210 protein-coding genes, 1 tRNA gene and 5 pseudogenes (1 of these 216 cut by a window edge) are annotated in these 224,907 nt (G+C 65.6%); 83 read left to right on the top strand and 133 right to left on the bottom strand.

The genetic code is table 11. The features are described 5' to 3' along the window. The 3 genes in view from napA to VQ065_RS11030 are tightly spaced (at most 10 nt apart) and all read left to right on the top strand, a layout consistent with a single transcriptional unit that may run on beyond the window. A protein-coding gene (gene napA, locus VQ065_RS11040) for a nitrate reductase catalytic subunit NapA (RefSeq protein WP_003086569.1) crosses the window boundary here: on the top strand, positions 1–2,447 show its 3' portion. 58 nt of this gene lie to the left of the window's left edge; only the last 2,447 of its 2,505 coding nucleotides appear in the window; its start codon lies off the left edge, out of view; its stop codon occupies positions 2,445–2,447. Positions 2,448–2,457: 10 nt separating this feature from the next. Continuing rightward, on the top strand, positions 2,458–2,949 hold the full coding sequence (locus tag VQ065_RS11035) for a nitrate reductase cytochrome c-type subunit (RefSeq protein WP_003082414.1): 492 nt from the start codon (positions 2,458–2,460) through the stop codon (positions 2,947–2,949). 10 nt (positions 2,950–2,959) lie between these two features. Beyond that, positions 2,960–3,556 carry a cytochrome c3 family protein gene (locus tag VQ065_RS11030; RefSeq protein ID WP_003082412.1) on the top strand — a complete coding sequence of 199 codons (597 nt, stop codon included), beginning with the start codon at positions 2,960–2,962 and terminating at the stop codon, positions 3,554–3,556. Positions 3,557–3,587: 31 nt separating this feature from the next. On the opposite strand, the gene VQ065_RS11025 is transcribed toward VQ065_RS11030, so the two are convergent. Continuing rightward, positions 3,588–4,784, bottom strand: a complete 1,197-nt coding sequence (locus tag VQ065_RS11025) for a lytic murein transglycosylase (RefSeq protein ID WP_003086565.1) — start codon at positions 4,782–4,784, stop codon at positions 3,588–3,590. Between the two features lie 456 nt (positions 4,785–5,240). On the opposite strand from VQ065_RS11025, the gene VQ065_RS11020 reads away from it, so the two are divergent. Continuing rightward, positions 5,241–5,975 carry a TerC family protein gene (locus VQ065_RS11020; RefSeq protein ID WP_003086563.1) on the top strand — a complete coding sequence of 245 codons (735 nt, stop codon included), beginning with the start codon at positions 5,241–5,243 and terminating at the stop codon, positions 5,973–5,975. A gap of 43 nt (positions 5,976–6,018) precedes the next feature. Here the strand turns inward: VQ065_RS11020 and loxA are convergent, their stop codons facing one another. The 3 genes from loxA to VQ065_RS11005 all read right to left on the bottom strand — a co-directional run bounded on the left by loxA (position 6,019) and on the right by VQ065_RS11005 (position 9,645). Further along, on the bottom strand, positions 6,019–8,076 hold the full coding sequence (loxA, locus tag VQ065_RS11015) for a lipoxygenase LoxA (RefSeq protein ID WP_023098708.1): 2,058 nt from the start codon (positions 8,074–8,076) through the stop codon (positions 6,019–6,021). A gap of 77 nt (positions 8,077–8,153) precedes the next feature. Next, the gene (locus VQ065_RS11010) at positions 8,154–8,474 is read right to left on the bottom strand and encodes a hypothetical protein (RefSeq protein WP_003082401.1); all 321 of its coding nucleotides are present in this window, start codon (positions 8,472–8,474) and stop codon (positions 8,154–8,156) included. Between the two features lie 499 nt (positions 8,475–8,973). Next, complete coding sequence (locus tag VQ065_RS11005; RefSeq protein ID WP_003082396.1) at positions 8,974–9,645, bottom strand: polysaccharide lyase family 7 protein; 672 nt, start codon at positions 9,643–9,645, stop codon at positions 8,974–8,976. A gap of 175 nt (positions 9,646–9,820) precedes the next feature. Between VQ065_RS11005 and VQ065_RS11000 the strand changes: the two genes are divergently transcribed. After that, positions 9,821–10,609, top strand: a complete 789-nt coding sequence (locus tag VQ065_RS11000; RefSeq protein ID WP_003086555.1) for a dienelactone hydrolase family protein — start codon at positions 9,821–9,823, stop codon at positions 10,607–10,609. 227 nt (positions 10,610–10,836) lie between these two features. Beyond that, on the top strand, positions 10,837–11,565 hold the full coding sequence (locus VQ065_RS10995) for a 4'-phosphopantetheinyl transferase family protein (protein ID WP_014603667.1): 729 nt from the start codon (positions 10,837–10,839) through the stop codon (positions 11,563–11,565). Here the strand turns inward: VQ065_RS10995 and tcdA are convergent, their stop codons facing one another. Further along, positions 11,566–12,378 (bottom strand): tRNA cyclic N6-threonylcarbamoyladenosine(37) synthase TcdA, encoded by an 813-nt coding sequence (gene tcdA, locus VQ065_RS10990; protein ID WP_003086553.1) that lies wholly within the window; start codon positions 12,376–12,378, stop codon positions 11,566–11,568. Between the two features lie 211 nt (positions 12,379–12,589). Here tcdA and ndvB point away from each other — a divergent pair, with 211 nt between their 5' ends. From ndvB to VQ065_RS10970, 4 genes are all read left to right on the top strand, one after another. Further along, complete coding sequence (gene ndvB / locus VQ065_RS10985; protein ID WP_003086552.1) at positions 12,590–15,199, top strand: glycosyltransferase NdvB; 2,610 nt, start codon at positions 12,590–12,592, stop codon at positions 15,197–15,199. Positions 15,200–15,313: 114 nt separating this feature from the next. Beyond that, positions 15,314–16,465, top strand: coding sequence for a succinyl-diaminopimelate desuccinylase (dapE, locus tag VQ065_RS10980; RefSeq protein ID WP_003086551.1), 1,152 nt, complete (start codon positions 15,314–15,316; stop codon positions 16,463–16,465). Further along, a complete protein-coding gene (locus VQ065_RS10975; RefSeq protein WP_003086550.1) occupies positions 16,465–17,268 on the top strand; it encodes a putative RNA methyltransferase in 804 nt (267 codons plus the stop codon). Before dapE ends, VQ065_RS10975 begins: the two co-directional genes overlap by 1 nt. Positions 17,269–17,285: 17 nt before the next feature. After that, positions 17,286–17,669: a hypothetical protein gene (locus VQ065_RS10970; protein WP_003082373.1), complete on the top strand. Its 384-nt coding sequence runs from the start codon at positions 17,286–17,288 to the stop codon at positions 17,667–17,669. Positions 17,670–17,774: 105 nt separating this feature from the next. Here the strand turns inward: VQ065_RS10970 and VQ065_RS10965 are convergent, their stop codons facing one another. From VQ065_RS10965 to VQ065_RS10955, 3 genes are all read right to left on the bottom strand, one after another. Continuing rightward, a complete protein-coding gene (locus VQ065_RS10965) occupies positions 17,775–17,984 on the bottom strand; it encodes a cold-shock protein (protein WP_003082372.1) in 210 nt (69 codons plus the stop codon). Positions 17,985–18,303: 319 nt separating this feature from the next. Then, entirely contained in the window at positions 18,304–19,920 is a 1,617-nt protein-coding gene (locus tag VQ065_RS10960; protein ID WP_003086549.1) for an ATP-binding protein, read from the bottom strand. An 83-nt stretch (positions 19,921–20,003) separates the two neighbouring features. Then, positions 20,004–20,714, bottom strand: a complete 711-nt coding sequence (locus VQ065_RS10955; RefSeq protein ID WP_003082360.1) for a winged helix-turn-helix domain-containing protein — start codon at positions 20,712–20,714, stop codon at positions 20,004–20,006. A gap of 733 nt (positions 20,715–21,447) precedes the next feature. Here VQ065_RS10955 and VQ065_RS10950 point away from each other — a divergent pair. The 5 genes from VQ065_RS10950 to VQ065_RS10930 all read left to right on the top strand — a co-directional run bounded on the left by VQ065_RS10950 (position 21,448) and on the right by VQ065_RS10930 (position 29,069). Next, positions 21,448–24,339 (top strand): ribonucleoside-diphosphate reductase subunit alpha, encoded by a 2,892-nt coding sequence (locus tag VQ065_RS10950; RefSeq protein ID WP_003082358.1) that lies wholly within the window; start codon positions 21,448–21,450, stop codon positions 24,337–24,339. A gap of 263 nt (positions 24,340–24,602) precedes the next feature. Further along, a complete protein-coding gene (locus VQ065_RS10945; protein WP_003086547.1) occupies positions 24,603–25,850 on the top strand; it encodes a ribonucleotide-diphosphate reductase subunit beta in 1,248 nt (415 codons plus the stop codon). Positions 25,851–26,209: 359 nt separating this feature from the next. After that, entirely contained in the window at positions 26,210–26,743 is a 534-nt protein-coding gene (locus VQ065_RS10940; RefSeq protein ID WP_003086546.1) for an REP-associated tyrosine transposase, read from the top strand. A 551-nt stretch (positions 26,744–27,294) separates the two neighbouring features. After that, positions 27,295–28,457, top strand: a protein-coding gene (locus tag VQ065_RS10935) for an IS3-like element IS222 family transposase (protein WP_086937300.1) whose coding sequence is annotated in 2 segments (ribosomal slippage) — positions 27,295–27,550 and positions 27,550–28,457 — 1,164 coding nt in all. Because the reading frame shifts where the segments join, the coding sequence is not laid out codon by codon here. A gap of 57 nt (positions 28,458–28,514) precedes the next feature. Further along, positions 28,515–29,069, top strand: a complete 555-nt coding sequence (locus tag VQ065_RS10930; RefSeq protein ID WP_003086545.1) for a BRO-N domain-containing protein — start codon at positions 28,515–28,517, stop codon at positions 29,067–29,069. Between the two features lie 353 nt (positions 29,070–29,422). Here VQ065_RS10930 and imm3 read toward each other — a convergent pair whose 3' ends face one another. Both imm3 and pys3 read right to left on the bottom strand, forming a co-directional pair. Beyond that, positions 29,423–29,884, bottom strand: coding sequence for a pyocin-S3 immunity protein (gene imm3, locus VQ065_RS10925; RefSeq protein ID WP_003140552.1), 462 nt, complete (start codon positions 29,882–29,884; stop codon positions 29,423–29,425). After that, positions 29,884–32,184 (bottom strand): pyocin-S3, encoded by a 2,301-nt coding sequence (pys3, locus tag VQ065_RS10920; RefSeq protein ID WP_014603666.1) that lies wholly within the window; start codon positions 32,182–32,184, stop codon positions 29,884–29,886. Before pys3 ends, imm3 begins: the two co-directional genes overlap by 1 nt. 494 nt (positions 32,185–32,678) lie before the next feature. On the opposite strand from pys3, the gene VQ065_RS10915 reads away from it, so the two are divergent. The 4 genes from VQ065_RS10915 (at position 32,679) to VQ065_RS10900 (ending at position 38,246) form a co-directional block, all read left to right on the top strand. Then, positions 32,679–33,047 (top strand): DUF2195 family protein, encoded by a 369-nt coding sequence (locus VQ065_RS10915; protein ID WP_003086543.1) that lies wholly within the window; start codon positions 32,679–32,681, stop codon positions 33,045–33,047. Positions 33,048–33,296: 249 nt separating this feature from the next. Next, entirely contained in the window at positions 33,297–35,213 is a 1,917-nt protein-coding gene (gene toxA, locus VQ065_RS10910; RefSeq protein ID WP_014603665.1) for an exotoxin A, read from the top strand. A gap of 259 nt (positions 35,214–35,472) precedes the next feature. Beyond that, positions 35,473–36,963 carry an APC family permease gene (locus VQ065_RS10905; protein ID WP_003086540.1) on the top strand — a complete coding sequence of 497 codons (1,491 nt, stop codon included), beginning with the start codon at positions 35,473–35,475 and terminating at the stop codon, positions 36,961–36,963. A 101-nt stretch (positions 36,964–37,064) separates the two neighbouring features. Beyond that, positions 37,065–38,246, top strand: a complete 1,182-nt coding sequence (locus tag VQ065_RS10900; RefSeq protein WP_003086539.1) for an iron-containing alcohol dehydrogenase — start codon at positions 37,065–37,067, stop codon at positions 38,244–38,246. Between the two features lie 4 nt (positions 38,247–38,250). On the opposite strand, the gene VQ065_RS10895 is transcribed toward VQ065_RS10900, so the two are convergent. Continuing rightward, positions 38,251–39,153, bottom strand: a complete 903-nt coding sequence (locus VQ065_RS10895; RefSeq protein ID WP_003086538.1) for a LysR family transcriptional regulator — start codon at positions 39,151–39,153, stop codon at positions 38,251–38,253. A 493-nt stretch (positions 39,154–39,646) separates the two neighbouring features. Between VQ065_RS10895 and VQ065_RS10890 the strand changes: the two genes are divergently transcribed. The 5 genes from VQ065_RS10890 (at position 39,647) to VQ065_RS10870 (ending at position 44,541) form a co-directional block, all read left to right on the top strand. Beyond that, positions 39,647–40,981: an MFS transporter gene (locus VQ065_RS10890; protein ID WP_003086536.1), complete on the top strand. Its 1,335-nt coding sequence runs from the start codon at positions 39,647–39,649 to the stop codon at positions 40,979–40,981. A gap of 67 nt (positions 40,982–41,048) precedes the next feature. Continuing rightward, the gene (locus VQ065_RS10885) at positions 41,049–41,702 is read left to right on the top strand and encodes an HAD family hydrolase (RefSeq protein WP_003086534.1); all 654 of its coding nucleotides are present in this window, start codon (positions 41,049–41,051) and stop codon (positions 41,700–41,702) included. An 81-nt stretch (positions 41,703–41,783) separates the two neighbouring features. Next, positions 41,784–42,500: a UTRA domain-containing protein gene (locus tag VQ065_RS10880; RefSeq protein WP_003086532.1), complete on the top strand. Its 717-nt coding sequence runs from the start codon at positions 41,784–41,786 to the stop codon at positions 42,498–42,500. Between the two features lie 165 nt (positions 42,501–42,665). Then, positions 42,666–43,568, top strand: a complete 903-nt coding sequence (locus tag VQ065_RS10875; RefSeq protein ID WP_340080398.1) for a LysR family transcriptional regulator — start codon at positions 42,666–42,668, stop codon at positions 43,566–43,568. Positions 43,569–43,704: 136 nt separating this feature from the next. Then, on the top strand, positions 43,705–44,541 hold the full coding sequence (locus tag VQ065_RS10870) for a bifunctional allantoicase/(S)-ureidoglycine aminohydrolase (protein ID WP_003086528.1): 837 nt from the start codon (positions 43,705–43,707) through the stop codon (positions 44,539–44,541). 97 nt (positions 44,542–44,638) lie between these two features. Here the strand turns inward: VQ065_RS10870 and VQ065_RS10865 are convergent, their stop codons facing one another. Further along, positions 44,639–45,487 carry a CAP domain-containing protein gene (locus VQ065_RS10865; RefSeq protein WP_003082304.1) on the bottom strand — a complete coding sequence of 283 codons (849 nt, stop codon included), beginning with the start codon at positions 45,485–45,487 and terminating at the stop codon, positions 44,639–44,641. 90 nt (positions 45,488–45,577) lie between these two features. After that, a complete protein-coding gene (locus tag VQ065_RS10860; RefSeq protein WP_003086525.1) occupies positions 45,578–46,453 on the bottom strand; it encodes a LysR family transcriptional regulator in 876 nt (291 codons plus the stop codon). 145 nt (positions 46,454–46,598) lie between these two features. On the opposite strand from VQ065_RS10860, the gene VQ065_RS10855 reads away from it, so the two are divergent. Then, positions 46,599–47,585 carry an NAD(P)H-quinone oxidoreductase gene (locus VQ065_RS10855; protein WP_014603663.1) on the top strand — a complete coding sequence of 329 codons (987 nt, stop codon included), beginning with the start codon at positions 46,599–46,601 and terminating at the stop codon, positions 47,583–47,585. A 6-nt stretch (positions 47,586–47,591) separates the two neighbouring features. Here the strand turns inward: VQ065_RS10855 and VQ065_RS10850 are convergent, their stop codons facing one another. After that, a complete protein-coding gene (locus VQ065_RS10850) occupies positions 47,592–48,323 on the bottom strand; it encodes a PA1136 family autoinducer-binding transcriptional regulator (RefSeq protein ID WP_003086520.1) in 732 nt (243 codons plus the stop codon). Between the two features lie 171 nt (positions 48,324–48,494). On the opposite strand from VQ065_RS10850, the gene hchA reads away from it, so the two are divergent. The 3 genes from hchA (at position 48,495) to VQ065_RS10835 (ending at position 50,456) form a co-directional block, all read left to right on the top strand. Next, positions 48,495–49,370 (top strand): glyoxalase III HchA, encoded by an 876-nt coding sequence (gene hchA / locus VQ065_RS10845; RefSeq protein WP_003086519.1) that lies wholly within the window; start codon positions 48,495–48,497, stop codon positions 49,368–49,370. 255 nt (positions 49,371–49,625) lie between these two features. Then, positions 49,626–50,039: a thiol-disulfide oxidoreductase DCC family protein gene (locus VQ065_RS10840; RefSeq protein ID WP_003086516.1), complete on the top strand. Its 414-nt coding sequence runs from the start codon at positions 49,626–49,628 to the stop codon at positions 50,037–50,039. Between the two features lie 66 nt (positions 50,040–50,105). Next, the gene (locus VQ065_RS10835; protein WP_003086514.1) at positions 50,106–50,456 is read left to right on the top strand and encodes a DUF7079 family protein; all 351 of its coding nucleotides are present in this window, start codon (positions 50,106–50,108) and stop codon (positions 50,454–50,456) included. A gap of 9 nt (positions 50,457–50,465) precedes the next feature. Here the strand turns inward: VQ065_RS10835 and VQ065_RS10830 are convergent, their stop codons facing one another. Beyond that, positions 50,466–51,155: a hypothetical protein gene (locus VQ065_RS10830; RefSeq protein WP_003133880.1), complete on the bottom strand. Its 690-nt coding sequence runs from the start codon at positions 51,153–51,155 to the stop codon at positions 50,466–50,468. A gap of 312 nt (positions 51,156–51,467) precedes the next feature. Here VQ065_RS10830 and VQ065_RS10825 point away from each other — a divergent pair, with 312 nt between their 5' ends. Then, entirely contained in the window at positions 51,468–52,736 is a 1,269-nt protein-coding gene (locus VQ065_RS10825) for an MFS transporter (RefSeq protein ID WP_340080397.1), read from the top strand. After that, positions 52,724–53,701, top strand: coding sequence for a rhamnosyltransferase (locus VQ065_RS10820; RefSeq protein ID WP_003082283.1), 978 nt, complete (start codon positions 52,724–52,726; stop codon positions 53,699–53,701). The genes VQ065_RS10825 and VQ065_RS10820 overlap by 13 nt, the downstream gene beginning before the upstream one ends. Here VQ065_RS10820 and VQ065_RS10815 read toward each other — a convergent pair. Further along, positions 53,698–54,105 (bottom strand): FosA family fosfomycin resistance glutathione transferase, encoded by a 408-nt coding sequence (locus tag VQ065_RS10815; protein WP_003086505.1) that lies wholly within the window; start codon positions 54,103–54,105, stop codon positions 53,698–53,700. The two genes, VQ065_RS10820 and VQ065_RS10815, sit on opposite strands and share 4 nt — an antisense overlap. Before the next feature lie 34 nt (positions 54,106–54,139). Continuing rightward, on the bottom strand, positions 54,140–55,051 hold the full coding sequence (locus tag VQ065_RS10810; protein ID WP_003086503.1) for a LysR family transcriptional regulator: 912 nt from the start codon (positions 55,049–55,051) through the stop codon (positions 54,140–54,142). Positions 55,052–55,185: 134 nt separating this feature from the next. On the opposite strand from VQ065_RS10810, the gene VQ065_RS10805 reads away from it, so the two are divergent. Next, entirely contained in the window at positions 55,186–56,175 is a 990-nt protein-coding gene (locus tag VQ065_RS10805; protein WP_003082273.1) for an aldo/keto reductase, read from the top strand. Between the two features lie 94 nt (positions 56,176–56,269). Further along, the gene (locus tag VQ065_RS10800; RefSeq protein ID WP_003086501.1) at positions 56,270–56,857 is read left to right on the top strand and encodes a DUF4234 domain-containing protein; all 588 of its coding nucleotides are present in this window, start codon (positions 56,270–56,272) and stop codon (positions 56,855–56,857) included. Between the two features lie 6 nt (positions 56,858–56,863). Here the strand turns inward: VQ065_RS10800 and VQ065_RS10795 are convergent, their stop codons facing one another. Together VQ065_RS10795 and dgt are read right to left on the bottom strand one after the other, a co-directional pair. After that, positions 56,864–57,616, bottom strand: coding sequence for an SIR2 family NAD-dependent protein deacylase (locus VQ065_RS10795; protein ID WP_003086499.1), 753 nt, complete (start codon positions 57,614–57,616; stop codon positions 56,864–56,866). A 13-nt stretch (positions 57,617–57,629) separates the two neighbouring features. Next, a complete protein-coding gene (dgt, locus tag VQ065_RS10790; protein WP_003086497.1) occupies positions 57,630–59,126 on the bottom strand; it encodes a dGTPase in 1,497 nt (498 codons plus the stop codon). A gap of 230 nt (positions 59,127–59,356) precedes the next feature. Between dgt and VQ065_RS10785 the strand changes: the two genes are divergently transcribed. Together VQ065_RS10785 and VQ065_RS10780 are read left to right on the top strand one after the other, a co-directional pair. Then, positions 59,357–59,677: a DUF2025 family protein gene (locus VQ065_RS10785; protein WP_003082265.1), complete on the top strand. Its 321-nt coding sequence runs from the start codon at positions 59,357–59,359 to the stop codon at positions 59,675–59,677. 132 nt (positions 59,678–59,809) lie between these two features. Then, positions 59,810–59,941: a hypothetical protein gene (locus VQ065_RS10780; RefSeq protein WP_003086493.1), complete on the top strand. Its 132-nt coding sequence runs from the start codon at positions 59,810–59,812 to the stop codon at positions 59,939–59,941. A 33-nt stretch (positions 59,942–59,974) separates the two neighbouring features. Here VQ065_RS10780 and def read toward each other — a convergent pair whose 3' ends face one another. Continuing rightward, positions 59,975–60,514 carry a peptide deformylase gene (gene def / locus VQ065_RS10775; protein ID WP_003086490.1) on the bottom strand — a complete coding sequence of 180 codons (540 nt, stop codon included), beginning with the start codon at positions 60,512–60,514 and terminating at the stop codon, positions 59,975–59,977. Positions 60,515–60,723: 209 nt separating this feature from the next. On the opposite strand from def, the gene yfiR reads away from it, so the two are divergent. The 5 genes from yfiR (at position 60,724) to VQ065_RS10750 (ending at position 64,391) form a co-directional block, all read left to right on the top strand. Next, the gene (gene yfiR / locus VQ065_RS10770; protein WP_003086488.1) at positions 60,724–61,296 is read left to right on the top strand and encodes a diguanylate cyclase inhibitor YfiR; all 573 of its coding nucleotides are present in this window, start codon (positions 60,724–60,726) and stop codon (positions 61,294–61,296) included. Next, positions 61,296–62,603, top strand: coding sequence for a diguanylate cyclase TpbB (tpbB, locus tag VQ065_RS10765; RefSeq protein WP_003116327.1), 1,308 nt, complete (start codon positions 61,296–61,298; stop codon positions 62,601–62,603). The genes yfiR and tpbB overlap by 1 nt, the downstream gene beginning before the upstream one ends. After that, entirely contained in the window at positions 62,575–63,081 is a 507-nt protein-coding gene (locus tag VQ065_RS10760; protein WP_003145479.1) for an OmpA family protein, read from the top strand. The genes tpbB and VQ065_RS10760 overlap by 29 nt, the downstream gene beginning before the upstream one ends. Before the next feature lie 274 nt (positions 63,082–63,355). After that, the gene (locus VQ065_RS10755) at positions 63,356–63,910 is read left to right on the top strand and encodes a magnesium transporter (RefSeq protein ID WP_003086483.1); all 555 of its coding nucleotides are present in this window, start codon (positions 63,356–63,358) and stop codon (positions 63,908–63,910) included. A 106-nt stretch (positions 63,911–64,016) separates the two neighbouring features. Further along, positions 64,017–64,391, top strand: coding sequence for a hypothetical protein (locus VQ065_RS10750; RefSeq protein WP_003082252.1), 375 nt, complete (start codon positions 64,017–64,019; stop codon positions 64,389–64,391). Between the two features lie 9 nt (positions 64,392–64,400). On the opposite strand, the gene VQ065_RS10745 is transcribed toward VQ065_RS10750, so the two are convergent. Beyond that, positions 64,401–65,240, bottom strand: a complete 840-nt coding sequence (locus VQ065_RS10745) for a CvfB family protein (protein ID WP_003082250.1) — start codon at positions 65,238–65,240, stop codon at positions 64,401–64,403. Positions 65,241–65,494: 254 nt separating this feature from the next. Between VQ065_RS10745 and VQ065_RS10740 the strand changes: the two genes are divergently transcribed. Both VQ065_RS10740 and VQ065_RS10735 read left to right on the top strand, forming a co-directional pair. Next, the gene (locus tag VQ065_RS10740) at positions 65,495–67,819 is read left to right on the top strand and encodes an LTA synthase family protein (protein ID WP_003082248.1); all 2,325 of its coding nucleotides are present in this window, start codon (positions 65,495–65,497) and stop codon (positions 67,817–67,819) included. Positions 67,820–67,922: 103 nt separating this feature from the next. Next, a complete protein-coding gene (locus VQ065_RS10735) occupies positions 67,923–68,258 on the top strand; it encodes a lysozyme inhibitor LprI family protein (RefSeq protein ID WP_003086480.1) in 336 nt (111 codons plus the stop codon). A 2-nt stretch (positions 68,259–68,260) separates the two neighbouring features. On the opposite strand, the gene hcuC is transcribed toward VQ065_RS10735, so the two are convergent. Further along, the gene (hcuC, locus tag VQ065_RS10730) at positions 68,261–70,027 is read right to left on the bottom strand and encodes a hydrophobic compound transporter HcuC (protein WP_003086478.1); all 1,767 of its coding nucleotides are present in this window, start codon (positions 70,025–70,027) and stop codon (positions 68,261–68,263) included. Between the two features lie 469 nt (positions 70,028–70,496). Here hcuC and VQ065_RS10725 point away from each other — a divergent pair, with 469 nt between their 5' ends. Next, a complete protein-coding gene (locus VQ065_RS10725) occupies positions 70,497–70,688 on the top strand; it encodes a hypothetical protein (protein WP_003109112.1) in 192 nt (63 codons plus the stop codon). 100 nt (positions 70,689–70,788) lie between these two features. Beyond that, a complete protein-coding gene (locus tag VQ065_RS10720; protein WP_003082243.1) occupies positions 70,789–71,010 on the top strand; it encodes a VF530 family protein in 222 nt (73 codons plus the stop codon). Between the two features lie 3 nt (positions 71,011–71,013). On the opposite strand, the gene hcuB is transcribed toward VQ065_RS10720, so the two are convergent. Both hcuB and hcuA read right to left on the bottom strand, forming a co-directional pair. Then, on the bottom strand, positions 71,014–72,162 hold the full coding sequence (hcuB, locus tag VQ065_RS10715) for a hydrophobic compound transporter HcuB (protein ID WP_003086471.1): 1,149 nt from the start codon (positions 72,160–72,162) through the stop codon (positions 71,014–71,016). Positions 72,163–72,253: 91 nt separating this feature from the next. Continuing rightward, on the bottom strand, positions 72,254–72,877 hold the full coding sequence (gene hcuA / locus VQ065_RS10710; RefSeq protein WP_003086467.1) for a hydrophobic compound transporter HcuA: 624 nt from the start codon (positions 72,875–72,877) through the stop codon (positions 72,254–72,256). Positions 72,878–72,989: 112 nt separating this feature from the next. On the opposite strand from hcuA, the gene VQ065_RS10705 reads away from it, so the two are divergent. Then, the gene (locus VQ065_RS10705) at positions 72,990–73,700 is read left to right on the top strand and encodes an rRNA pseudouridine synthase (RefSeq protein WP_003086466.1); all 711 of its coding nucleotides are present in this window, start codon (positions 72,990–72,992) and stop codon (positions 73,698–73,700) included. 4 nt (positions 73,701–73,704) lie between these two features. Here VQ065_RS10705 and VQ065_RS10700 read toward each other — a convergent pair whose 3' ends face one another. After that, positions 73,705–74,484 carry an AraC family transcriptional regulator gene (locus VQ065_RS10700; protein ID WP_003086465.1) on the bottom strand — a complete coding sequence of 260 codons (780 nt, stop codon included), beginning with the start codon at positions 74,482–74,484 and terminating at the stop codon, positions 73,705–73,707. Between the two features lie 89 nt (positions 74,485–74,573). Between VQ065_RS10700 and VQ065_RS10695 the strand changes: the two genes are divergently transcribed. The 3 genes from VQ065_RS10695 (at position 74,574) to VQ065_RS10685 (ending at position 77,956) form a co-directional block, all read left to right on the top strand. Beyond that, positions 74,574–75,731: a multidrug effflux MFS transporter gene (locus VQ065_RS10695; RefSeq protein WP_003086464.1), complete on the top strand. Its 1,158-nt coding sequence runs from the start codon at positions 74,574–74,576 to the stop codon at positions 75,729–75,731. 116 nt (positions 75,732–75,847) lie between these two features. Continuing rightward, on the top strand, positions 75,848–77,044 hold the full coding sequence (roeA, locus tag VQ065_RS10690) for a diguanylate cyclase RoeA (RefSeq protein ID WP_003086463.1): 1,197 nt from the start codon (positions 75,848–75,850) through the stop codon (positions 77,042–77,044). A 198-nt stretch (positions 77,045–77,242) separates the two neighbouring features. Continuing rightward, positions 77,243–77,956 (top strand): TorF family putative porin, encoded by a 714-nt coding sequence (locus tag VQ065_RS10685; protein WP_003086461.1) that lies wholly within the window; start codon positions 77,243–77,245, stop codon positions 77,954–77,956. A 4-nt stretch (positions 77,957–77,960) separates the two neighbouring features. On the opposite strand, the gene fliJ is transcribed toward VQ065_RS10685, so the two are convergent. From fliJ to VQ065_RS10500, 37 genes and pseudogenes are all read right to left on the bottom strand, one after another. Beyond that, positions 77,961–78,404: a flagellar export protein FliJ gene (gene fliJ, locus VQ065_RS10680; protein ID WP_003086459.1), complete on the bottom strand. Its 444-nt coding sequence runs from the start codon at positions 78,402–78,404 to the stop codon at positions 77,961–77,963. A gap of 13 nt (positions 78,405–78,417) precedes the next feature. Further along, a complete protein-coding gene (fliI, locus tag VQ065_RS10675) occupies positions 78,418–79,773 on the bottom strand; it encodes a flagellar protein export ATPase FliI (protein WP_003086458.1) in 1,356 nt (451 codons plus the stop codon). Further along, entirely contained in the window at positions 79,763–80,569 is an 807-nt protein-coding gene (gene fliH / locus VQ065_RS10670; RefSeq protein ID WP_003082217.1) for a flagellar assembly protein FliH, read from the bottom strand. The genes fliI and fliH overlap by 11 nt, the downstream gene beginning before the upstream one ends. Position 80,570: 1 nt before the next feature. Then, positions 80,571–81,587 carry a flagellar motor switch protein FliG gene (gene fliG, locus VQ065_RS10665; protein WP_003082212.1) on the bottom strand — a complete coding sequence of 339 codons (1,017 nt, stop codon included), beginning with the start codon at positions 81,585–81,587 and terminating at the stop codon, positions 80,571–80,573. Between the two features lie 5 nt (positions 81,588–81,592). Beyond that, positions 81,593–83,389: a flagellar basal-body MS-ring/collar protein FliF gene (gene fliF / locus VQ065_RS10660; protein ID WP_003109118.1), complete on the bottom strand. Its 1,797-nt coding sequence runs from the start codon at positions 83,387–83,389 to the stop codon at positions 81,593–81,595. Between the two features lie 22 nt (positions 83,390–83,411). Next, positions 83,412–83,741 (bottom strand): flagellar hook-basal body complex protein FliE, encoded by a 330-nt coding sequence (fliE, locus tag VQ065_RS10655; protein WP_003086454.1) that lies wholly within the window; start codon positions 83,739–83,741, stop codon positions 83,412–83,414. A 246-nt stretch (positions 83,742–83,987) separates the two neighbouring features. Next, the gene (gene fleR / locus VQ065_RS10650) at positions 83,988–85,403 is read right to left on the bottom strand and encodes a sigma-54-dependent response regulator transcription factor FleR (RefSeq protein WP_003086452.1); all 1,416 of its coding nucleotides are present in this window, start codon (positions 85,401–85,403) and stop codon (positions 83,988–83,990) included. A gap of 4 nt (positions 85,404–85,407) precedes the next feature. Continuing rightward, positions 85,408–86,616: a sensor histidine kinase FleS gene (gene fleS / locus VQ065_RS10645; protein ID WP_003086450.1), complete on the bottom strand. Its 1,209-nt coding sequence runs from the start codon at positions 86,614–86,616 to the stop codon at positions 85,408–85,410. A 112-nt stretch (positions 86,617–86,728) separates the two neighbouring features. Further along, positions 86,729–88,201 carry a transcriptional regulator FleQ gene (fleQ, locus tag VQ065_RS10640; RefSeq protein ID WP_003086448.1) on the bottom strand — a complete coding sequence of 491 codons (1,473 nt, stop codon included), beginning with the start codon at positions 88,199–88,201 and terminating at the stop codon, positions 86,729–86,731. Between the two features lie 281 nt (positions 88,202–88,482). Next, positions 88,483–88,776 (bottom strand): flagellar protein FliT, encoded by a 294-nt coding sequence (locus VQ065_RS10635; protein WP_003086445.1) that lies wholly within the window; start codon positions 88,774–88,776, stop codon positions 88,483–88,485. A 25-nt stretch (positions 88,777–88,801) separates the two neighbouring features. Further along, positions 88,802–89,182: a flagellar export chaperone FliS gene (gene fliS, locus VQ065_RS10630; protein ID WP_003158217.1), complete on the bottom strand. Its 381-nt coding sequence runs from the start codon at positions 89,180–89,182 to the stop codon at positions 88,802–88,804. 58 nt (positions 89,183–89,240) lie between these two features. Then, positions 89,241–89,639: a flagellar export chaperone FliS gene (gene fliS, locus VQ065_RS10625; RefSeq protein WP_340080395.1), complete on the bottom strand. Its 399-nt coding sequence runs from the start codon at positions 89,637–89,639 to the stop codon at positions 89,241–89,243. Continuing rightward, positions 89,639–91,075: a flagellar filament capping protein FliD gene (gene fliD, locus VQ065_RS10620; RefSeq protein ID WP_003086438.1), complete on the bottom strand. Its 1,437-nt coding sequence runs from the start codon at positions 91,073–91,075 to the stop codon at positions 89,639–89,641. Before fliD ends, fliS (VQ065_RS10625) begins: the two co-directional genes overlap by 1 nt. A 77-nt stretch (positions 91,076–91,152) precedes the next feature. Continuing rightward, complete coding sequence (locus VQ065_RS10615; protein WP_003086436.1) at positions 91,153–91,539, bottom strand: flagellar protein FlaG; 387 nt, start codon at positions 91,537–91,539, stop codon at positions 91,153–91,155. A 79-nt stretch (positions 91,540–91,618) separates the two neighbouring features. Then, on the bottom strand, positions 91,619–92,782 hold the full coding sequence (locus VQ065_RS10610) for a flagellin (RefSeq protein WP_003086434.1): 1,164 nt from the start codon (positions 92,780–92,782) through the stop codon (positions 91,619–91,621). A gap of 226 nt (positions 92,783–93,008) precedes the next feature. Next, positions 93,009–96,515: pseudogene (locus VQ065_RS10605) on the bottom strand (glycosyltransferase). Positions 96,516–96,635: 120 nt separating this feature from the next. After that, complete coding sequence (locus tag VQ065_RS10600) at positions 96,636–97,802, bottom strand: FkbM family methyltransferase (RefSeq protein ID WP_077565757.1); 1,167 nt, start codon at positions 97,800–97,802, stop codon at positions 96,636–96,638. Next, positions 97,799–98,413 (bottom strand): acetyltransferase, encoded by a 615-nt coding sequence (locus tag VQ065_RS10595; RefSeq protein ID WP_003086429.1) that lies wholly within the window; start codon positions 98,411–98,413, stop codon positions 97,799–97,801. The genes VQ065_RS10600 and VQ065_RS10595 overlap by 4 nt, the downstream gene beginning before the upstream one ends. Next, positions 98,410–99,540, bottom strand: a complete 1,131-nt coding sequence (locus tag VQ065_RS10590) for an aromatic ring-hydroxylating oxygenase subunit alpha (RefSeq protein ID WP_003086426.1) — start codon at positions 99,538–99,540, stop codon at positions 98,410–98,412. Before VQ065_RS10590 ends, VQ065_RS10595 begins: the two co-directional genes overlap by 4 nt. 17 nt (positions 99,541–99,557) lie before the next feature. After that, entirely contained in the window at positions 99,558–100,190 is a 633-nt protein-coding gene (locus tag VQ065_RS10585) for an acetyltransferase (protein ID WP_003086423.1), read from the bottom strand. 10 nt (positions 100,191–100,200) lie between these two features. Then, positions 100,201–100,968 carry an SDR family NAD(P)-dependent oxidoreductase gene (locus VQ065_RS10580; RefSeq protein ID WP_003086422.1) on the bottom strand — a complete coding sequence of 256 codons (768 nt, stop codon included), beginning with the start codon at positions 100,966–100,968 and terminating at the stop codon, positions 100,201–100,203. A gap of 25 nt (positions 100,969–100,993) precedes the next feature. After that, complete coding sequence (locus VQ065_RS10575) at positions 100,994–102,034, bottom strand: ketoacyl-ACP synthase III (RefSeq protein ID WP_003086420.1); 1,041 nt, start codon at positions 102,032–102,034, stop codon at positions 100,994–100,996. A gap of 2 nt (positions 102,035–102,036) precedes the next feature. Then, positions 102,037–102,261: an acyl carrier protein gene (locus VQ065_RS10570; protein WP_003086419.1), complete on the bottom strand. Its 225-nt coding sequence runs from the start codon at positions 102,259–102,261 to the stop codon at positions 102,037–102,039. A 54-nt stretch (positions 102,262–102,315) separates the two neighbouring features. Further along, positions 102,316–103,452, bottom strand: coding sequence for a DegT/DnrJ/EryC1/StrS family aminotransferase (locus VQ065_RS10565; RefSeq protein WP_003086416.1), 1,137 nt, complete (start codon positions 103,450–103,452; stop codon positions 102,316–102,318). A gap of 288 nt (positions 103,453–103,740) precedes the next feature. Beyond that, entirely contained in the window at positions 103,741–105,042 is a 1,302-nt protein-coding gene (flgL, locus tag VQ065_RS10560) for a flagellar hook-associated protein FlgL (RefSeq protein ID WP_003086414.1), read from the bottom strand. Positions 105,043–105,080: 38 nt separating this feature from the next. Then, a complete protein-coding gene (flgK, locus tag VQ065_RS10555) occupies positions 105,081–107,129 on the bottom strand; it encodes a flagellar hook-associated protein FlgK (protein ID WP_003086411.1) in 2,049 nt (682 codons plus the stop codon). Between the two features lie 18 nt (positions 107,130–107,147). Further along, positions 107,148–108,350: a flagellar assembly peptidoglycan hydrolase FlgJ gene (gene flgJ / locus VQ065_RS10550; protein ID WP_003086409.1), complete on the bottom strand. Its 1,203-nt coding sequence runs from the start codon at positions 108,348–108,350 to the stop codon at positions 107,148–107,150. A gap of 10 nt (positions 108,351–108,360) precedes the next feature. Beyond that, complete coding sequence (locus VQ065_RS10545) at positions 108,361–109,470, bottom strand: flagellar basal body P-ring protein FlgI (RefSeq protein WP_003082169.1); 1,110 nt, start codon at positions 109,468–109,470, stop codon at positions 108,361–108,363. An 11-nt stretch (positions 109,471–109,481) separates the two neighbouring features. Beyond that, positions 109,482–110,177, bottom strand: coding sequence for a flagellar basal body L-ring protein FlgH (flgH, locus tag VQ065_RS10540; protein WP_003086407.1), 696 nt, complete (start codon positions 110,175–110,177; stop codon positions 109,482–109,484). 45 nt (positions 110,178–110,222) lie between these two features. Next, positions 110,223–111,008 carry a flagellar basal-body rod protein FlgG gene (gene flgG / locus VQ065_RS10535; protein WP_003082164.1) on the bottom strand — a complete coding sequence of 262 codons (786 nt, stop codon included), beginning with the start codon at positions 111,006–111,008 and terminating at the stop codon, positions 110,223–110,225. 46 nt (positions 111,009–111,054) lie between these two features. Continuing rightward, positions 111,055–111,804 carry a flagellar basal-body rod protein FlgF gene (gene flgF, locus VQ065_RS10530; protein WP_003082159.1) on the bottom strand — a complete coding sequence of 250 codons (750 nt, stop codon included), beginning with the start codon at positions 111,802–111,804 and terminating at the stop codon, positions 111,055–111,057. 216 nt (positions 111,805–112,020) lie between these two features. Beyond that, positions 112,021–113,409 carry a flagellar hook protein FlgE gene (gene flgE, locus VQ065_RS10525; protein WP_003086405.1) on the bottom strand — a complete coding sequence of 463 codons (1,389 nt, stop codon included), beginning with the start codon at positions 113,407–113,409 and terminating at the stop codon, positions 112,021–112,023. Positions 113,410–113,436: 27 nt separating this feature from the next. Next, positions 113,437–114,150, bottom strand: a complete 714-nt coding sequence (gene flgD, locus VQ065_RS10520; RefSeq protein WP_003082153.1) for a flagellar hook assembly protein FlgD — start codon at positions 114,148–114,150, stop codon at positions 113,437–113,439. A gap of 12 nt (positions 114,151–114,162) precedes the next feature. Next, positions 114,163–114,603, bottom strand: coding sequence for a flagellar basal body rod protein FlgC (gene flgC, locus VQ065_RS10515; RefSeq protein ID WP_003082150.1), 441 nt, complete (start codon positions 114,601–114,603; stop codon positions 114,163–114,165). 5 nt (positions 114,604–114,608) lie between these two features. Next, positions 114,609–115,016, bottom strand: coding sequence for a flagellar basal body rod protein FlgB (gene flgB, locus VQ065_RS10510; RefSeq protein ID WP_003082144.1), 408 nt, complete (start codon positions 115,014–115,016; stop codon positions 114,609–114,611). A gap of 252 nt (positions 115,017–115,268) precedes the next feature. Then, positions 115,269–115,631 (bottom strand): DUF5064 family protein, encoded by a 363-nt coding sequence (locus VQ065_RS10505; protein WP_003082140.1) that lies wholly within the window; start codon positions 115,629–115,631, stop codon positions 115,269–115,271. 66 nt (positions 115,632–115,697) lie between these two features. Beyond that, positions 115,698–116,015: a DUF2288 domain-containing protein gene (locus VQ065_RS10500; RefSeq protein WP_003086400.1), complete on the bottom strand. Its 318-nt coding sequence runs from the start codon at positions 116,013–116,015 to the stop codon at positions 115,698–115,700. Positions 116,016–116,313: 298 nt separating this feature from the next. Between VQ065_RS10500 and VQ065_RS10495 the strand changes: the two genes are divergently transcribed. The 5 genes from VQ065_RS10495 (at position 116,314) to VQ065_RS10475 (ending at position 121,337) form a co-directional block, all read left to right on the top strand. Beyond that, positions 116,314–117,435, top strand: a complete 1,122-nt coding sequence (locus tag VQ065_RS10495; protein ID WP_003086396.1) for a branched-chain amino acid ABC transporter substrate-binding protein — start codon at positions 116,314–116,316, stop codon at positions 117,433–117,435. Between the two features lie 260 nt (positions 117,436–117,695). After that, complete coding sequence (livH, locus tag VQ065_RS10490) at positions 117,696–118,619, top strand: high-affinity branched-chain amino acid ABC transporter permease LivH (RefSeq protein WP_003086391.1); 924 nt, start codon at positions 117,696–117,698, stop codon at positions 118,617–118,619. Further along, positions 118,616–119,869: a high-affinity branched-chain amino acid ABC transporter permease LivM gene (locus VQ065_RS10485; protein WP_003082131.1), complete on the top strand. Its 1,254-nt coding sequence runs from the start codon at positions 118,616–118,618 to the stop codon at positions 119,867–119,869. The genes livH and VQ065_RS10485 overlap by 4 nt, the downstream gene beginning before the upstream one ends. Continuing rightward, entirely contained in the window at positions 119,866–120,633 is a 768-nt protein-coding gene (gene livG / locus VQ065_RS10480; RefSeq protein ID WP_003082125.1) for a high-affinity branched-chain amino acid ABC transporter ATP-binding protein LivG, read from the top strand. Before VQ065_RS10485 ends, livG begins: the two co-directional genes overlap by 4 nt. A gap of 2 nt (positions 120,634–120,635) precedes the next feature. Then, complete coding sequence (locus VQ065_RS10475) at positions 120,636–121,337, top strand: ABC transporter ATP-binding protein (protein WP_003086389.1); 702 nt, start codon at positions 120,636–120,638, stop codon at positions 121,335–121,337. A gap of 76 nt (positions 121,338–121,413) precedes the next feature. Here VQ065_RS10475 and VQ065_RS10470 read toward each other — a convergent pair whose 3' ends face one another. The 3 genes from VQ065_RS10470 to VQ065_RS10460 form a co-directional block, all read right to left on the bottom strand. Beyond that, positions 121,414–123,708, bottom strand: coding sequence for a hypothetical protein (locus tag VQ065_RS10470; RefSeq protein WP_003082116.1), 2,295 nt, complete (start codon positions 123,706–123,708; stop codon positions 121,414–121,416). A 36-nt stretch (positions 123,709–123,744) separates the two neighbouring features. Continuing rightward, positions 123,745–125,655 (bottom strand): ATP-binding protein, encoded by a 1,911-nt coding sequence (locus VQ065_RS10465; RefSeq protein WP_023657644.1) that lies wholly within the window; start codon positions 125,653–125,655, stop codon positions 123,745–123,747. A gap of 98 nt (positions 125,656–125,753) precedes the next feature. Further along, positions 125,754–126,668, bottom strand: coding sequence for a LysR family transcriptional regulator (locus VQ065_RS10460; RefSeq protein WP_003116312.1), 915 nt, complete (start codon positions 126,666–126,668; stop codon positions 125,754–125,756). A gap of 105 nt (positions 126,669–126,773) precedes the next feature. Between VQ065_RS10460 and VQ065_RS10455 the strand changes: the two genes are divergently transcribed. Next, positions 126,774–127,373 carry a short chain dehydrogenase gene (locus VQ065_RS10455; protein WP_003086384.1) on the top strand — a complete coding sequence of 200 codons (600 nt, stop codon included), beginning with the start codon at positions 126,774–126,776 and terminating at the stop codon, positions 127,371–127,373. 10 nt (positions 127,374–127,383) lie between these two features. On the opposite strand, the gene VQ065_RS10450 is transcribed toward VQ065_RS10455, so the two are convergent. Beyond that, the gene (locus VQ065_RS10450) at positions 127,384–127,782 is read right to left on the bottom strand and encodes a DUF488 domain-containing protein (protein WP_003086382.1); all 399 of its coding nucleotides are present in this window, start codon (positions 127,780–127,782) and stop codon (positions 127,384–127,386) included. Positions 127,783–127,876: 94 nt separating this feature from the next. Between VQ065_RS10450 and VQ065_RS10445 the strand changes: the two genes are divergently transcribed. After that, positions 127,877–128,542 carry a COG3650 family protein gene (locus VQ065_RS10445; RefSeq protein ID WP_003082099.1) on the top strand — a complete coding sequence of 222 codons (666 nt, stop codon included), beginning with the start codon at positions 127,877–127,879 and terminating at the stop codon, positions 128,540–128,542. A gap of 28 nt (positions 128,543–128,570) precedes the next feature. Here the strand turns inward: VQ065_RS10445 and VQ065_RS10440 are convergent, their stop codons facing one another. The 11 genes from VQ065_RS10440 to VQ065_RS10390 form a co-directional block, all read right to left on the bottom strand. Continuing rightward, positions 128,571–128,822, bottom strand: a complete 252-nt coding sequence (locus VQ065_RS10440; RefSeq protein ID WP_003082096.1) for a hypothetical protein — start codon at positions 128,820–128,822, stop codon at positions 128,571–128,573. Beyond that, entirely contained in the window at positions 128,819–129,340 is a 522-nt protein-coding gene (locus tag VQ065_RS10435; protein WP_003086379.1) for a GNAT family N-acetyltransferase, read from the bottom strand. The genes VQ065_RS10440 and VQ065_RS10435 overlap by 4 nt, the downstream gene beginning before the upstream one ends. A gap of 10 nt (positions 129,341–129,350) precedes the next feature. Continuing rightward, on the bottom strand, positions 129,351–130,448 hold the full coding sequence (locus tag VQ065_RS10430) for a PLP-dependent cysteine synthase family protein (protein WP_003086377.1): 1,098 nt from the start codon (positions 130,446–130,448) through the stop codon (positions 129,351–129,353). 10 nt (positions 130,449–130,458) lie between these two features. Further along, positions 130,459–131,364, bottom strand: coding sequence for a DMT family transporter (locus VQ065_RS10425; protein ID WP_015503353.1), 906 nt, complete (start codon positions 131,362–131,364; stop codon positions 130,459–130,461). A gap of 113 nt (positions 131,365–131,477) precedes the next feature. Then, positions 131,478–131,825 (bottom strand): Na+/H+ antiporter subunit G, encoded by a 348-nt coding sequence (locus VQ065_RS10420; protein WP_003086373.1) that lies wholly within the window; start codon positions 131,823–131,825, stop codon positions 131,478–131,480. Further along, entirely contained in the window at positions 131,822–132,091 is a 270-nt protein-coding gene (locus tag VQ065_RS10415) for a K+/H+ antiporter subunit F (RefSeq protein ID WP_003082079.1), read from the bottom strand. The genes VQ065_RS10420 and VQ065_RS10415 overlap by 4 nt, the downstream gene beginning before the upstream one ends. After that, positions 132,076–132,600: a Na+/H+ antiporter subunit E gene (locus tag VQ065_RS10410; RefSeq protein WP_003086371.1), complete on the bottom strand. Its 525-nt coding sequence runs from the start codon at positions 132,598–132,600 to the stop codon at positions 132,076–132,078. Before VQ065_RS10410 ends, VQ065_RS10415 begins: the two co-directional genes overlap by 16 nt. Then, positions 132,597–134,096: a monovalent cation/H+ antiporter subunit D gene (locus tag VQ065_RS10405; protein WP_003086369.1), complete on the bottom strand. Its 1,500-nt coding sequence runs from the start codon at positions 134,094–134,096 to the stop codon at positions 132,597–132,599. Before VQ065_RS10405 ends, VQ065_RS10410 begins: the two co-directional genes overlap by 4 nt. Beyond that, a complete protein-coding gene (locus tag VQ065_RS10400; protein ID WP_003082068.1) occupies positions 134,093–134,431 on the bottom strand; it encodes a Na+/H+ antiporter subunit C in 339 nt (112 codons plus the stop codon). The genes VQ065_RS10405 and VQ065_RS10400 overlap by 4 nt, the downstream gene beginning before the upstream one ends. Beyond that, positions 134,431–137,232, bottom strand: a complete 2,802-nt coding sequence (locus VQ065_RS10395) for a monovalent cation/H+ antiporter subunit A (RefSeq protein ID WP_003086367.1) — start codon at positions 137,230–137,232, stop codon at positions 134,431–134,433. The genes VQ065_RS10400 and VQ065_RS10395 overlap by 1 nt, the downstream gene beginning before the upstream one ends. Positions 137,233–137,560: 328 nt before the next feature. Continuing rightward, positions 137,561–138,025: an outer membrane lipoprotein gene (locus VQ065_RS10390; protein ID WP_003082056.1), complete on the bottom strand. Its 465-nt coding sequence runs from the start codon at positions 138,023–138,025 to the stop codon at positions 137,561–137,563. 187 nt (positions 138,026–138,212) lie between these two features. Between VQ065_RS10390 and VQ065_RS10385 the strand changes: the two genes are divergently transcribed. Beyond that, the gene (locus tag VQ065_RS10385) at positions 138,213–138,455 is read left to right on the top strand and encodes a hypothetical protein (protein ID WP_003082053.1); all 243 of its coding nucleotides are present in this window, start codon (positions 138,213–138,215) and stop codon (positions 138,453–138,455) included. Here VQ065_RS10385 and VQ065_RS10380 read toward each other — a convergent pair. The 8 genes from VQ065_RS10380 to dinG all read right to left on the bottom strand — a co-directional run bounded on the left by VQ065_RS10380 (position 138,434) and on the right by dinG (position 149,843). Further along, positions 138,434–139,579, bottom strand: a complete 1,146-nt coding sequence (locus VQ065_RS10380; protein ID WP_003140617.1) for a glycerate kinase — start codon at positions 139,577–139,579, stop codon at positions 138,434–138,436. The genes VQ065_RS10385 and VQ065_RS10380 overlap by 22 nt on opposite strands. A 41-nt stretch (positions 139,580–139,620) precedes the next feature. Further along, the gene (locus VQ065_RS10375) at positions 139,621–140,979 is read right to left on the bottom strand and encodes a GntP family permease (RefSeq protein ID WP_003086363.1); all 1,359 of its coding nucleotides are present in this window, start codon (positions 140,977–140,979) and stop codon (positions 139,621–139,623) included. 159 nt (positions 140,980–141,138) lie between these two features. Next, positions 141,139–142,251, bottom strand: a complete 1,113-nt coding sequence (locus tag VQ065_RS10370; RefSeq protein ID WP_003112517.1) for a CdaR family transcriptional regulator — start codon at positions 142,249–142,251, stop codon at positions 141,139–141,141. 7 nt (positions 142,252–142,258) lie between these two features. Continuing rightward, positions 142,259–142,906 carry a pyridoxamine 5'-phosphate oxidase gene (gene pdxH, locus VQ065_RS10365; RefSeq protein ID WP_003086357.1) on the bottom strand — a complete coding sequence of 216 codons (648 nt, stop codon included), beginning with the start codon at positions 142,904–142,906 and terminating at the stop codon, positions 142,259–142,261. Between the two features lie 98 nt (positions 142,907–143,004). After that, complete coding sequence (locus VQ065_RS10360; protein WP_003082037.1) at positions 143,005–143,886, bottom strand: OmpA family protein; 882 nt, start codon at positions 143,884–143,886, stop codon at positions 143,005–143,007. A 205-nt stretch (positions 143,887–144,091) separates the two neighbouring features. Then, on the bottom strand, positions 144,092–145,237 hold the full coding sequence (locus VQ065_RS10355) for an EstA family serine hydrolase (protein ID WP_003086355.1): 1,146 nt from the start codon (positions 145,235–145,237) through the stop codon (positions 144,092–144,094). 109 nt (positions 145,238–145,346) lie between these two features. Next, positions 145,347–147,620: a beta-agarase gene (locus VQ065_RS10350; protein ID WP_073660295.1), complete on the bottom strand. Its 2,274-nt coding sequence runs from the start codon at positions 147,618–147,620 to the stop codon at positions 145,347–145,349. Positions 147,621–147,698: 78 nt separating this feature from the next. Next, positions 147,699–149,843, bottom strand: a complete 2,145-nt coding sequence (gene dinG, locus VQ065_RS10345) for an ATP-dependent DNA helicase DinG (RefSeq protein WP_003086351.1) — start codon at positions 149,841–149,843, stop codon at positions 147,699–147,701. A 129-nt stretch (positions 149,844–149,972) separates the two neighbouring features. On the opposite strand from dinG, the gene VQ065_RS10340 reads away from it, so the two are divergent. Then, positions 149,973–150,437 (top strand): CopD family protein, encoded by a 465-nt coding sequence (locus VQ065_RS10340; RefSeq protein WP_003086349.1) that lies wholly within the window; start codon positions 149,973–149,975, stop codon positions 150,435–150,437. A gap of 38 nt (positions 150,438–150,475) precedes the next feature. Here VQ065_RS10340 and VQ065_RS10335 read toward each other — a convergent pair whose 3' ends face one another. From VQ065_RS10335 to VQ065_RS10325, 3 genes are all read right to left on the bottom strand, one after another. Next, the gene (locus VQ065_RS10335; RefSeq protein WP_003086347.1) at positions 150,476–151,285 is read right to left on the bottom strand and encodes a hypothetical protein; all 810 of its coding nucleotides are present in this window, start codon (positions 151,283–151,285) and stop codon (positions 150,476–150,478) included. Then, positions 151,278–151,577, bottom strand: a complete 300-nt coding sequence (locus VQ065_RS10330; protein ID WP_003086345.1) for a DUF1145 domain-containing protein — start codon at positions 151,575–151,577, stop codon at positions 151,278–151,280. The genes VQ065_RS10335 and VQ065_RS10330 overlap by 8 nt, the downstream gene beginning before the upstream one ends. A 115-nt stretch (positions 151,578–151,692) precedes the next feature. Beyond that, a complete protein-coding gene (locus VQ065_RS10325) occupies positions 151,693–152,325 on the bottom strand; it encodes an OmpA family protein (protein WP_003082015.1) in 633 nt (210 codons plus the stop codon). Between the two features lie 130 nt (positions 152,326–152,455). Between VQ065_RS10325 and VQ065_RS10320 the strand changes: the two genes are divergently transcribed. The 4 genes from VQ065_RS10320 (at position 152,456) to VQ065_RS10305 (ending at position 154,449) form a co-directional block, all read left to right on the top strand. After that, positions 152,456–152,953 (top strand): DUF6231 family protein, encoded by a 498-nt coding sequence (locus VQ065_RS10320; protein ID WP_003086343.1) that lies wholly within the window; start codon positions 152,456–152,458, stop codon positions 152,951–152,953. 2 nt (positions 152,954–152,955) lie between these two features. Then, positions 152,956–153,429: a YchJ family protein gene (locus VQ065_RS10315; RefSeq protein WP_003082003.1), complete on the top strand. Its 474-nt coding sequence runs from the start codon at positions 152,956–152,958 to the stop codon at positions 153,427–153,429. Next, positions 153,429–153,746 (top strand): hypothetical protein, encoded by a 318-nt coding sequence (locus VQ065_RS10310; protein ID WP_003086341.1) that lies wholly within the window; start codon positions 153,429–153,431, stop codon positions 153,744–153,746. The genes VQ065_RS10315 and VQ065_RS10310 overlap by 1 nt, the downstream gene beginning before the upstream one ends. Positions 153,747–153,828: 82 nt before the next feature. Further along, positions 153,829–154,449 (top strand): trimeric intracellular cation channel family protein, encoded by a 621-nt coding sequence (locus VQ065_RS10305; protein WP_003081997.1) that lies wholly within the window; start codon positions 153,829–153,831, stop codon positions 154,447–154,449. A 117-nt stretch (positions 154,450–154,566) separates the two neighbouring features. Here VQ065_RS10305 and VQ065_RS10300 read toward each other — a convergent pair whose 3' ends face one another. Continuing rightward, positions 154,567–155,127: a hypothetical protein gene (locus tag VQ065_RS10300; RefSeq protein WP_003086339.1), complete on the bottom strand. Its 561-nt coding sequence runs from the start codon at positions 155,125–155,127 to the stop codon at positions 154,567–154,569. Between the two features lie 314 nt (positions 155,128–155,441). Between VQ065_RS10300 and VQ065_RS10295 the strand changes: the two genes are divergently transcribed. The 4 genes from VQ065_RS10295 to quiP all read left to right on the top strand — a co-directional run bounded on the left by VQ065_RS10295 (position 155,442) and on the right by quiP (position 159,618). After that, the gene (locus tag VQ065_RS10295; RefSeq protein ID WP_003081986.1) at positions 155,442–155,936 is read left to right on the top strand and encodes an LEA type 2 family protein; all 495 of its coding nucleotides are present in this window, start codon (positions 155,442–155,444) and stop codon (positions 155,934–155,936) included. A gap of 7 nt (positions 155,937–155,943) precedes the next feature. Then, positions 155,944–156,144, top strand: a complete 201-nt coding sequence (locus VQ065_RS10290) for an SEC-C metal-binding domain-containing protein (RefSeq protein ID WP_003081984.1) — start codon at positions 155,944–155,946, stop codon at positions 156,142–156,144. Between the two features lie 166 nt (positions 156,145–156,310). Beyond that, entirely contained in the window at positions 156,311–156,952 is a 642-nt protein-coding gene (locus VQ065_RS10285; RefSeq protein ID WP_003081964.1) for a glutathione binding-like protein, read from the top strand. 122 nt (positions 156,953–157,074) lie between these two features. Further along, complete coding sequence (gene quiP, locus VQ065_RS10280; RefSeq protein ID WP_003134033.1) at positions 157,075–159,618, top strand: acyl-homoserine-lactone acylase QuiP; 2,544 nt, start codon at positions 157,075–157,077, stop codon at positions 159,616–159,618. Positions 159,619–159,772: 154 nt separating this feature from the next. On the opposite strand, the gene rmuC is transcribed toward quiP, so the two are convergent. The 5 genes from rmuC to amaB all read right to left on the bottom strand — a co-directional run bounded on the left by rmuC (position 159,773) and on the right by amaB (position 166,070). Next, on the bottom strand, positions 159,773–161,134 hold the full coding sequence (gene rmuC, locus VQ065_RS10275; protein ID WP_003081943.1) for a DNA recombination protein RmuC: 1,362 nt from the start codon (positions 161,132–161,134) through the stop codon (positions 159,773–159,775). A 769-nt stretch (positions 161,135–161,903) separates the two neighbouring features. Next, entirely contained in the window at positions 161,904–162,659 is a 756-nt protein-coding gene (locus VQ065_RS10270; protein ID WP_003086331.1) for an RES family NAD+ phosphorylase, read from the bottom strand. Positions 162,660–162,793: 134 nt separating this feature from the next. After that, positions 162,794–163,162: an antitoxin Xre/MbcA/ParS toxin-binding domain-containing protein gene (locus tag VQ065_RS10265; RefSeq protein WP_003086329.1), complete on the bottom strand. Its 369-nt coding sequence runs from the start codon at positions 163,160–163,162 to the stop codon at positions 162,794–162,796. Positions 163,163–163,234: 72 nt separating this feature from the next. Further along, the gene (gene amaA / locus VQ065_RS10260; RefSeq protein ID WP_003086327.1) at positions 163,235–164,521 is read right to left on the bottom strand and encodes an L-pipecolate oxidase; all 1,287 of its coding nucleotides are present in this window, start codon (positions 164,519–164,521) and stop codon (positions 163,235–163,237) included. A gap of 55 nt (positions 164,522–164,576) precedes the next feature. Next, complete coding sequence (gene amaB, locus VQ065_RS10255) at positions 164,577–166,070, bottom strand: L-piperidine-6-carboxylate dehydrogenase (protein ID WP_003086325.1); 1,494 nt, start codon at positions 166,068–166,070, stop codon at positions 164,577–164,579. Positions 166,071–166,244: 174 nt separating this feature from the next. Between amaB and VQ065_RS10250 the strand changes: the two genes are divergently transcribed. Further along, positions 166,245–166,721: a GreA/GreB family elongation factor gene (locus VQ065_RS10250; protein WP_003086322.1), complete on the top strand. Its 477-nt coding sequence runs from the start codon at positions 166,245–166,247 to the stop codon at positions 166,719–166,721. Positions 166,722–166,723: 2 nt separating this feature from the next. Here the strand turns inward: VQ065_RS10250 and VQ065_RS10245 are convergent, their stop codons facing one another. From VQ065_RS10245 to VQ065_RS10180, 13 genes and pseudogenes are all read right to left on the bottom strand, one after another. Then, positions 166,724–166,999: a zinc ribbon domain-containing protein gene (locus VQ065_RS10245; RefSeq protein ID WP_023098713.1), complete on the bottom strand. Its 276-nt coding sequence runs from the start codon at positions 166,997–166,999 to the stop codon at positions 166,724–166,726. Between the two features lie 98 nt (positions 167,000–167,097). Continuing rightward, on the bottom strand, positions 167,098–168,336 hold the full coding sequence (locus VQ065_RS10240) for an OprD family porin (protein ID WP_445262789.1): 1,239 nt from the start codon (positions 168,334–168,336) through the stop codon (positions 167,098–167,100). Positions 168,337–168,414: 78 nt separating this feature from the next. Next, positions 168,415–169,401 carry an NADH:ubiquinone reductase gene (locus VQ065_RS10230; protein WP_003086306.1) on the bottom strand — a complete coding sequence of 329 codons (987 nt, stop codon included), beginning with the start codon at positions 169,399–169,401 and terminating at the stop codon, positions 168,415–168,417. 15 nt (positions 169,402–169,416) lie between these two features. Then, on the bottom strand, positions 169,417–170,334 hold the full coding sequence (locus VQ065_RS10225) for an SDR family NAD(P)-dependent oxidoreductase (RefSeq protein WP_003086302.1): 918 nt from the start codon (positions 170,332–170,334) through the stop codon (positions 169,417–169,419). A gap of 40 nt (positions 170,335–170,374) precedes the next feature. After that, positions 170,375–171,520, bottom strand: a complete 1,146-nt coding sequence (locus VQ065_RS10220) for an acyl-CoA dehydrogenase family protein (RefSeq protein ID WP_003086301.1) — start codon at positions 171,518–171,520, stop codon at positions 170,375–170,377. Between the two features lies 1 nt (position 171,521). Next, a complete protein-coding gene (locus tag VQ065_RS10215) occupies positions 171,522–172,283 on the bottom strand; it encodes an enoyl-CoA hydratase/isomerase family protein (protein WP_003086299.1) in 762 nt (253 codons plus the stop codon). Beyond that, on the bottom strand, positions 172,283–173,347 hold the full coding sequence (locus VQ065_RS10210) for an acyl-CoA dehydrogenase family protein (RefSeq protein WP_003086296.1): 1,065 nt from the start codon (positions 173,345–173,347) through the stop codon (positions 172,283–172,285). Before VQ065_RS10210 ends, VQ065_RS10215 begins: the two co-directional genes overlap by 1 nt. A gap of 140 nt (positions 173,348–173,487) precedes the next feature. Next, positions 173,488–173,895 (bottom strand): annotated as a pseudogene (locus VQ065_RS10205) (PaaI family thioesterase). Between the two features lie 23 nt (positions 173,896–173,918). After that, positions 173,919–175,274, bottom strand: coding sequence for an MFS transporter (locus VQ065_RS10200; RefSeq protein WP_003108631.1), 1,356 nt, complete (start codon positions 175,272–175,274; stop codon positions 173,919–173,921). A gap of 81 nt (positions 175,275–175,355) precedes the next feature. Continuing rightward, on the bottom strand, positions 175,356–176,222 hold the full coding sequence (locus VQ065_RS10195; protein ID WP_003086287.1) for a MaoC/PaaZ C-terminal domain-containing protein: 867 nt from the start codon (positions 176,220–176,222) through the stop codon (positions 175,356–175,358). Beyond that, positions 176,206–178,353 (bottom strand): acetate--CoA ligase family protein, encoded by a 2,148-nt coding sequence (locus VQ065_RS10190; RefSeq protein WP_003086285.1) that lies wholly within the window; start codon positions 178,351–178,353, stop codon positions 176,206–176,208. The genes VQ065_RS10195 and VQ065_RS10190 overlap by 17 nt, the downstream gene beginning before the upstream one ends. 109 nt (positions 178,354–178,462) lie before the next feature. Next, positions 178,463–179,614 carry a thiolase gene (locus tag VQ065_RS10185; RefSeq protein WP_003086283.1) on the bottom strand — a complete coding sequence of 384 codons (1,152 nt, stop codon included), beginning with the start codon at positions 179,612–179,614 and terminating at the stop codon, positions 178,463–178,465. Next, the gene (locus VQ065_RS10180) at positions 179,611–179,997 is read right to left on the bottom strand and encodes a Zn-ribbon domain-containing OB-fold protein (RefSeq protein ID WP_003086280.1); all 387 of its coding nucleotides are present in this window, start codon (positions 179,995–179,997) and stop codon (positions 179,611–179,613) included. Before VQ065_RS10180 ends, VQ065_RS10185 begins: the two co-directional genes overlap by 4 nt. Before the next feature lie 157 nt (positions 179,998–180,154). On the opposite strand from VQ065_RS10180, the gene VQ065_RS10175 reads away from it, so the two are divergent. Next, on the top strand, positions 180,155–180,955 hold the full coding sequence (locus VQ065_RS10175; protein ID WP_014603652.1) for an IclR family transcriptional regulator: 801 nt from the start codon (positions 180,155–180,157) through the stop codon (positions 180,953–180,955). 39 nt (positions 180,956–180,994) lie between these two features. Here VQ065_RS10175 and wapB read toward each other — a convergent pair whose 3' ends face one another. The 6 genes from wapB to dapA all read right to left on the bottom strand — a co-directional run bounded on the left by wapB (position 180,995) and on the right by dapA (position 186,043). After that, positions 180,995–181,987 (bottom strand): 1,2-glucosyltransferase WapB, encoded by a 993-nt coding sequence (gene wapB / locus VQ065_RS10170; protein ID WP_073660296.1) that lies wholly within the window; start codon positions 181,985–181,987, stop codon positions 180,995–180,997. Between the two features lie 350 nt (positions 181,988–182,337). Further along, positions 182,338–182,427, bottom strand: a tRNA-Ser gene (locus VQ065_RS10165). Positions 182,428–182,520: 93 nt separating this feature from the next. Beyond that, positions 182,521–183,231: a phosphoribosylaminoimidazolesuccinocarboxamide synthase gene (purC, locus tag VQ065_RS10160; protein ID WP_003086275.1), complete on the bottom strand. Its 711-nt coding sequence runs from the start codon at positions 183,229–183,231 to the stop codon at positions 182,521–182,523. Positions 183,232–183,259: 28 nt separating this feature from the next. Further along, entirely contained in the window at positions 183,260–184,018 is a 759-nt protein-coding gene (locus tag VQ065_RS10155) for an MBL fold metallo-hydrolase (RefSeq protein ID WP_003086273.1), read from the bottom strand. Further along, entirely contained in the window at positions 183,957–185,147 is a 1,191-nt protein-coding gene (bamC, locus tag VQ065_RS10150; RefSeq protein WP_003086271.1) for an outer membrane protein assembly factor BamC, read from the bottom strand. The genes VQ065_RS10155 and bamC overlap by 62 nt, the downstream gene beginning before the upstream one ends. A 17-nt stretch (positions 185,148–185,164) precedes the next feature. Further along, on the bottom strand, positions 185,165–186,043 hold the full coding sequence (gene dapA, locus VQ065_RS10145) for a 4-hydroxy-tetrahydrodipicolinate synthase (protein WP_003086270.1): 879 nt from the start codon (positions 186,041–186,043) through the stop codon (positions 185,165–185,167). 183 nt (positions 186,044–186,226) lie between these two features. Between dapA and VQ065_RS10140 the strand changes: the two genes are divergently transcribed. Beyond that, positions 186,227–186,784 (top strand): glycine cleavage system protein R, encoded by a 558-nt coding sequence (locus tag VQ065_RS10140; protein WP_003086267.1) that lies wholly within the window; start codon positions 186,227–186,229, stop codon positions 186,782–186,784. Positions 186,785–186,795: 11 nt separating this feature from the next. After that, entirely contained in the window at positions 186,796–187,269 is a 474-nt protein-coding gene (locus tag VQ065_RS10135; RefSeq protein ID WP_003086262.1) for a peroxiredoxin, read from the top strand. Positions 187,270–187,329: 60 nt separating this feature from the next. On the opposite strand, the gene VQ065_RS10130 is transcribed toward VQ065_RS10135, so the two are convergent. Together VQ065_RS10130 and VQ065_RS10125 are read right to left on the bottom strand one after the other, a co-directional pair. Further along, positions 187,330–188,403 carry an AI-2E family transporter gene (locus tag VQ065_RS10130; protein ID WP_003086260.1) on the bottom strand — a complete coding sequence of 358 codons (1,074 nt, stop codon included), beginning with the start codon at positions 188,401–188,403 and terminating at the stop codon, positions 187,330–187,332. Positions 188,404–188,436: 33 nt separating this feature from the next. After that, the gene (locus VQ065_RS10125; RefSeq protein WP_003086258.1) at positions 188,437–188,688 is read right to left on the bottom strand and encodes a sulfurtransferase TusA family protein; all 252 of its coding nucleotides are present in this window, start codon (positions 188,686–188,688) and stop codon (positions 188,437–188,439) included. 162 nt (positions 188,689–188,850) lie between these two features. Between VQ065_RS10125 and VQ065_RS10120 the strand changes: the two genes are divergently transcribed. After that, entirely contained in the window at positions 188,851–190,284 is a 1,434-nt protein-coding gene (locus tag VQ065_RS10120) for a tetratricopeptide repeat protein (RefSeq protein ID WP_003086256.1), read from the top strand. Positions 190,285–190,392: 108 nt separating this feature from the next. Here the strand turns inward: VQ065_RS10120 and nadA are convergent, their stop codons facing one another. After that, positions 190,393–191,451, bottom strand: a complete 1,059-nt coding sequence (gene nadA, locus VQ065_RS10115) for a quinolinate synthase NadA (RefSeq protein WP_003086254.1) — start codon at positions 191,449–191,451, stop codon at positions 190,393–190,395. 749 nt (positions 191,452–192,200) lie between these two features. On the opposite strand from nadA, the gene mvfR reads away from it, so the two are divergent. Then, positions 192,201–193,199, top strand: coding sequence for a multiple virulence factor transcriptional regulator MvfR (gene mvfR, locus VQ065_RS10110; protein WP_003086252.1), 999 nt, complete (start codon positions 192,201–192,203; stop codon positions 193,197–193,199). Here mvfR and phnB read toward each other — a convergent pair. The 7 genes from phnB to pqsA all read right to left on the bottom strand — a co-directional run bounded on the left by phnB (position 193,152) and on the right by pqsA (position 200,833). Beyond that, entirely contained in the window at positions 193,152–193,754 is a 603-nt protein-coding gene (gene phnB, locus VQ065_RS10105; RefSeq protein WP_003086250.1) for an anthranilate synthase component II, read from the bottom strand. The genes mvfR and phnB overlap by 48 nt on opposite strands. Then, a complete protein-coding gene (locus VQ065_RS10100) occupies positions 193,732–195,324 on the bottom strand; it encodes an anthranilate synthase component 1 (protein WP_003140752.1) in 1,593 nt (530 codons plus the stop codon). The genes phnB and VQ065_RS10100 overlap by 23 nt, the downstream gene beginning before the upstream one ends. Before the next feature lie 116 nt (positions 195,325–195,440). Continuing rightward, the gene (gene pqsE / locus VQ065_RS10095) at positions 195,441–196,346 is read right to left on the bottom strand and encodes a 2-aminobenzoylacetyl-CoA thioesterase PqsE (RefSeq protein WP_003086247.1); all 906 of its coding nucleotides are present in this window, start codon (positions 196,344–196,346) and stop codon (positions 195,441–195,443) included. Then, entirely contained in the window at positions 196,340–197,353 is a 1,014-nt protein-coding gene (gene pqsD, locus VQ065_RS10090) for an anthraniloyl-CoA anthraniloyltransferase (protein ID WP_003086245.1), read from the bottom strand. The genes pqsE and pqsD overlap by 7 nt, the downstream gene beginning before the upstream one ends. Positions 197,354–197,395: 42 nt before the next feature. Continuing rightward, complete coding sequence (gene pqsC, locus VQ065_RS10085) at positions 197,396–198,442, bottom strand: 2-heptyl-4(1H)-quinolone synthase subunit PqsC (protein ID WP_003086243.1); 1,047 nt, start codon at positions 198,440–198,442, stop codon at positions 197,396–197,398. Beyond that, positions 198,435–199,286, bottom strand: a complete 852-nt coding sequence (gene pqsB / locus VQ065_RS10080; RefSeq protein ID WP_003086240.1) for a 2-heptyl-4(1H)-quinolone synthase subunit PqsB — start codon at positions 199,284–199,286, stop codon at positions 198,435–198,437. The genes pqsC and pqsB overlap by 8 nt, the downstream gene beginning before the upstream one ends. Then, entirely contained in the window at positions 199,280–200,833 is a 1,554-nt protein-coding gene (gene pqsA / locus VQ065_RS10075; RefSeq protein ID WP_340080393.1) for an anthranilate--CoA ligase, read from the bottom strand. Before pqsA ends, pqsB begins: the two co-directional genes overlap by 7 nt. Before the next feature lie 558 nt (positions 200,834–201,391). Here pqsA and VQ065_RS10070 point away from each other — a divergent pair. Next, positions 201,392–201,913 (top strand): methylated-DNA--[protein]-cysteine S-methyltransferase, encoded by a 522-nt coding sequence (locus VQ065_RS10070; RefSeq protein WP_003086236.1) that lies wholly within the window; start codon positions 201,392–201,394, stop codon positions 201,911–201,913. 79 nt (positions 201,914–201,992) lie between these two features. On the opposite strand, the gene VQ065_RS10065 is transcribed toward VQ065_RS10070, so the two are convergent. The 4 genes from VQ065_RS10065 to VQ065_RS10050 form a co-directional block, all read right to left on the bottom strand. Then, positions 201,993–204,512: a fimbria/pilus outer membrane usher protein gene (locus VQ065_RS10065; RefSeq protein WP_003086235.1), complete on the bottom strand. Its 2,520-nt coding sequence runs from the start codon at positions 204,510–204,512 to the stop codon at positions 201,993–201,995. Positions 204,513–204,607: 95 nt separating this feature from the next. Beyond that, the gene (locus VQ065_RS10060; RefSeq protein WP_003086233.1) at positions 204,608–205,321 is read right to left on the bottom strand and encodes a fimbrial biogenesis chaperone; all 714 of its coding nucleotides are present in this window, start codon (positions 205,319–205,321) and stop codon (positions 204,608–204,610) included. A 57-nt stretch (positions 205,322–205,378) separates the two neighbouring features. Further along, positions 205,379–205,996: a fimbrial protein gene (locus tag VQ065_RS10055; protein WP_003086231.1), complete on the bottom strand. Its 618-nt coding sequence runs from the start codon at positions 205,994–205,996 to the stop codon at positions 205,379–205,381. A gap of 444 nt (positions 205,997–206,440) precedes the next feature. Further along, positions 206,441–206,818: an Hpt domain-containing protein gene (locus tag VQ065_RS10050; RefSeq protein WP_003134050.1), complete on the bottom strand. Its 378-nt coding sequence runs from the start codon at positions 206,816–206,818 to the stop codon at positions 206,441–206,443. 598 nt (positions 206,819–207,416) lie between these two features. Here VQ065_RS10050 and VQ065_RS10045 point away from each other — a divergent pair. Then, entirely contained in the window at positions 207,417–208,055 is a 639-nt protein-coding gene (locus VQ065_RS10045; RefSeq protein WP_003086228.1) for an NUDIX hydrolase, read from the top strand. A gap of 377 nt (positions 208,056–208,432) precedes the next feature. Continuing rightward, entirely contained in the window at positions 208,433–208,993 is a 561-nt protein-coding gene (locus tag VQ065_RS10040) for a hypothetical protein (RefSeq protein WP_003086226.1), read from the top strand. A 120-nt stretch (positions 208,994–209,113) separates the two neighbouring features. Here the strand turns inward: VQ065_RS10040 and VQ065_RS10035 are convergent, their stop codons facing one another. From VQ065_RS10035 to VQ065_RS10020, 4 genes and pseudogenes are all read right to left on the bottom strand, one after another. Continuing rightward, positions 209,114–209,518 carry an acyl-CoA thioesterase gene (locus VQ065_RS10035; protein ID WP_003108604.1) on the bottom strand — a complete coding sequence of 135 codons (405 nt, stop codon included), beginning with the start codon at positions 209,516–209,518 and terminating at the stop codon, positions 209,114–209,116. A gap of 392 nt (positions 209,519–209,910) precedes the next feature. Then, positions 209,911–210,324 (bottom strand): CesT family type III secretion system chaperone SpcU, encoded by a 414-nt coding sequence (gene spcU / locus VQ065_RS10030; protein ID WP_003134054.1) that lies wholly within the window; start codon positions 210,322–210,324, stop codon positions 209,911–209,913. Next, entirely contained in the window at positions 210,321–212,384 is a 2,064-nt protein-coding gene (exoU, locus tag VQ065_RS10025) for a type III secretion system effector cytotoxin ExoU (RefSeq protein ID WP_023098783.1), read from the bottom strand. Before exoU ends, spcU begins: the two co-directional genes overlap by 4 nt. A 136-nt stretch (positions 212,385–212,520) precedes the next feature. After that, positions 212,521–213,097, bottom strand: a pseudogene (locus tag VQ065_RS10020) (integrase core domain-containing protein); the annotation flags it as partial. 52 nt (positions 213,098–213,149) lie between these two features. Here VQ065_RS10020 and VQ065_RS10015 point away from each other — a divergent pair. The 3 genes and pseudogenes from VQ065_RS10015 to VQ065_RS10005 form a co-directional block, all read left to right on the top strand. Next, positions 213,150–213,431 (top strand): annotated as a pseudogene (locus VQ065_RS10015) (hypothetical protein); the annotation flags it as partial. A gap of 29 nt (positions 213,432–213,460) precedes the next feature. Next, a complete protein-coding gene (locus VQ065_RS10010; RefSeq protein ID WP_023098784.1) occupies positions 213,461–214,906 on the top strand; it encodes a DUF6094 domain-containing protein in 1,446 nt (481 codons plus the stop codon). A 104-nt stretch (positions 214,907–215,010) separates the two neighbouring features. Further along, positions 215,011–217,260 carry a DEAD/DEAH box helicase gene (locus VQ065_RS10005; protein ID WP_003086216.1) on the top strand — a complete coding sequence of 750 codons (2,250 nt, stop codon included), beginning with the start codon at positions 215,011–215,013 and terminating at the stop codon, positions 217,258–217,260. A 108-nt stretch (positions 217,261–217,368) separates the two neighbouring features. Here VQ065_RS10005 and VQ065_RS10000 read toward each other — a convergent pair whose 3' ends face one another. Beyond that, positions 217,369–217,590: a VOC family protein gene (locus VQ065_RS10000; RefSeq protein ID WP_049821745.1), complete on the bottom strand. Its 222-nt coding sequence runs from the start codon at positions 217,588–217,590 to the stop codon at positions 217,369–217,371. Between the two features lie 488 nt (positions 217,591–218,078). Next, positions 218,079–219,227: a PucR family transcriptional regulator gene (locus tag VQ065_RS09995; RefSeq protein ID WP_023098785.1), complete on the bottom strand. Its 1,149-nt coding sequence runs from the start codon at positions 219,225–219,227 to the stop codon at positions 218,079–218,081. Positions 219,228–219,569: 342 nt separating this feature from the next. Here VQ065_RS09995 and VQ065_RS09990 point away from each other — a divergent pair, with 342 nt between their 5' ends. The 7 genes and pseudogenes from VQ065_RS09990 to VQ065_RS09960 all read left to right on the top strand — a co-directional run bounded on the left by VQ065_RS09990 (position 219,570) and on the right by VQ065_RS09960 (position 224,654). Then, positions 219,570–219,839 (top strand): YtcA family lipoprotein, encoded by a 270-nt coding sequence (locus VQ065_RS09990; protein ID WP_023094860.1) that lies wholly within the window; start codon positions 219,570–219,572, stop codon positions 219,837–219,839. 12 nt (positions 219,840–219,851) lie between these two features. Further along, positions 219,852–220,931, top strand: a complete 1,080-nt coding sequence (gene mdtN / locus VQ065_RS09985; protein WP_023094861.1) for a multidrug transporter subunit MdtN — start codon at positions 219,852–219,854, stop codon at positions 220,929–220,931. Then, positions 220,915–222,951, top strand: a complete 2,037-nt coding sequence (locus VQ065_RS09980; protein ID WP_003086207.1) for an FUSC family protein — start codon at positions 220,915–220,917, stop codon at positions 222,949–222,951. The genes mdtN and VQ065_RS09980 overlap by 17 nt, the downstream gene beginning before the upstream one ends. Positions 222,952–223,169: 218 nt before the next feature. Next, positions 223,170–223,317, top strand: a pseudogene (locus VQ065_RS09975) (IS3 family transposase); the annotation flags it as partial. Positions 223,318–223,366: 49 nt separating this feature from the next. After that, positions 223,367–223,966, top strand: coding sequence for a substrate binding domain-containing protein (locus VQ065_RS09970; protein ID WP_003086204.1), 600 nt, complete (start codon positions 223,367–223,369; stop codon positions 223,964–223,966). 135 nt (positions 223,967–224,101) lie between these two features. Next, positions 224,102–224,323, top strand: a complete 222-nt coding sequence (locus tag VQ065_RS09965; protein ID WP_225525649.1) for an NAD(P)-binding protein — start codon at positions 224,102–224,104, stop codon at positions 224,321–224,323. Positions 224,324–224,399: 76 nt separating this feature from the next. Next, positions 224,400–224,654 carry a hypothetical protein gene (locus VQ065_RS09960; RefSeq protein WP_003086201.1) on the top strand — a complete coding sequence of 85 codons (255 nt, stop codon included), beginning with the start codon at positions 224,400–224,402 and terminating at the stop codon, positions 224,652–224,654. Positions 224,655–224,907 lie beyond the last annotated feature (253 nt).

Here is a 224,907-nt window from a genome sequence, read left to right as displayed (position 1 = left end):
CGGCCGGCCTGCCGATCCTGGTCCGCGCCAGCAACCTGGTGACCGAGGCGGACGTCACCAGCCTGGTCTGGAACAAGGCCCCCTGCCGCTTCTGCGGCACCGGTTGCAGCGTGATGGTCGCCACCCGCGACGGCCAGGTGGTGGCCACCCATGGCGACATCAAGGCCGAGGTCAACCGCGGGATCAACTGCGTGAAGGGCTACTTCCTGTCGAAGATCATGTACGGCAGCGACCGCCTGACCCGCCCGCTGCTGCGCATGAAGGACGGCAAGTTCGACAAGCAGGGCGAGTTCCAGCCGATCAGTTGGGAACAGGCCTTCGACATCATGGCCGAGAAGTTCAAGGTCGCGCTCAAGGCCAAGGGACCGGAGTCGGTCGGCATGTTCGGCTCCGGCCAGTGGACGGTCTGGGAAGGCTATGCGGCGAACAAGCTGTTCAAGGCCGGCCTGCGCAGCAACAACATCGACCCCAACGCCCGCCACTGCATGGCCTCGGCGGTGATGGGCTTCATGCGCAGCTTCGGCATGGACGAGCCGATGGGCTGCTACGACGACATCGAGGCCACCGACAGCTTCGTCCTCTGGGGCTCGAACATGGCCGAGATGCACCCGGTGCTCTGGTCGCGGGTCACCGACCGCCGGCTCAGCGCGCCGCAGGTCAAGGTCGCGGTGCTGTCCACCTTCGAGCACCGCAGCTTCGAGCTGGCCGACCTGCCCATGGTGTTCAAGCCGCAGACCGACCTGATCATCCTCAACTACATCGCCAACCACATCATCGAGAGCGGCGCGGTGAACCGCGACTTCGTCGAGCGCCACGTGCGCTTCGCCCATGGCGCCGAGGACATCGGCTACGGCCTGCGCCCGGACGACCCGCTGGAGAAGAAGGCGAAGAACGCCGACAAGGCCAACACCTGGAGCGACATCGACTTCAAGGCCTTCGCCGAGTTCGTCAAGCCCTATACCCTGGAGCGTACCGCGCGCGAAAGCGGCGTGCCGGCCGAGCGCCTGAAGGCCCTCGCCGAACTCTACGCCGACCCCAAGCGCAAGGTGGTGTCGTTCTGGACCATGGGCTTCAACCAGCACACCCGCGGGGTCTGGGCGAACAACCTGATCTACAACATCCACCTGCTCACCGGGAAGATCAGCGAACCGGGCAACAGCCCCTTCTCGCTCACCGGCCAGCCCTCGGCCTGCGGCACCGCGCGCGAGGTCGGCACCTTCTCCCACCGGCTCCCCGCCGACCTGGTGGTGACCAACCCGAAGCACCGGGAAACCGCGGAGAAGATCTGGAAGGTGCCGGCCGGCACCATCCAGGAGAAGGTCGGCTTCCACGCCGTGCAGCAGAGCCGGATGCTCAAGGACGGCGTGCTCAACGTCTACTGGACCCAGGTCAGCAACAACATGCAGGCCGGTCCCAACGTGATGCAGGAAGTGCTGCCCGGCTGGCGCAACCCGGACAACTTCGTGATCGTCTCCGACGTCTACCCCACCGTCTCGGCCCAGGCCGCCGACCTGATCCTGCCCAGCGCCATGTGGGTGGAGAAGGAAGGCGCCTTCGGCAATGCCGAGCGCCGCACGCAGTTCTGGCACCAGTTGGTGAAGGCACCGGGCGAGGCGAAGTCCGACCTCTGGCAACTGGTGGAATTCTCCAAGCGCTTCACCACCGACGAGGTCTGGCCCGCGGAACTGCTGGCGAAGGCCCCCGAGCTGAAGGGCAAGACCCTCTACGACGTGCTGTTCCGCAACGGCCAGGTCGACCGCTTCCCGGCCAGCGACCTGGCCAAGGGCTACGCCAACGACGAGGTCGACGCATTCGGCTTCTATATCCAGAAGGGTCTGTTCGAGGAATACGCCGCCTTCGGTCGCGGCCACGGCCACGACCTCGCCCCCTTCGACGCCTACCACGAGGCGCGCGGCCTGCGCTGGCCGGTGGTGGACGGCAAGGAGACCCGCTGGCGCTACCGCGAGGGCTACGACCCCTACGTGAGCAAGGGCAGCGGCGTGCAGTTCTACGGCTATCCGGACAAGAAGGCGATCGTCTTCGCCCTGCCCTACGAGCCGCCGGCCGAGGCGCCGGACCAGGACTACCCGTTCTGGCTCGCCACCGGCCGGGTGCTCGAACACTGGCACACCGGGAGCATGACCGCGCGGGTCCCGGAGCTGTACAAGGCGGTGCCCGACGCACTGGTCTACATGCACCCGGAGGATGCGCGCCAGCTCAAGCTGCGCCGCGGCAGCGAGGTCAAGGTGGTGAGCCGGCGCGGCGAGATCCGCGCGCGGGTCGAGACCCGCGGGCGCAACAAGCCGCCCCAGGGGCTGGTGTTCGTGCCGTTCTTCGACGCCAACAAGCTGATCAACAAGGTCACCCTGGACGCCACCGACCCGATTTCCAAGCAGACCGACTACAAGAAGTGCGCCGTTCGCATCGAACTGCTCAACCTGGCCTGAGGAGCGCGCCATGAAACCTCTGCTGACTGCCCTGCTCCTCGTCCTGCTCGGTGCCCCCGCGGCCTTCGCCGCCGACCTCGGCTACCCGCTGGACGCGCCCGCCCCCGACGGCCGCCGCCCCGGCGGCACGCTGGCCGAAAGCCGCCCCGCGCCGCCGCTGGCGGCCGAGGAAAACAAGGACCTGAAACGCGAGCGCAACTACCCCGAGCAGCCGCCGACCATTCCCCACAGCATCGTCGGCTATCGCATCGACAAGGACAGCAACAAGTGCCTGTCCTGCCACAGCCGCGCCAACAGCGCGCGAACCCAGGCGGTGATGATCAGCATCACCCACTACATGGACCGCGACGGCCAGCCGCTGGCCGCCGTCTCGCCGCGCCGCTACTTCTGCGTGCAGTGCCATGTGCCGCAACAGGACGTAAAGCCGCTGGTCGACAACCGCTTCGAGAACATCGACCAGATCCTCGAGAAAGAAGCCGCCAATGCGGCGCGCAAACCCTGAGGGAGGCCGCATGAAAGCACTCATCGCCTGGCTGGCCGGTTACTGGCGGGTCCTGCGTCGTCCCAGCGTGCATTTCAGCCTGGGCTTCCTCACCCTCGGCGGCTTCATCGCCGGGATCGTCTTCTGGGGCGGCTTCAACACCGCCCTGGAGGCGACCAACACCGAGACCTTCTGCATTTCCTGCCACGAGATGCGCGACAACGTGTTCGTCGAACTCAAGGACACCATCCACTACAGCAACCGTTCCGGAGTCCGCGCCACCTGTCCCGACTGCCACGTGCCACACAAGTGGACCGACAAGATCGCGCGCAAGATGCAGGCCTCCAAGGAGGTCTGGGGCAAGATCTTCGGCACCATCAACACCCGCGAGAAATTCCTCGACCACCGCCGCGAGCTGGCCGAGCACGAATGGGCGCGGCTCAAGGCCAACGATTCGCTGGAATGCCGCAACTGCCACAACTTCGAGTTCATGGACTTCACCCGGCAGAGCGTGCGCGCGCGGCAGATGCACTCCACCGCCCTGGCCAGCGGCGAAGCCACCTGCATCGACTGCCACAAGGGGATCGCCCACCACCTGCCGGACATGACCGGGGTGAAGGGCTGGTAGCGCCGCCCGCGGACCGGGCGGCGCTACGGGATCAGGGCTGGGCGCCCTTCAGCGCCTCGAGGATATTGCGCCCGGCGCGACCGTCGGCCGGGGTCAGGCCGAGGCGCTTCTGCTCGGCCTGGATCGCCTTGCGCGTGCTGGTGCCGATCAGCCCGTCGGCCTCGCCGATGTCGTAGCCGCGCGCCAGCAACGCCTTCTGCAATTGCTTGCGCTCGAGCCGGCTGATGCCCGGGTCGTCGGTCGGCCAGGACGCCACCAGGCCGCTGCCGCCGCGCAGGCGGTCGGAAAGCAGGGCGATGGCCAGCGCGTAGCTTTCCGCGGCGTTGTAGGAATAGATCGCATCGTAGTTGCGATAGACCAGGAAGGCCGGGCCCTGGGCCCCGGTCGGCAGGAGGATCGCGGCCTTCTCGTCGCCGCCCGGCAGCGGCTGGCCGTCGGCCCGCTTCACCCCGCGGGCGACCCAGGCCGACAGCGGCTGGCGCTTGCCGCGCCCGGCCAGGCTGGCGGGGAAGTCGGCTGGCACCTTCACTTCATAGCCCCACGGCTGTCCCGTGCGCCAGCCAGCCTTCTTCAGGTAGTTGGCGGTGGAACCGAGGGCATCCGGCACGCTGCCTACCAGGTCGCGGCGACCGTCGCCGTCGAAGTCCACGGCGATCCGCGCGTAGGTCGATGGCATGAACTGGGTATGGCCGAAGGCCCCGGCCCAGGAGCCGGTGATGCCGGCGTCGCGGATGTCGCCGGCCTGCAACAGCTTCAGGGTGGCGAGGAACTCGCCCTGGAAGAACGACTGGCGGCGCCCGTAGCAGGACAGGGTCGACAGCGAGGTCAGCAGCGGACGCTTGCCGAAGATCCGCCCGTAGTCGCTTTCCACGCCCCACACCGCCACCACCGTGTACTTGTCCACGCCGTAGCGCGCGGCCACTTGGTCGAGCAGCTTGTCGTGCTGGGCGAGCATCGCCTTGCCATCGCTGACCCGCTGCTCGTCCACCAGGCCGGCCAGGTAGTCCCACAGCGGGGTGGTGAACTCCGGCTGCGCGTCGAGCAGGTCGAGCACGCTGAGGTCGGCTTGCAGGCCGCTGGTGAAGCGCTCATAACTGTCGGCGGAAATGCCCTGCGCCTGGGCCTTCTTCTGCAGGCCGGCGAGGCAGGAAGGGAAGCTCGAGGCGTCGGGTTGCGCCAGGGCCAGGGCGGGTAGCAGGGCCAGCGAGGAGAGAAGAAGGCTGCGCATGGGGTTTCCTTGTACGGTGAACGGTCATCCATGGCACCGGCGGGCTTCCCCCGGCGCCGAAGGCCTGGTGGCCTGTACGGTTGACTCGGTGATCGGCGTTCGACTGGTCGAGTCAGCCACACGGGCCACTAGCCTACCGTCCCGCCGGGTGCGGCGCCATCTCCGCCCTGAAAGGCGGGTGAAACCTTGCTCGGGCAGACTGGCGACGGAATACGCATGCCGGGTGTCTCGCGGCCGATCCGCCGCGTCACATCCGTGCCCGAACGCGCTGCGCCACCCGCGCGTCCGTTTTCCGGGCACTGGCCGGGCGTTCGCCTGTCCAAGCAGTGTTCCCCGCCTCCGTCCACAAGCCGGAGCCGGCCCCGACGGTCCCAGACCACCGCAGGAAAGCCGGGCGGCCGCCACCCGCCACCGCCCCGGGCTTTCCACCCTCACTACACGTTTCGGAGTACAACCTTGATCCACTGGTTGAGCGACCCGACGTTCTGGACAGCCCTGCTGCAGATCGTCGCCATCGATATCCTCCTGGGCGGCGACAATGCCGTAGTCATCGCCCTCGCCTGCCGGCACCTGCCGGCGCACCGGCGCAAGCAGGCGATCTTCGGCGGCGTCGCCGGCGCCATCCTGATCCGCATCCTGCTGCTGTTCTTCGCCCTGCACCTGCTCGACCTGCCCTACCTCAAGGTGATCGGCGCGCTCCTGCTGCTGTGGATCGGCATCAAGCTGCTGCTGCCGGAGGAGGAGGACGGCGACGACATCAAGGGCAGCACCCACCTGCTCGGCGCGATCAAGACCATCATCATCGCCGACGCGGTGATGAGCCTGGACAACGTCATCGCCCTGTCCGCCGCCTCGGCCGGGGATTTCTTCCTGGTCTCCCTGGGCGTGCTGATCAGCATCCCGATCATCGTCTGGGGCAGCCAACTGATCCTGCGCCTGATCGACCGCTTCCCGCTGATCATCCTCTTCGGCGGCGGCCTGCTCGGCTGGATCGCCGGCGGCATGCTGCTCACCGACAGCGCGCTGAAACCCTGGCTGGCGCCCTACGCGCAATGGGATTCCTACCTGCACTACGGTGCGGCGGCCTTCGGCGCGCTGTTCGTGATCCTCCTCGGTAGCCTCCTGGCGCGCCGCCAGTTGAAGCAGCGGCATGCCGCGCCGACGGCCGCCGCCGAAAGCGAAGGCCGCTAAGAGCGACGGGGCGCCCAGGGGCGCCCCGTCCTCTTTCTCCGTCTCAGATATTGGTGCTCGCCGGGATCCGGCTCGGCAACAGGTACTCGTAGGGCCTGCGGCGCGCCTGGTTGCGCGTGCGAATGGTCGCCTCGACCTCCTTCAGGCGTGCCTGGAAGCGCTCCAGCGGGCCGCCGCTGGCGGTCACCCGCCTGTCCGAGAACACCGGCGCGTAGGGGAAGCCGGTCTGCCGGTAGTCGCCCAGGCGACCATGGTAGACCGAACCGAGCAGGTGATAGATGTTCACCTTCTCCAGCGCCACCAGGGTCGGCGGCATCATCTTCAACCAGTCGGCCTCGCTCTTGCCGCTTGGCGAGTCCGGTGCCGGCGCCGCGCTCATGGCGCAGATCGCTGGCGCGTAGGTCATCATCGAAGGCTGGGGAAAATTGACCACCGCATGCTGCGCGGAGGCGGTGAAGATCACCATGGTCAGCACCTCGACCAGTTGGCTGCGACCGGTGATCGGGCGGAACCCGGCCACCTTGCCGCTGCCGATCACTTCGCCGACCCAGGCCGCCAGCTCGACGTCACCGGTGACGTCGCCGTCGCTGGCGTAGTACACCGCCACGTAGTCGGCCGCCCACTGGCGGATCGCATTCCACACCAGCAGGCCGTCGTCGCGGTAGGGGTAGTCCGGTAACGCGGCCGGGTCGTCGACGTTCCGCGCCTTCAGGCTCTCCGGCAACATGCCGCGGTAGAAGTCGAAACCCAGCCGGTTGCCGCCGGCGGTGGCCTGGGTGTCCTGGATCGGCGCGGCGAACATCACGTCGATGAAGCCCGCGCTGGGCAACAGGATCCGCGCCGCCCCCTCGTTGATGAACAGGGTGCCCTCGAAGTGCGGGGCGAGCAGGACGTGCAGCGGATGGCTGGGCGCCAGGGTGCGCTGGGTGGCCAGGCAGAACGCCTCGCTCACCAGGTGGGTCTGGGCCAGGTGGACGAACATCTCGTGGTAGTTCTCCTCGGCGACCTGGACCACCGTCTTGGCCATCTGCCAACCCCAGTACAGATCACTCTCCGACTCCGCGGGACGCACGAACATCGGATGGGTAGCGGGGTCCTGGCCGCACTGGATGGCCACCGGCAACAGCCTCGCCCGATCCTTGCCAAGGGCGAACAGGGCGATCGGCGCATAGGCGAAGCCCGTCCCGGTGAGCAGTTTGTCCACCGCTCCCGACGGCGCCAGCTTGCCCAGCTCGGCGTAGTCCAGCAGATACAGGCGGCGGCTGGCGGCGGCCTCCAGCAAGCTGTCGTCGGCGCCCATCACCCGGCGGAACTGCTCCTCGCCCAGCGGAAACTTGGCCGGCAGCGCATCGACGCGACGGATCAGCAGCGGATTAGGCCCGGCCACCCGCCAGTAGGCGAACGCTTCGTCGTCACGGAAGCTGTCGGCGACCTCCGGCAGGCGCAGCGTGCCGAACACCGCGCGGAAGCGATTCAGGCCGTCGCCCTGCCCCCCCTGGGTAACCAGGTTGCTGGCGCTCTTGAGAATATCGTCGACCAGCAGGCCGACCCGCGTCAGTAAGGCGATCACCCGCGTCTGCAACTCCGTGAAGCGCAGCAGCAGGCTGCCGGCCGCGGCCGGATCGTTCTTCGCCTCCTCCAGCAACGCCTCGTGGACCTGGCGCGCCGCTTCCAGATCGCCGCTGAGCCCGGCGGCGATCCGCTCGAACTGCGCGGCGGCCGACGCCGGCAACGAGGCGACGAAATTGACGATCAGCTCGACGATCACCCCGGCGGTCTTCAACAGCCAGTCGACATTCGGCAACTCGCCCAGCGGCACCGAGCGGGCCATCGGCACGCCTTTGACATTGGCGAAGTTCTCGGTCCAGACATATACCAGTTTCTTGCTGGTCAATACCGCACGCCGCGCCAACTTTCCGGCCAGGTTGTCATATTGCGGCAAACTCGGCGGAATCAGGTTGTCCAGCAAACTTCGCGAGGCATCGATAGATCGCTGTTGTTCCGCCCCGAGGTATTTCAAGGGCGAAAAGAATATCGAGTCATTGGCCAGTGCGGTTCCACTCAGGGCGACACCCGACAAGAGCACACTCCTGCGTTTCATATCATCGACTCCATCAATGCATTAACCAGGAACGACTCGATGCCTGAGCATCGAATCGCTCTTTCAACAGGTTGCGATCAGCTGTAAAGCCCTTCGCCGCTTTCCTTGTTGTAATGCAACGGAACATTGTGGTTGTCGGTCCCGCCGAGAATCTTGCCGACGGTGATCGCCGCCACCGAAGGCACCTGGAAGGCCAGCAGGTCGACCAGCTCGTGGGTACGGTTGAGGCCGATGGCGCTGGCCGCGTTGCCGATGCTGGAGAACAGCGGCGAGTTCAGGAAGGAGTTGGCCGCGTAGACGCCATTGATGATGGCATCGCCCAGGAAAGTCCCGGCGCCAGAAACTTGTTCGATTTCACCCACACTTAGAACCGCCAGGGCATTCACCTGATTTTTCATGTCTGAATCTCCACGTATTCAAATGATCGAAACGAATGGTTCTCGCTGAAAACAGCAAATAAACCTGTACGTCCGAACTTCTTCGGAACGTGGAGAAAGCAATAGCGAGAGGAAAAATCGGCAATAAGCTGACGCTTCGCACAGTTGACAGGAAAAGCCTGAAACAATAGTTATCCACAATAATTATTGACGGCAAACTTTTGACTTGCAAAGAACTACGCCGGACAACGGTAATAGCCGATTTTATCCCGCCAGGCCTCGACCCATTGTGCAAACCCGGCAGGGCGTTGCGCAGAACGTGGCATTTATTCGGGGCGATCCGCCAAGGCGATTTCATGTACTGAAGTACCAGAATCAGCGGATCGTGAGACCTATTTCCCCTTGGAACGATACGGATATTTTTTCCCGCGCCCGGTTTCCTCTCTTCCGCGCCTGCCAGATCTGGCAGTTGCAAAATGCCACGGCAACGCGCAGTCCGCGGCGCAGACGCCTCGACCGATCATTGATGGCTAACGCGCAGCTCGCTGAACGTCGCCCGCCCGCCCTCGCTGGACGGCCCGCGGTTGTCCTGTAGATAGAGTCCGGCCTTGAAATAGAGGCCCTGGTAGGCCCACTGCGGGTCCAGTTGCTGCTCCAGGGCGCTGCCATTCACCGACACGCTGAGCAATCCGCTGCGAGACACGCCGATGCGGTAGCTGAACGACTGGCCGAGAGGAATCCCGTCCATCAGCGTGTAGGCCCTGGTCCCGCCGTCGTCCGGCCGCTCGCGGACCAGCGCCTGGACCCGCCCCTGGTCGAGCCGCAACTGGTAGAGCAGCTTCACCAGAGGCGCGGCCTGGCCGCTATTGCTGCCATCGCTGTGGATCTGGCCGATGATCATGCGCCGGGTCGAGGGCACCGCCTCGATGCGCAGGGTCGCCTCCAGCCAGTTGTCGGCCCTGGCGTAACGCCAGTTGTAGGGCCTGCCGCTGGACAGGGTCTCGCGCAACTCGCTGCGCGGAAACTCGCTGTTGCGCGTGTGGCTGCCGTTGACCGGCACCCAGAAGCGAATGCCGTCGGCGGTGCGTTGGAAATAGTCGCTGCGGTAGTCGCGCTGCAATTGGCTGGTGGAGATGGTGATGGCCGGGCGGCCCTGGGGAATGGTCAGGTTCCAGGTACTCAGGTCAGGCATCCAGACGGTGTCCTAGCGAGGGGAAGGGACTCGCCCATAGGGTAGATGAGCGGCGCACCCTTTGCCTGGCCGAATGGCCCGCGTTTGAGCGGCGCAAGGCCGGCACCGAGGGTTTTCCCCGCGTCCCGCGCACAAGCGTCTATCTTGATCGGGGACCCTTTCACGGAGAGATGCCATGCGCCTGCTCTGCGCCCTGCTGCTCATCGCCTGCGCCGCCAGCGCCCAGGCCGCTATCCAGACCCGCGAGATGCCTTACCGGAGCGCCGACGGCACGCGCATGGTCGGCTATTTCGCCTACGACGACAGCAAGCCGGGGATCCGCCCTGGGGTCATCGTGGTCCACGAATGGTGGGGGCTCAACGACTACGCCAAGCGCCGCGCCCGCGACCTCGCCGAACTCGGCTACAGCGCCCTGGCCATCGACATGTACGGCGAAGGCAAGCACACCGAGCACCCGCAGGACGCGATGGCCTTCATGCAGGCCGCGACCCGGGATGCCGACGCCGCCAAGGCGCGCTTCCTCGCCGGCCTGGAACTGCTGAAGCGGCAACCGCAGACCGATCCCAGCCAGATCGCCGCGATCGGCTACTGCTTCGGCGGCAAGATCGTCCTCGACATGGCCCGCCAGGGCCTGCCGCTGGCCGGCGTGGCGAGCTTCCACGGCGCCCTCGGCACCGCCACCCCGGCCAGCAAGGGCAGCGTCAAGGCGAAGATCCTGGTGGAGCACGGCAGCGCCGACAGCCTGGTCCCGGCCAAGGACCTCGACGCCCTGAAACAGGAACTGAGCGCCGCCGGCGCCGACTACCGGGTGGTGATCCAGGACGGCGCCAAACACGGCTTCACCAACCCCGACGCCGACGCGCACAAGGGCCACGGCCTGGACATCGGCTACGACCGCCAGGCCGACCGACGCTCCTGGGCAGACCTGCAGGCGTTCCTCAAGGACATCTTCGGGCAGGGTTGAACCCTGCGCCGACGCATAAAAAAACGGGAGTCCCCGGAGGGACTCCCGTCTTGAAAGGTCGAGACAGGACAGTATCCCGTCATCAACAAACAACCTCACCTGCATTCCACTGGAATGCGCGGCGCAGTCTGTCAAAACCGGGCCTTGCGGTCCGTTTTCCTTTGTTGCGCTTTTGCAATCTTGTGTAAGCGTCGCGTGACTGGTGGGCCACGTCGGGAACCGGCACAATGCGCGCCATGAACGACCGTCTCCCCTCCTTCTGCACCCCGCTGGACGACCGCTGGCCGCTGCCCGTCGCGCTGCCCGGCGTGCAACTGCGCAGCACCCGCTTCGACCCGGCGCTGCTGCAACCCGGCGACTTCGCCCTGGCCGGCATCCAGCCGCCGGCGAACATCCTCCGCGCGGTGGCCAAGCGCCAGGCCGAGTTTCTCGCCGGGCGCCTCTGCGCACGCGCCGCCCTGTTCGCCCTCGATGGCCGCGCCCAGACCCCGGCCGTCGGCGAGGACCGCGCACCGGTCTGGCCGGCCGCGATCAGCGGCTCGATCACCCATGGCGACCGCTGGGCCGCCGCCCTGGTGGCGGCGCGCGGCGACTGGCGCGGGCTCGGCCTGGACGTGGAAACCCTGCTCGAAGCCGAGCGGGCGCGCTACCTGCATGGCGAGATCCTCACCGAAGGCGAGCGCCTGCGCTTCGCCGACGACCTGGAGCGACGCACCGGCCTGCTGGTGACCCTGACGTTCTCGCTGAAGGAAAGCCTGTTCAAGGCGCTCTATCCGCTGGTGGGCAAGCGCTTCTACTTCGAACATGCGGAACTGCTGGAATGGCGCGCCGACGGCCAGGCCCGGTTGCGCCTGCTCACCGACCTGTCGCCGGAGTGGCGCCACGGCAGCGAGCTGGATGCCCAGTTCGCCGTGCTCGACGAACGCCTGCTCAGCCTGGTGGCGGTCGGCGCCTGATCAGGCGTTCCCCGGCGTGCGCCGCGACGGCCGCAGCGCGCGGCCTTCCGCCAGGCGCTCGACGGCGCGGGCGGCGGCGACCATGCCGAAGGTGGCGGTGACCATCATCACCGCGCCGAAGCCGCCGGCGCAGTCCAGCTTCACCCCTTCGCCGACGAAACTCTTCGACTGGCACACCGTGCCGTCCGGCTTCGGGTAGCGCAGCTGCTCGCTGGAGAACACGCAGGGCACGCTGTAGGTGCGCCCCGGCGTGCGCGAGAAGTTGTAGTCGCGGCGCAGGGTGGAACGCACCTTGGCCGCCAGCGGGTCGTTGAAGGTCTTGTTCAGGTCGGCGACCTGGATCTGCGTCGGGTCGACCTGGCCACCGGCGCCGCCGGTGGTGATCACCGGGATCTTGCGCCGCTTGCACCAGGCGATCAGCGCGGCCTTGGCGGCCACGCTGTCGATGCAGTCGATCAGGTAGTCGAAGTCGACGATGTACTCGGCCATGGTCTCGCGGGTGACGAAATCGGCCACCGCGTGGACCCGGCAGGCCGGGTTGATGGCCCGGATGCGCGCCGCCATCACCTCGACCTTGGCCTTGCCCACCGAGCCTTCGATGGCATGCACCTGGCGGTTGGTGTTGGTCACGCAGACATCGTCGAGGTCGAACAGGGAAATCTCGCCGACGCCGCTGCGGGCCAGCGCTTCCGCCGCCCAGGAACCGACCCCGCCGATGCCGACCACCGCGACGTGGCTATCGGCCAGGCGTTGCAGCCCCTCGCGACCGTACAACCGGCCGATACCGCCGAAGCGCTGTTCATCCACCTGCATCACTAACCACCTCTGAAACCGAATCGCGGATTGCCGCGCGCATTATAAAAAGCCGCGGCCGCCGCGTCGCCTGCGTTCTTACGGCTCGTCGCGCAGGCCGGACTAGACTTGCAACAGACCCGCCGGCCCGGCGCCTGTACACCCTGGGGGGTGCGGGGTAGCATCCGCCGCCCCGTGTTCAGCGAAACATCCGGAACCTGGTTTCATCTCTATGTCTTCACGCAAGATCGGGCTCAACCTGGTGGTCATCGTCGCCCTGGCCGCCCTCTTCACCGGCATCTGGGCCCTGTACAACCGTCCGGTCAGCGTACCGGACTGGCCGGAACGCATCTCCGGCTTCTCCTTCTCGCCGTTCCGCCTCAACCAGAATCCGCAGAGCGGCCGCTACCCCAGCGCCGAACAGATGCGCGCCGACCTGGAACTGGTCGCCCGGCACACCCACAGCATCCGCACCTATTCGGTCCAGGGCGCGCTCGGCGACATCCCGGCGCTGGCCGAGGCGTTCGGCCTGCGCGTCAGCCTGGGCATCTGGCTCGGCCCGGACCTGGCCGGCAACGAGGCCGAGATCGCCCGCGCCATCCGCATCGCCAACGAGTCGCCGAGCGTGGTGCGGGTGATAGTCGGCAACGAGGCGCTGTTCCGCCGCGAGGTGACGGCAGAACAGTTGATCGCCTACCTCGACCGGGTCCGCGCGGCGGTCAAGGTTCCGGTGACCACCGCCGAACAGTGGCACGTCTACCGCGAACACCCGGAACTGGCGCAACACGTCGACCTGATCGCCGCCCACGTCCTGCCCTACTGGGAGGCCACGCCGGTGGCCGACGCGGTGGACTTCGTGCTCGAACGCGCGCGTGAACTCAAGGCCGCCTTCCCGAGGAAGCCGCTGCTGCTCGCCGAGGTCGGCTGGCCGAGCAACGGGCGCATGCGCGGCAGCGCCGAGGCGACGCCCGCGGACCAGGCCATCTACCTGCGGCGCCTGACCAACGCGCTCAACGGCGAAGGCTACAGCTACTTCGTCATCGAAGCCTTCGACCAGCCCTGGAAGGTCAGCGCCGAAGGCTCGGTGGGTGCCTACTGGGGCGTCTACAACGCCGACCGCAAGGCCAAGTTCAACTTCACCGGGCCGGTGGTGCCGATTCCCAAGTGGCGCGCCCTGGCCATCGTCTCGGCGGTACTCGCGGTACTCGCCTTCACCCTGCTGCTGATCGACAGTTCCTCGCTGCGCCAGCGCGGGCGGACCTTCCTCGCCGTGGTCTCGTTCGCCTGCGCCTCGGTGCTGGTGTGGATCGCCTACGACTACAGCCAGCAGTACAGCACCTGGTTCAGCCTGACCGTCGGCGCGTTGCTGGGCGTCGGCGCGCTGGGGGTGGTCATCGTGCTGTTCACCGAGGCCCACGAGCTGGCCGAGGCGGTCTGGACGCGCAAGCGGCGCCGGCCATTCCTGCCGATCACTGCCGCGCAGGCCTATCGGCCCAAGGTGTCGATCCACGTGCCCTGCTACAACGAGCCGCCGGAACTGCTGAAGCAGACCCTCGACGCCCTTGCCCGCCTCGACTACCCGGACTACGAAGTCCTGGTGATCGACAACAACACCCGCGACCCGGCCGTCTGGCAGCCGGTCGAGGCGCACTGCGCGCGCCTGGGCGAGCGCTTCCGCTTCTTCCACGTCGCCCCGCTGGAAGGCTTCAAGGCCGGCGCGCTGAACTTCGCCCTGGGCCACGTGGCGGCGGACGTCGAGGTGGTCGCGGTGATCGACGCCGACTACTGCGTCGACCCCGACTGGCTCAGGCACATGGTGCCGCACTTCGGCGACCCGCGGATCGCCGTGGTGCAGTCGCCGCAGGACTACCGCGACCAGCACGAGAGCGCCTTCAAGCGGCTCTGCTACGCCGAGTACAAGGGCTTCTTCCACATCGGCATGGTCACCCGCAACGACCGCGACGCGATCATCGAGCACGGCACCATGACCATGATCCGGCGCAGCGTGCTGGACGAGCTGAGATGGCCGGAATGGTGCATCACCGAAGACGCCGAGCTGGGCCTGCGGGTGTTCGAGAAGGGCCTGTCGGCCGCCTACTTCGAGCGCAGCTACGGCAAGGGGGTGATGCCCGATACCTTCATCGACTTCAAGAAGCAGCGCTTCCGCTGGGCCTACGGCGCGATCCAGATCATGAAGCGGCATACCGACGCCCTGCTGCGCGGCCGCGGTCCCGACGGCAGCCGCCTGACCCGCGGCCAGCGCTACCACTTCGTGGCCGGCTGGCTGCCGTGGATCGCCGACGGCCTGAACATCTTCTTCACCCTCGGCGCGCTGCTCTGGTCGGCGGCGATGATCATCGTGCCCAAGCGCGTCGACCCGCCGCTGCTGATCTTCGCGATCCTGCCGCTGGCCCTGTTCGCCTTCAAGGTCGGCAAGATCCTCTTCCTCTACCGGCGCACCGTCGGCGTCGACCTGCGTGACTCGTTCTTCGCCGCCCTCGCCGGCCTGTCGCTCTCGCACACCATCGCCAAGGCGGTGCTGTACGGCTTCGTCACCCGCGGCATCCCGTTCTTCCGCACGCCGAAGATGCGCTCCAGCCACGGCCTGCTGGTGGCCCTGGCGGAGGCCCGCGAGGAAGTCTTCGTGATGCTCCTGCTGTGGGGCGCGGCGGCCGGCATCGTGGCGGTTCAGGGCGTGCCGAGCCGCGACCTGCTGATCTGGGTCGCCATGCTCCTGGTGCAATCGCTGCCCTACCTGGCGGCGCTGGTCATGGCCTTGCTCTCGTCGCTGCCGAAACCGCGCGAGGAACTGGCCGGCGGCGCCGAGCAGATCGGCGGTTGAGGTCGGGCGAGGCGTCGGGACGGCCGGCCCCGCTCGCCTAAACGGCGTCCCTTCGCCCACGTTTATGCTTTAAGATTCCCCCTTTCCGCTCGACCCGCTCAGGATGCCCTCCCCATGACCGCCTCTTCGCCGAGTCTCTCGCCGACCCTCGAACTCGCCTGCGAGTTGATCCGCCGCCCCTCCGTCACGCCCCTCGACGCCGACTGCCAGGCCCTGATGATGCGCCGCCTGGAAGCCGCCGGCTTCGCCCTGGAGCCGATGCGCATTGAGGAGGTGGACAACTTCTGGGCACGGCGCGGCGGCGACGGCCCGGTGCTGTGCTTCGCCGGGCACACCGACGTGGTCCCCACCGGCCCGCTGCAGGCCTGGCAGCACCAACCCTTCGACGCCCTGATCGACGACCAGGGCATGCTCTGCGGACGCGGCGCGGCGGACATGAAAGGCAGCCTGGCGTCGATGATCGTCGCCGTCGAGCGCTTCGTCGCCGACCACCCGAAGCACAAGGGCGCCATCGCCTTCCTCATCACCAGCGACGAGGAAGGCCCGGCCCACCACGGCACCAAGGCGGTGGTCGAACGTCTCGCCGCACGCGGCGAGCGCCTGGACTGGTGCATCGTCGGCGAACCGTCGAGCACCAGCCTGGTCGGCGACGTGGTGAAGAACGGCCGCCGCGGCTCCCTCGGCGCCAAGCTGACCATCCGCGGCGTACAGGGCCATGTGGCCTACCCGCACCTGGCGAAGAACCCGATCCACCTGGCCGCCCCGGCGCTGGCCGAACTGGCGGCGGAACACTGGGACGACGGCAATGCCTTCTTCCCGCCGACCAGCTTCCAGGTTTCCAACCTGAACTCCGGCACCGGCGCCACCAACGTCATCCCCGGTGAACTGACCGCGCTGTTCAACTTCCGCTTCTCCACCGAATCCACCGTCGAAGGCCTGCAGAAACGCGTCGAGGCGATCCTCGACAAGCACGGCCTGGACTGGCACGTCGAATGGGCGCTGTCCGGCCTGCCGTTCCTCACCGAGCCGGGCGAACTGCTCGATGCGGTGGCCGCCAGCATCAGGGCGGTCACCGGCCGCGAGACCCAGCCCTCGACCAGCGGCGGCACCTCCGACGGACGCTTCATCGCCACCATGGGCACCCAGGTGGTCGAACTCGGCCCGGTCAACGCCACCATCCACCAGGTCAACGAGCGGGTCCTGGCCAGCGACCTGGAGCTGCTCACCGAAATCTACTACCAGACCCTGGTGAGGCTGCTCGCCTGATGCTGATCTGCCCGCTCTGCTCCGCCGCCCTGGGCGAGGTCGACAACGGCGTCGCCTGCCCCGCCGGGCACCGCTTCGACCGCGCCCGCCAGGGCTACCTGAACCTGCTGCCGGTGCAGCACAAGAAAAGCCTCGATCCGGGCGACAACGCCGCCATGGTCGAGGCCCGTCGCCAGTTCCTCGGCGCCGGCCACTACGCGCCGCTGGCCCGGCGCCTGGCCGAACTGGCCGCCGAACGCGCGCCGCGACGCTGGCTGGATATCGGCTGCGGCGAGGGCTACTACAGCGCCCGGCTCGGCGAAGCCCTGGCCGGCGCCGAGGGCTACGCCCTGGATATCTCCCGCGAGGCAGTGAAACGCGCCTGCCGCCGCGCGCCGCAGTTGTCCTGGCTGGTGGCGAGCATGGCCCGGCTGCCGCTGGCCGACGCCAGTTGCGAGCTGATCGCCAGCGTGTTCAGCCCGATCGACTGGAACGAAGCCGTGCGCGTCCTCGCCCCCGGCGGCGGCGTACTGCGCCTGGGCCCGGCCAGCGCGCACCTGCTGGAACTGCGCCAGCGGCTCTATGACGACGTGCGCGACTACGCCGACGACAAGCACCTCGCCGGCCTGCCCGCGCAACTGAGCCTGCGCCACACCGAGACCCTCGAGTTCCGCCTGGCGCTGGACAGCTACGACGCGCGGGAAAACCTCCTGGCCATGACCCCGCACGGCTGGCGGGTCAACCCCGAGCGCCGCGCGCGAATCCTGGCCGAACCCTTCGAAGTCAGCGTGGCGGTGCGCTACGATTGGCTGCAACGCGACTGACCGTCCCCGAGGACCCCATGCGCCAACCGGATATCGAGATCTACCTGAAAGACGCCGAGCACGCGGCCGTCGCCGCCTGGCTGGAACAGGCGCTGGGGCCGTGCGGCCCATGGCAGGAGCACGGCCAGACCCTCAAGTGCACCGCCCGCGGCGAGCACGGCGCGGTGCGCGTCACCTGGCTGCCGAAGGCGGTGGGCAAGTGGCACAGCCTGTTCTTGGAGAGCGACAGCACGCCCTGGGACGACGACCTCGCCTGCGCCAGGGCCGCGCATGCCGCGCTCGGCGTGGAGATCCGCTGCGCGCCGGGCGGCTGGGAGGAAAACCAGGGCGAAGAGGACGCCGACCGCTGGCTGCGGGTCGACGCCGGGGGCGTCGAGGAAATTACCTGGCGCACCGCCTGAACGACGAAAACCCCGCGCTGCGAGGGGCCGCCCAACGGGGGCCTGGCGGGGTGGATGCGCTGGATGACAAAAGCCCGTCTCGCGACGGGCTTTTGCTTGCGGGAATCAGACCTTGGAGACGTCTTCCGCTTGCAGGCCTTTCTGGCCCTGGATCACCGAGAATTCCACTTTCTGGCCTTCCACCAGGGAGCGGTGACCCTCGCCGCGGATGGCGCGGTAGTGAACGAACACGTCCGGACCGCTATCGCGTTGAATGAATCCATAACCTTTGGCGTCATTGAACCACTTGACGGTTCCGACCTCACGATCAGCCATTACCACACTCTCCAACTTGCAATTTTTTATAAGTGGCCTTCCCAATCCGGGAAGACTTCGACGGTTCGGCTGCGCAACGCTGTTCTTGTTATCCGACCCCGGCAAAATGCCGTTGGAGCGGGCATTTCGAATGGCGTTCCACTAGCCACCGCGTCCCGGAGTATAAACAAACGAGTCCAACTGAAAAGGACTTTTTTAGCCCCTGGCGGAATACCCGCCACGCCCGGCGGGACTGGCCTTTCGATATGTTTTCGCTACGCCTGGAATACGTCTGCGCAAGCACTTGCAGATAGCTAGCCGCCATATTTCCGTCAACTTTTCAGCGGTCGCGCAGACCTGCCTTGCGCGGCCAGGCCAGGGTGAAGCAGGCGCCGCCCAGAGTCTCGCTGCGGCCGATGGAGGCCCGGCCGCCATGCCAGTAGACGATCCGCCGGACGATGGACAGTCCCAGGCCATGCCCGCCGGAAGCACGGGTCCGGCTGTCGTCCAGGCGTAGGAATGGCGTAAAGAGCCGCTCCCATTGCGCCTCCGGCACCCCCGGCCCGTCGTCCTCGACATCCACCCGGCAACGCTCCAGGCTGACCCGGTAGCTGATCCTGACCCGACGATCGGCATGCCGCAGCGCATTGGTCAGCAGGTTCTGCAAGGCCCGATGCAGGTAGCGCGGCTCGGCCTCGATCCAACTGCCCAGCTCCTCAGGCACCAGCGCGCCCTCCTCGCAACTGACCAGCACCTCGCGGCGCAGCGGAGCGATCTCCTCCACCACCTGGCGCACCAGCACGCCCAGCTCCAGGCGCTGGTAGGTCAGCGGCGGCGAGCCCTGTTCCAGGCGCGCGTAGGTGAGCATCTCGTCGACCAGCTTGTCGAGGTCCTGGATATCGTTGTCCATGCCCTCCAGGTACTTCAGGCGGGCGCCGTCGGTCTCGGCGGTCTCGATCATCTCCAGGCCGAAGCGCAACCGCGCCACCGGCGTGCGCAGCTCGTGGGACACCGCGCGAACCATCTCGCGCTGCACCGTCAGCAGCCGGTGGATGTGCTCGGCCATATGGTTGAAGGCCGCGCCCAGGCGTCCCACCGAGTCGCCTCCGCGCACCTCGACGCGAGTATCCAGGCTGCCGCGGGCGATCCGCGTGGCGGCCGCCTCCAGGCTGCGCAGGCGCTGCTCCAGACGACGCACCAGCAGGTAGGTGATCAGGCCGATGAAGCTCAGGCACAGCGCGCCGAGCAGCAACAGCAGCTGCGGCGGATAGGGGTTCATCTGGAACAGCGGGCCCAGCTCCAGCACCCAGGGCGTGTCGAGGATGCCGGCGAAGATGCGGATCGAGTCGCCGTCCTTGCCCAGCGCCATCACCGTGTCGCCCTCCACCACTCGCCGGCGCTGGTCGTCGTCGAGGTCCAGTTCCTTGACCTGGAGCAGGTGCACCGGGAAGCCGAAGCGCTTGTCGCGGACGATCCGCGCCAGGTGGTAAGGCTGTTCGCTGGCCGGGTAGCGCACCAGTTCGTCCATCAGCAGATAGACCGTGGCCCGCGCCAGTTGCTCGCTGACCTGCTGCACCTCGCCGCTGAGCACCAGGTTCTCGGCGGCGCTGGCCTGGGTATAGACGGTGACGGCGTGCTCGGCGGTCTGCTTCACCAGCACCTGGCCGTTCATCAGGCGCGCGCGGCTGCGTCCGTCCATCCGCAGCTCATCCAGCCCGCGCAGTTGCAGGGGAATCCCCAGCAAGCGGCTCCACTGCGCCAGGGCGCGCTTGCGCTCGGTGGCGGTCATCGGTTGCAGGTTGTCGGCCATCAGGCGGAAGGTGCCGCGCGCCAGTTCCTCGCGGTAGTGCTCGCCGCGCACCTCGTTGATCCAGTGCAGGCCGAGCAGGCCCAGGCCGCTGACCAGCAGCAGGGCCAGGAGCATGCCGCCATAGATGCGCAGGAAGATGGATTTCATCGGCGAGCCCCCGGCCGCTGTCCGCTGCTGTTGATTCTGGCCGACCGGGACGCCCGCGCCCCGGCCCGCAGGAAAAAAGCGCCTCAGCCCTCGCCGACGAACAGGTAGCCCTTGCTGCGCACGGTCTTGATCAGCCGCGGGTGCATCGGGTCGTCGCCGATCTTCGGGCGGATCCGCGAGATGCGCACGTCGATGGAGCGGTCCTGGCCGTCGTACTCGATGCCGCGCAGGGCGTTGAAGATCTCCTCGCGGGAGAGAATGCGCCCGGCGTTCGCCGCCAGCAGCCAGAGCAGGTCGAACTCGGCGCTGGTCAGCTCGATGGTGGTCCCGTCCAGCCAGGCCTCGCGCATCGCGTTGTCGATCACCAGGCGACCGAACGCCAGGCGTTTGCTGTCCGCCGCCGGGGCGCCCGCTTCCGGCGCCTCGCTGCGCCGCAACAGGGCACGGATGCGCGCCAGCAGCACACGCGGGCGCACCGGCTTGCACACGTAGTCGTCGGCGCCCATCTCCAGGCCGAGCACCTCGTCCATGTCGTCGGTGCGCGCGGTGAGCATCAGGATCGGACCGTCGAACTGCGGACGCACCTGGCGGCAGATGGACAGACCGTCCTCGCCCGGCAGCATCAGGTCGAGCACCACCAGGTCCGGGCGTTCGGCGAGGATACGCGCCGCCGCCAGTGCGCCGTTGGCTTCGATGTCGACCTTCAGGCCGTTGCCTTCCAGGTATTCCCGGGTCAGCTCGGCCAGGCGTCGATCGTCCTCGACGATCAGGATGCGCCAGGCTTCTTGCTCCACACAGCCTCCTCGTATCGCGGTCCCGGAGCCGCCGCGCGGCCCCCTCAGAGCGGCCCGCATTGTAGCCAATACGGGGGCCGCGCGGCAGCACGCGAGGAACATCTTGCAAACACTACATATTGTGGGTAGGGTGCGCGCCCCGAAAGGTTGGGGAGTAGGTCTGCGCCGGTGCTTTCCGAGGGCGACGAATGGCATTCTCCAGCGCTGCCGCGGCCTACGGACGCTTCCTAGGACTCACGCACAGAAGACCCACACTTTATCCACAGGTTTCCCCCAGACTGTCACCTTGCAAACACCCCATTAGCGCATTATCTTGTATCCCCATCGTCGCCACCCCCTATATCTTGGGTTTCGAGCGCACGAACGGCTACAACGGAACCAACCGCGCACGGACCACTCTGATGGCTCCGGCGGCTCCGCAAAAAAGCATTTTCCAGACGTACTGAAAGCATCGACGGCGCTCACCGCAAGGAGCCCTTCAATGACGTTGGAAAAGCGGTACGGGTGTTGCAACGGACGCTGTAAACAGACAGTCAACACCACTAGGTATTGTGTTCGACGGCAAAACGCCACGAACCCGCCAGGGCCAGGGAGGCACTCACAGTCCCCACCCTCAGCATTCGAATGAAGCAGCCGCCGCGAGGCCGGCTGCCCGGCTCTTTATCGATTCAAGGGAATGGGCGCCCCGGCGCCCGCTAGCAAAACCATTACGAGAACGTGGAGATACCCACCCATGCATACCGACACCACACGCGAGAACCCGCAGGCCAGCGCGCCGCAGGCCGCCGATTCGTCGCAGGATCTGGCCGCCACCGCGCCGGGCCAGCTGCGCGTGATCAAGCGCAACGGCACCGTAGTCCCCTACACCGATGACAAGATCACCGTGGCCATCACCAAGGCGTTCCTCGCCGTGGAAGGCGGCACCGCCGCCGCCTCGTCGCGTATCCATGACACTGTGCGCCGCCTGACCGAGCAGGTCACCGCTACCTTCAAGCGCCGCATGCCGTCCGGCGGCACCATCCACATCGAAGAGATTCAGGACCAGGTCGAACTGGCCCTGATGCGCGCCGGCGAGCAGAAGGTCGCCCGCGACTACGTGATCTACCGCGAAGCCCGCGCCGCCGAGCGCAAGAACGCCGGCGCCGCCAGCGACGTCGCCCAGCCGCACCCGAGCATCCGCATCACCCGCGCCGACGGCAGCCTGTCGCCGCTGGACATGGGCCGCCTGAACACCATCATCAGCGAAGCCTGCGAAGGCCTGGCCGAGGTGGACGGCGCGCTGATCGAGCGCGAGACCCTGAAGAACCTCTACGATGGCGTCGCCGAGAAGGACGTCAACACCGCCCTGGTGATGACCGCGCGCACCCTGGTCGAGCGCGAGCCGAACTACTCCTACGTCACCGCCCGCCTGCTGATGGACACCCTGCGCGCCGAAGCCCTGGGCTTCCTCGGCGTGGCCGAGAGCGCCACCCATCACGAGATGGCCGAGCTGTACGCCAAGGCCCTGCCGGCCTACATCGAGAAAGGCGCCGAGTTCGAGCTGGTCGATGCCAAGCTGAAGGAATTCGACCTGGAGAAACTGGGCAAGGCCATCGATCACGAGCGCGACCAGCAGTTCACCTACCTCGGCCTGCAGACCCTGTACGACCGCTACTTCATCCACAAGGACGGCATCCGCTTCGAACTGCCGCAGATCTTCTTCATGCGCGTGGCCATGGGCCTGGCCATCGAGGAGAAGGACCGCGAGGCACGCGCCATCGAGTTCTACAACCTGCTGTCGTCCTTCGACTACATGAGTTCCACCCCCACCCTGTTCAACGCCGGCACCCTGCGTCCGCAGCTCTCCAGCTGCTACCTGACCACCGTACCGGACGACCTGTCGGGCATCTACGGCGCCATCCACGACAACGCCATGCTGTCGAAATTCGCCGGCGGCCTGGGCAACGACTGGACCCCGGTGCGCGCGCTGGGCTCCTACATCAAGGGCACCAACGGCAAGTCCCAGGGCGTCGTGCCCTTCCTGAAAGTGGTCAACGACACCGCGGTCGCGGTCAACCAGGGCGGCAAGCGCAAGGGCGCGGTCTGCGCCTACCTGGAGACCTGGCACCTGGACATCGAGGAATTCCTCGAGCTGCGCAAGAACACCGGTGACGACCGTCGTCGTACCCACGACATGAACACCGCCAACTGGATCCCCGACCTGTTCATGAAGCGCGTCTTCGACGACGGCTCCTGGACCCTCTTCTCGCCGTCCGACGTCCCCGACCTGCACGACCTCTACGGCAAGGCCTTCGAGGAGCGCTACGAGTACTACGAGGCCCTGGCCAGCTACGGCAAGCTGAAGCTGCACAAGGTCGTCCAGGCCAAGGACCTGTGGCGCAAGATGCTCTCCATGCTGTTCGAGACCGGCCACCCGTGGCTGACCTTCAAGGACCCGTGCAACCTGCGCAGCCCGCAGCAGCACGTGGGCGTGGTGCACAGCTCGAACCTCTGCACCGAGATCACCCTGAACACCAACAAGGACGAGATCGCCGTCTGCAACCTGGGCTCGATCAACCTGGTCAACCACATCGTCGACGGCAAGCTGGACACCGCCAAGCTGGAGAAGACCGTCAAGACCGCGGTACGCATGCTCGATAACGTCATCGACATCAACTACTACTCGGTCCCGCAGGCGCAGAACTCTAACTTCAAGCACCGTCCGGTCGGCCTGGGCATCATGGGCTTCCAGGACGCCCTGTACCTGCAGCACATCCCCTACGGTTCGGACGCGGCCATCGCCTTCGCCGACCAGTCCATGGAAGCCATCAGCTACTACGCGATCCAGGCTTCCTGCGACCTGGCCGACGAGCGCGGCGCCTACCAGACCTTCCAGGGCTCGCTGTGGTCGCAAGGCATCCTGCCGATCGACTCGGAGAAGAAGCTGATCGAAGAGCGCGGCGCCAAGTACATCGAAGTCGACCTGTCGGAAACCCTCGACTGGGCGCCGCTGCGCGAGCGCGTACAGAAAGGCATCCGCAACTCGAACATCATGGCCATCGCGCCGACCGCGACCATCGCCAACATCACCGGCGTCTCGCAGTCGATCGAGCCGACCTACCAGAACCTGTACGTGAAGTCGAACCTCTCCGGCGAGTTCACCGTGATCAACCCCTACCTGGTGCGCGACCTCAAGGCCCGCGGCCTGTGGGACCCGGTCATGGTCAACGACCTGAAGTACTACGACGGTTCCGTGCAGCAGATCGAGCGCATCCCGCAGGACCTCAAGGACCTCTACGCCACCGCGTTCGAAGTCGAGACCCGCTGGATCGTCGAAGCCGCCAGCCGTCGCCAGAAGTGGATCGACCAGGCCCAGTCGCTGAACCTGTACATCGCCGGCGCCTCGGGCAAGAAGCTCGACGTGACCTACCGCATGGCCTGGTTCCGCGGCCTGAAGACCACCTACTACCTCCGTGCCCTGGCCGCCACCAGCACCGAGAAGTCCACCATCAACACCGGCAAGCTCAACGCCGTGTCGGCCGGTGGCAACGACGGCCTGCAAGCCGCCCCGGCCGCCGAGCCGAAGCCGGCGCCGGTGCCGCAGGCATGCAGCATCGACAACCCCGACTGCGAAGCCTGCCAGTGATCGCGCGTCGCTGAACGGCGTCCGTGTCGTGGCCGGGCAAGCCGGACTCCTCCCGTGAGTCCGGCTTGCCCGGCGCCTGACGGTCGCTCGTCCAGCGCCACGCTGGCAGCGCAAGGCCCCTCGCCAGGGCCAGGAACAATCCCCTTCTTCCCTCCGGGGGAGAAGAACGGCCCGGCCAGACCGTGCCGGACCACCGCTTTCGCGTGCACCTCACGCCCCATATCCAGGCCGCCGAGACGGCCGCCAGACCAGGAGAGAGCAAGATGCTGAGCTGGGACGAATTCGACAAAGAAGACCCGACCGAAGCCAAGGCCGCGCCCGCCGCCGCCCAGGCCGTTGCCCAGGGCCATGACAAGCTGGACGACGAAGCCGCCGGCTCGGTGGAAGAAGCGCGCGCCGTTTCCGCCGACGACTCCGACGCCGTCGCCCGCGCCAAGAAGGCCCTGAACGACCTCGACATCCAGGAAGGCCTGGACGATCTCGAAGGCTCCGCCGCGCGCGTGCAGGTCGGCGACAAGCAGATGATCAACGCCCGCGCCGACCTCAACCAGCTCGTTCCCTTCAAGTACGACTGGGCCTGGCAGAAGTATCTGGATGGTTGCGCCAACCACTGGATGCCGCAGGAAGTCAACATGAACGCCGACATCGCCCTGTGGAAGAGCAAGGACGGCCTCAGCGAGGACGAGCGGCGCATCGTCATGCGCAACCTCGGCTTCTTCTCCACCGCCGACTCCCTGGTCGCCAACAACCTGGTGCTGGCCGTGTACCGCCTGATCACCAACCCCGAGTGCCGCCAGTACATCCTGCGCCAGGCCTTCGAAGAGGCGATCCACACCCACGCCTACCAGTACTGCATCGAGTCGCTGGGCATGGACGAGGGCGAGATCTTCAACATGTACCACGAGATCCCCAGCGTGGCGAAGAAGGCCTCCTGGGGCCTGAAGTACACCCGCTCGATCTCCGACCCGATGTTCCAGACCGGCACCCCGGAAACCGACCGCCAGTTCCTGCGCAACCTGATCGCCTACTACTGCGTGCTGGAAGGCATCTTCTTCTACTGCGGCTTCACCCAGATCCTCTCCATGGGCCGCCGCAACAAGATGACCGGCACCGCCGAGCAGTTCCAGTACATCCTCCGCGACGAGTCGATGCACCTGAACTTCGGTATCGACGTGATCAACCAGATCAAGATCGAGAACCCGCACCTGTGGGACGCCCAGATGAAGGACGAGGCGACCCAGATGATCCTCCAGGGCACCCAGCTGGAGATCGAATACGCGCGCGACACCATGCCGCGCGGGGTGCTGGGGATGAACGCGGCGATGATGGAGGACTACCTGAAGTTCATCGCCAACCGGCGCCTGACCCAGATCGGCCTGAAGGAAGAGTATCCGGGGACCACCAACCCGTTCCCGTGGATGTCGGAGATCATGGACCTGAAGAAGGAGAAGAACTTCTTCGAGACGCGGGTTATCGAGTACCAGACGGGCGGAGCACTGAGCTGGGATTGAGATTCTCGATTTAGGTCAAGACCGTTAGACGCTGTCGCCGGAAAGGGATTTCGGGACAGTGGTAGAGATAAAGAGCCCCGCCTTGTGCGGGGTTCTTCATTAAAGAGAAATAACAACCCAAGGTGTTCAGCAAGTTAATTCACCAAATCAAATAGAAGATATGTGCCAAGCTCACTATCCCCAAGACACCATCGACAGACTATTTGAGGACTGTCAAACAGCCCTAGAAAACAAGAAATAAAAACATGCCCAACCATTCGCTCAATCTGAAATCTCCGTAGGGCGAATAACGCGCAGCGTTATCCGCCGGCTGGCCACGGTACGCTCCGAAATCCTTCTGGATACACGGACGATCCCCAATGCCAAGCTACCGACGCACCTGGGTCCCCGGCGGCACCTATTTCTTCACAGTCACCCTGCATGACCGCCGCTCCAACCTGCTGACCCGCGAAATCGACCTGCTCCGCCGCGTGATCGCCCAGACCAGGCGCCGGCACCCCTTCCGCATCGATGCCTGGGTCGTGCTGCCGGAGCACATGCATTGCCTCTGGACCCTGCCGCCCGACGACGCCGATTTCGCCACCCGCTGGAAGGTCATCAAGTCCGGCTTCGCCCGACGCATCCCCTGCCACGAATCACGTACCCTCGCGCAACGGCGGCGAGGACAACGCGCCATCTGGCAACAGCGCTACTGGGAACACCTGATTCGCAATGACACGGACTACCGGCGCCATTTCGACTACATCCATCTCAACCCTGTGAAACACGGGCTGGTTACGGCGGTCAAGGATTGGCCCTTCTCCACCTTCCACCGGGCCGTGGCTGAAGGGCTTTATCCCGAGGATTGGGCCGGTGATCCTTCCTTGGAGGTCCGAGCGGCGGAGCGGGTTTGAGTCTGCTGGCGGATAACGGCTGTGCCGTTACTCGCTCTACCCCGGCTACCAAGTCTTTTTCTCGGCCTCGCAGGATGGCCGGCCCCGAGAAAGTAACCAAAGCGCTTGCCCCTGCATTCGGCCTCCTACACGACGATTCCGCTCGACCTCCTTATGGGGCGGACCGGAGCGTCGGATGTTTCTCTGGAAGAGGTAGGGCGAATAACGCGAAGCGTTATCCGCAGCTACACAGGATTTTCCTGTAACGCCCGAGCATCGGGGGATTGAAGGAACTTCGTCAAACCGATGTACAAGCAATGGCTTCAGAGAATCGGCGGATAACTGCTTTGCAGTTATTCGCCCTACCGTTGACCGCTATCGGTGCACTCCATAATCACTCTTCGGCGCTAAGAACGCATACCACCCAGCGGCAAACCGCTCCCGAAAGTAGCGGTGTATTCCATTGAGGAAATGCGTATGCCATTCGTTTTTCAACCCACCCTATTCTGTAGTGGTCTACTGATCCCGGACACCGATTTAGGCGAGAATCCTCGCCGTGAGAGAGGTGTCTGATGAGCAAGCAACGACGTACGTTTTCCGCCGAGTTCAAACGAGAGGCCGCGGCCCTGGTGTTGGACCAAGGCTACAGCCATATCGACGCCTGCCGTTCGCTGGGGGTGGTGGATTCGGCCTTGCGCCGTTGGGTGAAGCAGCTCGAGGCGGAGCGCCAGGGTGTGACCCCGAAGAGCAAGGCGTTGACGCCTGAGCAGCAAAAGATCCAGGAGCTGGAAGCCCGGATCAACCGATTGGAGCGGGAGAAAGCGATATTAAAAAAGGCTACCGCTCTCTTGATGTCGGACGAACTCGATCGTACGCGCTGATAGACCAGTTGAGTGAGCAGGAGTCGGTGGAAGTGGTCTGTTCAGCTTTCGATGTGGCGCGGTCTTGCTACTACGTCCACCGTCTTCGACGGCGGCGTGTCGATGCTCGCCGCGTGGCGCTACGCAGCCAAGTCAACCAGTTGTTCAGCCAGAGTCGGGGCTCGGCCGGCAGCCGCAGCATTCTGGGCATGCTGCGCGAAGAGGGCGTGACCATCGGCCGTTTCCGAGTGCGTCGGTTGATGCGTGAGCTGGGCCTGGTCAGCAAGCAACCGGGCTCGCACGCCTACAAACAGGCCACGGTTGAGCGGCCGGATATCCCGAATCGGCTGAACCGCGAATTCGCGACCGAGCATCCCAATCAGGTGTGGTGTGGCGACATCACCTACGTCTGGGCGCAAGGCCGTTGGCACTACCTGGCCGCGGTGCTGGATCTGCATACCCGGCGGGTGATCGGCTGGGCGTTCTCGGCCAAGCCGGATGCCGAACTGGTGATCAAGGCCCTGGACATGGCCTACGAACAGCGCGGCAAGCCACAGCAGGTGCTGTTCCATTCAGACCAGGGCAGCCAGTACGCCAGCCGCCTGTTTCGGCAACGGCTCTGGCGCTATCGGATGCAGCAGAGCATGAGTCGCCGAGGGAATTGCTGGGATAACTCGCCGATGGAGCGCCTGTTCCGCAGTCTGAAGTCGGAGTGGGTCCCGTCAACGGGTTACCTGACGGCGCAGGAGGCCCAACGGGACATCAGTCATTACTTGATGCACCGCTACAACTGGATCAGGCCGCATCAATTCAACGACGGGTTACCACCTGCGGTGGCCGAAGAAAAACTCAACCCACTGTCCGGGATGGGTTGACCACTACATTCATCCCCTCGCGGCACGACACCAACACCACCTCCCCGGAGGTGCGTCATGTCTGACGCCCTCCTCCACCCCAGCCGTTTCACCCACCACCATCGGGTCCTGCACGCCGTGCTGCTGGATGAGGAAGGCTGGTTCGTGCTCTCCGACCTGGTACGGCTGCTGGGCCGTTACCTGGGCGGTCGGGCGCCGGCGGCGTTGTGTGACGAGGCGCCGTGGCCGCTGGCGACGGCGGAACAGCGCGAGCGCTTGTTCACCCTCTGCCATACGCTGGAACGGCACCTGGATGCCGACCAGTGGCGGCTCGCCTGGCTCCATGACGAACGCCACGGGCCACGCCAGGACTGCCTGGTCAGCGAGTCCGGGCTCTACGCTCTGCTCTGGCTCGCAGTGCCTGGCGCGGCACGGGGTTTGCGCCGTTGGGTCAGCGGCTCGGTGCTGCCACGCCTGCGCAGCCAGTCCCACCCCAACGCCACGCCCCAGCGCGCCGTGCTGCACTGGAAAACCGCCGAGATCGACACCCTGCACTGGCAAGGCAAGACCTGGATCCCCCTCTCCGACTGCCCCCACCTCCTCGACAGTCCACGCCCGCTGATCCGGGCCTGACCCCGTCATACGCCCTGAAAGGAGTCAGGGCTTGAAACAGCGGAGTGACCTGCTTTTACATAACTACTTTGTAGTGGCCTGCAATCAGCACCGGCCTGTAATCCATCGCGGCCAACCAGAATTATCTGCGACTGACGGATAGGCTGGGCTCAGATTAATTGCGAGCGAGCATGCAATCCATGCGCCGGGCTTGCAATCCATCACCGCGGGTTCACGCTCTTTGCGACTGACGTTCAGGCCTAGAAGCCCTTGTTTCCGCTTTCTATATTACCAAAGGCTTGCGCGACAACTGGGATGATATCTATACAAAAGCATGAGGCTTCATTGAAGCCTCATGCTAAATTAATAATTATCTATTTAGAACCAAGAAGAGCGAAAGTTAAATTGCACACATTCGAGTCAGATGTGTATGTGAACCCAATACGTAAATTGGCTTTCTGGGGGTGCATAAAGTAGTCCCAGCCGCCAAGAATTCCAATCACAGGAACTCTGAAAGACTCTCTCGTCTCAAATGGTTTCCCCATCACTGAACGAACTTGCTCTTTACTCATTTTTCTAACTAGAGGTTCAGGCAGTTCCCCTGAGTAAGCAGCAGAACCCTCCACAGTGTCAATTAATGAAATATGAATCTTCTCAAGAATCTTGTTTTCTGCTCGGAAGTTTAGTTCAAGTCCTTTTTCTGGAGAGAGCGTTAGGTGTTCAGAATGTTCGTAGGGGCTCTCCAGTTTTCCAGACTTAACCAATCCAGCACCAACAATCTCCTCATGGGATTTTCCGATGCTATCAATTAGTTTAACGATCAGCTTCTTCTCCATCAGTACCACCCCTGTTCTTTGTTCACCATGTGTAGTTCTGCGCGCGCCCTCTCAATATCATCTTCGGAGAACCCCTCCTCTAGCAATCCTTTCTTGACGGCATCGAAATTGCTATCGACTGCTGCACGCAAGTCGGAGGCATCCTTCTGTTGCTTTTCTTTGGTGTTACGTCCTCCGTAGGTTTCACTGAACCTCTGATGCACTCTAGCTGGTATGGCAACACTCCCCCCTTTCTTCATTAATTTGCGAATTTCTCCATAGGGGATGTCTGGATAAATAGCTCTCAAACTCGTCGCCAACGCACCTTGAGCCGGCATATGGTCAAGATGGTTTCCATCACGAGGTCTTCCTGCAAAATTACCATAAATGTCCACTTCCAGCGGCTTAACCGGCGGCTTGGAAAAGACCAGATAGAGCGGAGGAACGTCCGAGCCCGCCGGGAAAATCACGATCAGATCGTCCAGATCTAACGGCACTTCCGGATAGGACTCCGGTTCGGCCTGCACTGGGGTGATCGTTGCTCCCTCATACACCGGAACCGGCTGCGGTACGACCGGAGTGTTGCTTGAGGGGTTCTGGCTTCCTGGAGGGGTAGCAGGGGTCCAGGTCAAGATCAGCGGGGGTGTATTCGGCACGGTGGACTTTGCGGGAACCGTCACCTCATACCGGCCTGTCGCAGTATTGAGGGTCGCGGCGCGAACAGGCACGCCCTTGGGGACAGTTGCACCGTTGGTCAACATCGCGGCAATCTGCGATTTACCACTCGGGCTCTCTTGTGCAGCACTCGTGAGTCGTACCGGCATATCAACCGTGCCACCTGCCTTGGCGACGCTTTGCAAATCAGCCGTGCCAGGAAGCCCCAGAGCGGACGCCTCCAGTGCCAATGCATTGCGAACGCCGGCAGGAACCTTGTCACTGTCTTTACCAGCCTGGTCGGAGTAGAGCGATAGCACCGCGAAGGTGGCCACGTATGCGCCAGGTCCACTACCAGCAATCTGAATCAAGCGATTGACAGCATTCGTTAGGGAAGCCGCCAGGCGAGCCGTCTCCACTGCCGCACTACCAAACCCGGCCACCGAAACCAGCGGCGTAGAGGTGGCCGGCATCGCCAAGGTGTTCGCAGCCTGAATGATCTGACCTGGTACTACATCGGCTGTTTTTTGCAAATCGTTGGTCGCCGCACGCTGTGCCTCGGCTACCGCTGCCGAAACCTCCTTGGCTTTGGCCTGCAGCGCTGCTTCGGTCTGCAGGGCAAAGGTGTTCACCTTGGCATAGGTGCTTTCAGTGAATTGTCGAAGGGTTGCTTGTGCAGCTTGCGAAGCCGCCTTGGTGGGGCTGGCCTTGACCTGGGCGGTTAGCCTGTTGACCTCGGTTTCGACCTCGGCGGCCGCATTGGCAGCAAACTGAGCCAGCGCTTGTTTTCGTGCTGTCGAAAACGCCGTGGCTTCGTTGACGATCTGCTTGACTTTGGTGTTGAAAGCCGTGACCTGGGCTTCTCCACTGGCCTGTGCTGCCAAGGCAATCTGATTCCGAAATGCCGCGCTGATCAGGTTCTGGCTGGACGAAATCTGGCTGTTGGCTTGTTGCTGGGCTTGCGCTGTCTTGACCTGCACCGCCTGGGTTGCCGAGGCGACTGCACCACTGACCTGGGTGGAAACCTGAGACAGACTAGCATCCACTGCTTTCACACGTTGCTGGACCTTGGTGGCGGTCGGAGTGGTGATCGCGTTGAAGTCGGCACCGAGCTGTTGAGTGACCTGCTGGGCTTCCAGGCGTGCCGCTTCTTCCGCTTTGCGTTTGGCGTCCGCTTCTGCCTGACGCTGGGCTTCTGCCTCCGCCCGGCGGCGGTCGGTTTCAGCATTGAGCTTGTTCAAGCGCTCTTGAAGACTATTGATCTGATCATTCAGGATGATTGTGTTGTAGCTTGCTTGCAGCTTATCCAGACTAGCCGAGTTCTGAACCACATCCAATTCGTTATCTAGTTCAGGGCGCTTTCGATTTAGCAGCCCGGTGACAACTACGGTTGATCTTTCCAGCCACTGCTCAGGTGTGAAGCTGGCAGGTAGTGCCGGATACTTGGCAGCTTCCGTATCCAACTCTGCCTGAACGTCGGCTTCCAGACTCTCTTTCCTCTTTTTGAAGTCAGCCTCCATGGCCAGAGTAAAACCACGGAAAGGGTTACCGAACGGATAGTTGCTTAGTATGTCCTGCCTGTCTCGTGATACGTCTATGCTAACTCCGCCAGGTTTCCCGGGGCGACTTGAGTATCTAACAATCAGTGGCGGTGGTGCATCAGCCATAGTTTTTACCTCGATTTGAGCTTGAGAAAATATACAGAGGTATTCTTGCTGGAATATGTGCCCACTGGAATCCAACTTCTAAAATCAACGCCAATGCACCTGGCACACACGCCAATCAACTACAATCCCTCCACACGACCATGAGCGTCATCGATTTCCTTCAATAGAGCTGACTCATTTGCGCATGTGTCCATCAAACGGTCATTTCCTGAACGCACACCTCATCTACCCCGGCCAGTCACGGAAGCCGCATACCTTCAGTCCATTAACGAACTCCCACTTTCAAAATTCATCCATGCCGCCCCTTCGCGAGCTTCCGGACAAAACCACGCTGATTGCGAGCCCAGCGTTTTTGGTTGCAAGCCGCTGCACCTGGTCAGGCCGTTTCCGCAGCGCATGAAGTCCTGGCCGATATACCGGCAGGGCCAGCCATCGTTCGACGAATAAAGCCACCTCAGCCATGATGCCCTTTCCATCCCCAGCGGAACCCCGACATGGACGCCAAAGCCCTGCTCCTCGGCAGCCTCTGCCTGGCCGCCCCATTCGCCGACGCGGCGACGCTCGACAATGCCCTCTCCGCCTGCCTCACCGCCCGGCTCGGTGCACCGCACACGGCGGAGGGCCAGTTGCACCTGCCACTCACCCTTGAGGCCCGGCGCTCCACCGGCGAATGCGGCTGTACCTCGGCGCTGGTGCGATATCGGCTGCTGGCCAGGGGCGCCAGCGCCGACAGCCCCGTGCTTCAAGAGGGGCTGCTCGATAGTCGCCAGGACACGCCGCGCACGCTGACCCTGGCGGCGGACGCCGGCATGGCGAGCGGCCGCGAACTGGTCGTCACCCTGGGTTGTCAGGCGCCTGACTGACAGGCCGGGCTGCCACCACCAGGCCGAGATGGACGCCCTGCATGTATCCTCCGATCGGCAAGCCTCCCGTTCGCACATTCACCACTCTGCAATCCAGTTCATAAATCCCATAAAAGCCCTCTTCCGCTCCCCGCCAGCCTCCCCGCATCCCGCACCCTAGACGCCCCGCCGCTCTCCGCCGGCTCGCCCGACAAGAAAAACCAACCGCTCGATCAGCCTCATCCTTCACCCATCACAGGAGCCATCGCGATGCACCTGACACCCCATTGGATCCCCCTGGTCGCCAGCCTCGGCCTGCTCGCCAGCGGCTTGTCCGCGTCCGCCGCCGAGGAAGCCTTCGACCTCTGGAACGAATGCGCCAAGGCCTGCGTGCTCGACCTCAAGGACGGCGTGCGTTCCAGCCGCATGAGCGTCGACCTGGCCATCGCCGACACCAACGGCCAGGGCGTGCTGCACTACTCCATGGTCCTGGAGGGCGGCAACGACGCGCTCAAGCTGGCCATCGACAACGCCCTCAGCATCACCAGCGACGGCCTGACCATCCGCCTCGAAGGCGGCGTCGAGCCGAACAAGCCGGTGCGCTACAGCTACACGCGCCAGGCGCGCGGCAGTTGGTCGCTGAACTGGCTGGTACCGATCGGCCACGAGAAGCCCTCGAACATCAAGGTGTTCATCCACGAACTGAACGCCGGCAACCAGCTCAGCCACATGTCGCCGATCTACACCATCGAGATGGGCGACGAGTTGCTGGCGAAGCTGGCGCGCGATGCCACCTTCTTCGTCAGGGCGCACGAGAGCAACGAGATGCAGCCGACGCTCGCCATCAGCCATGCCGGGGTCAGCGTGGTCATGGCCCAGACCCAGCCGCGCCGGGAAAAGCGCTGGAGCGAATGGGCCAGCGGCAAGGTGTTGTGCCTGCTCGACCCGCTGGACGGGGTCTACAACTACCTCGCCCAGCAACGCTGCAACCTCGACGATACCTGGGAAGGCAAGATCTACCGGGTGCTCGCCGGCAACCCGGCGAAGCATGACCTGGACATCAAGCCCACGGTCATCAGTCATCGCCTGCACTTCCCCGAGGGCGGCAGCCTGGCCGCGCTGACCGCGCACCAGGCTTGCCACCTGCCGCTGGAGACTTTCACCCGTCATCGCCAGCCGCGCGGCTGGGAACAACTGGAGCAGTGCGGCTATCCGGTGCAGCGGCTGGTCGCCCTCTACCTGGCGGCGCGGCTGTCGTGGAACCAGGTCGACCAGGTGATCCGCAACGCCCTGGCCAGCCCCGGCAGCGGCGGCGACCTGGGCGAAGCGATCCGCGAGCAGCCGGAGCAGGCCCGTCTGGCCCTGACCCTGGCCGCCGCCGAGAGCGAGCGCTTCGTCCGGCAGGGCACCGGCAACGACGAGGCCGGCGCGGCCAGCGCCGACGTGGTGAGCCTGACCTGCCCGGTCGCCGGCGGTGAATGCGCGGGCCCGGCGGACAGCGGCGACGCCCTGCTGGAACGCAACTATCCCACTGGCGCGGAGTTCCTCGGCGACGGCGGCGACGTCAGCTTCAGCACCCGCGGCACGCAGAACTGGACGGTGGAGCGGCTGCTCCAGGCGCACCGCCAACTGGAGGAGCGCGGCTATGTGTTCGTCGGCTACCACGGCACCTTCCTCGAAGCGGCGCAAAGCATCGTCTTCGGCGGGGTGCGCGCGCGCAGCCAGGACCTCGACGCGATCTGGCGCGGTTTCTATATCGCCGGCGATCCGGCGCTGGCCTACGGCTACGCCCAGGACCAGGAACCCGACGCGCGCGGCCGGATCCGCAACGGTGCCCTGCTGCGGGTCTATGTGCCGCGCTCGAGCCTGCCGGGCTTCTACCGCACCGGCCTGACCCTGGCCGCGCCGGAGGCGGCAGGCGAGGTCGAACGGCTGATCGGCCATCCGCTGCCGCTGCGCCTGGACGCCATCACCGGCCCCGAGGAGGAAGGCGGGCGCCTGGAGACCATCCTCGGCTGGCCGCTGGCCGAGCGCACCGTGGTGATTCCCTCGGCGATCCCCACCGACCCGCGCAACGTCGGCGGCGACCTCGACCCATCCAGCATCCCCGACCAGGAACAGGCGATCAGCGCCCTGCCGGACTACGCCAGCCAGCCCGGCAAACCGCCGCGCGAGGACCTGAAGTAACTGCCGCGACCGGCCGGCTCCCTTCGCAGGAGCCGGCCTTCTCGGGGCCTGGCCATACATCAGGTTTTCCTGATGCCAGCCCAATCGAATATGAATTCATCCTGATAGGTAATCCGCCTAACCTGCGTCTGCCACGCTTTCGCTCGTCCCGGAAGCGGCCATAACAATTCCAATAGCCGACGAGGACTCTCCATGCTCACCCATCGCATCGGTGGCATCCGCCTTTCCCCTTCCCCGCAGCGCTCGCCCGGAGACCGCCATGACTGATCTCCGCGATACCTCCCGCGACGAACGCCTGCTGGCGGCCCACGGCTATCGCCAGGAATTGGAGCGCGGGCTGAGCCTGTGGTCGTCCTTTTCCGTCGGCTTCGCCACCATCTCGCCGGTGGTGGGCATCTACTCGGTGATGTCCCTCGGCGCCATGAGCATGGGCCCCTCCTGGGTCTGGGTGGTGCCGCTGTGCCTGCTGCTGCAGTTCGGCGTGGCGCTGGTCTACGCCGAGCTGTCCTCGCAGTTTCCGCTGGCCGGCGGCTGCTACCAGTGGGTGCGGCGCCTGGTGGGCGACCGCCTGGCCTGGTTCACCGGCTTCCTCTACCTGGCTTCGGCGCTGGCCTCGCTGACCACCGTGGCCTACCTCGGCGGCTTCTGGCTCGGCCTGCTGGCGACCGGCGCGCCGCCGTCGGCCAACGGCCAGGTGCTCTGCGGCGCGCTGCTGCTGGCGCTGGGCCTGGCGGTGAACCTGCTGGGGATCAACCCGCTGAAGTACTTCGTCAATGCTGGGATCGTCGCCGAGGCCATCGCCTCCATCGGCATCGGCGTGCTGTTGCTGCTGTTCTTCCGCAACCATCCGCTCGACCTGCTGTTCAGCGGCCCGGGCGGCACAGGCGGTGCGGACGGCGCCTACCTGGACGGCGTGCTGACCGCGCTGGCGGTGGGCGGCTGGGCTTTCCTCGGCTTCGACGCCTGCTCGCAGATTTCCGAGGAAACCACCGATGCCCGCGTCTCCACTCCCCGGGCGATCCTGCGCTCGATGCTGGTGGTGGGATTCACCGTGATGCTCACCGCCTTCGCCGTGACCCTGTCCTACCAGGACATCGGCGCGGTGATCAGCGGCCAGGTGGTCGACCCGGTCACCCCGGCGGTGGTGGACGCCTTCGGCGCCTGGGCCGAACGGCCCTTCGTCGCAGTGGTGCTGATCGCCTTCGTCGCCTGCGTGGTGTCGGTGCAGACCTACATCGGCCGGGCGATCTTCGGCATGGCGCGCGACGCCATCCTGCCCGGCTCCGCCCTGCTACGCCGGGTCGACCGGCGCAAGGTGCCGATGGCGGCGATGGTCTGCAGCACGCTGCTGGCCAGCCTCGGCCTGGCCCTGGGGCTGAACGCCACGGCGGTCGGCACGCTGATCGCGTTCGGCAGCGGCGGTTTCTTCGTGGTCTTCCTGATCGTCACCGCCTGCGCCCTCTGGGCCCGCCTCGTCGGCCGCTGGGACCCGGACAAGGGCGCCTTGCGCCTGGGACGCGCGGGGCTGGCGGTGAACGTCCTGGCAGTCGCCTGGCTGTCGTTCGAGGCGCTCAACGTCGCCTGGCCGCGGGCCAGCCTCGCCCCGCCCGACGCGCCCTGGTTCCAGGTCTGGGCGGTGGTCGTGGTGTTCTCCGCGCTGGCCGCGTTCGGTCTGCTCTACATGGTCATCGCCAAGCCGCATCGGCGCATCGCCACCAGCCTCAGCTTCGCCGCTCCGCCGGCGGACTGACCCGCACGCGCCGGCCGTTCCGGCGCCTCCTCCGGTTGTTCTCGCACGCTGGCTTCGCGCCCGGCGGGGCCCGGCTCATCCTGCTTTCACGGAGCATCGCCATGAGCGACCTGCATTACTGGAACTACCCCACCGATATCCTCTGCGGCGTCGGCGCCCTGGAACAACTGCCGAGGCGTTGCGCGCTGGCGGGCGCGCGCCGGCCCCTGCTGGTCACCGATCCCGGCATGCTCGCCCTGGAGCCCCTGCGCCTGGTGCGCGAGTGCCTGGAACGCGCCGGCATCGACCATGACCTGTTCCACGAACTGTCGAGCAACCCCAGCCTCGCTGAAGTCCAGGGCGGCGCCAGGCGCTTCGAGGCCGGCGGGCATGACGCGCTGATCGCCCTCGGCGGCGGCAGCGCCCTCGACGCGGCCAAGGGAATCGCCCTGCTCAGCCGCGATCCGCACGGCCTCGAACGCTTCGAATGGACGCAGACGCTGCGCAGCTATCCGACCCTCGCCGACTACCCGCTGCTCGGCCTGCCGCCGCTGCTGGCGCTGCCCACGACCGCCGGCACCGGCTCGGAACTGGGACGCGAGGCGGTGCTGACCGACACGCAACTGGGCATCAAGCGGGTCGTCGGCCACCGCGAGCTGCTGGCCGCCTGCGTATTCCTCGACCCGCGCCTGACCCGCGGGTTGCCGCCGGCGCTGAGCGCCGCCACCGGCATGGACGCCCTCACCCATCACCTGGAGGCGCTGTTCTCGCCGCTCTACCATCCGATGTCGGCGGGCATCGCCCTGGAAGGCGTGCGCCTGGTCAGGCAGCACCTGGAAAACGCCGTGCGCGACGGCAACGACCTCGCCGCCCGGGAAGGCATGCTGGTAGCCTCGGCCAGCGCCGCAGTGGCATTCCAGAAGGGGCTTGGCGGGGTCCACGCCCTGGCCCACCCGCTGGGCGCTCGCCATCACCTGCACCACGGCCTGCTGAACGCCGTGCTGCTGCCCTACGTTCTGCTGGCCAACCGCCCGGCGATAGAAGCCGACGCCGCGCGCCTGGCGCGCTACCTGGAACTCGACGAAGCGAGCTTCGACGGCCTGCTGGCGTGGATCCTCGAACTGCGCGCGCGCATCGGCATCCCGGCGAACCTCGCCGCCCTCGGCCTGGACGGCGAGGACGCGCAATGGGTGGGCGAGCAGGCGCTGGCCGACCTGTCCTCCTCGGCGACCAACGCCCTGCCGCTCGATGCCCGGGATTATGCGCGCATCTACCGCCAAGCGGTGGCCGGGACTCTCGCCTGAGCGCTCAGGACGCCAGGCCGTGGACCTGCAGCAGGTCGTCGATGAAGGCGCGGGCGGCTTCGCTGAGGGGGCGTCCGGCATAGACGATCATGCTGTGCTCCACCGGGTAGCTCAGCCGCTCCGGCAACAGCGCGCGCATCCGCCCGCGCTCGATCCAGGCTTCGGCGTAATGGGTCGGCAGGTAGCCCAGGTGGGTGCCGGCCAGCACGGCATGGGCGACCGCTTCCATGTGGTAGGCGGTGGCGCGGCTGCGCGACGGGCGTAGCGGCAGGACCAGGTTTTCCGGCAGGAAGCCGTGCATCACCCAGTCGCAGGCGGCGATCCGCTCCAGGGTCGGCTGCGCCTCGGCGAACAGCGGATGGCGATCGCCACAGAACACGCCAATCTCTTCGCGATACAGCGGGCGGTATTCGAGGCTCGGCCGCGAACGGCTGAAATAGGAAATCGCCAGGTCCAGCTCGCCTTCGATCACCGCCAGTTCCAGCTCGGTGGGCGAATTGACGAAAAGGTTCAGCTGGACATCCTGGTCGCGCCGCTGGAAGCGCGCCAGCGCATCGCCGAAACGGGCCTGGGGCAAGGTCGCGAGATTGTCCGCCAGGCCCAGGTACAGTTCCCCGACCAAACGTCCGGACAACGCCTGCGCCTGGTCGCGAAACAGGCCGATGGCGTCGAACATCGTTCGCGAAGCCTCCAGCACCCGGCGGCCCTTGGCGGTCAGTCGGAAGCCGCCCTTGCCGCGCTCGCAGAGCCGGTAGCCGAGGCGCTTCTCCAGGCTGGCGATGTGCATGCTGATGTTCGACTGGCTCATGTTCAGCTCGGCCTGGGCCGCGGTGAAACCGCCGCACTTCACCACGCAGGCGAAGATGCGCAACAGACGCAGGTCTAGGTCGGTGACGTTTCTCAGCATGGCGGTCCGATCCGGCGCGAGGTCCCGCAGTCTAGCCGAGCGCCGCGACACACGGCCATCCAGCGGCGGCGCACGACGCGCCAGAGGCGCTGGCACATCATCGAAAATCTGGTCTATTCCAATTTCTTGAAAATACGCGGAAAAGTCCCGCCCAAAGGTGCAACCAGGACAAGAAAACGCACCAATACCGGGCAATCCCTCGAAAAAATCGAATGGTTTCGCTCTATTTTTGGTCTATACCATAAAAATACCCGGTGCTAGATTGACCTTCGCCAGCCGGCCCAGCCTGACCGGATCGGCGCCACGCACCGCCGCCACACCTTCACAATCCATCTCAGCCTCGGCAGGACCGAGCAGGAGCGCGCCGACAGCCAACCTTGCGCACGAAAAAAGCCATGGAAAAGGCATCTGGCCTAGACCATGCATCCGGACAGCTTTGCAGCAGCACAACAAGAACAACCTCCCCGCACTGTCTAGACCCATAGGGACCCACATGAACAACCACAACGGTACCCTGCACCGTGGCTGGCAATCGCTCCAGCGCTGGCGCATCCAGATCTTCGTCATCACCTGGCTGGCCTACGCCGCCTTCTACTTCACCCGCAAGGCCTTCTCGGTGGCCAAGCTCGGCATCGCCGAAGACCCCTCCTTCGAACTCGACAAGAGCGCCATGGCCGATCTCGATGCCCTCTACCTGGCCGCCTACGCCGTGGGCCAGTTCATGTGGGGGGTGTTCGCCGACCGCTTCGGCACCCGCGTGGTGGTGCTCGGCGGTTTGCTCACCTCGGCGCTGGCGGCGCTGGCGATGGGTACCTTCGCCACCCTGCCGATCTTCGCCGCCTGCATGGTGGTCCAGGGCCTGGCGCAGTCCACCGGCTGGTCGGGGCTGTGCAAGAACATCGGCGCCTTCTTCGCCACCTACGAGCGAGGCCGCGTGCTCGGCCTGTGGAGTACCTGCTACGCCTTCGGCGGGCTGGTGGCGACGCCGTTCGCCGGCTGGTGCGCCTACCGGTTGACGCATGACTGGCGCATGGCCTTCCTGTCCTCGGCGGGAGTGGTGCTGGCGGTGGCCGTGCTGTTCTTCTTCCTCCAGCGCAACCGTCCGCAGGACGTCGGCCTGCCGCCCGTGGAGGCCGAGGCCGCGCCCCCCGCCAACGCGCCCCGGCCGAGCCATTCCGGCGCCCTGCTGAAGGCGCTCAGGAATCCCCACGTGCTGGTCCTCGGCATCGCCTACTTCCTGCTCAAGCCGGCGCGCTACGCGATCCTGCTCTGGGGCCCGGTGATCATCTACGAACGCATGCCGGAGATCGGCAAGGTCGCCTCGGCCATCGTGCCTTCGGCCTTCGAGGTCGCCGGGCTGGCCGGGCCGATCCTCATCGGCCTGGCCTCGGACAAGCTGTTCGGCGCCCGCCGCATGCCGGCCTGTGTGCTCAGCCTGGCGGCGCTGACCCTGAGCCTGGCGCTGTTCGTCCCGGCGATGCAGAGCGGCAGCCTGTACCTGGTGGTCGGCCTGCTGTTCATGATGGGCGTCACCCTCTACGGGCCGGACTCGATGATCAGCGGCGCCGCCGCCATCGACTTCGGCACCAGCGAGGCGGCCGGCACCGCCACCGGCTTCGTCAACGGCTGCGGCTCGGTCGGGGCGATCCTCGGCGGCCTGCTGCCGGGCTACTTCGACACCCTCACGGTGTTCTTCGTGTTCACCGCCACCGCGCTGCTCGCCAGCCTGCTGCTGGTGCCGTTCTGGAACAGCCGGCCAGGCGCGTGCCGCGTCGAACCGAAGGCGCATGCCGGCGGGCCGCTGCTGGCGGCCGGCAAGCCGCGTTGAAACCTCGCCGAACCATCGCCCGGCGCCAGGCGTGCCGGGCCAATCCCTAGCGAACAAGGAACCGCCTATGCCACTTGCCCTCTTCGACCTCGACGACACCCTGATCGACGGCGACTGCGCGACCCTCTGGGGGCGCTACATGACCGAACTGGGCTGGGTCGAGAAGACCGCCTTCCTGCACCAGGAACGCCGCCTCATGGAACTCTATGCCGAGGGCCGGCTGGCCATGGAGGACTACATGGACTTCAGCCTGGCGCCCATCGCCGGCCGCACCCCGGCGGAGATCGCCGGCGCCGTCGAGGATTTCGTCGCGCGGATCGTTGCGCCGCGCATCCACGCCGACGCCGTGCGCTGCCTGGAACGCCACCGCCAGGCCGGCGACCGCCTGCTGATCATCTCCGCCTCGGCGCACTTCCTGGTCAGCGCCATCGGCCGCCGGCTGGGGGTGGACGAGGTGCTGGCGATCGACATCGAGGAGCGCGACGGCCTCTACACCGGGCGCACCCGCGGCACCCTCACCTACCGCGAGGGCAAGGTCCGTCGCCTCGACGCCTGGCTGGCCCAGGAGGGCGAGACGCTGGCCGGCGCGACCTTCTATTCCGACTCGCGCAACGACCTGCCGCTGCTCTCGCGGGTCGACCGGCCGCACACGGTGAACCCCGACCCGGCGCTGCTCGGGCACGCCCGCGAGGCCGGCTGGCCGGTGCTGCAATGGCGCTGAGAAGGCGCGCCGCGCTATACCGCCGGCGGCCCGGAAGCATTACCCTGTAGCCCCCCGGAGCCCCAGCGGAGAAGCGTCGATATGCGCGACGAGCCGTCCCGACCCCTGACGGTGATCTACCAGTCCCTGCGCGAGCAGATCGAGCGCGGCCTGCTCGCGCGCGGCAGCAAGCTGCCCAGCGAACGGCAGTTGAGCGAGCTGTTCTCGACCACCCGCATCACCCTGCGCGAGGCGCTCGGCCAGTTGGAGGACCAGGGCCTGATCTACCGCGAGGAACGCCGCGGCTGGTTCGTCTCGCCGCAGCGGCTGCTGTACAACCCGCTGGTGCGCAGCCACTTCCACGCGATGGTCGCCGACCAGGGCCGGGTGCCGGAGACCGAGGTGCTCGGCGCGGCGATGATCCCGGCCAGCGTCGACATCTGCCAGCGCCTGGAGCTGCCGGCGCTGTCGCGGGTGTTCCAGATCCGCCGGGCGCGGCGGGTCGACGGGCGGCTGGTGCTGTACGTCGAGCACTACCTGAATCCCGCCTACTTTCCCGGCATCGAGCGCTTCGACCTGACTCGCTCGCTGACCGATCTCTACGCCAACCACTACGGCATCCGCTACGGCCGGGTGCGCTTCGAGATGGTCCCGACCATCCTCCCGGCGGAGGCCGCCGGGCCGCTGCGGGTCTCGGTGGGTAGCCCGGCGCTACAGATCGTGCGGGTCAACCGCGACCAGGCGGGCCGCCTGATCGACTGCGACCTGGAGTACTGGCGCCACGACGCGCTACAGGTCAACGTCGAGGTGCCCGAGTAGCGCTCCGCAGTCCTGTTCCTGGCGCATGCATGACCGCCTGGCGGGTTTCCCGCCGCTTCCAGCGCATTGGTCGACCGCTGGGCACGCTGCGTCGACGCTGAGCGGTTGCCGCTGACGGCACGGCCTGCTAAAAGCGGCGACGACATTCGAAAATGCGATACGACCATGAGCGACAGTGAAAAATCGAATAGCCGCCTGTTCGACCTCGACCTGCTCCGCGCCATCGTCACGGTGGCCGACTGCGGCAGCTTCACCACTGCCGCCGCGCGCCTGCACTCGATCCAGTCGACCGTCAGCCAGAAGGTTCGCCGCCTGGAGGAAATGGCCGGACACCGCCTGCTGGAGCGCGGCAACCGCGACGTGTTGCCGACCGACGCCGGCGATACGCTGCTCGGCTACGCCCGTCGCCTGCTGGCGCTGAACGACGAACTGGCCGAAGCCCTGTCCGGCGCCACGGTGGCGCTGACGGTGCGCATCGGCGTGCCGGACGACTTCGCCGCCGGCCGTACCACCGAGCGACTGGCGGCCTTCAACCGGCGTTATCCACAGGTCAAGCTGGAAGTCACCAGCGGCATGAGCCGCGACCTCAGCGCCAGCTACGACCGCGGCGAACTGGACCTGGTGCTGCTCAAGCAGCGACGCGCCAGCCGCGAGGCACTGGCCTGCTGGCCGGAAAAGACATGCTGGGTGGACAGCGCCAGGAACCCCTGCATCGACCTCGACCCGCTGCCCATCGTCACCTTCCCGCCGCGCGGGGTCTACCGCGACGAGATGATCGCCGCCCTGGAAGCGGTCGGCCGGCGCTGGCACATCAGCTTCACCAGTTCCAGCCTCAGCGGCCTGCAATCGGCCATCGCCGACGGCATGGGCATCGGCCTGCTGCCGCTGCGCGCGGTGAGCGCAGGCCATGCGGTGCTGCCGAAGAACGCCGGGCTGCCGGCGGTGGACGTGTTCGAAGTGGCGCTGCTGCACCGGCCGGCGGCGGATCCGATGGTGAAGGCGCTGGCGCGCGTGCTGTCGCGGGTGCTGGCGGAAGATACCCGGAGCCGGCCCGCATTCGAAAAATGAATATACTGGATTCCAACATTTAATTTGTGCATGCGCCAGGCGCTGGATATCGTTGCCGTCAGCAACGGCTCGCGCCCGCCCGTTTCGCTCCGGCGGCGCGTGCGCCGGCAGCAAGACAACAACGAGGAAACGCTCCATGTCCAAGTCCAGCTACTACGCGCCGCACGGCGGGCACCCGGCACAGACCGAGCTGCTCACCGACCGGGCGATGTTCACCGAAGCCTATGCCGTGATTCCCAAGGGGGTGATGCGCGATATCGTCACCAGCCACCTGCCGTTCTGGGACAACATGCGCATGTGGGTGATCGCCCGCCCGCTGTCCGGCTTCGCCGAGACCTTCTCGCAGTACATCGTCGAACTGGCGCCCAACGGCGGCAGCGACAAACCGGAGCAGGATCCCAACGCCGAGGCCGTGCTGTTCGTCGTCGAAGGCGAGCTGAGCCTGACCCTGCAGGGCCAGGTCCACGCCATGCAGCCGGGCGGCTACGCCTTCATTCCGCCGGGCGCCGACTACAAGGTGCGCAATACCACCGGCCAGCACACCCGCTTCCACTGGATCCGCAAGCACTACCAGAAGGTCGACGGCGTACCGCTGCCGGAAGCCTTCGTCACCAACGAGCAGGACATCCAGCCGCTGGTGATGCCGGACACCGAAGGCCGCTGGAGCACCACCCGCTTCGTCGACATGAGCGACATGCGCCACGACATGCACGTCAACATCGTCAACTTCGAGCCGGGCGGCGTGATCCCCTTCGCCGAGACCCACGTGATGGAGCACGGCCTGTACGTGCTGGAAGGCAAGGCGGTGTACCGCCTGAACCAGGACTGGGTCGAGGTGGAGGCCGGCGACTTCATGTGGCTGCGCGCCTTCTGCCCGCAGGCCTGCTATTCGGGCGGCCCGGGGCGCTTCCGCTACCTGCTGTACAAGGATGTCAACCGGCACATGCGCCTGACTCTCAATGCGCCGCATTGAGGGCGGGACAGGCTGAAAGGGAACCCGGCGCCATGGCGCCGGGTTTTTCGTTTGCGGAAGGCGCCCAGCCCTTCGTCAGCTCCGGGCGCGGAGGACTTCAGGGCGAACCGAACATGGCCGTCCAGTAGATTCCTGCGTCGCTCTTCGGATCGGTGGCGTAGGCCGCGCCCAGCTCGCGGTAGCCGGGGTTCATCAGGTTGGCGCAGTGGCCCGGGCTGGCCAGCCAGCCATCGACCACCTTGTCCACCCCGTCCTGGCCGGCGGCGATGTTTTCGCCAATCAGCCCGCCGCTGTAGCCGGCCAGCTCGGCGCGGTCGCCGGGGGTGCGGCCGTCGCGGTCGAGGTGGTCGAAGAAGTTGCCGTTGGCCATCGCCCGCGAATGCGCTTCGGCGGCGCCGCCAAGGGTGGCGTTCCAGGCCAGCGGCTGGGCCGCTGCGTAGGGCTTGCCACCGCACTGGCGGGCTTGCCCGCGGGCGGCGTTGATCCGTTCCAGGAGCTTCTGCCCTTCCGCCTGCCAATCGCCCATGCCGCCGCGCAGCAATGGCCGGGCGAGGACGATGCGCCAGTCGCGGTCCTGGCGGCTGACGCCGACGTCGACGAATTGCGGGTCGAGCACCACGCGGCAGAAGCTTTCCTGCAGCGCCTTCATCGCCGCGCCGGCATCGCGCGGCCCGGAAAGGCTGATCGACTGCACGTTGACCATCGGGTAGGCGGCCTGCGCCATCGCCTGCTGCAGGTCGCCGGCGGCATTCACCGGCAAGGCCAGGCGCGGATCGGCGGCCAGCGGCGGCAGTTCGCCGCTGGCCTGCCCGCCGCAGGACTGCACCTGGCCACGGTAGGCGTTGATCGCCTCGACCAGTTGCGCCTCGTCGGCGGCACTGGCGGCCGCTGCGAGCGCCAGTCCGAGCGTCAGTACGGCCAAACGCGGGATGCTTGGGATTGCCATGGAAATCTCCTCGATCTGATGGCGCCTATGATGCGCGATTCCGCGGCGCGCCGCCGCATTCGACCGGAACCCGGCGCCGGCGTTGCAGGCTCAGGCCGGCGCTTCGGCGAACGCCTCCACCAGCCGCTCGATCACCGCGCGGACCCGCGCGGTGTGGCGCAGGTCCTTGTGGGTAACCATCCACACCTCGTATGGCCGGCGTCGCTCGCGCTGCGGCCAGACCCGCACCAGTCCGTCGCGCTCGCCCATGTACAGCGGCAGCTCGCAGAGCCCCAGGCCACGCGCCAGGGCCTGGCGCACCATCATGTTGGAATTCACCGCGATGACCACCCGGCCGTCGCGGATCGGCTCGCCGCCCAGGGTCAGTTCGCGCTGGCTGTGCCAATAGGGTTCGTACATCACCAGGTCGTGGCCGCGGAAACGCTCGCCGGGCACCGGCACGCCGTTACGCCGCAGGTAGTCCGCGGAAGCGAACAGGCCCATGGGCCAACTGGCGAGTTTTCTCAGGATCAAATCGGGATTTTCCGGCCGCAGGGTGCGAATCGCGATGTCGGTCTCGCGTTTGGGCAGGTCGACCACGGCCGAAGCGCTGTCGAGCAGCACGCGGATATCCGGGTGTTCAAGGTGCAGGCGGGCCAGGGCGGGTAGCACGAAGTCGACGGCCAGGGAGTCGGTGGTGGACAACCGCACCTCGCCGGACAGTCGGTGGTCCATCCCGCGGGTCCGCCGCAGCAGCTCCAGGGCCGAGCACTCCATCTTCTCGGCCAGTTCGAAGGCCGCCTCGCCGGCCGGGGTCAGCAGGTAGCCGGACGAGGTGCGCAGGAACAGGGTCGAGCCCAGCGCCGCCTCCAGCGACGCCAGCCGCCGGCCCACCGTGGCCTGGTCGATGTGAAGCGCGCGGGCGGCGCCGCGCAGGGTGTGCTCGCGGCAGAGCGCGAGGAAGACGCGGGTGTCGTCCCAATTCATGGCGGTTGTCCTGATGCATTTTCGCATCAGTCTAATGAAAAAGCGCTGCGCGACCACGGCATCCGCGCTGATTACCATGCGAACCAGGTCCGAACCACTTTCCCAGGAGCATGCGATGAGCAGCACGAACCGATTTCCCGAACGAATGACCGCCATCGAGATCGCCCGGCCCGGCGGCCCCGAGGTACTGGTGGCGACCAGCCGGCCGCTGCCGACGCCCGGCCCGCGCGAGGTTCTGGTCGAAGTCCGCGCCGCCGGCGTCAACGGTCCCGACGTGCTTCAGCGCAAGGGCGTGTACGACCCGCCGCCCGGCGCCTCGGACATTCCCGGCCTGGAAATCGCCGGCACGGTGCGGGCGGTCGGCAGCGAGGTCAGCCGCTTCGCCGTCGGCGAGGCGGTGATGGCGTTGATTCCCGGCGGCGGCTACGCGCAGTTCGCGGTGGCCGACGAGCGCACCACCCTGCACCTGCCCGACGGCCTGGGCATGGAGGAAGCGGCGGCGCTGCCGGAAACCTTCATGACCGTCTGGGTCAACCTGTTCCAGCGCGGTGGCTTCAAGGCCGGCGAGACGCTGCTGGTCCACGGTGGCGCCTCCGGCATCGGCACCACCGCGACCATGCTGGGCAAGGCCTTCGGCGCGGCGAAGATCTTCACCACGATATCCAGCGAGGCCCAGCGCGAGGCCAGCCTGCGCCTCGGCGCTGACCTGGCGATCGACTACACCGAGCAGGACTTCGTCGAGGAAGTGCTGCGCGGCACCGAAGGTCGCGGGGTCGATGTGATCGTCGATATCGTTGCCGGCGACTATGTGACGCGGAACTATCAGGCGGCGGCGATGAACGGACGGATCGTGCAGATCGGCGTGATCAAGGGCAAGGCCGCAGAAGTCGACCTGTTCCCGATGCTGAGCAAGCGCCTGGTCCATCTTGGCTCGACCCTGCGCTCGCGAAGCCACGACGAGAAAGGCGCGATCATCGCCGAACTGGAGCGCCAGGTCTGGCCGCACGTGCGCGCCGGCGCTGTCCGGCCGCAAGTGTTCCGCACCTTCCCCCTGGAGCAGGCGCGCCAGGCCCACGAACTGATGGACTCCGGCCAGCACATCGGCAAGATCGTCCTCACGTCCGCTCCCTGAGGCCGCTCAGACCTCGATATCGCCCAGGCGCAGCGCCCGCGCCACCGCCTGGGCGGTGGACGCCGCGCCGAGACGGCGGCGGGCGGCACGCAGGTGATTCTCCACGGTGCGCTCGGAAATCATAAGGATCGCCGCCACCTCCGCCTGCTGCTTGCCCAGGGCGATCCATTGCAGGACTTCCCGCTCGCGCTCGCTGAGCGCTTGCGCATCGCCCGCCGACACAGGGCCGCGCAGGCGTTTCAGGGCGAAGAACAGGATCGGGCAGAAGGCCTGGGCGGCGAGCTTGCAACCGGCATTCAGGTCCAGCCGCTCGCCGGCAAAAGACACCGCGCCCTCCAGGCCATTGCGGCCGAACACCGGCACCTGCATGCCATTGACCTGGCCGAGGTCGCGGACCCCACGGACGATGCGGTAGGTCATGCGCTCGGGATCCTCCGAGGGGCTCTTCGACCAGAAGAACGGCTCGTCCAGTTCGAGGATGTGCCGGGTGACCGGACAGTGCAGAAGATAGGCGTCTCGCTCCTGGGCGCTGCGCCCCTCGGCCCAGTCGCCATGGACGAAGAACAGCTCGTCGATCAGTTCGTCCTCGCCGGGGCGGGGGAACAGGCTGCAGACGATCACCCGGTCGAAGCCCAGGCGTGCGGCGAACTCCACCATCTCGCGGCAGACTGCCTCGGTGGTAGCGGCCTTGCGCAGCCGGGCGACGCTGTCGAAGAGAAGGCTGGCGTAGTCGGTCATGGAGCGGACGTTCCTGGCTTTTCCCGCATGATCCCCGGCTTGCCGGCAAAAGCCCATAGGGGAAAACCCTCAGGCGACCGATCGTGGGTTAGGGGATTTCCCCTATTTCGCCGGCCGGCGACCCCGCCTATGGTCTTGGTGCGACCTCCATCACGCAGAAAGGAACGAGCCATGAGCAACGAGCGCGACACCAGCAGAACCCCGACGCCCGACCACGCCGAGCACAACGCGTTCTTTCCCTCGCCCTATTCCCTGAGCCAGTACACCTCGGCGAAGACCGACTTCGACGGCGCCGACTACCCGACCCCGTACAAGGGCGGCAAGAAGGTGCTGATGATCGGTACCGACGAACGCTACATCCTGATGCAGAACGGCAGCATGTTCTCCACCGGCAACCACCCGGTGGAAATGCTCCTGCCGATGTACCACCTGGACAAGGCCGGCTTCGAGTTCGATGTCGCCACGCTCTCCGGCAACCCGGTGAAGCTGGAGATGTGGGCGATGCCCGGCGAGGACGAGGCAGTGAAGAGCATCTACGCGAAGTACCTGCCCAAGCTGAAAGCGCCGCAGAAGCTCGCCGACCTCCTGGAGCAGGCCGTCGCCGACGACTCGCCGTACGCCGCGGTGTTCGTTCCCGGCGGCCACGGCGTGCTGGCGGGCATTCCGCACAGCCGGGAGGTGAAACGGCTGCTCAATGCCTTCCTCGCCAAGGACCGCTACATCATCACCCTTTGCCACGGTCCGGCCTGCCTGCTGGCACCGGCGGTCGAGGAGAAGCCGGAGGACTACCCGTTCAAGGGCTACGAGATCTGCGTGTTCCCTGACGCCCTGGACACCGGCGCCAACCTGGAGATCGGCTACATGCCGGGCCCGCTGCCCTGGCTGGTGGGCGAGAACCTGCAGAAGCTCGGGGTGAAGATCCTCAACAAGGGCATCACCGGCCAGGTCCACCGCGACCGCAAGCTGCTCACCGGCGACAGCCCGCTGGCCTCCAACAACCTTGGCAAGCTGGCCGCCAAGACCCTTCTCGAAGCGTTCGCCCGCTGATTCTCCGCCGCGCCCCGTCCGTGCTCCACGGACGGGGACATCTCCCGCTCGTCCCGGCGTCATCGAACTTAAACCGGGCAGGCGCAGCATCGTCCTTCAGGAAGAGGAATGGCGCGTTGCCCGGCGCCGTCCGGCGAAAGACGAATCGATGACCGCACAGAAAGAAAACTCTGACAGCACACCGACTAGTCGTCCTCCCTTCCCGCCGTTACGGTTCCGGGCTTGCGCACAAAGCCGAACCCAAGGGGGCCCCTCATGTCACTGCCGCCGTACCTCCAGCCCGGCGACAAGGTCGTGTTGTACGACCAGCACTGCCGCTTCTGCACGCTCTGGAGCGGTTTCCTGGCACGCCGCGCCGACCACCGGCTGAGGCTGCTTGCCGCGCAGTCCGCCGAAGGCCTGGCGATTCTCGATTGGTTCGGGCTGGCACCCGATCATTTCGACACCTGGCTGTTCGTCGACGGCGCCTACGCCTGCGACGACAACGATGCCCTGCTCGAGGTGCTGCGCCTGTTGCCGGGCCCCTGGCGTCACCTGCGCTGGCTGCGCCTGCTGCCAGCCTGGCTGCGCGACGAGTGCCACGAGGCGCTACGGCGCAACCGCTGGCGCTGGTTCGGCCGCCAGCGCCAGCCCCTTCGTCGTCGCTCCTGGCGTCCCCGTCGAGCCTGACGCCTCTCCGCGCTGGCCGTGGCGGGTTATGCTGCCTGCGCACCAGCCTGCGGACCCATACCTGCCATGGCCCTTGACCCGAGCCAACGCCGACGACTGCGCCACGCGCTATCCGACGCCTTCGTCGACACTCTCCTGGAGCCCGAGGATATCGCCCGGCGAATAAAGGGCGTCGACGCGGCGTTGCTGGAGCGGTTGTTCTTCGAGGAAGTGGCGCCGGTCTGCCACGGCAACCTGCTCAGCCCCGCTCCGGCGGTATGGACCGCCTTCGACGAGGCCTGGCTGGAAGAGGCCATCGAGCGACGCCTGGCGCGGCAAAGGAGCAGCGCCCTGCGACGCTGGCACGAGCGCTGCCTGATCGCCTGGCTGCGATGGCGATACGCCGACACCTGGCGCGCGATCGCCGGCGCTCTTTGAGCGAGCGCCTCAGCGAAATACCGAATGGATGAGCTTGCCGGCCTTCTTCGTGTCGACCGCCTGCTGGCGTACCGGCGGCAGCGGCTCGCGCTTGTCCTTGTCTGCCTCGTTCATCTGCGCCACCCAGGCGTCCACCCGATCGCGGCTGACGGCGCCGTAGTTGAGACGGCAGCTATCGACGAGGGTCTTGCCCTTCTTCTCCTTGTAGCTGCACTGCACGCGGAAGTCGCCGATGTAGTTGGTGGCGAAGCTCTCGGCACGGAACGGCGCGGAGAACGGCTTGGAGGTATAGGTCTCGTAGTAGTAGTCGGTCTTGGTCAGCGGCGTAGAACGACAGTTGGACTCCACGTTCACCGCCGTGTGGGTGACGCTGCGCTTCCTTTTCTGGACCGTCTTCTCCAGCGCCTCGCCGTTGGCCTCGCAGCGCTCCTCGTACGCACCGGTCTCGCGGGTGACGGTATAGGACAGGTACCTCACCTCGAACTCGTAAAGCTCGTAGTAGCGCGGCGTCAGTGCGAGGCTGAACAGCTCGGAGTACGACGAGGTGGTGACGTGGGCCGCATGGGTCTTGGAGGCGGGATCGCGGAAACGCAGGGTCAGGCGGGTGGACGGGTCGTTGCTGCCGGTGTTCTCGAAGCCGACCACGCCGGTGACGAAGCTGGGCGGATCGCCGGCGCGCATGGAGAACCAGGACGACACCGAGCCCTGGTTCGCCGGGTTGATGTTGCAGCCCGCCAGCGCTGCCATGCAGGCGAGCACGGCAGGTAGCTTTCCTTTTCTGGGCGTCATTGAAATCCCTTTGCTCGCGACAGGAGGAAAATATCGTTAGGAAACAACGTTGAGAGGCCGGCAAGGATACCCGACTGGCGCACGGATCGCATCATTATGACATCACGCCGCCCGCCGGCGTTGCCGCGACCGTTCGTCGAACCTGTGAATTCCGGTAGTTTCCCTTGCCGTCGCTGGCGTCCCAGGATCGGGATTTCCTGTGTTCGCCGGGAGGATCCTGGCGTGTCCACGACCAGCCTCTGCCCCTCCGCCACGCGGGAACACGGTCCCGGCGCGAAACGCGTCCTGCCTCTGCTGTTCCTTACCTGCCTGCTGGATGCCGCTGGCGTCGGCCTGATCGTGCCCCTGCTGCCGACGCTGATCGGCAGCGTGGCGCCGCTGGCGGTCCGCGACGCGGCCACCTGGGGCGCCGCCCTGGTGATGACCTTCGCGCTGCTGCAATTGTTCTTTTCGCCGGTCCTCGGCAGCCTCAGCGACCGCTTCGGACGCCGCCCCGTCCTGGTCCTGGCGATGCTCGGCTTCGCCCTCAGATATCTGCTTCTGGCGTTGGCCGACAGCCTCTGGATGCTGTTCCTCGGTCGCGCGCTGGCCGGGCTCACCGGCGCCAGCGTGGCCACCGCGATGGCCTGCGCGGCGGACCTCGGCACGCACGGGCAGCGCACCCGGCACTTCGGCTGGCTGTACGCCGGCCTCGCCCTGGGCATGATCCTCGGCCCCGCTCTCGGTGGGCTGCTGGCGATGCACGGCACGACGCTGCCGCTGTTGCTGGCCGCCGGCCTGTGCCTGCTCAACGCCCTGCTCGCCGGCCTGTTCCTCGAGGAAACCCTGCCCCCGACGCGACGCCGCCGCCTGGATCCGAGGCGGATGAACGCCTTGCGCTCGATCAGCGGCCTGGCTCGGCAACCGGGGGTCGGACGCCTGCTGGCGGTGCTTGCCCTGGTATTCCTCGGCTTGCAGGCGGTGATGGTGGTCTGGCCCTTCTTCGTGATCGAGAAGTTTCACTGGAGCAGCGCCTGGATCGGCTACTCGCTGGCCCTCTACGGCGTGCTCGCGGTGCTCGCCCAGACCCTCGGCGTGAACCTCTGCAAGCGGCGCCTGGACGACGCCCGCCTGCTGCGCCTGGGCCTCGCCCTGCAAGGCTGCGGCCTGCTGCTGTTCGCCCTGGTCGACTCGTCATTCTGGCTGGTCTGCGCGCTGCTGCCCTTCGCGCTCGGCAGCCTCGCCACCCCGGCCATGCAGGGGCTGCTCTCGGCCCGCGTGCCGGTCGATCGCCAGGGCGAGTTGCAGGGCGTGCTGAGCAGCCTGATGAGCCTCGCCGCGATCGTCGGTCCGCCGCTGATGAGCGGCCTGTTCCACTGGGGCAGCGGTCCGCTCGCGCCAGTGCCCCTGGCCGGCGCGCCATTCCTCGCCGGCGCCCTTCTCGTTCTGGTCGGGCTGGTCCTGGCCTGGCAACTTCGACCTACGGGAGAAGAACGATCATGGACCGGATAGACATGGGCGTGCTGGTGGTGCTGTTCAATCCTGGCGACGACGACCTGGAACACCTTGGCGAACTGGCGGCGGCGTTTCCGCAACTGCGCTTCCTCGCCGTCGACAACTCACCGCACAGCGATCCGCAGCGCAATGCCCGGCTGCGCGGGCAAGGCATCGCCGTGCTGCACCACGGCAACCGGCAGGGCATCGCCGGCGCCTTCAACCAGGGGCTCGACGCGCTGTTCCGGCGTGGCGTGCAGGGTGTGCTGCTGCTCGACCAGGACTCCCGTCCCGGCGGCGCCTTCCTCGCCGCCCAGTGGCGCAACCTGCAGGCGCGCAACGGTCAGGCCTGCCTGCTCGGCCCACGGATCTTCGACCGGGGTGACCGGCGCTTCCTGCCGGCCATCCATCTCGACGGACTGACGCTCAGGCAATTGTCTCTGGACGGCCTGACGACCCCACAGCGCACCTCGTTCCTGATCTCCTCCGGCTGCCTGCTGACCCGCGAGGCCTACCAGCGCCTCGGCCACTTCGACGAGGAACTGTTCATCGACCACGTGGACACCGAGTACAGCCTGCGCGCCCAGGCGCTGGACGTGCCCCTGTACGTCGACCCGCGGCTGGTCCTCGAGCACCGCATCGGCACGCGCAAGACCCGCCGCCTCGGCGGTCTCAGCCTCAGCGCGATGAACCACGCCCCGCTGCGCCGCTACTACCTGGCGCGCAACGGCCTGCTGGTCCTGCGCCGCTACGCCCGGTCCTCGCCGCTGGCCCTGCTGGCGAACCTGCCGACCCTGACCCAGGGCCTCGCGGTGCTCCTGCTCGAACGCGACAAGCTGCTCAAGCTGCGCTGCCTGGGCTGGGGCCTGTGGGACGGCCTGCGGGGGCGCGGCGGCGCACTGGAGCGCAACCGCCCGCGCCTGCTGAAGCGCCTCGCCGGTCCGGCCGTGGCGTCCGTAGCTTCCGGCAAGGCCAAGGCCTAGTTGGCGAAACGCATTCCCGCATAGGGCGCTTGCCGGCACGCCGCGAGCCGGCTGCGCAGGTCGCCGACGTGGGCCTCCAGGCGATGGCCGTCCGGGTCGAGGAAGTAGAACGAATCGCCCTCGCTGCGGTTCTGCTTCCATTCGCGCACGCCATGCGCGCGCAGCTGCGCGGCGAAGCGGGCGAAGTCCGCGGCGGCGATGCCGAAGGCGTAGTGCGTGTAGTCCGCGGCCGGCCCGCCGTACTGCGGCTCCCGGGACAGGCACAGCCACAGCGAACCCAGTTCGAGATAGGCGCCCTGGTCCCAGCGCGCTTCCAGGCGAAAGCCGAGAAGATCGCGGTAGAAGGCGATGCTGGCCGGCAGGTCGGCGACCGCCAGGGTCAGGTGATTGAGACCGGTAAGCATGGGGGCTCCTTGCAAGGTGTGGCGGGAGGTCGATTCAGGCACGTCCCAGCCAGTCGCCGCGGATCATTTCCATCAGTTGGCGCAAGCCGGGTTGCGGCTGGCGTCGGCTCGGATAGTAGAGGCAGAACGGCGCGCCCATCGAGGTCCAGTCCGGCAATACCAGTTGCAGCCGGCCGCTACGCAGCTCCTCGGCGATTCCCACCTCCAGGCAGTAGGCCAGGCCGACACCGTCCAGGGCCGCGGCAACCGCCGTATTGCTTTCGTTGACGCTGAAGGGGCCGGGCACGTCGACCTCGACCATCCGCTCGCCGTCGCCCAGTTCCCATTTGTAGAACGAGTTGTCGCCCAGGCGCATGCGGATGCAGGCGTGCCGCAACAGGTCGTCCGGCCGCTGGGGCACGCCGTGGCGCGCCAGGTAATCGGGCGACGCGGCCACCACCCAGCGCAGCTCCCCGGTCAATGGCACCGCGACCATGTCCTGGGGCACCGTGCCGCCGTAACGGATGCCGGCGTCGTAGCCGTCGGCGACGATGTCGACCATGCGGTCCTCCACCGAAAGTTCCAGTTGCAGGTCCGGATACGCCTCGGTGAAGCGCCTGAGGACCGGCCCCAGCAGCAGCCGCGAGGCATCGCGCGGCACGTTCAGGCGCAGCCGGCCCACCGGCGAGGTGCGATAGGCATCGAGCTCGCCGAGCGCCTCGCCGATCACCTGGAAACCATCCTCCAGCTTGGCCGCCAGCGCGCTGCCGGCATCGGTCGGCACCACCGAACGGCTGGTACGGTTGAGCAGCTTCACCCCGAGCCGCGCCTCGAGGTTGCGCATGCTGTGGCTCAGCGCCGAGGTACTGACACCCAGTTCCTGGGCCGAGTGACGGAAGCTGCGGCGCCGGACGATGGTCATGAAGACGTTCAGGTCGGCGAGTTCGGAACGGGTGAAAGCCGGCATTCCAGGGCTCCTGGCAGTTCTCGGAGGTCAATGCAGCATTGAGCCACATTCAATCTCGGGTGATCTAGAGTAATCGCTCCGTGCCGCCGAGCGCATTGCCGGCAAGCGTTTTCCCGATCTGCAGGAGTATTTCCATGAGCGTTGAAAGCATTCGCATCGAGGGTATCGACACGCCGGTCTCGCGCATCGGCCTCGGCACCTGGGCCATCGGCGGCTGGATGTGGGGCGGCGCTGACGACGCGACGTCGGTGGAAACCATCCGGCGTGCGGTGGAATCCGGGATCAACCTGATCGACACCGCGCCGGTCTATGGCTTCGGCCATTCCGAGGAGGTCGTCGGCAAGGCCTTGCAGGGCCTGCGCGACAAGGCGGTGATCGCCACCAAGGCGGCGCTGGAGTGGAGCGACGCGGGCATCCACCGCAACGCCTCCGCCGCACGCATCCGCCGGGAGGTCGAGGACTCGCTGCGGCGGCTGAAGACCGATCGCATCGACCTGTACCAGATCCACTGGCCGGACCCGCTGGTGGCGCACGAGGAGACCGCCGGCGAACTGGAGCGCCTGCGCCGCGACGGCAAGATCCTCGCCATCGGCGTGAGCAACTATTCACCGGAACAGATGGACGGGTTCCGCCAGTTCGCTCCGCTGGCCAGCGTGCAGCCGCCCTACAACCTGTTCGAGCGCGCCATCGACGCCGACGTGTTGCCCTACGCCGAGCGTAACGGCATCGTCGTGCTGGCCTACGGAGCGCTGTGCCGCGGCCTGCTTTCCGGACGGATGAACGCCGAGACCCGCTTCGATGGCGACGACCTGCGCAAGTCCGACCCGAAGTTCCAGCAGCCCCGCTTCGCCCAGTACCTGGCAGCGGTCGCGCAACTGGAGGAACTGGCTCGCGAGCGCTATGGCAAGTCGGTGCTGGCCCTGGCCATCCGCTGGATTCTCGATCGCGGCCCTACGGTGGCGCTGTGGGGGGCGCGCAAGCCGGAGCAGTTGAACGGCATCGCCGACGCCTTCGGCTGGCGCCTGGACGACGAGGCCATGGCCCGCATCGAGCGGATCCTCGCCGAGACCATCCAGGATCCGGTCGGTCCCGAGTTCATGGCGCCGCCCAGCCGCAACGCCTGATCGGACGGCCGGGGCGGCAACGCCCCTGGCCGCTGGCCTGACGGAGCGGCGGAAGGCAAAATGGCGGTTTTTCTCAAGGACTGCCGGATCAGTTATGGAAAACGTCTACAAGACCCCGGAAGCGCCCCTGGTGGAAACCCACGGCGCGAAGCGGGCGCATTTCTTCGTCACTTCCCTGGGCAAGATGAGCGTGCTCTTCCTCGTCACCCTGGGGCTGTACGGCGTGTACTGGATGTACAAGCACTGGAAGGCCCAGCAACCGCAGATGGAACGGCGGATCAGCCCGGTATGGCGGGCGATCTTCGGCATCTTCTTTTTCCACGCCCTCGCCCGGCGGATCCACCAGGCCCTGCCGGAAGAGCGCCAGGCACTATGGAGCCCGAGCAAGGATGCGACCTGGGCGGTGCTGCTGACGGTCGCGGCGAACCTGATCAGCCACCTCACCGACGTGGTCCCCGCGCTGGAGCCCTACTCGCTGCCCTCGCTCCTGCTGCTGCTCACGCCGCTTATCCCGATGCGCAACATCCAGCGCCAGGCCAACCTCGCCAGCGGCGACCCGCAGGGCACGGGCAACGCCGGCTATTCGGGCTACAACCTACTGTTCATCGTGCTCGGCGCGCTCTACTGGCTGCTGATCCTGATCGGTTCCGCGGTGATCCTCTTCGGCTCGTCCCAGGGCTGAGCCGCCTCAGCCGGGAAACGCCCGGCGCAACAGTTCGGGCAGCACCTCGCCGGCCGGACCGACGAGACAGTGCTCGCGCGGATGGCGGGTGCGCACCGGTTGCGGGTTCACATGCACGACGCTGGCACCGTGTTCCAGCGCCAGTCCGGGTATCCGCGCCGCCGGCTGCACCACGCCGGAAGTGCCGACGCTGAGCAACAGGTCGCACTCGCAGGCCGCGGCGAAAGCCTCGCGCAGCGCCGCCTCGGGCAGCGCCTCGCCGAACCAGACCACGCCCGGCCGGACCTGTCCGCCGCAGGCCGGACAACGCGGCGGCTCGATCCGTCGTCCCTCTTCCGGCTCGACCGAATCGGGCAAGGCGTCCCGGTAGGCTGCCGCGCAGGTCGCGCAACGCGGCGCGTGCAGGCTGCCATGCAGGTGAAGGACGTCGCGGCTGCCGGCGCGTTCATGCAGGTCGTCGACGTTCTGGGTGACCAACCGGGTGTCGGCGATCCGTCCGCTCAATGCGGCAATCGCCCGGTGCGCGGGATTCGGCTGGACACCCAGCACCTTCAGGCGGCGCCACTCGTACCAGCCCCAGACCAGCGCGGGATCGTCGGCGAAGGCCGCGGGCGTAGCCAGGGCCGCCGGATCGTAGCGCGCCCAGAGACCGCCAAGGGCATCGCGGAAGGTGGGAATCCCGCTTTCCGCCGACACCCCGGCGCCAGTGAAGATCACCAGGCGGCGGGCGCCGGCGAGCAGTTCGACGACAGCGCGCATCTCGCTCCTCCGCTTACAGCGCGGACAACGCGCGGTATTCGTCCTGGGCATGCTGGTCGGTCATGCCGCTGACGAAATCCTGGAGCATGCGGCAGCGGTGGTAGAACTCCCACTGCCGCTGCAACGGGTCCTCCGCCACACCTTTCATGGCCTCCAGGTAAGCCTTGATCTGCTGGCTCGGCAGGCGCCGAACCAGCAGTTGCGGATGCGGCGCGGCGGCCTGGCGACCTTCGGCGAGGGCCTGGAACTCCTCGGCCGGCAGGCGCAGCAGCGGCGCGTAGAAATCCAGCAGCCCCTGGATGATGCGGTAGCCCTGCAATTCCAGGGTTTCCACCTCCGGATGGCAGAACACCCATTCCATGGCCACGTCCTTGAACGTCTGGACGATGGCGTGCGGCAGGCTGCCGTCCTCCATCAGCGCGCGGCCGAGGGTGCCGGCATGAACCGCTTCGAGGTTGTCGATGAACTGCTGGGCGGCGTGCTGGACCAGCGGGTGGATCATTTTCACCCGCAGGCGGATGAAGAATTCGCTGACCTTGTTGATCGGCTCCCGCTCGGCCTTTTCCAGCGAATAGTCGACCATCCGCTGGAAGCTCATGTTGTCCGCGTCGCCGGGAATCGGCGCGTCCGGCGAATGGTGGACGGCAAACTTCTTCACCAGCAGATCCGCCAATTGACGGATGTCGAGGATGCCTTTTTCCACCGAGTCTTCGATATCGGCCAGGCAATAGGAGATATCGTCGGCCGCTTCCATGATGTAGGCCACAGGGTGGCGAGTGCCCGGGCACATGCCGAGGACTTGGCGCAGTTCGTCGACGAAGGCTTCCTCGGAAAGATAGAAGCCCGGCTTCTTGTTCAGGTAGTGGTTCGCCGCCGCCTTGTCCGGCTTCGGCTCGTAGGCCGGACGCACGTACTTGAGCAGGCCGGCGGTCTGGGTGTAGGTGAGGTTCAGGCGCAGCAGCTTCACCACCAGGCGGATGGCCTGGGCGTTGCCTTCGAAATGCTTGAGGTCGGTGAGCATGCGCTGCTGCAACAGGCCGTCGCCCTGGCCCGGCGGTACGCGGCGCTCGAACAGGGCGTCGAGGTTGCGTTCGAACCAGTCGTTGATGGCGTACTCGCCGAAATGACCGAACGGCGGATTGCCGACGTCGTGCATCAGGCAGGCCATTTCCACCAGGCTTTCCAGCGCGCCCTCCAGCCCGTCCAGGCCGACCTCCGCGGCACGCGGGCCCAGTTGGCGGAACAGCGTGCGGACGATGAAACGCCCGGTCTGCTGCACTTCCAGGGAATGGGTCAGGCGGCTGCGCACCGCCGCGTTGCGCTCCAGCGGGAAGACCTGGGTCTTCTGCTGCAGGCGCCGCACGGCGGCGGAATTGACGATGCGCCCGCGGTCGCTTTCCAACTGGTAGACGATGTCTTGCAGATCGGTATTCCCGGCATGTCCGTAGGTTTCCCTGTCATGCGGACGCTGGCGGGATATCCGCTCCTTGAAATCCACGGCCCCTGGCATCTGGCGCTGTTCTCCACTCGGTCGGCTGCGAACCCCGAGCCTAGCGCGTGGCGGCGGTTTAACCAAGGTCGCGACAATCCGTCCCACTACCGTTCGCGATCCGCCCTCTTCCCCGGGCGGCGGCAACTGGCAGAATACCCCGCTCGGCACCAGCGACCCCCGCCGCAGAACGGGGGCGCCGCCAATCATGCGTGCGCCCATAGAAACAGGAACGTTCAGGGAGGTTCCGCATGAGCATCACATCCACCGACATCTGCCAGGCCGCCGATGCCCTCAAGGGGTTCGTCGGTTTCAACCGCAAGACCGGCCGCTACATCGTGCGTTTCAGCGAAGACTCCTTCGGCATGGACGTAGCCGACGACAGCATCACGCCCACCAGCGAGTTCGTCTGGAGTTCGGTACGCGACGACGTCATGCGCCTGGGCCGCGAGCAGTTGCAGATCCTGCTGGAACAGAACATCAACGAACGACTGAACATCGGCGAGCCGCTACTGGTCTATCTGCGCCGCCAGGACCTGCCGGAAATCACCGCACAACGCCAGTTGCGCTGAGCGCCGTCGATCGCCGCCCGCGCCGGGCGCTGCGCCACGCATTATGCTGGAAGCGTCCGCCGCCGTCCGGCGTCGCGGACGCCATCGGCCATCCGGCGCGCCACGCAGGTGCTGCGTGGGGAGGTGAACGCCATGAGCAAGGGACTGAACGCGAAGAAGGAAACTCGTAGGAAACCGCTGAAAACCGCCCAGGAGAAACGCCTGGCGAAACGAGCGAAAAAACACGCTCCGGCGGCGCCGCTCGGCACCCCATCGCGGAGCTGAGCCAGGCCGGAGCGGAGCCGCAGGCGCAACCGCTCAATCGTCCGCGGCGGGGTCCAGGTCGGGGAACAGCACCTCGGTGAAGCCGAACTTGCTGAAGTCGGTGATTCGCGAGGGATACAGGCGGCCGATCAGGTGGTCGCACTCGTGCTGCACCACCCGCGCATGGAACCCTTCGACGCTGCGGTCGATCGGCTGTCCCTGCGGGTCCAGGCCCTGGTAGCGGATGCGCCGATGGCGCGATACCGCGCCGCGCAACCCCGGCACCGACAGGCAGCCCTCCCAGCCCTCTTCCATCTCGTCGTCCAGCGGGGTGATCCGCGGGTTCAGCAGGATGGTCGGCGGCACGGCCGGGGCGTCCGGATAGCGCTCGCTGCGCTCGAAACCGAAGATCACCAGTTGCAGGTCGACGCCGATCTGCGGCGCGGCCAGCCCTACCCCGCCGACGTGATGCATGGTTTCGAACATGTCGTCGATCAGCCGTTGCAGCTCCTCGCTGCCGAGCAGTTCGGACGGCACCGGCTGCGCAATGCGCAACAGGCGCTCGTCACCCATCTTGAGGATTTCCCGGATCATGCCGCCCCCTGATTAAGGTCAGTAACGTCCTACATGCTCAGCCAGAAAACCAGACAGGACAAGACGCAAAGAGCTTCCATCTCCGGCAATTGCGTCATTGGTTTGACACCGAACGGCTTTCTTTCCCGGCACATCCGGTAATATTCGCCGCACACCGACTACACTGGCCAGTCGTACCACCCCGCTACGTTTTCCTGGAGGAAACCTTTTTGCCTTCGTTGCCCACCTTGCAGCCCCTCGACCTCTACAGGCGCACCCTGGCCTGCCTGGTCCTGGCGGTTTCCTGCCTGGGCGGCGGAGGCCTGTGGGCGGACGACGCACGGACGTCGGTCGAGCAACGCAGCAACGCGGTCAGTCAGGTTCTGCTGGGCATATTCAGCTACGTGCGCTGGCCGAAGGAACCGGCGGTTCTGCAACTCTGCGTGGTCGGCCCGACCGAGTACGCCGACGGCCTGCTCCGCGGCATGGTGCAGGCCAATGGCAGGCGCGTGCATGCGGAACGCCGCGCGGTGGACAACCCGGACCTCGGCACGCTCTGCAACGTGATCTACCTCGGAGTGGTCGACGAGCGCGAGCGCCAGCAGGTGTTCCACAGCCTGGCCGGGCATCCGGTCCTGTCCATCAGCGAGCGTGGCACCGAATGCAGCGTCGGCAGCATGTTCTGCCTCAACGTCGGCGGTCCGCGCATCACCTTCGAGGCCAATCTCGACTCCATCGCCCGCAGCGGCGTACGCGTGCACCCGAGCGTATTGAAACTGGCAAGGCGGCAGGCCACTCCGTGATGAACCGTCGTCGTCGCTATACGGGTTCCAATCCATCGCTGCGCCGGGTGCTCTATCGCGCGCACCTGGGCGTGGCGCTGGTCGCGGTATTCACCGCCGGGCTGGCAGTGACCCTGGTCGGCCTGCTGACCCTGCGCGCCTACGCGGACCCCAACCAGCAACTGATCGCCCGTTCCATCAGCTATACCGTCGAAGCCGCGGTGGTCTTCGGCGATGCCCAGGCCGCCGAGGAATCCCTGGCGCTGATCGCCTCCAGCGAAGAGGTCTCCAGCGCCATCGTCTACGACCGCCAGGGGCAGCCCCTGGCCAGCTGGCATCGGGAAAGCACCGGGCCGCTGCACCTGCTGGAACAGCAACTGGCGCACTGGCTGCTCAGCGCGCCGACCGAACAACCGATCCTGCACGACGGCCAGAAGATCGGTTCGGTGGAGGTGAAAGGCTCCGGCGGCAGCCTGCTGCGCTTCCTGCTCACCGGTTTCGCCGGCATGGTCCTGTGCCTGCTGCTTACCGCCCTGGGCGCCTTCTACCTGTCACGGCGGCTGGTACGCGGTATCGTCGGCCCGCTCGACCAACTGGCGAAGGTCGCGCATACCGTGCGCCGCGAACGGGATTTCGAGAAGCGCGTACCGGAAGCCGGCATCGCCGAGCTGAGCCAACTGGGCGAGGACTTCAACGCCCTGCTCGACGAACTCGAATCCTGGCAGGCGCGCTTGCAGGACGAGAACGCCTCGCTGGCGCACCAGGCCCACCACGACAGCCTGACCAGCCTGCCCAACCGTGCCTTCTTCGAAGGCCGCCTGAGCCGGGCGCTGCGCGATGCCAGCGAGCACCGCGAGCAATTGGCGGTACTGTTCATCGACAGCGACCGTTTCAAGGAGATCAACGACCGCCTCGGCCATGCCGCCGGCGACACCGTGCTGGTCAACATCGCCATGCGCATCCGTGGGCAGTTGCGCGAAAGCGACCTGGTGGCGCGCCTGGGTGGCGACGAATTCGCCGTGCTGCTCGCACCGCTGGCGTCCGGCGCCGACGCCCTGCGCATCGCCGACAACATCATCGCCAGCATGCAGGCGCCGATCCGGCTCAGCGACGGCAGCACGGTGAGTACCTCGCTGACCATCGGCATCGCCCTCTATCCCGAGCACGCGGATACCCCGGCGGCGCTGCTCCACGACGCCGACATGGCGATGTACATCGCCAAGCGCCAGGCCCGCGGCAGCCGGCGCCTGGCGGAACTCAACGACCCCCGCATCCTTCAGGAAGAAAAGGAGATAGACAGTGCTACCCCAGAGGCTCCACCCAAGTAGATTGCTCGCCCTCGCCCTGTTCAGCCTTGTGCTGGGTCTGACCGGTTGCCAGACCAAACCGCCGCAGACCGGCCTGAGCGCCGAGCAGATCGCCGTGCTCCAGGAGCAGGGCTTCGAACTCCGCGACGAAGGCTGGGAGTTCGGCATGTCGAGCAAGGTGCTGTTCGGCAACAATCTCGACCGTCTCAATCCCGACAGCCGCAACACCCTGACGAAGATCGCCCACGCCTTGCTCGCGGTAGACATCGACAAGGTCCGCCTGGAAGGCCACACCGACAACTACGGCGACGAAGGCTACAACCAGAAGCTCTCCGAACGGCGCGCCGAATCGGTAGCCGCGGTGTTCCGCGAAGCCGGCATGCCGGCGGCCAACATCGAGGTCCGCGGCCTGGGCATGAGCAAGCCGGTGGCCGATAACAAGACCCGCGCCGGCCGCAGCGAGAACCGCCGCGTCGCCATCATCGTTCCCGCCGAGTAATCCTGCGCTCGCGGGCTGCGTACGGCCCACCCGTACCTGGCCCGTCCATCGCCCGGCCCCGCCGCCACCCCGCTTCCGGCCTATGTTGAAGGAAGAAGCCAGCAGACCGGCGTACCGGCCGCCGCTGCCGCGGATGCTAGACTGAATGCTGCGCAAGAAACCGACAATCCCGGCCGACCTGCCGCTTGCGGGTGCTCCGGGATTCACCGACAGGGGGTATCGACCTTTGCCTGTTCGCCCAAGGAACAGGCCGTCAGACGATGGGAGGCATGCCATGAACCGGCATTACTACATCAGCGACAACCTCGACGAGCTGGAACGGCTCGAAGCCGAACTGGAAGCCAGCGGCATCGCCACCGAGCAGATCCACGTCCTCAGCGAAAAGGACGCGGAGACCGGCCAGCGCCATCTGCACGAAGTCTCTCCGTTCATGAAGAAGGATGTGGTCCGCTCCGGCCGTGTCGGCCTGCTGGTCGGCCTCGCCCTGGCCATCGTCGCCGTGGCCTTCGCCTATGCCAGCGGCTGGACGGAAACCGCCGCCGGCTGGATTCCGGTGATCTTCCTCGGCGCCGTGCTCTGCGCGTTCTGCCTGTGGGAAGGCAGCTTCTTCGGCCTGCAGCGCACCAACCGCGCCTTCCGCCCCTTCGAAGAACGCCTGCACCAGGGGCAGCACCTGTTCTTCGTCGATGTGAAGAACGCCCAGGAGCCGATCCTGGTCAACGTGGTCAGCCACCACCCGCGCCTGCAGGACGCCGGCACCGGCCCCGCGGTCTCTCCGCTGCTGCTGGGCTGGCAGCAACGCTGGCGGCGGTTCCGGCGGATGGTCTGAGCGGCGGGGCCGGCGCACCGCGCAGGTCCTGCGCCGTCCCTCCGGCTGCTAGAATATCCGGCTACCCGCCCGCCATCCCGGCCGGCGCGGCCCGTCAGGAAACTCCATGAAACTCGATAAAGCGGCAGCCATCGCACAGCTCAACCAGGCCTTGGGCATGTCCGTGCTGGATGCCGGCAACACCCTGCTCGCCCGCTTCAACAAGAGCAAGAACGTCTGGTGGTTCGATATTCCGCTCAGCCAACTGAAGGCCGGCAAGTTCCTCAACCTGCTGCTGGCGAACCCGGCCGGCGATGCAGTGGAGCACCTGAAGGTGCCCACCGGTTTCCTTCGCCAGCAGCAGGACAGCCTGGAACTGCGCGACAAGAACGCCCGCCGGCCGACCCTCAGCCTGGAGCTGAGCGCGGACCCCGGCAAGCGCCTGCGCGACGTCCGCCCCGGCGGCGCTGGCCTGGACTTCGCCCCGTTCCTCCAGCCCTGAGCGGAAACCTCAGCGCGGCAGTTCGATGCGTTCCGGGTGGATCAGGATCAGGCCTTTCTTGTAGAGACCGCCGATGGCCTTCTTGAAGGTCCCCTTGCTGACCCCGAAGAGCCGGTGGATATCTTCCGGCGAACTCTTGTCGCTGAGCGGCAGGCTGCCGCCGGCCTCCAGCAGCCGGGCGAGAATCTGCTGGCTCAGCTCGACGGCGGCCTCGGCGCCGACCGGCTGCAGGCTAAGGGCGATCTTGCCGTCCGCGCGCAATTCCTTGATGTAGCCCTGTTCGCGCATGCCGCTGCGGAGGAACTTGAACGCCTCGTTCTTGTGGATCAGGCCCCAGTGCTTGCCCTCGATGATCGCCTTGAAGCCCATCTCGGTACGCTCCACCACCAGCAGGTCGACCGCCTGGCCGACGCTGTAGCGTGGCGGCAGGTTGTCCAACTGGCGGTCCAGGCGTGCGGTGGCGGTGATGCGGTTGGTGCGCTTGTCCAGGTAGACGTAGACCACGCAGTAGTCGCCGACCTGCAACGGACGCTTTTCTTCCGAATGCGGCAGCAGCAGGTCCTTGGGCAGGCCCCAGTCGAGGAACAGGCCGATCCGGTTGATCTCCACGACCTTCAGGCTGGCGAAACCGCCGACCTGGACCTTGGGCGTCTGAGTGGTGGCGATCAGGCGGTCGTCGCTGTCCAGGTAGATGAACACGTTGAGCCAGTCGCCCACTTCGCTGGGCTGGTCCTTCGGCACATAGCGCTTGGGCAGGAGGATCTCGCCGTGCTGGGTACCGTCGAGATAGAGCCCGAACTCCGTGTGCTTGACCACCTGCAGTGAATTGAAACGCCCGATGACCGCCATGTTGTCTCCCCCTGTCGAAGGGGCGGCATTCTACCGGGCGCCACGCATGCGGGCGGAAGTTTTTGCCGGTACGCCGACGCCGCTCATCGCCTTGCCGGCCATTCGCGCCGAAACATCCTGAACCACGCGGACATTTCCCAAATGCCGACTGTCTACTGGCAGTAAGCACAACGATGTTTCAAAATCGTGAACCCTAAAGACTTTTTTGGAACATCCTTATCAAGGATTCTCGCTGCCGCTCATCAGGAGTTCCTGTGCGTCCACTCAGCCGTTGGCTCTCATCTTGCGGCTCGCTTCTGGCGCTGGCCGCGCTGTTCCTGGTCGTTCCCCTCGCCGGCCGCTACTGGCTCGGCTGGTCGACGCCGTTCGGCTATCTCTCGGACCTGGCCCTCGGCAGCCTGCTGGTGCTGCTCCTGCATCGACGCTCCCTGTGGTTCGCGCTCCCGGTCATGCTGCTCTGGTGCCTGTTCCTGATCGGCAATGCCGAACTGGTCGGCGCGGTCGGGCGCATGCCGGAACCTTCCGACCTCAAGTACCTGCTGGATCCGCAGTTCGTCAGCAGCTCCACCCAGGGCGGCGGCCTCGCCCACCTGCCACTGGCGCTCGGCCTCGGTGGCGCGACATTGCTTTGCGTGCTGCTCTGGCGTCGCCGCGGTCCGCGCCTGCCGCGCTATGCCTACGCGCTGCCGGCGGCGTTCCTGGCGGCGCATGTCGGCCTGCAATACCTGCGTCCGAGCGACGCCGACCAATGGCAGCAGTACAACCTGCCGCACAAGCTGCTGGCCAGCGCGCTCAGCAGTGGCCAACTGGCGGTCGAAGACTGGCTCGCCGACGACCGTCCGGACACCCCGCCGGACGTCGCCGGGCTCAACCAGCTCGACCTTTCCGGAACGCCGCTGCTGGCCGGCGGAGGGCGCGCGCGCAACGTCCTGATCGTGGCCATGGAGGGAATCCCCGGCGCGTATATCGCCGCCAACCGCGCCGCCATCAACAGCAGCTACCACGAAGCGCCGATGCCCAGACTGAGTGGCTGGGCCGAACGGGCGATGACCACCCCGGACTACGTGCTGCACAGCCACCAGACCATCCGCGGCCTCTACGCCATGCTCTGCGGCGACTACAGCAAGCTCGACTCGGGCACGCCGAAGGGCGTCGAGCTGCTCAACAACCCGGCCCGGGCCAGGGAGTGCTTGCCCGCCCAGCTGCGCCAGCACGGTTTCAGCACGCACTTCCTGCAGGGTGCCGGCCTGCGCTTCATGGCCAAGGACAAGGTCATGCCGCAGATGGGCTTCGACAAGACCCTCGGGCGCGACTGGTTCCGCAACACGTCCTACCTGGAGTTTCCCTGGGGCATGGACGACAAGGCCTTCTTCGAGGGCGCCGCGACCTACGTGAAGCAGCTGCGCCAGCAGAAGAAACCCTGGATGCTGACCCTGCTCACCGTCGGCACCCACCAGCCCTACTCGGCGCCTGCCGACTACCTGGCCCGCTACCCGAGCGCCAAGCAGGCCGCGGTGGCCTATCTCGACGACGCGATCGACGCCTTCCTCGCCGACCTGGAGAAACAGGGCGTGTTGCGCGACACCCTGGTGGTGCTCACTTCCGACGAATCCCACGGTGTCGACCAGGTGCGCCTCGCCTCGGCCTGGGGCTTCAACCTGGTACTGGCACCGGAACAGGCGGCGCTGCCGCCGATCAAGAGCGGCGTCTACGGCCACGTCGACCTCGCCGCGTCCGTCCTCGACTATTTCGGCTACCGCGTGCCGGCGGGGATTTCCGGGCGCTCGCTGTTCCGCGACTACGCCAGCGGCCGCGAAATGATGTCCTACACCAACGGCATGCTGCGCCACCACGACGGCAAGGACACCTTCGTCGAATGCGATTTCCAGCAGGTCTGCCGGCGCTACCGCAGCGAGGGCTTCATCGCCGACGAAGCCGAGTTCCTCGGTCGCTTCAGCGGTCGCCAGGCACGCCTGGTCAGCCAGCGCGCCGCCGTCCTCGACCACTCCGTGCAACAGGCCGGCCAGTTGGGCCAGGAGTTCCAGTTCGCCACCCACGAACGCATCCGCCTGAAGCCGGAAACCCACAACGACTGGACCGACAACCTGATCGGCGCGCAATACCTGGAGATGCCGAAGAACAGCAGGACCACGGTCACCCTGAAGATCCGCGCCTTGCAGATGGACCGCAACGGCGCCCGGGTGACGCTGAAGACCAAGGAGTTCGAACGCGACGTTCCCATACCGGTACCGGACATCCCGCGCCTGCTCAAAGGCAAGCCGCTGGACATGAGCTTCACCTTCGACAACCCGGAAGCGCGCAAGGCCTTCTCCTTCCACTTGCTCGCCGAGGGCCGCGGGATCATCGAGATCAGCGACTTCCACGTGGTCACGGCGGCCAACCCGGAACCCGTGGAAAGCCGCAGCCAGGTCGCCGAAGCGGCGAAGGAACAGCCGCTGCTGAGCACCCTGAAAAGCCTGTTCGCCAACCGCCCCGAAACCGAGGAAGCGGAACGCGCGGACGCCCCTCGGGAGCGCACCGTCATCCCCGAGCAGAAGGCCCTGATCCTTTCGCACTGACCGCGCCGGAGCGGCCCGCCCGGCCGCCGCGCGCTCCCCGCTGAACCCAGCGCCGTCGCTGGCGTCGAAGATTCGCAAGCAACCAGGCGAAACGGAGAACGGCATGAAGCACCTGGCATTCCTCGCCCTCGGCGGACTCCTGCTGGCGCCCCTGGCCGAAGCGGCCAGCTTCGATTGCGAAAAGGCTGAGCGAGCGGACGAAAAGGCCATCTGCGCGAACCGGGCGCTGAACGACAAGGACGTCGAGATGAGCGTCAAGTACCACTTCCTCCGCGGCCTGTTCGCCATGGGCGGCCGCGGCGCCATGCAGGACCGGCAGCAGGACTGGCTGCGTGAGCGCCGGCGCTGCGGTGGCGACACCGACTGCCTCTCCCGTGCCTACGCGCAGCGTATCGACGAGCTGGACAAGCAGTACGCGGGTATCGACAAGCCGCTCTGAAGCTAGCGTCCGCCGACGGCGAACTGCAGTTCCGCCAGGCGCGCATAGAGCGGGTTCTCGGCGATCAGACGGGCGTGGCTACCAATCGCCACCAGCCGCCCCTGGTCGATCACCGCGATGCGGTCGGCGCTCTGTACCGTGGCCAGGCGATGGGCGATCACCAGGGTGGTACGTCCGCTCATCAGGCCTGGCAGGGCCTGCTGGATCAGGTGCTCGCTTTCCGCATCCAGGGCGCTGGTCGCCTCGTCGAGCAGCAACACCGGCGCGTCTACCAGCAACGCCCGGGCGATCGCCAGGCGCTGGCGCTGGCCGCCGGACAGGCCGATGCCGCCCTCGCCCAGGTGGGTGGCGTAGCCCTGCGGCAGACCCAGGATGAACTCGTGGGCATGCGCGGCACGCGCTGCGGCCTCGACCTCGGCGGCGCTGGCATGCGGACGGCCGTAGCGGATGTTTTCCTCGACGCTGCCGAAGAACAGCGCGGGGTTCTGCGACACCAGGGCAAAGCTGCGGCGCAAGTCGGCCGGGTCCAGTTCGACGATCGGCTGTCCGTCCAGCAGCAGCCGCCCCTGCTGCGGATCGAAGAAACGCAGGAGCAGATCGAACAGGGTCGACTTGCCGGCACCGGAAGGTCCGACCAAGGCCAGGGTTTCCCCCGGTTCGACGGCCAGGCTGATGTCGTCGATGGCCCAGTGTTCGGGACGGGTCGGATAGGCGAAGCGCACCGCCTGCAATTCGATCCTCCCGCTCACCCGCGCCGCCAGCTTGCGTGGTTGCGCTGGCGGGCGGATCTCGCTGCGCGCCCTGAGCAGCTCGGCGATGCGCTCTGCGGCGCCGGCAGCGCGCTGCAATTCGCCGATCACCTCGCTGAGGGTGCCGAAGGCCATGCCGACGATCAGGCTGTAGAAGACGAACGCGGCCAGTTCGCCGGCCGAGATGCTGCCGGCGATCACGTCGCGGCCGCCGACCCAGAGCATGATGCCGACTGCGCCGAGCACCAGCACGATCACCACGGTGATCAGCCAGGCGCGCTGGGCGATGCGCTTGCGCGCGGTGTCGAAGGCGCGTTCGACGGTGCCGGCGAAGCGCTGGCGATCCTGCGCCTGGTGGTTGTAGGCCTGCACGGTCTTGATCTGGCCGAGGGTTTCGCCGACGTAGCTGCCGACGTCGGCCACCCGGTCCTGGCTTTCCCGCGACAGGCTGCGTACGCGGCGGCCGAACAGCAGGATCGGGGCGATCACCAGCGGCAACGCCAGCACCACGATGCTGGTCAGCTTGGCGTTGGTGACGAACATCAGCAGCACCCCGCCGACCAGCATCAGGGCATTGCGCAGGGCCATCGACAGCGAGGAACCGATCACCGTCTGCAGCAGCGTAGTGTCGGCGGTCAGGCGCGACTGGATCTCGGAGCTACGGTTGGTTTCGTAGAAACCGGGATGCAACTCGATCAGGTGGTCGAACACGCGCTTACGGATATCGGCGACGAAGCGCTCGCCGATCCAGGACACCAGGTAGAAGCGCACGAAGGTGCCCACGGCCAGGCCGAGCACCAGCACGAAGAACAGCAGGATGTAGCGATTGAGCAATTCGGGCGAGGCGGTGAGGAACCCCTGGTCCACCAGCAGGCGGATGCCCTGGCCCAGGGACAGGGTGATCGCCGCGGTGAACAGCAACGCCACCAGGGCCCCGAGCATGCGCCAGCGGTAAGGCGCCATGAAGCGCCAGGCCAGGCGCAGGGCGATACGTTGGCGGGAGGAGAGAATGGCTGGCATGCGGCGCTCGCTCGGCGGCTGGGGTTCCGCAGGTTAGCACCGGGAACGCAGCGAGGCGATGCATGCCCCGGCCGGCAGCGCGATGATATCGACGTATATATCCGGGCAACTTAGCCGATAACTAATCGTGAACTTTTCATTATTCTCGATATAGGCGAGTTAGAGCCCCGGAGAACTTTCTCGCTCAATTAGTGCAAACATTGGAATTCATGCCGGATGCGCGAAGGAGTTATCCACCTGGCGGTATCCTGCGTCGCCCGGGGTCGGCGGGACATCCAGCCGCGGAGACCTCGAGCAGTTCGCCGCCGGCTCGCCAATGCCGCAGCGCCTCGCTCGGGTATTGCCTAACGGACTTTATAGAAAACAGCAGGTTACGTCCGAAATCTGATCGACAATATTCAAGATGAAATAAAACGCCGCTTCGGTTATAATGAACGGCCATATTTAATGCAGAGACAGGTCCCCGGATATGGCCATCATGAAGAAAACCGTCGCGCCGAAAGCCGCCAAGCCGGCTCCCGCGGTCGAAACCCGCGAGTCCATCGAAGCGCAGGTCGCCGCCTTCCTCCAGGCCGGCGGCGAGATCCAGAAGATCGCCAAGGGCGTCAGCGGCCAGGTCTACGGCCCGTCGCGGCAGATCACCATCAGCAAGAAGCGCTGATCGCCCGCCCCTCGCCGGGGACTACGAAGGGGATGGCAGGCCGGCACGCAGATGTGCCACGCTCCATCCCCTTTTTCATTGCCTGAATCCCGAGCCCTTCATGCCTGGCCATCCCGATCCACTGCACGGCGTCACCCTGGAAAAACTGCTCACCGAACTGGTCGCCCACCACGGCTGGGCGGAACTTGGCAAACGGGTCGACATTCGTTGTTTCAGGAACGACCCGAGCATCAAGTCCAGCCTCGCCTTCCTGCGCAAGACGCCCTGGGCCCGGGAAAAGGTCGAGGCGCTCTACGTCCAGCTCAAGCGCAACCAAGGCTGAAGGCTAGCGCGCCAACCCCAGGCGCAGCAATTGCCCGGCCTTCTGGTCGGTGAGCAGGTAGAGATAGCCGTCCGGGCCCTGCCGCACGTCGCGGATGCGCACCCCGAGATCGCCCAGCAGGCGCTCTTCGTGGACGATCCGGTCGCCATCCAGTTGCAGGCGGATCAGTTCCTGCGTCGCCAGCGCGCCGATGAACAGATTGTGCTGCCAGGCCGGGAAGCGCTGCGCATCGTAGAACGCCATGCCGCTGATCGCCGGCGACTTCTCCCAGACATGGTGCGGCGCCTCGGTACCGTCGACGGCCTTGCCCCTGGCTTCGGGGATCGGCAGCAGGGTGTAGTTGATTCCATGGGTCGCCAGCGGCCAGCCGTAGTTCCCGCCGGCCTGGGGTATGTTGATCTCGTCGCCGCCGCGCGGGCCGTGCTCGTGGGTCCAGAGCTGGCCGGTCCAGGGATTCAGCGCGGCGCCCTGCTGGTTGCGGTGGCCATAGCTCCAGATCTCCGGCCGCGCGTCGGCACGGCCGACGAAGGGATTGTCCTTGGGAACGCCGCCGTCCGGATACAGGCGGACGATCTTGCCCTGCAACTTGTCCAGGTCCTGCGAGGTGCTGCGCTGGTTGTTCTCGCCGAGGGCGATGAACAGGTGGCCCTTGCCGTCGAAGACCAGGCGCGAGCCGAAGTGATGGCCGCTGGAAAGCTTCGGCAACTGCCGGAAGATCACGTGGAAGCCCTCCAGCCGTCGCTTGTCCGCCGATAACTGGCCGCGTCCCGCCGCCGTTCCGGCGCGGCCGTCCTCGCCGGCCTCGGCATAGGTCAGGTAGACCAGCCGGTCCTCGGCGAACCCCGGCGACAAGGCGACGTCGAGCAGGCCCCCCTGGCCGCTGGCGAAGACCCTGGGTACGCCTTCCAGCGGCGCCGACAACTGGCCCTCGGGACTGACGAAACGCAAGCTGCCGGGCCGCTCGGTGACCAACATGCCCTGGTTGTCCGGCAGGAAGGCGACGGCCCAGGGATAGGCCAGACCGCCAACCACCGGGGTGACCTCGACGGCGCCCAGCTCGCTGTCGTGGCGACCGGCGTCCACCGCCTCGGCCGACGGGGCGAGCAGTGCGACAGCGCTCAGCAGGATGGCATTCAAAGACAGGCCCGGCATGCGTTCTCTCCTTCCCCAAGCAAAAACACCACTCTAGTCGCAGATCCGCCGCGCCTGGCGGTCCGCACACGGGCTGTAACAAACCCGCCCCTCAAAGCAAGGCGACCATTTCCTTGAGGGTCACCGCCCAGGTGCCCTTGGCATTGATATAGCGATAGCCGAACCGGGAACCGTGCGCCTCGCTGGTGATCACCGCGTTCCAGGCCTGCCCGCGCGGCAGGTCGTGGGCCGGGTCGAGGAGCAGGAAGGCGCGCTCGCTCATGCCGATGGCCAGGCCCCAATGGCGGATATCGCTGCCCTTGCGGCCGTGGAAACCGAGCACTACCGGAAAGCCGGCCTCCAGGTATTCGCGGGTGTGCCGGACCAACCTGCGCCCCTCGCCCTTGAGGGCGAAATGCTCGGTATCGTTGATCTCGGCCAGCAGCTCCAGCAGGTCGACGCCGGTGGTGCCGACGCGCAGCAGCGGGCCGTGCTGGTCCAGCGCCTTCATCAGGCGCCCGTAGCGACTGCGACTGTCGACCCGCTCCAGGCCCTTGGCCTGGCGCCGGCGCAGTTGGCCGCGGACCAGCATCGCCATGACCAGGCAGTAGGGCCCGCAGGCGCCGTCCATGTCGCCCTGGCGCAGATGGACCTTGTCGCCATTGGCGTTGCACAGGCCGCCGCTGCCATCCTCGTCCAGGTCCCATTCCAGGCCATCGATCAGGCGTGACTGCATGAGGGTCTCCTCTCCGGTTCCTTAAGTTGGGACCGAGCGGGCGCCGAATCATTCCTCGGCGCCCATCGCCACAACGAGTAAACTGGCGGTCTTTCATTCCAGTAGCCTCGCCATGACCGACCCGATCCGCCTGTCCAAACGCCTCGCCGAACTCACTGCCTGCTCGCGCCGCGAAGCCGAGCTGTACATCGAGGGCGGCTGGGTCAGCGTCGACGGCGAAGTGATCGAGGAGCCACAGTTCAAGGTGCTCGACCAGCGCGTGGAGCTGCTGCCGGGCGCCCGCGCGGAAACGATCGAACCGGCCACCCTGCTGTTGCACAAGCCGGCCGGCTGGCGCCACGACGATTTCGAAGGTCTGCTCGCCGCGGGGCGGCGCTGGAGCGATGACCCCAGTCCCTTGCGAGCGCTGAAGAAACACTTCGCCCGCCAGCGTCCCACCCTCGCGCTGGACAGCGAGGCTTCCGGGCTGGTGGTGTTCAGCCAGCAGCACGGCGTACTGCGCAAGCTGGTGGACGACGGTGCACGGCTGGAGCAGGAATACCTGGTCGAGGTCGCCGGCGACCTGGCCGCCGGCGGCCTCGAGCGCCTGCGCCACGGCCTCGCCTACCAGGGCCGCAGGCTATCGCCGTGCAAGGTCAGTTGGCAGAACGAAAGCCACCTGCGCTTCGCCCTCAAAGACGTGCTGCCCGGCCAGTTGCGCTTCATGTGCGAAAGCGAGGGGCTGGAAGTGCGGAGCATCCGCCGCCTGCGCATCGGCGCGCTGTCGCTGGCCAGGCTACCGCTCGGCGAATGGCGCTACCTCGGCCTCCACGAACGCTTCTGAGCGCTCATTCGAGACCACGCAGGGCGCGCCCCGGCGACTGCCCGCAGACCCGCCGGTACATGGCGATGAACGCGCTGTCGCTGGCGTAGCCCAGGGCGTGGGCGACCTCGGTCACCGAGCGGCCTTCGGCCAGGCGTCTCCGCGCTTCGAACAAGCGAGCCTGGGTTCGCCAGCGAGAGAAACCCAGGCCGGTCTGCTCGGTGAACAGACGCGCCAGGGTCCGCCCGCTGGCACCGACCTCGCGTCCCCATGCCTCGATGCTCCAGCCCAGCGCGGGTTGCGCCAGCAGCGCCTCGGCCACCTTCAGCGCCCGCGCATCGCGCGGCATCGGCAGGCTCGCGGCGTGTGCCGGGGCGCTCGCCAGTTCATCGAACAGTGCGCGCAACAGCGTCAGGTGCCGCCCTTCCAATTGCAAGTCGGCTGCCCAGCCGGTCATGCGCAGGATCAGTTCGCGCAGTAGCGGCCCGACCTCGAGGACCTGGACGCTGTCCGGCAGCTCGGCGAACGCCGAGGGTTCGAAGTACAGGCTACGGTAGGCGAAGCGCCCGTGAAGGACCGTGCGATGCGGCACGCCGGCCGGCAGCCAGGCGGCCTGGAGCGGCGTCAATTGGCAAATGCGCTCGGCGAAATACAGCGTGACGCTACCGGCCGCCATGTACAGCAACTGCGCGCGCCGGTGGCAATGCCAGTCGCTGCGGTGGCCGGTGCTGTCGACCTCGAGGCCGACCACCGGGCAGCGGGCGAGATCGGGATCCTCGACCCGTTCGTAGGGATAGCGCGGCACCTTGTCCTCTTCGCGATGTTTTCCGTCCTGACCGCAGCATTCTGCCAGGCGCAAGCGACCTAGGCTTGGCTCTTTTTTCCGGAGCCATCATGCCTGACCGTCCTCGCCCTCCCCTGCTGCTGGTGCTCGCCCTGCTAGCCCTGCCGCAAGTCGCCGAAACCATCCTTTCCCCCGCGCTGCCGGCCCTGGCCAGCCACTGGCGACTGGACGACGCTACCAGCCAGTGGACCATGGCGCTGTTCTTCGTCGGTTTCGCCCCCGGCATCTGGCTCTGGGGCTGGCTGGCCGACCGCCTCGGCCGGCGCCCGGCTCTGCTCGGCGGGCTCGGCCTGGCGGCCCTGGCGACCTTCGGTGCCTGGGCCAGTACCGACTATTCCTACCTGCTTGCCTGTCGCCTGGTCCAGGGCCTCGGCCTGGCGACCTGCTCGGTGACGGTGCAGGCCAGCCTGCGCGATGTGCTGCAAGGCCCGGCGTTGATGAGCTATTTCGTCACGCTCGGCGCGGTGCTGGCCTGGTCGCCGGCAGTCGGTCCCCTCGGCGGCCAGTGGCTGGCCGACCTCGGCGGGCATCCGGTGGTGTTCGCCACCCTGGCGGTGCTGCTCGCCTCGCTGGCGGCGCTGGTCGTCCCGGCCTGGCCGGAAACCCGTCCGCTGCTGGCGGGCACGCCCGAGCCCGCGACCCTGGCGATCTTCCGACGGGTCCTGGCCGACCGACCGCTACAGACGCGCGCACTGCTGGTGGCGGTGCTCAATGTACTGGTGTTCTCCTTCTACGCCGCCGGGCCGTTCATGGTCGGCGACCTGCCCGGCCTGGGCTTCGGCTGGATCGGCCTGGCCATCGCCCTTGCCGGGAGCCTCGGCGCCTTGCTCAACCGACGCCTGCCGCACACCTGGAACAGCGCTCGCCGGGTACGCCTGGGCCTGGCGCTGGCGGCCGCCGGCGCGACAGCGCAGACGCTGTTGGCCGCCGGCGGATACGCCGAAGGCCCGTACTGGGCCCTGCCGGCCCTGCCGATCTTCGTCGGCTTCGGCGTGGCGATTCCCAACCTGCTGGGTCCGGCGCTGCACGCCTACGACGATTGCCGGGGACGCGCCGGAGCCCTGTTCGGGCTCGCCTACTACCTGCTGATCGGCCTCGGACTGGGCGCGTCCACCCTGCTACCGTTCGACCGTCCCTGGCCGCTGGCGGCGTACTGGAGCCTGCTGGGCCTGGTCGCACTGCTGCTGGCCAGGCGGCTGCCGGAATGAAAGCGGCGCCAGGTACGCCCGTGCAAACCGGACGATCGGCCCGGAAAGCCGGATAGGGCGGCCGTCGCGACGCTGCTATGCTGTGATGGCACAGCGCCCACGCGGACCCGCAGAACGTGGCCAGAACGACGCTCGAATCGATCCAGCACGCCATCGAGGTGAATTCGTCCCTGGCCCTTCCCATCGCCCTGGAGAATCTCTCGCGTCTGACCCACCTCGCGCTGCTGACCGTCCCCTTCAACCTGATCCACATCCTGGTGTTTTCCCTGAAGGACTTCCGCCCGGACCTCGGCCATCAGCTCTGGCGCCAGGAAATCATGTACGCCCATGGCGCCATGGCCCTGCTCTTCGGCGGCATCGGCCTGCTCGCGCTATGGCTGCGCCGCCAGCCACCCAAGCTGTGGCGCATGCGCCTGCTGATCCTGCTGGGCGGCGCAGGGATCATAGGCTTCGGCGTCGCCATCGCCTGCATCGACCAGCGCATCACCAGCAACATCACGCCGCTGCTGCTGGCCTGTTTCGCCTGCGCCATGTTCATCCTGATCCGCCCGGCCTACGCCGTGCCTTTCTACGGCCTGGCCATGCTGGTCTTCCAACTGGCGATGGGCTACGCCCAGGCCGACCCGCAACTGCGCCTGTCGAACCAGGCCAACGGCCTCACCGCGTTCGGCCTCGGCCTGCTGCTGTCGCTGATCCTCTGGCACGGGCACGTGCGCAACCTGCGCCAGCAACGCAAGCTGGAGTTGCAGCGGCAGGAGCTGGAGGAGAAAAATCGCCAGTTGGAGTACCTGGCCGGTCACGACCCGCTGACCGGCCTGTTCAATCGTCGCGAATTCGACCAGCTGGTGCTCATGGAACTCGCACGCATCGCTCGCCAACCGCAGCCGCTGAGCCTGCTGATGGTCGACCTGGATCACTTCAAGTACATCAACGACCGCTATGGGCACCCCTTCGGCGACGAGGTCATTCGCCATGCCGCCAACCTGCTGCGCGGCAATACCCGTAGCAGCGACAGCGTGGCGCGCCTGGGCGGGGAAGAATTCCTCCTGCTCCTGCCCGACACCGCCGAGCAGCAGGCTCGCAGCCTTGCGGAAAAACTCCGCGAACGCCTCGAAGGTACCCCGCTGGCGACGCAGGACGGCGTGCTCTGCCTGACCGCCAGCTTCGGCGTGGCCAGCCTCGACGGAGGCGGCCAGGCCAGCTACGAGCAGCTCTACAGCGCCGCCGACCAGGCTCTCTACCGGGCCAAGAGCAGCGGTCGCAACCGGGTGGAAGTGATTCGCCTGGCCAGCCTCGCGGAAAGCCTGCGGTAACAATTGATCGGCCGGCCCTGACGAGCGGTCGGTCAGCCGCCCGAACCTTGGTTAAGATGATCCGTGGCGCTCTAGCTCGCCGCTCTTCCTGCCCTTCCGACCTGCCCAACCTCGCCCGGCCCCATGCCGCGGCCTTGCCGTTGGCGTCGTGCGGGAAGACCGGCGCAGCGCCGTTGTCCGCATTACCAGGGGAGAACCATGCTCAAGCACCTGCTCGTGCTCACCTGTGCCCTGCTCGCCAGCTCCTCGGCCCTGGCCCAGGTGATGGCCCGCGACCTGGGCGATTTCGAACTCAAGCTGGCCACCAGTCCGACCCGCAGCATGGCCCAGGGCCTGGTCACCCCGGGCAGCTCCGGCAGTTTCCACGGCGGCCTCGACCTAAGCCACGAAAGTGGCTGGTACATCGGCAACTGGACCTCCAACCTCGACCCCGGCAAGCCCACCGAGATCGACTCCTACGCCGGCTTCAAGCGCCCGCTGAACAACCGCCTGGGCTACGAAATGGGCCTGATCCGCTACAGCCGCCCGGAGCAGCCGGCCAACGACGCAGCCGAACTCTACGGCGGCCTGTCGATCTTCGGCAGCCGGCTCGGCGCGGCCCTGAGCAGCGACCCGGGGCGCAACGACACCACCCTGTTCGCCGACCTCGGGGTCAACCCGCCGTTCGGTTTCGACGTCACCCTGAAGTACGGCAACCATCGCCTGGACAACCCGGCGAGCCTCAGCGGCGGGGGCTACGTGAGCGTCTTCAACGACTGGTCGGTGAACCTCTCGCGGCCCTGGCTGGGCATCGACCTGAACCTGTCCTACAGCGGCACCAGCCTGACCGGCAGCGATTGCAGCGCCTACTCGGGACACAACAGCTACTGCGACACCACGTTCATGCTGAAGGCGTCGCGTCCGTTCTTCTGAGTCGTCAGTCGTCCTGGCGGCGGGTACGCTGGGCGAGTTCGTCGAGCTGTTTCTGCTCGCGCTTGTCCTCGGCCTGGCGCGCCTCTTCCAGGTAGCGCTCGACCAGCTTGCGCAGCCCTTCCAGGCGGGCGTATCTCTCCTGCCAGTTGAGCCGCGCCTTATCCACCGCCTCGCGGTGCCAGGTCACGCTGTTGGCCTGCTGGACAACGGCGGTCTCCAGTTGCGAGAGGAAGCGCTGGTAGTTCATCAGCCACTGGCCGCTGACGCCCTTCTGGCCTTGGCTGATCCATTGCTGCTGGTAGTCGTTGCGGTAGCGCTCCAGCTCCGCCAGCTTCTGCTGTGCCGCGAGCAATTGCTGCTGGCACCTGCCCAGCTGGGTCGCGGCATCCCGCTCGGCCTTGCTGGCCATGTCCACCACCGGCGCCAGCCGCGCCGCGCGCTTCTCCATGCCTCAGGGCGCCTCAGGCCTGCCCGCCGGCGAGCAGGCTCGCCAGCCGCGCACGGCTTTCCGCCAGGCTTTCGCTTTCGTCGAGGCCCTGGCGCAGGAACTGGCGCATGACCGGGAAGCGTGCGATGGCCAGGTCGGTCTCGGGATCGCCGCCGGCCACGTAGGCACCGACGCTGATCAGGTCGCGACTCTGCTGGTAGCGCGACCAGAGCTGCTTGAAGCGCTGGGCGTCGCGCAGGTGCTCGGCCTCGACCACCTGCGGCATCACCCGGCTGATCGAAGCTTCGATATCGATGGCCGGATAGTGGCCTTCCTCGGCCAGCCGCCGGGACAATACGAAGTGCCCGTCGAGCACGCCGCGAGCGGCGTCGGCGATCGGGTCCTGCTGGTCGTCGCCCTCGGAGAGCACGGTGTAGAACGCGGTGATTGAGCCGCCACCGGCTTCGGCATTGCCGGCGCGTTCCACCAGCTTCGGCAGCTTGGCGAACACCGATGGCGGATACCCCTTGGTCGCCGGCGGCTCGCCGATGGCCAGGGCGATCTCGCGCTGGGCCTGGGCGTAGCGGGTCAGCGAGTCCATCAGCAGCAATACGTTCTTGCCCTTGTCGCGGAAGTACTCGGCGATCCGCGTGCAGTATTGCGCGGCGCGCAGGCGCATCAGCGGCGCGTCGTCGGCCGGCGAGGCGACCACCACGGAGCGCTTGAGGCCTTCCTCGCCGAGGATCTCGTCGATGAACTCCTTCACCTCGCGACCCCGCTCGCCGATCAGACCGACGACGATGATGTCGGCCCTGGTGAAACGGGTCATCATCCCCAGCAGCACCGACTTGCCCACCCCGGTACCGGCGAACAGGCCGAGGCGCTGGCCGCGGCCGACCGTGAGCAGGCCATTGATCGAGCGGATGCCGACGTCGAGAGGTTCGCTGATCGGGTGGCGCTTGAGCGGGTTGATCGTCGGGCCGTCCATCGGCACCCAGTCTTCGGCGCGCATCCCGCCCTTGCCGTCGAGGGCGCGGCCGGCGCCGTCGAGCACCCGGCCGAGCATCGACATGCCCATCGGCAGGCGCCCGGTGTCCGGCAGCGGCACGACCCGCGCGCCAGGCGCGATGCCGGCGAGGCTGCCGACCGGCATCAGGTACACCTTGCTACCGGAAAAGCCCATCACTTCGGCCTCCACCTGCACCGGGTGGTAGCCGCTTTCGTTGATCACGTTGCAGCGGCTGCCGACCGCGGCCTGCAGGCCTTCGGCTTCGAGGGTCAGGCCGACCATGCGCAGCAGGCGGCCCTCGACCACCGGCTGCGCCGGCAGCGAGACAGCCTCAGTGTAGCCCTCCAGGCGCCTGGCGAAACTGGTTCGCTCAAGGCGCATCGACGTCTCCGGGGGCGTCGAGGTCGATCCGGATGTCGCTGGCCAGCGGATGGGTCGCCTGTTCGCGCTGTTGCTCGAACAGTTGCTTCACTGCCTGCGCCAGGCGCGTCTCGATGGTCGCGTCGATGCGACTGTGTTCGGTCTCGATGCGGCAGCCGCCGGGCAGCAACGAATCGTCCTCGAGAATCCGCCAGCTCTCTTCGTGGCGCTCGCGCAGCGCCTTGACCCGCTCGAAGTCCTGCGGGTTGACATGGATACGGATGTTCGCCGCGCCCATCGGCAGCAGCTTCAGAGCCTCGCGCAGGACCTGGCGGACATGGCTGGAGTCCATGTGCAGTTCGCGCTGGATCACCTGGCGGGCAACGTGGTTGACCAGGTTGACCATGCCCTGCTCGATCAGGGCGTCCTGCTCGGCGATGGGTTCCAGGAGCTGCGTCATCAGGCGCTCGAGACTTTGCAGGCGCTCCTTCAGCGCCTCCTCGGCTTCCTGCCGCGCCTTCAACTGGCCGGCGTGGAAACCGTCGCGCTCGCCGGTGGCGAAGCCTTCGTTGTAGGCGTCCTGGCGGATCGCCTCGATTTCCTCCAGCGTCGGCGGCTTGACGGTCTCCAGCTCGACCTCTTCCACCGCCGGCGGCGCCGGCGCGGGTTCGGCGACCGCGGGCACCTGCGGCGCGGCAACGGCCGGCTCGTCGCGCGGCTCGTCGAAGCTCGGCAACGACCAGAGGCCGAAGGCCGCCACGTCCTTGCCGCGGATCAGTTCGCTGGGATTGTCTTTGTCCTTGTCGTGGGGGACCACCTCAGATCATCTCCTCGCCACCCTTGCCGCCCAGCACGATATCGCCGGACTCGGCCATGCGCCGGGCAATGGTGAGGATTTCCTTCTGCGCACCTTCCACTTCGCTGACCCGTACCGGCCCCTTGGCCTCCAGGTCGTCGCGCAGCAGCTCGGCGGCACGCTTGGACATGTTCTTGAAGACCTTCTCGCGGATCGCCTCGTCGGAGCCTTTGAGCGCCAGCACCAGTACGTCCGAGGAGACTTCCCGGAGCAGCGCCTGGATGCCGCGGTCGTCGACGTCGGCGAGGTTGTCGAAGACGAACATCAGGTCCTCGATCTGTCCGGACAGGTCTTCGTCGACCTCGCGGATCGAATCCATCAGCTGGCCTTCGATGGAGCTGTCGAGGTAGTTCATGATGTCCGCCGCGCGCTTGACCCCGCCCATGGTGGTGCGGGTGGCGTTGGAGTTGCCGGCGAACTGCTTCTCCAGGATCAGGTTGAGTTCCTTCAGCGCCGAGGGCTGCACGGTGTTCAGCGAGGAGACGCGCAGGACGATATCCAGGCGCACCTTGTGGTCGAAATGGCTGAGCACCTCGGCGGCCTGGTCGGGATCGAGGTAGGCGACCACGATGGCCTGGATCTGCGGGTGTTCGTAACGGATCACGTCGGCCACGGCACGCGGCTCCATCCACTTCAGGCTGTCCAGGCCGCTGGTGCTGCCGCCGAGGAGGATGCGGTCGATCAGGTTGTTGGCCTTGTCCTCGCCGAGGGCCTGGGTGAGCATCTTGCGGATGTAGCCGTCGGCACCGACGCCGAGGCTGGTCTGGTCGCCGACCACTTCGACGAACTCGCCCATCACCTGCTCGACCTGCTCGCGATGCACGTTGCGCATCGACGCCATGGCCACGCCGACCCGCTGCACCTCTTTCGGCCCCATGTGCCGCAGCACCTGCGCCGCGTCGGTCTCGCCGAGCGACAGGAGCAGGATGGCGGCCTTGTCGACCTTGGTCAGTTTGGCGGCGAGACGATTCTCACTCATGGCACTTACTCATCGGCGTTGATCCACTCTTTCACGACCTGGGCGACGCGGCCCGGGTCCTGTGCGACCAGGTTCTTGATCGCGTTCAATTGCGCATCATACCCCTCCGTGGGGCTCGGCAGGAGGATGCTCGACGGCCCGCCGATGCTCACCCGATCGTCGGCCAGCGAGCCTTCCAGGCCACTCTCGCCCAGCGCCAGGTCGCCGTCGCGACCGCCGCCGCCGGCCAGCGACTTGCCCTTGCCGCCGCCGGTGATGTTGCTCAGCACCGGACGCAGCACGCCGAACACCAGGACCAGGATGAACAGCACGCCGAGCACCTGCTTGACGATGTCCCAGAACCACGGCTGCGAGTAGAACGGAATGCTGTCGATCTCTTCGGCCTGGGCCGGGGCGAACGGCGCGTTGATCACGCTGACGCTGTCGCCGCGGCTGGCGTCGTAGCCCACCGAATCCTGTACCAGGCGGGTGAAGCGCGCCAGTTCGTCGGCGCTCCAGGGCTGGTGGCTGACCTCGCCGGTCTTCGCGTCGACCTTCATCTGGTCGTCCAGCACCACCGCCACCGACAGTCGGCGCAAGCGCCCCTGCTGCTGCTTGGTGTAGCTGATCGAGCGGTCCAGTTCGTAGTTGCGGGTGGTCTGGTCGCGCTTGTCGGTCGGGTACGGCGCCAGCTCCGGCTTGCCGGTCTTCGGATCGATGATGGTCTGGCCGTTGGCGTCCTTCAGCGGCTGGCCCGGCGCGACGTAGTCGGCCGGCGCGCTGGCGGTGGCCTGCTGCGGCGCGCTGGCCGGGCCCGGCGGCTGGTTCGACAGCGCCCCCGGCACGCCCTGCGGGCCGGACGAATTCTGCCGTTCCTCGTTGTTGCGTTGCTCGCTGCGCAGGGCCGGCTGGTCCGGGTTGTACATCTCCGAGGTCGACTCGACCGCGCTGAAGTCGACGTCGGCGGACACCTCGGCCTTGTAGCGACCGTTGCCCAGCACCGGTTGCAGGATATTGTGCACGCGCTGGGTGAGCAGGCCTTCCATGCGCCGGGTGAAGTCGAACTGCTTGCCGGCCATGGTCAGCTCGGAGAGCTCCTGCTGGTCGGAGAGCAGGTTGCCCTTCTGGTCGACCACGGTGACCTGCGACTTGTCCAGCTCCGGCACACTGGTGGCGACCAGGTTGACGATCGCCATCACCTGGCTCGGCTCCAGGCTGCGACCCGGATACAACTCGACCAGCACCGAGGCGCTGGGCTTGCGGTCGTCGCGGACGAACACCGAACTCTTCGGGATCGCCAGGTGCACGCGGGCGGCCTTGACGTTGTTCAGGCTCGACACGGTGCGCGCCAGCTCGCCTTCCAGGCCGCGGCGGTAGTTGGTGGCTTCCATGAACTGGCTGGTGCCCAGCGCCTGTTCCTTGTCGAGGATCTCGAAACCGACGTTGTTGTCGGTCGGCGCCACGCCGGCGGAGGCCACCTTCATGCGTGCCCGGCCGAGGTCGTCGGCCTTGACCAGCAACGCACCGGAGTTGGGTTCGACCTTGTAGGGAATGTCCGCCGCGGTCAGCGCTTCCACCACACGGTTCGCGTCGACCCCGTTGAGGCTGCCATAGAGCGGCTTGTAGTCCGGCTGCTGGGACCAGAGCACGACGGCGAAGCCGATCGCCACGCTGGCGGCGAGACCGACCAGCAGGCCGATCTGGCGCAGCATGGTCATCTCGGAAAGGTTGTCGAGGAACGACAGTCCCGGGAAGGATTTCTTCAGCATCCCGGCACCGCCGCTCTTGGCGGGAACCTGGCTGTCGATCAGTGCATCGGCCATGAACTAGTTATCCTCGCGCCGCTCAGACCGGCATCTGCATGATGTCTTGGTAGGCCTGGACCAGTTTGTTGCGCACCTGGGTCATGGCCTGGAACGACACGCTGGCCTTCTGGCTGGCGATCATCACGTCGGTCAGGTCGACGCCGCTCTGGCCGACCTCGAAGGCGTTGGCCATCGCGGTGGAGGCCTGCTGGGTCTCGTTCACCTTGTCCACGGCCTGGGAGAGCATTTCCGAAAAGCTCGGCGCCCCCACTTCGGCCGGCGCCTGAACCGGTTTGGCCTTGGCCATGGCTTCCATTTGCATGGAACGCATTTCCAGCATCAGACGATTGAACTCGACACCCTGACTCATGACTCTTCCTCCAACAGCCGCGGCTTTTTTGACGCCGCCCGGCACTTTGCAGAGGAGTTAGCAACAAGGGTGCCAAGTCGCCCCCAAGGCCCGGCATCGGCGTTCGCCGCCAATGCCCGCGACCGCTGCAGGGTCCGTCCCTGCTCCTGTTATCGGCAGGCGCGCACGCTCGAACAGCCCTGGGCGACGACCGGCGGCGGACGCATAAGGCCCGCACGAGGCGGGCCTGGGGAACATGGCGAGCCCTCAGATGGCGTAGAGATAGGCCTCCACGTCCATCCCCGCGTCGCGCATCTGGGCGAGCTTGTAGCGCAGGGTCCGTGGGCTGATGCCAAGGCGCTCGGCAGCCTCCTTGCGGCGGCCGCGCTCGGTGCGCAGGGTATCGATGATCACCTGGAATTCGCGGCGGCGCAGGTCGTCGCCCAGCGCGCCGCTAGCGTCCTGGCCTGCGGCCGGCGACGGAATCTCGACGCTCGGCGGGGTGGCCGGTGGCATTGCCGGCATGGGCACCGGGGCCTCGAGCGGCATGCCGATCGGCGCGGTGAGGCACAGGTCGGCGGGCTGGATCAGGCCGCCCTGTTGCAGGATCAACGCACGCTGGATGGCGTTGTCGAGTTCCCGTACGTTGCCCGGCCAGGCATGCCGGACCAGGCACTGGGCGGCCTCGGGGCCGAGCGCCACCGCGCCGAGGTTCATCTTGCGGCTGTGCTTGCGCAGCAGACGCTCGGCCAGCGGCAGGATGTCCGCAGGGCGTTCGCGCAGCGGCCGCCAGGCCAGCGGGAAGACCGACAGGCGATAGTAGAGGTCCTCGCGGAAACGCCCCGCCGCGACTTCCGCCGCGAGATCGCGGTTGGTCGTGGCAAGCACGCGGATATCCAGGTTGATCGGCTTGCGCGCACCGACCCGCTCCACCTCGCGCTCCTGCAATACGCGCAGCAGCTTGGCCTGCAGGCCGAGGGGCATTTCCGATATCTCGTCGAGAAGAATGGTGCCGCCGTCGGCCAGCTCGAACTTGCCGGGCTGGGCGGCAATGGCGCCGGTGAAGGAACCTTTCTCGTGGCCGAACAGGGTGGCCTCGAGCATGTTGTCCGGGATCGCCGCACAGTTGATCGCGATGAACGGCTTGCCGGCACGCGGCGATTGCTGGTGGATATAGTTGGCCAAGACTTCCTTGCCGGTCCCGGACTCGCCGGAGATCAGCACGGTGGAATCGCTGCGCGCGACCCGCGCGGCCAGTTCCAGCAACTGCCGGCTGGCCGGCTCCAGGGCCACCGGACCATCCTCCTCGCTGCCCGGCAACTGGCCCAGCGCATGGCGTGCCACCAGGTCGAGCAGCGCCCGCGCCTCGAACGGCTTGACCAGGTAGTCGGCGGCGCCCTGGCGCATCGCCTCGACGGCGCGATCGACCGCGCCGTAGGCGGTCATCAGCAACACCGGCAGGTGCGGGTAGCGCGTACGGATCAGGCCGAGCAACTGGTGTCCGTCCATGCCCGGCATGTTCACGTCGCTGATCACCAGGCTGAAGGCTTCGCGGGCCAGGACCGGCAGCGCCGCCTCCGCCGAGTCCACGGCGACGAACTCGTGACCGCCCAGCAGCAGGGTGTCGCTGAGGGCTTCGCGTAGTGCGCGGTCGTCTTCGACCAGCAGGACTTTGGCTGCCATGGGGTTACTCCTGAATCGCAGAAAGAGGCGCCGCCGGAATCAGCGGCAGGATCAAGGTGGCGCAGGTGCCGCGCCCGGGCCGAGAGCGCAACTGCAATTGCCCCTGGTGGGCGCGCGCCACGGCCTTGACCACCGCCAGGCCGAGCCCGGTACCGGTGGTCTTGGTGGTGAAGAAGGGTTCGCCCAGGCGCGCCAGGGTCGCCGGGTCCATGCCCGGTCCGTTGTCGCTGACGCTGAGGCGCAGGCTGTCGGCGCGGGCATAGAGATGCACCTTCAGGCGCAGTTCGGGCCCGCAGGCCTGGATCGCGTTCTCCACCAGGTTGAGCACGGTGCCCACCAGGGTGTCGCGATTGCACAGCAGCTCGCCGCCGCGCGCCTCGCACTGCCAACGCACCTGGAGCCCCTGGACATGGACTTCGGCCGCCGCGCGCAGGCTGTCGAACAGCGCCTTCGGCGCCACCCGGTCGGTCAGCGGCAGCTCGCCGCGGGCGAACACCAGCATGTCGCGTACCTGATGCTCCAGTTCGTGCAGGCGCTCCTTCAGGCGCCCGGCGAAGCGTTGCTGCTGGTCGGTCGGCAGCGCCTGCTCGCTGAGGTGCCCGGCATAGAGCAACGCCGCTGACAACGGCGTGCGGATCTGGTGGGCCAGAGAGGCGACCATCCGCCCCAGCGCCGACAGGCGCTCGTGGCGCGCCAGTTGCTCCTGGAGACGGCGGGTATCGGTAAGGTCGTTGAGCAGGATCAGTTGACCCGGTTCGCCGTTCAGCGAGCGGGTGGCGATGGACAGGCGACGTCCGTCGCGCAGGGAAATCTCGTGGCCGTCATCCTCGCGCGGAGCGAAGCAGCGGGCGATCACCTCGCGCCAGAGCATGCCCACCAACGGTTCGCCAAGCAGGCCCAGGGCCGCCGGGTTGGCCTCGCGGACCACACCATGGGCATCGATGACGATGACGCCGCCGGGAAGCAGGTCGAGCAGGCTCTGCAAGCGGTTGGCCAGGCGCTCCTTTTCCGCCAGCTCCTCCATGCGCTGCGCGCTGACCAGGGCCAGTTGCCCTTTCAGCTCGGTAACGCGCTCCTCCAGCAGGCTGTAGGACTCGCTGAGCTGGCTGGACATCTGGTTGAACAGCGCGAAGGCCTGCTCGAGGCCGGCGCGGCTGGTGGCCTCGGCCGTATCGGCTGGCTGCTCGGTGAAGGCGTTGAGGGCTGGTTGCATTGCGTTTCTCTCGGTCGGCGCGACGTCATGGTTCTGTCGGTCGACGGAGATATAGCAATACCCGTGCCTAAATTTTTTTCATTTGAAAATCAAAGCGTTGCGAAACGACCTGTCAATCATCCGACAGGTCGTCGTCGCGCCGGCTCATGCCGTACTTGCGCATCTTCTCCACCAGCGTGGTGCGGCGGATGCGCAGGCGTTCGGCGGCCCGCGCGACCACTCCGCCGGCGTCGTCGAGGGCCTGCTGGATCAGGCCCTGCTCGAGGTTGGCCAGGTAGTCCTTGAGGTCCAGGCCTTCGGCCGGCAGCATCGCCGGCGCGTCCATTCCCGGCAGCCCGGCGTTGATCGCCGCGCGCTCTTCCAGCTCTTCGCGCAGGCTGCTGGCGAGTTGCTCGTCCTCGTCGTCGACATGGCGGAATTTCTTCGGCAGTTCGCCGACCCCGATCACCCCGTAGGGATGCATGATCGCCAGGCGCTCCACCAGGTTCGCCAGTTCGCGGACGTTGCCCGGCCAGTCGTGGCGGCAGAGCGACATGATGGCCGCCGAGTTGAAGCGGATCGACCCGCGCTTCTCATGTTCCATCCGCGAGATCAGTTCGTTGAGCAGCAGGGCGATGTCTTCCACCCGCTCGCGCAGCGGCGCCATCTCGATGGGGAATACGTTGAGGCGGTAGTAGAGGTCTTCGCGGAAAGTGCCGTCCTCGATCATCTTCTCGAGGTTCTTGTGGGTCGCGGCGATGATCCGCACGTCGACGTTCTGCGTCTTGTTGCTGCCGACCCTTTCGAAGGTGCGCTCCTGCAGCACGCGCAGCAGCTTGACCTGCATCGGCAGCGGCATGTCGCCGATCTCGTCGAGGAACAGGGTGCCGCCGTTGGCCAGCTCGAAGCGTCCGGCACGACTGGTGATGGCACCGGTGAAGGCGCCCTTCTCGTGGCCGAACAGTTCGCTTTCCAGCAGTTCCGCCGGGATCGCCCCGCAGTTCACCGGGACGAAGGGCCCCTCGCGGCGCTTGGAATGGTAATGCAGGTTGCGCGCCACCACTTCCTTGCCGGTGCCGGACTCGCCGAGGATCAGCACGCTGGCATCGGTATCGGCGACCTGCTGCATCATCTGCCGCACCTGCTGGATCGCCCGGCTGGTGCCGACCAGGCTGCGGAACAGGTTCGGCTCGCGGGAGCGGCCGCGCTCGCGGGCCTGGTCGTACATCTCGCGGTAGACCTGGGCGCGATGCAGGGAATCGAGCAGCTTGTTGTAGCTGGGCGGCATCTCCAGGCTGGCGAGCACCCGGCGGCGCAGCTCCTCCGGCCAGTCGGCCGGGGCCGGCTCGCCGATCAGCAGGATCGGCAGGTACTCGTCCCAACTGGCCAGTTGCTTCAGCAGCTCTACCGCCCCGCCCTTCGACTCGACGCTGCCGAGCAGCACGCACAGGGCTTCGCGACTGTTGCTCAGGCCCGCCGCTACCTCTCGCCAATCCTCGCTGTTGCAGGTCAGCTGATCTTCGCCGAGGAAGTTGAGAATGACTGCCAGGTCGCGACTGCGATCGAGATTGTCGTCAATCAGCAAGAGTTTGGTTTCGCGCCACATTTTGATCAGCTGCCTTGCATCGAATGGGTCTCGCTCGACCCGAAAGAGGGCTGGGACTAATGCCTATTTCTAATAAGCAGCCAGCATTTGGCCACTAGTTAAGTCAAATGTGAACGATTAGTCAATTTTATGGCGTGTTTTTTTTGCTGTTTCCGACAGGGAGAGGCAATAAAAAACCCCTACAGACCGCATGGAAAGCAGTACTGGCAGGGGTTTTTGGGGATATGTAAATTTTTCCGAAAAGCCTTGCGCCAAAGTAACGGCACAAAGCCATGAAAAACTTATCCGAACATCTGGTAGACCTTGGCGCCTTGCTTCGACTGGTTCAGCTGGATCAGATCGGTGGCCAGCTTGCGCTGCTCGCCCTGGCAGACATCTATCAGCTCGCGATACAGCGCCAGCAGCTCTTCCATCCGCGCCCGCAAGGTGGCTTCGTCCTGTACATCGAGCATCGCCTCGTCGACGGCCTGGCGGCAACGCTGGTCGAGTTCACCGATGGCCTCCCAGTTCTGGCTGGCCAGGGCAACGCGCAGGGCGCTACCGGTTTCTTCAAGGATCTGTACAGCTGCACTCATTGCTTGGTCCCTCTGGGGATGCCTCTCAGGGGGCAATCGCATCCCAACCGGATTTGATGTTGCGCAACAGCTCGGAAACTTCCTCGAGCTTGCCCGCGTCGTTCTTCAAGTTGGCTTCCGTCAGGCGCATCGACATGTAGGCGTAAAGGCGGTCGAGGTTGGCTGCCAGCTCGCCGCCCGCCTCGAAGTCGAGCCCTTCGCGCAGGCCACCGACGATGGCGATGGCCTTGCCGATCAGCTCGCCCTTCAGCGCCACTTCGCCGCGCTCCAGGGCTCCGCGGGCCTGCGCCATCCGGGTCAGGCCGCCTTCCATCAGCATCTGGATCAGGCGATGCGGGCTGGCATCGATAGCCTGAGCCTGGGTACTGACATTCTGGTATTGCCGCATGGCTGCCATTGCGTTCATCGACGGTTGCCTTGTTCGGTGACTGATACGCTCTATATCGGTCGGCTACCGCGATTCTTTAGCGCCGTTCGCTGTCTTCGCCCTGCGCTTCGGCGCTGCCAATGGCATCCCAGGCCTGCTTGATCTGGCCCAGCAGCGCCTCGACCTCGTCCAGCGGACGCGGTGTGTCGTCCAGCGCGACATCAGCCAGGCGACGGGTCATGTAGTCGTACAACGCGTCCAGATTGCCGGCTATCTCGCCGCCCTGCTGGTGATCGAGGCCAGCCTGCAAGGCGCCGATGATCGACAACGTGGTGCCTACCGCTTCGCCGCGCAGCGCCGGGTTGCGCTCCAGCACCGCGCGCCGGGCCAGGGCGATGCGTTCGAGCGCGCCGTCCAGCAGAAGCTTGACCACTTGGTAGGGCGGGACGTCCTGTGCGCTGCCTACCTGCCGGTAGGTATCGATAGGGCGCGACATCAGCTTTTCTTCACAAGGCCAGGCAGGCTGCTAAGAGCCTGGGCCATGCGTCCGCTGGTCTGGTTGAGCTGGCCGATCAACTGGTCCATGGCGGTGAACTGCTTGAGCAAACGATCCTGCAACTGCTCGACCCGGCGATCGAGCGCTTGGCGCTGGGTATCCACCGACTTGATGGTGTCCTGCAATCCATCCAGGCGCTGCTGGAGCACGCCGCCGGTCTGGGTGTAAGGCGTGAGCTTGTCGTCGAGACGCTTCATCAGGCCGGTATCGCCGGTGAACAGAGCGGAAACCGACTCGAACTTGTCCTTCAGAACCTTGTCGAGTTTCTTGTCGTCGATTTCCAGGGTGCCGTCTTTCTTGGTGGTGATACCCATGTCGGCGAGCATGCGGACATCGGTACCCTGCCCCGGCTGGACCATCTCGTTGCGCATGGTGGTGAGCAGGTTGCGCACGCTGCTGTCACCGACCAAGGCACCGACCACGGGAGCCTTGTCGTCGCCCACCTTGGTCACGCCGGTCAGTTCCGAAGTCACGCCGACCAGCTTGTTGTAGGCCTCGACGAACTTCTTGATGTTGTCCTTGACGCCGCCACGGTCCTGCTCGACCGAGATGGTGATCGGCTTGTTGGTGTCGGTGACCGTCTTCAGCTCGAAGGTGACGCCGTTGATGACCTTGTCGACCGTATTGGTCGGGCTTTCCAGGGTCAGGCCGTCGATGCTGAACTTGGCGTTCCTGGCCTGGGTGATGTAGCCGCTGCTGCTGGAGGAAGTACCGTCCAACTGGGACAGGGTCAGCTTGCCATCGGCGCCGACGCTGCCGATGTTGAAGTTCTCCAGGCCGGAACTGCCCTGGACGAACACGTCCTTGCCGGCGCCGGAATCCTTGCCGGTGAAGACCAGTCGCGAGGTTCCGTCTCCAGGGTTGTTGACGATGTTGGCGCTGATGCCCTTGTCCTTCAGCTGCGCGTTGAGCGAGTCGCGCACTTCGGCGAGGGTCGCGCCCGCCGCGACGTTTACCGTGACGCCGGCATCGTCGGCGCCCTGCTTGATGGTCAGGGTGCCACCGGAAGTGGTCTTGTAGCCATCGGCAAACGACGCGGTGGCCACCTTGCTGACGCTGGCCAGCTGGGTCACTTCGAGCTTGTAGATACCCGGCAGGGCGTCCTTGGTGGCGGTGGCGGTGGCGAACTTCTCGTCGCTGGTGCTCGCCGAGCGCTTCTGGAACAGCTCGGGCTTGTTCAGCTCCTTGAGGATGGTCTGCAGGTCGGAGATCGCGCTCTTGAGCTGGCCGATGCCGGTGAACTTGGCGGTGGTGTCGCTTTCCAGGCGCTTGAGCTGCGCCTCCTTCGGCGCCTTCTCGGCCGCCACCAGGGTGGAAACGATGTTCTTGATATCAAGGCCCGAGTTGTAGCCGTTGATCGTCGTACTGTTCGCCATCTTGCTTCACCTCGTCAGCTCATTGACGCTTTGTCCTTCCAATTCCAACAGACAGTCAAAAGACGTGCCAATTCCGCTCAGGCTTCCGCCTTGAACAGCAGGCTGCGCGCTTCGTCCAGTCGCTCTGCCAGGCGCAGGGCCTCTTCGGAAGGGATTTGCCGGATGACTTCTCCGGAAGTCGAATCGGTCACCTTGACCACTACCCGCCCCGTGGAGTCGTCCAGGCTGAAACTCAGATCACGGCGGATGCTCTGGGTGAACTTCTCGATGGAGGAAACCGCCTCCTCGACCGCAGCGCGTTGCTCCTTGTCGCCCATCCTGACGTCGCCCGTCCGTTGCGCGCTTGCGCTGGCGGCCGCCTCGCCGGCCTGGCCGGCCGGGCGTGCGCCATCGGAAGAAGACGCCGAGCCGAACAGCCGGATTACCGGAGCAGCCGTCGAATTGTTGACATTGCTGACGTCCATCGTCGCTACCTCTCAATGAGATACGAGGGGAAGCGCGCCAGCGCTCCCCCTCGTGACTTCACCTTGACCTCGCCGAAGCTTAGCGCAGCAGGCTCAGAACCGACTGCGGCAGCTGGTTGGCCTGGGCCAGGATCGCGGTGCCGGCTTGTTGCAGCACTTGGTTCTTGGTCAGGTTGGCGGTTTCGGCTGCGAAGTCGGTGTCTTCGATCCGGCCGCGAGCAGCCGATACGTTCTCACCGATGTTCTTCAGGTTGTTGATGGTGTTGTCGAAGCGGTTCTGCACCGCACCGAGGTCGGCACGCTGGGCGTCGATCTGCTTGATCGCCTCGTCGATCACCAGCACGGCGGACTGAGCGCCCTTCGCGGTGGAGATGTCGATCTTGGCGACGGTGTCGTTAGCCTCGGTGAACGTCGTGGTGCCTGCCGCGGTGCCTGCGCCGGTGCTGCCGGTGTCGGTGATGGCTACGCCGGAAACCGCACTGGTAGTACCATCCGCACTAGCCTTGGACACGTAGCTGATCTGCGCGCCGTCGGTGAAGGCACCGATGCCGACGTTGGCGTCGTTGACCGCAGCGGCGATCTTGGCAGCCGCCTGCTCGGCGGTTTCGTTGCCCTTCATGTCGACCTTGACGTTCACGGCGCTGCCGCCAGTGATGCCGATCGCGATGTCGACGGTGCCCGAAGCGGTTGCAGCAGTGACCGCACCGCCGCCAGTAGCCGTGAAGTAGGTGCCGTTCAGCGACTCTGCGCTCATCTCGTCGATGCCGACGCTGATGATTTCGTTGGCGGCCGAACCCACCTGGAAGCTGGCGACGCCGAAGGAACCGTCGAGCAGCTTGCGGCCACCGAAGGTGGTGGTGTTGCTGATACGATCCAGTTCTTTCTGCAGTTGCTTCACTTCGCCATTCAGAGCGGTACGCTCGGAGTCGCTGTTGGAGCCGTTGGCCGACTGCAGGGACAGGTCACGCATACGCTGCAGGATGTTGGTCGACTGCTGCAGGGCGCCTTCAGCGGTCTGCGCCAGGGAGATACCATCGTTGGCGTTCTTGGTAGCCACGTTCAGGCCGTTGACCTGGCTGGTCAGACGGTTGGCGATCTGCAGGCCGGCGGCGTCGTCCTTGGCGCTGTTGATGCGCGAACCGGTGGACAGACGCTGCAGCGAAGTGTTCAGCGACGCGGAAGAGTTGTTCAGGTTCCGCTGAGTGTTCAGCGAAGCGATGTTGGTGTTGACGGTCAAGGCCATCTTGATGCCCTCCAAGGACGATATGTTTGCCTGAGCTTGCGACCTCGGGTGGGCATCGCCCAGGCACCCCTAAAGTTCGCATTCGTGATCTTTATCGGCGCTTCCCTGGGGAGCTTTAGGTTTTTTTTTGACCATCCTCGTTTTTCATGCATCGTCCCCGTCGGAGGGGTTCGCGCAAGGCCTCCCAAGCGCTGCGGACAGCGCGACGGAAAGCCCCGCCGGCCGCTCAGTCCGGCATCCAGGCACGATACCAGGCGCGCAAACGCTCGCCGTCGAGCATCCAATCCGCCAGCACCCGTTCGCGCAGGTGATCCCCTGCCCTGGCCGCGGCATCCAGGTCGCGGGTATGCATGCGGATCGCGTCCACCCAGTCGCGGAAACGGTTCTTCACCCGCGTCACCGGCAGATCGTCCTGGTAGCAGCGCACGTCGCTGCAGACCACCGGGAAACCGCAGGCGCCGTATTCCAGCAGGCGCAGATTGCTCTTGCACTCGTTGAACAGGTTCTGCTCCACCGGCGCCAGCGCCAGGTCGAGATCGAGAGCCGCCAATGCCCGCGGATAGCGTTCGATAGGCACCCCCGCATGCACTTCCCTGACGAAGGGACGGATGGACGGCGGGCACATGCCGAAGAACACCCAGTCGACTTCGTCGGCCAGTTCCCGGACCACATCGGCGATCAGTTCCAGATCGCCGGTATGGCTCGAGCCGCCCGCCCAACCGACACGTGGCCGCTCGCCGCGCCGCCGCTGCGCCCGCAGCCCCTGCCACCACCCCACCGGCAGGCGGTTCTCGATCACCCGGATATCCGGGTGGAGACCGGCGAAGGCCTCTGCCAGGGCCGGCGTCGACACCACGAAGCGGTCGACGTAACCCAGCCCGCGACGCAACGTGCGCAGGATGTCCTTCGGCAGGTGCTGGCGATGGGCGCTCTTGAGGGGCACGTTGGGCAGATAGTCGTCCAGCTCGTAGACCTTGAAGGCTCACGAGAACGCCTGCATCCGCCGCATGGCCTCGAGACGCTCCTCGCCGACCTGGCGCTGCAGCACCAGTACGTCCGGGGCGTAGCGCTCCAGATCGGCCACGTGCATCAGGCCGATCGACAGCGCGCCATCGATGGATGCCGACTCGCGCAACGCGCTGAACGGCTGGATCACCCGGTAATGGCCGCAGCCGAACAGGTCGGCGGGGTGCGCCAGGACAGTGGGCAAGGGCCGCCACCCCTGCAACGGGCGCCAGGCCAGCTGCGGGTCGGCCAGCTTGAAACCGCCTTCGGCCTGCAACGAAAAGCCCGGGTTATAGGCGGGATCGCGTGCCAACAACGGTAGCCAGCGCGCGTACAGCGCATCTTCTTCCTCGACGCTCGCCGCCGTCGTGGCAGGCGCATCGAGCAACAGCCGCGCACGCGGCGTCCATACGTTCAGGTAGCCCGCCTGGACCGCCCGCAGGCAGATGTCGACATCGTCCCAGCGCGTCAGCGCCTCGTCGAAACCGCCCAATTCGAGGAACAACTCGCGGCGCATCAACAGGCATTCGCCAGCCACCGCCGAGTAGTTCTGGTCCACCTGCAGGCGCTGCAGGTAACCGGCGTCCTCGTGCGAACGCCCTTCGAAGGCCCGCCCGGCCGGTCCGCACAAACCGAGCAGCCAGCCGGCGTGGCAGACCCGTCCGTCCGCCGCCAGGAGCTTGGCGCCTACCGCGCCGACTTCCGGACGCTGGCCATGGTTGAGTAACTGCTGCAGCCAATCCTTGTCGAGGATGCCGCTGCCGGCATCGAGCCAGAGCAGGAATTCGCCGCGCGCCCGGGACGCCGCCAGGTTGCGCAGAGCCCCACGGGACAACTGCCCATCGCCTCGCAGCACCCGCACCTGCTCGACACCCATGCCTTCGACGGCGAGCAGCCATTCGCGAACGTCGGCCGCTTCGCCACCCTGTTCCAGCAGAAGGATCTCGTAGTTGGGATAGGCGGTATTCTCCAGCACGGTTTCTACGCAACGCTGGAGCTGCGCCAGGCGCTCCCCGGCCAGCACCAGGATGCTGACCGGCGGTTGCCCGGCGTGGCCGTAGTCCAGCTCGTAGCGCCCCGGCAGCCGGCTTCCGACTGTCGCCTGCGCGTAGCCACGGGCACGCAGGTGGCCTTCGATCGCCGCACGCTCGGCGGTGCTGTCCTGCAGGCGCAGCGCTGGGCCAGACAGCAGTGGCTCGCTGATGTGTCCGATACAGCCCAGGCCCCGCTGCTCGACGAGACGCAACTGGTAGGCCAGCTCGAAAGCCTCGCCGGCGGTCTCGTCGAATCCGCCCGTGGCAAGCAGCGGCTCGCGGCGGAACAACCAGTGCCGGGACAGGCCGGCGGGGAAACTGAGCAGAAGGTCGAGATTCAGGTCCGGGCGCAACGCCGCGCCCAGCTCGCCGTCATCCAGGCGCATGAGTTCGTCGGCATACACCGCCTGGCAGCTCTCCGGTGCCGCCAGCAGGTCCAGCGCCGCCACCAGCAGGCCGCTGACAGTGAATTCGACGCCCGCTTCGACCAGGAGCAACCAGTCGGTATCAAGCCGGGCAAGCGCCTGGTTGATCGTCGGCACCGGCCCCACCTCTGGATCGAAGAGCATCGCTCCGTTCCGCGGACTCGTGCCCAGCGGCGCGAACAGGTGGCTCTCGACACGTGGATACGAATTGACGTGCTCCAGGCTCTGCAGGGTACGCTCCACGGCCTCGGTATCGCCGTGGGCATCGAGCACCAGCACCGCGAAGCGCGGCCCACCACCCTGCTCCTGCAGGAATCGATCGATCAGCACCTTCTGCACCGCATCCGGCCGCCGCGCCTCCAGCCAGGTCGACAGCGTGACGCTACCGAAGCCCGCCGCCCGCCTCAGCGCGGCGAGCAGGTTGACCGGCTTGAAGACACGGGCGTCCAGGCGGGTGATCGGTGCCACCCGGACGAAGCGGTTGTCGCCGGCCTGGCGATACCAACCCAGTTCGCGGATAGCCAGGCGGAAGTCGGCATGGCCCTGCTCGCCGATACCGGGCTGGTCGCGCCCGATCTGGCTGAACTGCTGGCGGGAGACGCGGAAACGGGTCAGCGGCCGCGACAGGAACGCCAGGTCGCCACGCTGTAGCAACTGCGCACACATGGCCAGGTCGCCGATCCAGTCGATGGCCCGGCCGTTGAGCATCATCAGGCGCTCGCAGATCTGCAGCAGCGCATCGCGCCGGGCCATCAGGCAACTGGGTTCGCCGATGAAGTTGATGGTGTGGTCGGCGAGGAACGAGACCAGCTCGCGACCGTCGATCAGGACGTCGCCGGCGAACGGGAAGCAGGTCGCCAGGATGTCCGGCAGCGGCTGCCCTTCCTCGTCGATACGCAACCGCCGCGACGAGGCCAGGACCACGTTCGGCTCGCGCTCCATCGCTCCCACCAACGCCTCGACGCACTCGGGAAGCAACACGTCGTCGTCGTGGAGAAACTTGACGTACTCGCCCTCCGCCAGGCGGATGCCTTTCGCCGTGCTACCCAGCTCGCCGAGGCGCGTCTCGTTGCGGAAGTAGCGGATCGGGAATGCCGCGGAGGCGCGCTTCTGCTCGACCAGCGTGGCGATCCGCTCGTCGCTGCTGTCGTCGCAGATGATCAGCTCCAGGGCCGGATAGGTCTGCCCGAGCACGCTGTCGAGGGCGTCCTCGAAGTACTCCAGCTTGTAGGTCGGCATGACGATGCTGACACGAACGTTCGCGCTCATTGAGCCATTCCTGAGTAATTGGTGCAGCGCATGGTGATCGGAAGGGCCGGGCCATGGCCCTTCGTGTCGCCGCTCCCGGTCTCGACTCCCCGCGGCGGAGCATCTGCTCCGACGAGCGCGTCAGCGCCCTTCACGAAGAGCATCCGGCCAGTCGACATAGAGGATCGTGTCGTAGAAATACAGCGAGTAATGGCGCAGGCGCAGCCGGGCTCCCGCAGCGATCCCGTCGATCGCGGCGACGATGTCCAGCAGGTCCTGCACATGGTGGTAACAGGTGATGGCCATGCGCGGCCGGCACTCGTCGATCAGCCGCGCGGCCCCCCGCAGAACCCGTGCCTCATGGCCTTCCACATCCATTTTCAGCAAGGTCATGACATCGAGGACATCGTCGAGCCGCACGCACGGCACCTGCACGGTGCCGTCTATCTCGACCCTGCTTCCCATGGTGCCGTGGGCTGCGAATGCGAGATGGCCGCCGGTATCGGACACCGCCTGGTTATGCAGATGGAGACCGACACTTCCAGCAAGCGACGCATGCATGAGCCGGTAATTCGCCGGATCAGGCTCGAAGGCATGGATCGAAGCATATTCATGACGAGCCGCCAGCATGAACTTCTTCACCGTATCGCCATCGTAGGCACCGATATCCACGTAATGCTCGTCGCTTCGCAAGACGATCGGATGCTCGGGGCCCCGATACAGGGAAAAGTATTCCTGCTCTCCCGGACACAACACGTCCAGCAACGCAGCGCGGTTGCCGTCCAAACGCAGGCGCATGATGGCTTCCAGGGTCTTCCGGCTTCGCTCGTCGGCCAGGCGCTCGCGCAGCGAGACGAACTCGGCGTGATGCTGCATCGCCAATTCGCGAGTCAGCGCGCCGGTCTGGTAGACCAAAGGAATATCCAGCAGGTAGAGAAGCTCGGGCAGATCGAGGGTGATGCATTGCGCAGTCTTCGCCAGGTGATCCAGCGTCAGCCAGGTAGGCAGCGAATAGGCACAATTCACCGCGGGTTTCCCTGCGTGGCATGGTTCCTTCAACTGGGCGGTAGGAATCACCTGGTCGAAACCATCGGGAACGCTATTGCTGGCGAAAAGCACATCGTCCACAGCAATCAGGCGAACCCCAGGCAGACGCTGCGACAAACCGGCAACCACCTGTGAGCGGAACACCCCTCCAAGATAGGAACTAGGCACCAGCACCAATAGATATCCGCTCCGTTCGCATCGCGAAAGGAAGTCCGCCTGCGTCATATCGTTTCCCGCCATCATCGACAGCTCCCCGCTCATAGGATGCGTGCCCCATCGGGCATGAGTTCATCGTAAAAGGAGTAATTGGGTAGTTCCCGGGGAAGCCTGCCCGGCAACAACCATTCGCAGTGTCGCCCCACCCGGGTGTCGGCGAGCGCGACGCTGCCCGCACCCAGCGTGCTGCCCTGGCCGATCTCCACTCGCCGTCCCAACTGCACGCCAGCGAGCAGCGTGCTACAGGTTCCGACCCGGCAGTCCTCCTCCACCAGGACCTGCAGCTCCAGCCAACTGCCAGTGCCGATGCGGGCAGGACCGGCGAGCACGCAACCGGCGCCGACGAACACGTTGCCCAGCAGTCGCACGCCTTCGCCGACGATGGCCTGAGGCGAGACGATATCGAATAGCCGGTAGCCCGCCAGGCGGATATCCGCGATGAGCTTGTGGCGGGCGTAGTTCACCGCCCGCTCGTCCAGCGCCACGAATACTTCGCTTTCCGCAGCGGGGTAGCGTTCGAGCAGAGGCGCAATATCGAAGTTGTGTCGATCCGCAGCATTCAGCTCCAGGACCCGGTGTTCCAGTCCCCGTTCCCGCGCAGTACTGTCCGCCCGTTCGAGCGCGCGCCCTTCCCCGACGATGATCGCCTGCTTCATGCCCTCTCCCCCAGTACCTGCGCGCGATACCACAGGTGCTGGCGCACCAGCTGCACCTCGTAGTCGCCGTGCATGAACGGCGGCGAATGTGCGCCCAGCCCCTCCTGGAGGCGTTCCAGGACCAGGGTGTCCTCGCCGATCACGTTACGCTCGCCGCGAATCAGGGTGCTCAGCAAAGCGCTGAAATCGGTCTTCGGATCCTTGCGCCGAGCAGTCATCATCCACAGGTGGTAGTCGGTCTCGCCGGGTGCCACCGGATCGTACTGCTGGAGCAGGAAGTGCTCGCCACGGACGCTGCAGAAGTTCACGTTCGGGTAGATGAACCAGTTGTAGTAGGCGTGCTCGTCGCCGTAGCCCTCACAGAGGTCGGAGAACCAGCTCTTGTAGGGCTGGATCGGCGCCTTGGTGGGGAAGCTCAGCGAACGCAGCTCCGGCGTTTCGCCTTCCTGCAGCAGGCGCAGCACCTCGGATGGCACCGCAGCCTCGCGTGCCAGACCGCGCACCGGGGCGGTCATCACCGGGAGGAAGGTCTTCGGATGGACGAAAGGAACATGGTTGTAGTCCTTCACGTTCTCCATGTTCAGCTTCCAGTTGTAGCGCACCTTGTGGCAGCTGTAGATCAGCCGCGTATCCAGGTGCGAGGAGACCTCCCGCAAGGTTTCCAGGAATCCATCGTCGAACTGCTCGCGCAGCGGCAGCGGGTCGTCCGCCAGGTTGACGAACAGCAGTTGCTCCACCTCTTCCAGGTGCAGCTTGCGCAAGCCGATCCGCGCCCGCTCCTCGGCGCTGAACTGGTACAGACTGGAGTTCGGAATGCCCTGTAGCTGCCCCTCGGCGCCGAACGACCAGGCATGGTACGGGCAGACCAGCGGTCGCTGGCCGGTGCATTCGGTCTGGATGGCCGACAGACGATGCGGACACTGGTTGAGAAAGGCCCGGATGCCGGACTCGGTACGCTGCACCACGACCGGCACGCCGGCGATCTTGCGGGTGAAGAACTGATTGCGCTCGCGCACCATCGAACTGAAGCCGACGAAGATCCAGAGCCTGCCGAACAGCCTTTCGCGCTCCAGCGCGAGCGTCTGCGGCTCGGTGTAGTGCGCTGCGTCCAGCGCATGGCGAGTCATGTCCACATCCACAACCTTCACTTGCTGAAAATAACCCGGGCCGGATTGCCGACCACGGTCTGTCCGGCCGCCACGTCCTTGAACACCACCGCGCCCATGCCCACCACGGCGTCTTCGCCGATACTGACGTCGCGGGCGATCATCGCCCCGGAGTTGATCACCGCACGATCGCCCACCTTCACGTAGCCGGCCAGCAGGCAGCGCGGGCCGATGTGTACATAGTCGCCGATGACCACGTCGTGGCCGAGCATGGTTTGCTGGTCGATGAAACCGTAGGCGCCGATACGGCAGTCCACGCCGCTGCTCACGTCGTAGCCGAAGAAGGTCGGGCCGTAACTGGTCCGCACGCCAAGGGTGCAGCGGGTGCGGATAGCGACGAACTCGGCGCCCTTCGCCAGCAGGCATGCGACCTGCTTCTGGCGACTGAGCGGATCGCCGACCGCGGCGACGAACAGTTGGTCAGGCTCCGCGACGAAGCTCTCCGGATACCCGAGCCACGGGTAGTAGAGCGACTCCGCGACCGCGTCGGGGCCGCGCTCGTCGAGAAACCCGCCGATCACCCAGTCGATGCCGTGACCGTAGTCGACCTGCAGCTGGGCCAGCACCTGACGCCCCAACCCACCGGCGCCGAGGATGATGATCCTCTTCATTGCATCGTCCTCAACTGATGGTCAGGCCGCCGTCCATCACCAGGGTCGTGCCGGTCACCCAGCGGCTGGCATCGGAAAGCATGAAGATAGCGGCGTTGGCGATATCCTCGGGCTTGCCGAAGCCCATCGGGTGGTTGCTGCGTTGACCGTCCATCGAACCGACCGTCTGGGTGGCTGCATCCAGAAGCGGTGTTTCCACCAGTGATGGAGACAGGCAGTTAACCCGGATGTTGCGCTTCACCACTTCCATGGCCAGGCAGCGGGACATGGCGATCAGAGCGGCCTTGGTTCCCGAGTATGCCCCCACTCCGGCAACCCCGATGTGGGCGGCGATGGAAGCGATGAACAGGATCGAACCGCCGGGCGCTACCAGGTTGCGTTTGAGCAACGCCTGGGTAAGCAGCATCGGCGAGTCGACATTGATCGACTGGACTTCATGCAAGTGCGCTTCGGTCATCATCCGCACTGGACACAGACGGGAAATACCGGCGCTATGCACCAGTCCATGGATTTCGCTGTCGACAGCCGCTACCACCGCAGCGCGCTCCTCGGCTACCCGAAGATCGGCCTGGACAGCACGGTGCGGCAGCTCCGAGATCGACTGCAAGGTTGTCAGGCATCCATCCAGGCGGGTCTGGTCACGTCCGGTAACGATCAGCTCGGCGCCCATCCGCGCGCAGCTCTGCGCGATGGCCAGGCCCAGGCCGGAGCTGGCGCCGGTGACCAGGATGCGCCTGCCCGACAGGCTGAAGGGATTGAAGGAAGTCTCGTCGTTCACTTGGCTGATTCCGCGTTCAAGGCTCTCAGGATTCGATCAGGTCGGGGAACTTCGCCCCTTCGATATCCACCAGGCAGGTCCCCCAGGACAGGCCGATACCGAAGCCGCAGAGCAACACGCGATTGCGGCCGGCCTCGAGTTCCCGGTTGATCCGCGCGGTCATGGTCACCGGCAGGGAGGCGCCGCTGGTGTTGCCGAAGTCGCGCAGGGTCGAAGGCACCTTCTCTACCGGCAGGCCGAGCTTCTTGCGGATGGTCTCGTTGATCATCCGGTTGGCCTGGTGGAAAACGAAGTAGTCCACTTCGTCCTTGCTCGCACCGGCATAGTCGAGCAGCTTTTCCACCGCCGGCGGTACGCGCTGGGTGGAGAAGCTGAGCACGGCGGTGCCGTCGAGCTGCAGGTCGATGGCACGGTGCCAATGGTCGTTCTCGTCCTCGCGGAACGGCATCAGGTGCTGCACGCCGACCGGTTCGCGATGGCCGCCCACCGGCAGGATGATGGCCTTGTAGCCGCTGCCGTCGCTGTTCAGGTCGAAATGCATCGGCGGCGCGCCTTCGCAGAACTCCAGCGCCGTCGCGGTGCCCGCGTCGGAGAAGATCGGATCGTTGACACTGGCGCCGCGGTCGCCGACCAGCACAAGACCCTTCTTCACCCCGCCGGCGGCAATCAGCGAACCCAGCAGGTTGAGGGCGAACGGATAGGCCGAGCAACCCAGGTTGACGTCGAAGGCCACGGTGGAATGCGGCAGCCCCAGGCGGTCCTGGAGGATGATCGCGGTAGCCGGCGCTAGGTAGTCGGGAGACTGGGTCACGACGATCAGCGCATCGACCTCCTCGCGCTTCCACTCCAGGCTTTCCAGCAGGCGCTCGGCGGCGTCGAAGGCCAGGTCGGAGAAGCACTGCCACTCCTGCGCCATGCGCCGCGTCTCGATGCCGATGTTGCGCACCAGGCGTTCGCGCTCGGCGCGCAACTGCGGCTTGCAGTCGGTCAGGTTGGAGATAACGCGCTTGGGGACGCAGGTCGCCATCCCGGCGAAACGGACGTTCTTCAGCGTGGAGGTGGCCATGGTCAGAGTCCGAGCATCTGGTAGAGGTCGCCCACCGTGCGAGCCTTGATCAGGTCTTCGCCGGTGATGGTCTTGCCGTATTCCATGTCGAACATGACGATGACCCCGAGCGCGGCCAGCGAGTCCCATTCCGGCAGGTCTTCGAGCTGGGTGTCCATGCTGACCTCGACGGGATTCTGGAAATCGGTGGCGGAAAGGAAGTCTTCGATGAATTTTGCTTGGCTCATTTCTTGTCTACCTGAGTGAGGCGGTTGTTCATTCTGTTATCGGTCGCGACGGGCTCAACTTGATGCCCGCCGCCGCGGCATGGCGGCGGAAGCGATCAGGCCGGCGACGAACTCGACGTCTGCGGCGGCCAGCCCGGGATAGATCGGCAGGCACAGCACCCGCGAGGAAATCGACCGCGCCACCGGAAGATTGGCGGGCGCCGCCGAGGGCAGCGAATGGTACATGGGGAAGTCGCTGATGAGTGGGTAGAAGTAGCGCCGCACCAGCACATCCCTGTCGCGCAGGCGCTGGTACAGCTCGTCGCGCGAAAGCGGAAAATCGTCTTCCACCAGGATCGGGAAATAGGCGTTGTTGGCGAAGGTCTGGGTACCAGGCCGGAGGCACTGGATGCCAGGGACGCCGGCCAGCAGGCGCCGATAGCGCTCGGCGATCTCCCTGCGCTGCTCCAGGGCCTGGTCGACGTGCTTGAGTTGCAGCAGCCCGAAGGCAGCGCCGACCTCGTTGAGCTTGCCGTTGATGCCGGGCATGACCACCGTGACCTCGTCGACGAAGCCGAAATTCTTAAGGTGGTTGAGGCGTTGCCGGGTGTTTTCGTCCGAGCAGATGATCGCACCGCCCTCGAAGGTGTTGAACACCTTGGTGGCATGGAAGCTGAGGATGCTCAGGTCGCCGTGGCGCAGTACGCTGCCGCCGGCGTCGCGCACGGCGAAGGCATGCGCGGCATCGTAGATGACCTTCAGGTGGTGGATATCGGCGATCCGCTGGATCGCCTCGACATCGCAGGGGTTGCCGTAGCAATGCACCGGCAGGATCGCGGTGGTCTGCGGGGTGATCGCCGCCTCGATCCGCGACGGGTCGAGATTCATGGAGTCCTGGTCGATGTCCACGAAGATCGGCTTGAGCCCGTTCCACAGCAGCGCGTGGCTGGTGGCGACGAAGGAGTACGGCGTGGTGATCACCTCGCCGGTCACCCGCAATGCCTGCAGCGCGGTGATGAGCGCCAGGGTGGCGTTGGCGAAGAGCACGATGTGCTTCACCCCCAGGTACTCGCACAGGGCCTCTTCCAACGCATGGTGCATGTCGCCCCCGTTGGTCAGGAAACGGCTCTCCCAGATCTTTTCCAGGTAGGGGATGAACTCTTCCAGGGGCGGCAGCAGCGGGCTGGTGACCGGGATCGTCTTGTTGTTCATGTAGGGCCCTGATGAATGGATACTCAGGCGAGTAAAGGGCGAAAAACCCGAGCACGCCACTCTATGCAAGGCCCGTACCCAAAGAGCCTGATGCAGGTCAAAGCCCCTGGTCGCGCGGCCCCTGGCTGTTCCACAGGCGCTGCGGCGCGAATCGGCAGTCAAACTTCTGACAAATTCTCCCGTGTTTCCGTAGACCTTGCGGAACATACCCTCCAGCGACACAGGTACAGTCCCTGCGAACGAAAAGGCCCATGACGGAGTCATGGGCCCTGTTCCACAGAGGGACTGTCACTTCAGGTAGTTGAACAGGCTCAACCCCTGGATCTTCACGTAGCTCTGCTGCGCGGCATCCATGATGGTGGACTGCAACGACAGCCGCGACAACGCCTCGGCGTAGTCCAGGTCCTGGATCTGCGACATCACCGACGCATTCACCAGCTTCACATCGTCGATGAAGGTCTCGGTGCTTTCCACGGTATTCAGGCGCGCGCCGATCTTGCCCTGGCCGCCATCCACGGCGGCAGCCACGGCGGAGAGGTTGGTCAGGGCCACCGCCGTCGCATCGCGGATGGCGTCGTTGCCGGCCTGGTTGTCGGTGGAGCTTTCCAGGGCCTTGCGCAGGTCCGACACCACGTTCAGCAGGCTGCGCTTCTCGCTGCCCGGCTTGTAGTTGACGTTGAACTCGTCGCCCGCCTTCGGCGTGCCGTCGATCGTCACGCTGACACCGGCGTAGAGCACCTTGTCGATGGTCTTCGGGTCGTCGTCGATGGCGCCCTTGGACAATTGCCAGGCCGGCGGCGAATTCGGATCGTAGGTGGTCCAGTCATAGCCCGGAGGCAGGCTCTTCGGATCGTAGACCACGTACTCCTTGTCGCTGACGAAGTGGATGTTGAAGCCGTCGGTTGCCGCAGGCGGATTGCTCGCCGGGAACTGGCTGTCGAAGGCCAGCTCGTCCTCGACCAGGCCGACCGAGATGCGACCGTCGCCGGTATTGCCAGCCGCCGCCTTGGTATCGAGACGAGCGGCATTGACGATGTCCTCGAACAGCACCTTGCCGCTGTCGCTGACCGGAATCCGCGTGCTGCTGGCGATCTGCACCTCGCGCTGGCTCTCGTCGCCCATGTAGCTGTAGGTGCCGTCCTCGTTGCGCACGAACGGCTGCACCGAGCCCTGGGACCCGGAAAACAGGTATTTGCCACTCGCGTCGCGGCTGTTGAGCAGGTTCAGCAACTCGTCCTCGCGCTGGCGCAACTCGCTGGCCAGCGACTTCTTGTCGTTGGAGTCCAGTGCGCCGTCGCCGGCCTGGCCGGCGATCTCGCGGATGCGCTGGAGGACGTTGCCGACAGAACGGAGGATGGTTTCCTCCTGGCTCAGGCTGTTCTTCGCCTCGGTCATGCCGGTCTTGTACTGCTCGTTCAACCCCTGTTCCTGGTCCAGGCGCAACAGGCGTACCGAACCGACCGGGTCGTCCGCCGGGGTCAGGATGCGCTTGCCGGTGCTGATCTGCTCGAAGGTACGGTTCAGGTCCGCGTAGTTGCGGGAAATCCCGTTGACCGAGTTGTTGAAGGCCTGGATGGTGGAAATGCGCATGGTGGCGGTCTCGCTGGCTTAGGCCCCGTCGAGAGAACTCAACGGAACGCTCCAATCAGGGTATCGAACAGAGTGCGGGCAACTTGAATCACCTGGGCCGAGGCACCGTAGTACTGCTGGAACTGGATCAGGTTGGCCGCCTCTTCGTCGAGGCTCACCCCGGACAACGAATCGCGGCTGTCCTGGGCCTGCTTCAGCACCGTGGCGCTGGCCTCGCTGCTGGCACGCACCTGGGCGGTCAGGGTGCCGACCCGCTCGACCAGGCCACCATAGGCCTCGTTGTAGGTGGAACCGGTGTTGTCGGTGCCGCCGACGGTCGGCTTGGTCTGCAGGGCCAGCAGGTTGAGAGCGTTGCGGTTGTCGGAAATGCCCTTGTCGTTGAAGCCCAGCTTGAAGCTGTCGGAGTTCTGCGGTACGCCGCTGAGCTCGAATTCGTAGCTGTATTTCTGCCCGCTCGGGTCGGTGAACGCCATGCGCACGGTATTGGTATTGCCGCTGGTCAGCGTCGGGCTGCCGGTCAGGGCGTTACCGTCCTTGTCGACGTAGCTCCAGCCGGCCGGCAACGGCGAGGACAGGGTATAGGTCTTGCCGTCGGCGCTGAGCGTCGCGCCCAGGCTGATCCCGTTGGGCCCGAACGCGCCCTGTAGCACCGCCGGGTCCACCGGCGACGGACCGCTGGTGAGGGTCGGCGCGCCGATCTTGCCGGTGCCGCGGTTTTCGGTGGTCGATTCGGTACGCGCGGTACCGGCGAACGCCAGTTGCGAGGCATTCTTCAGCGTCGCCTCGATATCCGCCGCGCCACGCCGGGTCGGCTGCAGGGTGAAGCGGTCGCCGGCAGCCGGGAGCTGGTCGAGGGTCAGGTTGAAGCCCTGGTCGATGCCGTTGGCATCCTTGAACGAGAGGGTGTAGGGACCGGTACCGCTGACCGTGACCTGCATGCTTGCGTCGTCGCCCAGGCGCCGCGCGGTGAAATTGGTGCCGTCGAAGTCCAGGCGGAAATCGCTGGAATTCAGCTTGCTGGTATCGGTGATGTTCAGGTTGGCGTGGACATTGCCGGTGTTGCCGTTCTTCGCCAGGACCCGCAGCGCGGTGATGTCCGGATCGTTGATGTCGCCGAACAGGTTGGCGCCGGCCTTGCCGGCCAGGTCGAGGCCCTGCCCCAACTGCTTGTTGATGGTATCGGCGAGGGTGATCGCCAACTGCCCGAGCTTGTTGTAGCTGCTGTCCAGGGCGCTGTTGCGGTAGGCCAGCAAGCCACCCATCTCGCCGCCGGACACCAGGCCGGTGACGTTCTGTATGGAGTTGCCGTTGCTCAGTTGCACCTGGTAGCGGGTCGGGTCATCCAGCCCGGGCACCACGCTCAGGGTCGACACGGTATTGCCCACCACCAGCGGCTGGCCGCTACCGATGAACAGGCTGACGCTGTTGTCGTCCTGGGTGACCGCGGTCACCCCGATCATCTCGGACAACTTGCGCACGGCTTCGTCGCGCGCATCCATCAGGTCGTTGGGCACCGCGCCCGCCGACTTGGCCTTGGCGATGGCATCGTTGTAGCTGGCCACGCTCTGTGACAGATGGTTGACCTGCGAAGCCAGCGCGCCCAGTTGCTGGTTGATCAGGCTGTTCTGCTTGTCCAACTGGTCATAGAGGGTATTGAAGGTCTTGCCCAGCCCCTCGGCCTGGGCAAGCACTGCCTCGCGCGCTTCGGTCGAGGAGGGATTGTTGGCGGCGGCCTGCAGTGCGGCGAAGAAGCGCTGCATGGCCGGGCTGACGCCGGTGGTGGTGTTGGACAACAGGCCGTCGAGCTGCTCGATCTGGCTACGGAATGCGCTCAACTCGCTGTTCTGGCTGGTGGCGTTGCGCAACTGGCCGGTGAGGAAGTCACTGGCCAGGCGGCGCACGTCGACGATCTGGCTGCCCGAGCCCATGTAGCCGGCACCGCTGAACTGCGGGACCTGGGTCTGCTGGATGGCATCCTGGCGGCTGTAGCCCGGCGTCTTGACGTTGGTGATGTTGTGCCCGGTGATGGTCAGCCAGGTCTGGCTGGTGCCGAGGCCGGACAGGCCTATCGAGAGTAGGTCGGACATGGGTCAGTTCCTCCTTGCTCAACCCAGAGGCGGCGTGCCGGCGGCGGCGACGGCCTGGTAGGTCTGCATCTGTCTGGCGATCTGCGCCACCTTGCGGGCGTACTGCGGATCGGTGGCGTAGCCGGCGCGCTGCAGTTCCTGCATGAAGCGCTCGGGGTTGGCGGCGCTGTCCAGGGCGTTCTGGTAGCGGTCGTTGCCCTGGAGGAAGCTGACGTAGTCGTGGAAGCTCTGCTCGAACGACGAGTAGGAGCGGAACGCCGCGACCTCCTTGACCGCCTTGCCGCCTTCGTATTCGGTGGTGAGGGCGCGCGCCGAGGCACCATCCCAGCGGCTGCCGGTCTTGATGCCGAACAGGTTGTGGCTGCTGCCGCCATCCTGCTGGCGGATGATCGATTTACCCCAGCCGGTCTCCAGCGCGGCCTGGGCCACCAGGTAGCGGGCATCGACGCCGATCCGCTCGGCGGCCTTCTGGGCCATCGGCAGCATGGTGGCGATGAATTCGTCGGCGGAGGCGAACATCGACTTGCCCCTGGCCAGCGGCGGCTGGGCGATGCGCCGGCTGCCCTGGCTGTCGACGCCATCGGTGGAGAAACCGCGGCGGCTCGCCGCCGGGTAGCTCTGCGCCGGCAGGTAGCTGTCCTGGCCCAGGCTCTGCATCTGGCTGGCGGCCGGCGAGGCGGAGGGAACGATGCCGGCGAGCATGCGCTCGGCCAGCTTGCCCGGCAGCGCCAGGCGCCGCTGGTTGAGCAGCTTCGAGTCGTCGCGGCCGGCTTCCGGCATCGGCAGGGCCTTGCCGGCCTGCGCGCTGGGGTTGCTCGGCCAGCGACCGGCGCCGTTCTCGGCGACCCGGGCGAACGGGTTCTCGCCGTTGCCCCTGGAGCCTTGCTTCATCTTCGACAACTGGCGCACCAGCACGTCGGCCAGGCCGATGCCGCCGGCATTCTTCGACAGGCTCACCGACAGTTGCTGGTCGTACATGTCCTGGTACTGCTTGGTGGTCTGGCTGTTCATGAAATTGCCGTCGCCCAGCGCTTCGTTGGCCGAACGCATGGACTTGAGCATCTCGTTGAGGAACAGCGATTCGAATTCCTGGGCGACCTTGCGGATGTTCGCCTCGCCGTCGCGGTCCTTGCCGACCTTGAGCTGGTTGAGGCGGTTGAGATCGGTATAGGAGCCGCTGTCGGGGCCTACGCCGATACCGCTGAGCAAACGGGAATCCATGGCGTCGTCCTCAGATCACGATCAGGTCGGCCTGCAACGCGCCGGCCTGCTTCAGGGCTTCGAGGATCGCCATCAGGTCGCTCGGCGCGGCGCCGACCTGGTTCACCGCGCGAACGATGTCGTCCAGGGTGGTGCCGGGACCGAACTTGAACATCGGCTTGGTCTCCTCCTCGGCGTTCACCCGCGAGCGTGGCACCACGGCGGTCTGGCCGTTGGAGAAGGCACCGGGCTGGCTGACGATCGGGTCTTCGGTGATGCTCACGGTCAGGCTGCCGTGGGTGACGGCGGCCGGCGATACCTTGACGTTCTGGCCGATGACGATGGTGCCGGTGCGCGAATTGATGATGACCTTGGCCACCGCCTCGCCCGGCTGCACGTCGAGGTTCTCCAGGATCGACAGGTAGTCGACCCGCTGGTTCGGGTCGAGCGGCGCGCTGACCCGCACCGAGCCGCCGTCCACCGCATGGGCGACGCCCGGACCGAGCAGTTCGTTGATGCGGTCGACGATGCGCTTGGCAGTGGTGAAGTCCGGGCGGTTGAGGTTCAGCGTCAGGCTGTTGCCCTGGTCGAAGCCGCTCGGCACCGCGCGCTCGACGGTGGCGCCGGCCGGGATACGTCCGGCGGACGGTACGTTGACGGTGATCTTCGAGCCGTCGCGGCCTTCGGCGTCGAAGCCGCCGACCACCAGGTTGCCCTGGGCGACCGCGTAGACCTGGCCGTCGATACCTTTCAGCGGAGTCATCAGCAGGCTGCCGCCGCGCAGGCTCTTGGCGTTGCCGATGGACGACACGGTGACGTCGATCGGCTGGCCCGGCTTGGCGAACGGCGGCAGGTCGGCATGCACCGATACCGCGGCGACGTTCTTCAACTGCACGTTGCCGACGTTGGCCGGCACCTTGATGCCGAACTGCGCCAGCATGTTGTTGAAGGTCTGCAGGGTGAACGGCGTCTGCGTGGTCTGGTCGCCGCTGCCGCTCAGGCCGACCACCAGGCCATAGCCGATCAACTGGTTGGTCCGCACGCCCTGGATGCTGGCGATATCCTTCAACCGCTCGGCCTGGGCCGCGCCGGCGGCCAGGAGCAGCGCGGCGAGGGCCAGCAGGTGTTTGAACTTGGTCATCGCGAGCGTCCTCAGAACGGCCACAGCGGGCTGAGGAAGAAGCGGTCCAGCCAGCCCGGCTGACTGGCATCGGCGAAGGCGCCGGTGCCGGAATAGGTGATCCGGGCGTCGGCCACGCGGGTCGAGGACACGGTGTTGTCGGTGGCGATATCGTCGGCGCGGACCAGGCCGGCGATGCGCACCAGCTCGTTGCCGGTGTTCAGGGTCATCCACTTCTCGCCGCGCACGGAGAGGATGCCGTTGGGCAGCACCTCGGCCACGGTCACGGTGATCGAGCCGGTCAGGCTGTTGCTCTGCCCCGCCTGGCTGTCGCCCTTGGCGTCGCGCGAGCCGCCGTATTCGGCGCTGAGGCTGAGGTCGCCGCCGCCGATCGGGTTGTTGGTGGTCATGCCGCTACCGAACAGCGAGGTCAGCCCCATCTTGGTCTTGCTGTCCTTCTGGATATCGGAGTTGGCTTTCTTGCTCGCCTGGGTCTTCTCGTTGAGGGTGATGGTAATGATGTCGCCCACGCGGAAGGCCTTGCGGTCGTCGTAGAGATTCTGCTCGAAGCCGGCCTGGTAGATCGCGCCGTTGTTCTGCGCGGCGGGCAGCGGGGTGCGCGGCAGCACCGGCGCGTAGTACGGATCGTTCGGCTTCGGCGGTGGGCTGACGCAACCGCCCAGGGCGGTGGCGATGCCAAGCAGGGAGACGATCATCAGCCGGTTCATATCAAGCTACCTCGCGGCGTACAGCCAGGGCCCGGTCAGGGCCCGTCAAAGATTCTGGGTGACGAAGGACAACATCTGGTCGGCGGTGGAGATGACCTTGGAGTTCATCTCGTAGGCGCGCTGGGTGGTGATCATGTTCACCAGTTCCTCGACCACGTTGACGTTGGAGTTTTCCAGGGTGTTCTGGGCAACCGTGCCGAGGCCGTTGAGACCCGGCGTGCCGACCTGCGGCGCGCCGCTGGAGCCGGTTTCCAGGAACAGGTTGTTGCCGATGGCCTGCAGGCCGGCCGGGTTGATGAAGTCGGCGGTCTGGATGTTGCCGATCACCTGCGGCTGGGCGTTGCCGGTGGTGGTCACCGAGACGGTGCCGTCCTGGCCGACGGTGAAGGTCTGGGTCTCGTTGGGCACCACGATCGCCGGCTCCAGGGCGAAGCCGTTGGAGGTGACGATCTGCCCGTCGGAGTTCAGGTGGAAGCTGCCGTCGCGGGTGTAGGACACGGTGCCGTCCGGCAGCAGGACCTGGAAGAAGCCGCGCCCGTTGACCGCCATGTCCAGCGGCTGCTCGGTGGTCTGCAGGCTGCCCGGGGTGAAGATCTTCTGGGTGCCGACGACGCGCACACCGGTACCCAGTTGCAGGCCCGAAGGCAGCTCGCTGTCCTGGGTCGACTGGCCGCCCGGCTGGCGCCGGATCTGGTACAGCAGGTCCTGGAACTCCGCGCGGTCGCGCTTGAAGCCGGTGGTGGATACGTTGGCCAGGTTGTTGGAAATGGTGGTCAGGTTCATGTCCTGGGCGGACAGACCGGTCTTGCTGACCCACAGTGCCGATAACATCGTCGTGCTCCTCGGGTGCCGGTTTTATGGCACCACGCTCAAGTGATTAGCTGATTTGCAAAACCCGCGCCATGGCCGCCGAATCGTCCTCGGCGGTGCGCATCATCTTCACGTGCAGCTCGAATTGACGGGACAGCGAGAGGATCGCGGTCATCTCTTCCACCGCGTTCACGTTGCTGCTTTCCAGGAAACCGGAGACCACCTTCACGTTGGCGTCGGCCAGCGGCGCCTGCTCGCCCGGCTGCGGCTTGTAGTGCAGCAGGCCGTCGGTACCCTTCTCCATCTGCTTCAGGTTCGGGTTGACCAGCTTGATCCGGTCCACCACGGCGACCACGTTGGGGTTCTCGCCAAGGGCGCGGATGCTGATGGTGCCGTCCTGGCCGATCTCCACCTTTTCCTCCGGCGGCACGGCGATCGGTCCGCCGTTGCCGAGCACCGGCAAACCGTCGCCGGTGCGCAGCATGCCGAGGGCGTCGATGTGCATGCCGGCGGTACGCACGTAGGCCTCGCTGCCATCCGGCGCCTGGACCGCGACGAAGCCGTCGCCGTCGATGGCGATGTCCAGCTCGTTGCCGGTTTCCTGGAGGCTGCCATGGCTGAAATCGGTACCGGGCCGCTCGCTCATGGCGAATACCCGCGCCGGGAAGCTGTCGCCGAACACCTGCATCGAACGCGCCTGCTCGAAGTCGCGACGAAAGCCGCTGGTCGAGATGTTCGCCAGGTTGTTGGCATGAGCACGCATCGCCAGGGTGTTCTGGCTGGCCCCGCTCATGGAGACGTACAGCATCTTGTCCATCGAATCCTCCAGGCACCGGCACAATCCGCCGGGCTTTCTTGCAGGTTATCCAGCAAGCGCCGTGCCAGAATTCGAAAAAAAATTAAGTTATTGATTTAAATGGATTTTACAAAAAAGAAAGCCTCCTTTCGGAGGCTTCGGGGGCAACCCCTGGCCAGGGGTTGCCGCTGGCGGCAAGGGCCTTGCCGGCGCCCGGACGGCACCGGCTCGCCGTCATCAGCGCAGGTTGATGATGGTCTGGGTCACCGCATCCTCGGTCTGGATGGTCTTGGCATTGGCCTGGTAGTTGCGCTGGTGGACGATGAGGTTCACCAGTTCGTTGGAGATGTCCACGTTGGACGCTTCCAGCGCGCCGGATTGCAGCGCCCCCAGGGTGCCCGAGCGCGGCGCGCCGACCGCCGGCTCGCCGGACTCCGCGGACTGCACCCAGGAGGTCTTGCCGATCGGCGTCAGACCCTGGATGTTGGCGAAGTTGGCCAGCACCACCTGGCCCTGCACCTTGGACTGGCCATTGGTGTAGCGGGCGAAGATCACCCCGGTGTCGTCGATTTCCAGGCCTGCCAGCTGACCGGTGGTGTAGCCGTCCTGGATCGGGTTGCTCTGGGCGAACGCGGTGGAGTACTGGGTGGTCTTGCGCATGTCGAAGGAGATGCCGCTGGCGGCACCGGTCGCGCCGTTCCAGGCGTAGGTCGGCGGGGTCTTGCCGTCCGAGGCCGCCGGAATCCAGCCGGTGCCGGGAGTCGGCGGATTGCCGGTGGCCGGACTGAACTGGATCACGTTGGTGGTCGCGTCGATGCTGAAGCCCGGCCCGCTGGTGCTGCCGTCCGGCGCCCGAACCGAGGTCATCTGGCCGCTGGCGTCGAAGGTGACGTTGAAGCTCATCGGCGTCTTGTTCGACGGATCGAGCGGATTGACGCCGTCGATCAGCACTTTCATGGTCCAGCTGTTCTCCGGAATCGGCGGGGTCGCATTCGGGTCCGGCTCGTTCTTGATGAAGAACTGGCTCATGGTGTGGGAGTTGCCCTGGCTGTCATAGATGCCCAGCGAAGAGGACGAGTTGTAGGTAGCGGCGTCGGACGGATCGAACGGCGTCACGGTCGGCGGCTTCAGCGTCGAGTTGAGGTTGTACGACTGCTGGATGCTCGAGGTGGCCTGCGGCGCCTGGTTGGCGCGCTCGACCTTGAGGTCGGTGACCACGCCGTTCTGCAACTGGCCGTTCGGCCCGACGGCATAGCCCTGCAGGCGGTAGCCGTTGTTGTCGACGATGAAATCCTGCTTGTCGGTATTGAAGTAGCCGGCGCGGGTGTAGCTGATCGCCCCGTTGTTGCTGGTGACGAAGAAGCCGTTGCCGTTGATGGCCAGGTCCAGCACGCTGTTGGTCGAGTCGATGTTGCCCTGCTTGAACATCTGCGAGACGTCCGAGAGCAGCACGCCGCTGCCCTGCGGGTTGCTGCCCGAACCCAGCACCGAGGCGGCGTAGACGTCGGCGAACTCCGCGCGGGATTGCTTGAAGCCTACGGTGCCGGCGTTGGCGATGTTGTTGCCGGTGACGTTCAGGCCGCTGGAGGCCGCCTGGATGCCGCTCAGGCCGATGTTGAAACTCATGGATAGCTCCTTGCCGGAAACGCCGGCTTACTGGCCGATGATCTGTACTTTGGACAGCGCGATGCTGCCCAGGCCTGCGAGGTTGAGCATCAGCTCGCCGCCGTTCTGCCCCAGGGTGACGCTGTCGACGTTGGCCGGCAGGTAGGTCTGGAGCCCGTAGGTCTTGCCGTCGATCGAGGTCTGCGCCTCGAACTTGTAGGTGCCCGGCGGCATGATGTTGCCGCTGCTGTCCTTGCCGTCCCACATGAAGCTGACGCTGCCGGCAGCCTGCTGGCCGAGGTTGATGCGATTGACCACGGTGCCCTTGTCGTCGTAGACGTTGACCCATACGTTGCTGCTGGAGACCGGCAGGTTGAGGGAAGCCTTGAAGGTGTCCTTGGTGTCCACCACCGACTTGTCGGTCGCCACGATGACCTTCCGCCCCACCAGCGACGAGGCTTGCAGGGCCTGCGACGACTGGTAGTTGGAGAGAATGCTCTCCATGCTCTTGTTCAGCGACTGCACGCCTTCCACGGTGCTGAACTGGGCCAGTTGGGCGATGAACTCGCCGTTCTGCTGCGGCGACATCGGGTCCTGGTTCTTCAACTGGGCCACCAGCAGCTTGAGGAATTCGTCCTTGCCCAGGTTGCTGCTGCCCTTGACGCTCTGCCCGGTCTCGGTGGCGCCGCTGCCGGCGGCGCGCTTGCTGCCGTTGACGTTGCCGGTGTTGCTGCTGGTGCCGCTGACGTTATCGATGCTCATGCTCTACTCCGCTCACTGACCCAGGGTCAGGACCTTCTGCATCATCTGTTTGGCGGTATTCATCATTTCCGCGTTGGTCTGGAAGGCGCGGCTGGCGGAAATCATGTCGGCCATTTCCTCGACCACGTTCACATTGGGGTAATACACGTAGCCGTTGGCATCCGCGGCCGGATGGTTCGGCTCGTAGCGCGGCATCAGCGAACTCTGGTCCTCGACGATGCCCAGCACCTGCACGCCGGCGCCGGAGCTGTCCTGGTCGGCGAACAGCGAGCCGCTGTCGCCCTGGGCCTGCTGGAACATGGTGGAGAACACCGGATGGCGGGCGCGGTAGGTCTTGTCGACGCTGGAGGAAACCGTCTCGGCGTTGGCGATGTTGCTGGCCACGGTGTTCAGGCGGGTGCTCTGGGCGCTCATGCCGCTACCGGCAATGTTGAAGACACTGGCGAGGGACATGGCGGTTACTCTCCACGCAGGGCGCTGACCAGCCCTTTGAATTTGCTGTTGAGGAAGGTGAAGGACGCCTGGAAGTGCATGGCGTTCTCGGCGTAGTTGGCCTGCTCGATCTGGGCGTCGACAGTGTTCTGGTCGATCGACGGCTGGACCGGGATGCGGTACTGCAGGCTGCCCTCGCCCATGCCGAAACCTTCGGCGGCGATATGCCGCTCGTTGGTGGTGCGGGTGGCGAAGGTACCCTTGGCGGCCTTGTCCTTCTGCTCGGCGAGAACCGCGGCGAAGTCCAGGTCGCGAGCCTTGTAGTTCGGGGTATCGGCGTTGGCCAGGTTGTTGGCCAGCACTTCGGCGCGCTGGGCGCGGAAGCTGAGGGCCTGCTGGTGGATACCGAGTGCTCTGTCGAAACTGATGCTCATGGCTGCGAACCTGTTTGCCGGTGTGGCTTTCGTCGCCAACACTTCAGCAAGGCCCGTGCCAAATTATTAAAAACCTTTATATTCAATAACTTGAGTTTATTTAAGGGCAACCCGGAAGCGGCAAGCGGCAAGCCGTTTCCGCTTGCCGGCAAGGGTGGCAAGCCCCTGGAACGGCTTCTCCGGCAAACGAAAAAAGGCCCGATATCGTCGATATCGGGCCTTTCCCATGCTTCCGGCCGCCGGGGACACGGCTCACTCGTGGCGAATGATCCGCTCGAGATCCACCGGTTCGCCGGGATGGGCATGCAGCTTGGCGCGAATGTCCTCGAACATCGCATCGTATTCCTTGTGCACCCGGGTGATCGCGCCGAACTTCGGGTGCAGGCCGTGCTTCTGGGCGACCCGCGTGGCATCGCTGGCGAAGTTGAAGGCGGTATCGCGCGGCAGCTCGAAGGAGTCGCTGAACGGCTTGCCGTCGATCTCGCCGTCCATGTCGAAGTGCACATAGGCGCCGGATTCGGCGTTCTGCCGCACCTCGTAGCGGATATGGATGTTGATGTCCTGCTGGTCGAGGCCGGGCAGGCTGACCAGATGGAGGTGGCCTGGTTCGAACATGACGAATCTCCTGGTGGGAATCGGAATCAGTCTAGCCAGGGTCGAGCGAAAGAAAACCGCCCTGGATCAGTGCAACGTCGCTTTTTCCGCGCGTTCCTGAATGACCACCCAGGGCGCCACCACCACCGCCCAGAGGGTCGGGTCGCGTTCGAGGAAGTCCTTGGCCGCATCCTCCCCGACCTTGCTCAGGCCGCCGCCGGAAAGCCAGGCGGCGACCTTCTCGCGGTCGTCCCCGGCCAGGGCCTCGGCGACTTCCACCAGGTCCAGCGCGGCATCGACCTGGAGCAAGGCGCCACGGGCGAAGAACGGTTGCAGCTCGGCCCAGGAAATGACCGCGGTCTCGCCGAGCAGCTTGGCATAGAGGGTGCTAGTTTGTTCTGTCATGGGATCTACCTGGATTGCATGGGCGCCATGATAACGCCCGCCGGTAGCCCACGACAGCCGAAGGGAAACCGGGCCCAGGGAGGTGAGGCAGGTCCGCGCCGTTTTTCTATACGTTTATGTCAACCAGGCGACACGACTCACGGGAGCTCGCCGTGCCGTGCTTTTCAAGCGACGAAGCGCCGCTCTACACTGTACCGGTACAGTTCCCGGGGTCCGTCCATGACGATCACCCGGTCTCCTCCGGCCCCCGCGGCCGCGAGACTACAACAATGACAACACACAAGAAGAGTGGAGCACTATGAAGAAGGGTACTCAGCGTCTATCCCGCCTGTTCGCCGCGATGGCCATTGCCGGGTTCGCCAGCTACTCCATGGCCGCCGACACCATCAAGATCGCCCTGGCTGGCCCGGTCACCGGTCCGGTAGCCCAGTACGGCGACATGCAGCGCGCCGGTGCGCTGATGGCAATCGAACAGATCAACAAGGCAGGCGGCGTGAACGGCGCGCAACTCGAAGGCGTGATCTACGACGACGCCTGCGATCCCAAGCAGGCCGTGGCGGTCGCCAACAAGGTGGTCAACGACGGCGTCAAGTTCGTGGTCGGCCATGTCTGCTCCAGCTCCACCCAACCCGCCACCGACATCTACGAAGACGAAGGCGTGCTGATGATCACCCCGTCGGCCACCGCCCCGGAAATCACCTCGCGCGGCTACAAGCTGATCTTCCGCACCATCGGCCTGGACAACATGCAGGGCCCGGTGGCCGGCAAGTTCATCGCCGAACGCTACAAGGACAAGACCATCGCGGTACTGCACGACAAGCAGCAGTACGGCGAAGGCATCGCCACCGAGGTGAAGAAGACCGTGGAAGACGCCGGCATCAAGGTTGCCGTCTTCGAAGGCCTGAACGCCGGCGACAAGGACTTCAACGCGCTGATCAGCAAGCTGAAGAAAGCCGGCGTGCAGTTCGTCTACTTCGGCGGCTACCACCCGGAAATGGGCCTGCTGCTGCGCCAGGCCAAGCAGGCCGGGCTGGACGCGCGCTTCATGGGCCCGGAAGGGGTCGGCAACAGCGAAATCACCGCGATCGCCGGCGACGCCTCGGAAGGCATGCTGGCGACCCTGCCGCGCGCCTTCGAGCAGGATCCGAAGAACAAGGCCCTGATCGACGCCTTCAAGGCGAAGAACCAGGATCCGAGCGGTATCTTCGTCCTGCCCGCCTACTCCGCGGTCACCGTGATCGCCAAGGGCATCGAGAAAGCCGGCGAGGCCGATCCGGAGAAGGTCGCCGCGGCCCTGCGCGCCAACACCTTCGAGACTCCCACCGGGAACCTCGGGTTCGACGAGAAGGGCGACCTGAAGAACTTCGACTTCACCGTCTACGAGTGGCACAAGGACGCCACCCGTACCGAGGTCAAGTAAGCATCGTTGCAGTACGGAGCCCACGTCACCCACCGTGGGCTTTGTTTTAGTACCCGCATGATTCCGCGAGCGGCGGCCCGGCAAGGGCAGGCGAAGACCGGCAGCGTTCACTCCTGGTGGACGGGAGCGCGGCTTTCCCCTGCCTCCCGCCGGCCCGCCGCGCGCCGGATCGTGACGGGTCTCAGCAGCGTTCCGGCCCCACACCCGCGAGCCGAACGTCTACCTGCCGTACAACGGCGGGCGTTTAGCGAGAGAGTCCCATGCCCGAGATTTATCATTACCTACAACAATTGGTTAACGGCCTGACCGTCGGCAGCACCTATGCGCTGATCGCGATCGGCTACACCATGGTCTACGGCATCATCGGCATGATCAACTTCGCCCACGGCGAGGTGTACATGATCGGCTCGTACATCGCCTTCATCGCCATCACCCTGCTGGCGATGATGGGGCTGGACAGCGTTCCGCTGATGATGCTCGCCGCGTTCGCCGCCAGCATCATCGTCACCAGTGCCTTCGGCTACAGCATCGAGCGGGTCGCCTACCGCCCGTTGCGCGGCGGCAACCGCCTGATCCCGCTGATCTCCGCGATCGGCATGTCGATCTTCCTGCAGAACGCCGTGATGCTCTCGCAGGACTCCAAGGAAAAGGCCATCCCGACCCTGCTGCCCGGCAACTTCGTGTTCGGCGAAAGCAGCATGAACGGCGTGGTGATCTCCTATATGCAGATCCTGATCTTCGTCGTCACCTTCCTGGTGATGTTCGGCCTCACCCTGTTCATCTCCCGCTCCCGCCTGGGCCGCGCCTGCCGCGCCTGCGCCGAGGACCTGAAGATGACCAACCTGCTGGGTATCAACAGCAACAACATCATCGCCCTCACCTTCGTCATCGGCGCCGCCCTGGCCGCCGTCGCCGCGGTGCTGCTGGGCATGCAGTACGGCGTGATCAACCCCGGGATCGGCTTCCTCGCCGGGATCAAGGCGTTCACCGCCGCGGTGCTCGGCGGCATCGGCAGCATCCCCGGGGCCATGCTCGGCGGCCTGCTGCTGGGCGTCGCCGAAGCCTTCGGCGCCGACGTGTTCGGCGACCAGTACAAGGACGTGGTGGCCTTCGGCCTGCTGATCCTGGTGCTGCTGTTCCGACCTACCGGCATCCTCGGTCGTCCGGAGGTGGAAAAAGTATGAGCCAGTCCCTCAAGCGCGCGCTGTTCAGCGCCCTCCTCGTGATCCTGGTGTCCTATCCGATCCTCGGCCTGAAGCTGCGCACCGTCGGCATCAAGCTCGAGGTCCTCGGCGCCGATGCGCAGACCCTCTGGACCATCGCCGCGGCCGCCCTGGCCATGTTCGTCTGGCAGCTGTTCCGCGACCGCATCCCGCTCAAGCTGGGTCGCGGCGTCGGCTACAAGGTCAACGGCAGCGGCCTGAAGAACTTCCTCAGCCTGCCGTCGACCCAGCGCTGGGCGGTACTCGCCCTGGTCGTGGTGGCTTTCGTCTGGCCGTTCTTCGCCTCGCGCGGGGCGGTGGACATCGCCACCCTGATCCTGATCTACGTGATGCTCGGCATCGGCCTGAACATCGTGGTCGGCCTGGCCGGCCTGCTCGACCTCGGCTACGTCGGCTTCTACGCGGTGGGTGCCTACACCTACGCGCTGCTCGCCGAGTACGCCGGGTTCGGCTTCTGGACCGCCCTGCCGATCGCCGGGATGATGGCCGCGCTGTTCGGTTTCCTCCTCGGTTTCCCGGTGCTGCGCCTGCGCGGCGACTACCTGGCGATCGTGACCCTCGGCTTCGGCGAGATCATCCGCATCCTGCTGCGCAACATGACCGAGATCACCGGCGGCCCCAACGGCATCGGCTCGATCCCCAAGCCGACCCTGTTCGGCCTGACCTTCGAACGCCGCGCGCCGGAAGGCATGCAGACCTTCCACGAGTTCTTCGGCATCGCCTACAACACCAACTACAAGGTCATCCTGCTCTACGTGGTGGCCCTGCTGCTGGTGCTGCTGGCCCTGTTCGTGATCAACCGGCTGATGCGCATGCCGATCGGTCGCGCCTGGGAAGCGCTGCGCGAGGACGAAGTGGCCTGCCGCGCTCTCGGTCTCAACCCGACCATCGTCAAGCTCTCCGCCTTCACCATCGGCGCCAGCTTCGCCGGTTTCGCCGGCAGCTTCTTCGCCGCCCGCCAGGGCCTGGTGACGCCTGAGTCCTTCACCTTCATCGAGTCGGCGATGATCCTTGCGATCGTCGTGCTCGGCGGCATGGGTTCGCAGCTCGGCGTGATCCTCGCCGCGGTGGTGATGGTGCTGCTCCAGGAAATGCGCGGGTTCAACGAATACCGCATGCTGATCTTCGGCCTGACCATGATCGTGATGATGATCTGGCGTCCCCAGGGACTGCTGCCGATGCAACGCCCGCACCTGGAGCTGAAGCCATGAGCCGACCGATTCTCGAAGTGAGCGGCCTGACCATGCGCTTCGGCGGCCTGCTGGCCGTCAACGGCGTCAACCTGAAGGTCGAGGAAAAGCAGGTGGTCTCGATGATCGGCCCGAACGGCGCCGGCAAGACCACCGTGTTCAACTGCCTGACCGGCTTCTACCAGCCCACCGGCGGCCTGATCCGCCTCGACGGCGAGGAGATCCAGGGCCTGCCCGGCCACAAGATCGCTCGCAAGGGCGTGGTGCGGACCTTCCAGAACGTCCGCCTGTTCAAGGAAATGACCGCGGTGGAGAACCTGCTGGTCGCCCAGCACCGCCACCTCAACACCAACTTCCTCGCCGGCCTGTTCAAGACCCCGGCGTTCCGCCGCAGCGAGCGCGAGGCCATGGAGTACGCCGCGCACTGGCTGGAGGAAGTCAACCTTACCGAGTTCGCCAACCGCAGCGCCGGCACCCTCGCCTACGGCCAGCAGCGACGCCTGGAGATCGCCCGCTGCATGATGACCCGCCCGCGGATCCTCATGCTCGACGAGCCGGCCGCCGGCCTCAACCCGAAGGAGACCGACGACCTCAAGGCGCTGATCGCCAAGCTGCGCAGCGAGCACAACGTGACGGTATTGCTGATCGAGCACGACATGAAGCTGGTGATGAGCATTTCCGACCATATCGTGGTGATCAACCAGGGCGCCCCCCTGGCCGACGGGACGCCGGAGCAGATCCGCGACAACCCGGACGTGATCAAGGCTTATCTGGGGGAAGCGTGAGCATGCTGAGTTTCGACAAGGTTTCCACCTACTACGGCAAGATCCAGGCGCTGCACGACGTCAGCGTGGAAGTGAAGAAGGGCGAGATCGTCACCCTGATCGGCGCCAACGGCGCCGGCAAGTCGACCCTGCTGATGACGCTCTGCGGCTCGCCGCAGGCGGCCAGCGGCAGCATCCGCTACGAAGGCGAGGAACTGGTCGGCCTGCCCTCCTCCACCATCATGCGCAAGAGCATCGCGGTGGTCCCGGAAGGCCGCCGGGTCTTCTCCCGCCTGACGGTGGAAGAAAACCTGGCGATGGGCGGCTTCTTCACCGACAAGGACGACTACCAGGTGCAGATGGACAAGGTGCTGGAACTCTTCCCGCGCCTGAAGGAACGCTACGAACAGCGCGCCGGGACCATGTCCGGCGGCGAACAGCAGATGCTCGCCATCGGCCGCGCGCTGATGAGCAAGCCAAAGCTGTTGCTGCTGGACGAACCTTCGCTCGGCCTGGCGCCGATCATCATCCAGCAGATCTTCGAGATCATCGAGCAGCTGCGTCGCGAAGGCGTCACCGTGTTCCTCGTCGAGCAGAACGCCAACCAGGCGTTGAAGCTCGCCGATCGCGCCTACGTGCTGGAGAACGGCCGGATCGTCATGCACGACACCGGCGCCGCCCTGCTGACCAACCCGAAGGTGCGCGACGCCTACCTCGGCGGCTGAGCACCGTCCCGCTGGAGACTTCAGCGCCTACGAAAACGGCCCTCACGGGCCGTTTTTTTATGCCGAGGCGTACCGGCTACAGGCCGTAGCGCTCGATAGCGTCCAGGTGCGGCTGGGTGTCGACCTCCGCCGCTTCCGCCAGGCGCAGCCAGCACATGCGGTGCGGCCATTGCCCGGTGGCCTCCTGCAACGCCTGGTGCAGGTCGCGCGGCGCCTGCTGCGCAGGTGTCGCGACGGTGAAGTAGATCGCCCGCAGTTCCTCGCCGCTGCTGGCATCGGTGACCTGGTAGTCGCGGTTGCTGTGCACCCAGACCTTCCAGCCGCGCGCGTCGAGCGTTTCGCGGAAGGCGTCGAAGGCCTCGTCGCCCGGATAGACGCCGTCCACCAGCCAGCTCGGCGAGTAACCACCGCTCTCGAGGACGTGCACCACCGCATAGGTGGGAACGAAACGCTTGCGCTCCTCCTCGTCTTCCGGAGCCGGATAGATCAGGCCGGCGTCGAACACCACCCAGTCACCGACCCGCTGGCTGCGATTGCCCGGCGCGTTCTCGAGGACCCGCGCGGTCACCGGGCCGGTGCGCCGGGCGTAGTAGTCGAGCGCTTCGCCATCCTCGATGTAGCGGACGATCACCCAGCCCCAGTCTTCCTCGATCGGTCCGTCGCCGGCGGCGAACTCCATGCCCATGCCGGCAGCGACCTCGCGCAGCATCGTCCAGTCGCGCGCGGCGCTGGCGGCGGTCATCTGGTCCCACTGCACCGACTGCGGCTCCTCCAGCTTGCCGGCCAGACGCTGGTAGGCCAGCGCCGCCTCGGCGAAGCGATCCTGCTCCATCAGCGCCTTACCCAGCAGGCTGTGGGCTCCCAGCGAGCCGGGAGAAATTTCCAGCACCGATTGGCAGGCGCGCTCCAGCTCCGGCCAGTCGTTGAGTTTCTCGGCCAGCTTGACTTCGCTCCACAGCGCGATCAGCGGCACGCTGTCGGCGTAGAGCCGGCCGAGGCGCTTGACTTGGTCGTACTCGCCGCGCGCCAGCAAGGCATTGAGCAGGTAGTAGGCCAGTTGCTGCTCCTCGTCGGTGTGGCGCTCGACGTACTCCCAGAGCAGGTCGATGGCCTCGTCGTCGGCGGAGCAGGCCTGTAGCGCCGAGGCGGCCACTTCGCGCAAGGCGGTGTCGTCGGGCCGCTCGGCCAGCGCCTGGAGCAGCCACTGCACTTCTTTCTCCGGGTTGCGCGGCGCGTCTTCGCTGCCCTGCGCAGCCAGCCAGTCGAGCAACTCCGCAGCCGGCACCGGCAGCTCCTGCTGCTGCGGCGCGGCATCGATCTCCTCCCTCAACCCGGCGAGCAACTGGCTGGCGCCCCGATCGCGCTGCAACTGTTGAGCATGCTGTTCGGCCAGCGCCAGGTGGCGCCTGGCGCTCCATACCGAACCGCGTTGCAACGCGAGGCGGATGGCCTGGCTGGCAACATCGATGACCACTCGGTGCGCGCCCTTCTGCGAGTAGTGTTCGAGCATCTGCTGCAGGCGCCCGCCGAAGTCCCAGGTGTTGCGCTCAGGGGTCCGTTGCAGCAGCAGGTAGACCGCGCGCAGCCAGATCGTACGGTAGCGCGGGGCAATCTCGGAGAACGGCAGCAGCGCCTCCAGGGCCTCCTCGTCGCGCCCCAGCAACGCCAGGCCGTGGGCCTTGTACAGACGCCGCGGCTGGCTGATGTTGTTCCACTCCGCGCCCTCGACCTTCTCCTCCATCTCGCCGATCAGGGCCAGCGCCTGTTCCGCGCGCCCCAGGTTCAGCAGGATCGCCACGCGCATCTCCAGGAGGCTGTCGAATACCTCCTCGCCGGCGGCGAGGATCTTCTTCTCCTGTTCGGCCAGGAAGGCCAGGGCATCTTCGCCGCGCCCGTCGTCGAGCAGCGCCTCGGCCTTCTCGTTGCTCAGGCAGTGGAAGCAGGCCCAGGTCGGGTCGATCCGCGCCAGGGTCTCGTCGCACACCTCGATGCGTTCTTCCACCCAGCCCGGGCCGTCGACGTTGGCGTAGCACGACGCCAGGTCCTGGGTCACGCAGACCGACTGCGGGCAGGCCTGGGTGTCGTCGCGGTTGGCCAGTTCGAACAGGGAAACGGCGTCGGCCAGGGCGGTCTCGCCCTCCAGTTGGTTGCCGACCCGGTTACGCATCTCCCAGTGGCGGACGAAGATTTCCAGCCACGGGTTGTTCAACGTCCGGCTCAGCGCCTTGACCTCCGGCAACAGCGCCTCGGCGCGCTCCACCTCGAGGTCACAGACGTACGCGGTGAGTTCGTCGATCAGCCGCGCACTCTGCTCCTGGCCGGCCTCACGCAGGTCGGCGCGGAGCTTCTCCACCCAGTTCCAGATATCCATATGCTTCAGTCTCCATCAGGCGTGTTGCGAATTTTCTTATTGCCCCAGCAGGCGCTTCACCGAATCGGCGAGTCCGGCCAGGGCCTGGTTCAGCGAGGTCGCGGGCTGGCCGCGTCCCTGTCCGGCGATGATCACTTTGAACGAGCGCAGCAGCAACGCCGCATGGGCCGCTTCGTCGCGTTCCTCGCCGACGGCCGCGAGCAGCGCCTGCACCGCCGGATTGTCGAGGTTGACGTAGAGCCGGCTCGGCTGGCGATTGTCGAGCCTGCGGGTGAACTGCCGGGCCAGGCGCAACGCCGCGGTGGAAATACGCTTGTCGGCCTCGTCGTCCTCCAGTCGCCGCTTGAGTTCGGCGTCGCGGTCGGGCACCACCACAAGCGGCAATTCCTCGGGGCTGAAGCGAGCGATCACCAGTTGCTCCTCGGCGCCGCCCAGGTGTTCGGCCAGCCAGCCGGTCTCGCGCTCGGGCAGTCGGTCGAGGCGGAACAACTGGCGGTTGCCCTGCTCGGTGCCCAGCTCCACCAGGCGCATCCCCTTGGCCTGCGCCCAGCGACGGAGGAAGGGTACCACCGCATAGCGATTGCCATGGGCCACCGGTACGCCCATGGCACGGAACAGCATTTCCTCGAAGCCGCTGTCGTTGTCCAGCAGCACATGCACCGCTCCGCGCGAAAGGAGTTCGGAAGCCGGGAGGTCGCCCTGGGAGGTAGGTACGCGCAGGCTGTCCATCATCAGCGCGAACAGACGCTCGTCGCACAACGCCGCTCCCAGCAGGGCCTCGTTGTGCCGCAGCAGGACCCGCCGCCAGGCCTCCGGCTGCTGCCGCGCCACCTCGCCGAGCCCGGCGATCAGCGCCTCGGCCAGCGCATGCTGGATCGCCGCGTAATGGTCGTCACGCTGCAGGTCCTCGCGGCTGGCGGTGGGCGTCAGGCGGTTCGACTCGATCACCCCGCCGACGAACCCGGCCCAGGACGGCAGCAGGTCGCGGGCGTCATCGTCGAGCAGCATGCCGCGGAGGAAAACCGAGAGATTGCGGTTGTCGCTGGTGCCATAGGTGCCGCCGTCCTGGATCCACAGCAGACCCTGCACGTCGACCCGCTCGTCCGGGCGCACCGGCAGGCAGCAGATCGGTTCGAAGTCATGTTCGAAACGCGCGGCGAACTCCAGGTCGCGGCGCTGCCGTTGCAGCGGGTGCAGCGCGGCGTCGGCGGCCAGCCGCCACGGCGGCGGCTCCGGGTTGATCGGCTGGGCGTCGCCGCCGACGTGGATCGGCTCGCGCAACAGCACGCAGTAGCGTTCAAGGATCTCGCGCAGGCGCGCGGCCTGGGTCAGCGCACTGTATTCGTCCTGCAGTTCGAGGGTGATCTCGGTGCCTACCGGGCGCGCCGGCATCGGCGTCACGCTGTATTGCTCGGCGTTGCTGGAGACGTAGCAGAAGCCCAGCTCCGGGTGCTGGTAGGACGTGGTCCGCACGCTGACCCGGCGGGCCAGGACGAAAGCGGAGAGGAAGCCCAGGCCGAACATGCCGATCAGCCCGCTGTCCTCGTGGCCGGACTGGCGCAGTCCGCGGGTGTAGCCGACGCCGACGGTGGCCAGGTAGGCGTGGATTTCGTGTTCGGTGAGCCCGGCGCCGGTGTCGACGATGCGCACGGTGTTGCTGGCGCTGTCGCCGATCACCTCGATTCGCGACGGCCCTTGCCAGTCGGGCTGCTCCAGGCGGCGACGGAGGATCGAGTCGTGGGCGTTCTGCACCAGCTCGCGCAGCGCCACGGTGGGCGTGGAATAGAGGTGCTTGCTGAGCACCGACATCACGCCGTTGAGGTCGACTCCGGCGCGACGGATCTGGGGAGTGTTCGATTGCGGAAAGCTGCTTTGCATGTCCCTATCCAAGCGTTCGATGAATGGCGTCCGCTCGCGCGCGAGCGGTCCGGTGCGGGATTCTGCCACGTTCCGTCACGTTCCTTGTGCAACGGCGTGCCCGCGATGAGCTTCAGGCCGCATGGAAGCGGCCCGGAGTGCAATAGAGCCGCGTCGCGGCGAAATGTTCAACCCTCCAGGCCGATCAATTGTCGCCGGCTGCGCTCGAACCAGTCGAGCAGGTAATCGGCGAGCACCTGGGTGCGCCGCGGCAGGCCGCCCTGGAACGGATGGACGAGGAACATCGGCGTGCTGCGCGTCTGGTAGTCGCGCAGCAACCAGGCCAGGCGGCCGTCGCCCAGTTCGTCGTGGACCATGTATGACGGCAGCCGGGCGATGCCGGTGCCGGCCAGCGCGGCCTTCTTCAACAGGCTGTAGTGGTTGCTGGCGAGAAAGCCGGAAACCCGTACCCGCTCCAGCCGATGGCGGCGGTGATAGAGCCACTCCTCATGGCCGCTGTAGTGCGAGTTCAGCAGGCACTCGCGCTCGGCCAGCTCGGCCGGGCGTTGCGGCTCGCCATGTCGCGCCAGGTAGGCGGGACTGGCGCAGGTGATTTCCTGCAGGACGAACAGCGGCCGCGCCACCAGCCGGGCGTCCTGCTCGACCCCAGAGCGAATCGCCAGGTCGAAGCCCTCGCCAACCAGGTCGCGCAGGCCGTTGTACAGGTCCAGCTCGACGCGCAGCAGCGGATGGCGCTCCTGGAAGTCCTCCAGCAGTGCATCGAACAGGGTCTCACCCAGCGAGACCGGGAGGGTCACCCGCACCCGTCCTTCCGCTCGCTCCTGCAAGCGCGCCACCGCCTGCCGCGCGCGCTCGGCCTGCACCAGCAACGCCTGCGCCTCGGGCAGCAGCGCGGCGCCGGCGGCGGTCAGCGAAAGACGGCGGGTGGTACGGTGCAAGAGGGTCACGCCGAGCTTCTGCTCGAGGACGCCAATGCGCTTCGACAGTTGGCCCTTGCTGCAACCGAGGCGCTCGGCGGCGCGGGTGAAACTGCCCAGGTCGTGGAGTACGGCGAAGGCGGCGAGATCGTCCAGGTCCTTCACGATTGTTTCCCTATGAAAACGGTAGGTTGTCGATTGACAGGATTATCCACAGCAAAGGCGACTCTACACTGGAAACCACTCACCTTCACGCAACGAGAGGCCTGTATGAAAATCATCCTGATCGGCGCCAGCGGCACCCTTGGCAAGGGCATCGACAAAGAACTCGGCGAGCGCCACGACATCGTCCGGGTAGGCCACAGCAGCGGCGATTTCCAGGTCGACATCAGCGACGCGGACTCCATTCGCGCCCTGTTCGAGAAGACCGGTCGCTTCGACGCGCTGGTCGCCGCGGTCGGCAAGGTGCACTTCGGCGCCCTGGAGGAAATGGGCGAGGCGCAATACCAGCTCGGCCTGCGCGACAAGCTGATGGGCCAGGTCAACCTGGTACTGCTCGGCCGCGAGTACGCCAACGACGGGGGCTCCTTCACCCTCACCAGCGGCGTGCTCGCCGAGCAGCCGATCCGCTTCGGCAGTTCGGCGAGCATGGTCAACTGCGCCGTCGAGGGCTTCGTCCGCGGCGCAGCCCTGGAGTTGCCGCGCGGCCTGCGCATCAACGCCGTCAGCCCGACCGTGGTCAGCGAGGCGCTGCCCGGCTACGCGCCCTACTTCCGTGGCTTCAAGCCGGTTCCGGCGGCGGACGCCGCGCTGGGCTACGCACGCAGCGTGGAAGGCGCGCAGACCGGCCAGGTGTACCGCATCTGGTAAGCGATATTTCTCAGGAGAGGCGGTCGGCGTAGCAGGTCGGCGAACTGCCCGGCTGCTGGCGGTCCAGCTCTTCCTCGAGGAACTCGGCCAGCACCACGGCATTGTTGTGCTGCTGGTCGTGGGCGCCGTAGAGCAGCGTCAGGGTGCCCTCGCGAGCGCAGTCGAGCAGGCCCCACCAATGTTCCGGGTGCGCCTGCAACTCGGCGCGGTAGTGTTCACGGAAGCTGTCGAAGAGTGCCGGATCGTGGCAGAACTGCTTGCGCACCTCGTTGGAGGGCGCGACCTCCTTCAGCCAGTCGTCCATGGCCAGGGCTTCCTTGCGGATGCCGCGCGGCCACAGCCGGTCCACCAGTACGCGCCGGCCATCGGCGGGCGACGCCGGTTCGTATACACGCTTGCATTGGATCATCGATCGACTCCCTGGTTGCGATGAAGTCCGATCCGGACTTGAGCTAGGCCCGGACGCTCGGTAACGTGGGCGCATTTTCGATGGAGTCTTCCCTATGCGCCCTGCCCGTCTGCTGGTCTACAGCCTGCTCCCCTTGTTCGCCGCCTGCCAGGTGTGGAAGCCCGAATCGCCGAGCACCAGTGTAGACACCCGCTTCCAGGGCGAACTGGTGAAGATCAACGGCGCGCTGCAATTCCGCCCCTGTACCGAGAAGCGCCTGTTCAGCATCGAGGACGTGGCCAATACCGGCCTGCGCCGCGAAGCCGACAGCCTGTTCGACGACGGCGCCCAGGGCCTGTTCGTCGACCTGCGCGGCACCATGGGACCGGCCAAGGTCCGCGGTACCGACGGCAAGCTGGAGGTCAGCCGACTGTACCGCGTGCAGAACGAGGGCCCCGGCTGCGACGACCCGAACTTCAAGCTGCTGACCTTCGCCGCCAACGGCAACGAACCCTTCTGGAGCGCCAGGGTGAACAACCAGGGGCTGCGCCTGGACCGCCCGGAACACGAGACCCTGGCCTTGCCTTACGTCGCCGAGGAACTGCCGAACGGCAGCACCAGCTATTCCAGCGAGGCGAACGGCAAGAAGGTCGAACTGTGGATCGCCCCGTCGTCCTGCACCGACAGCATGAGCGGTGCCTTCAGCAGCTACTCCGCCGAACTGCGCATCGATGGCGAGACGCTGCGCGGCTGCGCCTATCCGGGCGCACTGGGCAAGTGAAGCGAGGGGCCGCGCGACGGCCCTTTCCCTACAAGAGCAATCCGGCCTGCTCCAGGCGCCGCCGCAGCGCCGTCAGGCCGCCCTCGTACTCCCAGTAGGCGACGCGCCCGTGGGAGGCGCTGACCAGCAGGTATTTCTCGCTGATCGACTGGATCCGTTCGATGCGCAGCAGTTTCTCGACGAAGCGTTCCTCGCCGATCTGCTCGACGATTTCCCGGTTGTCCGCGTCGTAGCCGTGGACCATGAAGGCGGCGCGCACCTTGAGGCGGATGAAACTCATCGCACGGCTCTGCGCTGGAGGGAAAGATTGCGATGGCACACTGTCGAGCGCCCCGAGCCGTTCGGTCGCCGCGCCGGATCGGCGTAGGTTTCCAGCTCGACGAAGCCGGCCTTGCGCATCATTCCCGCCGACGCCAGGTTCTCTTCGTGACGATCGATATAGACGTCCTCGATGCCTTCGTCGGCCAGTTGGGCCAGCACCGCCTCCAGCAACGCGCTGCCGAGCCCCTGGCCGGCCGCCGCCGGATGCACTACCGCCTCGCAGATGTAGGCCCGCGGCGCATCGGCACGCTGCGGCTGGTAATGGGCGAAATCCTCGGTGCGGCGGAAGCTGGCGAACCCCAGCAGCCGATCGTCGCGCTCGGCCAGGACGGCCCGTACCTCGCCGTCGGCGATGGCTCGCAGATGCGCACGCACCCCCTCCTCCGGCAAATGGTTCCAGGGATTCGGCCCGTGGCTCAGCAGCAGGTCGGTCATGGCCTCGATATCGCCGGTTTCGGCAGCTCGCAAACGGTGCATATCCACTCCTTCAAAGTCCAACTACCAGCAGCCCGTCGGGCAACGCCACGCCGCGCTCGACGCAGGCAGCCAGCGCCTCGACCAGGGGTTCCAGTGCATAGCCCTGCCTGGCCAGCCAGACCGGATCGTAATAGGTGGTCGCATAGCGTTCGCCGCCATCGCAGAGAATCGCCACCAGCGAACCCTTCTCGCCGGCCGCGACCATTTGCCGTGCGGCCACCAGGGCGCCGATCAGGTTGGTTCCGCTGGAACCGCCGACCCGCCGCCCCAGGCGCCGGGCCAGGTAATGCATGGCCGCCAGCGACCAGGCGTCCGGTACCTTGACCATCGCGTCGATCACTTCCGGCAGGAAGGACGCCTCGACCCGCGGCCGGCCGATGCCCTCGATCCGCGAACCGCAATCCAGGGTCAGGCCACGGTCGCCGCTGACATAGGCGTCGAAGAACACCGAACGCTCGGCGTCGGCGCAGAGCACCCGGGTGCAGTGCTGGCGATAGCGCACGTAGCGGCCGAGGGTCGCCAGGGTGCCGCCGGTACCGGGGCTGGAGATCAGCCAGGTCGGGGTCGGGTACGGCTCGTGGCGCATCTGCTGGAAGATCGACTCGGCGATGTTGTTGTTCGCCCGCCAGTCGGTGGCGCGCTCGGCATAGGTGAACTGGTCCATGAAATGGCCACCGCTCTCCCGCGCCAGGCGTTCGGACTCGGCGTAGATCTGGGTGGGGTCCTCCACCAGGTGGCTCTGGCCGCCGTAGAAGGCGATCTGGGCGATCTTTTCCTTCGAGGTGCTGGCCGGCATCACGGCGATGAAGGGCAGGCCCAGCAGGCGTGCGAAATAGGCTTCGGAAATCGCCGTGGAGCCGCTTGATGCCTCGATCACCGGCGCGGCCGGCCTGAGCCAGCCGTTGCACAGCGCATAGAGGAACAGCGAGCGCGCCAGGCGATGCTTGAGGCTGCCGGTGGGGTGGCTGGACTCGTCCTTGAAGTACAGTTCGACGCCAGGCAGGCCGGGAGTCTCCAGGGGGATCAAATGGGTATCGGCGCTGCGCTGGAAATCCGCTTCGATGATGCGGATCGCCTCACGGGCCCATTGGCGTTGGTCGACGGTCATGGAAACTCCTTCAGTTCAGGACGCCGGCCGGAGGCGGCGGCGGAGCGCTGCGCCACTGGCTGATGGCGACGCCGATGAAGACCAGGCCGGCAGCGAGCATCTGCGGGCCGTTGAGGGTTTCGCCGAGGAACAGCGAGGCGAATACCAGGGTGAAGACCGGGATCAGGTTGATGAAGCCCGAGGCCTGGCTGGCCGGCAGTCGACCGACGCCGAAGTTGTACAGGCCGTAGGCGCCCACCGTGACCACCACGCCGAGATACACCACCGCCTGGATCCCCAGCGCGCTGGGCTGGCTCGGCAGGTCGGCGCTGGCCAGCGCCAGCGGCAGGAAGAACAACGTGCCGACGAAGGCCTGCATGGCGGTCAGGGCGAATGCCGAGTAGCGCGCCGACAGGTGCTTCAGCAACAGGGTATAGCCGGTGGCGCAGAGCATCGCGAGAAGTTCGAAGAAGTTGCCCAGCAGCGGCTGCGGCGCGTGCAGGTCGGGCTCGCCGGCGAGGCTCAGCCAGATCGAACCGAGCACCGCCAGGCCGAAGCCGATCCAGGTCATCCGGCCGATCCGTTCGTGCAGCAGCAACCAGGCCCCCACCGCCACCAGCAACGGCAGCAGCGCGGTGATCATCCCGGCCTGGGCCGCGCTGGTGTATTGCAGGGCGAAGGATTCGCAGAGGAAGTACAGGCAGGGTTCGCAGACGGCCAGGCCGAGCAGGTACTTCCAGTCGCCCGAGCGGTAGTCGATGCGTCCCCGCCAGCGCCAGGCGACGAGGAACACCAGGCTGCCGAGGGCCATGCGACCGAAGATCACCCAGAGCGGCGGCAGTTCGCGGAAAGCGACCTTCAGCACCACGTACGAACTGCCCCACAGCGCCATCGCCAGGATCAGGCAGGCCAGGGCGAACCAGCGCGTCCGAGTCAAGGGAATCTCCACCACGGGCGCCGTCACGGCGCCGGAAAAAGGACTCCCAGTATAGGCAGCCGACTAGCCGCGCCGACAGGCACAGAAAGCGGGCAAAACTGTTGCGCCGTGCCTCACTGCTCCCAGGGCTTGCCGCGAGTCTTCTTCTCCAGCGGCAACTGCTGCAGCACCGCGGCCTTGGCCAGCATGTAGGCGCTGACCGGAGCGCTGATGAAGAGGAACAGGCTGATCAGCAGCTCATGCAGGCTGATGCCCGCCTGGCGGTTGGAGAAATAGATCAGCGAGGCGACGATCACCCCGCCGACCCCGAGGGTGGTGGCCTTGGTCGGCCCGTGCAGGCGCATGAAGAAGTCCGGCAGGCGGTACAGGCCGATCGCGCCGATCAGGACGAAGGCGCTGCCCAGCAGGAGGAACGCCGAAACGAGGATTTCCACCCACAGGCTCAGGGGTTCGCCAGTCATTCGATGATGTCTCCGCGCAGCATGTATTTGGCCACCGCCACCGTACCGACGAAACCGAGCACCGCGATCAGCAGCGCCGCCTCGAAGAACAGGTCGCTGTCGCGCCAGATGCCGTACAGCACCAGCAGGGCGATGGCGTTCACGTAGAGGGTGTCCAGCGCCAGCGCCCGGTCCGGCAGGCACGGCCCCTTGACCAGGCGCGCCAGGGTCAGCAACAGGGCCAGGCCGAGCAGCGCCAGGCACAGCGGGATCACGTAAGCGAGCATGGGAAGATCTCCTTCAGCGGCGCTTCGTAGCGTTGCTTGATCTCGGCGATCAGCGCCGCCTTGTCCGGCACGTCGAGGCCGTGCACCAGCAGGGTCTTGCGGTCGTCGCTGAGGTCCGACGACACCGACCCCGGGGTCAGCGAGACGATGCTCACCAGCACGCTGATGGCGAGGTCGTTCTCCAGCTCGATCGGCACCTCGACGAAGGCCGGACGCAAGCGCTGGATCGGTCCGAGGGTCAGACGGGCAACCTGGACATTGGCGACGAGGATGTCCCACATCACCAGCACCAGCAGCTTCAACAGCAGCAACGGATGCCACTCCTGGCTGCGCCCGACCAGCAGGCGGTTGGTCAGCAGCGGAATGCACACGCCGAGGAAGGCGCCGAGCAGCCAGTGGCCGATGGCGAAGGAATCCACCAGCAGCAACCAGACCAGCAACAGCAGGACACTAAGCACGGGATGAGGCAATACGCGAAGAAGCGGACGCGGCAACGAACGGCTGATCATGCGGCACCTCCGCGGGTGATGATCTGGCGATACAGGTCGAGGTCGTGCAACTGCGCCGCGGTGGCCTGGACGTAGGCCAGCAGCGGCTTCGCAGCGAACACCAGCAACGGGCCGGCGGAGAGCAACAGGATGCAGGCGAACAAGCGGCCGTGGTCCAGTTCGGCGCTACCGAGCACGGTATGCCCGGTACGCCAGAACAGTGTGCTGCCGGCCCGGCTCAACGCCACCAGCGCCACCAGGCCACTGCCCAGTACCACGCTCCACAGGGCCAGCGCCTGGCTGCCGGGAGCGACCGACTGCAAAAGCATGATCTTGCCGAAGAACCCCGACAATGGCGGCAGACCGGCGACGGCGATGGCACCGATGAAGAAGGCCCCGCCGAGCAACCGAGGGTTCTGCAACGCCGGGCCCTGGACCAGGTCGCCGGCCTTGTCGCCGCGCTGGCGGGCGACCAGGTCGGCGAGCAGGAACAGGCCACCGGCGATCCAGGTACTGTGCAGCAGGTAGTACAGCGACGCCGCCAGCGCCCGCTCGCTGCCCAACGCCACGCCAGCCAGGAGGGTTCCGGCGGAGACCACCACCAGGTAGGCCAGCAGGCCTTGCAGGGTCCGCGCCGCCAAGGCACCGATCGCGCCCAGGCCGAGGGTCGCCAGGGCCAGCGGCCAGAGCCAGGCCTGCGCCAGGTTGGCCAGCTCGCCGGCGGCCTCACCGAAGACCAGCGTGTAGACCCGCAGGATCGAGTAGATGCCGACCTTGGTCATGATCGCGAACAGCGCCGCCACCGGCGCGCTGGCCGCGGCATAGGCGCGCGGCAGCCAGAAGTACAGCGGCAACAGCGCCGCCTTCAGGGCGAACACCACCAGCAGCAGGAGCCCGGCAGCCGCCAGCAGCGGCGCGCGCTCGGCATCGGCCATGGCGATCTTCTGCGCCATGTCGGCCATGTTCAGGGTGCCGGTGAGGCCATACAGGGTACCCACGGCGATCAGGAAGAACGCCGAGCCGACCAGGTTGAGGATCACGTAGTGCAGGCCCGAGCGCACCCGCTCCGCGCCGCCGCCATGCAGGAGCAGCGCGTAGGAGGCGATCAGGAGTATCTCGAAGAACACGAACAGGTTGAACAGGTCGCCGGTCAGGAAGGCGCCGTTGATACCGAGCAGCTGGAACTGGAACAACGCGTGGAAATGCTTGCCCAGGCGGTCGTCGCCACGCAGCGCGTAGATCAGCGCGGCGCTGCCGAGCACCGCGGTGGCCAGCAGCATCAGGGCGGCGAGACGATCGAGCATGAGCACGATGCCGAACGGCGCCGCCCAGTTGCCCAGGGCATAGACGCTCAGGTCGCCGCTGGCGGCCGTGCGCATCAGCAACAGACTCAATGGGATCAGCGCCAGCGCCGCGAGCAACGACAAGCCGCGCCGCCAACGCTCGGCCAGCGGCAACAGCAACAGGCTGCCGGCAAACAGGGGGAGCAGGATCGGCAGGATCAGCCAATGGCTCATGGGCGCGGCTCCTCCTCGTCCGGGCGTCCATCTACGTGGTCGCTGCCGAGGTCGCCGAGGCCACGCAGGGCCAGGACCACGACGAAGGCGGTCATGGCGAAGCCGATGACGATGGCGGTCAGCACCAGCGCCTGCGGCAGCGGGTCGCCATACTCCCCGGGAGTGCCGATCACCGCGACGCTGCCGCCGAGCCGGCCCATGGCGAACAGGAACAGGTTGACCGCGTAGGAGATCAGCGTGAGACCGAGCACCACCGGGAAAGTCCTCGCCCGCAGCAGCAGGTAGACGCCGCTGGCGGTGAGCAGGCCGAGGGTGATGGCGAACAGGGCTTCCATCAGAGCGCCTCCTCTTGTGCGACGGGTTCAGGCATCAGGCTGAGCTTGCCGAGGTAGGACAGGATCAGCAGCGCGGCACCGACCACGGTGAGGTACACGCCGAGGTCGAACAGCATCGCCGTGGCCAGCTCGATCTCGCCGATCAGCGGCAACTCGAAGTGGCCGAACGCGGAAGTCAGGAACGGATAGCCGAACAGCCAGCTGCCGAGCCCGGTGAGCCCGGCGATCAGCACTCCGGCGCCAGCCATGGCCGCATAGTTCAGCGGCAGGCGCTGCTCGACCCACTGCGAGCCGCTGGCGATGTACTGCAGCACCAGGGCAATGGCAGTCACCAGGCCGGCGATGAAACCTCCGCCCGGCAGGTTGTGGCCGCGCAGGAAGATGAACACCGAGATCAGCAACGCCAGCGGCAGCAGCACCCGCGACAGGGTTTCCAGGATCAGCGGGTGCTTGGCGTGGGCCCAGTTGCGACCCTGCGGGTCGCAGGTCGGCTTGTGCAGGGCGAAACCGGCGAGCATCGCGTAGATGCCGACGCCGGCGATCGCCAGCACGCTGATCTCGCCGAGGGTATCGAAACCACGGAAGTCCACCAGGATGACGTTGACCACGTTGTAGCCGCCGCCCCCGGAGACGCTGTTCTCGACGAAGAATCCGGCGATGCTCTCGTAGGGCCGGGTCAGCACCGCGTAGGCCAGCAGAGCCACCAGCATGCCGACCCCGCCGGCCAGCGCCACGTCGCGCAAGCCGCGCAGGCTGGAGGACTCCGCCGGAGTGCGCGAGGGCAGGAAATACAGCGCCAGCATCAGCAGGACCATGGTCACCACTTCCACCGACAGTTGGGTCAGCGCCAGGTCCGGGGCCGAGAAGCGAGCGAAGGCCAGGGCCACCAGCAGGCCGGCGACGCTGAGGATCAATAGCGCGACCAGGCGCATGCGATGGAACAGCGCCGTGGCCAGGCCGCTGAAGGCCAGCACCAGCATGCCCAGGGCGGTGATACCGTCCAGCGGGGTCAGCCCGCGCGAGCCGGTCAGCCTCGCCAGCGGCGCCAGCTCGACCGCCACCACGACCAGCGCCGCGCCCAGCAGCCAGGCCAGGTAGCGCTGCAGCGACCCGTTCTCCAGCCAGGCGGTCAGGCGCGCGGCCAGGGCCACCACACGTTGCACCTGCTGCTCGAAGACCAGCTTGGCGTCCACCTCCGGCAATCCGGCATACCAGTTGAACAGCGGCTTGCGCAGGGCATAGACCAGCACACCGCCAACCAGCGCCACCACGCTCATCAGCAATGGCAGGTTGAAACCGTGCCAGATCGCCAGGCTGTATTCCGGCAGTTGCCCGCCAAGGCTGGCACTGGCGGCGGCGGCCAGCAGCGGCGCCACGGTGTAGGCCGGCAGCATGCCGACCAACAGGCAGAGGAACACCAGGATCTCCACCGGTACCTTCATGTAGCGCGGCGGCTCGTGGGGCGGGAACTTCGGCAACCGGGCCGGCTCGCCGTTGAAGAACACGTCGTGGATGAAACGCAGCGAATAGGCCACCGAGAACACCCCGGCCAGGGTCGCCACCGCCGGCACCAGCCAGTTGAAGCTGCCCAGCAGGTTCTGGCTGAGGGTTTCGCCGAAGAACATCTCCTTGCTGAGGAAGCCGTTCAGCAGCGGCACCCCGGCCATCGCCAGGGAGGCGACGATGGCCAGCACCGCGGTATGCGGCAGGTACTTCCACATCCCGTTGATCAGGCGCATGTCGCGACTGCCGGTCTCGTGGTCGATGATCCCGGCGGCCATGAACAGCGAGGCCTTGAAGGTCGCGTGGTTGATGATGTGGAACACCGCGGCGACGTTCGACAGCGGGGAGTCGAGGCCGAACAGCAGGGTGATCAGGCCCAGGTGGCTGATCGTCGAGTAGGCCAGCAGCCCCTTCAGGTCATGCTGGAACAGTGCCATGCCGGCGCCCAGCAACAGCGTTACCAGGCCGCTCAGGCTGACCAGGTAGAAGAACCACTCGGTGCCGGCCAGCGCCGGATACAGCCGGGCCAGCAGGAACACGCCGGCCTTGACCATGGTCGCCGAGTGCAGGTACGCGGAAACCGGGGTCGGCGCCGCCATCGCGTGGGGCAGCCAGAAATGGAAGGGGAATTGCGCCGACTTGGTGAACACGCCGAGCAGGATCAGGATCAGTACCAGCGGATACAGGGCGTGGGCGCGGATCAGCTCGCCAGCCGCGAGGACCTCGGTGAGTTCGAAGCTGCCGGCGATGTGGCCGAGCAGCAGCACCCCGGCCAGCAGCGCCAAGCCGCCCCCTCCGGTAACGGTCAGGGCCATCCTCGCACCCTTGCGGGCGTCGGAACGGCTGCCCCAGAAGCCGATGAGCAGGAACGAGGACAGGCTGGTCAGCTCCCAGAAGAGCATCATCAGCAAGAGATTTTCCGCGAGCACCACGCCGAGCATGGAGCCCATGAACAGCAGCAGGAAAGCGAAGAAACGCCCCATCGGCTCCTGTTCGGAGAGGTAGTAGCGGGCGTAGAGGATCACCAGTAGGCCGATGCCGAGGATCAGCAGGGCGAAGAGGAAACCGAGGCCGTCCAGGCGCAGGCTGAGGTTGATGCCGATTTCCGGCAGCCAGGAATAGCTGGCGGTCAGGGTCTGCCCGGCGAACACCGTGCCGCGCTGCCCGAGCAACAGGATCAGGCCGATCAGCGGCGCCACGCCGGCGGACGCCGCGCACAAGGTGCGGCCGCCACGCTCGGCGAGCAGGGGCAACAACGCCCCCATGAACGGCAGCGCGATGATCAGCGCCAGAATCATGGGCTACTCCTCTTCGGTGGCGGAGCCCCCGGCATGCCTGGCCGGCGGTGCTTCCCCGCGGTTGTCGGTGCGCGGCCGGATCGCCAGCAGCTCGAAGCCCCGCCCGCCACCGGCAGGCGCGGCGCAACGGAGCTGCGATTATCGCAATCTATCGAACGAACGTCATGGATTGAATTATTACAAAATTCAGGCGTTCCGACTGCCGGAAAGCCGAAAAAAACTCTGCAACGGCAACGACTTGAAGCTTAGCAAGACAACCCCGGCAGTGGCTCGGCGACACAACGAAAACGGCCGGCGAAGTGCCGGCCGTGGGACAACGAGGGAAGAATCAGTGAGCGACGCGGCTGGTGCCGTTGACGGTCAGGATGCGCACGCGCTCGCCGACGCGGAAGATCTGGCCCTGGTCGACCTGCTGGACGTAGGCGCGGGTGCTGCCGTCGTCTTCGCGCACGGTGATCTCGACGCCCTGGGTGCGCGTCAGGCCTTCTTCGGTAGCCGCGCCCAGCAGACCGCCAGCGACCGCGCCAATGATGGCCGCGACGTAGCTGCCCTTGCCGCCGCCCACCGCGCTGCCGGCGACACCGCCGACGCCGGCACCGGCGATGGAACCGATCGGGGTCTTGGTGCCTTCGATCTTGACCGGGCGCAAGGCCTGGATGGTGCCCATGCGTACAGTCTGCACGGTACGGGCTTCCTCACGGCTGTAGGTATCGCCGGTGAGGCTGGATTGGCAGCCGCCAAGAGCCAGGGCCATGGCGGTGAAGGAAGCAACGATCAAGGCAGACTTGCGCATAACGGCATCTCCGAAAGGGATAACTGACGAATATTAGACTCTCCCGCAGCCGCTCCTGTCACCTGGCCGGCGCGAGATAATCGAATCGATTCAGCAATGGTACAGGTTCGTTCAGTTTCGACCGAACCCTCCCGCTTTCATCGGCGGAACCGATCGGCTAGGGTGAGCGCCCGCAGAAGGAACAGCCATGGACTATTTCATCATCGTCGTCACCACCGCCGCCGGCCTGTATTTCCACTGGTGGATCTACTGGCGCATCCGCCGCTGGATGGACCGCGACCTGGCGCTGTCATTCGCCGGCGACGACCCGCAAAAGCGTGACTATCTGTTACAGCGACTGGCCGAAGCCAAGGCCAGCAAGGTGAAGCGGCGCGACCTGCCGGCCTGGCTGGAGCGCGCCGCCGCCGACTACCCTTCTCGCGAAGCCTGAGCCAGGCGCCAGAGCCGGGCGATCTGCTCGGCGCGCGCCTCCAGTTCCGCCGCCGCTCCGGCACAGGCCTGCTCCAGGCTGATCGGTCCCGGCGCCAGGCTGAACGCCGCATCGATGCCGGCGTCGTGCAGGCGCTGGTAGCCGTCGCCCAGGCTGCCGGCCAGGGCTACCACGGGAACGCCGGCCTGGCGCGCGATCCGCGCCACGCCCACCGGGGTCTTGCCGTGCAGGCTCTGCGCATCCAGGCGGCCCTCGCCGGTCAGCACCAGGTCGGCACCGACCAGCGCATCGGCCAGCCCGGCCAGCTCCGCCACCAGTTCGATGCCTGGGCGGAAACGCGCACGGAGGAATGCCCTCGCGGCGAAACCCAGGCCGCCGGCGGCGCCGACGCCCGGCACCCGGCTGAAGTCCTCGCCCAGGGTCGCCGCGACCACCTTGGCGAAGTGCGCCAGGGCGGCATCCAGTTGCGCCACCTGTTCGGCGCTGGCGCCCTTCTGCGGACCGAACACCGCCGACGCGCCGCGCGGCCCGCATAGCGGGTTGTCGACATCCGCGGCGACTTCCACCGCGACATCCACCAGGCGCGGATCCAGCCCGCCCAGGTCGAGACTGTGCAGGCCCGCCAGCGCGGCGCCGCCGGGCGCCAGTTCCTCGCCGTCGGCAGCCAGGAAACGCACGCCGAGCGCGCCCAGCAGGCCGGCGCCGGCATCGTTGGTAGCGCTGCCGCCGAGGCCGAGGATGATCTTCCGCGCCCCGGCGTCCAGCGCCGCACGGATCAGCTCGCCAGTGCCACGGCTGCTGCTGCGCGTGGCGTCGCGGCGGTCGCGCGGAACCAGGTGCAAGCCGCTGGCGGAAGCCATTTCGATCACTGCGGTGGCGTCGTCCAGCCAGCCCCAGTGCGCCAGGGTCGGCTCACCGCGCGGGCCTTCCACCCGGCATTCGCGACGTTCGCCGGCGGTGGCGGCGAGTACCGCATCGACCGTGCCTTCGCCGCCGTCCGCCAGTGGCCGCAGCAACACCTCGGCCTGCGGGAAGACTCGCCGCCAACCGCGGGCGATAGCCTCGGCGACGTCGGGCGCTGACAGACTTTCCTTGAACGAATCAGGAGCAATCACGATTTTCATCAGTCACCTCACAGGGCCGGGAGTCCCCGGCCCCGCTTCAATCAGAGCAGCACAAGGCTGAGCAGCCATACCGCGAGCATACCGGCGATACCCTGGACCAGGGTCGCCAGGGTCTGGGCGCGATAGGCAGTGGATACGGTCATGCGGCTGAACTGGGTGACCACCCAGAAGAAGCTGTCATTGGCGTGGGACACCGTCATCGCCCCGGCACCGATCGCCATGACCGTCAGCACCCGGCCCATCTCGCTGTCCAGGCCGAGCTGCGGCAGCAGCGGAGCGACCAGCGCCGAGGTGGTGACCAGCGCCACGGTGGTCGAGCCCTGTGCGGTCTTCAGCGCGGCCGCCACCACGAACGGCATGAACAGGCCGATGCCCAACGCGGACAGGGTGCTGCCCAGGTAGTCGCCGAGCGGAGTGATCTTCAGCATCGCACCGAAGGCGCCGCCGGCGCCGGTGATCAGCAGGATCGGCGCGGCCGACTGGATGCCTTCCACCACGCGCTCATGGAACTCCTCGCGCTTGCTCTGGCCCTTGAGCAGGGTGCAGGCCAGGGCCAGGCCGACCAGCAGGGCGATCACCGGTTGACCGAGGAAGTTCAGGCAGGCGAACAGTACGCCCTCGCCCAGCGGCTTGCTCGGGAATACCGCGACCGAGCCAAGGCAGATCAACAGGATCGGTACGAAGATCGGCGCGAACGCCTGGGTCGCGCTGGGCAGCTTGCCGTAGCGGGCACGCAGCTCGCTGAAATCCTCTTCGGTCTGGACGACCTGGCCGTCGTCGACCAGGGGAATGTCCTTGCCGACGAAGCGATTGGCCCACCACATGCCGGCCATCGCGGTGACGAAGGCGACCACCAGGCCGACCACGATCACCAGGCCAAGGCTGGCGTCCAGGCCGAGGTTGCCGGCCGCGGCGATCGGTCCCGGGGTCGGCGGCACGAAGGTGTGGGTGGCGTAGAGACCGGTGGCCAGGGCCACGCTCATGGCGATGGTGGATATCTTCATCCGCGCCGCCAGGGCGTTCTTCAGCGAGTTGAGGATGACGAAGCCGGAATCGCAGAACACCGGGATCGACACCAGGTAGCCGATGATCGACATGGTCAGGGTCGGGAAGCGTTCGCCGAGCAGGCGGATCACGCTTTCCGCCATGGTGATCGCCGCACCGCTGCGCTCGAGGATCACCCCGATGATGGTGCCGAGCACGATGACGATGCCGATGTAGCCGAGGATGCTGCCGAAGCCGCCGGTAACGGTCTTGACGATTTCCGCCGTGGGTACCTGGTAGGCGAAGCCGGCGATCAGCGCGGCCGCCAGCAGGGCGAGGAACGGGTGCAGCTTGAGTCGCGTGGTGGACAGGACGATAAAGGCGATCAACGCCAGCAGGATCAGGACCAGGGTCATGAGCCGCCTCCTTGTTGTTATGGGTGTGGGATGGGCGCCCAGGGGCGGGTCATTTTCGCTCCGTCGGGACCGGACACGCCTTGTGCAACGGCCAGAGGAAGACGGCGCTGGAAGGGGAACATTTTGTGCGACTGCACAGTGAATCGATTGATCCGCCCGTTACCCGCGGCGCGGAACGAGCAATTGCAGCCCCAGCAACAATTGCTGGCGGTGCTCCAGGCGAGCGAGATCGAGCCCGCTGATCGAAGCGATGCGCTCCAGTCGGTAGCGCAGGCTGTTGCGATGGATTCCCAGCGCCTGGGCACAGGCCTGGGCGTGCCCGTCATGGGCGCACCAGGACTCCAGGGTAGCGGCCAGCGAACCTTGCGGATCGTGGTCGAGCAACCGCTGCAAGGGCGCCAGCAGCTGCCGCACCTGCCAACTGTCGCGCTGGCTGAACAGCAGGCTGGCGAGGCGGTGTCCGTCCAGGGTCACGACCCGCCGACCGGGCAACCGGCTGCGCGCATAGTCCAGCAGGTCGCGCGCGGCGCAGGCCGAGGCGCGCAGCTCGGCCAGGTCATGCGCCGGGTCGCCGGCACACAGGCGCGCCACGCCCCAGCCGCGCGCGTCGGCGCGCTCCAGCCAGTGCTCGAGCGTATCTGCGTGGGCTACCGGCCGGCACCAGAACACCAGGCGCTCGCCCAGCGCCGCGCTCCAGTGCTCCGCCCGGCCGCCGAGTGCCGCCAGCAGGCGAGCCTGGCAAGGCAGCGGATCGGCATGCTCGGGCAGCTCCAGGAAGACCGCCTGGCGCGGCCAGTGCATGGCCAGCCCCAGGTGTTCGGCATCGGCCGCCAGCGCCCCGAGGCCGTGGCCGGGATCGAGCAACTGGCGCAGCCAGGCTTCGTGACGCTGGCGTTGCCAGTGTCGCTCGTCCTGCATCTGGCGCTGTTCCATGAGCATTTCCGCTGCCATCCGCACCAGCTCGGCATAGGGCCGGACCACCTCCGGCGCGCCGGTGATGCCGAGCACGCCGACCAGCCGCTCGGCGTGCAGCAACGGCAGGTTCACCCCTGGCCGCACCCCGCGCAGGCAGGCGGCGGCCTGCTCGTCGATTTCCACCACCCGCCGGTTGGCCAGCACCAGCTGCGCCCCTTCGTGGCGGGTATGCAGGCGCGATGGATCGCCGCTGCCGATGATCATGCCCTGGGCATCCATCACATTGATGTTGTGCGGCAGGATCGCCATCGCCCGATCGACGATGTGCTGCGCCAGCGTCGAATCCAGTTCGAACATGGAGGACTCAGGGCGCCAGGCGTTCGCGCGACCAGCCGCCGTCCTGACGTCGATAGTCGAGACGGTCGTGCAGGCGGCTCGGCCGCCCCTGCCAGAACTCGATGCGCTGCGGCAGGAGACGGTAGCCGCCCCAGTGCTCGGGACAGCTCGGCGGCTGGTCGGCGAAACGCCGCTCGGTGTCCGCGAGCAGCCGTTCCAGCTCGGCGCGATCGGCGATGACCCGGCTCTGCGGCGAGGCCCAGGCGCCCAGGCGACTGCCCAGCGGACGCACCTGGTAGTAGGCGTCGGATTCCTCGGGAGTGACCTTCTCGACGCTGCCTTCGATGCGCACCTGACGCTCCAGCGCCGGCCAGAAGAAGGTCATGGCCGCCCGCGGATTGGCCGCCAGTTGCCGGCCCTTGGCGCTTTCGTAGTTGGTGAAGAAGGTGAAGCCGCGCTCGTCGAGGCCCTTGAGCAGGAGGATACGGCAATGCGGATAGCCGTCGGCGTCGACGGTGGCCAGGGTCATGGCGTTGGGTTCGACCGGCAGGCGCTCGGTCTTCACCGCGTCGTCGAACCACTGGCGGAACAGGCTGAAGGGATCGCTAGGGGCGTTGGCCTCGCTGAGGCCATCGCGGGTGTACTCGCGGCGCATATCGGCCAGGGACTGGGTCATGGCGCATCTCCAGGGGGAAATGCGCCATAGCTTAACCGCAGACTCCGCCTCGCGCTTGATCCGGGACAATGGCGCCAAGCGCCCTGCCCCGGTTCGGCTCAGTTGCCCTGGGCCAGGGACAGCAGGCTGGCGCGCTGGGTATAGAGCACTTCGACGCGACGGTTCTGGGCACGGCCGGCGGCGCTGGCGTTGTCCGCGCGCGGCATGTCGGAACCGACCCCCTTCAGGCGCAATTGGTCGCCTTTCAGGCCGCTGAGGCGGAAGATCGCCGCCACCGACTGGGCACGCTCGAAGCTCAGCTTGTCGTTGACCGCCTTGCTGCCGGTGCTGTCGGTATGGCCGAGTACCAGAATACCGCTCTGCGGATCGGCCTGGGCCATCTTGGCGACCTTGCCCAGCGGGTTGAGGGTGATCGGCATCAGCATGGTATGGCGCTTGGGATTGAACGAGTAGTCGGCGGGGGCGATGACGATCAATGCGTTGTCGCGGCGTTCGAGGGTGAACTCGCTACCGGCGATCGCTTCGCGCAGGGCTTTCTCATGGGCATCCAGCCACTCCTTGGTGACCTTCTGCTGGACCAGTGCCGGCTTGCCCGACGCCTTGCTCGCCGAGCTGGCGCCGAACGGCCACCACCAGGGGTTGGCGGCCTTCGGCTCGGCTGCGGCGGCGACTTCTTTCTTCGCCGCGGCGATCTCGGCCTTCTGCTCCGCAGCCTTGGCGGCTACGTCCCGACCGCCTTCGTCCTTGCCGAACGGCCACCACCAGTGGCTGGAGCCGACATGCTCGGCTTCGGCCTTCTGTTCCGTGGCCTGCTTGGCGACGGTCTGTCCGTCGTCCTTGCCGAACGGCCACCATGAATGGCTGGAAGCCTGCTCGGCCGGAGCCTTGGCTGGCTGCGAGGAAGCATCCTGGGTCTGGAAATAGCTGCAGCCGGAGGCGGTCATGCAGAGAAGAAGCGTCGAGGTCTTAAGCAGTTTCATACGTCGGGGTCCGTTGGAAGTGAAAGAAGGCGAGCCCGATGGAACATTCGGCTCAACCGCCGGTCACATCGCAGCGATGCCGGAGTCGATCCACTGCCCCGGCAACGCCCTATCTCATACGACGCTTTAGATTGTGTCGCTAAACCATTATTTGGCAATGAAATTTAGCGTCGAGCCGACAAGCGGTTAAAAGTTAACCAACGGATTACAGACACTCCCCCGCGACACGCGCCAGCTGTTGCGCCCGCGGATCCATCAGCACGTACGGCCCCAAGGCGTTGCTGACAAAGGAAAAAGCCAGGTCGCGCTCGGGATCGGCGAAGCCGATCGAGCCACCCGCCCCAGGGTGGCCGAAGGCCTTGGGGCCGAGTCCGTAGGTCGCATTGGCCACGCCCGGTTGGTCGAGCATGGTGCCGAGGCCGAAGCGGGTCCGGGTCAGCAAGGTCCGATCCTCGCCTACCGCGTGTTCGTGGGCCAACTGGCCCAGCAGTTCATCTTCCAGCAAACGTCCCTGCAACAGGCCGCTATAGAAGCCGGCGAGCGCGCGCGCGTTGCCATGGCCATTGGCGGCCGGCTGCTGCATGCGTCGCCATTCCGGCTTGTTGGTGCTGGTGAGGATCGACGGCGGATTGGTGAAGGCGCGGGTGGTCAGCGCCAATGGCTCGCTCATCATGGTCTTCAGCATGCGCTGGGCGGCAGCGTCGCCGAGGCTGCCCTTGCTCCGCGCCATGTGGGCGACGCGGCCGAACTGGCTGTCGTCCAGGCCGATATGGAAATCCAGGCCCAGCGGTGTCGCGGTACGCGCCACGATGGCCTCGCCCGGCTCGCGGCCGTCGACCCGGCGGATCACCTCGCCGAGCAGCCAGCCGTAGGTAATCGGTGCATAGCCGTGCGCTTCGCCGGGCGTCCACCAGGGCTCCTCGGCGGCCAGTGCCGCGGTCATCGCCTGCCAGTCGTAGAGTGCCTCGGGCGGCATCTGCTTGCGCAGCGCCGGCAGGCCGGCGCGATGGCAGAGCAACTGGCGCACGCTGATCGCTGCCTTGCCGGCCGCGGCGAACTCGGGCCAGTAGCGTGCCACCGGCGCGTCCAGTTCGAGCTTGCCCTCGGCCACCAGTTGCAGCACGGCAACGGCGGTGAAGGTCTTGGTGCAGGAGAACAGATTGAGGATGGTGTCGCGCTGCCAGGGCTGCTCGCCGTCCTTGTCCGCGACGCCGCCCCAGAGGTCGACCACCGTCTCGCCACCGACCTCCAGGCACAACGCCGCACCGCGCTCCTGCGGATTGTCGAAAAGCCGGGCGAAGGCCTCGGCAAGCGGGGCGAAACGGCTGTCACAGTGGCCTTGGGGCGTCATGGGCAAGTTCCGGTGGGAAAGTGGTCGGAGCATTCTTCCAGCCCTCGGCGGCCTTGTGAACCCTGACATAAGAGGGGTTCGCCGCAAGCGGGCGGCGGTGAATGCGCGCTCATGAACCGGCTGAATCCTCGCGCGGCGGCGGAGGCTCGACGGCAGGCATGGAGCTGGCCATCGCCGACAGTCGCGACAAGGCGGCAAGGTTGCTTCGGCGCACCGTGTCGACGAAACCGGCGAACGGCAAGCCCGTGATCCCGACCAGGCCGATATGACCGTTCTCGCCGTCCAGCAGGCGCCCGCTGGCCGGTTGGTCGAGGTACTGGAACCAGTGGGCGCCGACGATATACGGACTCTTCAGCGCCGCCTCCAGGAACGTTCGGTAGGAGTCGCCGCGCGCCCGCTCATTGGCCGCCTCGCTGACGCCACCCCAGAACGGACCGCGATCCCGCGAGCCGAAGTGGAACTCGCTGATCAGCACCGGCTTGTCCAGCCGCGCCAGCAGGGAGTCGTCCAGGCCCTGCCCGGGCAACGGCGTATAGAGGTTGAAACTGAGCAGGTCGCAATACCGGGCGCAGGAGGTGATCGCCTCGGGAGTGCTGACGGCGAAGCGGCCGCCGAGCAGGAGGTGGTTCGGTGCGTGCCATTGCAGGGCGTCGCGCAGGGTCTTGAAGTAAGCGTCGGCATACAGCCGGAGGAAGGCGCTGTAGTCCTCGGCGATGGCCGGATGCCCCTCGCCCGGCAGCGGAGCCGCGTAGCCCGGCGCCTCCAGGGCCTCCCAGGCGGCCAGCTCGATGCCCCAGGCCTGGGCCAATGCCTCATGGCGCAGGTACTTGGCTTTCAATTGCTTGACGAAGGCGCGCTTCGCCGGACTGTCCATGGACAGCCTCAAGGCTCCGAAAGCGAGGCCGTAGCGCGCCTGGGCCGAGCCGTCGCGCCCGGCCCAGGCCAGTTCGTTGTCGGCGTAGTAGCCGAGCAGCCAGGGATCGTCGCGGTGGTCGCGAGCAGCGATGGCGATGACGCGCTCGGCGGCCATGGCGAAGCGCGGGTCGAAGGGATCGGGCATGGCTCCCCACCAGTCGAAACCGCTGCTGACCGTGGCGTAGTCGCCGGCGATCGACAGCGGCAGGCTGTAGGGCATCCGCGCCTGTGCGGCGAGCGCCGGATCGCTCCAGTTGCCGAGGCTGTTGAAACCCCATGCCGAGAGGCGCTCCAGGGTGCGCTGGCGCCATTCGCCGGCGAGCTGGTCGGCGCTCGCCTGGGGAGCGATGCGCTGGCGATTGGCACCGAGGAAATCGAACCAGCGGCCATGCCCGAAGCGCCGCGCGGCCTGCGCGGCGACGCCGCGGCGGTCGTCGCCCTCACCGAAGAATGCCGCCAGCGGCTCACCCTCCGCCGGCAGTTCGGCGAACATCGGCTCGCGTCCCTCGACGTAGGTCCGGCTGCCGTCGGCGGTCACCGCATTAACGCCCAGCGACCAGAACGGATGTCCTTCCGGAGTAACCAGCCACCAGCGCCCGCCACGTTTTTCCGTGCGGAAGAAACCGCTGGCTTCGAACACCGGCCCACCCAGCAGGCCGCCGAAACGGTCGCGCGCCGGTGTCTGCCGTTCCCAGTCGCGGAGCTGTGCGGCCTCGGCCGCATAGGCGCTGCGCAACTGTTCGTCGGAACGAATCTTTTCCGGCCAGTCGGCGCGGCTGTACTGGCCATAGCGATCGATCAGGCCGGTCAGGATGCTCCGCTCCACCGCCCTCCCTGCGCGTATGCCGAAACGTCCGAGCAGGATGCTCTGGGGAGCTTGCGGCGAGCGCAGGGACAGGCTCAGCGCCCCGACCCTGGCGCGGTCCAGCGAGCCCTCCACGCGTGGCGCCAGCAGCATCCGCTGGCCTTCGACCATCTGCGGCATCGGCGGCCCCGCACGCATGCCCAGAGCCTCTGGCGAAACCGCCCGCAACGGCACCAGCAGGGTCTGCGGCGGGCCTGCCGGAAGCTCTATGGATGCCTGCAACCCCGGCGCGCCCTGCTCGCCCTCGATCGCGACCTCCAGGGTCATGTCCCAGCTCATGGCGTTCTGGATGCGCAGGCTCACGTAGTCCGCTGCGGACCAGTCCCAACGGCCCTGCGCCGGACTCATGCGCAAGGTGGGCCGTTGCGCCGGGCTGAAGGTGACGCGACGGAGAATGTCGCCCTCCGGGGTGGCCTCCGCCGTCACGCTGGGCAGGTCGGCATCCTCCAGGGTGATGCCGACCACGGCCATCGGCTTGACGAAGTTGAACAGCACCTGCTGGGTGTCGTTCGCCGCCAGCGGCGCGGCCACCGCGAGCAGGCCGAGAAGCAGGGGAAGATGCCAACGCGAACGGATCATGAAGCCTGTTTTCCTTAACTCCATCCCGGCATGGACAAATGCCGGGAATTTCCCGATGCGGCTCGGACGTGAAGGCTGGAGCCCTCCGCGCAGATCAGCGCGTCAGGCGATTTCCCGCCGGAACGGCGGCAATGCATTGAGGATAGCCTTGCCGTAGCGCTGGGTGACCACGCGGCGATCCAGCAGGGTGATGGTGCCGCGGTCCTGCTCGGTGCGCAGCAGCCGCCCGCAGGCCTGGACCAACCGCAGCGAGGCGTCTGGCACGGCGATCTCCATGAACGGATTGCCGCCGCGCGCCTCGATCCACTCGGCCAGCGCCGCCTCCACCGGGTCGTCGGGTACCGCGAAGGGAATCTTGGCGATCACCACGTGTTCGCAATAGGCCCCCGGCAGGTCCACGCCTTCGGCGAAGCTGGCGAGGCCGAAGAGCACGCTGTCCTCACCGTCGTCGACTCGCGACTTGTGCTTGTTCAGGGTTTCCTGCTTGGACAGGTTGCCCTGGATGAACACCCGCTTGCGCCAGTCGCGGTCGAGACCGTCGAAGACCTCCTGCATCTGCTTGCGCGAGGAGAACAGCACCAGGCTGCCGCGCGCGCCCTTCACCAGTTCCGGCAGCTCGCGAATGATCGCCGCGGTGTGCTCGGCGGCGTTGCGCGGATCCGCCTTGAGGTCGGGGACCCGCAATACCCCGGCCTCGGCATGATGGAAGGGGCTCGGCACCACCGCGGTGACCGCGTTGCGCGGCAGGCCGGCGCGCATGCGATAGCGGTCGAAGGTGCCCAACGCGGTCAGGGTCGCCGAGGTCACCAGCACGCCATAGGCGACGTTCCACAGGTTGCGGCGCAGGGTCTCGGCGGCGAGGATCGGGCTGGCGTTGGCTTCGATGTCGTAGAAGCTGCCGCTCTCGGCGAGGGTCAGCCAGCGCGCCATCGGCGGGCTGTCCTGCGGGTCCTCGCAGGTGAAGGCGGTCCACAGTTCCCAGTTGCCCTGGGCGCGCGCCAAAAGACTACCGAACAGCGGGTACCACTCCTCCGCCTGGTGGCTGGCGATGCCGCCGGCGCCTTCGCCGTCCATCGCCTCCTTGAGGATATCGGTGAGGCGGGTGAACAGGTCGGTCAGCTTGGAGAAGCCTTTCTTCAGCTCGATGCCCATCTCGCGGATATGCTCGGGGACCACCCCGCCGACGAAACGGTGACGCGGCCGCTCGCGACCTTCCATGTCCTCGCCGGCGCGGAAATCGCCGATCTCTTCGCAGGCGGTGAACATGAACTGCTGCTGGGTCTTGATCTCCCGGGCCAGCTCCGGCACCTGTTCGATCAGGCGGCCGAGGTCGCCCGGCAGCGGGTGCTGGGCGAGCAGCTTGGTGAGGTTCTTGGCGATCTGCTCCAGCCAGTCGGCGGTAGCGCGCAGGCGGGTGAAATGGGCGAAATGGCCAATCGCCTTGTCCGGCAGGTGATGGCCCTCGTCGAACACGTAGAGAGTCTCGCGCGGATCGGGCAGGATGGCGCCGCCGCCCAGGGCCAGGTCAGCCAGGACCAGGTCGTGGTTGGTGACGATCACGTCGACCTTGGTCATCCCTTCACGCGCCTTGTAGAAGGCGCACTGCTGGAAGTTCGGGCAATGTCGGTTGGTGCACTGGCTGTGATCGGTGGTGAGCTGCGCCCAATGCGCGTCGTCGATCGCCTCCGGCCAGCTGTCGCGGTCGCCGTCCCAGCGGTTGCCGGCCAGGCGTTCGATCATCTGGTTGAACAGCTTGCTGCTGGTCTCGTCGACGTCGATGTTGAAACCGTCGTCGGCGAACAGTTGCGCCGTCGCGCTTTGCGCCTGGCCTTCCTGCAGCAGCACGTCGAGCTTGGACAGGCACAGGTAGCGCCCGCGGCCCTTGGCCAGGGCGAAGCTGAAGGCCAGCCCGCTGTTGCGCAGCAGGTCGGGAAGATCCTTGTGGACGATCTGCTCCTGCAGGGCGACGGTCGCGGTGGCTATCACCAGGCGCTTGCCACTGGCCTTGGCGCAGGCGATCGCCGCCAGGCTGTAGGCCACGGTCTTGCCGGTACCGGTTCCGGCCTCCACCGCGACCACCGCCGGCTCGCCCTCGCGGTGCCCCTCCTCGTCCTCCTTGATCGCGCCGAGGGCCTTGGCCACTTCGGCGATCATCAGGCGCTGGCCATAGCGAGGCTTCAGCTCCTTGGCTTCGAGAAAGCGGGTGTAGGCACCCTGGATCTGGGACTTGAGTTCGGCGCTGAGCATGGAGTTCCTGGGCCCGGCGCGCAGCGGAAGGCGAATCCGCCGGCGCGCCATAGCTGGATAAATTTTCAGTGGTTCGACAGGGCGGCTATGATAACGCGCTTCGTCACAACCGCCAGCGGAGATCGCCGAATGACCCCCTACGCCCTCGTCTACGCCCTGCATGTTCTGGCCGCCCTGGTCTGGGTCGGAGGCATGTTCTTCGCCTGGACGATTCTTCGTCCGGCGGCCGTCGCCGCGCTGGAGGCCCCAGCCCGCCTGGGCCTGTGGCTGGAGGTGTTCCGCCGTTTCTTCCATTGGGTCTGGGCGGCGGTGATCCTGCTGCCGATCAGCGGCGTCGGCATGCTGCACCTGAGCTTCAACGGTTTCGCCGGCGCGCCGCGCTACGTACAGGTAATGATGGGACTCTACGTCGCCATGCTGGCACTGTTCCTGCGGGTGCAGGCGCTGCAAGTGCCGGAACTGCGCCGCGCGGTGCAGGCCCAGGACTGGCCGGCGGGCGGGCAGGCGCTGGGGAAGATCCGCCGCACCGTCGGCTTCAACCTGTTCCTCGGCCTGTTGCTGATAGCCCTGGTAGCGGCACGCCCGAGCCTCTGAACCGGCGATGCGCCGGCAGCTGTGCTGCCGGCCTCTCCTCAGAAGCGCACGACGTCCAGGCTGCCATCACTGCCGTTGGTGCCGTTCGCGCCGTCCTCTCCGCTGCGCCCCGCACGACCGGCATCCACCGAGTAGATCCAGCAACCGGTGGCGTTATCCGCCGCACCCGGTTTGCCGGCCTTGCCTCCGGCGCCGCCGACGCCGCCTTGCAGACGGGTTTGCAAGCGCTCCAGAGGAAAATCGCCCGGCACTTCCAGACGAATCCGACCACCCGCCCCGCCCGGACCGCCGTCGCTTCCGGATTGGCCGTCGCCACCTTTCAGCGCGCTGCCCCAGAGGCAGCCGGAGGCCTTGCCGGAAGCCCCGTCCAGGCCATCGTAACCCGGCGCGCCGACGCCGCCGCGGGCATCCAGCAGCAGGCTTTCCACCTCCACCGCCTGCAGGCGCAAGGTCAGGTCGCGGCCGTTACCGGCGCTTTGCCGGAAGGTGCCGGTCGCGCCGGGCGCGGAAATGATGCTGCCATCGGCCAGGCGGCCGCTGACGACTTCGATGCTGATTCGCTCCTCGCCCGGCGCCACGCCGATCCGGGCGTTCTTCGCCATGTGCAGTTCCTCGATGCGCAGGACGCTGACCTCCAGCGGAATCAGCAGGGCGGCATCCTCGCCGATCTCCACTCTGCGCAGGCGCAGCTCCTGAGCCCGCTTGGGCAGGCGCATCACCGAGTTCGCCTGAACCTTCACGGTTCCGCCGATACCCTGCTGGCGTGCCGACGGCGCCTCGGCCGAAAACGCGGCGCCAGCCCAGGCCAGGGGAACGACCAGGAACAATCCGAGCATGGCCTTACGCATGATCGTCCTCCTTGTCCTGCGGCAACTCGCTGGCCGGGCTCAGCGCCGGCAACGCAAGCATGTGGAAGACCCCGAACAGCAGGACCTGGAGACGATCCAGCCAGGGATGCGCGCGCGCTTTCAGGCGTCGTCCGAGGACGAGAATCTCGATCAGGTGGATCAACAGGATCAGGCCGCCGGCTATCGACAACAGCCAGTTCAGCGGATAGGCGAACGGATGCAGCAGATTGACCAGCACCGCGCCCCAGAACACCAGGGTCACGAGCTTGCCCAGCCCGAGAAACGCTTTCATGGAACTCCCCCCAAGACATCGTGTGCGGGGGAACATACTCGCCAGCCCGCCGCGGCGCCAGCCATGAACGAAAACGGGGGCTTCGACGCCCCCGTTCTGCTCCGCGCCGCCAGCGTCATTCGCGCTTGATGAGGATTTCCACCCGGCGATTCTCGGCCCGCCCTTCGCGAGTCTTGTTGTCGGCGACCGGCTGGCTTTCGCCCAATCCCTGCACGCCGACGATGATGCTCGAAGGCACCCCGGCATCGATCAGATAGTTCGCCACGGCATTCGCGCGCCGTTCCGACAGCTTCTGGTTGTAGGCATCGGAACCGACGCTGTCGGTATGCCCGGTGATACTCAGGCGCGTACTGGCCGCCTCGCCTTTCAGGCGTTCGGCGATGCCGTTGAGCTTCTCGCTGTCGGCGGCGTCCACCTTCGACGAATCGAAGGCGAAGTGCAGGTCGCGCACGACAATGGTTTCTTCCTTGACGACAGGAGGCGGCGGCGCGACTTCCTCGACCGGCTGCGGAGGCGGCGGTGCGACCTGTTCGCCGGCACCGTGCACCCAGCAATAGGCAGCACCGACGCCACCACCGATCAAGGCGCCCCAGCCGGCCCAGCTGCTGCTTTCGATCGCGCCCAGGCCGGCGCCGGTAACACCACCGACCGCCGCACAGGTCGGCCAGTCGCTTTTCTGCAACCCTGCGCAACCGGTCAGCAAGCCGCTGACCAGAATCAGGGGTAAAGCGGTCCTCGTGATGCTCATTGGAACTCTCCTCGTGGATCGGTTGTAACCGACAAATAGGGAGTAAAGACCCCAGCCGAAAAAAGCGCCAGCACTAGGCCATGCAGGCGCTTCAGGCTAGTCTTGGCGAATCCCAGGAGAGTGTTTTCCCATGAGCGAACCGATTTCTCCCCGCACCCCGCAGCAGGCCCTGGCCGCGTTGCTCGCCCGCTACGCGCCGAAGCGCTTGCTGCTGGTCGGCGCCAGCCGGCTGCCGGCGGTGGAGGCCTTCATCCACAACCATCCGCAGTGCCAACTGGCGCACAGCCCGGCGGCGGCATTGCCCGCCGAACTGGCCGGCCAGCGCTTCGACCTGGCGCTGTTCGTCGATTGCCTGGAACACCTGCCGCAGCGCACCGGTCTGCAGTTGCTCGCGGGCGTGCGCAACCTGAACGCCAGCCGGGTCGCCGTACTGGTCGACCTCGAGGCCAGCGACTGGCAGGAAACCGACTTCTTCGCCCTCGCCATGCAGAACAGCGAACGCTTCCAGCGCGAAGGCCAGACGCTGACCCTGTACACCTACGACCTGTACGAATACAAGCAGGTCCCCGATTGGCTGAACGCCAAGTTCTGGGCCAACCCGGAAAACTTCGGCAAGTACTGGTGGTAACCATGACCCAACCCTCCTGTCCCTGCGGCAGCGGCGACCCGCTCGACGATTGCTGCGGCCGCTATCACCAGGGACATCCCGCGCCCACCGCGGAAGCCCTGATGCGCTCGCGCTACAGCGCCTATGCCCTCGGACTGGTGGACTACCTGCGCGACACCACGCTGCCGGCGCAACAGGCCGGCCTCGATCTCGACGGCATCCGCGCCTGGAGCCACGGCAGCACCTGGCTCGGCCTGGAGGTGGAAAACCACGAGGTGCTCGGCGGCCAGCCGGAGCATGCGCGAGTCACCTTCGTCGCGCGCTGGCACGACGCCGACGGGGAACATGCCCATCGCGAATGTTCCGGCTTCGTCCAGCGCAACGGTCGCTGGTACTTCCTCGATCCGACCGTGGCCCTGAAACTCGGCCGCAACGATCCCTGCCCCTGCGGCGCCGGCGGCAAGCTGAAGAAATGCTGCGGTCCATGGATCACCTGATGCATTCGCTCGCCAGCTATATCCGCGCCATCCATGCCCTGCCCTCGCCAGTCTCGATAAGCGATGCGCAGGTCGAAGAGCAACAGCGCTGCGAGGACGGCGTCGAGATCCACAGCTGCGAAGCGCTCTACCGTTTCGACAACGGCGTGCGCCTGCGCCAGCACTGCGAGCGCGACCTCCTGCCGAGCAGCGGGGCCTGCGAGGAATGCTGGATCGGCTACGAAGTGCTGGATTCCGCCGGGCGGGAAATCAGCCCACGCTACAAGCACTTCGTCAACGCCTGCCAGGAACGCTTCTGGTTGCGCATGCACGCCTGAGATGCTGCGCCAGGCGGCGCGGTTTGGGCGTTGACGAGCGCTCGGGTAGAATGCGCAGCCTTTTCATCCGGGCCCCATCCCCATGCTGCTGACCGTGCTCTACATCATCGCCATCACCGCCGAAGCCATGACCGGCGCGCTGTCGGCCGGCCGGCGCAGCATGGACCTGTTCGGCGTGGTGCTGATCGCCTGCGTCACCGCTCTGGGCGGCGGCTCGGTACGCGACATGCTGCTGGGCCATTACCCGCTGACCTGGGTCCGTCACCCGGAATACCTGGCGCTGACCGCAGTCGCCGCGCTGGTCACGGTGTTCATCGCGCCGCTGATGCGCCACCTGCGCTCGCTGTTCCTGGTACTCGACGCGGTCGGCCTGGTGGCCTTCACCCTGATCGGCTGCCAGGTCAGCCTGGAAATGGGCCACAGCCTGCTGATCGCGGCGATCAGCGGGGTGATCACCGGGGTGTTCGGCGGCATTCTCCGCGACATCCTGTGCAACGACGTACCCTTGATCTTCCGCCGCGAACTCTATGCCAGCGTGTCCTTCGCCAGCGCCTGGTGCTACCTGATCTGCGTGGAGCTGGAACTGCCCTCCGAACAGGCGATGCTGATCACCCTGTTCAGCGGCTTCCTGTTCCGCCTGCTGGCCATCCGCTTCCACTGGGAAATGCCCAAGTTCGTCTACCAGGACGATTTCGACCACTGAGGCAAGCGCCTGCCCCTGGTCGACGCGTTCCTCCAACCCCGCGCCTGTCCCCGATGCCACGGCCCGCGACGCGGTTATCCGCCCCACGCCCTGGCTTGTCGCAGGCCGCTGCCCGCCTCAGTCCTGCAGGCGCAGGTGGCTGGTGTCCGGAGCCGGAGCCGCTGGCTCGGAGCGTGCCTGGCCCATGTCGCTACCGACCGGGGCGACGCTGAAGCGGCTCAGGTCGAGCTTCGGCGCCTCGGCTTCGGCCTTGGCGTCCTGTAGGTCGGCGCCTACCGGAGCCAGGCCGAAATCCGGCGCATCGACCTCGGCGAACGCCGCCATGTAGCCGTCCCGCGGCGCTACCTGCAAGCGTCCGGCGGGCGCGCTGGTACCAGTAGCGGCGCGGGTCTGCGGGGCCTCCACGGGAGTCGTCTGCGCAGGCGGCGGCGCCATGACCACCTCCTCGATCTCCATCTCGGCGACCACGGCGATCGCTCCCGCTCGCTCCAGCACGCTGCGGTATTTTTCCGCGGAGGCGGCATCGAGGTTGTTCTTGATCACCACCCGGCGGCCGGAGAACAGCAGTTCGATACGCTGCGCGTCGGCCTGGAACAGCTTGGCCAGGTTGGCCTTGACCACCTCGGGACGGGCGCCGGCGACCAACTGGCCGGAAAAGGCGATTTCAAAGCGGCTCATTGGCATCTCTCCGAGTGAAGGGCCGCTCGGCATGGCGGCCCTGGCGTTTCGTCGAGCGATTGTACCCATCGACAGCCACGCGTGGAGTGACTGGGTCCGGCAAATCGGCCGGCGGGTCCGTTCAGGTTAGCCGAGCCGGTCACGCCAGCCGACGGGAAGACTTGCACGGGCGTACGCGCTTCTCCATGCTCCCCCGACTGCGCTATGGGAAACATATGGACACAGGCCTGTACCTGAAACATCTTTCCTCTATACAACAATAAGTTGCAGCACAATCACTGCTTGTTAAACTGGGGCGTCTCGGGGGGAATAGCATGAATTACCAGGCGCAAATGATAAGAATTATCAGCCTAATAATGGCGTGGGGAGTTCTCTCCCATCTCTCGGGCTGCAGCTGGATGACCGGCAGCTTCGAAGACCCCGACGTCAAGCTGCTGAAGGTGGAAGTGGTCAAGGCACGCTTGCTGGAACAGGAGTTCGTGATGCGCTTCCGCATCGACAACCCCAACGATTTCAGCCTGCCGGTACGCGGCCTGCAGTACGCCGTGCAACTGAACGACATCCAGCTCGCAGAAGGCGAGTCCGGCCAGTGGTTCACGGTTCCCGCCCACGGCCACGAGGTATTCGACGTGCCGGTGCGAACCAATCTCTGGCGCCACATGAAATACATCGTCAAGCTCCTCGAGCGTCCCGAGGAGCCGATCCGCTACCGCCTGCAGGGCGAAGTGAAGACCGGACTGATGTTCGGCCGCAGCGTGCACCTGAGACGAAATGGCGAGATAATTCCCGGCGATTTCATCCCAGAATAGGTCCACCATGAGTCAGGAACCCCACGTACACGGCCCGAACTGCAACCACGACCACGATCATCATCACGATCATGGCCATGGTCATGTCCATGGTCCGCACTGCAACCACAGCCACGAGCCGGTGCGCAATCCGCTCAAGGCCGTAGGCCGCAACGATCCCTGCCCCTGCGGCAGCGAGAAGAAATTCAAGAAGTGCCACGGCGCCTGACCCTTCGCACGCGCCGGCATCCGAAGGCCCGCTGAGCAGCGGGCCTTTTCGTTGGCGCGCCACCAGCCCTGCCGGGGCGTCATGCGCGACAGCGGTTTGCATCGAACCTAGGTTCCTGGCGTAGAGTCTTCCGTTCGTAGCCCATCGACGAGCCGGAGACGCACCGATGATCGACCTGTACTACTGGACCACCCCGAACGGCCACAAGATTACTCTTTTCCTGGAAGAAACCGGCCTGCCCTACGCCATCCATCCGATCAACATCAGCCAGGGCGACCAGTTCCAGGCGGATTTCCTGAAGGTGTCGCCGAACAACAAGATTCCCGCCATCGTCGATCGCCAACCAGCCGACGGCGGCGCTCCCCTGTCGCTGTTCGAGTCCGGCGCCATCCTGCTCTATCTCGCGGAAAAGACCGGACGGTTCCTCGCCAAGGACCTGCGCGCGCGCCAGGAAACCCTGCAGTGGCTGTTCTGGCAGATGGGCGGGCTGGGGCCGATGGCCGGGCAGAACCACCATTTCAACCGCTTCGCCCCGGAGAAGATTCCCTACGCCATCGACCGTTACGTCAAGGAAACCGCGCGCCTGTACGGCGTTCTCGACCAGCGCCTGGCGGACCGCGCCTTCGTCGCCGGCGACGACTACAGCATCGCCGACATGGCCATCTATCCGTGGATCGTCCCACATCAGTGGCAGGAGCAGGATCTCGCCGACTTCCCACACCTGCAGCGCTGGTTCGAGAGCATTCGCCAGCGTCCGGCGACGCAACGCGCCTATGCTTTGGTGGAGCGCATCAATCCGCCGCAGTAGCGGGTCCCGAGCCGGCCTGCGGACGTCCTCGCGGACGATCGCAGGCGGAGCTTGCGCAGCCCTGCGCTCCTCACTAACGTAGCGCCTCTCGACGCGACCACTCCCGCAGGAGCCCCCACCCCATGGCCTCGCCAGCCTTCATGCGTTTTCTTCCCCGTTGCGGCGCCGCCGCGGCCTTCGGCACCCTCCTGGGCCTGGCCGGTTGCCAGTCCTGGCTCGACGATCGCTACGCCGACAGCCTGCCGCCGACCTCCGGCGTGCAACCGATCAAGGGCCTGGCGCAAAACGTATCGATCCGGCGCAACGCGCTGGGCATGCCACTGATCGAAACCGGCACCTTCCATGATGCGTTGTTCGCCCTGGGCTACGTACACGCCTCCGACCGCCTGAGCCAGATGGTCAGCCTGCGCCTGCTGGCCCAGGGACGGCTGGCCGAGATGGTCGGCCCCGGCGCGCTGGAGATCGACCGTTTCATGCGTACCGTGAACCTGCGCCAGGCCGCGGAGATCCAGTACAGGAACGCCTCGCCGCGCCTGCAACGCTTCTTCGAGGTCTACGCGCGCGGGGTCAACGCCTACCTGTATCGCTATCGCGACAAGCTGCCGATGGACCTGGCCCAGTCCGGCTACCGTCCGGAATACTGGAAGCCCGAGGACTCGGCCCTGGTCTTCGCCCTGCTCAACTTCGGCCTGGCGGTGAACCTACAGGAAGAAGTCGCCTCGCTGACGCTCGCGCAGAAGGTCGGCAGCGACAAGCTGGCCTGGCTGACGCCGACCTATCCCGACGAAAACCTGCCGTTCGACGAGGCGGAAAAGCTCAAGGGCCTGCGCCTGGACGGGCAGGTTCCCGGCCTCGCGGGCGTCGAGGGCGCGGCGCGGCAGGTCGCAGCGCTGAGCATGCTCGGGGTCGCCGCCTCGAACAACTGGGCTATCGCGCCACAACGCAGCCGCAGCGGCAAGAGCCTGATGGCCAACGACACCCATCTGCCACTGAGCATGCCGTCGGTGTGGAACTACGTACAGATCCGCTCGCCCAAGTACCAGGCCGCGGGCGTTTCCATCGCCGGTCTGCCGGGCGTGGTGGCGGGCTTCAACGGCAAGCTGGCCTGGGGCATGACCATGGTCCTGGGCGACAACCAGGATCTCTACCTGGAACAGTTGCGACGCCAGGGCAACCGGCTCTATTACCTGGCCGACGGCAAGTGGCAGCCAACCCGCGAACGCCAGGAAACCTTCTTCATCAAGGGCCAGCGGCCGATCCGCGAGGTCATCCACGAAACCCGCCATGGCCCGCTGCTCAACAGCGCCCTGGGCGAACGCAAGAACATCCTCCAGCCGCTGCCGCTGAAGAGCGGCTACGGACTGGCCTACCGGAGCATCCAGCAGGAAGCCGACAAGACCCTGGACGGCTTCTTCGACCTGTCGCGGGCCAAGACCATCGAGCAGGCCTTCGACGCCACCCGCGAGATTCGCGCGATGCCGCTGAACATCGTGTTCGCCGACGAAAAGCACATCGGCTGGCAGGTCACCGGACGCTATCCGAACCGCAAGGAGGGTCGCGGCCTGCTGCCCTCCCCTGGCTGGGACGGCCGCTACGACTGGGATGGCTATGCCGACCCGATCCTCCACCCCTCCGACCAGGACCCGCAGCAGGGCTGGCTGGGTACCGCCAACCACCGCACCGTGCAACCCGGCTACGGCGCTCAGTTGTCCAACTCCTGGTACTACCCGGAGCGCGCCGAGCGCATCGCCCAGCTCGCCGGTGCCAGCAAGAGCCACGACACCCAGAGCATGATCCGCATGCAGTACGACCAGACCTCGCTGTTCGTCGCCAAGCTGCAAGCCATGTTCGACAATCCCGGCATGGCGGCGCCGCTGCGCCAGGCCATCGACGCCTTGCCGGAGGCGCAACGCAGCCGGGCGCGGGAGGCCTACGACCGGCTGATGGCGTTCGACGGCAAGCTGACAGCCAGCTCCAGCGACGCCGCGCTGTACGGCGCCTTCCTCCACGAGAGCGCCAGGCAGATATTCCTCGACGAGCTAGGACCGGAAGACGGTCCTGCCTGGAAAGCCTTCGTCGAGACCGCCAACCTCTCCTACTCGGCGCAAGCCGACCACCTGCTCGGGCGCGACGACAGTCCGTTCTGGGACGATACCCGCACTCCGCAGAAGGAGGACAAGCCGGCAATCCTCGCGCGCAGCCTCGCCGCCGCCGTGGAGTTCTGCGAACAGCGACTGGGGAGCGAGCGCAAGGCCTGGCAATGGGGCAAGCTGCACACCTACGAATGGCGGAGCGACAGCTCGAAAATGGCCCCCTACCTGGGCGCCGGCGAGCGCGCCGGACTCGGCGCGATCAAGGGCTACCTCGATCGCGGGCCCTATCCGGCCGGCGGCGACCACACCACGCTGGACGTATCGGCCTACGGCTGGGGCCAGGACTTCGACACTTGGCTGATCCCGGCGATGCGGCTAATCGTCGACTTCGGCCAGAGCGAACCGATGATCGGCGTGAACAGCAGCGGCCAATCCGGCAATCCGGCCAGCCCGCACTACGCCGACGGTATCGACGCCTGGCTCAAGGGGCGCTACGTCAGCTTCCCGTTCCAGCCACAGAACCTCGATCGCGTTTACGGCAACAAGCGGCTGACGCTCACTCCCGCTCGCTGAACGGACGGCGCGGAACTTTCCTCCGCGCCGTGGCTCTGAACAGCCGACTTACTCCATGATCATCTTCAGGGCGTCCTTCCGGACGCCCTTCTTTTATCCCCCTCCCGGAAAGCCTCCGTTTTCTCGAAAGCCCGGGCACGGGATCGAACTGATCTCACTCCTCTCCGGCCTCTTCCACGGGCGCCACCAGCGCCCGGTCCAGCCAGTCCGTCGGCAGGCTCTTGCTGGCACGGGCACCGAGCAGCTTGAGTTGCTCGCTGCGACTGATCAGGTTGCCACGTCCCTCGGTGAGCTTGTTGCGCGCCGCGGCATAGGCCTTGTCCAGTTGCTGCAGGCGCGAACCGACCTCATCGAGGTCCTGGACGAAGAGCACGAACTTGTCATACAGCGAACCGGCACGTTCGGCGATTTCCCGCGCATTCTGGTTCTGCCGCTCCTGGCGCCAGAGGCTGTCGATTACCCGCAGGGTGGCCAGCAGGGTGGTCGGGCTGACTATCACGATATTCTGCGCGAAGGCGTCCTGGAACAGGTTCGGCTCGGCCTGCAGGGCCGTCGAGAAAGCCGCCTCGATCGGCATGAACAGCAGGACGAAGTCGAGGCTGTGCAACCCTTCCAGGCGTCGATAGTCCTTGCCGGAGAGGCCTTTCACATGGTTGCGCAACGACGTTACGTGCTGCTTCAGCGCCTGCTGGCGCAACAGATCGTCGTCAGCGGCGATGTATTGCTGGTAGGCCGTGAGACTGACCTTGGCATCCACCACCACCTGCTTGTCGCCGGGCAGGCGGATCAGCACGTCCGGCTGGAAGCGTTCGCCCTCGGCGCCCTTCAGGCTGACCTGGGTCTCGTATTCCCGGCCTTTTTCCAGGCCCGCATGCTCGAGCACCCGCTCCAGCACCAGTTCGCCCCAGTTGCCCTGGGTCTTCTGGCCCTTGAGCGCGCGGGTCAGGTTGGTCGCTTCCTCGCCCAGGCGCAGGTTGAGCTGCTGCAGACGCTCCAGTTCCTTGCTCAGGGAGAAACGCTCGCGCGCTTCCTGCTGGTAGCTTTCCTCCACCCGCTTCTCGAACGCCTGGATGCGCTCCTTGAGCGGATCGAGCATCTGCCCCAGGCGCTGCTGACTGGTTTCGGCGAAACGCTGTTCGCGTTCGTCGAAGATCTTTCCCGCCAGTTCGGCGAACTGTGCCCGCAACTCGTCGCGGGCCGACTGCAGGTCGGTCAGGCGCTGCTGGTGGCTTTCCTGCTGCTCGCGCAGTTCCGCAGCCAGCGCAGCCCGTTCGGAAGCCAGGCGACGCACTTCCTCTTCCCGGCCCTGGCGCTCGCTGGCCCAACGTGCCTCCGCCTGGGACGCCCGTTGCCGCTCCTCCCCCATCAACTCGGCTTCCCGACGCAGCGCGGCGACCTCACCGGAGAGCCTGGCATGGCGCTCGCCGAGTTGCTGGTAAGCCTCCCTGCTGGTCTCCAACTGCGCATTCAGCCCGTCCTGGGCCAGTTGCGCGGTCGCCAGTCGCTCGCCGAGCAAGGCTATCTCGCGCTCCGCCAGGCTGGCCCTTCTCTGTAGCTGCCATGCCAGGCCGGCCAGGGGAATCGCGGCAGCCAGCAGGCCAAGCAACAGGTTCGGTAGATCGACGGGCATGGGGCACTCCAGCGGAAAACGACGCAACACCCGCCTGGCAGGCGCGCGTGCAGCGGATTCTAGGTTCTTGGGAAAAGACCGTCGAGCGAATAGCGCCGCGCCGAACGAGCACTCCGCTTCCGAGCTGTGCATAACCCCATGCGCAGGACATTTCAGATACTTCCGTAACGGAAGCCATCGCCCTGCGCCCTTCGCCGCCGGGATATTTCTGCTTCCACGGCATTTTTGTCGCGGCTACAGGGCTTGCCTTGGAGCGTGCGATGTGCTGTCGAGCAAGCGCTTGGGAAATCCACAGATCCTGTGGATAACCCAGTGGAAAAGCCCCTAAAAAACTGCCGAACCCCCGATGGAGTGGGGCTATGGGACAGATTGACGATTTTTTCACCAACTATTTTTATCGTTATTTTTCAATAAGTTACGTTTCAAACATGAAAAATCAAGCGTTTAGAGCCTAACGCTCTCAACCCTTGACAAGCTGCTTTCCATTTGTGCACAAATTTTCGCCGAAGCCTCTTGCCGCCCCATTGCAGGGCAATGCCGTTCGAAATCCTCAGCCACTCTTTCCCTCGGGGCATGTAGGCCAGCCCTGCCCAACAGGCAGGTGGCGGCCTTCAGACGGTGCCCCCGGATCGCTGGCAACCGTGCCCCCCTCCACTCACGCCGGATGCGGCAACTTTCCGTCCACCAGGAACAGCTCCCAGGAGAAGATTTTCGGCGACCCCGGCACATGCGCCGGCTTGAAGGCCACGTAACCGGCCGTGGTTTCGCACAGCCAGGGCGTCAGGTTGCGAGGACGCTTTTCGGTGAAGGCCGCGGGCGTGAACAGGGCGACATTGCAGCCGCGCTCCGGGCAACGCGCCGAACGGTATTCGAATGCCTGCACCCCGGCGCTGCGCATGGCACTTCCCAGTTCCTGGGGAGCGCGGTAGTCGGCGATGTCGGTCAGCGCAGCCTCGTGATCGGAGAAAGGCGGCGCCTGCAGACGGATTCCCCGCTCCACCTTCCAGCCCGCCTCGAACGAAGCGTGCTCGGACAGAATCCTCCCGCTCGGTGGCGGCACCGCCATGCCACTCCACAGGACACAACGGTAATACGCGCTTTCGGCCATGGCCGTTTCCAGCTTCAACGCGGCGTAGAACAGGCTTGGCTCGTGACGACGGCCAAACCGCGACCCCCAACGCAAGGGCGGATAACGGAACGGGGTCTTCAACAGGTAATGCAATGGCTCGGCATCCGCCGGCACCGGCGGCTTGCTCGACTCGAGCAGTTCCTCGAGCAACGCCTGTTCTTCCAGGGTGTCGACCAATTGCAGGGTCGCCACCTGCTCCTGGCTCTCCACCAACCGCACCAGCCGCCCCTGGAGCGGTCGGACATGCCGCTCACCCTTGCACTGTCGCCAGATCTCGCTCACCTTCCGCCCCTCGCTTCCTGTGGTGTCGGATGCCAGCGTAGCGGCACCGCAGTCTCCATTCAGCCAGGCGTGTCGCCTCTGGCTGCCAGCCTTTTCCGTGACAGGCGTAGGCCCCCGTACAGGCGCGCCGGGCATCAGACCTTGCCGCGGATCGCATCGAGGTATTCCAGCACATGAACCAGGCCCTGCACCTGTCCCATCAGTGCCAGCGGCTCGCCCGCCAGGTGATGGTTGGGAGTGCGCAGGAAGTGGCGCATGTCCTCCTGCTGCCCGCCGAACAGGGCATACAGTGCGCGATAGACCCGCACCAGCAGCAGAGCCAGCTCGCCGGTCTTGCTGTCCACCCGCAGGCCCTGGGTCTTCCAGCGGCTGATGGCGCTGCGATCGACGCCGACGATGCCGGCCAGTTCGAGCTGCGTCAGCCCCAATTGCTCGCGCGCGGCCAGGACGGCCTTGGCCAGGACAGCATCGGCGCTGGGACGTTCCTTGATGAGAGCGCTCATGACGACCTCCTCATGTGTGTTTACAACAAACTATCATTATTTTGCTGAAAACACACCTTGATTCGGTCGAACCTAGAGAACCACGCGCAAGCATTGACCGGCGTGATAGAGAGAAAAACCCATCTCGTAGGCGCAACTGCGCAGCCTGGCCGCGGGGACGGGCTTCATGTCACTGAACGGCAACGGCAATGTCGCTCGCTCGCCGCTCAGCAGGTAGTCGGCGAACGCCTTGCCCACTACCGTACCGGTGGTCACGCCGCGTCCGTTGTAGCCGGTCACCGCCAGCAAGCCTTGCGCAGGCTCGAACAGGCGCATCAGATGATCGGGGGTGAAGGCGATGCAACCCGTCCAGCTGTACTCCCAGTTGACCTGGCCCAGGTCGGGAAAGTAATGGCTCTGGATTCGATCGGCCCATTGCCGCAGGAACCAGGCGGGCTTGTTCGCGCCATTGCCGAGGCTTCCCAGCAACAGGCGGCCCTGGGCATCGCGACGGATGCTGCTGAGCACCGTCCTGGTGTCCCAGGAACCCTGGCCGTGAGGCAGGATGCGCTCGGCCGCGGCGCCGTGCAGCGGCGCCGAAGCCACCTGGTAGTAGTAGCCGGGAAAGAAGTGCCGCCTCAGGTTGGTCCACTCGCCCTCGGTATAGGCGTTGGAGGCGATCACCACCTGTTCCGCCAGTACCGCCCCCGCGGCGCTGCGCACCGCCCACAGCGCGCCCTGCCGCTCCAGGGCGAGCACCGGCGAGCGCTGGTACAGTTGCCCGCCACGCTGTACGACGGCAGTGGCCAGTCCGCGCGAATAGGCCATGGGATTGAGAGTGCCGGCGCGTCGGTCGAGCAACGCCGCGCTGATTCGCCGGGTGCCGCAGGCCTCGTGGCAAGCCGCGCCGGTCAGCAACTCCAGCGGAGCGCCGCGGCGCGTCCACTGCGCGTGACGGCGTTGCAGATCGGCCACGCCGCTGGCGTTGTGCGACATGTGCAGGGTGCCCTCGCGGCGCAACTGGCAATCGATGCCGAGGCGTTCGATGGTCTCCATCACCAGCGCCGGCGCCCGCCCCAGCACGGCGTTGAGCTTTTCTCCCTGCTCGGCGCCGAGGGTGGCGACCACCTCGTCCGGGGGAATCCAGGTGCCGGCGTTGATCAATCCGACATTACGTCCCGACCCGCCGTGGCCGACCTCGTACGCTTCCAGCACGCACACCGAACGGCCCGCCTCCAGCAGGTGGAGCGCCGCCGAAAGCCCGGTGAAACCGGCGCCGATCACACATACGTCGGCGCGCTGCTCGCCGTTCAGGCTCGCCGCTCCGGACAGGCGAGGCGTAACCACTTCCCACAAACACCGTTGCTGCAAACCGCCCATGCGCGACTCCGCTGCCAGCCTCATTGCCATGCGGCGGGAGCCCGCCGCGCCCCGTTCAATCGAAGGTGATGCCCTGTGCCAGCGGCAGCTCGCGGGAATAGTTGACGGTGTTGGTCTGCCGTCGCATGTAGGCCTTCCAGGCGTCCGAGCCGGACTCGCGACCGCCGCCGGTCTCTTTCTCGCCGCCGAACGCCCCGCCGATTTCCGCCCCGCTGGTGCCGATGTTGACGTTGGCGATCCCACAGTCACTGCCCGCCGCGCCCTGGAACAGTTCCGCCTCGCGCAGGTCGGTGGTGAAGATGCACGACGACAGTCCCTGGGGAACCTCGTTGTTCAGGCGCAGGGCCTCGTCGAAATCGCGGTAGCCGACTACGTACAGGATCGGTGCGAAGGTCTCCGTGCGCACCACTTCGGTCTGTCCCGGCATCTCGACGATGGCCGGCGACACGTAGTAGGCATCCGGATAACGCTCCTGCAATTGCCGCTCGCCGCCGAACACCCGTCCCCCCTGCTCGCGGGCTCGCGCCAGGGCGTCCTGCATGGCCAGATAGCTGCGTTCGTCGATCAGCGGCCCGACCAGGTTGCCCTCCAGCGGATGACCGATACGGACCCTGGAATAGGCTGCCTTGAGGCGCTCGACTATCTCGTCCTTCACCGACTCATGAGCAATCAACCGGCGCAAGGTGGTGCAGCGCTGCCCGGCGGTGCCCACCGCGCCGAACAGGATGCCGCGCACCGCCAGGTCGAGGTCGGCGCTTGGCGCCAGGATCATCGCGTTGTTGCCGCCCAGTTCGAGGATGCAGCGAGCGAAACGCGCCGCCACCCGCGGCGCCACTTCGCGCCCCATGCGAGTGCTGCCGGTGGCGCTGACCAGGGCGACGCGACGGTCGTCCACCAGCGCTTCGCCGGCCTCGCGGTCGCCGATCAGCAATTGGCTCAGGTGCGCCGGCGCATCGCCGCCGAAGGCCCGCGCGGCACGCTCGAACAGTGCCTGGCAGGCCAGTGCGGTGAGGGGGGTCTTCTCCGAAGGCTTCCAGACCACGGAATTACCGCAGACCAGCGCCAGCGCGGTATTCCACGACCACACCGCGACTGGGAAGTTGAACGCGCTGATCACGCCTACCACGCCCAGCGGGTGCCAGGTCTCGCGCATGTGGTGGCCGGGACGCTCGGATGCGATGGTAAGACCGTACAACTGGCGCGAGAGGCCCACCGCGAAGTCGCAGATATCGATCATTTCCTGGACTTCGCCGAGGCCTTCCTGGGTGATCTTGCCCGCCTCCCAGGACACCAGTTCGCCGAGTTCGGCCTTGTGCCGACGCAATTCCTCGCCGAACAGCCGCACCAGTTCACCACGGCGCGGCGCCGGCACCTGGCGCCAGGCGCGGAACGCCTGTTCGGCGCGCTCGACCTTGGCGGCAACGGCGGCGCGCCCCTCCAGTCGCACCGCAGCCAGGCGACTGCCGTCGATGGGGGTATGCACGGCAAGCTCGCCATCGCGAAAAGCATTGGGGTCGAGGCCGAGACTGCGCAGCAATCCGTCGATCATGTGAGGTTCTCCTGGCTGTTCGTTTCCGCTCGTTTTAGTCGGTTTGCCCGGTAGCGACAAACGACCTTTATTCGCCACGTCATTCCGAGTTTTCATACTGGCTCCGAGCTGTCGCGATCCGCCGTCTTTCCCGTACCATGCACGCCTTCGCCGGCCAGCCCTCGCCTACCCGACATGGACAAGAAACAGCTGTTGCGCCTGATCACGGAAAAGCTCGCCGCGGACCTGGAAGTCGCCGTCCGCGCCGCGCAGACCGCCCATGAGACGGCAACCCACGAAGAGAACGTCGCCGAGAACAAGTACGACACCCTCGGCCTGGAGGCGGCCTACCTGGCCGCCGGGCAGTCGCGCCGGGTCGAGGAGATCCGCCAGGCGCTGGGCCTGTACCGCAACCTGGTGCTGCGCGATTTCGACGAGGAACAGGGCATCCAGCTCACCGCGCTGGTCACCCTGCTGAACGCCGACGGCAGCCGGCGAACAGTGTTCCTCGGCCCCGAGGCGGCCGGGCTGAAGATCGATTGCGAAGGTCGCGAGGTGTTGGTCATCACGCCTCGCTCGCCACTGGGCCAGAGCCTGATCGGCAGGCACCCGGGCGACGAGACCGGGGCGAAGGACTCCCCCCTTGCGGTGGAAATCCTCGCCGTCGACTGAGGCTACTGCTGCGGCGCACCGCAGGCGCCGCAGAACTTCGCGCCCGCCGCGAGATCGGCGCTGCAGGCGATACAGCGCAGCGGCGCCAGGGCGCCGCCGCAGCCCTGGCAGAATCGTGCCGTCGCCGCATTCGCGGTGCGGCAGGCGGGACAGGCCATTCCCACCGCGACTGGCGCCGGCGGATAGCCGCCCTGACCGCGGTGATGACCGCCGCCGTGATGACCACCGCCCTGTCCATGATGACGCCCACCCATCAACAACCGTTCGAAGAACCCCATGGCACAACCCTCTCGTCTGGATCTGACGGCTTCCAGTGAAAAGGCTGTAGCCACTACAGGGTCAATGGCGCGGAAACATCGGGAAACTCAAGTCCGCTTCACCACAGCGGCAACGCGTAGCTGACGATCAGCCGGGTCTCGTCGATGTCGTTGCCGAAATCGCTGCGGAAGGTGCCGTTGCGCAACTTGATCCCCAGGTTCTTCAACGGCCCCGATTGCACCAGGTAGGCGATATCGGTGTCCCGCTCCCATTCCTTGCCGCGCCCACCGCCGTCCAGAAGGTCGATGTGTTCGCCACGCAGGTAGCGGCTCATGAATGTCAGGCCGGGCAGGCCGATGGCGGCGAAGTCGTAGTCGTAGCGCAACTGCCAGGAGCGCTCGTCCTTGTTGGCGAAATCGCCGATCTGCACGAAGTTGACCAGATACGGATCGGTCCCGGCCAGGTAGGCGAAGCCGCTGTCGCCGGACATGCGCTGGTAGCCGAGGCCGAAGGCGTGGCCGCCCAGGCGATAGGTGAACAGCGCATTCAGCGCGCGATTGTCGACGCGGCTGCCGCCCTCGTCGGTGGAACGCGCCCAGCGGATGTCGGACTTCAGCGACTGGTCATCGGCGAGCGGCAAGAGGTGCTGCACGCCGAGATGATGCTGACGGTAGAAATCCTCCAGGTTGGCGTAGTGGTAGCTGCTGCTCAGGCGCTCGCTCCAGCGGTAGGTACCGCCGGCGAAGTCGAAGCGGTCGCTGCCGGGGTGCCGGCCCGCCAGTACGTTGCGCTTGTTGCCGCGGGTGATGCCGAGGTCTTCGGCGTTGGTCGAGTCGCGCTGCTTGACCTGGCGCAACTGGCCGAACTGCAGCGCCAGCCCGTCGATCTCGTTCACTTCCAGCAGTCCGCCCTGGAAGGTTTGCGGGTGCAGGCGCGTGTCGTTGAACTGCACCACCGGCAGCCTGGGCATCAGGGTGCCGATCTTCAGCGTACTGTGCGAGACCCGTAGCTTGGCGGTCAGGCCCAGGCTGGAATAGTCGTGGGCGGCGCGCCGGTCGCTCGTCGAATACGGCAACAGACCGCTACCGGATCGCTCTGGCGAGGAGTCCAGCCTGACACCCAGCAGGCCCAGCGCATCGACACCCAGGCCGAAGAGCCCTCGGTGTAGCCGGACTCGTAGCGCAACAGGAAACCCTGCGCCCACTCCTCCGAATAGGACTGGCTGGCGATAGTCGCGATTGAAATAGAAATTGCGCAGTTCGAGGCCGGCCTTGCCGTCGGCAAAAAACTCCGCCTGGGCGGACGACGGCAGCAACGCCAGCCCCGCGGCCAGCATCGGAACGGGAAGAATTTTCATTGTTGTTGTCTCTTCGTCGTCAGTGGATAGACACGGCGCCGCGGCCACTCCCTGCCGCGACCGCCGTGGCGGAGCGGATCAGACCCCGGCGAGCATGCCCTCCAGGCGTTGACGCACCAGTTGGCGCGCCTGCTCGACGATGTCCCTGAGCAACTCGGCGCAGGCCGGTTCGTCGTCGATCAGGCCCTGGACCATGCCGGCCGACCAGATCCCCAGGTCGGTATCGCCCTGCTGGTACACCTGGCGACCGCGCTGGCCGCTGACCAGCGCGGCTATATCGGCGTAGCCGGCGCCGCCGCGTGCCTCGATCGCCAGTACTTCCTGGCTGATCGCGTTGCGCGCCACCCGCGCGGTATTGCGCAGGGAACGCATGATCAGGTCGGTGGAACGCTCGTCGGCCGCACGGATCGCCGCCTTCACCGCAGGGTGTATCGGACATTCGCGAGTGGCCAGGAAGCGCGTGCCCATGTTGATCGCGTCGGCACCCAGCGCCAGCGCCGCGACCAGGCCACGTCCATCGGCGAAACCGCCGGAGGCGATGATCGGCACGCGTAGCCGGTTGGCCGCGGCCGGCAGCAACACCAGGCCGGGGATGTCGTCCTCGCCCGGGTGGCCGGCACACTCGAAGCCGTCGATGGAGACGGCGTCCACACCCAGTCGCTCGGCCTTGAGCGCATGGCGCACGGCGGTGCACTTGTGGATCACCTTGACGCCGTGTCGACGGAATTCGGCGATGTGCTCGCCGGGGTCGTTGCCGGCGGTTTCGACGACGCGGATTCCCGCCTCGATGATGGCTGCGCGATATTCGGCATAGGGCACCGGCTTCTGCGTCGGCAGCAAGGTCAGGTTGACCCCGAACGGCCGATCGGTCAGCTCGCGGCAGCGGGCAATCTCCGCAGCCAGTGCCTCCGGGCTCGGCTGGGTCAACGCCGACAGCGTCGCCAGGCCACCGGCGTTGGCCACCGCCGCAGCCATCTCGGCACGGCCGACCCACTGCATGCCGCCCTGCATGATCGGGTGTTCGACGCCGAAGGTCTCGGTGAAACGGGTCCTGAACACGCCCATGGATTGCCTCCTCGGTCAAATCGGGTCCCAGGAGAACACGTCCGGGCTGCGCGCCAGGTCCATGAAGCTGCCGCGCAACGCCGGCATGCCGTGCTCGGCGATGCTCTCCGGGGTCCAGCCGTGCTCGCTATGCACACTGCGCAGCGGCCGGCTCTGGCTCATCAGGAAGAGTTCGTGGTGACGCGCGGCGAACACCTGGCCGGTGACCTCGCGGGCGGCGTCGGACGCCAGGTAGACGGCCAGCGGCGCGTTCTTCTCGGGGGTCATGCGCTGCAGCTTGTCGACGCGGGCCTTCTGCTCCGGGGTTTCGGCCGGAATCGAGTCGGTCATCCGGCTCCAGGCGAACGGCGCGATGCAATTCGAACGCACGTTGTAGCGCTGCATGTCGAGGGCGATGGATTTGCTCAAGGCGACGATGCCCAGCTTGGCCGCGGAATAATTGGCCTGGCCGAAGTTGCCGATCAGCCCGGAAGTGCTGGTCATGTGTACGAAGGCGCCGGCCTGCTGGGTACGGAAGCGTTCGGCGGCGGCCCGGCTGACGAAGAAGCTGCCGTTGAGATGGACATTGATCACCGACAGCCAGTCGTCGGCGCTCATCTTGTGGAAGATCGCATCGCGCAGGATGCCAGCGTTGTTCACCACGATATCCAGACGCCCGAAACCGTCCATGGCGCATTCGACGATACGCCGCGCGCTGTCCCAGTCGGCGACGCTGTCGGTGTTGATCAGACCTTCGCCGCCTCGCTGGCGGATCAGGCCAAGGGTCTCTTCGGCCGGCGAGGCCGACCCGCCCTCGCCCTGTAGCGATACGCCGATATCGTTGATCACCACCCGTGCCCCGGAATCGGCCAGGGCCAGGGCGATCTCGCGGCCGATGCCGCCGCCCGCGCCGGTAACGATCGCGACCTTGCCTTCATTGAGTCTGCTGCTCATGGGTAATCCTCTTCGTCCCGTGGATGTCGTTCGGTTGCGCTCAGCCCGGCAGGCCGAGGACGCTCTTGGCCAGGATGTTGCGCTGGATTTCGTTGCTGCCGCCGTAGATGGTGGTCGGCCGCGACTGGATGAAGATCCCCGCCGGATGCAGCTCGGGGTCTTCGGCGAAGGGCTGTAGCAGGGCCGAGTCCTCCCCGGCGACCTCCAGGCCCAGCTCGCTGATGCGCTGGAACAGTTCGGACTGGAAGATCTTCAGCATGGATACCTCCGGGCCGAGGCTCTCCCCACGCCGCAGGCGTTCGGCGAAACGCTCGTAGAGCGCCTTGTGGCTGTCCAGGTCCATGCTCAACGCGGCGAAGCGGCGCGCGAACAGAGGGTCGTGCCACAGTCCCAGGTGCCGGGCCAGGCGCTCCAGGCGCTGGAGGGCGAAGGTGGACTGCTTGGGCGAACCGAGGAAGATCCGCTCGAAACCGAGCAGCGCCTTGGCCATGCTCCAGCCCTGGTTGATTTCGCCGACCAGGCTGTCGTAGGGCACCCGCACGTCGTTGAAAAACACTTCGCAGAACTCGCCGTGCAGCTCCAGGTTGAGGATCGGCCGCACCTCGATGCCCGGGCTGTCCATCGGCACCAGCAGGAAGCTGATGCCGTGCTGCGCCTTGGCGCTGCGCTCGGTGCGGACCAGCAGGAAGATCCAGTTGGCCTCCGAGCCCATGGTGGTCCAGGTCTTCTGTCCGTTGATCACCCACTCGCCGTTTTCCAGGCGCGCCTCGGTGCGCAGGCTGGCCAGGTCGGAGCCGGCGTTGGGCTCGCTGTAGCCCTGGCACCAGATGTCTTCGCCGCTGAGAATGCGCGGCAGGAAGCGCGCCCGTTGCGCCTCGTCGCCATAGCGGATCAACAATGGGCCGAGCATGGTCACGCCGCTGTCGGGCAGGCGCGCGCAGCCGTACTCCTCCATTTCCTCCATCATGATCAGTTGCTTGCCGGCGCTCAGCCCCATGCCGCCGTACTCCCTGGGCCAGCCGGGACACAGCCAGCCCTGGCGCGACAACAGCAGGTACCACTCGCGGGTTTCCTCGCGCCCCAGGCGACGGGGCGGATTGCGGATGCGCTGCGGATAGTTGGCGGCGATCCACTCACGGACCATCAGGCGAAAGGCGTTGTCGTCGAGACTGTCGTAGTCGGTCATCTCAGTTTCCTCTGAATACGGGGGGACGCTTGGCGAGAAAGGCCGCCTTGCCCTCGGCGTGGTCGGCGCTGAGAAACAACTGGCTCTGCAACTCGCCCTCCCGCTCCAGCAATAGGTCAAGGCCCTCGGCGAGCAACGCCTTGGTCATCGCCAGGGGCAACGGCGCCTGCTGCTCCACCCGCCCGGCCAGTTCCAGCGCCATCGCCAAGGCGCCGCCAGCGGCGCAGAGGCGGTCGGCCAGGCCGATGCGCAGTGCCTCCTCGGCCTCTACCACCTGGCCGAACATCAGGATCTGCCGTGCCCGCCCCCAACCGATGCGCGCCGGCAAGGTATGCAACTGGCCAAGGTCGGCGAGCAGCCCGACCTTGCCGAAGCCGGCGGCGAAGCGGGCGCCGGCGCCGCAAACGATGCTGTCGCAGGCCAGCGCCACGGACAGCCCGGCTCCCACCGCCCAGCCCTCGACCGCGGCGATCAGCGGCTTGCCCATGCGCACCATCTGCCGCACCAGCCGCGCGTTGTCCTGCATTCGCGCCCTGCCGGCGGCCAACTCGGTCACCCGCATGTCGCCCAGGTCGCCGCCGGCGCAGAACACCTCTTCGCCACCGGTCAGCAGCACGCTGCGGATCGATGGGTCGCATTCGGCCGCCTCCAGGGCACGCAGCAATTCCATGCGCAGCGCCGGCGACAGTGCGTTGCGCCGGGCCGGGTTGTCGAAGCGCAGCAGGCGCACCGTGCCGCGCGTTTCCTGCAACAAACCGCTCATCAGGCCACCTCCCGCTGTAGCAGCGCGGCGTAGCGCGCCTTGTGGAACGCCAGCGAGCCGTGGGCATTGAGCAGTACCATGGCGCGGCGCAGGAACAGGCCGATGTCCGCCTCGTCGGTGTAGCCGATGCCGCCGTGCAACTGGATGGCCTGGCGGGTCACCAGCAGAGCCGCTTCCGAGGCCCGTACCCGTGCGCTGGAAACCTGCCGCTGGCGCTCGCTTTCCGACGCCCCGGCATCGATCGCGGCGGCGGCCTGCTCGACCATGGCGCGCGACAGTTCGATCTGGATCCTCAGGTCGACCATGCGGTGCTGCAGCGCCTGGAAACTGCCGATCTCGCGGCCGAACTGGCGACGTACCTTGAGGTACTCCAGGGTTCGCTCGAAGGCGCCATCCATCAGTCCGACCAGATAGGCCGCGCAGGCCAGCGCTGCCTCGTCCAGAACCTGTTCCGCCACCTCGCCGGACAACCACCGTGCCGGCGCATCGCGGAAACGCAGGCGCGCCAGGTGAGCGCCATCCTGGGTCGCCTCGCAGAGCAGTTCCACGCCATCGGCATCGCGCTCGACCAGCGCCAGGCCCTGCTCGCAGGCCACCAGCCAGGCATCGGCGGCGCCAGCCAGATGTACGTGAGCGACTTCGCCGTGCAGCCGCCCTTCCTGCATACGAGGGCGCCGCCGCCCATCGCGGTAGGCGATGCCCGCCGGCAGGACCAGCCGCTCAGCGGCCAGCAACGCAACGCGCTCGTCTTCCGGCAGCAACGGCGCCACCAGCCCGGCCTCGATCAGCGGCTCGGGCAGCAGGCCGCGCCCCAGCGCCTCCAGCAACGCCGCGTATTCGCTCATGCCCAGGCCGCTGCCGCCCAACGCTTCATCCAGGCGCAGCGCCGGCCAGCCCATGGCGCAGACCTCGCGCCAGGCCTGGCGGTCCACCCCGCTACCGGTGAAACGACCGCGGCGCACGCGGCTCAGGTCGCCGTCGCGCGGCACCAGCGAAGCCGCGCTGTCGCGGATCATCCGCAGACGCTGCTCGCGCTCGCCGGCCCACTCGTCTTGCTCACTCATCTGTTCGCCCTCCTGTCGATACGCCGACCGCCCGTCCGTCATCTGCACGGGCGGCGCCGGCTTGTCCGCGCGGAGCGACCGCGCAGGCCGTGGTCCGGACGCGCGACGGATGGCTCCGCTGCCGCGCCGCCGGAACTCCGCTACGGCTTAGCCGCGCGGTACCTGAAGCTGCCCGAGGCCATGGCGATGACCTCGCCGTCCTCGTTGCAGATTTCCGCCGTGCAGAAGCAGATCGTGCGGGTCCGTCGCACTACCCTGCCAACCGCACGAAGCTCGCCGCGGGCGCTACCCATGAAGTGGGTAGCCATGTCGATGGTCACCATCGAGCAGTCCGGCAGGCAGGCACGGATCGCCTAGGCCATGGCGGCGTCCAGCACCGACATCAACACCCCGCCGTGGAACTGTTGCAGGTAGTTCATCAGTTCCGGGCGATGCCCCAGGCGCACCCGCGCCACCCCGTCGGCATCGGTCCAGCGCTCGAGGCCGATGAACTCCTGGAAGCTGGCGGGCCGCTGCTCCGCCGCTGGCTGTCGTGGAAAAGAACTCATGGATGTGCACTCCTTCCGCAGGATCAGGCCTTGGCCGCGCGCCGCTCGGCGGTATCCACGGCACTGCCCGGCGCTTGCCGTCGGGAAGCGCTCTCGGCATCGCGGGACTCGCGGTTCGGGTCGTAGAGCCGGTCCGCAATGAACAGCGCCGGGATCAGTCCGGTGAGCACGTAGGTGATGCCCATCACCAGGAAACCCGCGCCGATCGACACGTGGGTGGCCAGCAGGCCGATGCCGGCGGGTGCCACCGCCGCGCCGATACGACCCAGGTTGTAGGCGGTGCCCACCGCCGAGCCGCGGACGCGGGTGGAGAAGCTCTCGGTCATGTAGGTGGCCAGCACCCCGACCGGAACGCCGTAGATGAAGCCGAAGGTGATGAGGATCCAGAGGATGTTGGAGGGCGAGTGGTAGAACACGATCAACGGCATGAAGGCGGCGCTGCCGATGGCCCCGGCGGCGAAGGTCAGGCGCCGGCCGAAGAGATCGGCGCAGACACCGGCGGCGACCTTGCCGAGGATCATCGCGCTGTAGGTGCCGACCATGTAGCCGGTCATCGACTTGAAGTTCATCCCCAGCTCGCTCTCCAGGTAGGACGGCATCCAGTTGTTGGTGCCGTAGTAGCCGAACAGCAGGAAGCAGGAGGTGAGGCTCCAGAGCAGGAACATGCCGCGCGTTTCCGGATCGCCCAGCATCCGTCCCAGCGGGCCGGCGCCGCCAGCCTCGGCGTGGCTCTGCGGAGCCGCGCCGGGACGCTGGCGCCCGGCCTGGGCCGCGAGCCAGGACGGCGACTCCGGCACCCAGGGCCGCAGGGCCAGGCAGACCAGCGCCGGCGCCACGGCGGTGAAGAACAAGGTGCGCCAGCCGAACTCGGGGATGATCTGCCCCGCCAGCAGGGTCGCCACCAGGTAGCCCACGGTCCAGCCGGCCTGCATGGCGGCGAGGATGGTGGTGCGGTACTTGGTTCCGACGCACTCGGACATCAGGATGTTGCAGGCGACGAACAGCGAGCCGAGGCCGAGCGAGGCGACGAAGCGGATCAGCGCGAACTGCCAGTAGTTCTGGGTCAGCCCCAGCAACGCGGTACCGATGGAGAACAGCACGATGGTCCAGGTCACCACTCGCACCCGGCCGAAGCGGTCGCAGCACCAGCCGCCATAGATACCGCCGACGGCCATGCCGGCGAGAGTCAGGCTGCCGAGGGAGCCGGCTTCGAAGTTGCTCAGGCCGAATTCGGCCTTCAGGCTGTTGAGGCTGTAGGCCAGGAACATCAGGTCGACGCCGTCGGCGAGCAGGCCGAGGAAGCAGAAGACGAAGGCGATCAGCATGGTGCGCCGGGAAATGGCCGGCGCCGGGTTCGGGGAAAGCGCGGTTGCATTCATTATTCTTGTTCTCGCAAGCAGGATTTCGGTTGATCTTCACGGCAGCCCGACGGTCGTTCCCTCGCGCCACCGCCCTTCGCTTCAGTCCGGCCGCTCTGGCGGCGGACCTACCCGGCCGTTGTCCAGCACCACCACATCGCGCTCGACGACGCGAGTGCGGAACGAGCCGTCGCTCCACATCTCGGTACGCAAGGTCTCGCCGGGAAACACCGGAGCCGAGAAACGCACCTGCAGATGTCCCAGTTGCTCCGCGCGGTAGTCGGCGAGCCCGCGCAACACTGCGTGGAATGCCACGCCGAGGGTGCACAGGCCATGCAGGATCGGCCGCGGGAAGCCGGCCCGCAGCGCTGCCGCGGGCTCCGCGTGGAGCGGGTTGTCGTCGCCGTTGAGGCGGTAGTACAGGGCCTGCTCCGGACGGGTCGGCAGGTCGAGTCGCAGGTCGGGCGTCCGTTCAGGCAAGCGATGCGGCATTTCCGGCACCTGCCGGGAACCACCGAAGCCGCCGTCGCCGCGAAGGAAGGTGGTGCTGCGGGCGACAGCCAGCACCTCGCCACTGAGCGCGTCGCTGAGCACCTTCTCGCTGTAGAGCAGCGCGCCCTTGTCGGCGCCCTTGTCTACCAGACCGGTGACCCGGGTCCTACCGATCACCTCGCCTTCCGCCGGCAACGGCCGCCGCCACTCCAGGCGCTGCTCGCCGTGAACCAGGCGCAGCGCGTCCACGCCAGTCGCCGGATTGCCCAGCCAGAAGCCCGGATGACCGAGCACCAGGGCCATGCACGGCAATGCCTGGAGATCGCGGCACGGATCGACGTAGACCAGTTGGCGCTCGTCCAGCGGGTCGCCGCCCAGACCGAGGGTCAATGCATAGAAGGCGCTGTCGCGCCGGCTGTAGCGCTGGCGTACTTCGGGGATCGGGTAGTTCAGGAGCACCTCAGGATCGAGCGCCATCGGCCACCTCCTCGACTTCCAGCACCGCATCCACCGCCCAGGCGCCCTGGCCCTCCGGCAAGGCGATGACCGGGTTGAGGTCCACCGAGCGCAAGCGCTCTCCCGCCTCCCAGGCGAACCGCGAGAGATTCGACAGCAGCCGTGCCAGCGCCGCGACGTCGGCCCGCGGCCGGCCACGCGCGCCGAGCAGGAGCGGCGCGCCTCTGATGCTACGGATCATCGCCTCGGCTTCGTCGACCTCGAACGGGCAGCGGCGGAACACCACGTCCTGCAGCACCTCGACGAAGATCCCGCCCAGGCCGAACAGCGCCACCGGGCCGAACAGCGGATCGCGCTGGATCCCCATGAAGCACTCCACCCCACCCTGCAGCTGACGCGCCACCAGGACGCCATCGAGACGCGCCTGCGGCGCCTTCTCGGCGGCCCGGCGCAGGAGCAGTTGGAAACCGGCGCGTACCGCGTCCGCATCGCTTACGCCAAGCAGCACGCCGCCGATTTCCGACTTGTGCTGGATGTCCGCCGAGGCGAGCTTCAGCACCACCGGGTATCCGATGCCCTCGGCGAAGGCAACCGCCTCTTCGGCACTGCCCAGCACCGCCTCGGCGGCGGACTCGATACCGGCGCGCGCCAGCAGGCGCTTGGCCTCGGCTTCGCCGGGCGTGGAGGCGGGCAACTGTAGCCCGCCGGCAGGCCGGCGCAGGCGCAACGGCCGGGCGAAGGCTTCGCCGAGCCGCCCCATGGCCTGGATCGCCACTACCGCCCGGGTGGGGTCTTCGAACAGTGCGAAGCCGGCCTCCTCGTAGGGTGCCAGCTCCTCCCCCTCGCCCATCACCGAGACCACGAACAGACGCTCGGGATGAGCCTCCTTGATCCGCCGGAACTGCTCGGCCAGACGCGCGCCGATGGAGGCGGCGGTGCCGGCCTGGGTGAAGAAGGCGAGCAGCGAACGGTAGCCACCGTCGACCACCATCGACTCGGTAAAGTCGCGCACCAGCGTCAGATCGTTCAGGGCCTGCGCGGTGCAGTCCACCGGGTTGATCGGCGACGCGAAGGACAGCCGTGCCTTCAGCCGCTCCTGGGCCATGTCCGGCATCGGCGGCATCGGCAGGCCGACCTCCTCGGCGGCATCGCTGACGATGATCCCGGCGCCGCCGCTGACGGTGATCATGCCGAGGCTGTTGCCCACCGGATAGATACGCCGGGTGGCGAGGTAGGCGATGTCCATCAGTTCCTCGGTGGTCCTGGCGCGGATCACCGCATAGTCGCCCAGCACGGCGTCCAGCACCTTGTCGTCGCCGGCCAGCGAAGCGGTGTGGGACAGCGCCGCGCGGCTACCCAGGGCGCTGCGCCCGACCTTGTGCAGAATCACCGGCTTGCCGGCGCGATGCGCGGCCTCCAGGGCGGCGAGGAAGCTGTCGACGTTGCGGATGGATTCGGCGTAGGCCATCACCACGTCGATCTCCGGCGACTCCACCAGCCAACCGATGCTGTCGCCCAGGGTGACGTCGGCCTCGTTACCGGTGGCCACGCAGATAGGGGTTCCCAGGCGCCGCTGGCGCGCCATGCCGAGCAGGTGCGCGCCGTAGGCACCGGACTGGGTGGCGATGCCTACCCGGCCGGGCAGCGGTACGCCACGTTCCAGGCTGGTGGAGAAGAACGCGTAATAACCCAGGTTACTGTTGAACGCGCCGAGCGCATTCGGACCGAGCAGGCGCATACCGTGCTCGCGGGCAGCGGCTACCACCGCATCCTGCATCGCCGCGCCGGCCTCGCCGACCTCGCTGAATCCGGAAGAGAACACGATGGCACTGCGCGCCCCCTGGCGGCCCAGCGCCCGGACGGTCTCCAGCACCTGAGGCGCAGGCACCGCGACAATGGCCACGTCCGGTGCCTGCGGCAGCTCCGCAACGCTGGCGAAGGCCGGCAGCCCCTGGATTTCAGCACGATTCGGATTGACCGGGAGGATTTGCCCGGCATAGCCATGGCGCAGCATGTAGGCGATGGGACGGCCACCGATGCGGGTCGGGTCGCTGGAAGCGCCGATCACCGCGACCGAGCGTGGTTCGATCAATGGAGTAAGACTGGCGAAACGGGGAGCGTCGATGAGCTGTTGCGAGTGGTTCGCTGACATGGGTTCACCTGATCCGTTTGTCTGTGGCCGGCACGACAACCTTCTCGCGGGCGAGCGCGCCCGCGGGACGCCGCCACGGCAGCGCCCGGAAGACCTGTCGGCCAGGGGTCTAGAGCGTGTCGCCGGTGCCGAGCAACGCGGTTACCTGGCTGGACAGCGTGCCGCCGTTGCCGTGCAGCAACGCCACGTCGGCCTTGGCCAACTGCCGCTCGCCGGCCTGGCGGCGGAGCTGGGTCACCGCCTCGATGATCAGGAACATCCCGTACATCCCCGGATGCACGCAGGACAGCCCGCCACCGTTGGTGTTCACCGCCAGCTCGCCGCCGGGCGCGATGCGTCCGCCCTGGACGAATGGGCCGCCCTCGCCCTTGGCGCAGAAACCCAGGTCCTCGAGGAACAGCAGGGTGTTGATGGTAAAGGCGTCGTAGAGCATCACCAGGTCGATGTCGGCGTGCCGCACACCGGCCATCTGCATGGCTCGCGGACCGCTTTCCGAGGCCGCCGTCACGGTGAGGTCGGGCATCGACACGATCGAGCGATGCCACTGCGCTCCGGCCGCGCCAAGGAAGTACACCGGCGCATTGGGCAAGTCGCGGGCGCGCTCGGCGCGCACTACCACGCAGGCGCCACCGCCGTCGGTGACCAGGCAGCAGTCGGCGGCACTCAGCGGGTCGCTGACCATCCGCGCGGCAAGGACGTCATCGACGCTCAACGGCCCGCGGGCGAACGCCTCGGGATTCAGGTTGGCCCATTGCCGGGCAGAGACCGCCACCTCGGCGAGCTGCTCGCGTGTGGTGCCGTACTGGTGCATGTGCCGGCTGGCCGCCAGGGCATAGGCGGTGATCGGGTGGCGCGGCTTGTAGGGCGTCTCGTGCCATTGTGGCTCGCTCATCGATACCAGGCGGCCGCCGGCGGTTCGCTGGTTGGAGCCGTAGCAGATCAGCGCAGCGTCGCAGAGACCGGCCTCCAGTGCCAAAGTGGCCTGCAGCAGGTGCAGCTCGAAACTGGAGCCGCCGATATTGGTGCCATCCACGAATTTCGGGCGGATGCCGAGGTATTCGGCGACCGACAAGGTGGGAAAGGCATGGGAGCTGGTGGCGGCGAAGATCGCGTCGATGTCGGAAAGCTTCAGGCCGGCATCGGCAATGGCCTTGAGCGACGCCTGGCCGAGCAGTTCGATGGCGCTGTAGCCCGGCGCCTCGCCGACGCCGGCGCTACCGATGCCGACGATGGCGGTCTTGCCTCGGATGGCCGCGCTCATGGTCGTCCCTCCTGGTGGGGAACGAACACCACGACATTGGCACCGTCCTGCTCGACGATGCGCGCCTGCACACGGGTGCCGATCGGCAGGCTCTGGTGCCCGTCGATCCGCGACATCATGCGCACGCCCTCGTCCAGGTCGACCAGCGCGACATTGTGATTGCCGCCGCGGGAGCGATTGACAGTGATCGCGTAGAGCGTACCCAGGCCGCTGGCGGGAACCCACTCGAGATCAGTCTCGCCGCTACCCGGCACCAACTGGCGCGGGTAGAACACATGGCGACCGCTGGAACGGCTGCGCTGCAACATGAAACGGCCCTGGGCGAGAAACGCAAGGTACTGCGCCTCAGGTCCCGGAGTACTGCCATCGGGAAGATCTGCCACGAGGTTTCTCCTTTGTTCTTGTCGACCTTTGCTGCAAAGTGCATCGCGCTGGACGCCGAACCGGATACTGCTTCCGTCCCCGGTTGTACGTTCCGGAAGGCCAGAATATATTCACTATCGTGAATGTCAATCACAATACTGAATGAAAAGAGGAAAAATGACCAAGGACGCCACAACCAAAGGCACCAGCAGCAAAGATGTCGGCGCGGTAGTGAACGCCATTCAGATACTTCGCCACCTGGCCCACGCCGACGGACCGCAAGGCGTGGCCGCCATCGCTCGCGCCACCGGCATCAGCCCGAGCAGCGCCTTCAATATCCTGCGCACCCTGAGCAACGAACGGCTGACCTCCTTCGACGATGCGGGCAAGACCTACCAACTGGGCCTTGGCCTGTCGGAACTGGCCGTAGGATTCGTCGGACGCAGCTATGCCGACCTGATCCAGCCAGAGCTGGAGCGACTGAGCCTTGCCCACCACATCCTCATCGCCCTGTGGCAAGTCACCGACGATGCGCACATCCGCGTTATCGCCCTTGCCGCACCGCCCGTCGCCCACGTCAACGTCGCCGTCGGCACGCGCCTGCCGGAACTGGTCGGCGCCGCCGGGCGTTGCATTGCCGGCCTGCGCGAACTGCCGGAGGACGAACTGCGCCGCCGACTGACCCGCGTGCGCTGGGAAAATCCGCCGAGCTTCGAGCGCTACCAGGCCGAAGCGACCGAGGCCGTCGAGCGCGGCTGGGCTATCGACCAGGAACACCTCTACCGCGGCGTGAGCATGGTCGCCAGCGCCATCACCGACCGCGACGGACAACCGCGCTTCGCCATCTCCGCGATCGGCATCAGCGCCCAGCACCAGCCCGACGACCTGGAACGGATCGGCACCAGCCTGCGGGATACCGCGCGCTTCGTGAGCCGCGCGCTATTTCCCCAGGGCGAGGCACTGAAGGATAAATCCTGAAATGACATTCAACCCACTGAAAGATTAGCCGGCCAGCCGTCATCGACCCTCGACGCCGGTACCACCTTTCAACCCGAGGACCGGCAGATAACGGAGAAAGCGCCAGAATCGCTTCAGCGTCACCCGGTCCCACGCCCGCAGCGGCACCGAGCGGAACAACTGCCAGGCATATCGCCCATCCTGGACAACAGCCTTCTTCAGCGCCTTGTTCAGGATCAGTTGCCGGGCCCGGCGATAATTCGGGTGAGCCCGATAAGGCTCGATGGCTTGCATATCCGCCTCGTAATTGAGCTTGTACCTGCCGGACAGACCGCTTCCATGCCGGCGATAACGCCCCATGTAGGCCGGCAGTCGATGAATTTCATAGCCCTGCGCCGCGATCCTTAGGGTGATCTGGAAATCCTGCACGCTAATCGACGGGTCGAAGAAATCCGCCCGCTTCATCGCTTCCATGCGGTAGAGCGCCGTCAGCGGCATGACCACCAGGGTCTCGGCCAATGCTGCATCGAACCCCCAACGCTCCACACACCCCTCGCTGAAACCGTCTCGCGCCACTTCGTTACCGGCACTGTCGATACAGATATTGAAACCGCCCACGCACCCGACCTCGGGGTGCGCAAGCAAGTAGTCGACGCGCGTGTCGAGCGCTCCAGGCAGGAGAATGTCGTCCAGGTCGGGAGTCATCACGAACTCGCCCCGCGCATGACGCAAACCGTGATTGAGCGCGTCGCTCACCCCTCGGTTAGCCTGGCGGTAGAGCTGGAAACCGTGACGCTCGCGGAGCATGGCGAGACGCTCATAGGTGTCGTCCGTGGATCCGTCATCCACCACGATCAACTCGAGATTGGGATAGCCCTGCGCGTAGATGCTGGCGATCGCCTCGTGCAGATACTTCGAGATATTGAAACAGGCGCAAACGACGGAAACGAGCGGACGCATTTCTTCCTCCCCAGCCCCGTCTCCGGGACTCGGCGCAAACCGATATCCTGGCTGTCCGCCGGAGGGAAACCGTGCCATGCAGCTCGGCCACACATCCGCGGCGCCTTCAAGCGCCGGGATACTAAGAAGAACCGCACCGACCATCGAAACCGGCAGGTCGCCCGACCCGGCGCCCGAAGGACAGAAAATCGGAAGCGGTGGAGAAATGCGCGCTCAGCGCACCCACGAAACCCAGGCAGAGCGGGACGACCACCCAGAGGAGAAGGAAGGGCAGAACCAAGGAAGGGCCCGCAGCATTCCTAGGAAAGCTGCACGACCTGGCCGGCACCCGAAACCATGGCACGGCTTTTTCGCCCGCCCGGCAGAGGGGATGCCCGAACGCTCGCCAGAAAAGACAAAGCCCCCGGAACGCCAGGCATTCCAGGGGCTTTGCTCATATGTAATGGCGGAGAGATAGGGATTTGAACCCTAGGAGCCATTGCTGACTCAACGGATTTCGAATCCGTCCCGTTCGACCACTCCGGCATCTCTCCGTGCGGCGCGCATGATACCAGCTTGTACGAAGAACGCGAAGCTTTCTTGAAGATTTTTTCGCGTTCTTTCAGATGGTTGCGCGCGTTAGGAGGTTAAAGCGGCACGCCCAGGCGCTTGGCTACCTCTTCGTAGGCTTCGATCACATCGCCGAGGCCCTGGCGGAAGCGGTCCTTGTCCATCTTCTTGCGGGTTTCCTTGTCCCACAGACGGCAGCCGTCCGGGCTAAACTCATCGCCGAGGACGATCTGGCCATGGAACAGGCCGAACTCCAGCTTGAAGTCCACCAGCAGCAGACCGACGTCGTCGAACAGCTTGTTCAGCACTTCATTGACCTTGAAGGAATAGGTCTTCATCTGCGCCAGTTGCTCGGGAGTGGCCCAGCCGAAGGCCTGGACGTGGGATTCGTTGATGAACGGATCGCCCAGGGCGTCGTTCTTCAGGAACAACTCGAAGGTGGGAGGAGTCAGGGCGATGCCCTCTTCCACGCCGAGACGACGCACCAGGCTACCGGCGGCGAAATTGCGCACCACGCACTCGACCGGGATCATGTCGAGCTTCTTCACCAGGCACTCGGTATCCGACAGCAGCTTGTCGAACTGGGTCGGAATGCCGGCAGCTTCCAGCTTCTGCATGATGAAGGCGTTGAACTTGTTGTTCACCGCGCCCTTGCGATCGAGCTGTTCGATGCGCTTGCCGTCGAAGGCGGAGGTGTCGTTGCGGAACAGCAGGATGAGACGATCGGCATCGTCGGTCTGGTAAACCGACTTGGCTTTGCCGCGGTAGAGTTCTTCGCGTTTTTCCATGATGGGCTCCGCTTACGGGTAATAGGGCCTAGGCGATCTCGCGCCAATCCAGGCCTGAATGCTGATCGGCCACCTGCAGCCAGCCCGGATCGCACCCGAGGGTGTCGACGAAGGTTTGCCGGGCCAGCTGCGGCGAGTTGTTCTTTTCGCTGAGATGGGCCAGCACCAGGTGCTGCATGCGACCCCAATCCAGCTGCTTCACCAGTTCTGCGGACTGATGGTTGTTCAAGTGCCCTCGCGAACCGCCTACGCGGGCCTTGAGAAAATAGGGATACGGGCCACCGGCAAGCATCGTGCTGTCGTGGTTGGCCTCGACCACCAGAGCATCCACCGCACGATAGCACTCCAGCACCTCGGCCGTGGCCACTCCCAGATCGGTGAGCATGCCGAAGCGCCGCTGTCCGTCGGACAGCACGAACTGGGTAGGCTCGCGGGCGTCGTGCGAGACGCCAACCACCTGCACTTCCAGCCCGCGGATCGCCAGGCGCTGGCCGGCCCTCAACAGCTCGGCGGGGTGCACCGGGCGGCGCATGCCGCTCAGGGTACCCGCACTGAGATAGACCGGGATTTGGTAATGCCGCGCCAGCAGTTCGACGCCATGGATGTGATCGGCGTGTTCGTGCGTGACCAGGATCGCGTCCAGCTGCGCGGGGCTCAACCCCAGGCGCGCCAGACGCTTGATGATTTCACGCAGCGGGAAGCCGCAATCGATCAGTATCCGGGTGTCAGAACTGCTCACCAAGGCCGAATTGCCCCGGCTTCCGCTGCCCAGAACCGCGAACCGCATTGCGCATGCTCTCCTGGAGTTTTTCCAGTACGTTTTGCGCGACATCGGCCGGCGCAGAGGTGTTGATGTCCTTGTCGACGGTGACCTGCACGGCGTCGCTGACGGTGGTCAGGCGGACCTGGTAGCGCTGCGCCTTGGCGTCTTCCTCTTCCTTGGTCTTCTCGCCGCCGCCGAACAGGCGACTGAAGAACCCGGGCTTGTCTTCGTCGGGCTTCTTCGCCCCTTCGGCGATGTTCACGTAGTACACGCCAAGGCTGCGGTTGAGGTCGTCGACGCGGATATCGGCGTTATCCAGGGCACGCCCGACGCTGACCCAGGAGCGGTCGAAGTCGGATTGCAAGGTCAGCACCGGGTTGCCGCTGCCGTCCTTGCTCAACTCGAAGGTGCCGGGCGTGTCGTAGATCGAGTTGGCTGCCAGCAGGGAGACCGAGCCGCCCTGCTCGGCGCTGCGCGCCATGCTCGCGACCATCTCGTCGAGCAGCGCCGCGTCGAGGCTCGGCGCCACCGACTTGCTCGGCCAGCTCGGGCTGCTGGTGTCACCGGCGGCGCGGGTCTGGCTGAGCACGTAGACCTCGCTGGTATTGCTTTGCACGCCGGGCTCGATACGCACCCGAACCCGTGCCTGGCCGTCCGGCTCGACACCGCTCACGCGGCTGCTAAGGCGGCGTGCCAGCGGCGCGGAAAGCTGCGACAGCGATTGCCAGTCGGAACTGAACTCGCCGGTCTGCGGGCGCTCGTCGGCGATGCGGAAACCGTTCTCCTCGAAGAACTGCCGGGCCACCGGCCAGACTTCCGCCGGCGGACGCTGGGCCACGACCCAGCGGCTATCGCCGCTGCGCTGCAGGCTGTAGTCGCTGATGTCGCCGGCGTTGGCCAGCGGCTGCGGACGCGGAACCTCGTACTCACCCTCTTTTTCGTGGGTGGTGGCGACGTTCAGCGGAATCGGCAGCAGCGGATCGAGCGGCTTGCTGTGCACCCCTTCGGGCAATTGCATGGGAGGCGTCTCGCGGGCGCCGAGGTAGTCGTCGCCGCGGTCGCGGAAATAGCCCTCCGGCCCCCACAGCCAGCCGCAGCCGGAAGTGTTGCCGATAACCAGGGCGAGGGCGGTCAGTCCAGCCAGTCGCTTCATTGCGTGGAGCTCCTTGATCAAGCCAATACGCCGGTCTGGCGCATGGCCTGACGCAGCGGCTCGTGGCAACGCGGGCTGAGCCAGGTCAGGGGCAGGCGGATGCCCTCGGGGATCAGACCCATCTCATGCAGGGCCCACTTCACCGGAATGGGGTTGGATTCGATGAACAACGCCTTGTGCAGCGGCATCAGGCGGTCGTTGATGGCGCGCGCGGCAGCGGCGTCGCCGCGCATGGCGGCGGCGCACAGGTCGCTCATGGCGCGCGGCGCGACGTTGGCGGTCACGGAGATGTTGCCCTTGCCACCCAGCAGCATCAGCTCGACGGCAGTGGCGTCGTCGCCGGAATAGACGAGGAAGTCCTTGCCGACGCGCTCGATGACTTCCTTGGCGCGTTGCAGGTCGCCGGTGGCCTCCTTGATGCCGATGATGTTCGGCACCTTGGACAGGCGCTCGACGGTCTCCGGAAGCATGTCGCAGGAGGTACGCCCGGGCACGTTGTAGAGGATCTGCGGGATCGCAACGGCTTCGGCGATATGACGGAAGTGCTGGTACATGCCTTCCTGGGTCGGCTTGTTGTAGTACGGCGTCACCAGCAGGCAGGCGTCGGCGCCGCCGCTTTTCGCGGCCTCGGTCAGCGCCACCGCCTCGCGGGTGGAGTTGGCGCCGGTGCCGGCGATCACCGGGATGCGGCCCTTGACCTGGTCGACCACGCGACGGATCACCTGGATGTGCTCTTCCACGTCCAGCGTGGCCGATTCACCGGTGGTGCCGACGGCGACGATGGCGTTGGTGCCTTCCTGCAAGTGGAAGTCCACCAGCTTGGCGAGGCTGTCCCAGTCCAGTCGACCCTGAGCATCGAAGGGGGTGACCAGTGCCACCATACTGCCCGCAATCATGCAACCGCTCCTGCCGCGAAATTAAAGCGGTAATGGTACTGTCGGCGGCAGGCCTTGCACAAGACGAGCGCCACCTCGTCGGAAGCCGCTGACAGGCGGCAGACGTTTCCCTCGGCGGCGCTTTTCGCTACCCTTCCCGCTTTAGGTACGGCCCGTGCCGCCAGCGTATTCCAGGAAAGTTGAATGTCCACCAGCCAACCCCGCGAACAATTCCTTCTGATCAGCGCCCTCGGCCCCAATCCGATGGAGCTGACCACCCTGCTCTGCCGCGCCTGCGTCGAGAGCCGCTGCGCCGTGGTCAGCAGCCGCCTGACCCGCCACGGAGAGTTCAGCGCCCTGGTGCTGCAGATCTCCGGAAGCTGGGATGCCCTCGCCCGCCTCGAGGGCAGCCTGCCGGCCCTCACCAAGCGCGGCGACATCACCCTCAGCATGACCCGCAGCAACGCCCACGTGACCCGCGCCCAGGCGTTGCCTTACGTGGCCTATGTCAGCGCGGTGTATCGCCCGGACATCCTCAACGAACTCTGCCAGTTCTTCATCGACCACAACATCGAGCTGGAGAACCTGACCTGCGACACCTACCAGGCGCCGCACACCAACACCACCATGCTCAACGCCACGATTACCGTGACGCTGCCCGCCGGCACCCAGATCAGCTGGCTGCGCGACCAGTTCCTGGACTTCGCCGACGCCCTGAACCTGGATGCCCTGATCGAACCCTGGCGCCCCCAACACCCCTGAGGAGCCGAGCCATGCCGGTCGCAATCGACAAACCCGTACCCGACTTCACCGCCCCCGCAACCAGCGGCAAGGAGGTGACCCTGTCCGCGCTGAAGGGCAAGCAGGTCGTCCTGTACTTCTACCCGAAGGACAGCACCCCCGGTTGCACCACCGAGGGCCAGGGCTTCCGCGACCAGTACGCGGCGTTCCAGAAGGCCAATACCGAGGTCTTCGGCATCTCCCGCGACGGCCTGAAGTCCCACGAGAACTTCAAGTGCAAACAGGAATTCCCCTTCGAGCTGATCAGCGACAAGGATGAAGCGGTCTGCCAGCTGTTCGACGTGATCAAGCTGAAGAAGCTCTACGGCAAGGAATACATGGGCGTCGACCGCAGCACCTTCCTGATCGACAGGGACGGCGTACTGCGCCAGGAGTGGCGCGGCGTGAAGGTGCCCGGGCATGTCGACGCGGTTCTCGCCGCCGCCCAGGCGCTCAACGGCGCCTGAGCCCCGCCCCGAAAAAAAAGGCCGCATCCGCGGCCTTTTTCATTTTTCATGCGGCCGATGCTATCGCGTGGCTGCCAGAGTCTCGGGAAGGTCCTTGGGCCAGGCATCCAGCACCGCTTTCACCAGGGTCGCCAGGGGGATCGCGAAGAACACGCCCCAGAAGCCCCAGAGCCCGCCGAACAGCAACACCGCGCAGATGATCGCCACCGGGTGCAGGTTCACCGCCTCGGAGAACAGCAGCGGCACCAGCACGTTGCCATCCAGCGCCTGGATGATCGCGTGGGCCACCATCAGATAGATGAACTGGTCGCCCCAACCCCACTGGAAGAAAGCAATCATCGCCACCGGTACGCTCACCACCACCGCGCCGATGTACGGCACCACCACCGACAGGCCGACCAGCAGGGCCAGCAGCGCCGCGTAATTGAGCCCCAGGTAGGCGAAGGCGATGTAGGTCACCGCGCCGGTAATGACGATCTCGATGACCTTGCCGCGAATGTAATTGGCGATCTGCTGGTTCATCTCGGCCCAGACCTGTTTCATCAGCCCGCGCTCGCGCGGCAGGTAGCGGTGGAACCAGGTATGGAAGCGCTTCTTGTCCTTGAGGAAGAAGAACACCAGGATCGGCACCAGCACCAGGTAGATCATGACGTTCACCACCACCGGCAGGCTGGCCAGCGACGAGGTCAGCGCCCACTGGCCGATCTGGCCAAATTCGCCGCGCGCGGTCTCGATGGCCTTGAGCACCTGCTCCTCGCTGATCAGGCTGGGATAGCGCTCGGGCAGCATCAGCAGCACGCTCTGCCATTCGCCGAGCATCCGCGGCAGTTCGTTGAACAGGGTGAACAATTGCTGCCAGAGCAGCGGCAGCAGGACCACCAGGAACAGCGCCAGCAAGCCGAGGAACAGGCTGTAGACCAGCCACACGGCGAACAGGTGGGGCACCCGGAAGCGTTCCAGCATGCCGACCACGCCCTGGATCAGGAAGGCGATCACCATCGCCGCCAGTACCGGCGCGAGCATCCCGCCGAAGGCGAGGATGACGCTGAAGCCGAGCACCAGCATGATCGCCAGCACCACTGCCTCCTCGTCGGAGAAGTAGCGCTGCATCCAGTCGCGTAACACCTTGATCATCGGAAATCCTGAATCGGAACGGCGAAGGCTCCGCTAACGCTTGCGCAGCCAGTATCGATAGACGCCTTCGGCGGCCTCTTCGCGCAGCAGTTCATGGCCGGCGAGCTGGGCGAAGGCCCGGAAGTCTCGCTGCGACCCGGCATCGGTGGCGATCACCTTGAGCACCCCGCCGCTGGGCAGGCGGTTCAGCTCCAGCTTGGCCTTTAGCAGGGGCAGCGGACAATTGAGACCACTGGCATCCAGCTCCGCGTCACATACCAGGGGGGATGAATCGTTATCCGTCATGACAGCCTCTCCCGAAGGGCCGACAAGCATACCCAAGCCTATCCGCCGCTGGCCAGTTGAAACGGCGCTCGAAGTCCAACAGCTTCGGGTCTCGGGCAGATACCTAGGCAGTGCCGATAACCAACGGCTAAAGTAAGGCCTTTGCCAACCTGAGCCTCCTGCATGAATGTACTGCGCCCTGCCCTGTTGACGCTCGCCTGCATGCTCGCTTCGCCGGTCATGTCGGACGATCTGCCCTCCCTGGGCGACGCATCTTCCTCGATCGTTTCGCCGGAGCAGGAGTTCCAGCTGGGCCGCGCCTGGCTGAGCATGCTGCGCAACCAGGTCGATGCGATCTCCGACCCGCAGCTCAAGGACTTCGTCGAAAGCAGCGTCTACCGGCTGGCCGAAACCAGCGACCTGCAGGACCACCGGCTGGCCTTCATCCTCATCCGCGACGCACAGATCAACGCCTTCGCCGCGCCCGGCGGCGTGATCGGGGTCAACGGCGGGCTACTGCTCAACGCCCAGACCGAAGGCGAGTATGCCGCGGTGCTGGCCCACGAACTCGGCCACCTGATCCAGCGCCACTTCGCCCGCGGCATCGAGGCACAGCAGCGCATGCAACTGCCGGTGATGGCAGCGATGCTCGCCGGCATCGTCGCCGCGGCCGCCGGCGCAGGGGATGCGGGTATCGCGGCGATCGCCGGGACCCAGGCGGCGGCGATCCAGAACCAGTTGCGCTTTTCCCGGCAGAACGAGCAGGAAGCCGACCGCGTCGGCGTCACCAACATGGTTCGCGCCGGTTACGATCCGCGCTCGATGCCGAACATGTTCGAGCGCCTGGCGCGGCAGTACCGCTACGACGGCAAGCCGCCGGAGTTCCTCCTCACCCACCCGGTCACCGAATCGCGTATCGCCGACACCCGCAACCGCGCCGAACAGTATCCCCAGGGCGGCAAGGAAGACAGCCTGCGCTACCAGCAGATGCGCGCGCGCACCCAGTTGCTCTTCGAGGAAACCCCGGGGATGGCCGGCAAGCGCTTCCGCGCCATGCTCAACGACAATCCCAAGCTGGATGCCGCGCGCTACGGACTGGCCATCTCGCAGACGCGCATCGGCCAGCTCAACGATGCCCGTGACAACCTCAGGCAATTGCTGGCGAAGGCACCCAACGACGTCGCCTACAACCTGGCCCAGGTCGAGCTGGACATCACCGCCAACCGCCTGCCGGATGCCGACCAGCGGTTGAAGAAGATGCTCGCCCAGTTCCCCAGTAGCTACCCGCTGAAACAGGTGCGCGCCGACCTGATGCTGAAGATGAGCAAGCCGCAGGAATCGGAGAAGATCCTCGACGACCTGAGCAAGGCGCGGCCGCTGGACCCGGATGTCTGGAACCGCCTGGCCGAGGTGCGCAGCCTGACCAACAACGCCATCGGCGTGCACCAGGCCCGGGCCGAGTACCTGTCTCTGACCGGCGACTACCAGGCCGCCATCGAGCAGCTCGATTTCGCCAAGCGCCGCGCTGGCGGCAACTTCCAACTGGCTGCGCGACTCGACGCCCGCCAGCAGGAAATTCGCCAGCAGGAAAAGATGGTCAAGGAAATGTTCCGCTGAACGGCGTATCCGAGGAAAAACGCCCGGCGATGCTCGTCGAAACAGGGGGTTGGGCGAACAACCGCACCGCGCTTACTCGCCCTACGCAGCGGGACGCCCTCGCCAGGTTCAGGCGTTCCCGGCCTGGCGCAGGCGCGCGGCCTGGGTGAAGTCGAGCATGCGCTTGAGCGGACGGACCGCCCGCGGGATCAACGCCGGGTCGACGAAGATTTCCCCGCTGCCCTCGCGCAGGCAGGCCAGGGTCCGCTCGAGCGTGTTCATCGCCATCCACGGGCAGTGCGCGCAACTGCGGCAGGCGGCGCCGTTGCCGGCGGTGGGGGCCTCGATGAAATCCTTTTCCGGGCACAGCTGCTGCATCTTGTAGAAGATGCCGCGATCGGTGGCGACGATGAAGGTCTTGTTCGGCAGGGTCTGCGCGGCCTTGATCAACTGGCTGGTCGAGCCCACGGCATCGGCCAGCGCGACCACGCTTTCCGGCGATTCGGGGTGGACCAGGATGGCGGCGTCCGGGTAGAGCGCCTTCATGTCTTCCAGCTGCTTGGCCTTGAACTCCTCGTGGACGATGCAGGCGCCGTCCCAGAGAAGCATGTCGGCCCCCGTCTCGCGCTGGATGTAGCGTCCCAGGTGCTGGTCCGGTGCCCAGAGGATAGGCTCGCCGTTGTCCATCAGGTGTTCGACGATCTCCACCGCGCAACTGGAGGTCACGACCCAGTCGGCGCGTGCCTTCACCGCCGCGGAGGTGTTCGCATAGACCACCACGGTCCGTTCCGGGTGCTGGTCGCAGAATGCCGAGAACTCATCCACCGGGCAGCCCAGGTCGAGCGAGCAGGTCGCTTCGAGGGTCGGCATCAGCACGCGCTTCTCAGGGTTGAGGATCTTCGCCGTCTCGCCCATGAAGCGCACCCCAGCCACGACCACCGTCTGCGCCGGATGCTGGTTGCCGAAACGGGCCATCTCCAGCGAATCGGATACGCAACCGCCGGTCTCCTCGGCCAACGCCTGGATCACCGGATCGCAGTAGTAATGCGCCACCAGTACCGCGTTCTGCGCCTTCAGTTCGGCCGCGATCGCCGCGCGATGCTCGGCGCTCTCCTGCTCGCTCAACACGCGGGGTTGCTTGGCGGCCAGGTGGGCCTGGACCAGGAGTCGTTCGGAAATGTGCGTCATAGTCGCTACACCTGAAGGCGCAACAGCGCGTCTCTCGATTTTATACCCGGCGGCAGGCTGGACCGCCGGGAGCTGACGATTGCAGGTTTCGGGCACGGCACCCGCGACACCCTCGAGCGAAGCTCGGGGTATCCGCCTGCAAGGCCGCGGATTCTAACCGCATAGGTCGCGCCAGGGCCATCCCGGCGTCCGTACCGGCCTGGCCGGTGGCTACGCTAACAAAAGACATAGGTTTCGGTCGTTAGACCTACGCGACATAATTTTTTCGTTTCTTAGAACCGTCCCTAGCTCGGCTCACTCCACGACCGAACACGACATGCCGGCATGCCAGCGTTAATACTTTGGTATTAGGCCCTTGGTATTAGCGTTAAATAACCGGTAAATATCCGGATTTTCTTTTCGTCGAATTTACGAGCAATATGAAACATATTTCGTTGAAATAAGCTCTTCTTTCACATAATTATAAAAATATCCTGAAACAGAGCCGTCATCCCTCACCTCCAAAACGACGACTCCCCGTGCCGTGCGCCCGCCGCGCAGAAAGCGAGCCGGCGGCCGATTCCACCCTCGCACGCCAGCCCTTGCGCTTCACTGACCGACGGGAGGTTTCCCCGATGAAAACGTCATCCAGAAGACAAGTTGAAACACTCGGGCGCTATCTATCGAGTCCTCGACGCTTCTTCCACAGTAGCGGCAACCTGACCCGATCAAGGGAAGCGGCACGCGCCACCCAATAAAAGGAATAAGGGATGCCTATTCATAACCTGAATCACGTGAACATGTTCCTCCAGGTCATCGCCTCCGGTTCGATTTCCTCCGCTGCGCGGATCCTGCGCAAGTCGCACACCGCGGTCAGCTCGGCGGTCAGCAACCTGGAAATCGACCTGTGCGTGGAGCTGGTCCGTCGGGACGGCTACAAGGTCGAACCCACCGAGCAGGCGCTTCGCCTGATCCCTTACATGCGCAGCCTGCTGAACTACCAGCAGCTGATCGGCGACATCGCCTTCAATCTCAACAAGGGTCCGCGCAATCTCCGGGTGCTGCTGGACACCGCCATCCCGCCGTCGTTCTGCGATACGGTGAGCAGCGTACTGCTCGACGATTTCAACATGGTCAGCCTGATACGCACCTCGCCCGCCGATAGCCTGGCGACGATCAAGCAGGACAACGCGGAAATCGATATCGCCATCACCATCGACGAGGAACTGAAGATCTCCCGCTTCAACCAGTGCGTGCTCGGCTACACCAAGGCGTTCGTCGTCGCCCATCCGCAGCACCCGTTGTGCAATGCCTCCCTGCACAGCATCGCGAGCCTGGCCAATTACCGGCAGATCAGCCTCGGCAGCCGCTCCGGGCAGCATTCGAACCTGCTGCGGCCGGTCAGCGACAAGGTGCTCTTCGTGGAAAACTTCGACGACATGCTGCGTCTGGTGGAAGCCGGCGTCGGATGGGGCATCGCGCCGCATTATTTCGTCGAGGAACGCCTGCGCAACGGTACCCTGGCAGTCCTCAGCGAACTCTACGAACCGGGCGGCATCGACACCAAGGTGTATTGCTACTACAACACCGCGCTGGAATCCGAGCGCAGCTTCCTGCGCTTTCTCGAAAGCGCCCGCCAGCGCCTGCGCGAACTGGGCCGCCAGCGTTTCGACGATGCGCCGGCCTGGCAACCGAGCATCGTCGAAACGGTGCAGCGCCGCTCAGGCCCGAAGGCGCTCGCGTACCGCCAGCGCGCCGCACCAGAGTAGAGCGTTCTCCAGCAGACGCTGGCCGTGGGTGGTGAGAATCGACTCGGGATGGAACTGCAAGCCCAGCTGTCGATTGCGCGGATCGGCCATCGCCATGATCTCACCATCGGCATCGGCCAGGCAGTCGAAACCTTCCGGCAGGCGACTGACCACCAGCGAGTGGTAGCGCGCGACGCGCAGGTCAGCGATGCCGTCGAACAGCGGGTGATGCTGATCGAAACGCAGGGACGTGCTCTTGCCATGCAGCGGTTTCCTCGCCTCGCCCACCGCGCCACCGGCGGCCAGCGCCAGCGCCTGGTGGCCGAGGCAGACGCCGAGCACCGGCAAGCGCCCGCGGGCCCAGGCGAGCAATTCCAGCATGCAGCCGGCGTCTTCCGGCCGACCGGGCCCCGGCGACAGCACCAGCAGTTCGCAACCGTCGGCCAGCAATGCCGCCTGGATCGTCGGCAACGGCGTATCGTTGCGCATCACCCGGACCTCCGCGCCGAGCAGGCAGAACTGCTCAACCAGGTTGTAGGTGAAGGAATCGAAGTTATCCAACAGCGTGATGCGCATCGCGCTCTCCCCTTTCGCGTTCGGCAGCGGCCACGGCGGTCAGCACCGCCAGCGCCTTGTTGCGGGTTTCCTCGGCCTCCAGCCGTGGATCCGAATCCAGCACCACGCCGGCGCCTGCCCGGACCCGCGCGATACCTTCGCGGACCTCGGCGGAGCGGATGACGATGCTGGTATCGAGGTTGCCGGCGCTGTCGAGAATGCCGATCGCGCCACCGTAGCTGCCGCGATAGCCATCCTCGTACTGCCGCAGCAACTGCATGGCACGGACCTTCGGCGCACCGACCAGGGTGCCCATGTTCAGGCAGGCACGGTAGGCATGCAGCGCATCCAGTTCGCCATGCAGTTCGCCAGCCACGCGCGAGACCAGGTGCATCACGTGGCTGTAGCGATCGACCTTGAGCATGTCGCGCACCTGCCGGGTACCGCTGCGGCAGACCCGCGCCAGATCGTTGCGCGCCAGGTCGACCAGCATCATGTGCTCGGCGATCTCCTTGGCGTCCAGGCGCAACTCCGCTTCCAGGCGATTGTCCAGTTCCGCATCGATGGCGCCCCGGGCATCGCGTCCGCGCGGGCGAGTGCCGGCGATGGGATAGAGTTCCACCTCGCGACTCTCCGCGTCGTACTTCAATGCCGACTCCGGCGAAGCGCCGAACAGGCAGAAGTCCCCCGCATCGAGGAAGAAGCGGTACGGGCTGGGGTTGCGCAGGCACAACTGGCGATAGGCCCGCCAGGGGTCCGCGCACGGCATGCTGAAGCTGCGCGACGGTACGATCTGGAACACGTCGCCGGCCCTCACGTGGGCCTGCAGGCGCTCTACCTGGCGGGCAAAGCTCGCATCGTCCAGGTCGACCTGGTAGTTGCCGGCCCGTACGCCTGCCACCGGCGACTCGGAAGCCTCCTCCACGGCGCCATGGAATTCGTCGGCACACTGGCGCAGGCTGGCGGCCAACCGGTCGTGCCCGGCCGGATCGTGGACGAACGCCTGCAGCGAAGTCCGGCGCGCCAGGTGATCGATATCCAGCAGCAACTCCGGCACCAGGAACAGGTAGTCCGGGCAATGCCGCGCAGGTTCGGCCGGCGCCGGCAAGGGTTCGAACTGCTCGGCCAGGTCGAAACTGAACAGGCCGCCCAGCAGCGCAGGCTCCTCCGCGTCGCCCAGCGTTCCGAGCACGCGGCGCAGCGCCTCCAGGCTGGACAGGCCATGCAGGCGTCGCCACTCGTCCGCCTGCGACTCTTCCTGGGGGAAGCGCCAGTGCAGGGTGTCGCCGTCACGCAAGCAGGTGACCTGGGCCGGACAGGCCTCGCTCAACGGTGCCAGCAAGGCGCGTCCGTTGGCGTTCAACGCCCGCAGCACTACATCGCGCCCCCAGCACTCGATGCGCAGGCAGCTGGAAAGGATCGCCACGCTACGCCGCGCAGCCTTGCTGTCCACGTCGAAGCAGTCGAACAGCATCCGGTTGGCGCCGGCCATGCGCCAGATCGACAGCGCCTCCGGCACCAGCGTGCGGTACTCCAGACTTTCTTCCAGTCGATAGCCAACCCCGCTCACGAGCCATCTCCCCGCGCCCATGGGCGACTGGCCTGCGCGACGCTAGCGCGCAACGGCATGTTCATCATCGATAACCCCCTTTTCCCCCAATTGCGACCGCTGCCGTCGGCGGCGATCGCCGCAATGGATGTCCCGCCTCAGTCCAGAGGCAGCGCCTGGCGGGAGAGAATCTCCAGCATCCGGCGCATGCTCCCCAGGTGCAGTTCGCCGGGCAGGAAGTCGACGCTCTGCCCACCCCAGGCGCGGTGCAGCTCCTCGCTCAGTTCGTCGAGGGACTCGCCCATGGACTGGCGCCAGAGCAACCGCCGGCACAGGCGCAGACACTCGGTATAGGCCGACTCGGCCCCATCCGCGGCCAGCCGCCCCCGCAGCAGGCCGCCGTGTCCCGGGATCAGTTGCAGCAGGGTCGGCAGACGCTGCAGACGTTCCAGGGACTCCAGGTAAGCCTCCATGTCGTCGAACACCAGCGGCCGCCACACCCCCTCTGCCTCGTCGAACTCGCCCAGGGCATCGCCGCAGAACAGGCGTCGGCGTCGCACGTCGTAGAAAACCACGTGATCGTCGCTGTGGCCGTGGGCCTCTATGACCTGCAGGCGATGCCGCGGTCCCAGCTCCAGCCACTCGCCGTCGGCCACCGCGCGAACCGGCAGAGCGTCCCAGGCACAGGCCTCGGGCAACCGCTGCTCCGCACGCAACAGTTGCCGGTTCAAGCGCTCGACCACCCGCACCGCGCTTTCCGACTTCCAGGCCTGGCAGGTCCGCTCGGACGCCAGGACCTGTACGTTCGGCAGCCGCGGACACAGGTAGGGCAGCAGGCCGCAGTGGTCGTAGTGCTTGTGGGTGATCAGCCAGTAGTGCACCTGGGACGGATCGGCGACCCAGCGGCACAGGTCCGCCCAAACCAATTCGGCATCCCGGCTGATCCCTCCTTCAACCAGCGCCCAGCTCGCCTCACCGAGACGCAGCAGAAACACCGGCACCTGGACGTCCCCCAACAGGCACAGGTCATCATCCAGTTGACCGGGAGCCGAAAGCCTCAACATGGCCGGTTCACCTCCTCAGGTTTACGGTACAGCGCCGCGCCCCAGGTCGCGCCGGAACCGTAGGTCAGGACCAGCACCCGCTGTCCGGGCTGGATGTCCGGCCAGAACATCGCCAGCGTGACCGGGGTCGAGGCCGAAGCCATGTTGCCCAGACGATCCACGGTCACCGCGAACTTGTGCTGGGGAATGCCCAGTTGCTCCTGCACCGCATCGAGGATGCGCAGGTTCGGTTGATGGCAGATCACATGGTCGATGTCGTCCAAGGTCAGCTCATGGGCCACGAGCATTTCGCCGGCGATCCGTACCAGGGTCTGGCTGGCATGCTCGAACATCGGCCGGCCGCGCATGAGGAACTCGCCCCCGCCCTCGCGCAGGACGTTCTCATCAAGGAAGGTCGGCGAGGCACTACCCGGCGCCGCGGTCATCAGCAGGTCGAAGTAGTTGCCGTCGGCGCCCAGGCGCAGGTCCAGCAGTCCGTCTTCGAGACTCTCGCCGGCGCTGACCACCACCGCGCCGGCACCGTCGCCGAGCAGGATCGACAGGTTGCGGCCGCGGTCCGAACAGTCCATGCGCTTGGACAGCACCTCGCCGCAGACCACCAGGACATGCCGTGCCAGCCCGGCGAGGATCTGCCCGCGAGCCATCTGCAAGCCGTACAGCAACCCGCTGCACTGTGCCCGGATATCCAGCACCGGGATGTGCCGCAGGCCCAGCAGCGGCTGGATCAGGCAGGCCTGGGACGGGTCGTGGTGGTCCGGCGACAGGGTGTTCACCAGCAACAGGTCGATGTCCTCCGGCAGCAGCCCGGCAGCCTCGATGGCCTGGCGCGCCGCCGGTACCATCAGCGCGCTGACCGCCTGTTCCGGCTCGACGTGATAGCGGGTGCGTACGCCGGTGCGTTCAACGATGAACTCATCCGACGTGTTGATGCGCCCTACCAGGTCATGATTGCTGACCTGGCGTTTCGGCAGGCTGAAACCCAGCCCGGCCAGGATCGGATTACCCATGTACAGCCCTCCTCGGACACCGTGGTTCAACATGGCGATGCCTCAGCACACCAGCACCTCGCCCAATTGCCAGACCTGGGCGGCGAAACCCCAGCCGGTGGCTGCGCCGGCCATGACGATACGATCGCCGGGGCGGATCTTGCCCTCGCGCAGGCCGGCCATCAGGGTGTACGGGATGGAAACGGAGATCATCACGCCGGTATCGCCCATCGTCAGCTGGTACTGCTCCGGACGGGCACCGATGCCCTCGGCCCAGGCCTTGACCAGGAACGGCGCTGGCTGGTGGAAGACGAAATAATCGATGTCATCGCTGCCCAGGCCGGCCTTTTCCAACGCCCGGCGCATCGCGATCGGCACGTTGGTCGGGACGAAGCTGGCCATCTTGTTCTGGCCGTCGCTGAACAACGAGAAATACAGCCGCGGCTTGGCCTCGCCGGTCGGGTTTTCCGGCAGGCGCCAGCGACCGGTGGCCACTTCATAGAACGTGGCGTCGCTGTGTTCGGCCGAAGCCAGCAGATCGCAGCTGTCGTCGTCGCCGCGGGTCAGCAGGGCCACCGCGCAGCCATCGGCGAACAGGGTCGAGGTACGCGAGGTAAAGTCGAGCAGGTTGGAGATGTACTCGCTGCACACCACCAGCACTTTCTCGGCCTTGCCCTGGCGGATCATGCTCGCTGCCAGGCGCAGGTTGAGCAGGAAGCTGGCGCACTCCATCTGCGAATCCAATGGCAGCGCCCGGCTCAGGCCGAGCTGCTTGGACAGCACGTTGGCCATGCGCGGATAGAGACGCCCGCGCAGGTCCGGCAGGACATCGCCGGCGTCGGTCATGATCGGCGAGGAAGCCGAACAGATCAGCATGTCCACGCTATCCGGCGCGGTATCGCTGCTGCGCAGCAGGCGCTCGGCGGCCCGGACCACCAGGCTGAACTCGTTCTCACCGTTCCGCGGGTCGAAATAGCCCCGCCGATTGACGCCCCAGAATTGCCACCAGGACTCGCTGAGGTCCGGTACCGCGGCGAACACCGGATCGTCGTTTTCGTAGCTGCGAGCCGGAAGTTCACAGGTGATCGCTGCCAGTTTGACCTTATGCATGAACTTCTCCCGCCAGTTCCAGGGTCACGCCCTCCACCACCATGCCGAACGGATCGAAGCTGATCAGCAGCAGTTCATCCAGACGGTCGCGCTGCGCCGCGCGCAGTTGCGACGCCAGTTCGAACGGCCCCAGGCAACGACCATCGGGCCGCCCCTGGCCGAACCATTCCTCGCGCACCCAGTTCAGTTGCGGGAAGTCTCCGGCCAGACGGGTGAATCCATCGCGTACCGCTTCGGGCAATCCGGGTTGGGCCGGCAGGTTGAGGTGTCCCTTGACGTCGCCTACCTGGCGAATATCGGTATTCAGCGGAATGCTCAGCGGCAGCCATTCCTGCGCCGGATCACCGCCCAGCGCACCGCGACGGAACGCGGCCTTGCCGGTCGGCCGGCAGAGCAGCGCCAGGGCGCCGTCGGCAAGGGCGAAGCCAGACTCGCTGTCCACTTCCAATCCCTGGCTGGATTCGCCGCGCACGACCAGGACGTTGCGATAGCCCTGGTCGCTGGCGAGGGTATCGACCACGTAGAGGGCGCGAGCCAGGCTCGAGTCGGTGAGGTCGAAGACATGCGCGCGATTCGCGCCGAGGATCTTCTGCAACGGATGGCCGATCTTCGGCGCCATGATGTCGCGGTTCTCGATCAGATGGTCGGGAGACAGGGCGAGGCCGACGATCAGGTCGATCTCCTCGGGCTTGACCGCCGCCTCGTCCAGGGCTTCGCGAACCGCCGGCAGCAAGCGCTGCATCAGCATCTCGTCGCCCTGGGCGCGAGGGCGTTCGCCTCCCAGCGGCCCCTCCAGACACACATAGGATGGGGGCAGGTTCACCCCCACAGCCTGAATCAACATGCCCGTTCCTCCGGAAGGTTGTCGTGATAAAGGGTGTCGGCCAGGTGGCGCAGCTCGGCGCGCGCCAACTTGCCGTTGTCGTTGCGCGGCAAGGCCGGCAGCACATGCAATTGGCTAGGCAGCATGTGCGAGGGAATCTGTTCGGCGAGATGCTGGTCGATACGCTGCGCCAGCAGGATCTGGTTGTCGTCCAGCGGAGTGGCCAGGGTGACGAACAGGGTCGGACGCAAGCCGTCGTGCAGCCGGCAGGTAGGAACCAGAACCGCCTCGCTCACTTCCGGCAGATGACGGCAGATCGCCTGCTCGACCTGGGTCGGCACCACCCAGCGGCCATTCACCTTGAACAGATCGTCTTCCCGCCCACAGTGGCGGTAGGCACCCGACTCGTCGCGCTCGAACAGGTCGCCGGTGCGATACCAGCCACCTGCGAAGCGCGCCTGCTGCTCTTCGCTGGCCCGCCAGTAACCCGGACTCAGCCCAGGGCCACGCACCAACAGCACGCCTTGCTGGCCCGCTTCCTCGATAGTGTGTTCTTCGCGGTCCACCAGCCGGCACTCATAGCCAGGCAACGGCAGCCCGGTGCTGTCGGCACGCGCCTGCCCCGGGCGGTTGGCGAGGAACACATGGCCGACCTCGGTAGCCCCGATGCCGTCGCAGATCTCCAGCCCGTGCGCGGCCCAGAATTCGAACTCGCCGCGCGGCAGCGGCGAGCCGGCGGAAAACGCCAGGCGCACGCTGCTCAACAGCTCCCTGGCCTGCGCACGCAGCGAGGCATAGATGGCTGGCACCCCAAACAGGACCCGGGGGCGGAAGGCGACCAGGTTCTCCAGGACGCGCTCCGGGCTCGGCCAGGTATCGTCGAGCAGCGCCGAGGCTCCGCTGAACCAGGGAAAGAACAGGCTGTTGCCCATGCCATAGCCGAAGAACATCTTGGGAATCGAATACAGCCGGTCTCCCGCCTGCAATGCCAGCAACTCCGTAGCGAACGCCCGACAGAATCCGAGCGTGTTGCGCAGGCTGTGCATCACCCCCTTGGGCGCCCCGGTGGAACCCGAGGTGTATTGCAGGAAACAGGCTGCCGCCGGGTCCTGGCGATGGAAGGCACTCCAATCGAGGTCCGCAGGGCCGACCAGCGCGTCCAGCGAGAAATCGTCGAGCAAAGGGCGACCGGCGGCCGCACGCAGGGTCAACGGCGCCAAAGGACCGCTCAGCGACGGTGCATCGGCTTCACGTACCACCAGGCTGGCCTGGCAGTCGGCAGCGATATCGGCCAGGGCCTGCTCGCGGGACTTGGGGTTGATCACGGCGGGAATGGCGCCGACCGCGATGCAGGCCAGGAACAGGCAGGCCAGCGAAGGCGAGTCGTTCAACGCCAGCACCACGCGATCGCCGGGCTTGAGCAGGCGGGCCAGTTGGCTGGCCTGGGAGAGAATGTAGGTCCGGCATTGCAGCCGGCTGAGAGTCTGGCCCCGATAGTGATAAACGGCGGTATCGGGATCGAAATCGAGGCGGAACAGAACCTCGGTCAGGTTGGCCAATGTGGACATGACAGAACGTTCCCTCTTCAGCGATATGCATCCGAATCAGGAGATACCTGAGCCAGAGCGCTTGCTTTGTCAGGAACGGGAAACTAGCGGCGCTGGGCGAAGCGCGATATTCGGAGTCCGAACGAAAAAGTTTCGGGGAGAAGAACCACGGGCTTCGTAGGCCGCGGCAATCGGCGCGATCCAAACCGCGAGAAATTTGGCACACCCACCGGACTGCGCGGGATCCGAGAACGGCAACCAAGCAAGAAGGGCGGCAGCCTCTTTACGCAAGAGCCCCATCGGCCAGACAAAAACCGTTACAACCCTTGCTCGAGGCCGCGTCCGAACCCATGAGATGGCAAACCAATGACAACCCACTTTGCTCGGCAAATCGCCTCCCAGATCTCACAGTTCGAGGCGCTCGGCCTGGGCTCCACGGGGGCGACGGCATGCCTGGAAGCGAGCGGCCATCCATCGGGCCGATAGCGCTCCACCCCGTCTCACCTGCCATTTGCAGGCCTCCCTGTTGAAATCCCATTGCGTAGTACACTGGGCGATCCTGCCGAAGAGGACACCTACATGCCCCATAGCTACAGGAAAATGGAATCGCCGGTCGGCACACTGACCCTGGTAGCCAGGGACGATGCCTTTCTGGTCGCGATTCTTTGGCAGCATGAGCGTCCCAACCGAGTACCGCTGGACGAGATGCGCCTCTCCGAGGACAGCTCCCTCCTGGCGGAAACCGAACGCCAGTTGCGGGAATATTTTTCCGGCAAACGTTCCCGGTTCGAACTCCCGCTCGACTTCCAAGGTACCGAATTTCAGAAAAAGGTCTGGTCCGCCCTGCTCACCATTCCATTCGGCGAGACCCGCAGCTATACGGAAATAGCCGTGCAGATCGGCAGCCCCAACGCAGTACGGGCGGTTGGAGCCGCCAACGGACGGAACCCACTGTCCATTGTTGCACCTTGCCATAGGGTGATCGGAGCCTCTGGCGGCCTCACCGGTTTCGCCGGTGGGTTGGCCGCCAAGCAGTGGTTGCTGCGTTTGGAAACCCGAGGCAGGACACCAGACCTGTTGAGCATGATCGAGGACGAGTGAGCTGCCGCTTGCCCTCGCGCCCGGTGTTCACCGGAAAAATCCTCGCCTTTTGACTTGACCCGACTGCAGCGGGGACATTTCAGATCGAGGACCGACGGCAACTGAGCGCAACTCGTTCGTACGTCAGGTCCTTGTTCCTGGGCGGCAACTGATAGTCGACGGAACAGGAGCCATCGCTCCAGCGAATGGACAGGCGCCCCTGGTCCTCGATACCGAACACCAGCAAACGGGACAGGTTGTCGACCATTCCCACGACCCGCTCTTCCTTGTCGTATGCCTGTGCACCGAAGGGAATCTTTCCTCCAGACTCCATGCTCAGGACGAACTGCACCCGCCGACCGGACTCCGCGGAGAAACGCTTGGCAACCACGGCGCCCCGGGTCGGCACGGCCATTTGCGTGCTGTCGCTGATCTCGGTATCGCTTCCAAGGGTATTGGTATCCAGGTTCACCCAGTTGTAACGATAGGGTTGCATGTAGGGGAGCACGGCATAGCCACGGCCGTCGGTGCGAACCGAAGAGTAGCCGTCGAGGCCGACGCCGCCAACCTCCGGAACCTCCACCAGGCCGAACGTTTCCCCCACCGGCTGGCCGAAGGTCACTCCCCCCGGATGCACCACTACCGAACCGCTTGCTCCCAGGTTGATCTGCTTGTTGTCACGCCCCTGGCTGTAATTGGCGGACAACTTGGCCTTGGACGTGTCCCAACCCAGGCCGACGCTGCCGGAGTTGCCGCCGTCCTTGCTGTAGTTGGCCTGTGCGCTGTAGTTGAACGCATTGGCTTCATCCAGGTATCCGGAGATACCGGTGTTCAGACTCGAATCACCATGCTGTGAACTCACGGCATTGGCATATACCTGACTGGAGCGTGCGCTACCGCCCAAGGGGATGCTGACGGAGGCCGTGAACTGGGTATCGGAGCGCCCGAACGACCCCGTCTCCTGGGTACGGGAAACCGCCAGGCTGTAGCTCGCGCGCTTGATGCCGCTGCTGAAGCCGAACTGCACGCGACGGCTGCTGCCGGGGCGATTCCAATATGTGGTTTCGCCCGCCGTGAGATAGAGCGAACTGCGTCGGAACAGCGTCTGGTTCACCGTCAGGTCTATGCGGCTCTTCTGCCGACTGGAACTTGAGCCATAGAGGTAGCTCTCGTCGGACATGTCGTCGATATGTTGGCTGAGAGTACGGTAGCCTTCCGTGGAATAGCGATAGCCCACCACGGTAAAGCTGGTTTCGGTGGCGTTGATGGTCTTGGAATAGAGAAGCCGCAGACTCTGCCCCTGGTTGCGCCCACCCCGTCGCGTGCGGGACTGGCTATGGGTCACGTCCGCAGAAAGACCGCCCAGGGGCGTGTTGAAGCCGAGGCCCAGGTTGGTGGCATTGTACTTCTTCGCAGCCAGCAGGCCGCCAAAGCCGGTAACCCTGTCGGACAAGCCATACACAGCCGATCCCTGGAGCAGGTTGACCGACGGCTGGCCGTCATTATGGTATTCACCGGCGGCCAGGCCATAGCGCAGGTTCCCCTTGCGGGTCATGACCGGCAGGTAGGAATAGGACTGCTTGAAGGACCGCTGGCGTCCGTCCGCCTCGATGATCTTGATCTCCAGGTCACCATTGGAGCCGCTGGGATAGATGTCGGTGATCTCGAACGCACCGGGCGGTACGTTGGTGGAATAGATCACGAAGCCATTCTGGCTCACCTCGACCGTCGCATTGGTTTCAGCGATACCGCGCACCACCGGGGTATAGCTGATCTCGTTGTCGGGCAGCATGCCGATATCGGATTGCAGTTGCACGCCGCGCATACGCACGCTCTCGAAAGCATCCCCCTGAGCGGAGGTATACAACTCACCGAGGGACAAGGTCCCCTTCAGGGCACGAATGTCACGTTCCACATAGGTACGGTTGCTACTGAACTTGTTGCGCATGCCGGTACCTCCGCTCAGGGAAGAGTCGTTGCGCAGGCGCCAGCCAAACAGGTTGAAGCCGTTGCGCAGACCCAGGTAGCGGTAATCGCTGTTCTGGCCAAAATTGGTGTTGCGCGTGAAGTTGGCCTGGTAGTTGGAAAACAACGCGGTGACGCCGTCATCCCAAAGAGAGGGATCCACATAGCCACGCGAGTGCCGCTGTACATACAGCTGTGGAATGCTGACCAGCAGGGAAAGGCTGTTGACGTCGAACTCTACGGATGCACCGGGGATGAGTTCGGCGACATTCAGGGGCGTATTGTTTTCCAGGTTGGCCGGAATGAGCTTGTCCCGAGTCAGCCGGGCGATATCGACCCCAATCTCCTTGAGCAGGCCCATCCGAATGATCGGGCGAACGCTTCCGGTGTCGGGATCGGCACTGAACACGACATCTTCGCGTCGGATCATGATCTGGTTCAAATGAATGTCGACGCTGTAAGTGCCGGGCGACACCGAGTTGCCGTTCTCGAAATACTTCAGTTCAACGGGCGCCCCGCCCTCGTTGTTCAGGAACTCGGCGTTGAATTCCACCGCGGAAGTTACGGCAGGCAAAGCCAATCCCAAGGCCACGAGACAGGAAGACCTGGAATAGACGGACACCTTGAGGTCGAACCTTTTCCTAAATATGGCCACGCGAATATTCCTTGGACTAATTTCCGACAAACCGGAAAAACCCATCCATAGGGGAAGTTAAGAGCAGCTCTTCTGCCCTTCTGCTCTTCTGAGCTTCAGTCGGATAAGGAGCTGGAATGTTTATCGAGGCCGCCATAGTCATTTACGCTCTGGAACTCGATATTTCCAGAAACGCCGGGGGGAGTTCCCTTGATTTCGAATCGGCGACTCGACTTCGGCGCGACCATGTCGGCATCAACGACATAGGAGGCATTGCCAGCTTTTAATTTCACGTTGGCGAAAGAGACATGAAACGCAGTATCGTTGGAAACTTCGACAACCGTCTTACCTCCCTGCCGAACAAGACGCCAGATCAACTTTCCAGGCGCTTCGGCGGAAGTTCCCGACAAGTTATCGGGGCGGTAGAAGACCTTGATACGCTGGCGCAAAGCTATCTGCAACGTATTAGCCGACGCAGATTTTTGCGGAATTTCCTGGACGTTCAGGCGGAATACGGATTCCCTGTCGCTCGGCAAGCCTTCCCCTTGAAACAGGATACGCAGGGTTTGCTGCTTGTTGCCTCCCAAACGACTTAGGGCAGGCGTGATGGCAAACGGGACCTCGCGATTATCTGCCCCATTATCAGCCTCTACCCAGGATTGAATCATCACGTCCTTGGAAGCCTGGTTCCTGACCAGGATTGCAGCCTCCTTGGCAGGCGCCTGCAGAACGACCCGGGTTCCTCCCAGTGTGATTCCCGCATTGGCAAGGGTGGAAAAAAGCAAAAGGATGCCACCCCAGATAACTCTGGAAGAAAATGGATATTTCATGACGAACTCACACCTCATGGAGCGGGGTATATACATACCCCGCCCATGTAGCAGAACTTAGTTGTATTCCAGGGTGAAGGGCAGGGAGCCGTTGGCAACACCTGCCGTAGCGGCCGCAGCGCCAGACTTTACGTAAGCAGCCCGCAGATTCAGATTGGCGCTGTAAAGGGTGATGTCTTGGCCTTCGCCATCTTTTTCAACCCTGGAATTCAAGGGTGCATCAATGGTCTCGTTCGCCGACAGGTTCAGCAGCTTGCCATCGGAACCATAGATGCCAATACCGACGCCAGTGGCAGTGGAGTCTTTACCAAGCTTCAGCAGGCTTTCGTTGTGCGAATCGATGCCGGTACCGGACATCGGGTCGAACTTCAGCTTCACGGTGGTCAGACCGGTACCGGTCTTGCCACAGTCCAGGTTCAGATTCAGGCTGGTACCACCAGCGATGCTGCCGCCCGCGGTGCCGCTCAGCGAGTCGATGCTGATCTTGCCGAGGTTTACGTCGATGGTCTGGTTGCCCGCTGCACCGCCAACGGTGGTGCCAGCACCTCCAGTGATGCTGCAAGCGGCCGCGGTGATTTCACCTTTGAAATTGATGGTGCCGTCTGCCGCCATGGCATTGCCGACGACCAGGCTGGCTACTGCGGCAGCCAGAATGCTTTTCATGGAAATGGACACGATTGAGCTTCCTTTTGACAGTGAAAGTGTTGCGATTTTTGAACTCTATAAGAGCCAGCAACATTCTCCGAAAAGCCGAATAGAACGACAACGAAGCACTTCCCAGGCAATCGTGTGAAACTTCCCCAGTGCTTGTATGAAGTTTCCTACAAGCGCCAAAAACCTCGTAGTTAAAAACCCTCCGACACCACAAGCTCGCTGCCACCAACAGCCAAAGACAATGAACGATCCGAAAGAAGCGCCATCAGCTTCGATAGCGCCTCTTATATGGAAGAATGAAAAACCAAGACAAATCAAAGCAAACCCAGCAAGTACCCAATTACCCCATTGCCCCAGCAGCAAACGCGGAGCTTATGGGTTCGAGAAATCCATGCTGGAGAATAGAGGCGATTCAGGTTATGGAGAGACCTGAACAGCTTCTGAAAGTTCTATCCGTCCCGATCTCTAGAGCCTTGCCAATTCGGTTGAGATACTGATTTCGAACGCACTTAGTTTGCCTTCCAATGAAGAGGCCAGATTGGCTATCCGCTCGGAAGACTCCGATGGGTTCTGGCAAGCCTTTTCAAGGCAGGAACAAGACTCGACCAATAGGCTGCTGCCCACCACCCTCGCAGCCCCTTTTATCCTGTGCGCAAGTTCGGCCACTCCTTGCAGGTCTGCGAGTTCAAGCAATTCCGCCAACCGAGTACGATCATCCCGACTGCTGGCCAATAAAGTTTCCAGCAACCGCCGCAATGCAGCCGGCTCGCCGCCGGTAATGGCCTCCAGCGAACGAATGTCGAAAAGACTTTCCATCGGCGATTCCGAACCAAGCGCTTTCATACAGACTCCATCGATATGCTTAAAGGAAGGTCACTGCGCATTGCGCTGTCCCGCCTGCGGGACTCCAGGCATCCGTAGAACGACAAGGCCGTATATGCCGTCCGGGCCAGTTATCCGCAAGCAGCATAAGGGAATTGCCTCCGCCTCTGCCGTCCAAACAGGGGAGCATCGCTTGTTGCGCCTCATCGAACGGCCCCAAACGGCCCTGGAAACGCTCATGGCCGGCACGGAGTCTACCTTTGCCAGCCGACCGCAGCCGGCCCGACCGCTCGCTTCGGGGAGGGAAACTCCTACGGTAAGTCTGTGCGAAGAGGCGTCATCAGTTGCGACCGCCTGACGGTTCGAAGCGAACCTGGCAGTGGAGCCATCGCTGCGACACGCGAACCTGGGTTACGCGCATGTGTTGGAAAGCGACGGTCGCAACCAGGGTTTGATGAACCACTATTGGCGTGCACAGGCATACGAGGAAGACGCAGGGAACACCTGGTTGAAAACCAGCTCTACAGATCATCGAGCAGCGAGGGTTCTATCTATGGCACAACCATTGGACGGCTCGCACGACGCGGACCACCCGAAGGCCGAAAAAACGGAAGGAAAGGTGCCATCGGTCAGCGATCCCAGGGCGCTTGCCCATCTTCTGGAATTGATACTGTCCACCGCCCAGGCCGGTCTCGCCTTTTCCAAGGACCGCTTCGACATCGGACGCTTTCGCGCGCTCCAGCATGCCGTCGCCGAATTCATCGCCAGCGACCAGGGGGTAGCGTACGAACGGGTCGAGAACTGGATCGCCCTGGACAGCCACTACCCGACCCCGAAACTGGACGTCCGTGCGTTGATCCTCGACTCGCAACAGCGGGTCCTGCTGGTCCGCGAGGCCTCGGATGGTCGCTGGACCCTACCGGGCGGCTGGTGCGACGTAAACGAGTCGCCGGCAGATGCGGTAGTTCGCGAAACCCAGGAAGAGAGCGGACTGGAAGTCCGAGCGATACGCCTGTTGGCATTGCTGGACAAGCACAAGCATCCCCACCCTCCCCAACTGCCGCATGCGTTGAAAGCTTTCTTCTTCTGCCACGTCACCGGTGGCAGGCTTCAGCAACAAACGGACGAAACGTCGGCGGCCGAGTACTTTCCGGTGGACGCCTTGCCGCCGCTTTCCGAGCACCGGGTACTGGCCTCGCAGATCCAGACGTTATGGCAGCGAATCCGCGCAGGAACGCCAGAGGCGCTTTTCGACTAGGCTGCAGACCTCATGGAGTCATCGCGCGGCAGACGGCCTGACCCCAACGGCGTCCAGCAGGCGCACCCGGCAGATCGACCGACCAGCCGATGAGCGCCTGCCGCCCTCCCCCATCGCCGGCAGCTTGACGCCGCCAACAGCGGTGCAGCGTGCCTTCCGAGCAGTAAAGCCAGCCCGTCGTTCTCGTTCGAATGCTTGCCGGAGCGCACCCGAAGCGCCAGCCGCCCGACCATCCCGAACGTGCAAGCTCCGAGCGAGTTCCCCCCGCTTCGTCCATAGCTCATCCGTGCTAGTCGACCCTCACCTTGGGATGCACCTATGATTCGTCCCTTGGATGACCCTCCGCGGTCGGGAACAAGACATTCAAGGACGAACTCATGGGCAAACCATTCCTTCACGCTCGGCGCTGGCTGCTGCCGCTCGCCTTCATCTGCACGGCAACGACTGCGGTCGCCGAAAGCACCGGCGACTACTGGATCGTCTACGGCAAGGGCGAACGCTACAACAACGAGGTATTCGTCGCCAACGCCACCGGCATCTTGCAGCAACCCAAAGGTATCCAGTCGGCGCAGATCATCCAGCTATTCGAAGACCGGTCGATGCCGACGCTGACGGCCTACGAGGTCCAGTTCAAGTGCAAGGAGCGCAGCGTCCGCTTCGACAACGCACGCGCCATGCGCCGCATCGACAACGTCATCACCAACGTGAAAACCGTCGACGGCTGGATCGACCCGGAGAAATACGATTATTGGCTGCAACGCTCGTTCGCCTTCGTCTGCGCCCCGGCCATCCGCGACAACAACCAGATGTTGCCGCTGGGCAAGATGCCCATTGCGCGCATGGTGCAGACCGTCCAGGCAATGTTCGTCGAACTGCAGGGCGTCCAGGCCAAGAAACAGACCATGCGCGATCTGGATGCGATGCTCGGCAACGAGTAGAAATGAAGGAAGGCGGCTTGCCGCCCTCCTCCGGAGCGCCACGGAGCAGGTCAGCGGCATGCCGCTCGCAGCGTCCTGCCGGCCGTAGCCAGCGCCGCGACGAATAGCCAGAATGTGTCTCTATGCGAGGAGCGCGCGGAGCTGCGCGGGGACCTCCATGACTTCGCGGGTATCCGGGGAGACACAGACCTGCGTCAGGCTCGCAGTGAACGCCACCACGTCCGGCGAAAGACGTCCTTCGACTGAAAACGAGAAAGAATGCGTCCCCACGTTCGACACACCCACTCGCAGCGTGAGTTCGTCGTCCCAGGTGACCGGATGCAGGAATTCCAGGGAGAACGCTCTCGCCGGGGGAAGAATCCTGAAACCCAGGAGGGTTCTGAGCCCCGGCCCTCCCAGCCAGACCCCGAGCGCCTCCTGCACCGCTTCCAGCACGAAGTATGAAAAACGTGGCGTATAGACGATCCCTTCGGGATCACAGTCGCCAAACAGTACCGTTCTTTTTATGAAAACCGGGGTCGGCATCGCGTCACTAATCCAGTCGCGAGGAAAGGAGCTTCACTCTATGAAAGTCCAGGCCCACTGACAAATCCTCGGATAGCCATGCACCTGTTCACCAGGCTGCATGGAAACAGACTGGCAGGCACACGAATGTGGGCCAGTGCCGATATAACTGGCGAAAGCACGAAACCAGCCGCTCGTTCTGGCGCGCTGTGGATCAGATATCCGGACTCCAGAAACAGAAAAGCCCACCTCGAGGGCCTCGGCTCGTTGAACCAGGATGGGGCTCGGTAGAAATGGTGTTGGCACGACAACTCATTGCAGCATGAACAGATAGGCCACCTTCGGGTGGCCCATCTATTAGAGAAATTACCAACTGCGGATTTTATTGGCAGTATCGCTCCTTCCCCTTGCGTTCAAACGAACACTAACGCGCTGGTTTGTATCTGAGCTGGAACCAACTCACCCGTGGGCTCTAGCAATGGCACTAATCGTGAATGTCCTTCCCGCAGCCTATCGTGCAAGCGGTTCAGTGCATCCACATCGTCAACGCCATCACGTGCCTCAGCCCAGAGCACAAGTCTACCGGCATCGTCCGCCGCAAGTTTCACCGGTGCCAAGGATGAGAATGGAGAGTTCACTTGTAACAATTGCAAGATCACACCCAGCGGTAACCCTGAAGGCACAAGTCCCAACTCGACGACGAAAAGCCAACCGCCCTCGAGGCGCTCCATAACCAGTTCCGGTCCCTCTGCCGGTTGCAGCCGCAACGTGGCATCGTTGCTCGAGGGAAGTCTCAAGCCCCACTGTGCCAGCCATGTATCAATCATGTGAACTCCTTATTCCGCCAAGCCTTAGCCATCTCAACGGTAGTCGAACTCAAGGGTTTGCCGAAACGCAGGAAGCCTCGTGCCGAGTAGTTGTCGACGATATCGTTCAGCGCTTGATTGATTTCCGCCGGACTGGTGGCATGCCGTAGCTGCTCCTCCGCCCGACGTAACAGAGCTACGTTGGAATCCGGCTGGCCAGGGCGATACAGAGAGGGGAAGATAACTTCCTTACGAATGTTCTCGGCAATAACCGCCACTTTGCGGCGCTGCGCCTCTGCTAACGCAGCGGCGAGCACCGGCGACTGCACCGTCTGCCCGCGCATGGCATCGAGTAACTGCTGATGATCAACGTTATCAGCATGGTTCAACTCAGCTGCCAACCATGCTAGGCGTTCCGGAGTATCTGCCAGCGCATCGAGTCGCTGAAGAGCGGAGCGCATAGCCTCGTCCAACTTGAGCCTACCCGCCAAGCCATTGGCGCTAACGATAGCGACAGTCAGCTCGGTGAACGCATCCCGCGCCTTCTGGCGAAAAGCCACCGCCCCGTCTGTGATCTCCGGGTTCTGTTGAGCAACACTGGTGAGCATACTGTCATCAAGTGCCAGCAGCGCCTCGTCGAGAGAAGCGAAGGTATGACGCTCTGAAGCCTGAAGACGTTTCTCCAGATGTTCACCGACTCGCTCCTGGAGGCGCTCCTGAAGATGCGCCTTGATCTCGTCCAGCATGGTGAAGTTCAAGGTGCCACCGAGCATGCCACTGAAATCACCGCGCTCGCTCTTCAACGGCACCACAACGGTTTGCTCGCGCAATTCCTCCAGGCCCTCGAGCTGCAGCATTTCGCGCGCCTGCAGGGCAGGCACCCCGACGACCCAGCCCTTGAGCGCGCCGCCCCTAGTACCTCGGTCGGGCGCTACCTCCCCAGCTTCGCCCTCGAACTCAAGGATCAGGTTGTCGTTGCGCCGCAGTGGCCCGCTGTCAAAATTCTTGTCGATCATCTCAGGGACCGGCACGTTAATCATCACCCCGCCATCCTGGAATTCTGTCCACTCTACGCCGGCCTGGTACGGCTGATCACTCAAGCTGACCTTCTGGAACACTCCTGGGAAGGAACCGGAGATATGTGCCGCCTGGGCGACCTCCAGATCCGGTGTGTGGCTGGCATTGAACACCACTAATTGCGGACGCCCCTCGAACATGGCCGTACCTGTGATGTTCAGCGTCTTAATCTGGGGAATGTAAGCACTCAACCGATCTAGATCGCCAAAGGTGACTCCGGAGCCGGACTGCAATCTGCTGGCGATGGCGGCAACGGTCGGCTGGCGTGCAACCTCTGGATGCGTAGCGATCTGTCCGAGCACGGCCTTGCGTGTCTCGTCGCGCAATAGGCGTTCTAGGGGCTCAGCCCGCGAATCTATGCGTGGGAGTACATTGAGCAGCAACTCAGAGAAGCCGCCGATCTTGTTGCCCAAGCCCTTTTTCAGCGATGCGCCGATCTCGCTGCTAATGTGTTGGAACAGCTTCAGCTTCTTGTTCGAGCTATCGAGCAGCGAAATAAGATCCATCTTGTCGGAAAGGGTCTTGAACGCCGCCGGGCTCATACCTGAGGCCAAAAGGGCGGCGGTGATGCCGCCAGCGGACGAACCGGACATGCTGCGGATGCCATCGAGCATGCCTTTCTCTTCTAGCGCCAGCATTGCTCCCGGGTATGCCGCACCTTTGGCACCACCGCCGCTTAGGACCAGACTGGTCAATGGTGGCCGACTGAGCTGTAGCTCGGTGACTCCGTTCTCAAACTGGCGCAGAGTGATCTGCCGCGGCCCTGCCGAGTCAGTCAGAGTACGGGACTCCCCTTGCCCTTGGGGACTGCTGAAACGCACGTCACTAACGCTTTCCGGCAACTTCCCGGAAAGTATTCCCGGCGTGCTCTTTAGGGCAACCCCGAGACCTTGCCCTGAAGGTTCCTGACGCAAGCTGGCGGACTTATGCGCTGCCTGCGACGGGGTTTCGACAGGCTCCTGATTCAGCGAGGAGGCAGTAGCCCCCAACGATTGGATATGCATGTTCGCTCCTTGAAATACCGAGGGTTCGGAGCAAATATTAGGAAAACCGGCCATAAGGTTTTGCCAGTTTCGGACGTTTTTTTATCAGTTCGGACTGGCCTGCCCCCAGTTTTAGTACCGCTGCCTAGTTAGTAGGCTATGGGGTTGATATCAACTTTTCCCGCTTCAGCTGCTGCTGGTTGGTTCGCCACTTCGCAGCAAACTCTGCCGGGGAGAGATTGCCAATGGCGCTGTGTGGTCGGTGCTCGTTGTAATCCCGCCAAGCCGCGATACGGATTCTGGCTTCGACCAGCGAGCAGTGCTCATTGAGGCATTCGCCCCGGAACTTGCCGTTGAATGACTCGATGAAGGCGCTCTGCGTGGGCTGGCCAGGCTGAATCAGCTTCAACTTGATGTCACGCTGACAGGCCCACTGATCAAGCGCCTTGCCGGTGAACTCGGGGCCCTGGTCGGTGCGGATCGCCTGCGGGTAGCCGCGAAACCGCGCCACCACGATCCTCCGCCGCCTCACCATCAAGCCGGCGGCTCGGTACAGCCGGTAAATCCGCTTGTGGTTGACCTGCACGCCACAGCAGGATGTGCAGGCGGCGTTAGCCACAGCGTCGATGCTCCTGGGCCAGTTCCACCAGTTGGGCGTGCAGCTCGGTCGGTACACTGGCCTCGACCCGCTTGAGGAAGTCGAGAAGAACGCTTCTGCACTGCCGTCTCCTGCTTGGAAAACGGACTCTACTAAGTTCAGCGTGGTACTGAAGTTGGGGAGCAGGTCAAGGCAATCACCTCGCCTTCGCACTCCTGCAGCGCGATGAGGATCCACACCAGAGGCTCTGGCCGCTGGTGATGGAAACCTGTCCGCTCCCCCTCCTGCAGCACTGGCGCGAGCCTGTGATGGAGATCCTCACCCAGCACCAGATGTTGACCGCCCTACCAGGGACGATCGGCAACGTCTGCGCCTGGCGACTCGCCCTGCGGGTCGACGTGCTCGAGCCCACCCTCGGTGAGCTGATCCGCGAAAGCATTCTTACCACCGATGCTCAGGCGCAAGCCTGAGCCATCCCTCTCAGACTCAAGGAGGCCCCATGGCCCTCATGTTCCCGCGCTTGGCGCGCAACTTTGCACGCAACGGCTACTTCCCTACCGATGAGGTCACCCTCGAACGCGCTCTGCAGGCCCTCACTCCTGCCCCGTCGGGCAGGATGAGGATCTGTGACCCCTGCGCCGGTGAGGGTGTTGCCCTGGCTGAGGCAGCACACACCCTCGGCCGCGATCAGGTCCAAGCCCTCGCTGTCGAGTACGACCGCGAACGCGCCGACCATGCCCGAGGATTGCTTGACCGAGTGCTGCACAGTGACCTTTTCGACACCATGATCAGCAGGCAGTCGTTCGGACTGCTCTGGCTCAACCCGCCTTATGGCGACCTGGTGGCGGACCACTCCGGTGCGTCGCAGTACCAGGGCAGCGGCCGCCGGCGTCTGGAGAAAGCGTTCTACCAGCGCTGCCTGCCGTTGCTGCAGTACGGCGGCGTCATGGTTCTGATTGTTCCTCACTACGTCTTGGACGATGAGCTGACTGGCTGGTTGAGCAACCACTTCACCGGCCTGCGCATCTACGCAGCCGCGGATCCTACCTTCAAGCAGGTGGTGATCTTCGGCATCCGGGTCCGTCGGCAAGACCTGGCCCGGGCGGACGCCAATCAGGTGAGGTCTCGCCTGCAGGCGATCGGCGCGGGCCAGGAAAAGGCCGAGGAAATTCCAGCGGCTTGGCCGTGGGAACCCTACGTGGTTCTGCCGGCCACCAGCGAGCTGGAGCACTTCTACCGAGTAACCCTGGAGCCGGAGCAGTTCGCCGGTGAAATCCAGCGGCTGCGAGGTCTCTGGCCTGACTTCAACCTGCACTTCGCGCAAGCGGGGCTGCAGCCGCGCCCACCAGTCCGCGAGCTGTCTCGCTGGCACCTGGCCCTGGCCGCCGGCGCGATATCTGGCGTCGTGCGATCGAAGTCGGGCCGGATCCTGGTCGTGAAGGGTGACACCTACAAGGACAAGGTCTGCAAGACCGAATTCACTGAGGACGACGACGGCAACATCACCGAGGTGAGGATCCTCACCGACCGTTTCATCCCGGTCATCCGGGCATGGGAAATGACACCCTCCTCGGCCAATCAGGGCCGCGTGCTGACCATCAGCTCCTCGGCCGCGACCACGGAAGAAGCTGAAGAGCCCCAACCTGAGCCGGCCCCCGCACCCGCACCGCTGCTGATCAGCCCTGGCCGGGTCGTAATGACCGCAGCCGTGAGCCACCTGGTGGAAACCGGTCAACTCAACCCAGCGCCTTTGCTGAAACGCCATCTGGCGGGAGACTGGGGGACGCTGGACCAGGAAGACTGGAACACCAACCAGAGAGCCCTGAAGTTCGGCGATCGGCTGCTGTCGTCCTACGACATCGACGCCGGCGACGAATCCAGGCTCTGGATCATCACTGAGGCAGACCGCAGCTCAACCACGCTTTTGCTCCCTAGCGATTACTGACCTCGCCCCCGCGGCGATTCCTACCACTCCACCCTGCAGGGTACGCCGATACCCGAAGGGGACCGTGCACGCCCTGCTCCGTTCTTCACCTGCAGGAGATGCACATGAACGCTCTGACCCAACCGGCCGCCCTGGCCGCCTCCCCCCTGAACATCAACCTGACCGACTTCATCGACGAGTTCGGCGACGAGCTCCTGGAGTCGCTCAATCGCTCCAACCCCCCGGTCTATACCGGCTCCGACAACGCTCACCGCCAGTTGGTGATGGACCGACTCAAGCGCAAGCCCTTCGCGGCCCAGGCCGAGGTCGTCCAGGCCATCACCGCCCTGTTGCTGGACCGTAACGAGCAGGCCGGAATCATCAACGCCGAGATGGGCACCGGGAAAACCATGATGGCCATCGCTGTCGCAGCGGTCATGCACGCGGCCGGCTATCGCCGGACCCTGGTCATCTCTCCGCCGCACCTGGTCTACAAGTGGCGCCGCGAGATCCTGGAGACCATCCCAGCCGCCCGAGTCTGGGTACTCAATGGCCCAGATACTCTACTCAAGCTGCTCAAGCTGCGAGATCAGATGGGCGACGCCTACGACGGACGCCAGGAGTTCTTCATCCTCGGCCGCGTGCGGATGCGGATGGGCTTCCACTGGCGGCTCGCCTGCTGGAAGAAACGCGCCGCCGGCGGCCAGTTGCTCGCTGCGTGCCCGGATTGCGGGCAGGTCCTCGAGGACCTGGAAGGCAACCTGGTCACGGTGGAGGAGTTCGAGCGTGGTGACCGTCGACGTACCTGTTCCTCCTGTCGTGGGGCGCTCTGGACGCTGATCCGGCCAGGCAAGCCCAACGGCGGCAACCGGCGCGCAACGATCCTCACGTCGATGTGTCGGATTCCAACCATCGGCCCGGTCAGGGCGGAGCGCCTGCTGAACGACTTCGGCGAGGACTTCCTGGCCACGATGTTGGTGGACAACGTCTCGGAGTTCATCAACCTGATGGACGCCAAGGGCAACTTCGTCTTCAGCGATCGGCAGGCCAAACGCATGGAGCGATCGATGGCGAACATCGAGTTCGGCTTCGGTGAAGGCGGCTACCAACCGACTGAGTTCATAAAAAGGCAGCTTCCCAACGGCTACTTCGACCTGCTGGTGGTAGATGAGGGACATGAGTACAAGAACAGCGGCTCGGCTCAGGGCCAGGCCATGGGCGTTCTCGCAGCCAAGGCACGGAAAACGGTGCTGTTGACCGGAACGCTCATGGGCGGCTACGCCGACGACCTGTTCTACCTCCTGTTCCGCATCCTCACCCAGCGCATGATCGAGGACGGCTACCGGCCCAACGCGCGCGGCAGCATGGCTCCAGCAGCCATGTCGTTCATGCGCGACCACGGAGTGCTCAAGGACATCTACACCGAACGCGACGGTGACTCGCACAAGACAGCCCGGGGCAAGAAGCTCTCGGTACGCACGGTGAAGGCTCCCGGCTTCGGCCCGAAGGGCATACACCGCTTCGTATTGCCGTTCACCGTGTTCCTGAAGCTCAAGGATATCGGTGGCAACGTACTGCCCGACTACCAGGAGGAGTTCGTCGACGTGCCGATGGCGCCTGAGCAGGCCTCGGCCTATCAGCGCCTGGCGGCCACGCTGACAGCGGAGCTCCGCCAGGCTCTGGCGCGACGAGATACCACGCTCCTGGGCGTGGTCCTCAACGTGCTGCTGGCTTGGCCGGACTGCTGTTTCCGACCGGAGATCGTCAAGCATCCGCGAAGCCGGGACACCCTGGCCTTCGTGCCAGCGATCTTCGGCGACGAGCAGTTGATGCCCAAGGAGCAGGCGCTGGTGGACCTCTGCCTCGAGGAGAAAGCGAAGGGCCGCAAGGTCCTGACCTACACGGTCTACAGCGGGACGCGCGACACCACGTCCAGGCTGAAGAAAGTGCTCGAGCAATCCGGGCTGAAGGTGGCAGTGCTACGTGCTTCGGTCGATACCGCTCGACGCGAGGATTGGATCCTCGACCAGGTCGATCGCGGCATCGATGTGCTGATCACCAACCCGGAGCTGGTGAAGACCGGGCTGGACCTGCTGGACTTCCCGACCATCGCGTTCCTGCAGACGGGGTACAACGTGTACACCTTGCAGCAGGCCGCGCGGCGGTCGTGGAGGATCGGGCAGAAGCACCCGGTGCGGGTGGTGTTCTTCGGCTACGCCGGCAGCTCGCAGATCACCTGCTTACAGCTGATGGCCAAGAAGATCGCTGTGGCTCAGAGCACGTCGGGAGACGTTCCCGAGTCAGGTCTCGACTCGTTGAACCAGGATGGGGATTCGGTGGAGATGGCGTTGGCACGACAACTTATTGCAGCATGAACTCATAGGCCACCTCCGGGTGGCCGTTTTAGCTTCATTTTTACTCATCTAGAACTGCCTTTGCAGTGAGCAAAGTGTTCCACCGAAACAATATCTTCTCCTACTCGATCAGCCAAACTGAGTACCTTTCTGGATTAACTCTACCTTGTAACCGTCTGGGCCCTCAAGAAATGCGATAATGCTACACCCATACTTCATAGCACCCGTTTCACGAATTACTTTATAGCCCAGTACTTTAACTTCTGCGCAGGTCGCTGCTGCATCATCGACTCCGATTGGCAACATGCCCATAACCATCGCCAAGAACATAGCTATCTTGATCCCAGTCATGGGTCAACTCCAAAACTGCCACATCTTGCTCATCGGTATAACCAACGAATGCCAACGTGAATCTCCCATCGCGGTAGTCTTGAGGTCGATCACGCTGCCGGGGTCGAGCACGCACCGCTCTACGGCCCCAGCTCTCACACCAAATACACTTTTAATCGAGCCACCAGAAAATAAAAAAACCTGCTTCTACGCGGGGGGAAGGAGAGAAACAGGTCTTGCGCAAATTCATGTAAAGAAAAGCGCAAAAAATCATAAATCCTTCTTAGGCAATCATCAAAGACAGACTCACCTAGAACAATATGGAACCTGGACATACAACAAGAAACTTTACATATTGAAAGTCAAAATTAAAACAAACGCAGTAAAATCCAAACCATAAATCCCGCCAACTCAAACAACCTCACAAGGCAATTTCTCCTCAATAAGTTTGACTTGACACTGAAACCGGGGAACAAGTCAACCAAACACAGGCCGCTCCAATGGCCCACTCACACACCACTCCGCCCAGATGAATACCGACGCAACCTCAAGGCGATATCCAGCCTGTTGACCCAGTCGGCATCAGCCAAGCGCGCTCCAAGTAATTCCTCGACTCGTCCTAAGCGATAATCCAGGGTGTTAGGATGGATGCCCAAGCGTTTCGCCGTATGGCCGCGACGGCGTCCCAGGTTCAGGTAGGTTTCCAGGGTCAGCAGCAGGTCGGGCTCGTTGCCCAGTTGTTCGAGCAGCGACACCAGGTAGCGCAGCGCATTCTCGCTGCCACGGATGCCATCCTCGACCAGGATGTTCGAGTAGCGCCTGACTGCTCGCTCGGCGCGTTCGCCGGAAAAGAAATCCAGCGCCTTCAGCGCCTCCTCCATCGAACGGGCCCAGCCCCGCGCGCCGTGGTTCATGATCCCCAGCCCAGCCTGGTAGATCTCCGCCTGCGAGGCGAGCAACGCCGCCACGCCCCGGGCCAGGCGCTGGTCGGCCTGGCTGATGGCTTCGCCGTGGGCGCAGGGCAGCCAGACGATCAGGCGCTCACGGTACCAGGTGCGCACGAGGTCCGCCGTCGCCACCCTGAAGGCACGCGAGACCTGTAGGAGCAGGCGCTCGATCTCTTCCTCGCGACTCCGCAGTTTCTCCGCGTCGATGCTGACGTCCAGCGCGAGCGCTACGCGTGGCATGCTCGGGTCGAGACCGAGGGCAACCAGCACTTCGCGGAAGCCCGTCTCGTCCTCCGGCGTATGCAACAGGATGTAGTACAGCCGCTGGCCCAAGTATTCGCGCCAGCGCACCTTCCTGATCTGTTCGTCCAGATAGGCCTGGACGGTTTCTTCGGCGACCTCGTCGAAGTAGCAAAACATGTAGCGGGACACCTCGAACAGCAGTTCCCTGCCCAATTCCTCGCTGTCCCCGGCCAGTTCCAGATAGCCCTGCCAGATCTCGCGAATGCCGATGCTGAATGCACGCATCAGCGATTGGAGGGGCACTCCCTGGTGTGCCCGGCGCCGCCCGTAGCCGGCAAAAACCTCGCGCGCCTCGGCGGACAGGCCGGCGCCACTGAGCAGGGCTTCGCACCAGAGTTCCACGGAGCAGACCAGGAACTCGTCGACGCTTTCACGGGCCTCTGCGGAGAGGTCCCGGTAACCCTCCATGTCCAGCAGTTCAGAATGAACCCGTCCGCTTATCCGCTGAGGGTCTTCGGCAAGTTTCGCAGTGATCGCTCTCAATCGATCACTCATCGTAGGAATCGAAGCGATCACTTTTTCCTCGACATATGAAGAAGCAACTAAGAATACGAAAAGACAATAAACCAGTAGTCGGCGCAGCAAAGAATAGCAGAAGGCTTACCGCAACTTTCATTGTGAAAAACCAAAAATAAACTTGTAGTTATTCACAATACCCAACAGCGCCAATCCGCAATAGCATATGCACCACCGACTTTCTCGTGGTCTGCCGACCCTATCGCCCGAATTCCGTAGCCCCAGGTAGCGTGCATGCCAATTCCCACTCGACCCAGGCAGGCACTGTTGCTGGCCAGTATCCTGCTCGGCGGTTGTTCGATGTCTCCCTCGCTCGTGCTCTTTGGCGCGGCCTTTCCAGACTGGCTGTTCTGCATCATCGGCGGCGTCGTCGGCATAGCGCTCATCCACGCGCTCCTGAGCAGATCCGACAGGCACCGACGGCTGGAGCCGCTGGCGCTGAGCTATCCACTCCTCACTACCCTGCTCGCCATGTCGCTATGGCTCGTCTTTTTCCATCGCTAAGACTTTTCGCCCATGACCCAGACAGTTCCTGCCCGGCGTAGCCGACTGCCCGTGTTGCTGCTCACTCTCATCTGCCTGGTCATGCTCGGCTATGTGATCCATCGTCTGGAAACGGCGCCAAGCACCGACGATGCCTACGTCTACGCCGATACCATCGATGTCGTGCCCGAGGTCAACGGGCGGATCATCGAACTGCCGGTGCGCGACAACCAGTTGGTCAGGCAGGGCGACCTGCTCCTGCGCATCGACCCGCGCCCCTACCGGGATGCGCTGGCCCAGGCCAGGGCCAGCCTGATCACCCTGGACCGGCAGATCGAGCTGACCCAGCGCTCGGTCAACGCCCAGGAATACGAAGCCGCCTCTGCGGTCGCCGCAGTGGAGCGCGCCCGCGCCCAGGCCAAGCAGGCCGGCGACACCCTGCGGCGCCTGGAAAAGCTGCTGCCCGGCGGCTACGTCTCGGCAGAGTCGGTAGACCAGGCGCGCACCGCGCAACGCTCCACCGGCGCCGAACTGAATAGCGCTCGGCTCCAGGCCCAACGCGCGGCGGCGGCGGTAAGCGGGGTCGACGCGCTGGTGGCACAACGTGCCGAGATTGAGGCGCAGATCGCCATCGCCGAACTGAACCTGGAGTTCACCGAGGTCCGCGCGCCGTTCGATGGCCGCGTGGCGGCCCTGCGCACCACCGTCGGCCAGTTCGCCTCGGCCTACAAGCCGGTGTTCACTCTGATCGATGCGTGCCACTGGTACGTCATCGCCAACTTCCGCGAAACCGACCTCAAAGACATCCGCGCCGGAACACCGGCCACGCTCTATCTGCTCAGCGATACCGGCAGGCATTTTCGCGGCCGGGTCGACTCCATCAGCTACGGAGTCACGCCCGACGATGGTGGAACCGTCGTCGGGGGTCTGCCACAGGTGCAGCGGAGCATCAACTGGGTGCGGGTGTCGCAGCGCTTCCCGGTGAAGATCGCGGTTAGTGCCACCGACCCCGAGCTATTCCGGATAGGCGCGTCGGCGGTGGCGATCCTGCGTCCCGATGACGCCCAGGAACCCACCGCGGCGGCCCCTACCTCCCATGCGCAGCCCCGCTGATTCGGGCATCGCGCGCCTGCGCGACTTCCTCGCGGGCGAGCTGCGCTCCTACCCAGGCCGGCTCAACCTGATGCTGCGCAGCCTGCTCGGCTGCGCCTTGGTAATCCTCGTCTCGATGGCCTTGCAGATCCCCTTCCTAGCGCTATCGTTGATCGTCGTCTTCTACGTCACGCAGACCAACGTGGTGGTCACGCGCCTGATCGGCAGCCTGTTCGTCGTCGGCTCGACGCTGGCCATCGGCCTGTCGATCCTGCTGCTGAAGTTCACCTACGACCACCCTATGCTACGCATCCTCGGCGCCTCCCTGCTGTTCTTCTGCAGCACCTTCCTGATGCGCACCACGCGGATCGGCACGGTGTTCTTCGTCATCGGCATAGTGGTCATCTACTCGCAGAGCTTCGCCGATCTCACCGACCAAGGTGAAATCGTCCTGCGCCAGTTGCTCTGGGTCTGGGTCGCGGTGAACTATGCGATCATGCTGACCCTGCTGATCAATACCCTGTTCCTTCCACTGGAGCCGCAGAAACAACTGCGCACGCACCTGCTGGGGCAATTGCAGATAATCGCCGCCAGCCTGCTGCCAGACACCGCCACACCGGCTGCGCGCATGGCCCCGCTCGATCTCCAGCGTAGCCTCCTGGCCTCTCAGCAGTTGCTGCGCTTCGCCAGCATGCGCGACCCGCGCTTCCGCGCCGAGCAGGGCGCTCACCTGGCCCGCGTCGGCGCAATCTCCCGCCTGCTCCTGCTCGCCCGGCAATTGCAGGAAACACCCAGCGCATCACCGGCTCTACTGGTGTTGCAGCAGGCCATCCATACCCTACGGATCGCCACGGAAAACGCACAAGCCCCGCGCTTCCCCAACGAGCTGGCACAGCTCGACACCCGTGCACTGCCGAGCGCCTGCCAGGAAATGCGCCTGGTCCTGCTGGCCCTATGCGAACACGACAACGCCAGCCCGAAGCTGAAGGCCAGCAGCACCCCGCCGTTGATGGTCGGCGACGCCTTCGACAACCCGGCCTATATCCAGTTCTCCCTGAAGACCCTGCTCGCCGCCCTGCTCTGCTACCTGTTCTATACCGCCAGCGACTGGCAGGGCGCGCATACCATCATGCTGACCTGCCTGATCGTCGCCCAGCCCAGCCTCGGCGCCACCGGCCAGCGTAGTCTGCTGCGGGTGGTCGGAGCCTTGCTTGGCGGTAGTCTCGCATTGGCCATGATGCTCTGGGTGGTGCCGCACCTCGATGACATCATCGGCCTGTTGGGTATGGTCCTGCCAGTAATCGCGCTAGCTTCCTGGGTCTCGGCCGGATCGGAGCGGATCAGCTACGCTGGCACGCAGATCATGTTCACCTTCGCCCTGGCCCTGATGGAAGGCTTCTCGCCGAGCACCGACCTGACGGAAATCCGCGACCGCCTGCTGGGCATCCTGCTGGGCGCGGGCATTTCCTGGGTCATCCATGTTCTGCTCTGGCCAGAGGCGGAGGGAGAAGCCCTGCGCCAACGCCTGGCTCGGTTGTCGCGCGCGGTAGCCACCTCGCTGCGACGCGGACGCACCAACAGCGCCACCACGGACCCACAACTCTGGAGCGAACTGAACGACAGCCAGGACATGCTCGCGCGAGTAATCCTTGAGCCCAGTTGGCAGTCTGGCGAAGGCCAGCAGGAGGTGCTAACACTGCGCCTACAGGAGATTCTTGCAGCGATCAGGGTGATCGTCCTGACCAGTGATAGCCTACAGACGGAACTCGCTCATGCCCGGTTGAAACCGGAATTACGCCTGGCCTTGCTGGAGTTCTGCGAACAGGCCGCCGCCTGCCTGGAACGGTACGCAGACTGGCTGGCCGGTCAACTCGACGCGGCGTTGATGCCTACCACAACGCTGGACGAAAGCTGGTACAGACTCCGTCGTGAACTCGAAGACTTAGAGAAATCGCCGCTACCCAGCCTGCTAAACGAGTTGGTAAGGGAAATCGAGCACCTGAAGACGCAGCCTTTATTTGACCGCCCTGCCCGGCCATAAATTAATTCCACCGGCTACGCCTTGTCGTTAACCTCCTTACCCTACCTTTGGAAATGCTACTGATGCTTGTACTTCACGCTCCTGAACAGTGGTGGGGCTTGTAGTGGTCCACTGATGCCGGATACCGATTTAGGCAAGAATCCTCGCCGAGAGAGAGGTGTCTGATGAGCAAGCAATGACGTACGTTTTCCGCCGAGTTCAAGCGAGAGGTCGCTGCCGTGGTGCTGGGCCAAAGCTACTACCATATCGACGCCTACCGTTCGCCGGGGGGAGTGGATTCGGCCTTGCAGCATTGGGCAGCAGCTCCCACAGGAGCACGATGGCGTGATCCCGAAGAGCAAAGCGCCTCCCCCCAGGCAGCAGAAACCAAGCCAGAAATGAAATAAAGGAACACACCTCTTCGGCCGTAGGTACGTTGAGAGTCTCGGCACCGGTCGCGTTCGACCGGCGACATATCGCACCACTGCTCAGCACACTGCTGAAAAAGAATCCCGGCCTCAAACTGGATTTCTCCCTGAACGACAGGTTTGTCGATCCCGTCGGGGAAAAACTCGATCTCTGCATCCGTCTCGGCATCCTGCCGGACAGCAGCCTGATCTGCTCGAAGCTGGCGGGGCTACTCCGGGTGCTCTGCGCCAGCCCGGAATACCTGCTGAAGCACGGTCTGCCACGCACCCCGGAAGAACTCGAACGGCACATCTGCCTGCAACACAACGGCTGCAGCAACGCCTCGTTGAGCTGGCAGTTCAGCAGCGCCGACAGTACCAGGCGAATCAGGATCTCGCCGGTCAGCCGCCTGTCCGTGAACAGTGCCGAGCTCCTGGTGGAAGGAGCCTTGCAAGGCTTGGGGATCATTCATGCGCCGACCTGGCTGGTCCACGAAGAAGTGGTCAGCGGTAGGCTGGTGACCTTTCTCGAACGACACGCTCTGCCGGAGCAAGCGCAGGGGGGCATCTACGGCGACCGCAGGGTTCGGTGGTACCGGCGAAGATCTCGCTGTTTCTCAGCGAGCTAAAGAGCGCAATCGGCGAGACGCTCTACTGGGACCTGCGGTTCCAGCAGACGCCAGCTCGATTGGCCGGCTCCTTCTAACATCCGCGGCACGCACCACGACACTTTCCAGATCCACCACGACAAACCGGGTTAGTTCATGAGTCGTACGTACGACATCGTCATCATTGGCAGCGGTATCGCAGGCTCGATTTCGGCAGCGATTCTGGCGAAGCACGGTCTGAAAACTCTCATCCTGGATGCCGGTCAACATCCGCGATTCTCCATCGGCGAGGCCATGCCCCCCCGAGAGCGGCCTGCTCCTGCGCCTCCTCGCGCAACGCTTCGGGATCCCCGAACTGGCCTTCATCCCCAATCCTGAGCAGATCGTCCGGCACATCGGATCGTCAGCCTGCGGGATCAAGCTGGCATTCAGCTTCGCCTGGCACGCTGCCGGCGTGGACAGCGCTGCCGAGCATGTCGTCGCCCCTCCGCTGGACGCTCCGGAGGCCCACCTGTATCGCCAGGACATCGACTTCTACGCCTTGCTGCTCGCGCTCCAGCACGGCGCGAACGCCCGCCACCACACGCGCATCGAAGGATTCGAGTTCCTTCCCGAGGGTGTGGCCATCCGTCTCGCCGACGGCGAAAGCCTGCAAGCTCGCTATGTCATCGGCCAGGCTTGTACGTGGGTATCCAGTGCAACTGTCTGAAATTCCATCTCAGCGGGACGCCAGAACAGGAGTTTTCAGGTTGCTGGATCTATCCGTCATCACCCAGCACTTCACAGAGGCCCTTACAGTGCAGGATTAGACACATGGGTTACAGTTCAACTGTCATAGCCGCTCCCCTTGGCACACGCTTCTGCTGAAAAACTTAGTTGAATTCTCAAAAAACAAATCAACAACAGACAATAAGATAAAAATCTAAAGCCCTCTAAAACAAAAACCAATTATCCGGAACTTA

Origin of the sequence: Pseudomonas sp. KBN10P06128, from assembly GCF_037574945.1 — a bacterium.
Classification (GTDB): Bacteria; Pseudomonadota; Gammaproteobacteria; order Pseudomonadales; family Pseudomonadaceae; genus Pseudomonas; species Pseudomonas aeruginosa.
Note: the sequence above shows the minus strand (reverse complement) of the source record. Positions and strands in the feature narration are given on the sequence as shown.

Bases quoted from the DNA above. Each gene is read 5' to 3' on its own strand.
- VQ065_RS11035 (WP_003082414.1), top strand. From the start codon at position 2,458: ATGAAACCTCTGCTGACTGCCCTGCTCCTCGTCCTGCTCGGTGCCCCC.
- VQ065_RS11030 (WP_003082412.1), top strand. From the start codon at position 2,960: ATGAAAGCACTCATCGCCTGGCTGGCCGGTTACTGGCGGGTCCTGCGT.
- VQ065_RS11025 (WP_003086565.1), bottom strand. From the start codon at position 4,784: ATGCGCAGCCTTCTTCTCTCCTCGCTGGCCCTGCTACCCGCCCTGGCC.
- loxA (WP_023098708.1), bottom strand. From the start codon at position 8,076: ATGAAACGCAGGAGTGTGCTCTTGTCGGGTGTCGCCCTGAGTGGAACC.
- VQ065_RS11010 (WP_003082401.1), bottom strand. From the start codon at position 8,474: ATGAAAAATCAGGTGAATGCCCTGGCGGTTCTAAGTGTGGGTGAAATC.
- VQ065_RS11005 (WP_003082396.1), bottom strand. From the start codon at position 9,645: ATGCCTGACCTGAGTACCTGGAACCTGACCATTCCCCAGGGCCGCCCG.
- VQ065_RS11000 (WP_003086555.1), top strand. From the start codon at position 9,821: ATGCGCCTGCTCTGCGCCCTGCTGCTCATCGCCTGCGCCGCCAGCGCC.
- VQ065_RS10995 (WP_014603667.1), top strand. From the start codon at position 10,837: ATGCGCGCCATGAACGACCGTCTCCCCTCCTTCTGCACCCCGCTGGAC.
- tcdA (WP_003086553.1), bottom strand. From the start codon at position 12,378: ATGCAGGTGGATGAACAGCGCTTCGGCGGTATCGGCCGGTTGTACGGT.
- ndvB (WP_003086552.1), top strand. From the start codon at position 12,590: ATGTCTTCACGCAAGATCGGGCTCAACCTGGTGGTCATCGTCGCCCTG.
- dapE (WP_003086551.1), top strand. From the start codon at position 15,314: ATGACCGCCTCTTCGCCGAGTCTCTCGCCGACCCTCGAACTCGCCTGC.
- VQ065_RS10975 (WP_003086550.1), top strand. From the start codon at position 16,465: ATGCTGATCTGCCCGCTCTGCTCCGCCGCCCTGGGCGAGGTCGACAAC.
- VQ065_RS10970 (WP_003082373.1), top strand. From the start codon at position 17,286: ATGCGCCAACCGGATATCGAGATCTACCTGAAAGACGCCGAGCACGCG.
- VQ065_RS10965 (WP_003082372.1), bottom strand. From the start codon at position 17,984: ATGGCTGATCGTGAGGTCGGAACCGTCAAGTGGTTCAATGACGCCAAA.
- VQ065_RS10960 (WP_003086549.1), bottom strand. From the start codon at position 19,920: ATGAAATCCATCTTCCTGCGCATCTATGGCGGCATGCTCCTGGCCCTG.
- VQ065_RS10950 (WP_003082358.1), top strand. From the start codon at position 21,448: ATGCATACCGACACCACACGCGAGAACCCGCAGGCCAGCGCGCCGCAG.
- VQ065_RS10945 (WP_003086547.1), top strand. From the start codon at position 24,603: ATGCTGAGCTGGGACGAATTCGACAAAGAAGACCCGACCGAAGCCAAG.
- VQ065_RS10940 (WP_003086546.1), top strand. From the start codon at position 26,210: ATGCCAAGCTACCGACGCACCTGGGTCCCCGGCGGCACCTATTTCTTC.
- VQ065_RS10930 (WP_003086545.1), top strand. From the start codon at position 28,515: ATGTCTGACGCCCTCCTCCACCCCAGCCGTTTCACCCACCACCATCGG.
- imm3 (WP_003140552.1), bottom strand. From the start codon at position 29,884: ATGGAGAAGAAGCTGATCGTTAAACTAATTGATAGCATCGGAAAATCC.
- pys3 (WP_014603666.1), bottom strand. From the start codon at position 32,184: ATGGCTGATGCACCACCGCCACTGATTGTTAGATACTCAAGTCGCCCC.
- VQ065_RS10915 (WP_003086543.1), top strand. From the start codon at position 32,679: ATGGACGCCAAAGCCCTGCTCCTCGGCAGCCTCTGCCTGGCCGCCCCA.
- toxA (WP_014603665.1), top strand. From the start codon at position 33,297: ATGCACCTGACACCCCATTGGATCCCCCTGGTCGCCAGCCTCGGCCTG.
- VQ065_RS10905 (WP_003086540.1), top strand. From the start codon at position 35,473: ATGACTGATCTCCGCGATACCTCCCGCGACGAACGCCTGCTGGCGGCC.
- VQ065_RS10900 (WP_003086539.1), top strand. From the start codon at position 37,065: ATGAGCGACCTGCATTACTGGAACTACCCCACCGATATCCTCTGCGGC.
- VQ065_RS10895 (WP_003086538.1), bottom strand. From the start codon at position 39,153: ATGCTGAGAAACGTCACCGACCTAGACCTGCGTCTGTTGCGCATCTTC.
- VQ065_RS10890 (WP_003086536.1), top strand. From the start codon at position 39,647: ATGAACAACCACAACGGTACCCTGCACCGTGGCTGGCAATCGCTCCAG.
- VQ065_RS10885 (WP_003086534.1), top strand. From the start codon at position 41,049: ATGCCACTTGCCCTCTTCGACCTCGACGACACCCTGATCGACGGCGAC.
- VQ065_RS10880 (WP_003086532.1), top strand. From the start codon at position 41,784: ATGCGCGACGAGCCGTCCCGACCCCTGACGGTGATCTACCAGTCCCTG.
- VQ065_RS10875 (WP_340080398.1), top strand. From the start codon at position 42,666: ATGAGCGACAGTGAAAAATCGAATAGCCGCCTGTTCGACCTCGACCTG.
- VQ065_RS10870 (WP_003086528.1), top strand. From the start codon at position 43,705: ATGTCCAAGTCCAGCTACTACGCGCCGCACGGCGGGCACCCGGCACAG.
- VQ065_RS10865 (WP_003082304.1), bottom strand. From the start codon at position 45,487: ATGGCAATCCCAAGCATCCCGCGTTTGGCCGTACTGACGCTCGGACTG.
- VQ065_RS10860 (WP_003086525.1), bottom strand. From the start codon at position 46,453: ATGAATTGGGACGACACCCGCGTCTTCCTCGCGCTCTGCCGCGAGCAC.
- VQ065_RS10855 (WP_014603663.1), top strand. From the start codon at position 46,599: ATGACCGCCATCGAGATCGCCCGGCCCGGCGGCCCCGAGGTACTGGTG.
- VQ065_RS10850 (WP_003086520.1), bottom strand. From the start codon at position 48,323: ATGACCGACTACGCCAGCCTTCTCTTCGACAGCGTCGCCCGGCTGCGC.
- hchA (WP_003086519.1), top strand. From the start codon at position 48,495: ATGAGCAACGAGCGCGACACCAGCAGAACCCCGACGCCCGACCACGCC.
- VQ065_RS10840 (WP_003086516.1), top strand. From the start codon at position 49,626: ATGTCACTGCCGCCGTACCTCCAGCCCGGCGACAAGGTCGTGTTGTAC.
- VQ065_RS10835 (WP_003086514.1), top strand. From the start codon at position 50,106: ATGGCCCTTGACCCGAGCCAACGCCGACGACTGCGCCACGCGCTATCC.
- VQ065_RS10820 (WP_003082283.1), top strand. From the start codon at position 52,724: ATGGACCGGATAGACATGGGCGTGCTGGTGGTGCTGTTCAATCCTGGC.
- VQ065_RS10815 (WP_003086505.1), bottom strand. From the start codon at position 54,105: ATGCTTACCGGTCTCAATCACCTGACCCTGGCGGTCGCCGACCTGCCG.
- VQ065_RS10810 (WP_003086503.1), bottom strand. From the start codon at position 55,051: ATGCCGGCTTTCACCCGTTCCGAACTCGCCGACCTGAACGTCTTCATG.
- VQ065_RS10805 (WP_003082273.1), top strand. From the start codon at position 55,186: ATGAGCGTTGAAAGCATTCGCATCGAGGGTATCGACACGCCGGTCTCG.
- VQ065_RS10800 (WP_003086501.1), top strand. From the start codon at position 56,270: ATGGAAAACGTCTACAAGACCCCGGAAGCGCCCCTGGTGGAAACCCAC.
- VQ065_RS10795 (WP_003086499.1), bottom strand. From the start codon at position 57,616: ATGCGCGCTGTCGTCGAACTGCTCGCCGGCGCCCGCCGCCTGGTGATC.
- dgt (WP_003086497.1), bottom strand. From the start codon at position 59,126: ATGCCAGGGGCCGTGGATTTCAAGGAGCGGATATCCCGCCAGCGTCCG.
- VQ065_RS10785 (WP_003082265.1), top strand. From the start codon at position 59,357: ATGAGCATCACATCCACCGACATCTGCCAGGCCGCCGATGCCCTCAAG.
- VQ065_RS10780 (WP_003086493.1), top strand. From the start codon at position 59,810: ATGAGCAAGGGACTGAACGCGAAGAAGGAAACTCGTAGGAAACCGCTG.
- def (WP_003086490.1), bottom strand. From the start codon at position 60,514: ATGATCCGGGAAATCCTCAAGATGGGTGACGAGCGCCTGTTGCGCATT.
- tpbB (WP_003116327.1), top strand. From the start codon at position 61,296: ATGAACCGTCGTCGTCGCTATACGGGTTCCAATCCATCGCTGCGCCGG.
- VQ065_RS10755 (WP_003086483.1), top strand. From the start codon at position 63,356: ATGAACCGGCATTACTACATCAGCGACAACCTCGACGAGCTGGAACGG.
- VQ065_RS10750 (WP_003082252.1), top strand. From the start codon at position 64,017: ATGAAACTCGATAAAGCGGCAGCCATCGCACAGCTCAACCAGGCCTTG.
- VQ065_RS10745 (WP_003082250.1), bottom strand. From the start codon at position 65,240: ATGGCGGTCATCGGGCGTTTCAATTCACTGCAGGTGGTCAAGCACACG.
- VQ065_RS10735 (WP_003086480.1), top strand. From the start codon at position 67,923: ATGAAGCACCTGGCATTCCTCGCCCTCGGCGGACTCCTGCTGGCGCCC.
- hcuC (WP_003086478.1), bottom strand. From the start codon at position 70,027: ATGCCAGCCATTCTCTCCTCCCGCCAACGTATCGCCCTGCGCCTGGCC.
- VQ065_RS10725 (WP_003109112.1), top strand. From the start codon at position 70,497: ATGGCCATCATGAAGAAAACCGTCGCGCCGAAAGCCGCCAAGCCGGCT.
- VQ065_RS10720 (WP_003082243.1), top strand. From the start codon at position 70,789: ATGCCTGGCCATCCCGATCCACTGCACGGCGTCACCCTGGAAAAACTG.
- hcuB (WP_003086471.1), bottom strand. From the start codon at position 72,162: ATGCCGGGCCTGTCTTTGAATGCCATCCTGCTGAGCGCTGTCGCACTG.
- hcuA (WP_003086467.1), bottom strand. From the start codon at position 72,877: ATGCAGTCACGCCTGATCGATGGCCTGGAATGGGACCTGGACGAGGAT.
- VQ065_RS10705 (WP_003086466.1), top strand. From the start codon at position 72,990: ATGACCGACCCGATCCGCCTGTCCAAACGCCTCGCCGAACTCACTGCC.
- VQ065_RS10695 (WP_003086464.1), top strand. From the start codon at position 74,574: ATGCCTGACCGTCCTCGCCCTCCCCTGCTGCTGGTGCTCGCCCTGCTA.
- VQ065_RS10685 (WP_003086461.1), top strand. From the start codon at position 77,243: ATGCTCAAGCACCTGCTCGTGCTCACCTGTGCCCTGCTCGCCAGCTCC.
- fliJ (WP_003086459.1), bottom strand. From the start codon at position 78,404: ATGGAGAAGCGCGCGGCGCGGCTGGCGCCGGTGGTGGACATGGCCAGC.
- fliI (WP_003086458.1), bottom strand. From the start codon at position 79,773: ATGCGCCTTGAGCGAACCAGTTTCGCCAGGCGCCTGGAGGGCTACACT.
- fliG (WP_003082212.1), bottom strand. From the start codon at position 81,587: ATGAGTGAGAATCGTCTCGCCGCCAAACTGACCAAGGTCGACAAGGCC.
- fliF (WP_003109118.1), bottom strand. From the start codon at position 83,389: ATGGCCGATGCACTGATCGACAGCCAGGTTCCCGCCAAGAGCGGCGGT.
- fliE (WP_003086454.1), bottom strand. From the start codon at position 83,741: ATGAGTCAGGGTGTCGAGTTCAATCGTCTGATGCTGGAAATGCGTTCC.
- fleR (WP_003086452.1), bottom strand. From the start codon at position 85,403: ATGGCAGCCAAAGTCCTGCTGGTCGAAGACGACCGCGCACTACGCGAA.
- fleS (WP_003086450.1), bottom strand. From the start codon at position 86,616: ATGCAACCAGCCCTCAACGCCTTCACCGAGCAGCCAGCCGATACGGCC.
- fleQ (WP_003086448.1), bottom strand. From the start codon at position 88,201: ATGTGGCGCGAAACCAAACTCTTGCTGATTGACGACAATCTCGATCGC.
- VQ065_RS10635 (WP_003086445.1), bottom strand. From the start codon at position 88,776: ATGAGTGCAGCTGTACAGATCCTTGAAGAAACCGGTAGCGCCCTGCGC.
- fliS (WP_003158217.1), bottom strand. From the start codon at position 89,182: ATGAACGCAATGGCAGCCATGCGGCAATACCAGAATGTCAGTACCCAG.
- fliS (WP_340080395.1), bottom strand. From the start codon at position 89,639: ATGTCGCGCCCTATCGATACCTACCGGCAGGTAGGCAGCGCACAGGAC.
- fliD (WP_003086438.1), bottom strand. From the start codon at position 91,075: ATGGCGAACAGTACGACGATCAACGGCTACAACTCGGGCCTTGATATC.
- VQ065_RS10615 (WP_003086436.1), bottom strand. From the start codon at position 91,539: ATGGACGTCAGCAATGTCAACAATTCGACGGCTGCTCCGGTAATCCGG.
- VQ065_RS10610 (WP_003086434.1), bottom strand. From the start codon at position 92,782: ATGGCCTTGACCGTCAACACCAACATCGCTTCGCTGAACACTCAGCGG.
- VQ065_RS10600 (WP_077565757.1), bottom strand. From the start codon at position 97,802: ATGAGCGGGGAGCTGTCGATGATGGCGGGAAACGATATGACGCAGGCG.
- VQ065_RS10595 (WP_003086429.1), bottom strand. From the start codon at position 98,413: ATGAAGCAGGCGATCATCGTCGGGGAAGGGCGCGCGCTCGAACGGGCG.
- VQ065_RS10590 (WP_003086426.1), bottom strand. From the start codon at position 99,540: ATGACTCGCCATGCGCTGGACGCAGCGCACTACACCGAGCCGCAGACG.
- VQ065_RS10585 (WP_003086423.1), bottom strand. From the start codon at position 100,190: ATGAAGAGGATCATCATCCTCGGCGCCGGTGGGTTGGGGCGTCAGGTG.
- VQ065_RS10575 (WP_003086420.1), bottom strand. From the start codon at position 102,034: ATGGCCACCTCCACGCTGAAGAACGTCCGTTTCGCCGGGATGGCGACC.
- VQ065_RS10570 (WP_003086419.1), bottom strand. From the start codon at position 102,261: ATGAGCCAAGCAAAATTCATCGAAGACTTCCTTTCCGCCACCGATTTC.
- VQ065_RS10565 (WP_003086416.1), bottom strand. From the start codon at position 103,452: ATGAACAACAAGACGATCCCGGTCACCAGCCCGCTGCTGCCGCCCCTG.
- flgL (WP_003086414.1), bottom strand. From the start codon at position 105,042: ATGCGCATTTCCACCATCCAGGCCTTCAACAACTCGGTCAACGGGATT.
- flgK (WP_003086411.1), bottom strand. From the start codon at position 107,129: ATGTCCGACCTACTCTCGATAGGCCTGTCCGGCCTCGGCACCAGCCAG.
- flgJ (WP_003086409.1), bottom strand. From the start codon at position 108,350: ATGGATTCCCGTTTGCTCAGCGGTATCGGCGTAGGCCCCGACAGCGGC.
- VQ065_RS10545 (WP_003082169.1), bottom strand. From the start codon at position 109,470: ATGACCAAGTTCAAACACCTGCTGGCCCTCGCCGCGCTGCTCCTGGCC.
- flgH (WP_003086407.1), bottom strand. From the start codon at position 110,177: ATGAACCGGCTGATGATCGTCTCCCTGCTTGGCATCGCCACCGCCCTG.
- flgG (WP_003082164.1), bottom strand. From the start codon at position 111,008: ATGTTATCGGCACTGTGGGTCAGCAAGACCGGTCTGTCCGCCCAGGAC.
- flgF (WP_003082159.1), bottom strand. From the start codon at position 111,804: ATGGACAAGATGCTGTACGTCTCCATGAGCGGGGCCAGCCAGAACACC.
- flgE (WP_003086405.1), bottom strand. From the start codon at position 113,409: ATGAGTTTCAACATCGGCCTGAGCGGCATCCAGGCGGCCTCCAGCGGC.
- flgD (WP_003082153.1), bottom strand. From the start codon at position 114,150: ATGAGCATCGATAACGTCAGCGGCACCAGCAGCAACACCGGCAACGTC.
- flgC (WP_003082150.1), bottom strand. From the start codon at position 114,603: ATGTCCCTCGCCAGTGTCTTCAACATTGCCGGTAGCGGCATGAGCGCC.
- flgB (WP_003082144.1), bottom strand. From the start codon at position 115,016: ATGAGCATCAGTTTCGACAGAGCACTCGGTATCCACCAGCAGGCCCTC.
- VQ065_RS10505 (WP_003082140.1), bottom strand. From the start codon at position 115,631: ATGTTCGAACCAGGCCACCTCCATCTGGTCAGCCTGCCCGGCCTCGAC.
- VQ065_RS10500 (WP_003086400.1), bottom strand. From the start codon at position 116,015: ATGACAGAACAAACTAGCACCCTCTATGCCAAGCTGCTCGGCGAGACC.
- VQ065_RS10495 (WP_003086396.1), top strand. From the start codon at position 116,314: ATGAAGAAGGGTACTCAGCGTCTATCCCGCCTGTTCGCCGCGATGGCC.
- livH (WP_003086391.1), top strand. From the start codon at position 117,696: ATGCCCGAGATTTATCATTACCTACAACAATTGGTTAACGGCCTGACC.
- VQ065_RS10485 (WP_003082131.1), top strand. From the start codon at position 118,616: ATGAGCCAGTCCCTCAAGCGCGCGCTGTTCAGCGCCCTCCTCGTGATC.
- livG (WP_003082125.1), top strand. From the start codon at position 119,866: ATGAGCCGACCGATTCTCGAAGTGAGCGGCCTGACCATGCGCTTCGGC.
- VQ065_RS10475 (WP_003086389.1), top strand. From the start codon at position 120,636: ATGCTGAGTTTCGACAAGGTTTCCACCTACTACGGCAAGATCCAGGCG.
- VQ065_RS10470 (WP_003082116.1), bottom strand. From the start codon at position 123,708: ATGGATATCTGGAACTGGGTGGAGAAGCTCCGCGCCGACCTGCGTGAG.
- VQ065_RS10455 (WP_003086384.1), top strand. From the start codon at position 126,774: ATGAAAATCATCCTGATCGGCGCCAGCGGCACCCTTGGCAAGGGCATC.
- VQ065_RS10450 (WP_003086382.1), bottom strand. From the start codon at position 127,782: ATGATCCAATGCAAGCGTGTATACGAACCGGCGTCGCCCGCCGATGGC.
- VQ065_RS10445 (WP_003082099.1), top strand. From the start codon at position 127,877: ATGCGCCCTGCCCGTCTGCTGGTCTACAGCCTGCTCCCCTTGTTCGCC.
- VQ065_RS10440 (WP_003082096.1), bottom strand. From the start codon at position 128,822: ATGAGTTTCATCCGCCTCAAGGTGCGCGCCGCCTTCATGGTCCACGGC.
- VQ065_RS10435 (WP_003086379.1), bottom strand. From the start codon at position 129,340: ATGCACCGTTTGCGAGCTGCCGAAACCGGCGATATCGAGGCCATGACC.
- VQ065_RS10430 (WP_003086377.1), bottom strand. From the start codon at position 130,448: ATGACCGTCGACCAACGCCAATGGGCCCGTGAGGCGATCCGCATCATC.
- VQ065_RS10420 (WP_003086373.1), bottom strand. From the start codon at position 131,825: ATGACTGGCGAACCCCTGAGCCTGTGGGTGGAAATCCTCGTTTCGGCG.
- VQ065_RS10415 (WP_003082079.1), bottom strand. From the start codon at position 132,091: ATGCTCGCTTACGTGATCCCGCTGTGCCTGGCGCTGCTCGGCCTGGCC.
- VQ065_RS10410 (WP_003086371.1), bottom strand. From the start codon at position 132,600: ATGATCAGCCGTTCGTTGCCGCGTCCGCTTCTTCGCGTATTGCCTCAT.
- VQ065_RS10405 (WP_003086369.1), bottom strand. From the start codon at position 134,096: ATGAGCCATTGGCTGATCCTGCCGATCCTGCTCCCCCTGTTTGCCGGC.
- VQ065_RS10400 (WP_003082068.1), bottom strand. From the start codon at position 134,431: ATGGAAGCCCTGTTCGCCATCACCCTCGGCCTGCTCACCGCCAGCGGC.
- VQ065_RS10395 (WP_003086367.1), bottom strand. From the start codon at position 137,232: ATGATTCTGGCGCTGATCATCGCGCTGCCGTTCATGGGGGCGTTGTTG.
- VQ065_RS10390 (WP_003082056.1), bottom strand. From the start codon at position 138,025: ATGCGCAAGTCTGCCTTGATCGTTGCTTCCTTCACCGCCATGGCCCTG.
- VQ065_RS10385 (WP_003082053.1), top strand. From the start codon at position 138,213: ATGGACTATTTCATCATCGTCGTCACCACCGCCGCCGGCCTGTATTTC.
- VQ065_RS10380 (WP_003140617.1), bottom strand. From the start codon at position 139,579: ATGAAAATCGTGATTGCTCCTGATTCGTTCAAGGAAAGTCTGTCAGCG.
- VQ065_RS10375 (WP_003086363.1), bottom strand. From the start codon at position 140,979: ATGACCCTGGTCCTGATCCTGCTGGCGTTGATCGCCTTTATCGTCCTG.
- VQ065_RS10370 (WP_003112517.1), bottom strand. From the start codon at position 142,251: ATGTTCGAACTGGATTCGACGCTGGCGCAGCACATCGTCGATCGGGCG.
- pdxH (WP_003086357.1), bottom strand. From the start codon at position 142,906: ATGACCCAGTCCCTGGCCGATATGCGCCGCGAGTACACCCGCGATGGC.
- VQ065_RS10360 (WP_003082037.1), bottom strand. From the start codon at position 143,886: ATGAAACTGCTTAAGACCTCGACGCTTCTTCTCTGCATGACCGCCTCC.
- VQ065_RS10355 (WP_003086355.1), bottom strand. From the start codon at position 145,237: ATGACGCCCCAAGGCCACTGTGACAGCCGTTTCGCCCCGCTTGCCGAG.
- VQ065_RS10350 (WP_073660295.1), bottom strand. From the start codon at position 147,620: ATGGAGTTAAGGAAAACAGGCTTCATGATCCGTTCGCGTTGGCATCTT.
- dinG (WP_003086351.1), bottom strand. From the start codon at position 149,843: ATGCTCAGCGCCGAACTCAAGTCCCAGATCCAGGGTGCCTACACCCGC.
- VQ065_RS10340 (WP_003086349.1), top strand. From the start codon at position 149,973: ATGACCCCCTACGCCCTCGTCTACGCCCTGCATGTTCTGGCCGCCCTG.
- VQ065_RS10335 (WP_003086347.1), bottom strand. From the start codon at position 151,285: ATGCGTAAGGCCATGCTCGGATTGTTCCTGGTCGTTCCCCTGGCCTGG.
- VQ065_RS10330 (WP_003086345.1), bottom strand. From the start codon at position 151,577: ATGAAAGCGTTTCTCGGGCTGGGCAAGCTCGTGACCCTGGTGTTCTGG.
- VQ065_RS10325 (WP_003082015.1), bottom strand. From the start codon at position 152,325: ATGAGCATCACGAGGACCGCTTTACCCCTGATTCTGGTCAGCGGCTTG.
- VQ065_RS10320 (WP_003086343.1), top strand. From the start codon at position 152,456: ATGAGCGAACCGATTTCTCCCCGCACCCCGCAGCAGGCCCTGGCCGCG.
- VQ065_RS10315 (WP_003082003.1), top strand. From the start codon at position 152,956: ATGACCCAACCCTCCTGTCCCTGCGGCAGCGGCGACCCGCTCGACGAT.
- VQ065_RS10310 (WP_003086341.1), top strand. From the start codon at position 153,429: ATGCATTCGCTCGCCAGCTATATCCGCGCCATCCATGCCCTGCCCTCG.
- VQ065_RS10305 (WP_003081997.1), top strand. From the start codon at position 153,829: ATGCTGCTGACCGTGCTCTACATCATCGCCATCACCGCCGAAGCCATG.
- VQ065_RS10300 (WP_003086339.1), bottom strand. From the start codon at position 155,127: ATGAGCCGCTTTGAAATCGCCTTTTCCGGCCAGTTGGTCGCCGGCGCC.
- VQ065_RS10295 (WP_003081986.1), top strand. From the start codon at position 155,442: ATGAATTACCAGGCGCAAATGATAAGAATTATCAGCCTAATAATGGCG.
- VQ065_RS10290 (WP_003081984.1), top strand. From the start codon at position 155,944: ATGAGTCAGGAACCCCACGTACACGGCCCGAACTGCAACCACGACCAC.
- VQ065_RS10285 (WP_003081964.1), top strand. From the start codon at position 156,311: ATGATCGACCTGTACTACTGGACCACCCCGAACGGCCACAAGATTACT.
- quiP (WP_003134033.1), top strand. From the start codon at position 157,075: ATGGCCTCGCCAGCCTTCATGCGTTTTCTTCCCCGTTGCGGCGCCGCC.
- VQ065_RS10265 (WP_003086329.1), bottom strand. From the start codon at position 163,162: ATGAGCGCTCTCATCAAGGAACGTCCCAGCGCCGATGCTGTCCTGGCC.
- amaA (WP_003086327.1), bottom strand. From the start codon at position 164,521: ATGGGCGGTTTGCAGCAACGGTGTTTGTGGGAAGTGGTTACGCCTCGC.
- amaB (WP_003086325.1), bottom strand. From the start codon at position 166,070: ATGATCGACGGATTGCTGCGCAGTCTCGGCCTCGACCCCAATGCTTTT.
- VQ065_RS10250 (WP_003086322.1), top strand. From the start codon at position 166,245: ATGGACAAGAAACAGCTGTTGCGCCTGATCACGGAAAAGCTCGCCGCG.
- VQ065_RS10245 (WP_023098713.1), bottom strand. From the start codon at position 166,999: ATGGGGTTCTTCGAACGGTTGTTGATGGGTGGGCGTCATCATGGACAG.
- VQ065_RS10240 (WP_445262789.1), bottom strand. From the start codon at position 168,336: ATGAAAATTCTTCCCGTTCCGATGCTGGCCGCGGGGCTGGCGTTGCTG.
- VQ065_RS10230 (WP_003086306.1), bottom strand. From the start codon at position 169,401: ATGGGCGTGTTCAGGACCCGTTTCACCGAGACCTTCGGCGTCGAACAC.
- VQ065_RS10225 (WP_003086302.1), bottom strand. From the start codon at position 170,334: ATGAGCAGCAGACTCAATGAAGGCAAGGTCGCGATCGTTACCGGCGCG.
- VQ065_RS10220 (WP_003086301.1), bottom strand. From the start codon at position 171,520: ATGACCGACTACGACAGTCTCGACGACAACGCCTTTCGCCTGATGGTC.
- VQ065_RS10215 (WP_003086299.1), bottom strand. From the start codon at position 172,283: ATGAGCGGTTTGTTGCAGGAAACGCGCGGCACGGTGCGCCTGCTGCGC.
- VQ065_RS10210 (WP_003086296.1), bottom strand. From the start codon at position 173,347: ATGAGTGAGCAAGACGAGTGGGCCGGCGAGCGCGAGCAGCGTCTGCGG.
- VQ065_RS10200 (WP_003108631.1), bottom strand. From the start codon at position 175,274: ATGAATGCAACCGCGCTTTCCCCGAACCCGGCGCCGGCCATTTCCCGG.
- VQ065_RS10195 (WP_003086287.1), bottom strand. From the start codon at position 176,222: ATGGCGCTCGATCCTGAGGTGCTCCTGAACTACCCGATCCCCGAAGTA.
- VQ065_RS10190 (WP_003086285.1), bottom strand. From the start codon at position 178,353: ATGTCAGCGAACCACTCGCAACAGCTCATCGACGCTCCCCGTTTCGCC.
- VQ065_RS10185 (WP_003086283.1), bottom strand. From the start codon at position 179,614: ATGAGCGCGGCCATCCGAGGCAAGACCGCCATCGTCGGCATCGGTAGC.
- VQ065_RS10175 (WP_014603652.1), top strand. From the start codon at position 180,155: ATGACCAAGGACGCCACAACCAAAGGCACCAGCAGCAAAGATGTCGGC.
- purC (WP_003086275.1), bottom strand. From the start codon at position 183,231: ATGGAAAAACGCGAAGAACTCTACCGCGGCAAAGCCAAGTCGGTTTAC.
- VQ065_RS10155 (WP_003086273.1), bottom strand. From the start codon at position 184,018: ATGCGGTTCGCGGTTCTGGGCAGCGGAAGCCGGGGCAATTCGGCCTTG.
- bamC (WP_003086271.1), bottom strand. From the start codon at position 185,147: ATGAAGCGACTGGCTGGACTGACCGCCCTCGCCCTGGTTATCGGCAAC.
- dapA (WP_003086270.1), bottom strand. From the start codon at position 186,043: ATGATTGCGGGCAGTATGGTGGCACTGGTCACCCCCTTCGATGCTCAG.
- VQ065_RS10140 (WP_003086267.1), top strand. From the start codon at position 186,227: ATGTCCACCAGCCAACCCCGCGAACAATTCCTTCTGATCAGCGCCCTC.
- VQ065_RS10135 (WP_003086262.1), top strand. From the start codon at position 186,796: ATGCCGGTCGCAATCGACAAACCCGTACCCGACTTCACCGCCCCCGCA.
- VQ065_RS10130 (WP_003086260.1), bottom strand. From the start codon at position 188,403: ATGATCAAGGTGTTACGCGACTGGATGCAGCGCTACTTCTCCGACGAG.
- VQ065_RS10125 (WP_003086258.1), bottom strand. From the start codon at position 188,688: ATGACGGATAACGATTCATCCCCCCTGGTATGTGACGCGGAGCTGGAT.
- VQ065_RS10120 (WP_003086256.1), top strand. From the start codon at position 188,851: ATGAATGTACTGCGCCCTGCCCTGTTGACGCTCGCCTGCATGCTCGCT.
- nadA (WP_003086254.1), bottom strand. From the start codon at position 191,451: ATGACGCACATTTCCGAACGACTCCTGGTCCAGGCCCACCTGGCCGCC.
- mvfR (WP_003086252.1), top strand. From the start codon at position 192,201: ATGCCTATTCATAACCTGAATCACGTGAACATGTTCCTCCAGGTCATC.
- phnB (WP_003086250.1), bottom strand. From the start codon at position 193,754: ATGCGCATCACGCTGTTGGATAACTTCGATTCCTTCACCTACAACCTG.
- VQ065_RS10100 (WP_003140752.1), bottom strand. From the start codon at position 195,324: ATGGGCGCGGGGAGATGGCTCGTGAGCGGGGTTGGCTATCGACTGGAA.
- pqsE (WP_003086247.1), bottom strand. From the start codon at position 196,346: ATGTTGAGGCTTTCGGCTCCCGGTCAACTGGATGATGACCTGTGCCTG.
- pqsD (WP_003086245.1), bottom strand. From the start codon at position 197,353: ATGGGTAATCCGATCCTGGCCGGGCTGGGTTTCAGCCTGCCGAAACGC.
- pqsC (WP_003086243.1), bottom strand. From the start codon at position 198,442: ATGCATAAGGTCAAACTGGCAGCGATCACCTGTGAACTTCCGGCTCGC.
- pqsB (WP_003086240.1), bottom strand. From the start codon at position 199,286: ATGTTGATTCAGGCTGTGGGGGTGAACCTGCCCCCATCCTATGTGTGT.
- pqsA (WP_340080393.1), bottom strand. From the start codon at position 200,833: ATGTCCACATTGGCCAACCTGACCGAGGTTCTGTTCCGCCTCGATTTC.
- VQ065_RS10070 (WP_003086236.1), top strand. From the start codon at position 201,392: ATGCCCCATAGCTACAGGAAAATGGAATCGCCGGTCGGCACACTGACC.
- VQ065_RS10060 (WP_003086233.1), bottom strand. From the start codon at position 205,321: ATGAAATATCCATTTTCTTCCAGAGTTATCTGGGGTGGCATCCTTTTG.
- VQ065_RS10050 (WP_003134050.1), bottom strand. From the start codon at position 206,818: ATGAAAGCGCTTGGTTCGGAATCGCCGATGGAAAGTCTTTTCGACATT.
- VQ065_RS10040 (WP_003086226.1), top strand. From the start codon at position 208,433: ATGGGCAAACCATTCCTTCACGCTCGGCGCTGGCTGCTGCCGCTCGCC.
- VQ065_RS10035 (WP_003108604.1), bottom strand. From the start codon at position 209,518: ATGCCGACCCCGGTTTTCATAAAAAGAACGGTACTGTTTGGCGACTGT.
- spcU (WP_003134054.1), bottom strand. From the start codon at position 210,324: ATGATTGATACATGGCTGGCACAGTGGGGCTTGAGACTTCCCTCGAGC.
- exoU (WP_023098783.1), bottom strand. From the start codon at position 212,384: ATGCATATCCAATCGTTGGGGGCTACTGCCTCCTCGCTGAATCAGGAG.
- VQ065_RS10010 (WP_023098784.1), top strand. From the start codon at position 213,461: ATGGCCCTCATGTTCCCGCGCTTGGCGCGCAACTTTGCACGCAACGGC.
- VQ065_RS10005 (WP_003086216.1), top strand. From the start codon at position 215,011: ATGAACGCTCTGACCCAACCGGCCGCCCTGGCCGCCTCCCCCCTGAAC.
- VQ065_RS10000 (WP_049821745.1), bottom strand. From the start codon at position 217,590: ATGACTGGGATCAAGATAGCTATGTTCTTGGCGATGGTTATGGGCATG.
- VQ065_RS09995 (WP_023098785.1), bottom strand. From the start codon at position 219,227: ATGGAGGGTTACCGGGACCTCTCCGCAGAGGCCCGTGAAAGCGTCGAC.
- VQ065_RS09990 (WP_023094860.1), top strand. From the start codon at position 219,570: ATGCCAATTCCCACTCGACCCAGGCAGGCACTGTTGCTGGCCAGTATC.
- mdtN (WP_023094861.1), top strand. From the start codon at position 219,852: ATGACCCAGACAGTTCCTGCCCGGCGTAGCCGACTGCCCGTGTTGCTG.
- VQ065_RS09980 (WP_003086207.1), top strand. From the start codon at position 220,915: ATGCGCAGCCCCGCTGATTCGGGCATCGCGCGCCTGCGCGACTTCCTC.
- VQ065_RS09965 (WP_225525649.1), top strand. From the start codon at position 224,102: ATGAGTCGTACGTACGACATCGTCATCATTGGCAGCGGTATCGCAGGC.